Source organism: Azospirillum thiophilum, from assembly GCF_001305595.1.
Taxonomy (GTDB): Bacteria; Pseudomonadota; Alphaproteobacteria; order Azospirillales; family Azospirillaceae; genus Azospirillum; species Azospirillum thiophilum.
This window is the reverse complement of sequence record NZ_CP012401.1, coordinates 57672-284794: the sequence shown is the minus strand read 5'-3', so window position 1 is coordinate 284794 and position 227123 is coordinate 57672. Positions and strand designations below refer to the sequence as shown.

Annotated in this window: 211 protein-coding genes (2 of these 211 cut by a window edge); 107 read left to right on the top strand and 104 right to left on the bottom strand. The window is 67.8% G+C overall.

Annotated elements, in window-relative coordinates; all coding sequences use genetic code 11:
* From AL072_RS01260 to AL072_RS01250, 3 genes are all read right to left on the bottom strand, one after another.
* Nucleotides 1–753 carry the 5' portion of a bifunctional riboflavin kinase/FAD synthetase gene (locus AL072_RS01260; RefSeq protein ID WP_045581842.1) on the bottom strand. Its footprint begins 192 nt before the window's first position, so only the first 753 of its 945 coding nucleotides appear in the window; its start codon is at nucleotides 751–753; the stop codon falls past the left edge of the window.
* A gap of 118 nt (nucleotides 754–871) precedes the next feature.
* The gene (locus AL072_RS01255; protein WP_045581843.1) at nucleotides 872–1321 is read right to left on the bottom strand and encodes a MaoC family dehydratase; all 450 of its coding nucleotides are present in this window, start codon (nucleotides 1319–1321) and stop codon (nucleotides 872–874) included.
* Nucleotides 1322–1785: 464 nt separating this feature from the next.
* On the bottom strand, nucleotides 1786–2391 hold the full coding sequence (locus AL072_RS01250; RefSeq protein WP_045581844.1) for a septal ring lytic transglycosylase RlpA family protein: 606 nt from the start codon (nucleotides 2389–2391) through the stop codon (nucleotides 1786–1788).
* Between the two features lie 179 nt (nucleotides 2392–2570).
* Between AL072_RS01250 and AL072_RS01245 the strand changes: the two genes are divergently transcribed.
* On the top strand, nucleotides 2571–3596 hold the full coding sequence (locus AL072_RS01245) for an alpha/beta hydrolase (protein ID WP_082108916.1): 1026 nt from the start codon (nucleotides 2571–2573) through the stop codon (nucleotides 3594–3596).
* A gap of 30 nt (nucleotides 3597–3626) precedes the next feature.
* A complete protein-coding gene (locus tag AL072_RS01240; RefSeq protein WP_045581845.1) occupies nucleotides 3627–4640 on the top strand; it encodes a DUF6352 family protein in 1014 nt (337 codons plus the stop codon).
* Nucleotides 4641–4676: 36 nt separating this feature from the next.
* Here the strand turns inward: AL072_RS01240 and AL072_RS01235 are convergent, their stop codons facing one another.
* The gene (locus tag AL072_RS01235; RefSeq protein WP_045581846.1) at nucleotides 4677–5822 is read right to left on the bottom strand and encodes an AI-2E family transporter; all 1146 of its coding nucleotides are present in this window, start codon (nucleotides 5820–5822) and stop codon (nucleotides 4677–4679) included.
* A gap of 124 nt (nucleotides 5823–5946) precedes the next feature.
* Here AL072_RS01235 and AL072_RS01230 point away from each other — a divergent pair, with 124 nt between their 5' ends.
* Complete coding sequence (locus AL072_RS01230; RefSeq protein ID WP_082108917.1) at nucleotides 5947–6483, top strand: CreA family protein; 537 nt, start codon at nucleotides 5947–5949, stop codon at nucleotides 6481–6483.
* A 24-nt stretch (nucleotides 6484–6507) separates the two neighbouring features.
* On the opposite strand, the gene AL072_RS01225 is transcribed toward AL072_RS01230, so the two are convergent.
* Nucleotides 6508–7461, bottom strand: coding sequence for a M14 family metallopeptidase (locus AL072_RS01225; protein WP_045581847.1), 954 nt, complete (start codon nucleotides 7459–7461; stop codon nucleotides 6508–6510).
* A 276-nt stretch (nucleotides 7462–7737) separates the two neighbouring features.
* Here AL072_RS01225 and AL072_RS01220 point away from each other — a divergent pair, with 276 nt between their 5' ends.
* Nucleotides 7738–8604, top strand: coding sequence for an N-formylglutamate amidohydrolase (locus AL072_RS01220; protein WP_045581848.1), 867 nt, complete (start codon nucleotides 7738–7740; stop codon nucleotides 8602–8604).
* 49 nt (nucleotides 8605–8653) lie between these two features.
* Here the strand turns inward: AL072_RS01220 and AL072_RS01215 are convergent, their stop codons facing one another.
* Nucleotides 8654–8974 carry a DUF1476 domain-containing protein gene (locus AL072_RS01215; RefSeq protein ID WP_045582612.1) on the bottom strand — a complete coding sequence of 107 codons (321 nt, stop codon included), beginning with the start codon at nucleotides 8972–8974 and terminating at the stop codon, nucleotides 8654–8656.
* A gap of 161 nt (nucleotides 8975–9135) precedes the next feature.
* Between AL072_RS01215 and AL072_RS01210 the strand changes: the two genes are divergently transcribed.
* The 4 genes from AL072_RS01210 to AL072_RS01195 all read left to right on the top strand — a co-directional run bounded on the left by AL072_RS01210 (nucleotide 9136) and on the right by AL072_RS01195 (nucleotide 11787).
* Nucleotides 9136–9909, top strand: coding sequence for an NRDE family protein (locus AL072_RS01210; protein WP_045581849.1), 774 nt, complete (start codon nucleotides 9136–9138; stop codon nucleotides 9907–9909).
* A 144-nt stretch (nucleotides 9910–10053) separates the two neighbouring features.
* Complete coding sequence (gene purC, locus AL072_RS01205) at nucleotides 10054–10818, top strand: phosphoribosylaminoimidazolesuccinocarboxamide synthase (RefSeq protein WP_045581850.1); 765 nt, start codon at nucleotides 10054–10056, stop codon at nucleotides 10816–10818.
* A gap of 38 nt (nucleotides 10819–10856) precedes the next feature.
* Nucleotides 10857–11099, top strand: coding sequence for a phosphoribosylformylglycinamidine synthase subunit PurS (gene purS / locus AL072_RS01200; RefSeq protein WP_045581851.1), 243 nt, complete (start codon nucleotides 10857–10859; stop codon nucleotides 11097–11099).
* A gap of 40 nt (nucleotides 11100–11139) precedes the next feature.
* Nucleotides 11140–11787 carry a DNA-3-methyladenine glycosylase family protein gene (locus AL072_RS01195; protein WP_045581852.1) on the top strand — a complete coding sequence of 216 codons (648 nt, stop codon included), beginning with the start codon at nucleotides 11140–11142 and terminating at the stop codon, nucleotides 11785–11787.
* Nucleotides 11788–11892: 105 nt separating this feature from the next.
* Here AL072_RS01195 and AL072_RS01190 read toward each other — a convergent pair whose 3' ends face one another.
* Nucleotides 11893–12939 (bottom strand): diacylglycerol/lipid kinase family protein, encoded by a 1047-nt coding sequence (locus tag AL072_RS01190; protein WP_245636718.1) that lies wholly within the window; start codon nucleotides 12937–12939, stop codon nucleotides 11893–11895.
* Between the two features lie 169 nt (nucleotides 12940–13108).
* On the opposite strand from AL072_RS01190, the gene AL072_RS01185 reads away from it, so the two are divergent.
* Together AL072_RS01185 and AL072_RS01180 are read left to right on the top strand one after the other, a co-directional pair.
* Complete coding sequence (locus AL072_RS01185) at nucleotides 13109–13942, top strand: UDP-2,3-diacylglucosamine diphosphatase (RefSeq protein ID WP_045581853.1); 834 nt, start codon at nucleotides 13109–13111, stop codon at nucleotides 13940–13942.
* A complete protein-coding gene (locus tag AL072_RS01180; protein ID WP_045581854.1) occupies nucleotides 13939–14937 on the top strand; it encodes a glycosyltransferase family 4 protein in 999 nt (332 codons plus the stop codon). The genes AL072_RS01185 and AL072_RS01180 overlap by 4 nt, the downstream gene beginning before the upstream one ends.
* On the opposite strand, the gene AL072_RS01175 is transcribed toward AL072_RS01180, so the two are convergent.
* Nucleotides 14930–15748 (bottom strand): YoaK family protein, encoded by an 819-nt coding sequence (locus AL072_RS01175; protein ID WP_045581855.1) that lies wholly within the window; start codon nucleotides 15746–15748, stop codon nucleotides 14930–14932. The two genes, AL072_RS01180 and AL072_RS01175, sit on opposite strands and share 8 nt — an antisense overlap.
* 216 nt (nucleotides 15749–15964) lie before the next feature.
* On the opposite strand from AL072_RS01175, the gene AL072_RS01170 reads away from it, so the two are divergent.
* The 7 genes from AL072_RS01170 (at nucleotide 15965) to AL072_RS01140 (ending at nucleotide 21332) form a co-directional block, all read left to right on the top strand.
* Nucleotides 15965–16597, top strand: coding sequence for a LysE family translocator (locus tag AL072_RS01170; RefSeq protein WP_045581856.1), 633 nt, complete (start codon nucleotides 15965–15967; stop codon nucleotides 16595–16597).
* A gap of 66 nt (nucleotides 16598–16663) precedes the next feature.
* Nucleotides 16664–16906, top strand: a complete 243-nt coding sequence (locus tag AL072_RS01165; RefSeq protein WP_045581857.1) for a type II toxin-antitoxin system Phd/YefM family antitoxin — start codon at nucleotides 16664–16666, stop codon at nucleotides 16904–16906.
* Nucleotides 16903–17328 (top strand): type II toxin-antitoxin system VapC family toxin, encoded by a 426-nt coding sequence (locus tag AL072_RS01160; protein ID WP_045581858.1) that lies wholly within the window; start codon nucleotides 16903–16905, stop codon nucleotides 17326–17328. Before AL072_RS01165 ends, AL072_RS01160 begins: the two co-directional genes overlap by 4 nt.
* 101 nt (nucleotides 17329–17429) lie before the next feature.
* On the top strand, nucleotides 17430–18716 hold the full coding sequence (locus AL072_RS01155) for a 3-deoxy-D-manno-octulosonic acid transferase (RefSeq protein WP_045581859.1): 1287 nt from the start codon (nucleotides 17430–17432) through the stop codon (nucleotides 18714–18716).
* A gap of 28 nt (nucleotides 18717–18744) precedes the next feature.
* Entirely contained in the window at nucleotides 18745–19749 is a 1005-nt protein-coding gene (gene lpxK, locus AL072_RS01150; RefSeq protein ID WP_045581860.1) for a tetraacyldisaccharide 4'-kinase, read from the top strand.
* Nucleotides 19733–20629 carry an LpxL/LpxP family acyltransferase gene (locus tag AL072_RS01145; RefSeq protein ID WP_045581861.1) on the top strand — a complete coding sequence of 299 codons (897 nt, stop codon included), beginning with the start codon at nucleotides 19733–19735 and terminating at the stop codon, nucleotides 20627–20629. The genes lpxK and AL072_RS01145 overlap by 17 nt, the downstream gene beginning before the upstream one ends.
* Nucleotides 20630–20669: 40 nt before the next feature.
* Nucleotides 20670–21332, top strand: a complete 663-nt coding sequence (locus AL072_RS01140; RefSeq protein ID WP_045581862.1) for a LysE family translocator — start codon at nucleotides 20670–20672, stop codon at nucleotides 21330–21332.
* Nucleotides 21333–21377: 45 nt separating this feature from the next.
* On the opposite strand, the gene AL072_RS01135 is transcribed toward AL072_RS01140, so the two are convergent.
* Entirely contained in the window at nucleotides 21378–22286 is a 909-nt protein-coding gene (locus AL072_RS01135; RefSeq protein ID WP_245636717.1) for a BglII/BstYI family type II restriction endonuclease, read from the bottom strand.
* A gap of 128 nt (nucleotides 22287–22414) precedes the next feature.
* On the opposite strand from AL072_RS01135, the gene AL072_RS01130 reads away from it, so the two are divergent.
* The 5 genes from AL072_RS01130 to AL072_RS01110 all read left to right on the top strand — a co-directional run bounded on the left by AL072_RS01130 (nucleotide 22415) and on the right by AL072_RS01110 (nucleotide 29340).
* Complete coding sequence (locus AL072_RS01130) at nucleotides 22415–25525, top strand: hybrid sensor histidine kinase/response regulator (protein ID WP_045581863.1); 3111 nt, start codon at nucleotides 22415–22417, stop codon at nucleotides 25523–25525.
* Between the two features lie 237 nt (nucleotides 25526–25762).
* Nucleotides 25763–26614: an electron transfer flavoprotein subunit beta/FixA family protein gene (locus AL072_RS01125; protein ID WP_045581864.1), complete on the top strand. Its 852-nt coding sequence runs from the start codon at nucleotides 25763–25765 to the stop codon at nucleotides 26612–26614.
* A 25-nt stretch (nucleotides 26615–26639) separates the two neighbouring features.
* Nucleotides 26640–27719: an electron transfer flavoprotein subunit alpha/FixB family protein gene (locus AL072_RS01120; protein ID WP_045581865.1), complete on the top strand. Its 1080-nt coding sequence runs from the start codon at nucleotides 26640–26642 to the stop codon at nucleotides 27717–27719.
* 29 nt (nucleotides 27720–27748) lie between these two features.
* A complete protein-coding gene (locus tag AL072_RS01115; RefSeq protein WP_045581866.1) occupies nucleotides 27749–29050 on the top strand; it encodes an FAD-dependent monooxygenase in 1302 nt (433 codons plus the stop codon).
* The gene (locus AL072_RS01110) at nucleotides 29047–29340 is read left to right on the top strand and encodes a ferredoxin family protein (RefSeq protein ID WP_082108918.1); all 294 of its coding nucleotides are present in this window, start codon (nucleotides 29047–29049) and stop codon (nucleotides 29338–29340) included. The genes AL072_RS01115 and AL072_RS01110 overlap by 4 nt, the downstream gene beginning before the upstream one ends.
* Nucleotides 29341–29460: 120 nt before the next feature.
* On the opposite strand, the gene AL072_RS01105 is transcribed toward AL072_RS01110, so the two are convergent.
* Nucleotides 29461–29868, bottom strand: coding sequence for a response regulator (locus AL072_RS01105; RefSeq protein ID WP_045581867.1), 408 nt, complete (start codon nucleotides 29866–29868; stop codon nucleotides 29461–29463).
* A 264-nt stretch (nucleotides 29869–30132) separates the two neighbouring features.
* Between AL072_RS01105 and AL072_RS01100 the strand changes: the two genes are divergently transcribed.
* On the top strand, nucleotides 30133–30435 hold the full coding sequence (locus AL072_RS01100) for a hypothetical protein (protein WP_045581868.1): 303 nt from the start codon (nucleotides 30133–30135) through the stop codon (nucleotides 30433–30435).
* A gap of 68 nt (nucleotides 30436–30503) precedes the next feature.
* Here the strand turns inward: AL072_RS01100 and nifW are convergent, their stop codons facing one another.
* The 6 genes from nifW to AL072_RS01070 form a co-directional block, all read right to left on the bottom strand.
* Nucleotides 30504–30839 carry a nitrogenase-stabilizing/protective protein NifW gene (nifW, locus tag AL072_RS01095; RefSeq protein WP_045581869.1) on the bottom strand — a complete coding sequence of 112 codons (336 nt, stop codon included), beginning with the start codon at nucleotides 30837–30839 and terminating at the stop codon, nucleotides 30504–30506.
* Between the two features lie 13 nt (nucleotides 30840–30852).
* A complete protein-coding gene (gene cysE, locus AL072_RS01090) occupies nucleotides 30853–31740 on the bottom strand; it encodes a serine O-acetyltransferase (RefSeq protein WP_425388563.1) in 888 nt (295 codons plus the stop codon).
* 46 nt (nucleotides 31741–31786) lie between these two features.
* Complete coding sequence (gene nifV, locus AL072_RS01085; protein WP_045581870.1) at nucleotides 31787–32926, bottom strand: homocitrate synthase; 1140 nt, start codon at nucleotides 32924–32926, stop codon at nucleotides 31787–31789.
* Between the two features lie 268 nt (nucleotides 32927–33194).
* A complete protein-coding gene (gene nifS, locus AL072_RS01080; protein WP_144428100.1) occupies nucleotides 33195–34400 on the bottom strand; it encodes a cysteine desulfurase NifS in 1206 nt (401 codons plus the stop codon).
* A gap of 14 nt (nucleotides 34401–34414) precedes the next feature.
* Entirely contained in the window at nucleotides 34415–35338 is a 924-nt protein-coding gene (gene nifU, locus AL072_RS01075; protein ID WP_045581871.1) for a Fe-S cluster assembly protein NifU, read from the bottom strand.
* 96 nt (nucleotides 35339–35434) lie between these two features.
* Complete coding sequence (locus AL072_RS01070) at nucleotides 35435–35842, bottom strand: HesB/IscA family protein (RefSeq protein WP_045581872.1); 408 nt, start codon at nucleotides 35840–35842, stop codon at nucleotides 35435–35437.
* 303 nt (nucleotides 35843–36145) lie between these two features.
* Here AL072_RS01070 and AL072_RS01065 point away from each other — a divergent pair, with 303 nt between their 5' ends.
* Entirely contained in the window at nucleotides 36146–36661 is a 516-nt protein-coding gene (locus tag AL072_RS01065; protein WP_045581873.1) for a hypothetical protein, read from the top strand.
* Between the two features lie 123 nt (nucleotides 36662–36784).
* On the opposite strand, the gene AL072_RS01060 is transcribed toward AL072_RS01065, so the two are convergent.
* Nucleotides 36785–37900, bottom strand: a complete 1116-nt coding sequence (locus AL072_RS01060) for an alkene reductase (protein WP_045581874.1) — start codon at nucleotides 37898–37900, stop codon at nucleotides 36785–36787.
* 206 nt (nucleotides 37901–38106) lie between these two features.
* On the opposite strand from AL072_RS01060, the gene AL072_RS01055 reads away from it, so the two are divergent.
* Nucleotides 38107–38736 (top strand): TetR/AcrR family transcriptional regulator, encoded by a 630-nt coding sequence (locus AL072_RS01055; protein WP_045581875.1) that lies wholly within the window; start codon nucleotides 38107–38109, stop codon nucleotides 38734–38736.
* Here AL072_RS01055 and rarD read toward each other — a convergent pair whose 3' ends face one another.
* Nucleotides 38737–39657, bottom strand: coding sequence for an EamA family transporter RarD (gene rarD, locus AL072_RS01050; protein WP_052709982.1), 921 nt, complete (start codon nucleotides 39655–39657; stop codon nucleotides 38737–38739). It lies immediately after the preceding gene.
* A gap of 101 nt (nucleotides 39658–39758) precedes the next feature.
* Entirely contained in the window at nucleotides 39759–40700 is a 942-nt protein-coding gene (locus AL072_RS01045; protein ID WP_045581876.1) for a GNAT family N-acetyltransferase, read from the bottom strand.
* 168 nt (nucleotides 40701–40868) lie between these two features.
* Between AL072_RS01045 and AL072_RS01040 the strand changes: the two genes are divergently transcribed.
* A complete protein-coding gene (locus AL072_RS01040; protein WP_045581877.1) occupies nucleotides 40869–41201 on the top strand; it encodes an NHLP leader peptide family RiPP precursor in 333 nt (110 codons plus the stop codon).
* A gap of 108 nt (nucleotides 41202–41309) precedes the next feature.
* On the opposite strand, the gene grxD is transcribed toward AL072_RS01040, so the two are convergent.
* The 3 genes from grxD to purB form a co-directional block, all read right to left on the bottom strand.
* Nucleotides 41310–41651 carry a Grx4 family monothiol glutaredoxin gene (gene grxD / locus AL072_RS01035; protein WP_045581878.1) on the bottom strand — a complete coding sequence of 114 codons (342 nt, stop codon included), beginning with the start codon at nucleotides 41649–41651 and terminating at the stop codon, nucleotides 41310–41312.
* A gap of 115 nt (nucleotides 41652–41766) precedes the next feature.
* On the bottom strand, nucleotides 41767–42006 hold the full coding sequence (locus tag AL072_RS01030) for a BolA family protein (protein ID WP_045581879.1): 240 nt from the start codon (nucleotides 42004–42006) through the stop codon (nucleotides 41767–41769).
* Nucleotides 42007–42153: 147 nt separating this feature from the next.
* The gene (purB, locus tag AL072_RS01025; protein ID WP_045581880.1) at nucleotides 42154–43449 is read right to left on the bottom strand and encodes an adenylosuccinate lyase; all 1296 of its coding nucleotides are present in this window, start codon (nucleotides 43447–43449) and stop codon (nucleotides 42154–42156) included.
* Nucleotides 43450–43886: 437 nt separating this feature from the next.
* On the opposite strand from purB, the gene AL072_RS01020 reads away from it, so the two are divergent.
* The gene (locus AL072_RS01020) at nucleotides 43887–47144 is read left to right on the top strand and encodes a bifunctional diguanylate cyclase/phosphodiesterase (protein ID WP_045581881.1); all 3258 of its coding nucleotides are present in this window, start codon (nucleotides 43887–43889) and stop codon (nucleotides 47142–47144) included.
* Between the two features lie 21 nt (nucleotides 47145–47165).
* Here AL072_RS01020 and AL072_RS01015 read toward each other — a convergent pair whose 3' ends face one another.
* Complete coding sequence (locus AL072_RS01015; protein ID WP_045581882.1) at nucleotides 47166–47924, bottom strand: M48 family metallopeptidase; 759 nt, start codon at nucleotides 47922–47924, stop codon at nucleotides 47166–47168.
* A 275-nt stretch (nucleotides 47925–48199) separates the two neighbouring features.
* On the opposite strand from AL072_RS01015, the gene AL072_RS01010 reads away from it, so the two are divergent.
* The 5 genes from AL072_RS01010 to AL072_RS00990 all read left to right on the top strand — a co-directional run bounded on the left by AL072_RS01010 (nucleotide 48200) and on the right by AL072_RS00990 (nucleotide 54374).
* A complete protein-coding gene (locus tag AL072_RS01010) occupies nucleotides 48200–49804 on the top strand; it encodes an ATP-binding response regulator (RefSeq protein ID WP_045581883.1) in 1605 nt (534 codons plus the stop codon).
* A gap of 240 nt (nucleotides 49805–50044) precedes the next feature.
* Complete coding sequence (ugpB, locus tag AL072_RS01005) at nucleotides 50045–51400, top strand: sn-glycerol-3-phosphate ABC transporter substrate-binding protein UgpB (protein ID WP_045581884.1); 1356 nt, start codon at nucleotides 50045–50047, stop codon at nucleotides 51398–51400.
* Nucleotides 51401–51496: 96 nt separating this feature from the next.
* On the top strand, nucleotides 51497–52381 hold the full coding sequence (gene ugpA, locus AL072_RS01000; RefSeq protein WP_045581885.1) for a sn-glycerol-3-phosphate ABC transporter permease UgpA: 885 nt from the start codon (nucleotides 51497–51499) through the stop codon (nucleotides 52379–52381).
* Nucleotides 52378–53226: a sn-glycerol-3-phosphate ABC transporter permease UgpE gene (gene ugpE, locus AL072_RS00995; RefSeq protein WP_045581886.1), complete on the top strand. Its 849-nt coding sequence runs from the start codon at nucleotides 52378–52380 to the stop codon at nucleotides 53224–53226. Before ugpA ends, ugpE begins: the two co-directional genes overlap by 4 nt.
* Nucleotides 53227–53267: 41 nt before the next feature.
* Nucleotides 53268–54374 carry a sn-glycerol-3-phosphate import ATP-binding protein UgpC gene (locus AL072_RS00990; RefSeq protein ID WP_045581887.1) on the top strand — a complete coding sequence of 369 codons (1107 nt, stop codon included), beginning with the start codon at nucleotides 53268–53270 and terminating at the stop codon, nucleotides 54372–54374.
* Here the strand turns inward: AL072_RS00990 and AL072_RS00985 are convergent.
* On the bottom strand, nucleotides 54349–54561 hold the full coding sequence (locus tag AL072_RS00985; protein ID WP_167543360.1) for a DUF1674 domain-containing protein: 213 nt from the start codon (nucleotides 54559–54561) through the stop codon (nucleotides 54349–54351). The two genes, AL072_RS00990 and AL072_RS00985, sit on opposite strands and share 26 nt — an antisense overlap.
* A gap of 98 nt (nucleotides 54562–54659) precedes the next feature.
* Here AL072_RS00985 and htpX point away from each other — a divergent pair, with 98 nt between their 5' ends.
* The 4 genes from htpX to AL072_RS34035 all read left to right on the top strand — a co-directional run bounded on the left by htpX (nucleotide 54660) and on the right by AL072_RS34035 (nucleotide 58092).
* The gene (htpX, locus tag AL072_RS00980) at nucleotides 54660–55667 is read left to right on the top strand and encodes a zinc metalloprotease HtpX (protein ID WP_045581889.1); all 1008 of its coding nucleotides are present in this window, start codon (nucleotides 54660–54662) and stop codon (nucleotides 55665–55667) included.
* Nucleotides 55668–55768: 101 nt separating this feature from the next.
* Nucleotides 55769–56701: a DHH family phosphoesterase gene (locus tag AL072_RS00975; protein WP_045581890.1), complete on the top strand. Its 933-nt coding sequence runs from the start codon at nucleotides 55769–55771 to the stop codon at nucleotides 56699–56701.
* A gap of 25 nt (nucleotides 56702–56726) precedes the next feature.
* Nucleotides 56727–57446: a hypothetical protein gene (locus tag AL072_RS00970; RefSeq protein ID WP_045581891.1), complete on the top strand. Its 720-nt coding sequence runs from the start codon at nucleotides 56727–56729 to the stop codon at nucleotides 57444–57446.
* A 106-nt stretch (nucleotides 57447–57552) separates the two neighbouring features.
* Nucleotides 57553–58092, top strand: a complete 540-nt coding sequence (locus AL072_RS34035; RefSeq protein ID WP_144428098.1) for a hypothetical protein — start codon at nucleotides 57553–57555, stop codon at nucleotides 58090–58092.
* Between the two features lie 4 nt (nucleotides 58093–58096).
* Here the strand turns inward: AL072_RS34035 and AL072_RS00965 are convergent, their stop codons facing one another.
* Together AL072_RS00965 and AL072_RS00960 are read right to left on the bottom strand one after the other, a co-directional pair.
* Entirely contained in the window at nucleotides 58097–59083 is a 987-nt protein-coding gene (locus AL072_RS00965) for a CobD/CbiB family cobalamin biosynthesis protein (protein WP_045581892.1), read from the bottom strand.
* 73 nt (nucleotides 59084–59156) lie between these two features.
* On the bottom strand, nucleotides 59157–59720 hold the full coding sequence (locus tag AL072_RS00960; protein ID WP_045581893.1) for an ankyrin repeat domain-containing protein: 564 nt from the start codon (nucleotides 59718–59720) through the stop codon (nucleotides 59157–59159).
* A 98-nt stretch (nucleotides 59721–59818) separates the two neighbouring features.
* On the opposite strand from AL072_RS00960, the gene AL072_RS35135 reads away from it, so the two are divergent.
* Together AL072_RS35135 and AL072_RS00955 are read left to right on the top strand one after the other, a co-directional pair.
* Nucleotides 59819–59974 (top strand): hypothetical protein, encoded by a 156-nt coding sequence (locus tag AL072_RS35135; protein ID WP_167543359.1) that lies wholly within the window; start codon nucleotides 59819–59821, stop codon nucleotides 59972–59974.
* Between the two features lie 96 nt (nucleotides 59975–60070).
* The gene (locus tag AL072_RS00955) at nucleotides 60071–60703 is read left to right on the top strand and encodes a hypothetical protein (protein WP_052709983.1); all 633 of its coding nucleotides are present in this window, start codon (nucleotides 60071–60073) and stop codon (nucleotides 60701–60703) included.
* 3 nt (nucleotides 60704–60706) lie between these two features.
* Here the strand turns inward: AL072_RS00955 and AL072_RS00950 are convergent, their stop codons facing one another.
* The 3 genes from AL072_RS00950 to AL072_RS00940 are packed head-to-tail and all read right to left on the bottom strand — an operon-like array spanning nucleotide 60707 to nucleotide 67616.
* Nucleotides 60707–62122, bottom strand: coding sequence for a DUF1329 domain-containing protein (locus AL072_RS00950; RefSeq protein ID WP_045581894.1), 1416 nt, complete (start codon nucleotides 62120–62122; stop codon nucleotides 60707–60709).
* Nucleotides 62119–65217 carry a hybrid sensor histidine kinase/response regulator gene (locus AL072_RS00945; RefSeq protein ID WP_082108919.1) on the bottom strand — a complete coding sequence of 1033 codons (3099 nt, stop codon included), beginning with the start codon at nucleotides 65215–65217 and terminating at the stop codon, nucleotides 62119–62121. The genes AL072_RS00950 and AL072_RS00945 overlap by 4 nt, the downstream gene beginning before the upstream one ends.
* Nucleotides 65214–67616 (bottom strand): ATP-binding protein, encoded by a 2403-nt coding sequence (locus AL072_RS00940; protein ID WP_045581895.1) that lies wholly within the window; start codon nucleotides 67614–67616, stop codon nucleotides 65214–65216. Before AL072_RS00940 ends, AL072_RS00945 begins: the two co-directional genes overlap by 4 nt.
* 287 nt (nucleotides 67617–67903) lie before the next feature.
* On the opposite strand from AL072_RS00940, the gene AL072_RS00935 reads away from it, so the two are divergent.
* The 3 genes from AL072_RS00935 (at nucleotide 67904) to AL072_RS00925 (ending at nucleotide 70360) form a co-directional block, all read left to right on the top strand.
* On the top strand, nucleotides 67904–68209 hold the full coding sequence (locus tag AL072_RS00935; RefSeq protein WP_045582621.1) for an STAS domain-containing protein: 306 nt from the start codon (nucleotides 67904–67906) through the stop codon (nucleotides 68207–68209).
* Nucleotides 68210–68337: 128 nt separating this feature from the next.
* On the top strand, nucleotides 68338–69162 hold the full coding sequence (locus AL072_RS00930; protein WP_045582622.1) for an ATP-binding protein: 825 nt from the start codon (nucleotides 68338–68340) through the stop codon (nucleotides 69160–69162).
* Between the two features lie 10 nt (nucleotides 69163–69172).
* Nucleotides 69173–70360 carry a PP2C family protein-serine/threonine phosphatase gene (locus tag AL072_RS00925; protein ID WP_045581896.1) on the top strand — a complete coding sequence of 396 codons (1188 nt, stop codon included), beginning with the start codon at nucleotides 69173–69175 and terminating at the stop codon, nucleotides 70358–70360.
* A gap of 34 nt (nucleotides 70361–70394) precedes the next feature.
* Here the strand turns inward: AL072_RS00925 and AL072_RS00920 are convergent, their stop codons facing one another.
* From AL072_RS00920 to AL072_RS00900, 5 genes are all read right to left on the bottom strand, one after another.
* Nucleotides 70395–71216 (bottom strand): NAD kinase, encoded by an 822-nt coding sequence (locus AL072_RS00920; protein ID WP_045582623.1) that lies wholly within the window; start codon nucleotides 71214–71216, stop codon nucleotides 70395–70397.
* 169 nt (nucleotides 71217–71385) lie between these two features.
* The gene (gene clpA, locus AL072_RS00915) at nucleotides 71386–73701 is read right to left on the bottom strand and encodes an ATP-dependent Clp protease ATP-binding subunit ClpA (protein ID WP_045581897.1); all 2316 of its coding nucleotides are present in this window, start codon (nucleotides 73699–73701) and stop codon (nucleotides 71386–71388) included.
* A gap of 8 nt (nucleotides 73702–73709) precedes the next feature.
* On the bottom strand, nucleotides 73710–74036 hold the full coding sequence (gene clpS, locus AL072_RS00910) for an ATP-dependent Clp protease adapter ClpS (RefSeq protein WP_045581898.1): 327 nt from the start codon (nucleotides 74034–74036) through the stop codon (nucleotides 73710–73712).
* A gap of 311 nt (nucleotides 74037–74347) precedes the next feature.
* Nucleotides 74348–74827 carry a phasin family protein gene (locus tag AL072_RS00905; protein WP_045581899.1) on the bottom strand — a complete coding sequence of 160 codons (480 nt, stop codon included), beginning with the start codon at nucleotides 74825–74827 and terminating at the stop codon, nucleotides 74348–74350.
* Between the two features lie 374 nt (nucleotides 74828–75201).
* Nucleotides 75202–75714, bottom strand: coding sequence for a phasin family protein (locus tag AL072_RS00900; protein ID WP_045581900.1), 513 nt, complete (start codon nucleotides 75712–75714; stop codon nucleotides 75202–75204).
* A gap of 494 nt (nucleotides 75715–76208) precedes the next feature.
* On the opposite strand from AL072_RS00900, the gene AL072_RS00895 reads away from it, so the two are divergent.
* The gene (locus AL072_RS00895; protein ID WP_045581901.1) at nucleotides 76209–76970 is read left to right on the top strand and encodes a proteasome-type protease; all 762 of its coding nucleotides are present in this window, start codon (nucleotides 76209–76211) and stop codon (nucleotides 76968–76970) included.
* Between the two features lie 20 nt (nucleotides 76971–76990).
* Here AL072_RS00895 and AL072_RS00890 read toward each other — a convergent pair whose 3' ends face one another.
* A complete protein-coding gene (locus tag AL072_RS00890) occupies nucleotides 76991–77722 on the bottom strand; it encodes a hypothetical protein (protein ID WP_045581902.1) in 732 nt (243 codons plus the stop codon).
* A 388-nt stretch (nucleotides 77723–78110) separates the two neighbouring features.
* Between AL072_RS00890 and AL072_RS00885 the strand changes: the two genes are divergently transcribed.
* Nucleotides 78111–79379, top strand: a complete 1269-nt coding sequence (locus AL072_RS00885; RefSeq protein ID WP_052709984.1) for a D-alanyl-D-alanine carboxypeptidase — start codon at nucleotides 78111–78113, stop codon at nucleotides 79377–79379.
* Between the two features lie 56 nt (nucleotides 79380–79435).
* Here the strand turns inward: AL072_RS00885 and AL072_RS00880 are convergent, their stop codons facing one another.
* The 3 genes from AL072_RS00880 to AL072_RS00870 all read right to left on the bottom strand — a co-directional run bounded on the left by AL072_RS00880 (nucleotide 79436) and on the right by AL072_RS00870 (nucleotide 82581).
* Entirely contained in the window at nucleotides 79436–80176 is a 741-nt protein-coding gene (locus tag AL072_RS00880; protein ID WP_082108978.1) for a response regulator, read from the bottom strand.
* Nucleotides 80177–80306: 130 nt separating this feature from the next.
* Nucleotides 80307–80795, bottom strand: coding sequence for an MmcB family DNA repair protein (locus AL072_RS00875; RefSeq protein WP_052709985.1), 489 nt, complete (start codon nucleotides 80793–80795; stop codon nucleotides 80307–80309).
* A 112-nt stretch (nucleotides 80796–80907) separates the two neighbouring features.
* Complete coding sequence (locus tag AL072_RS00870; protein ID WP_082108920.1) at nucleotides 80908–82581, bottom strand: PAS domain-containing sensor histidine kinase; 1674 nt, start codon at nucleotides 82579–82581, stop codon at nucleotides 80908–80910.
* A 253-nt stretch (nucleotides 82582–82834) separates the two neighbouring features.
* Here AL072_RS00870 and AL072_RS00865 point away from each other — a divergent pair, with 253 nt between their 5' ends.
* The 5 genes from AL072_RS00865 to AL072_RS00845 all read left to right on the top strand — a co-directional run bounded on the left by AL072_RS00865 (nucleotide 82835) and on the right by AL072_RS00845 (nucleotide 91106).
* Nucleotides 82835–84334 (top strand): hybrid sensor histidine kinase/response regulator, encoded by a 1500-nt coding sequence (locus AL072_RS00865; protein WP_245636715.1) that lies wholly within the window; start codon nucleotides 82835–82837, stop codon nucleotides 84332–84334.
* Between the two features lie 299 nt (nucleotides 84335–84633).
* The gene (locus tag AL072_RS00860) at nucleotides 84634–86862 is read left to right on the top strand and encodes an ATP-binding protein (protein WP_045581905.1); all 2229 of its coding nucleotides are present in this window, start codon (nucleotides 84634–84636) and stop codon (nucleotides 86860–86862) included.
* Between the two features lie 510 nt (nucleotides 86863–87372).
* Nucleotides 87373–88761: a bifunctional enoyl-CoA hydratase/phosphate acetyltransferase gene (locus AL072_RS00855; RefSeq protein ID WP_045582627.1), complete on the top strand. Its 1389-nt coding sequence runs from the start codon at nucleotides 87373–87375 to the stop codon at nucleotides 88759–88761.
* Between the two features lie 13 nt (nucleotides 88762–88774).
* Complete coding sequence (locus tag AL072_RS00850; protein ID WP_045581906.1) at nucleotides 88775–89959, top strand: acetate/propionate family kinase; 1185 nt, start codon at nucleotides 88775–88777, stop codon at nucleotides 89957–89959.
* 247 nt (nucleotides 89960–90206) lie between these two features.
* Nucleotides 90207–91106 carry a LysR family transcriptional regulator gene (locus tag AL072_RS00845; RefSeq protein ID WP_045581907.1) on the top strand — a complete coding sequence of 300 codons (900 nt, stop codon included), beginning with the start codon at nucleotides 90207–90209 and terminating at the stop codon, nucleotides 91104–91106.
* 4 nt (nucleotides 91107–91110) lie between these two features.
* Here the strand turns inward: AL072_RS00845 and AL072_RS00840 are convergent, their stop codons facing one another.
* Complete coding sequence (locus tag AL072_RS00840) at nucleotides 91111–91365, bottom strand: hypothetical protein (protein WP_045581908.1); 255 nt, start codon at nucleotides 91363–91365, stop codon at nucleotides 91111–91113.
* 150 nt (nucleotides 91366–91515) lie between these two features.
* Complete coding sequence (gene pgi / locus AL072_RS00835; RefSeq protein WP_045581909.1) at nucleotides 91516–93168, bottom strand: glucose-6-phosphate isomerase; 1653 nt, start codon at nucleotides 93166–93168, stop codon at nucleotides 91516–91518.
* Between the two features lie 210 nt (nucleotides 93169–93378).
* On the opposite strand from pgi, the gene AL072_RS35130 reads away from it, so the two are divergent.
* Nucleotides 93379–93546, top strand: coding sequence for a hypothetical protein (locus AL072_RS35130; protein WP_167543358.1), 168 nt, complete (start codon nucleotides 93379–93381; stop codon nucleotides 93544–93546).
* Between the two features lie 175 nt (nucleotides 93547–93721).
* Here AL072_RS35130 and AL072_RS00830 read toward each other — a convergent pair whose 3' ends face one another.
* The 5 genes from AL072_RS00830 to ileS form a co-directional block, all read right to left on the bottom strand.
* A complete protein-coding gene (locus tag AL072_RS00830) occupies nucleotides 93722–95089 on the bottom strand; it encodes a M16 family metallopeptidase (protein WP_045581910.1) in 1368 nt (455 codons plus the stop codon).
* 2 nt (nucleotides 95090–95091) lie between these two features.
* Nucleotides 95092–96489: a M16 family metallopeptidase gene (locus AL072_RS00825; RefSeq protein ID WP_045581911.1), complete on the bottom strand. Its 1398-nt coding sequence runs from the start codon at nucleotides 96487–96489 to the stop codon at nucleotides 95092–95094.
* A 111-nt stretch (nucleotides 96490–96600) separates the two neighbouring features.
* Nucleotides 96601–97185 (bottom strand): DUF3035 domain-containing protein, encoded by a 585-nt coding sequence (locus tag AL072_RS00820; protein WP_052709986.1) that lies wholly within the window; start codon nucleotides 97183–97185, stop codon nucleotides 96601–96603.
* 106 nt (nucleotides 97186–97291) lie between these two features.
* On the bottom strand, nucleotides 97292–97807 hold the full coding sequence (lspA, locus tag AL072_RS00815; protein ID WP_245636714.1) for a signal peptidase II: 516 nt from the start codon (nucleotides 97805–97807) through the stop codon (nucleotides 97292–97294).
* Nucleotides 97808–97943: 136 nt separating this feature from the next.
* Nucleotides 97944–100787, bottom strand: coding sequence for an isoleucine--tRNA ligase (gene ileS, locus AL072_RS00810; RefSeq protein WP_045581912.1), 2844 nt, complete (start codon nucleotides 100785–100787; stop codon nucleotides 97944–97946).
* A gap of 336 nt (nucleotides 100788–101123) precedes the next feature.
* Between ileS and AL072_RS00805 the strand changes: the two genes are divergently transcribed.
* The 4 genes from AL072_RS00805 (at nucleotide 101124) to AL072_RS00790 (ending at nucleotide 106404) form a co-directional block, all read left to right on the top strand.
* The gene (locus tag AL072_RS00805) at nucleotides 101124–102101 is read left to right on the top strand and encodes a glycosyltransferase family 10 domain-containing protein (protein WP_045581913.1); all 978 of its coding nucleotides are present in this window, start codon (nucleotides 101124–101126) and stop codon (nucleotides 102099–102101) included.
* A gap of 82 nt (nucleotides 102102–102183) precedes the next feature.
* Entirely contained in the window at nucleotides 102184–102906 is a 723-nt protein-coding gene (locus AL072_RS00800; protein WP_045581914.1) for a hypothetical protein, read from the top strand.
* A 64-nt stretch (nucleotides 102907–102970) separates the two neighbouring features.
* Nucleotides 102971–105595 (top strand): O-linked N-acetylglucosamine transferase family protein, encoded by a 2625-nt coding sequence (locus tag AL072_RS00795; RefSeq protein WP_045581915.1) that lies wholly within the window; start codon nucleotides 102971–102973, stop codon nucleotides 105593–105595.
* Nucleotides 105592–106404, top strand: coding sequence for a glycosyltransferase family 2 protein (locus AL072_RS00790; RefSeq protein ID WP_045581916.1), 813 nt, complete (start codon nucleotides 105592–105594; stop codon nucleotides 106402–106404). The genes AL072_RS00795 and AL072_RS00790 overlap by 4 nt, the downstream gene beginning before the upstream one ends.
* 88 nt (nucleotides 106405–106492) lie before the next feature.
* Here AL072_RS00790 and AL072_RS00785 read toward each other — a convergent pair whose 3' ends face one another.
* The 3 genes from AL072_RS00785 to AL072_RS00775 form a co-directional block, all read right to left on the bottom strand.
* Nucleotides 106493–107176, bottom strand: a complete 684-nt coding sequence (locus AL072_RS00785) for an orotate phosphoribosyltransferase (RefSeq protein ID WP_014247028.1) — start codon at nucleotides 107174–107176, stop codon at nucleotides 106493–106495.
* Nucleotides 107177–107289: 113 nt separating this feature from the next.
* Entirely contained in the window at nucleotides 107290–108966 is a 1677-nt protein-coding gene (locus tag AL072_RS35935; RefSeq protein ID WP_158511027.1) for a methyl-accepting chemotaxis protein, read from the bottom strand.
* Nucleotides 108967–109145: 179 nt separating this feature from the next.
* Nucleotides 109146–110819, bottom strand: a complete 1674-nt coding sequence (locus AL072_RS00775) for a methyl-accepting chemotaxis protein (protein ID WP_245636713.1) — start codon at nucleotides 110817–110819, stop codon at nucleotides 109146–109148.
* A gap of 238 nt (nucleotides 110820–111057) precedes the next feature.
* On the opposite strand from AL072_RS00775, the gene AL072_RS00770 reads away from it, so the two are divergent.
* Nucleotides 111058–112740 carry a S10 family peptidase gene (locus AL072_RS00770; protein ID WP_045581919.1) on the top strand — a complete coding sequence of 561 codons (1683 nt, stop codon included), beginning with the start codon at nucleotides 111058–111060 and terminating at the stop codon, nucleotides 112738–112740.
* A gap of 88 nt (nucleotides 112741–112828) precedes the next feature.
* On the opposite strand, the gene AL072_RS00765 is transcribed toward AL072_RS00770, so the two are convergent.
* Nucleotides 112829–114688, bottom strand: a complete 1860-nt coding sequence (locus AL072_RS00765; protein ID WP_045581920.1) for a flagellin N-terminal helical domain-containing protein — start codon at nucleotides 114686–114688, stop codon at nucleotides 112829–112831.
* A gap of 391 nt (nucleotides 114689–115079) precedes the next feature.
* Here AL072_RS00765 and AL072_RS00760 point away from each other — a divergent pair, with 391 nt between their 5' ends.
* Together AL072_RS00760 and AL072_RS00755 are read left to right on the top strand one after the other, a co-directional pair.
* Nucleotides 115080–115547 (top strand): RidA family protein, encoded by a 468-nt coding sequence (locus AL072_RS00760; protein ID WP_014247033.1) that lies wholly within the window; start codon nucleotides 115080–115082, stop codon nucleotides 115545–115547.
* A 93-nt stretch (nucleotides 115548–115640) separates the two neighbouring features.
* Nucleotides 115641–116804 (top strand): GNAT family N-acetyltransferase, encoded by a 1164-nt coding sequence (locus AL072_RS00755; RefSeq protein ID WP_045581921.1) that lies wholly within the window; start codon nucleotides 115641–115643, stop codon nucleotides 116802–116804.
* Between the two features lie 90 nt (nucleotides 116805–116894).
* Here AL072_RS00755 and AL072_RS00750 read toward each other — a convergent pair whose 3' ends face one another.
* From AL072_RS00750 to AL072_RS00730, 5 genes are all read right to left on the bottom strand, one after another.
* Nucleotides 116895–118007, bottom strand: a complete 1113-nt coding sequence (locus AL072_RS00750; protein ID WP_045581922.1) for a CaiB/BaiF CoA transferase family protein — start codon at nucleotides 118005–118007, stop codon at nucleotides 116895–116897.
* An 8-nt stretch (nucleotides 118008–118015) separates the two neighbouring features.
* On the bottom strand, nucleotides 118016–119068 hold the full coding sequence (gene moaA / locus AL072_RS00745; protein WP_045581923.1) for a GTP 3',8-cyclase MoaA: 1053 nt from the start codon (nucleotides 119066–119068) through the stop codon (nucleotides 118016–118018).
* Between the two features lie 133 nt (nucleotides 119069–119201).
* The gene (locus AL072_RS00740; protein ID WP_045581924.1) at nucleotides 119202–121268 is read right to left on the bottom strand and encodes a 4Fe-4S dicluster domain-containing protein; all 2067 of its coding nucleotides are present in this window, start codon (nucleotides 121266–121268) and stop codon (nucleotides 119202–119204) included.
* A gap of 173 nt (nucleotides 121269–121441) precedes the next feature.
* Complete coding sequence (locus tag AL072_RS00735) at nucleotides 121442–122293, bottom strand: ABC transporter substrate-binding protein (RefSeq protein WP_144428222.1); 852 nt, start codon at nucleotides 122291–122293, stop codon at nucleotides 121442–121444.
* A 100-nt stretch (nucleotides 122294–122393) separates the two neighbouring features.
* Nucleotides 122394–123092: an ABC transporter permease gene (locus AL072_RS00730; protein WP_045581925.1), complete on the bottom strand. Its 699-nt coding sequence runs from the start codon at nucleotides 123090–123092 to the stop codon at nucleotides 122394–122396.
* A gap of 84 nt (nucleotides 123093–123176) precedes the next feature.
* Here AL072_RS00730 and fdhD point away from each other — a divergent pair, with 84 nt between their 5' ends.
* The 11 genes from fdhD to AL072_RS00675 all read left to right on the top strand — a co-directional run bounded on the left by fdhD (nucleotide 123177) and on the right by AL072_RS00675 (nucleotide 133239).
* Nucleotides 123177–124058, top strand: a complete 882-nt coding sequence (gene fdhD / locus AL072_RS00725; RefSeq protein ID WP_045581926.1) for a formate dehydrogenase accessory sulfurtransferase FdhD — start codon at nucleotides 123177–123179, stop codon at nucleotides 124056–124058.
* Entirely contained in the window at nucleotides 124048–124686 is a 639-nt protein-coding gene (mobA, locus tag AL072_RS00720) for a molybdenum cofactor guanylyltransferase MobA (RefSeq protein ID WP_045581927.1), read from the top strand. Before fdhD ends, mobA begins: the two co-directional genes overlap by 11 nt.
* Nucleotides 124683–125222, top strand: a complete 540-nt coding sequence (locus AL072_RS00715; RefSeq protein ID WP_052709987.1) for a DUF3305 domain-containing protein — start codon at nucleotides 124683–124685, stop codon at nucleotides 125220–125222. The genes mobA and AL072_RS00715 overlap by 4 nt, the downstream gene beginning before the upstream one ends.
* Entirely contained in the window at nucleotides 125219–125809 is a 591-nt protein-coding gene (locus AL072_RS00710) for a DUF3306 domain-containing protein (RefSeq protein ID WP_045581928.1), read from the top strand. The genes AL072_RS00715 and AL072_RS00710 overlap by 4 nt, the downstream gene beginning before the upstream one ends.
* Nucleotides 125810–126190: 381 nt before the next feature.
* Nucleotides 126191–126817 (top strand): TorD/DmsD family molecular chaperone, encoded by a 627-nt coding sequence (locus tag AL072_RS00705; protein ID WP_045582632.1) that lies wholly within the window; start codon nucleotides 126191–126193, stop codon nucleotides 126815–126817.
* 17 nt (nucleotides 126818–126834) lie between these two features.
* Nucleotides 126835–127083 (top strand): formate dehydrogenase, encoded by a 249-nt coding sequence (locus AL072_RS00700; protein ID WP_245636712.1) that lies wholly within the window; start codon nucleotides 126835–126837, stop codon nucleotides 127081–127083.
* A 13-nt stretch (nucleotides 127084–127096) separates the two neighbouring features.
* Complete coding sequence (locus AL072_RS00695; protein WP_045581929.1) at nucleotides 127097–129997, top strand: formate dehydrogenase subunit alpha; 2901 nt, start codon at nucleotides 127097–127099, stop codon at nucleotides 129995–129997.
* Between the two features lie 18 nt (nucleotides 129998–130015).
* Nucleotides 130016–130702, top strand: coding sequence for a formate dehydrogenase FDH3 subunit beta (gene fdh3B / locus AL072_RS00690; protein ID WP_045581930.1), 687 nt, complete (start codon nucleotides 130016–130018; stop codon nucleotides 130700–130702).
* Nucleotides 130703–130704: 2 nt separating this feature from the next.
* Nucleotides 130705–130893 carry a hypothetical protein gene (locus tag AL072_RS00685; protein ID WP_144428096.1) on the top strand — a complete coding sequence of 63 codons (189 nt, stop codon included), beginning with the start codon at nucleotides 130705–130707 and terminating at the stop codon, nucleotides 130891–130893.
* Between the two features lie 40 nt (nucleotides 130894–130933).
* Nucleotides 130934–131971 (top strand): formate dehydrogenase subunit gamma, encoded by a 1038-nt coding sequence (locus tag AL072_RS00680; protein WP_245636711.1) that lies wholly within the window; start codon nucleotides 130934–130936, stop codon nucleotides 131969–131971.
* Between the two features lie 269 nt (nucleotides 131972–132240).
* On the top strand, nucleotides 132241–133239 hold the full coding sequence (locus tag AL072_RS00675; RefSeq protein WP_045580516.1) for an IS1595 family transposase: 999 nt from the start codon (nucleotides 132241–132243) through the stop codon (nucleotides 133237–133239).
* On the opposite strand, the gene AL072_RS00670 is transcribed toward AL072_RS00675, so the two are convergent.
* Nucleotides 133227–133688 (bottom strand): hypothetical protein, encoded by a 462-nt coding sequence (locus tag AL072_RS00670; protein ID WP_052709885.1) that lies wholly within the window; start codon nucleotides 133686–133688, stop codon nucleotides 133227–133229. The genes AL072_RS00675 and AL072_RS00670 overlap by 13 nt on opposite strands.
* A gap of 164 nt (nucleotides 133689–133852) precedes the next feature.
* Here AL072_RS00670 and AL072_RS00665 point away from each other — a divergent pair, with 164 nt between their 5' ends.
* Nucleotides 133853–134542, top strand: coding sequence for a class II aldolase/adducin family protein (locus AL072_RS00665; RefSeq protein ID WP_045581933.1), 690 nt, complete (start codon nucleotides 133853–133855; stop codon nucleotides 134540–134542).
* A gap of 9 nt (nucleotides 134543–134551) precedes the next feature.
* Here the strand turns inward: AL072_RS00665 and AL072_RS00660 are convergent, their stop codons facing one another.
* From AL072_RS00660 to AL072_RS00615, 10 genes are all read right to left on the bottom strand, one after another.
* Nucleotides 134552–136555 (bottom strand): ATP-binding protein, encoded by a 2004-nt coding sequence (locus AL072_RS00660; RefSeq protein ID WP_245636710.1) that lies wholly within the window; start codon nucleotides 136553–136555, stop codon nucleotides 134552–134554.
* A gap of 196 nt (nucleotides 136556–136751) precedes the next feature.
* Nucleotides 136752–137540, bottom strand: a complete 789-nt coding sequence (locus tag AL072_RS00655; RefSeq protein WP_045581935.1) for a DODA-type extradiol aromatic ring-opening family dioxygenase — start codon at nucleotides 137538–137540, stop codon at nucleotides 136752–136754.
* 161 nt (nucleotides 137541–137701) lie between these two features.
* On the bottom strand, nucleotides 137702–138181 hold the full coding sequence (locus AL072_RS00650; RefSeq protein ID WP_045581936.1) for a F0F1 ATP synthase subunit B family protein: 480 nt from the start codon (nucleotides 138179–138181) through the stop codon (nucleotides 137702–137704).
* Nucleotides 138178–138828 carry a F0F1 ATP synthase subunit B family protein gene (locus AL072_RS00645; protein WP_052709988.1) on the bottom strand — a complete coding sequence of 217 codons (651 nt, stop codon included), beginning with the start codon at nucleotides 138826–138828 and terminating at the stop codon, nucleotides 138178–138180. Before AL072_RS00645 ends, AL072_RS00650 begins: the two co-directional genes overlap by 4 nt.
* A gap of 94 nt (nucleotides 138829–138922) precedes the next feature.
* On the bottom strand, nucleotides 138923–139147 hold the full coding sequence (locus AL072_RS00640; protein WP_045581937.1) for an ATP synthase subunit C family protein: 225 nt from the start codon (nucleotides 139145–139147) through the stop codon (nucleotides 138923–138925).
* A 103-nt stretch (nucleotides 139148–139250) separates the two neighbouring features.
* Complete coding sequence (locus AL072_RS00635) at nucleotides 139251–139994, bottom strand: F0F1 ATP synthase subunit A (RefSeq protein ID WP_045581938.1); 744 nt, start codon at nucleotides 139992–139994, stop codon at nucleotides 139251–139253.
* 12 nt (nucleotides 139995–140006) lie between these two features.
* Entirely contained in the window at nucleotides 140007–140375 is a 369-nt protein-coding gene (locus AL072_RS00630) for an AtpZ/AtpI family protein (protein WP_045581939.1), read from the bottom strand.
* A gap of 241 nt (nucleotides 140376–140616) precedes the next feature.
* Nucleotides 140617–141231, bottom strand: coding sequence for an SCO family protein (locus AL072_RS00625; protein ID WP_045581940.1), 615 nt, complete (start codon nucleotides 141229–141231; stop codon nucleotides 140617–140619).
* A gap of 93 nt (nucleotides 141232–141324) precedes the next feature.
* Nucleotides 141325–143508, bottom strand: a complete 2184-nt coding sequence (locus tag AL072_RS00620; protein WP_045581941.1) for a bacteriohemerythrin — start codon at nucleotides 143506–143508, stop codon at nucleotides 141325–141327.
* A gap of 231 nt (nucleotides 143509–143739) precedes the next feature.
* Nucleotides 143740–144504 carry a PhoH family protein gene (locus AL072_RS00615; RefSeq protein ID WP_045581942.1) on the bottom strand — a complete coding sequence of 255 codons (765 nt, stop codon included), beginning with the start codon at nucleotides 144502–144504 and terminating at the stop codon, nucleotides 143740–143742.
* A gap of 795 nt (nucleotides 144505–145299) precedes the next feature.
* Between AL072_RS00615 and minC the strand changes: the two genes are divergently transcribed.
* From minC to dgcA, 8 genes are all read left to right on the top strand, one after another.
* Nucleotides 145300–146067, top strand: coding sequence for a septum site-determining protein MinC (gene minC / locus AL072_RS00610; protein WP_045581943.1), 768 nt, complete (start codon nucleotides 145300–145302; stop codon nucleotides 146065–146067).
* Nucleotides 146068–146164: 97 nt separating this feature from the next.
* Nucleotides 146165–146980 carry a septum site-determining protein MinD gene (gene minD / locus AL072_RS00605; RefSeq protein ID WP_045581944.1) on the top strand — a complete coding sequence of 272 codons (816 nt, stop codon included), beginning with the start codon at nucleotides 146165–146167 and terminating at the stop codon, nucleotides 146978–146980.
* Nucleotides 146977–147348: a cell division topological specificity factor MinE gene (gene minE, locus AL072_RS00600; RefSeq protein ID WP_045581945.1), complete on the top strand. Its 372-nt coding sequence runs from the start codon at nucleotides 146977–146979 to the stop codon at nucleotides 147346–147348. Before minD ends, minE begins: the two co-directional genes overlap by 4 nt.
* Nucleotides 147349–147571: 223 nt before the next feature.
* Nucleotides 147572–148984: a CRTAC1 family protein gene (locus AL072_RS00595; protein ID WP_045581946.1), complete on the top strand. Its 1413-nt coding sequence runs from the start codon at nucleotides 147572–147574 to the stop codon at nucleotides 148982–148984.
* A gap of 231 nt (nucleotides 148985–149215) precedes the next feature.
* Nucleotides 149216–149740: a PAS domain-containing protein gene (locus AL072_RS00590; RefSeq protein WP_045581947.1), complete on the top strand. Its 525-nt coding sequence runs from the start codon at nucleotides 149216–149218 to the stop codon at nucleotides 149738–149740.
* The gene (locus AL072_RS35930) at nucleotides 149715–151061 is read left to right on the top strand and encodes a methyl-accepting chemotaxis protein (protein ID WP_052709990.1); all 1347 of its coding nucleotides are present in this window, start codon (nucleotides 149715–149717) and stop codon (nucleotides 151059–151061) included. Before AL072_RS00590 ends, AL072_RS35930 begins: the two co-directional genes overlap by 26 nt.
* A 360-nt stretch (nucleotides 151062–151421) precedes the next feature.
* Nucleotides 151422–152468 (top strand): methyl-accepting chemotaxis protein, encoded by a 1047-nt coding sequence (locus tag AL072_RS00580; protein ID WP_245636709.1) that lies wholly within the window; start codon nucleotides 151422–151424, stop codon nucleotides 152466–152468.
* Between the two features lie 82 nt (nucleotides 152469–152550).
* Nucleotides 152551–153573, top strand: a complete 1023-nt coding sequence (gene dgcA, locus AL072_RS00575; RefSeq protein WP_045582637.1) for an N-acetyl-D-Glu racemase DgcA — start codon at nucleotides 152551–152553, stop codon at nucleotides 153571–153573.
* A 27-nt stretch (nucleotides 153574–153600) separates the two neighbouring features.
* Here the strand turns inward: dgcA and AL072_RS00570 are convergent, their stop codons facing one another.
* The gene (locus tag AL072_RS00570) at nucleotides 153601–154011 is read right to left on the bottom strand and encodes a 4a-hydroxytetrahydrobiopterin dehydratase (protein ID WP_063840339.1); all 411 of its coding nucleotides are present in this window, start codon (nucleotides 154009–154011) and stop codon (nucleotides 153601–153603) included.
* 206 nt (nucleotides 154012–154217) lie between these two features.
* On the opposite strand from AL072_RS00570, the gene AL072_RS00565 reads away from it, so the two are divergent.
* Nucleotides 154218–154811, top strand: a complete 594-nt coding sequence (locus AL072_RS00565; RefSeq protein ID WP_045581948.1) for a uracil-DNA glycosylase — start codon at nucleotides 154218–154220, stop codon at nucleotides 154809–154811.
* 36 nt (nucleotides 154812–154847) lie between these two features.
* Here AL072_RS00565 and AL072_RS00560 read toward each other — a convergent pair whose 3' ends face one another.
* Entirely contained in the window at nucleotides 154848–155507 is a 660-nt protein-coding gene (locus AL072_RS00560; protein ID WP_045581949.1) for a class I SAM-dependent methyltransferase, read from the bottom strand.
* 142 nt (nucleotides 155508–155649) lie between these two features.
* Here AL072_RS00560 and AL072_RS00555 point away from each other — a divergent pair, with 142 nt between their 5' ends.
* Nucleotides 155650–156507 carry a CHAP domain-containing protein gene (locus AL072_RS00555; protein ID WP_045581950.1) on the top strand — a complete coding sequence of 286 codons (858 nt, stop codon included), beginning with the start codon at nucleotides 155650–155652 and terminating at the stop codon, nucleotides 156505–156507.
* Between the two features lie 132 nt (nucleotides 156508–156639).
* On the opposite strand, the gene ubiA is transcribed toward AL072_RS00555, so the two are convergent.
* Nucleotides 156640–157587 carry a 4-hydroxybenzoate octaprenyltransferase gene (gene ubiA / locus AL072_RS00550; RefSeq protein ID WP_045581951.1) on the bottom strand — a complete coding sequence of 316 codons (948 nt, stop codon included), beginning with the start codon at nucleotides 157585–157587 and terminating at the stop codon, nucleotides 156640–156642.
* Between the two features lie 267 nt (nucleotides 157588–157854).
* Between ubiA and AL072_RS00545 the strand changes: the two genes are divergently transcribed.
* The 3 genes from AL072_RS00545 (at nucleotide 157855) to AL072_RS00535 (ending at nucleotide 160640) form a co-directional block, all read left to right on the top strand.
* On the top strand, nucleotides 157855–158241 hold the full coding sequence (locus AL072_RS00545) for a response regulator (RefSeq protein WP_245636708.1): 387 nt from the start codon (nucleotides 157855–157857) through the stop codon (nucleotides 158239–158241).
* A gap of 164 nt (nucleotides 158242–158405) precedes the next feature.
* A complete protein-coding gene (locus AL072_RS00540) occupies nucleotides 158406–159239 on the top strand; it encodes a 16S rRNA (uracil(1498)-N(3))-methyltransferase (protein WP_045581953.1) in 834 nt (277 codons plus the stop codon).
* Nucleotides 159240–159275: 36 nt separating this feature from the next.
* The gene (locus tag AL072_RS00535) at nucleotides 159276–160640 is read left to right on the top strand and encodes a glutamate--cysteine ligase (protein WP_045581954.1); all 1365 of its coding nucleotides are present in this window, start codon (nucleotides 159276–159278) and stop codon (nucleotides 160638–160640) included.
* Between the two features lie 139 nt (nucleotides 160641–160779).
* On the opposite strand, the gene fdxB is transcribed toward AL072_RS00535, so the two are convergent.
* From fdxB to nifE, 6 genes are read right to left on the bottom strand one after another with little or no spacing between them, the layout of a single operon-like run.
* Nucleotides 160780–161073 (bottom strand): ferredoxin III, nif-specific, encoded by a 294-nt coding sequence (gene fdxB / locus AL072_RS00530; protein ID WP_045581955.1) that lies wholly within the window; start codon nucleotides 161071–161073, stop codon nucleotides 160780–160782.
* A gap of 54 nt (nucleotides 161074–161127) precedes the next feature.
* On the bottom strand, nucleotides 161128–161328 hold the full coding sequence (locus AL072_RS00525) for a CCE_0567 family metalloprotein (RefSeq protein ID WP_045581956.1): 201 nt from the start codon (nucleotides 161326–161328) through the stop codon (nucleotides 161128–161130).
* Nucleotides 161329–161345: 17 nt separating this feature from the next.
* Nucleotides 161346–161819, bottom strand: coding sequence for a NifX-associated nitrogen fixation protein (locus AL072_RS00520; RefSeq protein WP_045581957.1), 474 nt, complete (start codon nucleotides 161817–161819; stop codon nucleotides 161346–161348).
* A gap of 4 nt (nucleotides 161820–161823) precedes the next feature.
* Nucleotides 161824–162219: a nitrogen fixation protein NifX gene (gene nifX / locus AL072_RS00515; RefSeq protein WP_045581958.1), complete on the bottom strand. Its 396-nt coding sequence runs from the start codon at nucleotides 162217–162219 to the stop codon at nucleotides 161824–161826.
* Between the two features lie 38 nt (nucleotides 162220–162257).
* Nucleotides 162258–163670 (bottom strand): nitrogenase iron-molybdenum cofactor biosynthesis protein NifN, encoded by a 1413-nt coding sequence (gene nifN / locus AL072_RS00510; RefSeq protein ID WP_045581959.1) that lies wholly within the window; start codon nucleotides 163668–163670, stop codon nucleotides 162258–162260.
* A gap of 5 nt (nucleotides 163671–163675) precedes the next feature.
* On the bottom strand, nucleotides 163676–165097 hold the full coding sequence (nifE, locus tag AL072_RS00505) for a nitrogenase iron-molybdenum cofactor biosynthesis protein NifE (RefSeq protein ID WP_045581960.1): 1422 nt from the start codon (nucleotides 165095–165097) through the stop codon (nucleotides 163676–163678).
* A 220-nt stretch (nucleotides 165098–165317) separates the two neighbouring features.
* On the opposite strand from nifE, the gene AL072_RS00500 reads away from it, so the two are divergent.
* Nucleotides 165318–165878, top strand: a complete 561-nt coding sequence (locus tag AL072_RS00500; protein ID WP_144428095.1) for a hypothetical protein — start codon at nucleotides 165318–165320, stop codon at nucleotides 165876–165878.
* A 17-nt stretch (nucleotides 165879–165895) separates the two neighbouring features.
* Here the strand turns inward: AL072_RS00500 and AL072_RS00495 are convergent, their stop codons facing one another.
* From AL072_RS00495 to AL072_RS00475, 5 genes are all read right to left on the bottom strand, one after another.
* Nucleotides 165896–167386, bottom strand: a complete 1491-nt coding sequence (locus tag AL072_RS00495) for a methyl-accepting chemotaxis protein (RefSeq protein WP_045581962.1) — start codon at nucleotides 167384–167386, stop codon at nucleotides 165896–165898.
* A 471-nt stretch (nucleotides 167387–167857) separates the two neighbouring features.
* Entirely contained in the window at nucleotides 167858–169417 is a 1560-nt protein-coding gene (nifK, locus tag AL072_RS00490) for a nitrogenase molybdenum-iron protein subunit beta (protein WP_045581963.1), read from the bottom strand.
* A 31-nt stretch (nucleotides 169418–169448) separates the two neighbouring features.
* Nucleotides 169449–170888 (bottom strand): nitrogenase molybdenum-iron protein alpha chain, encoded by a 1440-nt coding sequence (nifD, locus tag AL072_RS00485; protein ID WP_045581964.1) that lies wholly within the window; start codon nucleotides 170886–170888, stop codon nucleotides 169449–169451.
* 184 nt (nucleotides 170889–171072) lie between these two features.
* On the bottom strand, nucleotides 171073–171969 hold the full coding sequence (gene nifH / locus AL072_RS00480) for a nitrogenase iron protein (RefSeq protein ID WP_045581965.1): 897 nt from the start codon (nucleotides 171967–171969) through the stop codon (nucleotides 171073–171075).
* A gap of 255 nt (nucleotides 171970–172224) precedes the next feature.
* Entirely contained in the window at nucleotides 172225–173526 is a 1302-nt protein-coding gene (locus tag AL072_RS00475; protein WP_045581966.1) for a hypothetical protein, read from the bottom strand.
* A gap of 187 nt (nucleotides 173527–173713) precedes the next feature.
* On the opposite strand from AL072_RS00475, the gene AL072_RS00470 reads away from it, so the two are divergent.
* The 5 genes from AL072_RS00470 (at nucleotide 173714) to AL072_RS00450 (ending at nucleotide 177658) form a co-directional block, all read left to right on the top strand.
* Complete coding sequence (locus tag AL072_RS00470) at nucleotides 173714–174592, top strand: NAD(+)--dinitrogen-reductase ADP-D-ribosyltransferase (protein WP_082108921.1); 879 nt, start codon at nucleotides 173714–173716, stop codon at nucleotides 174590–174592.
* 75 nt (nucleotides 174593–174667) lie between these two features.
* Nucleotides 174668–175588 carry an ADP-ribosyl-[dinitrogen reductase] hydrolase gene (draG, locus tag AL072_RS00465; RefSeq protein ID WP_045581967.1) on the top strand — a complete coding sequence of 307 codons (921 nt, stop codon included), beginning with the start codon at nucleotides 174668–174670 and terminating at the stop codon, nucleotides 175586–175588.
* 3 nt (nucleotides 175589–175591) lie between these two features.
* A complete protein-coding gene (locus tag AL072_RS00460; protein WP_045581968.1) occupies nucleotides 175592–176020 on the top strand; it encodes an ArsC/Spx/MgsR family protein in 429 nt (142 codons plus the stop codon).
* A 103-nt stretch (nucleotides 176021–176123) separates the two neighbouring features.
* On the top strand, nucleotides 176124–176894 hold the full coding sequence (locus AL072_RS00455; protein WP_045581969.1) for a class II glutamine amidotransferase: 771 nt from the start codon (nucleotides 176124–176126) through the stop codon (nucleotides 176892–176894).
* A 140-nt stretch (nucleotides 176895–177034) separates the two neighbouring features.
* Nucleotides 177035–177658, top strand: a complete 624-nt coding sequence (locus AL072_RS00450) for an FMN-dependent NADH-azoreductase (RefSeq protein WP_045581970.1) — start codon at nucleotides 177035–177037, stop codon at nucleotides 177656–177658.
* A 97-nt stretch (nucleotides 177659–177755) separates the two neighbouring features.
* On the opposite strand, the gene AL072_RS00445 is transcribed toward AL072_RS00450, so the two are convergent.
* The 7 genes from AL072_RS00445 to AL072_RS34030 form a co-directional block, all read right to left on the bottom strand.
* Nucleotides 177756–179267 (bottom strand): AMP nucleosidase, encoded by a 1512-nt coding sequence (locus tag AL072_RS00445; RefSeq protein WP_045581971.1) that lies wholly within the window; start codon nucleotides 179265–179267, stop codon nucleotides 177756–177758.
* Between the two features lie 98 nt (nucleotides 179268–179365).
* Nucleotides 179366–180628, bottom strand: a complete 1263-nt coding sequence (gene ftsY, locus AL072_RS00440) for a signal recognition particle-docking protein FtsY (RefSeq protein WP_082108922.1) — start codon at nucleotides 180626–180628, stop codon at nucleotides 179366–179368.
* A 22-nt stretch (nucleotides 180629–180650) separates the two neighbouring features.
* On the bottom strand, nucleotides 180651–181922 hold the full coding sequence (mtaB, locus tag AL072_RS00435; RefSeq protein WP_045581972.1) for a tRNA (N(6)-L-threonylcarbamoyladenosine(37)-C(2))-methylthiotransferase MtaB: 1272 nt from the start codon (nucleotides 181920–181922) through the stop codon (nucleotides 180651–180653).
* Nucleotides 181919–182755 (bottom strand): diaminopimelate epimerase, encoded by an 837-nt coding sequence (gene dapF / locus AL072_RS00430; protein WP_045581973.1) that lies wholly within the window; start codon nucleotides 182753–182755, stop codon nucleotides 181919–181921. Before dapF ends, mtaB begins: the two co-directional genes overlap by 4 nt.
* A 91-nt stretch (nucleotides 182756–182846) precedes the next feature.
* On the bottom strand, nucleotides 182847–183278 hold the full coding sequence (locus AL072_RS00425) for a GtrA family protein (protein ID WP_045581974.1): 432 nt from the start codon (nucleotides 183276–183278) through the stop codon (nucleotides 182847–182849).
* Nucleotides 183279–183286: 8 nt separating this feature from the next.
* The gene (locus AL072_RS00420; protein WP_082108923.1) at nucleotides 183287–184339 is read right to left on the bottom strand and encodes a glycosyltransferase family 2 protein; all 1053 of its coding nucleotides are present in this window, start codon (nucleotides 184337–184339) and stop codon (nucleotides 183287–183289) included.
* Nucleotides 184340–184417: 78 nt separating this feature from the next.
* A complete protein-coding gene (locus tag AL072_RS34030) occupies nucleotides 184418–186058 on the bottom strand; it encodes a hypothetical protein (RefSeq protein WP_045581975.1) in 1641 nt (546 codons plus the stop codon).
* A 213-nt stretch (nucleotides 186059–186271) separates the two neighbouring features.
* On the opposite strand from AL072_RS34030, the gene AL072_RS00410 reads away from it, so the two are divergent.
* From AL072_RS00410 to leuB, 3 genes are all read left to right on the top strand, one after another.
* Nucleotides 186272–187492 carry an MFS transporter gene (locus tag AL072_RS00410; RefSeq protein ID WP_245636707.1) on the top strand — a complete coding sequence of 407 codons (1221 nt, stop codon included), beginning with the start codon at nucleotides 186272–186274 and terminating at the stop codon, nucleotides 187490–187492.
* A 182-nt stretch (nucleotides 187493–187674) separates the two neighbouring features.
* The gene (gene leuD / locus AL072_RS00405) at nucleotides 187675–188286 is read left to right on the top strand and encodes a 3-isopropylmalate dehydratase small subunit (RefSeq protein WP_045581976.1); all 612 of its coding nucleotides are present in this window, start codon (nucleotides 187675–187677) and stop codon (nucleotides 188284–188286) included.
* A 70-nt stretch (nucleotides 188287–188356) separates the two neighbouring features.
* A complete protein-coding gene (gene leuB, locus AL072_RS00400; RefSeq protein WP_045581977.1) occupies nucleotides 188357–189472 on the top strand; it encodes a 3-isopropylmalate dehydrogenase in 1116 nt (371 codons plus the stop codon).
* Between the two features lie 80 nt (nucleotides 189473–189552).
* Here leuB and AL072_RS33155 read toward each other — a convergent pair whose 3' ends face one another.
* A complete protein-coding gene (locus AL072_RS33155; protein WP_082108924.1) occupies nucleotides 189553–189846 on the bottom strand; it encodes a con-10 family general stress protein in 294 nt (97 codons plus the stop codon).
* Nucleotides 189847–190588: 742 nt separating this feature from the next.
* Between AL072_RS33155 and AL072_RS00395 the strand changes: the two genes are divergently transcribed.
* Nucleotides 190589–190987: a response regulator gene (locus AL072_RS00395; protein WP_045581978.1), complete on the top strand. Its 399-nt coding sequence runs from the start codon at nucleotides 190589–190591 to the stop codon at nucleotides 190985–190987.
* A 155-nt stretch (nucleotides 190988–191142) separates the two neighbouring features.
* Nucleotides 191143–192465 carry a hypothetical protein gene (locus AL072_RS00390; RefSeq protein WP_245636706.1) on the top strand — a complete coding sequence of 441 codons (1323 nt, stop codon included), beginning with the start codon at nucleotides 191143–191145 and terminating at the stop codon, nucleotides 192463–192465.
* Nucleotides 192466–192478: 13 nt separating this feature from the next.
* Here the strand turns inward: AL072_RS00390 and AL072_RS00385 are convergent, their stop codons facing one another.
* Complete coding sequence (locus tag AL072_RS00385; RefSeq protein WP_045581980.1) at nucleotides 192479–193348, bottom strand: HpcH/HpaI aldolase/citrate lyase family protein; 870 nt, start codon at nucleotides 193346–193348, stop codon at nucleotides 192479–192481.
* A 226-nt stretch (nucleotides 193349–193574) separates the two neighbouring features.
* Between AL072_RS00385 and pdxY the strand changes: the two genes are divergently transcribed.
* Nucleotides 193575–194441: a pyridoxal kinase PdxY gene (gene pdxY, locus AL072_RS00380; protein WP_425388559.1), complete on the top strand. Its 867-nt coding sequence runs from the start codon at nucleotides 193575–193577 to the stop codon at nucleotides 194439–194441.
* Between the two features lie 42 nt (nucleotides 194442–194483).
* Here pdxY and AL072_RS00375 read toward each other — a convergent pair whose 3' ends face one another.
* On the bottom strand, nucleotides 194484–196709 hold the full coding sequence (locus AL072_RS00375) for an ATP-binding protein (protein WP_245636705.1): 2226 nt from the start codon (nucleotides 196707–196709) through the stop codon (nucleotides 194484–194486).
* Nucleotides 196710–196974: 265 nt separating this feature from the next.
* Here AL072_RS00375 and zapE point away from each other — a divergent pair, with 265 nt between their 5' ends.
* From zapE to AL072_RS00360, 3 genes are all read left to right on the top strand, one after another.
* A complete protein-coding gene (gene zapE, locus AL072_RS00370) occupies nucleotides 196975–198147 on the top strand; it encodes a cell division protein ZapE (protein WP_045581983.1) in 1173 nt (390 codons plus the stop codon).
* A gap of 956 nt (nucleotides 198148–199103) precedes the next feature.
* Entirely contained in the window at nucleotides 199104–200774 is a 1671-nt protein-coding gene (locus AL072_RS00365) for a methyl-accepting chemotaxis protein (protein ID WP_245636704.1), read from the top strand.
* 199 nt (nucleotides 200775–200973) lie between these two features.
* Complete coding sequence (locus AL072_RS00360; protein ID WP_045581985.1) at nucleotides 200974–201438, top strand: hypothetical protein; 465 nt, start codon at nucleotides 200974–200976, stop codon at nucleotides 201436–201438.
* A gap of 43 nt (nucleotides 201439–201481) precedes the next feature.
* Here the strand turns inward: AL072_RS00360 and lipA are convergent, their stop codons facing one another.
* From lipA to AL072_RS00325, 7 genes are all read right to left on the bottom strand, one after another.
* Complete coding sequence (gene lipA / locus AL072_RS00355) at nucleotides 201482–202399, bottom strand: lipoyl synthase (protein ID WP_045581986.1); 918 nt, start codon at nucleotides 202397–202399, stop codon at nucleotides 201482–201484.
* Complete coding sequence (locus AL072_RS00350) at nucleotides 202399–203538, bottom strand: 2,3-butanediol dehydrogenase (protein WP_245636703.1); 1140 nt, start codon at nucleotides 203536–203538, stop codon at nucleotides 202399–202401. Before AL072_RS00350 ends, lipA begins: the two co-directional genes overlap by 1 nt.
* Before the next feature lie 48 nt (nucleotides 203539–203586).
* Nucleotides 203587–204372: a glucose 1-dehydrogenase gene (locus tag AL072_RS00345; RefSeq protein ID WP_045581987.1), complete on the bottom strand. Its 786-nt coding sequence runs from the start codon at nucleotides 204370–204372 to the stop codon at nucleotides 203587–203589.
* Nucleotides 204373–204496: 124 nt separating this feature from the next.
* Nucleotides 204497–205630 (bottom strand): acetoin dehydrogenase dihydrolipoyllysine-residue acetyltransferase subunit, encoded by a 1134-nt coding sequence (locus AL072_RS00340; RefSeq protein WP_045581988.1) that lies wholly within the window; start codon nucleotides 205628–205630, stop codon nucleotides 204497–204499.
* Nucleotides 205631–205798: 168 nt separating this feature from the next.
* Entirely contained in the window at nucleotides 205799–206833 is a 1035-nt protein-coding gene (locus tag AL072_RS00335; protein WP_045581989.1) for an alpha-ketoacid dehydrogenase subunit beta, read from the bottom strand.
* A 32-nt stretch (nucleotides 206834–206865) separates the two neighbouring features.
* On the bottom strand, nucleotides 206866–207849 hold the full coding sequence (locus AL072_RS00330; RefSeq protein ID WP_045581990.1) for a thiamine pyrophosphate-dependent dehydrogenase E1 component subunit alpha: 984 nt from the start codon (nucleotides 207847–207849) through the stop codon (nucleotides 206866–206868).
* A 31-nt stretch (nucleotides 207850–207880) separates the two neighbouring features.
* On the bottom strand, nucleotides 207881–208960 hold the full coding sequence (locus AL072_RS00325) for an ATP-NAD kinase family protein (protein WP_045581991.1): 1080 nt from the start codon (nucleotides 208958–208960) through the stop codon (nucleotides 207881–207883).
* A 353-nt stretch (nucleotides 208961–209313) separates the two neighbouring features.
* Between AL072_RS00325 and AL072_RS00320 the strand changes: the two genes are divergently transcribed.
* A complete protein-coding gene (locus AL072_RS00320; RefSeq protein ID WP_045581992.1) occupies nucleotides 209314–210717 on the top strand; it encodes an FAD-binding oxidoreductase in 1404 nt (467 codons plus the stop codon).
* A gap of 136 nt (nucleotides 210718–210853) precedes the next feature.
* Here AL072_RS00320 and AL072_RS00315 read toward each other — a convergent pair whose 3' ends face one another.
* The gene (locus AL072_RS00315) at nucleotides 210854–211333 is read right to left on the bottom strand and encodes a YaiI/YqxD family protein (RefSeq protein WP_045581993.1); all 480 of its coding nucleotides are present in this window, start codon (nucleotides 211331–211333) and stop codon (nucleotides 210854–210856) included.
* 148 nt (nucleotides 211334–211481) lie between these two features.
* On the opposite strand from AL072_RS00315, the gene ettA reads away from it, so the two are divergent.
* Entirely contained in the window at nucleotides 211482–213158 is a 1677-nt protein-coding gene (gene ettA / locus AL072_RS00310) for an energy-dependent translational throttle protein EttA (protein ID WP_045581994.1), read from the top strand.
* An 83-nt stretch (nucleotides 213159–213241) separates the two neighbouring features.
* Here the strand turns inward: ettA and AL072_RS00305 are convergent, their stop codons facing one another.
* The 7 genes from AL072_RS00305 to AL072_RS00280 all read right to left on the bottom strand — a co-directional run bounded on the left by AL072_RS00305 (nucleotide 213242) and on the right by AL072_RS00280 (nucleotide 219053).
* Entirely contained in the window at nucleotides 213242–214309 is a 1068-nt protein-coding gene (locus AL072_RS00305) for a YsnF/AvaK domain-containing protein (protein WP_052709991.1), read from the bottom strand.
* Between the two features lie 5 nt (nucleotides 214310–214314).
* Nucleotides 214315–214773, bottom strand: a complete 459-nt coding sequence (locus AL072_RS00300; RefSeq protein WP_052709992.1) for a YsnF/AvaK domain-containing protein — start codon at nucleotides 214771–214773, stop codon at nucleotides 214315–214317.
* An 18-nt stretch (nucleotides 214774–214791) separates the two neighbouring features.
* A complete protein-coding gene (locus AL072_RS35925; protein WP_281178646.1) occupies nucleotides 214792–214926 on the bottom strand; it encodes a hypothetical protein in 135 nt (44 codons plus the stop codon).
* 245 nt (nucleotides 214927–215171) lie between these two features.
* Nucleotides 215172–215642, bottom strand: a complete 471-nt coding sequence (locus AL072_RS00295; protein ID WP_052709993.1) for a cupin domain-containing protein — start codon at nucleotides 215640–215642, stop codon at nucleotides 215172–215174.
* A gap of 148 nt (nucleotides 215643–215790) precedes the next feature.
* The gene (locus AL072_RS00290) at nucleotides 215791–217290 is read right to left on the bottom strand and encodes a pentapeptide repeat-containing protein (RefSeq protein ID WP_045581995.1); all 1500 of its coding nucleotides are present in this window, start codon (nucleotides 217288–217290) and stop codon (nucleotides 215791–215793) included.
* 201 nt (nucleotides 217291–217491) lie between these two features.
* Complete coding sequence (locus tag AL072_RS00285; RefSeq protein ID WP_245636702.1) at nucleotides 217492–218166, bottom strand: MlaC/ttg2D family ABC transporter substrate-binding protein; 675 nt, start codon at nucleotides 218164–218166, stop codon at nucleotides 217492–217494.
* Nucleotides 218167–218267: 101 nt separating this feature from the next.
* Nucleotides 218268–219053, bottom strand: a complete 786-nt coding sequence (locus AL072_RS00280; RefSeq protein WP_052709994.1) for an MlaA family lipoprotein — start codon at nucleotides 219051–219053, stop codon at nucleotides 218268–218270.
* Between the two features lie 430 nt (nucleotides 219054–219483).
* Between AL072_RS00280 and AL072_RS00275 the strand changes: the two genes are divergently transcribed.
* The 9 genes from AL072_RS00275 to AL072_RS00235 form a co-directional block, all read left to right on the top strand.
* Nucleotides 219484–220470 (top strand): ArsR/SmtB family transcription factor, encoded by a 987-nt coding sequence (locus tag AL072_RS00275; protein ID WP_045581996.1) that lies wholly within the window; start codon nucleotides 219484–219486, stop codon nucleotides 220468–220470.
* Nucleotides 220467–221381 (top strand): methylenetetrahydrofolate reductase [NAD(P)H], encoded by a 915-nt coding sequence (gene metF, locus AL072_RS00270; protein WP_045581997.1) that lies wholly within the window; start codon nucleotides 220467–220469, stop codon nucleotides 221379–221381. The genes AL072_RS00275 and metF overlap by 4 nt, the downstream gene beginning before the upstream one ends.
* Before the next feature lie 71 nt (nucleotides 221382–221452).
* On the top strand, nucleotides 221453–221929 hold the full coding sequence (locus AL072_RS00265) for a DUF29 domain-containing protein (protein ID WP_045581998.1): 477 nt from the start codon (nucleotides 221453–221455) through the stop codon (nucleotides 221927–221929).
* Nucleotides 221930–221933: 4 nt separating this feature from the next.
* On the top strand, nucleotides 221934–222404 hold the full coding sequence (locus tag AL072_RS00260) for a DUF29 domain-containing protein (protein WP_045581999.1): 471 nt from the start codon (nucleotides 221934–221936) through the stop codon (nucleotides 222402–222404).
* Nucleotides 222405–222464: 60 nt separating this feature from the next.
* A complete protein-coding gene (gene metH / locus AL072_RS00255) occupies nucleotides 222465–225956 on the top strand; it encodes a methionine synthase (RefSeq protein ID WP_045582000.1) in 3492 nt (1163 codons plus the stop codon).
* Nucleotides 225957–226022: 66 nt separating this feature from the next.
* Nucleotides 226023–226355 (top strand): nucleotidyltransferase domain-containing protein, encoded by a 333-nt coding sequence (locus tag AL072_RS00250; RefSeq protein WP_045582001.1) that lies wholly within the window; start codon nucleotides 226023–226025, stop codon nucleotides 226353–226355.
* On the top strand, nucleotides 226345–226746 hold the full coding sequence (locus tag AL072_RS00245; RefSeq protein WP_045582002.1) for a HEPN domain-containing protein: 402 nt from the start codon (nucleotides 226345–226347) through the stop codon (nucleotides 226744–226746). The genes AL072_RS00250 and AL072_RS00245 overlap by 11 nt, the downstream gene beginning before the upstream one ends.
* Before the next feature lie 3 nt (nucleotides 226747–226749).
* Nucleotides 226750–227082, top strand: a complete 333-nt coding sequence (locus AL072_RS00240; RefSeq protein ID WP_045582003.1) for a nucleotidyltransferase domain-containing protein — start codon at nucleotides 226750–226752, stop codon at nucleotides 227080–227082.
* Nucleotides 227072–227123, top strand: partial view of a HEPN domain-containing protein gene (locus AL072_RS00235; protein WP_045582004.1) — the 5' portion only. 365 nt of this gene lie beyond the right edge of the window; 52 of the gene's 417 nt are visible here — the first part of the coding sequence; the start codon lies at nucleotides 227072–227074; the stop codon falls past the right edge of the window. Before AL072_RS00240 ends, AL072_RS00235 begins: the two co-directional genes overlap by 11 nt.

The following is a 227123-nucleotide window of genomic DNA, read 5'->3' as shown; positions in this document are numbered from 1 at the left end:
GGTCGGCCGGGCGCCGAGATTGGCGACGCCCGGCAGCCAGACGGTCCGGTCGCCGCGGTCGACCCCGGCCCGCACCGCATAGACGCCGAAGGCCGGGCGCAGATAGTCGCCCAGTTCGATGTTGGCGGTGGGAAAGCCGATGGTCCGGCCGCGCCGGTCGCCATGGACGACGCGGCCCTCGATCTCCCAGGGATGTCCCAGCACATGGGCGGCTTCGCGCGGGTTGCCGGCGGTCAGCGCGTCACGCACGCGGGTCGAGGAATAGACCCCCCCCTCGCTGTCGGACACCGGCCCGACCTCGGTCACGCCGAAGCCCTGGGCGCGTCCGGCCCGCGACAGGAAGGCCGGGTCGCCCGACCGCTTGTGCCCGAACAGGAAATCATAGCCGCAGACGACGTGCCGGACCCCCAGCCCGGCGAGGAGCACCTCGTCGACGAAGGCCTGCGCGGTCTTGTGGCGGAGCCCCTCGTCGAAATGGCAGACGATCAGCTGGTCAACGCCCAATGCCTCGACATGGCGGGTCTTGACGCGGAAGGGAGTCAGCCGGAAGGGCGGGTCGTCGGGCCGGAAGACGCTGCGCGGATGCGGCTCGAAGGTAACGACGGCCGATGGAGCGCCGAGCTCCGCCGCGATGCGCTGGGCGGTGCCGATGACCGTCTGATGTCCGCGGTGCACGCCGTCGAAATTGCCGAGCGCCACGACGGCGCCGCGTTCTTCGGCCGGCAGGTCGGCGGTGTGTCTGTACAGTCGCATGCGCGCCCCGATGCTGTGGGCGGACCCCGGCGGATCCGCTTGCCCGGGCGTCTATATAGACCGACGCCGACGCGGGGTAAACGCGCCGGCGGTGTTTTGCGGTCCGAAGGCTGCCCGCTCAGCCGCGGGACGGCACCATCAACAGCGCCTCGCCCTCGACCACCACGGTCTCGCCGACCGTGCAGACGGTCTTGATGACGCAGCGGCGCTTTTCCGGGATCAGGTCGGTGATGGTGGCGCGGGCGGTGACGGTGTCACCGGCGCGGACCGGCGCCTTGAACTTCAGCGTCTGGCTCATGTAGATGCAGCCCGGCCCCGGCAGCTTGGTGCCCAGCACGGCCGAGATGAAGCCGACCGTCAGCATGCCGTGGGCGATGCGGCCCTGGAACATGGTGGTGGCGGCATATTCCTGGTTGATGTGGACCGGGTTGGTGTCGCCGGAAATGCCCGCGAACAGGACGATGTCGGCTTCCGTCACCGTCTTGGCGAAGCTGGCCGTCATGCCGACGGCGAGGTCTTCGATACAGTAGCCTTCGGTGTCCTTGCGGACCTGACGCACGTCGTCCATCGCAGCGATTCCTCTTTCTCTCGGTGCCTGTTCCGGCATCTGGCGCCCCGGCGCCGTGCCGTTCGCCGCAATGCGTCATGTGCACCGCAGCGAGGAGAATGGCATCACGTCTCCTCCAAAAAAGCAAAAAAATCTCTAACGCTCCGCATAGGGGCGCAGCCAAGACGGCCGCCCGGTCCGGCAGTGATGCCGGAAATGGAGAAGGGCACAGAGGCAACGCATTACTGAACAGGGAAGGTAATCTACCGGAATTGATGCGCGATCAACCACTTACCGGAAAAGATCGCTTCGGCCGGCGTCGGCCGGCGATATTCGAGGACTGTCCATCCCGCAATCCCGCTTCCGGTGATAAAGTCAATTCCTTTTCAAGCGCTTGACCGTTCGCTGACTGTTGGTTCGGCGGTGCAGCGGGTTTCGGCGTGCCGGCGCGGCGAATCGGGAGCCGTCTTCGCCGCGTCGCAGCATTACTTGCCGGACCCGGACTGCGACACCTTGTCGCTACCTCCTTTGTCGCTGCCGCTGCTTCCGGCCCGCCGCTCGTCGCGTTCGGCGACCTGCCTGTCCGAGGGCCGGTCCGGCGTCAGCTGGTCGACCTTCGCCTCGACCTTGTCGCGGGCGGCCTCGGTCGGCTGTTCCGACGGCTTGACCTCCACCGTCACCGGGGCGGTGCCGTCCTCGATCATGTCGAGCTTCCTGGCGGCCGAGCGCGACAGGTCGATCACGCGGCCATCGACATAGGGGCCGCGGTCGTTGACGATGACGTCGACGGTTCTGCCGTTGTCCTCGTTGGTCACCGTGGCCTTGGCGCCGAGCGGCAGGGCGCGCGAGGCGGCGGTGGGCTTGTTCTGGTTCATCGCCTCGCCGCTGGCGGTGGTGCGGCCGTGGAATTTCTGGCTGTAGAAGGATGCCTCCCCTTTGTGAACCAGCACCTGCTCGCCATCCTCATGCTCGACATGGACGGGCGGGACCTTGGCCTTTCCGCTGGCCAGCGCCGGGGCGGAAATCCCGCCCAGGGTTGCGCCCAGGGTCGTGGCGCCGAGCGCCAGGACGATGATGCGTATTGTCTTCATCTGTACACCTCCAACGGCGCACCAACGCCCTGCAAGGAAAAGAGTTCCCAAACGGAGCCGAATGAAGACCTCGTTGCTATTTCCGGTTTTGGTCGTCTTGGCGAATTCGGGGTTGATGTCCGCATGGATCGCTGCCCCGATCCGCGATACAACGGACAAGGGAAAGAAAGGGGAACGGAATGGCCGACGATGCCGCGTGGACTGCCGTGTCGGAAAATGCCGGGCCGGCGATGCCGCGTAGCGCTGCGGATCAGGTGGAGATCCGGACGGTGACGACGGCCGACGGGGCGCGGCTGCGGGTCGCCGTCTGGCCGGTGCCGGAAGGAGTGCGCGGCACCGCGCTGGTGCTGACCGGCCGGGCCGAGTTCATCGAGAAATACGCCGAGACCGCGGCCGCGCTGGCCGCCCGCGGTTTTCGCGTGGTGGCGGTCGACTGGCGCAACCAGGGCCTGTCCGACCGGCCGCTGCCCAACCGGCAGATCCACCATCTGACCGACTTCGCGACGCTGGTCGACGATCTCGACGCCGTGCATGGGCAGGTGGTGGCGCCGGTCGTCGACGAGACCGGCGGGCCGCTGATCCTGCTGGCCCATTCCATGGGCGCCCTGGTGGCGACGCTGGCGCTGGCCCGCCATGCGGACGCGAGCCCGGGCCGCTATGCCGCCGTGCTGCTGTCGGCGCCGATGTATGCCATCCACACCGGACCGCTGCCGCGCTGGCTGGTGCGCGGGCTGGCCACGCTTGGAACCGCCTGCGGGCTGGGGGCGCACTATGCGCCGGGGCAGGGCGATTACGACCCGGCGGAGGCTCGGTTCCGTCCCGACAACAAGATCACTGCCGACCCGCAACGCTACGCCGCCTTCCACGGCCCCTATGCCGAGCGGCCGGAGCTGCGGGTCGGCGGCGTCAGCTTCGCCTGGATCGCCGCAGCGCTCGATGCGGAGGATGCGCTGCGCCGGTCCCTGCCGCTGGAGCGGGTGCGCACGCCGGTCCTGCTGCTGAGCGCGCCCGGGGACCGGGTGGTGCGGGCCGAGGCGCACCGGATGGCGGCCGACCGGCTCGGCAATGCCCGCCTCATCGACCATCCGACGGCGAAACACGAGCTGCTGATGGAATGCGACGCCATCCGCGACCGGGTGTGGGCGGACATCGACGCCTTCCTCGACAAGACCCTTGCGCCGGCGGGCGGCTCTGTCGTCGGATAGGCGCCTTCAGGACCAGAGGTTCCCAGCAGCATGACCGATTTCTGGACGGCGTCCGGCTTCCACCTGTTGACCCGCGACGCCGACAACCATCTGGCGGTGACGCCGGACTTCCTGCGCGCCTACCTGCTCCGGCCGGAGATGCGCCCGCCGGAGGAGGCCTGCGACGCCGAGCGCACGCTGCATGCCGCGTTGCTCGACGATCCGGCGCGGCCGGTGCCCGGCCCGCTGCTCGACGCCATCGCCGATGCGGACGCGCGGGAGAATTTCCAGGTCTGGCTGGCCTTCCGCGACCGCCTGCTGGCCGCCGGCACGCTGGAGGGCTGCTACATCCGCCTGTTCCGCGAGGGTGCCCGCGGCGTGCCGGGGCTGTTCATCGACCAGCTGGTCCATGCCATCCTGCGCGGCATCCTGGACGGCACCCCGTCCGGCCTGCGGGCGCGGGCCGGCGAGCTGTTCTTCCGCGAACAGACCGTCTCGGTCGATGACGGGCGCGTCCGTGTCGCCGATGCCGAAACCGTCGAGACGATGGCGGCGTCCGGCGGCTTCGGCTCCCTCGGCCGTCTGGTGGTGGAGGCGGGGACCGCCCCCCGCAGCGTCGAGCTGGACATACTGGACGAGACCAACCACCCGCTCTATTGGGGCCGCGACGCCCGGCACGACACCGTGCTGGACATGACCTTCGCCGCACCGGGCCTCGACGCGCTGGCCCGCGTGCTGGAGGCCTGGGTCGGCCATTTCCTGGGGACGGCGGTCGCCATCCAGCCGGTGCAGTCCATCCGCGACGACCGATGGGTCTGGCATGTCGGGCTGGACGGCGCGGCATCCGCGATCCTCAACGACCTCTACAACGGCGTGGAGGTGGAGGAGGAGCGGCTGGCCCGCATCCTGGCCCTGTTCCGCCTGGACTTCGCCGACCCCGCCGCCATGCGCCCGGACCTCGCCGGCCGGCCGGTCTATCTGGGGGTGGCGATGACCGAGGGGCGGCGCCTGAAGCTGAAGCCGCAGAACCTGCTGGTCAATCTGCCGCTCGCCCCGATGGCATGAGGGGCGCAAGCGGGGCGAGGGGAGCGTTGCCTGGGGTCATCCTCCCAGCAGCGCGCCCACCGGCTTCATCGGTTCGTGCGCGTCGAACAGGATCTTCAGGATGGCGAGGATCGGCACCGCCAGCAGCGCGCCGGGAATGCCCCACAGCCAGCCCCAGAACAGGATCGACACGAACACCGCGATCGGGTTCAACGACAGCCGCCGGCCGACGATCATCGGGGTGAGGACGTTGCCCTCGATCGTCGTCAGCGCCACGAAGGACAGGGGCGGCAGGAGGATGGCGCCGATGCCCTCGAAAGTCAGCACCGACACCAGGAAGAAGACGCCGGTCATCACCGCCGGGCCGATGAAGGGAATGTAGTTGGCCAGCGCCACCAGCACGCCCCACAGCGCCGGATTGGGCAGTCCCCACATCCACATCATCAGGCCGGTGGCCGTGCCGAGGGCCACGTTGATGACGGTGATGGTCAGCAGATAGGCGGCGATGTTCTGCTGCAGGGTCGCCGCGACCATCGCGTAATGCACGCGGTCGTCGACGTTGCGCATGGTACCGATCAACGCTTCCAGCGTGTGGCGGCCGCGGGCGAGGAAGAAATAGAGCAGGACCTGCAGGATCACGACGTTGACGATCACCGACTCGACCTGGCTGACCGCCTGTTCCATCAGCGTCGGGCCGCGCACCACCACCTCGCGCACCGGGGCGGCACCGTTGCCGGTCTCCTTGGTCAGCTGCTCGATCTGGTGCGAGGCCTCGCGCGCCCGCTCGATGCCGGCGCGCAGGTCGCCCAGCTTGAATTCCAGCTCGTGCAGCACCCGCGGCATGCGGTTGACCCATTCCGCCGCCGGAGCCGACAGGGTGTAGATCGCCAGCAGCACCCCGCCGAACAGCGTAACCACCATAATGGCGGCACCGATCCCCTCCGGCAGGCCGACGCGGTAGAGTGCACGCACCAGCGGGCGCAGCAGGAAGCTCAGGATCAGCGCCAGCATGATCGGCAGCAGCACGTCGCGGCCGAAATACAGGGTGAACAGCAGGGCGATCACGAACAGGCCGACGGCGGCGATGGCCAGCGGGTCGCGGCGATGGCCGGGCGGGGGCAGCGGCTCGGTCGCCGGCTCCGGCGTTCCGGGGAGCGGGGCCGCGGGGGCGGGAGGGAGGGAGGCGAACTTGCGGTCTGTCATCGCGGCGGCGGACCTCCGGAGGATGGCGCTTGACGGTGGCGCCCGATCTTCCGATCTAGGGAAGTGTCTTGCCGGACCGCGCAGCTTGCGGTCCCCACCCGTCCTTGCCGGAGACCAAGTCGCGATGCGCAGCCCGTTTCCCCTGATGAACGTTTCCGCCGGCCTTTTGGTTCTGGGGGTAGTCCTGGGGGGCGGAGCGGCCGGGCTCACGCCCCGCTCCGCCGCGGCGGATGAGGTGGTCGGCCGCTTCTCCAACGATTGGACCGGCAACGGCCTGCAGATCCAGGCGATCGAGGATCCCAAGGTGAAGGGCGTCACCTGCCATCTGGTCGATTTCGACCGCAGCCTGATCGACCGGCTGAGCAAGGGCAACTGGTTCGAGGATCCGTCCAACGCCTCCATCGCCTGCCGCCAGACCGGGCCGGTGAGCGTCGGCGACATCGACGTGTCGCAAAAGGGGGAGGAGGTCTTCTCCGAACGGAAGAGCCTGATCTTCAAGTCGATCGCCATCCGCCGCATCTACGACCGGCCGAACGACACGCTGATCTATGTGGTGTACAGCCGGCAGGTGAAGGACGCTTCGGCCAAGATGTCGATCTCGACCGTGCCGCTGTTCGCCGCCGAAGCCGCCTGGACCAAGGGCAAGCCGCCGGTGAAGTGAGGCGGCCAGGCGTGGGGCGGCGCCTTACCCGATGATCCGCCCCAGCCGTACCGCGGTCTGCCCGGCCTTCACGCGGCGGGCGGGCATGATCAGCACGCAGTCGTCATAGGGGGTCTGGATGGCGCGGCCGTCGTCCCAGCCGATGACGGTGCCGGCGCGGCCGATCACCTCCATGCCGACGAAGGGGGCGGTGAAGCGGAAGCGTTCGCCGGCAGCGGTGACGGCGTCGGTGACCTCCACCACCCGCTGCGGCTCGGTGCGTGGGCGCAGCTTCGGGCCGTTGGCCGGCGGATCGATCATCTCCAGCCCGATCAGCAGGCGCAGGCAGCTTTCCAGCGCCACCACCGCGGTCTCGGCCCGCCAATGCTGGCCGCATTCGACCAGGATGGCGGTGCGTGCCCCTTCCGGCTCGGCGAAGCCGCCATAGTCGATCAGCCGCCGTCCGCCGGCATGGCCGCCATCCGCAACCACCCAGGCCGGATGGCGCAGCCCGAGCGCCAGATCGCGCCCGCGCGTGGTCTGGCCGCACAGGGTCAGCGGCGCGGTGTCGGCGGTCATGGAATGGAGGTCGAGCAGCAGGTCGGCCGTCTCGTAGACCGGGCGCAGGGCGCGGGCGCGCCGCAGCTCGACGCTGTCGCGCCGGCCGTCGAGATGCTCGGGCGACCACAGCCGGTTGAAATCCTCGTCCACATAGCGCGAGGCGTAGGGGTTCTGGCGGTCGAAGCAGGCGTAGGCGGCGGTGTTGGCGAAGACGAGGCTCAGCCGCCCGCGTTTCGGCCGCAGCCCCATCCGCAGCAGCGCGTCGAGCGCGATGGCGCCGCACAGTTCGTTCCCATGCACCAGCGCATTCAGCACGACATGGGGCCCCGGCTCGCCCGCCGGCAGGCTGGTGACATGGTCGATGCCGGTGTTGCCGCGCCGGTAGGGCGCGATGTCCGGCGCAGAAAGTTCGACGGGAGCGAAAAGAGGATCGGTCAAGCAGCAGGCTCGCCAGCGGAGGGACGCTCCTTCCAGTATGGCGAAGCGGGAGCCCCCGCGCCAGTCCGGCCGGGGGATTTTTTGGCTGATGCCGCGGTGCAATGTTGCAGGAGCATGGCAGGGCCATGACGATTTGCCGTCGACGCCCGCTCGGTGTCCGGGGTATAGGATCCGGCTTGTCCACCGGTTCGACGATCCGGCGGATCCCTGGTTGGCGTCGAGGGTTGGGTCCATCTTGCGTTCTGCGATGTCGGGTCGTCTGGTCGGGGCTGTTCGATGAGCTTCGTGATCGATGACGTGCTGGTCCGCAACGATCCGGCCGGCCTCCGCCTGCCGGTCCTGTTCGATTCGCCGCACAGCGGCAGCGTCTATCCCGCCGACTTCAAGGTGGTCTGCCCGCACGCCCTGCTGCGCCAGGGCGAGGACACCCATGTCGGGGAGCTGTTCGCCGGCGCGCCCGACCATGGCGCTACCCTGCTGTGCGCGCTGTTTCCCCGCACCTGCATCGACGTGAACCGCGCGGTCGACGACATCGACCCGGCGCTGATCGACGGCGACTGGCCGACGCCGCTGCGCCCGACCCCGCGCAGCACGCTGGGCATGGGGCTGATCCGCAAAATGCTGCGTCCGGGTGTGCCGCTCTATGACGGGACGCTGCCGGCCGCGGTGGTGGCCGACCGCATCGACCGCTATTACCGCCCCTACCATGCGCAGATGCGGGCGACGCTGGACGGTCTGGCGGACCGGTTCGGCGCCGTCTGGCACGTCAACTGCCATTCCATGCCGTCGTCGCTGCGGCCGGACGGCCGCGATCCGCTGGCGGTGGATTTCGTCATCGGCGACCGCGACGGCACCACCAGCGAGCCGGGCTTCGTCCGGCTGGTGGCCGACACGCTGCGCGGCTTCGGCCGCCGGGTGGCGATCAACGACCCCTACAAGGGGGTGGAGCTGGTGGCGCGCTACGGCGACCCGGCGCGCGGCCGCCATTCGATCCAGCTGGAGATCAACCGGCGGCTCTACATGGACGAGGAGACGCTGGAGCCCCATGCCGGCTTCGCCCGGCTGAAGGGCGAAATCGACATGCTGATCCGCCGCATCGCCGACCATGCCGGCCAACGGGTCCTGCGCCGCGCAGCGGAGTAGGCGGCCCGCCGCCGGAGCGGCGGACCACGCTGGAACAAGCGGGGCCGGCCTACGCCCTGTGGATCTGGTCGCGCGCGATCTCCAGGAAACGGGCCATCTGCTTCTCGACCCGGTGGTCGGAGATGTCGACCCCCCGGGCATGCAGGTCGGCGGCCAGCTTGTCCCGGATGTCGTGCGGACCGGGCGTGCCGATGTCGGTGTCCACGATCTGGCGGGCATACGCCTCCGCCTCGGCTCCGGACAGTCCCATCAGGTCGGCGGCCCATTCCCCGGCAAGCCGGTCGCGCCGGGCCCGGATGCGGAAGAGCAGGTCCTCGTCGTGCTGGAACTTGTTCTCGAAGGCCTTTTCGCGGTCGTCGAAGGTCGTCATGGGGACCATGGCTCCTTTATTGGTTTCGCTCCCGGATACATGGATTATATAGCCCGGAGGCGGTTGCCGTCACCGTCCCGCCGCGTTACCGCCGCGGATATTATGCAGTGTTTCCTCGGGCGGCGGGATACCCTTGGACACCACAAAACACAAGGCATCGCATGTGCAGCGTGATCCTCCTGCGGCGACCGGACGCAACATGGCCGCTGGTCGTCGCCGGGAACCGCGACGAAATGGCCGGGCGCCCCTGGCAGCCTCCGGCCCGCCACTGGCCCGACCGGCCGAATGTGGTCGCCGGGCTGGACGAGCTGGCGGGCGGCTCCTGGATGGGGCTGAACGACGAGGGGGTGGTTGCGGTCGTCCTCAACCGCTTCGGCACGCTGGGGCCGGAGGACGGCAAGCGGTCGCGCGGCGAGCTGGTGCTGGACGCGCTGGACCATGCCGACGCGGCCGACGCGGCGCGCAGCTTCGCCGACCTCGACATCCGCGCCTACCGCCCGTTCAATCTGGTGATCGCCGACAACCGCGACGCCTTCCTGGTCGTCCATCGTGGCGTCAACCCGCGCCACCGGCCGGAGGTGTCGTCCATTCCGGCCGGCGTCCACATGCTGACCGCCTTCGAGCTGGACGACCCGCAGGATCCGCGCACCGCCTTCTACCGCCCGCTGTTCGAGCACGCCGTTCCGCCGACGCTGGACGCCGCCGACGCCGACTCCTTCGGTTGGGGCGGCTGGCCGGAGCTGATGGGCAGCCGCATCTGGGAAGGCACGCCGGACGAGCGCGGCGCCATGGATTTCCGACTCGCCAGCGGCTTCGGCACCTCGTCGAGCTCGCTGCTCGCCCTGCCGCGGGTCGAGCGGCCGGACCTGAATCCGATCTGGCACTTCGCGCCGGGCCGGCCGCATGCCGTGCCCTATGAGCCCGTCGGTTTGTGAGGCATGCCGGGCTGTCCGGGTCCGGCAACCCCCATCTCAACCCCCGTCGTTGTGTTCGTGCACCCGGCTTGCTATATCACTCAGGCACTTTCCTGGGCCGGCAAGCTCGCTTGACCAGTCCTTACGTATTTGGACGAAGACGCGATGACACGACGCCGGCGCATCTACGAAGGCAAGGCGAAGGTACTCTTCGAAGGGCCGGAACCGGGCACCCTGGTGCAGTACTTCAAGGACGACGCGACCGCCTTCAACAACCAGAAGAAGGGCGTCATCACCGGCAAGGGGGTGCTGAACAACCGCATCTCCGAGTATCTGATGAGCCGTCTGTCCGAGATCGGCGTGCCGACGCACTTCATGCGCCGCCTGAACATGCGCGAGCAGCTGGTGCGCGAGGTGGAGATCATCCCGATCGAGGTGGTGGTGCGCAACGTCGCCGCCGGGTCGCTGTCGCAACGCTTCGGCATTCCGGAAGGCACGCCGCTGCCGCGCTCGATCATCGAGTATTACTACAAGTCGGACGAGCTGAACGACCCGATGGTCTCGGAGGAGCACATCACCGCCTTCGGCTGGGCGGCTCCGCAGGATCTCGACGACATGGTCGCGCTGTCCTTGCGCGTGAACGACTATCTGTCCGGCCTCTTCCTCGGCATCGGCCTGCGGCTGGTGGACTTCAAGCTGGAGTTCGGCCGGCTGTGGGAGAACGAGGAGATGCGGATCGTCCTGGCTGACGAGATCAGCCCGGACAATTGCCGGCTGTGGGACGTCAAGACCAACGAGAAGCTGGACAAGGACCGGTTCCGCCAGGATCTCGGCCGTGTCGAGGAAGCCTACCAGGAGGTCGCGCGGCGCCTCGGCATCCTGCCGGAAGGCGGGCCGAGCGACGTCAAGGGCCCCAAGACCCTCCAGTAACCACCCCTCACCAACCCATCAAAGCGAGCGGACATCCGATGAAGGCCAAGGTTCACGTCACCCTCAAGCGCGGCGTTCTCGACCCCCAGGGCAAGGCCATCGCGCACGCGCTGCACACGCTGGGCTTCGACGGCGTCGAGGACGTCCGCGCCGGCAAGGTGATCGAGCTGCAGCTCAAGAGCACCGACGAGGCCGCCGCCCGCAGCGAGGTCGAGGCGATGTGCACCAAGCTGCTCGCCAACACCGTGATCGAGGACTACGCCATCGAGCTGGTGGCCTGATCCACCCGGTCACAGTCATGCGGGATGTGGAGCGCGGTCGATGAGCGTCGAGCATCTGACCGCGCTCGATCCCATCTTTTCCGAATGCCTGCGCGTCGGCGGCCCGGCGATCCGCGATTTCTCGCGGCCGTCCGGTTTCGTCGGCCTGCTGCGCATGGTGATGGAGCAGCAGCTTTCCACCAGGGTCGCGCTGGCGCTGTGGGCCAAGCTGCAGCAGCGCATGGGCGGTGCCGTCACCCCCGAGGCGATCCTGGCGCTCGACGACGAGAGCCTGCGTGCCTGCGGCTTTTCCCGCCAGAAGATCGGCTATGCCCGCGGACTGGCGGACGCGGTGGCGAGCGGCCGGCTCGACTTCGACGTCATCCACATCCTGCCCGACGAGGAGGCGATCTCCCGGCTCGTCGCGCTGAAGGGCATCGGCCGCTGGAGCGCCGAGGTCTACCTGATGAGCACGCTCGACCGGCCGGACATCTGGCCGATCGGCGATCTGGCGATCCAGCTCGGCGTCCAGCGCCTGAAGGGCTGGGCGGACAAGCCGACGCCCAGGCAGCTGATCGAGGTCGCCGAGCCCTGGCGGCCCTACCGCAGCTTTGCCGCAAGGCTGGTCTGGCACCATTATGTGGCGTTGCAGGAGCAGGCGCGGGCGGCGAGAGTCGTGAAGCCGTCGAGGGCATTGCCCCCTCCCTAGCCCTCCCCCGCTATCGCGGGAGAGGGAACTCCGCCGCTCCTGCACTTACTCCCTCTCCCACCGCAGGTGGGGGGGTTCGGGGAGGGGGCAAGCGCTGCCGAAACCTCACCCCGCCAGCACCGGCAGGGTCCAGCCCGCCAGCGCGATCTCCACCGGCAACCGGGCCAGCACGTCGCCGTCGCCCTGCACCGCGTCGGCGAACACCCCGTCCCCGGCCGGCCCCTCGATCCGCACCCGCCTGGCCGTCACCACCCGGTAGTCCGGGAAATGCGCCAGCCGTCCGGCGGTGACGCCCCAGACATAGCGCAGCGCGTTCAGCCGGCCGCCGCGCGGGAACAGGCAGACATGCAGCTCCGGCGCGGTCAGCCGGGCATCGGGCGCGCAGATGAAGCGGCCGCCGTAGAAATGCCCCTTGGCGACGATCACCGACGCCACCTCCTGCGGTTCGCCGTCGTCCAGGGTGACGCGGTAGCGGTGGTCGGGCCGGATCGCCAGCTGCACCAGCGTTTCCGCCACATAGGCGCCCTTGCCGATCAGCCGCTTCACCCGCGGGTCGACCCGCTCCACCACCCGCGCGTCCAGCCCGACCCCGGCCATCATCGAGAAGACCCGGCCGTTCGCCAGCGCCGGCCAGATCGCCGTCCGCCGCCCGCCGGCGATCGCCGCGGCGATGCGCTCCGCATCCAGCGGCAGGCCGAGCTCGGCGGCCAGCACATTGGCGGTGCCCATCGGCACGATGCCCAGCGCCGGCGCCCTCCCGGACGCAGCGTGCGACGCAAGCCCGTTGATGACCTCGTTGATGGTGCCGTCGCCGCCGGCCGCGACCACGGCATCGACGCTGCCGGGATCGACCGCGCGGGCGAACTCCTCGGCATCGCCGCGCCGGCCGGTCGGCTTGACGTCGACGGTCAGGCCGCGTGCCTCCAGCCGGCCGACCACCGCGCGCAGCCGCCGCGCCCGCCGCCCGCCGGCCGTAGGGTTGTGGATGACCAGCAGCCGCCGCACCGCTCCGTCGGCCGGCCTGGCCGTGGGTCCATCCGTCATGGCGTCAAGTCCGGCCCCGCCGGCCGCCGCATCCCCGATCAACACCGTGTCGCGCACCGATTCGCTCTCCCTGTCCGGCGCGGGGCGCGCCTTGTGTTGCAGAACCATGAAGGGTATGCGGCGATTCCATTGCAGTAAAACTGCGAAGATATGACCATTTCCCGAAATGGTGTGGCGAATAGGTGCGGGCGTTCCAAAACATTGTCAAGATGCCTCTCTTTCATTTATACCGCGTTTGTCTTGGTGGCCTTCGGTCACGGCGACGATGGAGCGGAAGATGGACGCCGTCCCAGCGGTCAAGCGCTACCGCAGTATCTGGATATCCGACGTTCATCTGGGAACGCGCGGCTGTCAGGCGGAACTGCTGCTCGATTTCCTCAAGCACACCGAATCGGATCACCTGTTCCTGGTCGGCGACATCGTCGACGGCTGGCGGCTGAAGAAGACCTGGTACTGGCCGCAGGCCCACAACGACGTGGTGCAGAAGATCATGCGCCGCGCCCGCAAGGGGGTGGAGGTCTATTACATCCCCGGCAACCATGACGAGGCGGCGCGCGACTATGTCGGGCTGCAATTCGGCGGGGTGCATGTGGTGGATGAGTGGATCCACACCACCGCCGATGGTCGCCGGCTGCTGATCACCCACGGCGACCGCTTCGACGCCGTGGTGCGCTATGCCAAGTGGCTGGCCCTGCTGGGCGACCATGCCTATGTCGCGCTGCTGCAGGTCAACACCCTGTTCAACTGGGCGCGGCGCAAGCTTGGGTTCCGCTACTGGTCGCTGTCGGCCTACCTGAAGCACAAGGCCAAGACCGCGGTCGAATTCATCGGCAAGTACGAAGAGGCGCTGGGCGAGGAAGCCCGCCGCCGCAAGGTCGACGGCGTCGTCTGCGGCCACATCCACACCGCCGAGATGCGGGACATCGAAGGAATCCTCTATTGCAACGACGGCGATTGGGTCGAGTCCTGCACCGCCTTGGTCGAGCACGACAGCGGCTTGCTGGAGATCATCCACTGGGCGGAGGTCATGGCCCAGCGCACGCCCGTCCATGGGCCCAGCCCTGCGAAGAGCCCAGCGAAGATCGGGGCGAAGGAACGGGAAGCGGCGTGAACATCCTGATCGTCAGCGACGCCTGGCACCCGCAGGTGAACGGCGTCGTGCGCACCATCGGCACCGTCCGGCGCGAGTTGGAGGCGATGGGCCAGAGGGTCGAGGTGATCGGCCCCGACCGTTTCCGCACCCTGCCCATGCCGACATATCCGGAAATCCGTCTGGCGCTGGGCGCCAGGCGCCGGCTGTGGGCGATGATCGAGGCGATGCGGCCGGACTGCATCCACATCGCCACCGAAGGGCCGCTCGGCTTCGCCGCCCGCGCCTATTGTCTGAAGCATGGCAAGCCCTTCACCACCGCCTATCACACCCGCTTTCCCGAATATGTCCGCGACCGCGCGCCGATCCCGCTGGCGCTGTCCTATGCGGTGGTCCGCCGTTTCCACAAGCCGTCCTCGGCGGTGATGGTGGCGACCCAGACCATCGAGGATGCACTGACCTCGCGCGGGTTCGCCAACATCCGGCGCTGGACCCGCGGCGTCGACACCGATCTGTTCCATCCCCGCGACAAGGGCTTTCTTGACCTGCCGCGCCCGGTGTCGATGTATGTCGGCCGCGTCGCGGTGGAAAAGAACCTGGAGGATTTCCTGCGCCTCGACCTGCCCGGCAGCAAGGTGGTGGTCGGCGACGGCCCGGCGCGGGAGGAATTGCAGCGCAAATATCCCGGCGTCCATTGGGTCGGCGCCAAGCATGGCGAGGAGCTGGCGCAATATTACGCTGCCGCCGACGTCTTCGTCTTCCCGTCGCGCACCGACACCTTCGGGCTGGTCCTGCTGGAGGCGCTGGCGTCCGGCGTTCCGGTCGCCGCTTATCCGGTGCCTGGACCGCTGGATGTCGTCGACGGCTCCGGCGCCGGCTGCCTGGACGAGGATCTGAAGCGCGCGGTCGAAGGGGCGCTGGCGATCCCGGCGGAGAAATGCCGCGACTATGCGCTGGGCTATTCCTGGCGCCGCTCGGCCGAGCAGTTCCTGTCCAACCTGCGCCCCTTCAACTGAGGGGCGGCTGCCCGGTCTGGGTGCGGCCATGGACGCGGCCATGGATCCGGTAGCGGAGGAACAGCCGCGTCCGCGTCCGGGCGTCGTCCATCAGTGGGACGATTGCGAGCAGGACCAGGAAGGCGGCCAGCGGCAGCGTGGTGACGTAGCCGGCATTGTGGAAGCCGACCGCCCCGGCGGTGCCGCCCAGGCAGAAGGCCGCCAGCAGCGACAGCAGCAGGCCGAGCCGCCGCCAATCGGTGCGCACCGGCCGGTAGCGCGCCGATTCCCGGCCGAGATTGATGTAGACCAGCTTGCCCAGTTCGATCCCGATGTCGGTGACGATCCCGGTCATGTGGGTGGTGCGGATCTCGGCGTTCGAGATCTTGGTGATGATGGCGTTCTGCAACCCCATGATGAAGCACAGCAGCAGGACGGTCAGCGGCGTGAACAGCGCCCGGTGGTCCTCCAGGCTGTTGCCCAGCAGCCCGAAGGCCAGCAGCAGCAGGGCCTCCCAGAACAGCGGGTAGGCATAGGCGCTGTGCATCCGGTGGTGGCGCCCCCAGTTGATGAGGATCGTCGAATAGGCGGCGCCCGAGACGAAGGCGGCCACCGACGCCACCCCGGCGGCCAGCGCCGTCAGGTTGCCCAGCACCAGATTGTCGGCCACCGACGAGACGATGCCGGACATGTGCGAGGTGTATTGCAGCACGGCGAGGAAGCCGCCGGCATTGATCGCCCCGGCGACGAAGGCGAGCGAGACGCCGAGATGGATGTTGGCCCGTCTCGTCCGCTTGCTCTCCGAAAGCGCGCGAAGGTAGGACACCGGCATGCTGCACCGCGCAAGGCAAAGGGTTCGCGCCGCAGGATAGCCGATGGGCGCGACGCGGAACACTGCGGCGGGGGAGGGGCTGGGGTGCTGCGGTGAGGCGGATCGGCGCACCTGCGGGGGGCTGTCCCTTTCTTTGGCGGCTGTCCCTTCCCTTGGCGTCGGTCCCGCTTCATGCTGTCCTGTCCGCACGCCACACCCCGCCCGAGGTCTCCGCCCATGACCCCCGAATTCCTCATCACCTCCCTCATCGTCGTCGCGTCGCCCGGGACGGGCGTGTTGCTGACGCTGGCCGCCGGGCTGTCGCGGGGCGCGCGGGCCAGCACGGTCACGGCGTTCGGCTGCACGCTGGGGATCGTGCCGCACATGGCGGCGGCGATGCTCGGGCTGGCGGCGCTGCTGCACACCAGCGCGGTGGCCTTCCAGGGGCTGAAGATCCTGGGCGTGCTCTATCTGCTCTACATGGCCTGGGCGACGCTGAAGGAGCAGGGGGCGCTGAGCGTCGCGGCGGATGCCGGGCCGGGTGCCGAGGGGGCGCCGCCGCTGTCGGCCGGGCGGACGATCCTGCGGGCGGTGCTGGTCAATGTGCTGAACCCGAAGCTGTCGATCTTCTTCCTGGCCTTCCTGCCGCAGTTCGTCAGCGATGCCGATCCGCAGCCGCTCGCCCGCATGCTGGAACTCGGCGGCGTGTTCATGGCGCTGACTTTCGCGGTGTTCGCCGTCTACGGCCTGTTCGCCGCTGCGGTGCGCGACCGGGTGGTGTCGCGCCCGCGGGTGATGGCCTGGATGCGCCGCAGCTTCGCCGCCGCCTTCGCCGCGCTGGGTGTCAAGCTGGCGCTGGCGGAGCGGTGAGGCGGGATTTGTCCGGCCTGACGGTCAGGACTATATTTGACAAGAAATCTGTCAGGATGCGCCGATATGAACATGGTCCCTCTCGCCGATGCCAAGGCCCATCTCGGCGATCTGATCGCGCAGGCGGAAGCGGGTGAAACGGTCTGCATCACCAAGCGGGGAAAGCCCGTCGCCCAGTTGACGGCGGTGCAGCCGCGCCGTCGGCCGATTTCCCTGGCCGAGCTTCAGGCGGTTACCGACGCCATGCCGATGCAGTCGGAAAGTGCCGGCGATTTCGTCCGCGGCATGCGTGACGGCGAGCGCTATTGAGCAGCTACCTCGACACATCGCTGGTGGTCGCGGCACTGACCAACGAAGCCGCCACCGCGCGTGTGCAGTCATGGCTTCATCGGCAGGATCCAGGCGATCTCCTGATCAGCCCATGGGTGGTGACGGAGGTCTCGTCGGCCCTGGCGATCAAGCTGCGCACCGGGCAGATTGCCGTCGACCATCGCGCGGCGGCGTTGGCGCTGTTCACCCGTCTTTGCGCTGAGACCTTCACCAGCCTTCCGGTCGAAGCGGCTCATTTTCGGACGGCGGCCCGCTTCGCCGACCAGCATATGCTTGGATTGCGGGCCGGCGATGCTTTGCATCTCGCCGTCGCGGCGGAAGCCGGAGCCTGCCTGTGTACGCTCGACCGCCGTCTGGCGGATGCCGGACTTACGCTCGGGATCGAAACATTCTCACCGTAAGGCTGCCCCGTGCTAAGGTGCCGCCGGGCGCGCGGCCGGTGTTCCGTATCAGGGGGACCGGCAACGCGCCCGTTGTCGTACGTCTCCAGTTCCGGGCCTCGATGCTGCAATCCCTCTACCGTGGCCTGACGACCGTCGCCGGACCGGCGGTGCGCCTCTATCTCGACCGCCGCCGCGCTGCCGGCAAGGAAGACCCCGCGCGCCAGGCCGAGCGGTTCGGCATGCCCTCGCACCCGCGGCCGGCCGGCCCGCTGGTTTGGATCCATGCCGCCAGCGTGGGCGAGGCGAACTCGGTCCTGGTGCTGGTCGGCCGGCTGCTGGACGCGGCGCCCGAGCTCAGCGTGCTGATGACCACCGGCACCGTCACCTCGGCCGAGCTGATGGGGCGGCGGCTGCCGGAGCGCGCCATCCACCAATATGTCCCGGTCGACCTGCCCGATGCGGTGGACCGCTTCCTCGACCATTGGCGGCCCGACGCCGTGCTGTGGACGGAATCGGAGATCTGGCCGAACCTGCTGGCCGGCATCCGCGCCCGCGCCGTGCCGGCCGCCCTGGTCAATGCCCGCATGTCAGAGCGCAGCTTCGGGCGCTGGCGCAACGCGCCGGGCCTGATCGGCGGGCTGTTGTCCACCTTCCAGGTCACGCTTGCCCAGACGGAGGGCGATGCGGAGCGGCTGCGCCGGCTGGGGGCGGCCGGCGTCGCCAGTGTCGGCAACCTGAAATTCTCCGCCGAGCCGCCGCCCGCTGCGGATGGGGCGATGGAGCCGCTGCGCGCCGCGCTGGACGGCCGGCTGGTCTGGCTGCTCGCCAGTTCCCACCCGGGGGAGGACGAGATCGCCGCGGCGGTGCATGCCTCGCTGGCGCCGGCATTGCCCGGCCTGCTGACCGTCATCGTTCCCCGCCATGCCCACCGGGGCGAAGCCGTCGCCGAGCTGATGCGGGCGCGCGGGCTTTCGGTGCTGCAACGGACGGGGGAGCTGCTGCTGCCGCGGCCGGACCATGCCGTCTATGTCGCCGACACGATGGGCGAGCTGGGCCTGTTCTACCGCGCCGCGCCGGTGGTGTGCATGGGCGGTTCCTTCATTCCCCATGGCGGGCAGAACCCGGTGGAGCCGGCCCAGCTCGGCTGTGCGGTGCTCTATGGCCCGCACATGTTCAATTTCGGCGAGATCACCCACAAGCTGGAGGCAGCCGGCGGCGCCCTGCCGGTGGCGGACGGCGACGCCCTGACCCGCGAAACCCGCCGGCTGCTGACCGACGACCGGGCGCGCGAACGCATCGTCGCGGGCGCGGCGCGGGTGACGGCGGACAACCGGCGGATCATCGACCGGGCGCTGGGGGCGCTGTCGCCGGTGCTGGGCGCCGCCGGCATCCGGACGGCCGCCTGAGGGAAGCCTTGCCTGTGAAGACGTCGCCGTGAAGACCCCCGCCTTCTGGTATCGGCCGCCCGGCCTCGCCTCGGCCCTGCTGGCGCCGCTGGGGGCGCTCTATGGGCTGGCGGGACGGCGGCGGATCGCCGGAACGGTGCCGCGCCGGGTCGGGGCGCCGGTCGTCTGCGTCGGCAATCTGGTGGCGGGCGGCGCCGGCAAGACGCCGGTCGGGCTGGCGCTGATCGCCGCGCTGCGCGACCGCGGCGTCCGCGTCCATGCCCTGACCCGCGGCCATGGCGGGCGGCAGGCCGGCCCCCTGCCGGTCGAGCCGGCCCGACACACCCCGGCCGATGTCGGTGACGAGGCGCTGCTGCTGGCTGAAGCCGCCCCCTGCTGGGTGGCGCGCGACCGTGTGGCGGGGGCTGAGCGGGCGGTGGCTGCCGGGGCCGGGATCATCGTGATGGACGACGGCTTCCAGAATCCGGCGCTGCACAAGGATCTGGCGTTGATCGTCGCCGATGGCGCCGTCGGCTTCGGCAACGGCCGGCTGGTGCCGGCAGGGCCCTTGCGCGAACGGGTGGCCGACGGGCTGGCCCGCGCCGACGCGCTGGTGATCCTGGGCGAGGACCGCCACGGGCTGGCGGCGCTGGCCGGCGGGCGTCCCGTGCTGCATGGCAGGCTGGAGCCCGATCCGCAGGCCGCCGCCGGGCTGGCCGGCCACGAGGTGCTGGCCTTCGCCGGCATCGGCAGGCCGGAGAAGTTCTTCGCGACGCTGGAGGCGCTCGGCGCCCGCGTGGTGGAGCGGGTGTCCTTTGCCGACCATCATCCCTATCGTCCGGCCGAGGTCGCGGCCCTGATCGACCGTGCCGCCGCGCTGGGGGCTCTGCCCGTCACCACCGCCAAGGACGCCGTGCGGCTGCCGCCGGACCTGCGGGGACAGGTGCGCGTCCTGCCGGTGTCGGTGCGCTGGGCACCGGAAGGGGCGGAGGTGCTGGCCGCCCTGCTGGACCCGTTGCTGCTGAGAGGAAAGCCCGATGGCGAAGCCGCGTAGCCCGTTCCGGCAATGGCTGACCCGCCATGTCGGCTATCCGCTGGAAGGGATGCTGATCCATGGCGTCAATGCTCTGTTCCGGGCGCTGCCGCTCGACCGCGCGTCGGCGCTGGGCGGACGGATCGCGCGGACGGTGGGGCCGTGGCTGCCCGGCGACGCCCGTGCCCGCCGTAACCTGACCCGTGTCTTTCCTGAGAAGCCGAAGGCGGAGATCGACGCGATCCTGCAGGACATGTGGGACAATCTCGGCCGTACCGTCGCCGAATATCCGCATCTGGAGCAGATCGGCCGCGAACGGGTGGAGGTGATCGGCATCGAGCATGTCGACGCGTTGCGCGAGGATGGGCGTGCCGGCATCGTGGTTTCCGGCCATCTCGCCAACTGGGAGGTGCAGTCCGTCATCGCCCGCCTGAATGGGCTGGAGGTGGGGGTGGTCTACCGGGCGCCCAACAACCCGATCGTCGGCAAATTGCTGGTGAAGCTGCGCGGGGCCGCGACCGACACCCATATCCCGAAGGGGCCGGACGGTGCCCGCCTCCTGTTGCGATACCTGTCGAAGGGCGGCCATGTCGGCATGCTGATCGACCAGAAGATGAACGACGGCATCCCGATCCCCTTCTTCGGCCGTGATGCGATGACCGCGCCGGCGGCCGCCCTCCTTGGCATGAAGCTGAAGCTGCCACTGTGCGCAGCCCGGACCGAGCGGCTGGAGGGCGCCCGTTTCCGCTACACCATCCTGCCGCCGGAGGCATACCCGACCAGCGGAGACCGCAACGCCGATGCGCGGATTGTGATGGAACGGCTGAACCGTCTGCTGGAGGATTGGATCCGCGAAAGGCCGGCGCAATGGCTTTGGATTCATCGCCGCTGGCCCGACTGACGCCTTACCGCTCCACCGTTCATCCGAAGGTCCGCCTGCGATGCCGCTGCCGCTCGACCCCCATCTGCTGCAACTCTATCTGGTCGCCGTCTGCGTGCTGATCCTGGCGCCGGGACCGGATTCGCTGCTGGTGCTGACCCGCAGCATCGCCGACGGGCGGCAGGCCGGGGTGGTTGCGACCCTGGGCATCTGCGTCGGCAACACCGTCCATTCGCTGCTGGCCGCCGCCGGCATCTCCGCCCTGATCGCGGCGTCGTCCGCCCTGTTCGACCTGCTGCGCTATGCCGGCGGCGCCTATCTGGCCTGGATCGGCCTGCGGTCGCTGTGGAGCGTCTGGGCCAGCCGCGGCCGGCCGGCGGATGCCGTGGCGGCGGTTCCGGCCCCGGCCCCGGCCGGGCGGGTGTTCGTCCAGGCGCTGGCCACCAACCTGCTGAACCCGAAGGTCATCCTGTTCCAGCTGGCCTTCGTGCCGCAATTCATCGCCCCGGCGCTGGGCCATGTCGCCTTGCAGACCTTCATCCTCGGCAACATCATCTCGGTGGCCGGAGGCGTCTATCTGGTCGGCATCGCCGCCCTCAGTGCCGGGGCCGCCCGCCGCGTGCTCGCCAGTCCGCGGGTGCGCACTGCGCTCGACGCCGTTGCCGGGGTGCTGTTCCTCGGCTTCGCGTTGCGGCTGCTGCTGACGGACCGCAAGTTCGCATAAGGGACCGGCATAGGGGATTGGGCGAGGGGGATTGGGCGAGCGGGCTCACCACAGATCCTCCTCATCCTCCGTCCCGGTGTCGACGTCGAAGGTGACGGCCTGGCGGACCACTGGGTGATTGTCCTTCCACTCCTCGAAATCCGACACCAGCGCCGGACGGATGCCCAGCGCCAGCACCGGGCAGCCGCCGCCGCGGCCGGCATCCAGCCGGTACAGCAGCTTCTTCATCCAGGTGGTGCTGGCGCCGTACTTGTTCTGGAAATTCTTCATCTCCACCCGCCGCGCCACCTCGGTGAACAGCGGGATCAGCTCGGCGCTGCGGGTCAGCAGGACGCCGGCGCTGATGATGCCGCACTCGTAGAAGGTGCGGGCGGCGTAGAGATCGCGGTCGAAGGTCTGGTCCTTGCTGTTCCATTCCAGGTCGAAGGACACGCGCCCCTTCACGAAGTCGATCTTGTGCCCGTCGATGAAGCCGTTGACCTTGTACAGCTCCTCGCGCTGGCGCTGCTCGGTCACCGTCTGGCCGCGGTTCTTGCCGGCGACGCGGCGTTTTTCTTCGTGCGTCACGATCATCTTGGTGATGAACAGGTCGCCGCGGATGCGCGTCTCGTTCCAGCCCAGCGGATTCAGCATCCGCTCCATCGTCTTGGCGATCTGCGACTTGTTCCCGCCCGACGCGACGATGTCCTCGGTGCGGATGCGGAACTCCATCAGCCTTTCGGTGATCTCGCGGAACTCGGCGGTGCAGGCATGGGCCAGGATGCGGGCGGCGTTGCGGTAGCTGTGCACCTCGTACAGGTCGAGGAAGCCCGGCGGGAACAGGTCGCCCAGGTCGGGATCCCGCGCCTCGATCAGCGGGGCCTTGTCATGGATGCAGGCAAGCAGGTTCATCGGGACACGGGCGCCGGGGTGGAAAACGGCGCCACCATGGCGGTTGCGGCTGCGCAAATCCACCCTTTCCGCAAGATCGGAGGTGCCGTCACGAACCCGTCCTCCCGAACTGGCGGGCATTCCGGCACCTATGGTAAGGTCAACGCTCGCCGGGGTGGAAAGACGCGCGTCAAACGCGCCAAGGGACCGTGATGAGCGACGAATTCCTGTTCGCGGAGGAGGAGCCTGCGGCCGAAGCGGTGGCGGAGGCTGCCGAACCGGCCGAACCCTGGCTGATCCTGATCGTCGACGACGACCCGGCCATCCACGCCACCACCAAGATGGTGCTGCGCGGCTTCGCCTTCGAAGGCCGTCCGGCGCAGTTCCTCTCGGCCGCCACCGCGGCGGAGGCCCGCAGGGTGCTGCGCGACAACCCGGCCATCGCGGTGATCCTGCTCGACGTCGTGATGGAATCCGACGATGCCGGTTTGCGGCTGGTCCGCTACATCCGCAGCGAGCTGGACAACCGCCGCGTCCGCATCATCCTGCGCACCGGCCAGCCGGGGCAGGCGCCGGAACGCGACGTCATCCTCAGCTACGACATCAACGACTACAAGTCGAAGACCGAGCTGACGGCGCAGAAGCTGTTCACCTCCGTCGTTGCGGCGCTGCGCGGCTACCAGGACATCACCGCGATCGAGGATCACCGCGAGGGGCTGGAGCGCATCCTGGACGCCTCCTCCGCCCTGCTCGGCAAGCGGACGATGGTGGAGTTCATGCGCCGTGCCGTGGCGCAGATCGTCGGCGTCTGTCCGCCGGGCGACGGGGTGGCGCTGGTCGGCCGTCTGTGCGACGGACAGCAGCCGGCCGAGCCGCTGGTGCTGGGCGGCGCCGGCCGCCATGCCGGGATGGAGGGGACGCCGCTGGTCCTGGCCCTGCCGGCCGAGGCGGTGCAGGCGGTGACGGCGGCGCTGGCCGATGGCCGCAACCGCTACGAACGCGGGCACAGCGTGCTGGTTTTCCGCTCCGCCACCCGGCGTCACGACACCGTGGTCTATCTGGGCCATGGCCGCGCGCCGACCGCCGACGAGCGCCGGCTGCTGGAAGTGTTCTGCGCCAAGGTTGCCATCGGATTCGACAATGCGCATCTCTACGAGGAACTGACGGAGCTGAACCGCAGCCTGGAGCGCCAGGTCGCCGACCGCACCCGCGATCTGGTGGCGGCGCGCGAGGCGGCGGAGGCGGCGCGGCGGGAGGCGGAAGCGGCCAACCAGGCGAAATCGCTGTTCCTGGCGACCATGAGCCACGAAATCCGCACGCCGATGAACGGCATCCAGGGCATGCTGGAACTGCTGGAGCACACCAGCCTGACCGGCGACCAGCGCGAGCTGGTCGGCGTTGTGCGGGACTCGGCTGGTGCGCTGCTGACCATCATCAACGACATCCTCGATTTTTCGAAGATCGAGGCCGGACGGCTGGATCTGGAGCGGGTGCCGGTCTCGCTGGCGGGCGTTGTGGAGGGGGTGGCCGACACGCTGGCTCCGGCTGCGCGGGCCAAGGGGCTGTCGCTGGTCACCTATGTCGATCCCGACCTGCCGGCGGCGGTGCTGGGCGACCCGGTGCGCATCCGGCAGGTCCTGGTCAATCTGGTCGGCAACGCGGTGAAGTTCACCCAGTCCGGTTCGGTGACCGTGCGGGTGGGACTGGCGCGTTTCGACGGCGACCGCGTCACCATCCGGATGGCGGTGACGGACACCGGAATCGGCATCTCGGCGGAAAACCAGATCCGCCTGTTCCGCCCCTTCACCCAGGCCGAGGCGTCGACCACCCGGCGTTTCGGCGGCACCGGGCTGGGGCTGTCGATCTGCCGGCGGCTGGCCGAGCTGATGGGCGGCGACATCGGCGTCACCAGCGGGCTGGATGCCGGCTCCACCTTCTGGTTCACCTTCACCGCCGATCTGGTCCCGGTCGAGGCTGAGTCCGTCGCCGGGGCGGCATGGGTGCCGCTGCAGGGCGTGACCGTCCTGCTGCTGGTGGCGGACGCGGAGGAGCGCGGCTTCCTTGCCCGTTACCTGAACAGCGACGGCGCCCAGGTGGCCGAGGCGGTGGACGGCGACGCGGCGCTCCGCATCCTGCTGCCGAACGCCGCCTGCGACGTGCTGGTCTCCACCATGGGCACCGATCTCGCGGCTCTGGACGGCGACCCGCGAGGGCGGGTGCGCGGGCGGGTGCTGATCGGCGGCACGGTGAATGGCGGCGATGCGACGGAGGATGCGAGGACGGTGTCTCTCAGCCGACCGGTGCGGCGTGCCGGGCTAGTGCGTGCCGTTCTGACTGCCGCCGGGCGGGCGGGGGAGGGCGGCCGCATCGATCCCGCTCCGGCCCCCGAACCCGCAGCCCCCGCCGCCGGCCGGCGCCGCCTGCCATCCGTGGAGGAGGCGCGGGCCAGGGGCCGCCTGATCCTGGTGGCGGAGGATCATCCGACCAACCGGCAGGTCATCCAGCGTCAGCTGACCCTGCTTGGCCATGCGATGGAGACGGCGGAGGATGGTGTCCAGGCGCTGGCGCTGTGGCGGGCCGGCGGACACGGCCTGCTGCTGACCGACTGCCAGATGCCGGAGATGGACGGTATCGAACTGGCCCACAGCATCCGAGCAGCGGAGGTGGCGGCCGGCGACGGCACGCGGCTTCCCATCGTCGCGATCACCGCCAACGCGACGGAGAACGAGGCGCAGCGGTGCCTGTCCGCAGGGATGGACGGCACGCTGGCGAAGCCGGTCAGCCTTGCCGATCTGCGCCGGGTGCTCGACCGTTACCTGCCGGCGCCTGACTGTAGCGAAGATGACTGCGGCGAAGATGGCTTGAGGGAAGGCATGCCCGACGAGCCGGAGCCGGACGATGCCCCCCTTGCGGCCGATCAGAAGTTGGGTGATCCGCAGTTGGATGATGCGTCGATGGCCGCCGCTCATGAGAACGCCATCCGGCGGGCCGACCTGCCGCCGCTCGATATCGGGGCGCTGACCGCGCTGTTCGACGGCGATGCGGAGTTCGTGCGGCATCTGCTGGGCGAGTTCGTCACCTCCAACCGCGCCTCCCATCGCTGGCTGGCCGATGCGCTGGCCGGGGAGATCTGGGACGAGGTGCGGCAGGCGGCGCACAAGCTGGCCGGATCCTCGCGCACCGTCGGCGCCCGCGACCTCGCCGACGCCGCCGCCGAGGTTGAACTGGCGGTGATCGACCGCCGGCTGGACGGCATCGCCGCCCTGGTCGCCCGTGTCGGCGCCGAGCTGGACTACGTCGTCGCCCATATCGAAGCCGGCTGAATCCTCCCGCCGGGCAGCTGTAGCGAAACCGACACGACCGCCGGCTTGTCGCCTTTGCGACAAGGTTGCGGTGCATCGCATCTCCTGAAATTCCCGTTTGATTCCAGACTGTTGGGTGGCGTCGCGCCGACTGGCACGGCGCTTGCTGTTATGGGGGTGTCCGCCGGCTCCGGGCCGGTGCCCCACCCAAACGCGCCCCCCAACACGCACAGCCCAGCGGCAGTCAAGGAGAACGGGATGCACATCGTCGTCTGTATCAAGCAGGTGCCCGACAGCGCCCAGATCCGCATCCATCCCGTGACCAACACGATCATGCGGCAGGGCGTCCCGGCCATCATCAACCCGTTCGACCTGTTCTCGCTGGAAGAGGCGTTGCGGCTGAAGGACAAGGTGGGCGCGCGCGTCACGGTGCTGACCATGGGACCGCCGATGGCGGAGGCCTCGCTGCGCAAGGCGCTGTCTCTCGGCGCCGACGACGCCGTGCTGCTGACCGACCGCAAATTCGCCGGTTCCGACACGCTGGCGACCTCCTACGCGTTGACCTCCGCCATCCAGAAGCTGGCGGAAGAGGAGCCGGTCGACATCGTCTTCTGCGGCAAGCAGACGGTCGACGGCGACACCGCGCAGGTCGGCCCCGGCATCGCCACCCGCCTGGGCTTCGAGCAGCTGACCTACATCACGAAGATCGAGGATCTGGACATCGCCTCGAAGGAGATCGTGGTGCAGCGCCGGTCCGAAGGCGGCGTGCAGGTGCTGAAGACCCGGCTGCCCTGCATGATCACCATGCTGGAAGGCACCAACACCATCCGCTTCGGCAAGATGGACGATCTGTTCCGCGCCGCCCGCTACGACCTGAAGACCTGGAGCCGCGATTTCACCGGCGCCGAGGAAGGCCGCGTCGGCCTGAAGGGCTCGCCGACCGTGGTGTCGAAGGTCTTCGTGCCGAAGCCGCGTGCCGAGAAGGCCAGGATGATCCAGGCCGAAACCGACACCCCCGATGCGCAGGCCGCCGCCGCCATCGACGCCATCTTCGGCGCCCAGCCGAAGCTGGCCGACGATTTGCTCGCCCGCGCCGCGGCCGGGCTTTGACGATCCATCCGCGGGAGACCCGACGATGAGCGAACCGAGCAAGCCCCAGGGCCGCAAGTTCCAGCTTCCCGAACACCTGAAGGTTTACAAGAACGTCTGGGTGATCGTGGAGCAGGAGCGTGGCATCGTCCACTCCGTGTCGCTGGAACTGCTGGGCGAGGCCCGCAAGCTGGCCGACAAGCTGGGGGTGGAGGTCGGTGCCGTGGTTCTGGGCGCCGAAAGTCCCGACCTGAACCGCATCTGCGGCGACGCCATCGGCTATGGCGCCGACATCGTCTACAAGGTGACCGACCCGGCGCTGGCCGACTACCGCACCGATCCCTATTGCCGGGTCATGACCGACGTCGTGAACACCCACAAGCCGGAGATCGTGCTGCTGGGCGCCACCACGCTGGGCCGTGACCTCGCCGGCGCCATCGCCACCACGCTGGCGACCGGCCTGACCGCCGATTGTACGGAACTGGACATCTACGCCGACAACCGCTCGCTGGCCGCCACCCGGCCGACCTTCGGCGGCACGCTGCTCTGCACCATCCAGACGCTGGCCTACCGGCCGCAGATGGCGACGGTGCGCCCGCGGGTCATGGCGATGCCGGGGCGCGACGACGCCCGCACCGGCCGCGTCATCGAGATCCAGCCCGACCTGCGCGAAGAGGACATCGTCACCAAGGTCCTGAACTTCATCGCCGACCGCGAACAGAACGAGGCGCAGCTCGCCTTCGCCGACATCATCGTGTCGGCCGGCAAGGGGCTGGGCAAGGTCGAGAACATGAAGCTGGTGTTCGATCTGGCCAAGGTGTTGGGTGCCGAGGTCGGCGTGACCCGGCCGCTGGTGCAGGCCGGCTGGGCCACCAACGACCGTCAGGTCGGGCAGACCGGCAAGACGGTGCGTCCGAAGCTCTACATCGCCGCCGGCATCTCCGGCGCCATCCAGCATCGCGTCGGCATGGAGAAGTCCGACCTGATCCTGGCGATCAACACCGATCCCAACGCGACGATCTTCGACTTCGCCCATCTCGGGCTGGTCGGCGACGCGCTGCAGATCCTGCCGGCGCTGACCGATGCCTTCGGCCGCCGCCTGTCCGTCAACCGCATGGCCGGCTGACCGCCGGACGCGATAAGGAGCCTGTCGACATGGTCGAAAAATTCGACGCCATCGTCATCGGTGCCGGTCCGTCCGGCAACGCCGCCACCTACACGCTGGCCAAGCAGGGATTGAAGGTCCTGCAACTTGAGCGCGGCGAATATCCCGGCGCCAAGAACGTCCAGGGCGGCATCATGTATTCGCATGAGCTGGAGAAGATCATCCCGGATTTCCGGGAGGATTGCCCGACGGAACGCCACATCATCGAACAGCGGGTCTGGCTGCTGGGCGACGACAGCTATGTCGGCACCAACTACCGGTCGGAAGCCTTCAACACCGACAAGCCGAACCGCTACACCATCATCCGCGCCAACATCGACAAATGGTGGGGCGAGCAGATCCGCAAGGTCGGCGGCCTGCAGATTTGCGAAACCACGGTGACCGAGCTGATCCGCGACGCGTCCGGCAAGGTGACCGGCGTGCGCACCGACCGCGAGGGCGGCGAGATCCACGCCGATGTCGTGATCATGGCCGATGGCGTCAACGCCCTGCTGGCCAAGCGCGCCGGCCTCCAGACCGAAGCGGCGCCGGAAAACGTGGCGCTGGCGGTCAAGGAAATCCTCTTCATCGATCCGGAGCTGATCCAGCAGCGCTTCGGCGTCAAGGAGGACGAAGGCGTCGTCATCGAGATCATGGGCAAGGTGACCAAGGGGATGGTCGGCACCGCCTTCCTCTACACCAACAAGGAATCGCTGACGATCGGCATCGGCTGCCTGATCTCCGACTTCAAGAACGGCGATTGCCCGCCCTACAAGATGCTGGAGGATCTGAAGAAGCATCCCGTCATCAAGCCGCTGATCGAAGGCGCCGAGATGAAGGAATACGCCGCCCACATGATCCCGGAAGGCGGTTACAAGGCGGTTCCGCAGCTCTACGGCGACGGCTGGATGGTGGTCGGCGACGCCGCCCACTTCAACAACGCCGCCCACCGCGAGGGCTCCAACCTCGCCATGGCCTCGGGCCGGATGGCGGCGGAGACGGTGCTCGAGCTGAAGGCGGCCGGCAAGGCATTCAGCGCGGCCAATCTGGCGACCTACAAGAAGAAGCTCGACGACAGCTTCATCATGAAGGATCTGAAGAAGTATCGCGAGCTGCCCGGCATCATGCACGGCAACAAGCAGTTCTTCGGCGCCTATCCCGATGAAATCACAGCGGCGGCCCACAACTGGTTCACTGTGGACAGCGTCGACAAGAAGTCGAAGGAAAAGCAGATCATGAAGTCCTTCGTCAAGCGCCGCTCGGTGATGGGACTGGTCGGTGACGCAATCAAGCTGGTGAGGGCCGTGCGATGAGCATCATGGTGAAGGTCGAAGAGAAGCTCTATCAGAACCGCTACATCGTCGATGAAAGCCGGCCGCACATCCAGATCAAGAGCGAGGAGGCCTGCAAGAGCTGCGACAAGCAGGCCTGCACCTTCTGCTGCCCGGCCGCATGCTACAGCAAGAACGAAGCCGGTTCGGTGACGCTCGTCACCGACGGCTGCCTGGAATGCGGCACCTGCCGGGTCGTCTGCCAGGACAAGGGCAACATCGCCTGGGACTATCCGCGCGGCGGCTACGGCATCAGCTACAAGTTCGGCTGACCGTACCGGCTTCCGAGTCCCCGGCCTCGAACGGCCTCCGCGCGGCGACGCGCGGGGGCCTTTTCGTCTGCGTCTTGTTTGGATCTTGTTTGGAGGCAGGGAGGAGACGAAGGCCGTCCGCTATGCCCGGCGCCCGAGTTGCAGCGCCGCCTGGTTCAGCGCCCGCTGGAGCTCGGCGGGGAAATAGGGCTTGCGGACGAAGCCGAAGGGTTCGCAATCGGCGGCCCGGTGCCGCGTCTCGGCATCGGCGAAGGCCGAGGTGAAGATGCAGCGCGTGCCGGCATGCGCACGGATGGCTGCGGCGGCCTCGATCCCGTCGCGGGTGCCGCGCAGGCGGATGTCCATCATCACGACATCGGGATGCAACCGCTCTGCGGCCTCGACCGCGTCCTCGGCGTTGTCCTCGATGCCGACGACGCAGAAGCCGAGCATCCCGAGGATCTCCTCCAATGCCATGGCGGCGAGGCTTTCGTCTTCGACGATGAGGATCCGCAGGGGAGGGTCGGTGTCGGATGTGGGGTCGTTCATATTGATTGCATGCATGCTGTCACAGCGATTCTACAGAAGCATCGCAGAGCGCGAACCCAAAAACGCAGGGTTATGACCAATGGTGCAGTCTGCGCCGAACGCATGGGTCGCACCGGCACAGGGCTTGTTTTTGAGCGGCCTCGCGCACCATCTTTGGTCCATGGCTGTTTTCGCAATCGAATCCTGCCGCCCCGCACCGTTTCCCGGCCCCTGTTTTCTGGGCCGGCCGGCGGGGCGGCACCCTTGGCCATGAGGAGACCGGCGATGGACCTGCGTGTCTGTTTTGAAAACATGGAAAGCGTCAACGTCAACGACGCGACGATGATGAAGCATTACGCCAAGAGCTATCTGGCGGATTTCGACCCGGAATGGGCTGGGTTCATCATGCTTCCCCATGACGAGACGATGCGTGCGACGATGGAGCCCGCCTGGCAGGTGCTGATCCGCGACGCCACGCCGGGGACTGAGAAAGATCTTCTGCGTTACATCGACGACAACCCGATGGCGGCGTATCACGTCCACGTCTATCGCCGCGACGCCGGTCCGAACGAGACCAAGATCCACTGACGGCGAAAGGGGGGCGCCCGGCGCCCCCCCTCGCTGACGGCAAATCGGTGAGGATCGGCGCCGGCGGCTCAGCCGACCGGTGAACCCAGCAGGCTGTCCAGCGGCACGAAGCGGTCGGCCATCTTGCGCGCCTCCTCCTTGTGGACCTTGAAGGTCTTCTCGGCGATGGCGTTGGAAACGACGAAGTCCAGGTAGGCGCGCTCCAGATGGACGCGGTAGCGGGACGACATGCCGTCGTCGTCCAGGCCTTCCATGCCGCCATCGGCCGACAGGTAGTCGTGGAACCGCTGCAGGATGTGCAGCCGGTTCACATTCACCACGCGCTGGTCGTAGGTGACGTGGAAATAGCGCAGGAAGTCTTCCGCGGTTTCCAGATCGTCGAGGTCGTCGGTGAACTCGCTCATCGTCGAAGGCTCCTCACGCGTTCTGCTGGGTGGAAGGGGAGGGGCTGCACCCCTCCTGGTCGCAGATGTTGCCGCAGGAACTGCAGGCGACACCGTCCAAACGTATATCGCTCAGCCGAATTTCCGAAAGGCGGACATTCGTATCACCGATCCGTGACAATCCCGTTGCGGTCTCGGCGGCGGCATGGGCTTCCAGCCGGGCTTCGATGCGGTTGATGTGGTCGATCAGGCAGGCGATCGCCCGGCCGACCGGGTCGGGCATCAGGTGGTGTTCCAGGTCGATGCCGTGGTCGGACAGCTGGCGCTGGGTTTCTGGCCGGACCACCCGGCCGGGAATGCCGACCACGGTCATGCCGGCCGGCACCGGCTTGGTCACCACGGAATTGGCGCCGACCCGCGCGTTGGCGCCGACCGTGATCGGCCCCAGGATCTTGGCGCCGGCCCCGACCAGCACGCCGTCCATCAGCGTCGGATGGCGCTTGCCCTTGTTCCAGGACGTGCCGCCCAGCGTCACCCCATGATAGAGCGTGACGTCGTCGCCGACCTCCGCCGTCTCGCCGACCACCACGCCGGCGCCATGGTCGATGAAGAAGCGGCGGCCGATGGTGGCGCCGGGATGGATGTCGATGTTGGTCAGCGCCCGTGCCAGATAGGAGAGGAAGCGGGCGGGCCAGCGCAGCCCCCGCCGCCAGGCGGCATTGGCGAAACGGTACATCACCAGCGCATGGATGCCGGGATAGCAGGTCAGCACGTCGAAGAGGTTGCGCGCCGCCGGATCGCGGTCGAATACGCAGGCGACGTCCTCGCGCAGCAGGGCGGCGATCCCGGGGGCGGTCATCGCGTCCCGTCCCGCCGGACCCGTGGCCGGCCCAGTGGCCGGATCGGCGTCGATGGCTGACATGCCTCAGTCCTCCCGATGCGGGTTGCCGGTATGCGGGTCGATGTGTTCATGCCGTGACCGGCACCGGAGTCGCGGCCTCCAGGAAGGCACGCAGCTCGTCCGGCGTCGGCGGCCGCTTGGCGCGGGTGGCGAGCGCCCGGACCTGCGGCAGCACCAGCTGCGCCGCGACGTCGTCGCAGGCGATGCCGAGCCGGTCATAGGCGAGCTTTACCGCCGCGGTGCCGGAATGCTTGCCCAGCACGATGCGGTGCTCGCGCCCGACCTCGGCCGGATCGAAATTCTGGTAGGTCGCGCGGTCGCGCAGCAGCCCGTCGACATGGATGCCGGCCTCATGCGTGAAGACGGCGTCGCCGACGATCGACTTGTTGACCGCCACCGGCCGGTTGGACGCCCGCTCCACCAGATCGGAGATGGTGCCGAGCGACCGCGTCTCGATGCCGGTGTCGATGTGGTAGAGGTGCTTCAGCGACACCACCACCTCCTCCAGCGGCGCGTTGCCGGCGCGTTCGCCCAAGCCGTTCACCGTGGTGTTGACATGGGTGGCGCCGCCGAGCACCGCGGCCAGCGAATTGGCGTTGGCGAGGCCGAGATCATCATGGGCGTGGATCTCGATCTCCAGGTCGGTGGCCCGGCGCAGCCGTTCGATGCAGGCGCGCGTCTGGAACGGGTCGAGCACGCCCAGCGTGTCGGCGAAGCGGAAGCGGCGGGCGCCGGCGGCCTGGGCGACGGTGGCGGCGGCGATCAGGAAATCCATGTCGGCGCGGGAGGAATCCTCGCCGCCGACGCTGACCTCCAACCCATGGTCGCGGGCTTGGCGAACCTTGCGCTCGATCTCCGCCAGCGCCCAGGCGCGGCTGCGCTTCAGCTTCTTCGTGATGTGGATGTCGGACACCGGCATCGACAGGTTGACGAAGCCGACATTGCAGGACAGTGCCGCCTTCAGGTCGGCGTCGTGCATGCGGCACCACACCATCAGCCGGCCCTTCAATCCCAGCGAGGCGACGGCACGGATGCCCTCGCGCTCCTCCTCGCCCATGGCAGGGATGCCGATCTCCTGCTCCGGCACGCCGGCGGCGTCGAGGGCGCGGGCAATGGCGATCTTCTCGTCCAGTGTGAAGGCGACGCCGGCCGTCTGCTCGCCGTCGCGCAGCGTGGTGTCGTTGATGGTGGCAAAGGTGGTGGGCATGGGGGCACCTTCCTGGGAAAGTTGTCGCCGTGGATGCCCCCTCCCCATCCCTCCCCCGCTTTGCGGGAGAGGGGGTAGGAGCTTTGCGGAGAATTTGCAAAGGAGCGGCGGCAGTCCCCTCTCCCGCGAAGCGGGGGAGGGTTAGGGAGGGGGCAAAGAACCTCCTCCCTTCGAGAAGTGTCGCAGACCGGGCCGGGAACCTGCCCCGACGGGGTGTCGTCGGGCGGGGTGCCGGGACGGGCCCCCGACCCGGCCTGCGATTCCGGTGTTACGAATAGACGGGTGCGAATTCCTTCGGCTTGCCCGCTTCCTGCTGCCAGTAGGGTGACAGGCTGCGCAGCTTGGCGATGATGCCCGGCACCACGGCGATGACCCGGTCGATCTCCTCTTCCGTCGTCTCGCGAGACAGGGAGAAGCGGGTCGCCCCATGGGCCGCGGTGTAGGGCACGCCCATCGCGCGCATGACGTGGCTGGGTTCCAGCGAGCCCGAGGTGCAGGCCGAGCCGGACGACGCGGCGATGCCGGCCTCGTTCAGCAGCAGCAGGATCGCTTCGCCCTCGATGTACTCGAAGGCGATGTTGCAGGTGTTGGGCAGGCGGTGGTCCGGGTTGCCGGTGACGAAGCAGCTTGGGACCGCCGCCAGGATCGCCTTTTCCAGCTTGTCGCGCAGAGCCTTCACCCGCGTGTTCTCGTCGCCCATATGGACCAGCGCCAGTTGGGCGGCGGCGCCCAGCCCGACGATGCCCGGCGCGTTCTCGGTGCCGGCGCGGCGCGAGCGCTCCTGGTGGCCGCCGCGCAGCATCGGGCGGAAGCGCAGGCCGCGCTTGACGTAGAGCGCGCCGATGCCCTTGGGGGCGTGCAGCTTGTGGCCGGACAGCGACAGCATGTCGATGGCGCTGTCGGCCAGCTTCATCGGGATCTTGCCGACCGACTGGACCGCGTCGGTGTGGAAGATTGCGCCGACCTCCTTGGCCATGCGCGCCAGTTCCTCGACCGGGAAGATCGTCCCGGTCTCGTTGTTGGCCCACATGATCGAGACGATGGCGACCTGATCGGACAGGGCCGTGCGGTAGGCCTCCATGTCGAGGTCGCCCTTGCCGTCGACCGGGATGCGGTGGACCTTGTAGCCGCGCTTCTTCTCCAGATACTCGCACAGCGACAGCACGCCGGGATGCTCGACCACGCTGGTGACGATCTCGCGCTTCTTCGGGTAGGCCTCCAGCGCCGACAGGATGGCGGTGTTGTCGCTTTCCGTCCCGCCGGAGGTGAAGACGATCTCGCTGTCGTGGGCCGCGCCCAGCACCGCCTGGACCTGCTTGCGCGCCCATTCGATCTTGCCGCCCACCGCGGCGCCGAAGCCGTGCATCGACGACGGGTTGCCGAAATGCTCGGTGAAGAGCGGCAGCATCTCCTGGAGGATTTCCGGGTCGACGCGGGTGGTGGCGTTGTTGTCGAGATAGATGCCCTGGCTCATGGTCAGGCTTCCTTTCAACCGGCGTGGGCGGGCAGGAGGGAGGCCGGCTTGACGCGCACGAACTCGCCCAGCTTCTCCACCAGCTTCATCTGCACGCCCATCATCGTGCCGGCCGACTGCGAACAGCCGGAACAGGCGCCGGTCAGGCGGACGTAGATGTCCTTGCCGTCGATGTCGACCAGTTCCACGTCGCCGCCGTCGCGCTGGATCTGCGGCCGCATCTCCTCGATCGCGCCCATGATGACCTGCATGCGCTGGACGTTGGTCAGCTTGGGCGCCGCTGCCGGCTCGGCCTTCGGCTCCAGCGGCTTGATGGCGTCCAGCCCGACGGTGCCCGGGGTGTGTTTCCTGGCGGGCTTCAGGGCGCCGGTCTTGGCCATCACCTCCTCCAGCACCTCCTCGATCTTCTCGTGGCAGGTCTGGCAGGAGCCGCCCGCCTTGGTGTAGTGGGTGACCTCCTCCAGCGTGGTCAGACCGTTGACGGTCACCGCGCGCTCGATCATGGCGGCGTCGATGCCGAAGCACTTGCAGACCAGCTCGCCTTCCTCATGGTCGTCTTCCCACGCCTCGCCCTTGTAGTTGGCGATGGCGGCGCGCAGCGCCTCGGCACCCATGACCGAGCAGTGCATCTTCTCCGGCGGCAGGCCGCCCAGATACTCGGCGATGTCGCGGTTGGTCAGGACCAGCGCCTCGTCCACCGTCTTGCCGATGATCATCTCGGTCAGCGCCGACGACGACGCGATGGCCGAACCGCAGCCGAAGGTCTGGAATTTCGCGTCCTCGATGATCTGGGTGTCGGGATCGACCTTCAGCATCAGACGCAGAGCGTCGCCGCAGGTGATGGAGCCGACCTCGCCAACCGCGTTGGCGGTATCCAGGACACCGGAGTTCTTCGGGTTGAAGAAGTGTTCCTTGACCTTGTCGGTGTAGTTCCACATGTCGCTGCTGCCTTTCCGTGGGGTGCGCGCCTTGGGGAAGAAATCCGGGGGGAAGAAATCCGGGAAGACGTCCGTTGCCGGTGATCAGTGCGCCGGTCAGTGTGTCGAATAGGGCGCCGACGAGCCGCAGCCCGACGAGGTGGTCGAGCAGGAGCCGCCGCTCTCGCCGGCCCCTGCTCCATTGGCGGAAAAGGACTTGCCGCAGCCGCAGCTGCTGGTGGCGTTCGGGTTGTCGAACTTGAAGCCCGACCCCTCGATCCCCTCGACGAAATCGACCACCACGCCGTCCAGGAAGGGCTGGCTGTTGGCGTCGACGAAGATGGTGACCGGGCCGAAGCTGAACACCGCGTCCTCGTCGGTGGCCGCCGCCTCCAGCCCCATCTGGTATTTCAGGCCGGCGCAGCCGCCGTCGGTCACCGCGATGCGCAAGCCGGCGGCCGCGCCTCCCGACTTCGCCAGGACCTGTTCCAGGGTGGAAACAGCCGCATCCGTCAGCGTCACCATGTCCCGCCTCCTCAAAACGCGTTGCCGGAGTGCCGGCCGATCTGACGAGGAGAAAAGCAAAGGGTGTGCCAACGGATCAAGATATTGATTTTAAACGATTGTCATATCCAAGGGAGCTGGCGCGATTCCGACAAAGTTTCGTAGACGTATGAATTTGTCGGGTTTGGCGCGTGTCGCCTTTGCGACAGCAGCGACACTTTGCCGCACAAAAAGATTGTGGTCTTTCCCTCTCTCCGCGCGCCTGCCATCTTCCGTCGTCGGTGCGTCGGATGGTTGAACGAGACAGCGGAAGGGTGAGGGGAGATGGACCAGCCGATCGAGCTCAGGATGTCGAACGGCCGCATGGCCTTCGGCGACGTGCCCGAACACATCGACGAGTTGCTGCAGGAGGCGGTGAAGGCGCGGGATGTGCCGGAGGCCTGCGAGGCGCTGTTGTGGGAGGCCCACCGCCAGGGACCGCGCGTGCTGCCGGTCTTCTATGCGCTCTACAAATTCTACTTCAACCGCAAGAAGCTGGCCGAGGCCGAGCGGGTGGCCCGCATCGGGCTGGACTCGGCGGCCCAGCAGGGCGGCTTCCCCGCCGACTGGTCGCAACTGACCGTGGGGACCACCGACTGGTCGGCGGCCGGGCCGGCGCGCTTCTTCCTGTTCACCATGAAGGCGCTGGCCTTCATCGAACTGCGCCGCCACAACCGCGACAAGGCGCTGGCCATCCTCGCCAAGATGGCTGAGATCGATCCGGTGGACCAGGTCGGCTACGGCACCATCGCCGCGCTGGCCCGCGGGCTGGACGGCGAGGCCGGGGCGGGACCGGCGTAGCGCACGTCAAAAAAATCCCCCGGCCGGGTGGACCCGGGCCGGGGGCAGGGGGAATATGCGTCTCACGACGCGGTCACGACGCGCACTCACGTCGAGGAGATGCGGCGAGGAGCGTGCGGCGCGTCAGGCTGCGACCGACTCCAGCGCCGGATAGTCGGTGTAACCCTTGGCGGTGCCGCCGTAGTAGGAGTTGCGGTCCGCCTCGGCCAACGGCGCGTCGGTGCGGAAGCGCAGCGGCAGGTCCGGGTTGGAGATGAAGGGCTCGCCGAAGCTGACCGCGTCGGCCTCCCCCTTCGCCAGCGTCGCGTCGGCGTCGGTCCGGCTGTAGCCGCCATTGAGGATGAACGGACCCTTGAAGGCCGCGCGCAGCGCCGCGGCGACATGGGGCGCGCCCTCCGGCGGGGCCATATGGTGGCCGGGGCGCCCTTCGATCACATGCAGATAGGCGAGGCTGAACGGGTTCAGCGCCTGAGTGATCGACAGGAAATGCGGCAGCGGATCGCTGTCCCCCATGTCGTTGAACACGCCGGTCGGCGACAGGCGGACGCCGATGCGGTCGGCGCCGACGGCATGGGCGGTGGCCTCCAGGATTTCCAGCAGGAAGCGGCACCGGTTCTCCACGCTGCCGCCGTAACGGTCGCTGCGGATGTTGGTGCGGTCGCGCAGGAACTGATCGATCAGATAGCCGTTGGCCGCATGGATTTCCACGCCGTCCAGGCCGGCGTCGAAGACGGCGCGCTTGGCCGCATCGGCGAAATGGCGGACCAGCGCCGGGATCTCGTCGGTCTCCAGCGCGCGGGGCATCGGGAACGGCTCCATGCCGGCGCCGGTGTAGAGCTGGCCCTTGGCGGCGATGGCCGACGGGGCGAGCGGGGCCGCGCCGTTCGGCTGGAACAGCGGGTGGGAGATGCGCCCGACATGCCACAACTGCGTCACGATGCGGCCGCCGGCCGTATGCACCGCTTCGGCCACCGCGCGCCAGGCATGGGTCTGGGCGTCGGTATGGATGCCCGGCGTGTTGGGATAGCCCTGGGCGGTGTCGCAGACCTGCGTCGCTTCGGTGATGATCAGGCCGGCCGATGCGCGCTGCGCATAATAGTCGGCGGTGAGTTCGGTCGGGCAGTTGCCTGCACCGGCGCGGCTGCGCGTCATCGGCGCCATGATGACGCGGTTCGGCAGCTCGATGGCGCCGAGGCGCAGCGGCGTGAACAGATCCGGCGTGTCGGTGCTTTGCGGCATGGCGGGAATACCCCCTGTTGGGCAATCGGCTTGTATGTATGTGAGTACATACTTGAACCGCAGCGCGCCGCTTGTCAAGTATGTACCTGCATACTTATTATCGAGCCGAAGGGGGCGCCGCTTTTCCGGCTGCGCCCCTGCGGGGGTCGGGCTGAGAGGGTCGTGGTTTGGACGCGAACAAGGAAACGGACGGCTGTTGCCCAGGCATGGACGGTGCCGAGGGCGGTTGCGAGGGCGGCGGGCGCAAGCGTGACCGTGCCGCGACCGAAGGCGCGCTGCTCGACGCCGCCAAGGCGGTGTTCGCCGAACGCGGCTTCGACGCGGCGACGACGCGCGAGATCGCCGGCCGGGCCGGGGTCAACGAACAGCTGATCCAGCGCTATTTCTCCGGCAAGAGTGGACTGCTGCTGGCGGTGGTGGAGCGCTACTGGCGCGAGGAAGCGGGCGGCTGCGACCTGCCGCCCCTGCATGAGGATCTGGAAACCGACCTCGCCCGCTTCCTGCACGCCCAGTTGAAGCACAGCTGGAAATGCCGCGACTTCACCCGCGTGGTGCTTGCGCGTGCGCTGGTCGATCCGGCCATCGCCGACGAGATGGCGCGCACCCTGTCGCAGAGCCGCATTCCCTGCCTGCTGAAGCGGCTGGAAGGCCATCGCGACCGCGGCGCCATCGCTGCCGACGCCGACCTCGCCAATGTGGCGGCCGGCATCGCGACGCTCAGCTTCGGGCTGGGCTTCCTCGATCAGGTGGTGTTCGGCCGCGAGGACGCAGGCATCTGCGCCATGGTCGGGACGCTGGCCCACACCATCGCCCACGGCCTGACGCCGCGGACATAACTACTTCGCCGTTGCCGCCGCCCGTGCCCGGTGGCTGTGGACCGCATCGGCGGTGAAGACCGCGAGCGCCAGCCAGATGCAGGCGAAGGCCGTGGCATGGCTGCTGGTGAAGGCCTCGCCATAGACCAGTACGCCCAGCAGCAATTGCCCGATCGGCCCGACATATTGCAGCAGGCCCATGGTGGTCAGCGTCAGGCGCGACGCGCCGATCATGAACAGCACCAGCGGTATCGCCGTCATCGGCCCGGCCAGGACCAGCAGGATGCTCTCGCCCCAGGCATGGCCGAATGCGCCGCCGCCGCCCAGCCATAGCAGGTAGCCCAGCGCCGCCGGCAGCAGCAGCGCGGTTTCCACCAGCAGGCCGATCACCGGGTCCACCGCCGCCTTCTTGCGCACCAGCGCATAGAAGCCGAAGGACAGGGCCAGCGACAGCGCAACCCAGGGCACCGCGCCATAGCTGACGACCAGGCTGCCGACGCCGGCACTGGCGATCGCCACGGCGAGCATCTGGCCGCGGCTCAGCCGTTCGTTCAGGAACAGCACGCCTAGCAGCACATTGACCAGCGGGTTGATGAAATAGCCCAGGCTGGCCTCGACCAGCCGGCTGTTCACCACCGCCCAGATGAAGACCGTCCAGTTGGTGGTCACCAGCAGGGTGGTGACCAGGAACACGCCCAGCCGGCGCCAACTGCCGACCGCATTGACGATGGCCGCCGGGCCGCGGGTGGCCAGCACGGCGATGCCGACCAGCACCACCGTCCACACCACGCGGTGGGCGACGATTTCCACCGCGCCGACATCGCCCAGCGATTTGAAGAAGACGGGGTTGACCAGCCCCCAGATCAGGTACGAGGACAGCGCCGCGGCGAACGCCGAGGTCGTGGAGGTCGGAGCCTTGGCGGCGGTCGTGGTCTGAGCCATGCCGTCCGTTTAGCATATAATTCGAGCAGCGCGGCAGCCGGGCGCCGGGCATGGCCGAACTGCGTGCGCGGCATGCTGGAGCGGCATGCCGCCCGGACATGCTAGGGGTTGAGCAGCCGCTCGCTCGCCATCATCCGGTCGGTCCAGTGGGCGTGCGGTTCGAACCGCCGTTCGAACAGGCGCCACATGCCGGGCTGGCCGCTGGCGGTTTCGATCACCGCCACCGCGTCGCCGCCATGCCGTGCCGCCACCCGTTCGGCTCCTTCGGCATAGGCGCCCATCAGCCAGCCGCGCCGGTCGTAAGGTGGCCGCACCCAGCCGACCGGGAAGAACCAGCGCGCCGCCGCCGGCTGGTGGACGCACAGCGCCCAGCCGACGATTTCGTCGGCCGCATCGCCGATCACCAGCGACAGGTCGGGGTCGAGCGCGTTGCGCCAGTGCCTGGGCTGTGCCCAGGCGGGCGCCTCGCCGCGCTCGATCAGCGTCTGCGCCAGCGCCTCGCATCCGATTCCGCGTTCCCGCCAGGACCACAGCCGGAACCCCTCCGCCCGCATCCGCGCCATCAGCAAATCGCGGTCGCGGAACACCGCCACCGTATCGCGGACCGCGCCGCAGATGCGCAGGCGTGCCGGCTCCGGCTCCGGCCAGCCTGCGGCACGCAACGTCGCGGCGAAGGCGGCGGCCCCCGGCAGCCGGTCGGAATAGTCGACGGTCAGCCGCCGCACGCCCAGCGCAGGCAGATGGTCTTCCAGGGCCGTCAGCAGCCGCAGGGCGAGGCCTCGCCTGCGGTGGCTGCGGGCCACCATCAGCGACAGCAGGGCCTGTCTCCCGTCATCCAGCGGCCAGCCGGGCGCGACACCGCTCAGGGCCAGGCCCGCCGGCCGGTCGCCGTCCCAGGCCGCCACCGCGCAAGGCCGGCACAGCCGCCGCTCCCCATGGTCGGCCAGCGACATCAGTGAGCGATAGGAGGGCCAGGTCAGCGGGGCCAGCGCCTCCGCCTCGCAAATGGCGACGGGCCGGATGACTTCGGGGTGAGGAGACATCGATCGTTTTCCCGCATCGGCGTCGCGATCAAGGGCGGTATGGAAATACCATTTCTACTTGTCGGGTCGATGATTGCCGGTATATAGCGGGCTTATGGCCATGTCTATGCTTGCCGTATGGCAGATCGACACGGTTTCAAATTTTAAACAATTGCAAGAAGGTGTCCTATGACTTCGCAAGCCGGTGTCGATCCGCTCCTGCAACTCCGCCGTCAGGCCGAAGCGGCCCTGGTGGACCGTGCGCAGTCGGACGCGGCATTTCGTGCCCTGCTGGTGAAGGACCCGCACGCGGCCTTGAGGACGCTGTTCGGCACCGATCCGATTCCCGGCATCGTTCTGAAGGTGGTCGAGGAGCAACCGGGCGAGATGACCCTGGTCCTGCCCGCCGCCGACCAGAGCGAGCTGCCGGACGATCTGCTGGATCTCGCGTCGGGCGGAACCAGCTTCTCGGCCTTCATCCTGTACGGCCCCAACGACGCGCCACCGAAGCAGAAGAAGTAAGGCGCGCCGCGCACACGGATAAAAGCGCGCCCAAACAAAAAGCCCCGCCGGAGCGGGGCTTTTTTCATTCCGGCACCGGACCGGCCGGCACCGGACCGTAGCACGACGTCAGGCGGCAGCGCCGGTGGCGACGCCCTTGTCGGCCATCAGGCTCTGCAGCTCGCCGCTCTCGTACATCTCGCGGACGATGTCGCAGCCGCCGACCAGCTCGCCCTTGACGTAGAGCTGCGGGAAGGTCGGCCAGTTCGAATATTCCTTCAGGCCCTGGCGCAGGCCCGGCTCCTCCAGGATGTTGACGCCCTTGAACTTGACGCCGACATGGCTCAGCACCTGGACGACCGCGGCAGAAAAGCCGCACTGCGGGAACACCGGGGTTCCCTTCATGTAGAGCACGACATCGTTGCCCTTGAGGTCCTGTTCGATGCGCTCGACGACGTTCTGATCGACCATGACTTGGATGATCCTTCCTATGGGGCCCGGCGGAGCCGGAGCCCGGTCCTTTTGGGATGTCTTTCGACGTGTGGTGACGCGCCTTGTGCTCAGGCGCCTTCCGGCACTGCTGTTCTCAGGCGCCTTCCGGCACCGCGGTGGTCAGCGCCAGGGCGTGCAGTTCGCCGCCCATCTTGCCCTGAAGGGCGGCGTAGACCATCTGGTGCTGCTGCACCCGGCTCTTGCCCTTGAAGGCGGTTGAGGTGACGAGCGCGGCATAATGGTCGCCGTCGCCTCGCAGATCCGCGATCTCGACGACCGCGTCCGGGATGCCCTCCTTGATGAGCTTTTCGATCGTGGCGGCTTCCATCGCCATGGGTCCAGTCCTCGCTCTGTTCAGGATTGCCCCGCCCGGGCACATGCTTCTCGAGATAGAGTAGGTGCGGCCGGGCCGTTTGTCATCCACCCGCGAAGATTTGCCGATCTGCGGAAGACGCCGTGACGGCCCGGCAGGATCAGGATGTCACTCGCCGAACACGCGCTTGAACACGGTGTCGACATGCTTGGTGTGGTAGGTCATGTCGAACATCGGCTCCAGCCGGTCGCGGCCGATATGCTTGGCGATGTCCGGGTCGTTCGAGAGCATGTCGAGGTAGTTGCCGCCCTTCTCCCACACGTGCATGGCGTTGCGCTGCACCGCCTTGTAGCTGTCCTCGCGGCTCATGCCGGCCTGGGTCAGCGCCAGCAGGACGCGCTGCGAGAACACCAGCCCGCCCAGATCGTCCAGGTTCTTCTGCATGCGCTCGGGATAGACCACCAGCTTTTCCATCATGCCGGTCAGCCGCGCCAGCGCGAAGTCCAGCGTGACGGTGGCGTCGGGGCCGATCATGCGCTCGACCGAGCTGTGGGAGATGTCGCGCTCGTGCCACAGCGCGACGTTCTCCAGCGCCGGGACCACGGCGGCGCGCACGATGCGGGCAAGGCCGGTCAGGTTCTCCGACAGCACCGGGTTGCGCTTGTGCGGCATCGCCGACGAACCCTTCTGGCCGGGGTGGAAATACTCCTCCGCCTCGCGCACCTCGGTGCGCTGGAGATGGCGGATTTCCGTGGCCAGATTCTCGATGCTCGACGCGATCACGCCCAGCACGGAGAAGAAGAAGGCGTGGCGGTCGCGCGGGATGACCTGGGTCGACACCGGCTCCACCGCCAGCCCCAGCTTGGCGGCGACATGCTCCTCCACCCGCGGGTCGATGTTGGCGAAGGTGCCGACCGCGCCGGAGATGGCGCAGGTGGCGATGTCCCGGCGTGCCTGCACCAGACGCTCGCGCCCGCGGACGAAGGCGGCGTAATGGCCTGCCAGCTTCAGGCCGAAGGTGGTCGGCTCGGCGTGGATCCCGTGGCTGCGGCCGATGGTGACGGTGTCCTTGTGCTCGTACGCCCGGCGCTTCAGCGCGGCGAGCAGAGCGTCCATGTCGGCGAGCAGCAGGTCGGCGGCCTGGGTCATCTGCACCGACAGGCAGGTGTCCAGCACGTCCGACGAGGTCATGCCCTGGTGGACGAAGCGGGCCTCGGGGCCGACATATTCGGCGAGGTTGGTCAGGAAGGCGATGACGTCATGGCGGGTTTCGCGCTCGATCTCGTCGATGCGGTCGATCTCCCACTTGCCGCGCTCCCACACGGCCTTGGCGGCCTCCTTCGGGATCACGCCCAGCTCGGCCTGCGCGTCGCAGGCGTGCGCCTCGATCTCGAACCAGATGCGGAAGCGGTTTTCCGGCTCCCAGATGCGGGCCATTTCGGGGCGGGTGTAGCGGGGGATCATCGGCACTCTCCGGAGGATGCGGGCGCTTGTTCGAGGGACGGCTGCGGGTCTCATAGCACGCGCGCGCGACCATAGCGGCGGTGGCGCGCGTTTTAAAGCCTCGCGATGACGGCCGGCTCCCCGGCGCGGCAGGAGTGGCGGTGCGCCCTTGTTAATCTTCATGGCCGAACCGTTGCCGGCCTAAGGGAATCCACGCCTAGGGGGAATGCCGGGCGTCGGTGGCCGGCCATGGCAGGATTTACGGTTCTTTTTCCCTGCCGTTGATGTTTGGCGCGTCATCAATCCATCAGCGGGCGAGGAAAACAGTCAAAGAGTCGCGCCTTGGTGTGTTCCATTCGCTTGCGGTTGAATCCACGCGAGTATTAAGCAACACTTGTGAAGCGCCGGGGGGTCGCCCCCGACCGCTCTTCGTCATGTCTGTTCTCAGGGAGCCCTTCTTGTCCGACCCAGTTGCCGAACTGGTCCGCGTGCCGTCGCGCTCGTCCGACGAGGCCCGGCTCTACCGCCTGCAGTTCCTGGCATCGATGGCGCTGGTGTCGGCGCTCGTCCTCGGGCTCGGCCTTTATTTCGTCTGGCAGCACTGGGCCGACCTGGAGCACGACCTGCAGCAGGGCGAGGCGCGCTATGTTCAGGAGCAGCATCAGGCGCTGGTGCAGGAGGTGGAGAATGCGCAATCCTACCTCGCCTACATGCGCTCGCGGGTCGAGCCGTTGCTGAAGGAACAACTGCGCTCCCAGGTCGACGAGGCTTATGCTATCGCCCGCAGCGTGTATGAGCGGCAAAAGGACATCCTTCCCGAGCAGGCGGTGAAGGAATCGATCAAGGAAACTCTGCGGCCGCTGCGCTTCTCGGCCGGGCGCGGCTACTATTTCATCAACGATCTGAACGGCGGATCGGTGCTGATGCCGGTCGACCCGTCGCGCGAGGGGACCTCTTCCGCCGCCGGGTCCGACCCGCAATGGGCCGCGGTTGTGCGCGAACTGATGCGGGCGGCCCAGGATCCCGCCCTGCACAACTTCGCCCGCTACCGCTGGCGCATGCCGGGCGACCCGTCGCAGACGGTCGACAAGCTGGCCTTCGTCCGCCGCTTCGAGCCCTATGGCTGGCTGCTCGGCGCCGGCGACTCGCTGGGTGCGGTGGAGGCGCGGCTGCAGCACGAATCGCTGGAGCGGCTGCGCGCCTTCCGGTTCGGCGAGACCGGCTATATCGGCGTGCTTCGCGAGGATGGGCAGGTGCTGCTGTCGCCCACGGCCCCGGCATCGGAAGGGATGAATGCCCGCGACCTGCCCTGGCAGACCGAACGCGACCTGCTCGCCCGTCTGCTCGAACAGGGACGCCAGGGCGGCGGGGAGGTGCGCTACGACTGGATCCACCCGGTCACCGCGCAGCCGACGCCGAAGATGGCCTATGTCTCCGCTCCCACGGTGTGGGGCTGGATGCTGGTCGCCGGCTTCTACATCGACGACGTCGGCAAGGAGATGGAACAGCGCCGGGCGGAAATCAGCCGCGGCGTCAACCAGCGCGTCTGGACCACCGTCGCGGTGCTGGCGGTGGCGCTGGCGGCGTCGGTCTGCGTTTCCTGGCTGGTCACCGGCTGGATCCGGCGCATCGTCGGCAGCTACCAGCTGCGGGCCCGGCGCAGCGACAGCATGCTGCGCGAACGGGCCCGTCAGCTCTACCTCGCCAACTTCTTCGTGGACCATGTTTCCGAAATCGTCGTTCTGGCCGACGCGCAGCTGCGCCTTGCCTATGTCAATCCCTTCGGTCGCCAGGCGCTGGGCGGGTCGCCGGAGGATCTGGCGATGGGGCCGGCCGACCTGCTGGAGCATTTCGCCGCCGAGGGCGAGGACGCGGCCAGCCATTACGAGACCCTCTATCACACCCCCGACGGCCGGGTGCTGGAGTTGGAGGTCACCGCCAGCCGGATCACCTATGAGGGCGAGGTCTATTATTCCGCCATCGCCCGCGACATTTCCGAGCGCAAGCGGGCGGAATGGCAGCTGAGGCTGTCGGCCAAGGTGTTCGACAACGCGGCCGAGGGCATGTTCGTCGCCAACGAGCACCTGCAGATCGTCGCCGCCAACGACGCCTTCGTCCGCATCACCGGCTTCGATCGGGAGGAGGTGCTGGGGCGCGGTCCGGAGTTCCTGCGCTCCGACCGCAACCCGCCCGACTTCTACGAGGATCTCTGGGTGCAACTGGCTGCCAGCGGACATTGGGCCGGCGAGATCTGGAGCACCCGCAAGAACGGCGAGATGTTCCCGGAATGGCTGAGCATCAAGCTGGTTCGGAACGAGGATGGAGCGGCGGTCAACTATATCGCCGCCTTCACCGACATCACCGAGACCCGCGCGCAGGAGGAGCGGATCCGTCATCTGGCGCAGTTCGACTTCCTGACCGACCTGCCCAACCGCTTCCTGCTGCGCGACCGGCTGGAACGGGCGATGCTGGCCGCCGGCCGGCACGGCAGCAAGGTAGGGCTGCTGTTCGTCGATCTCGACCGTTTCAAGACCATCAACGACAGCCTGGGCCATCAGGTCGGCGATATCCTGCTGCGCGAGGTGGCGACCCGGCTTCTCGACACCGTGCGGGCCAGCGACACGGTCAGCCGCCAGGGCGGCGACGAGTTCATCATCCTGATCGGCGACATGAGCAGTCCGGATTCGGCCGGCATCGTGGCGCGCAAGGTGCTCCGCGCCCTGTCCGACCCCTACCTGATCGAGGGGCACGAACTGTTGGTCACGCCGTCGATCGGCGTCGCCATCTATCCCGACGACGGCACCGGCATCGACGCGTTGCTGAAGAGCGCCGACATGGCGATGTATGCTGCCAAGGAGGCCGGGCGCGCCACCTACCGCTTTTTCACGCCGGAACTGAACCGCCGCGCGTCGGACCGGATGTGGACGGAGAACAACCTGCGCCGAGCGCTGGCCAACAACGAGCTGGAGCTGCATTTCCAGCCGCAATTCTCGCTGGACGGCCGCCGGCTGGTCGGGGCGGAGGCGCTGGTGCGCTGGCGCCAGCCCGACGGCACGCTGATCATGCCGGGCCAGTTCATCCCGATCGCCGAGGACACCGGCCTGATCCTGCCGCTGGGCGACTGGGTGCTGGGCGAGGCCTGCCGGCGTGCGGCGGACCTGCTGCGCCACCGGGATCTGCTGATCGCCATCAACCTGTCGGCGGTGCAGGTCCGCCGCCCCGGCTTGGCGGAGCGGGTGGCGGGCTGGCTGTCGGCCTACGGCATCCCGCCGTCGGCGCTGGAGCTGGAGGTGACGGAAAGCGTCCTGATGGACGAATCCGACGTGGTGACGGAGACCTTCTCGCAACTGCGCGAGATGGGGGTCTCGCTCGCCATCGACGATTTCGGGACCGGCTATTCGTCGCTGGCCTATCTGAAGCGCTTCCGCGTCGACAAGCTGAAGATCGACCGCAGCTTCGTCAGCGGCCTGCGCGCCGGCAACCCGGACAGCAGTGCCATCGCCGAGGCGATCATCGGCATGGCCCGGTCCTTGCGCATGCAGACGCTGGCGGAAGGTGTCGAGACCGAGGAGCAATATGGCTGCCTCGTCGCGATGGGCTGCGACCAGTGCCAGGGCTATCTGCTGGGCCGGCCGATGCCTTACGACGAATTCCTCGCCTTCGTCCGGCGCGACGGCCGCCCGGCGGAAAACCGGGTGGCGGAGGCGGTGGAATAGGGGGCGGAGATCGCCCTCCGCTCAGCCATAGCGCAGCAGCCGGGTCCCGTTCGCCTTCAGCCAGGATCGCGGCCACTCGACATCCAGGCCGGCGGTCAGGCTGGCGCACAGCGCCCAGAAGCGTGCGGAATGGTTCATCTCGCGCAGGTGCGCCACCTCATGCCCGACGACATAGTCCAACACCGGTTCCGGCGTCAGGATCAGGCGCCAGGAGAAGGATAGCCGCCCGGTGGACGAACAGCTTCCCCAGCGGCTCTTGGTGTCGCGGATGGTGACGGCGGCGACGCGCGCCCCGATGGTCGCCGCCTTGGCACGGGCACGGGCCGACAGCTCGCGCCTGGCCTCGGCGACCAGGAAGTCACGGATACGGCGGGCGACATGCTCCGGCTGGCCGCCGACCAGCAGGGCGCCCTCCTCGATGCGGGTGGGGCCGCGCAGCGCGGGGTCGTGGCGGATGACATGCTCGACCCCCAGATAGGGCACGCCGGCCCCGTCGGCGAAGGGCAGCGAGGGCGGCATCGCTGCAAGCCGCGCCCGCAGCCAGCCGTCATGCCGGCCGACGAACTGGCGGGCATCGCTTTCCGACACGCCGACCGGCACCACCACCTGGACCAGTCCGCGGCCGGCGTCGACCCGCAGGGTCATCCGGGTGGCGCGCGCACTCTCCCGCAACTCCAGCGGCATCGGCAGGCCGGAGATCTCCAGCGCCCGCGGCGGCTGGGGCGGCCGGGCGGCGGACCGCTTGCGGCGGCGAAGGGGAGAGGGACGGCGCTGCACCATGGCGTCTTATAGCGCGGGCGCCGCCGGATGCGAAAGCATCCTCCGCCCCGGATGCGAAAGCACCCTTCCCCCCTGATGCGGAAACATCCATAGACCTTTGTCGAAGCGCCGCCCTGGCTTTAAGCAATAGGGCATTCGAACGAAGTGGGACTATAGGGTCGACTGAGGTCACATTTGACACGTTCGATGGGAGCACAAGATAAAGCAGTGGTAACGCGGCGGTCGCTGCCTACCCGTTCCGATAGTCTTCCCGCAGTCTTGCCGAGTGTACGCCCATGCCCCCCATCCAAGAACAAATGCCGACACGCGAGGATTGGTTGGATGCCCTGCTGTCGGCCAATGGCGCTCCGCATGCGTTGCTGGGTGGCGACGGGCGGGTGCTTGCGGCCAACCGGGCCTTCGCGGCCGGGCTGGGTCTTGCGCCCGAGACCGTGGAGGGACGCACGCTCGCCGAAGCCGGACTGCCGGCCGATGCCGCGCGGGAGATCGACCGGCTGCGACACCGGGTGATGGAGACCGCGGTGGCGGCCACCATCGATGGCCTGGGTTCTGATGGCCTTGCCGGCGCCGCGACGCTGACCCCGGTGCGCGATGCCGAAGGCCGGGTCTGCGCGGTGGCACTGGTCGGCGATGCGGGCGCCGCCGCCGCAGCAGCAGCCTTGGCCCAGGCCCGGGCTGAGGCGGCGCAGGCGCGCACCGATGCCGAGCGCGCCCGCACTGCCAAGGGCAAGTTCCTGTCGGCCGCCAGCCACGATCTGCGCCAGCCCTTTCAGGCGATGCACCTGTTCCACCATCTGCTGATCGGCCGGCTGACCGACCCGACCGACATCGAACTGGCGAACAAGCTGGAGCAGGCCATCGTCGGCGGCGAGACGCTGCTGCGTGCCCTGCTGGAGGTGTCGGCGCTGGAGGCCGGTCTGGTGACGGCCAAGCCGCAGACCTTCCCGGTCGACGAACTGCTCGCCAAGATGCTGGAGGAGTTCGGGCCGGAGGCGGAGGCCAAGGGACTGCGCTTCAACGTCCATCCGTTCGATGCCGAGGTCACCAGCGACCCCGTGCTGATGGAGCGTCTGCTGCGGCCGATCCTGTCCAATGCCCTGCGCTACACGCTCGATGGCGGAATCCTGCTGGCGGCGCGGCGGCGCGGCGGCAATCTGCGGATCGAGGTGCGGGACACCGGCGTCGGCATCGATCCGTCCCAGCATGCGGCGATCTTCGAGGACTTCCACCAGCTCGGCAACCCCGGGCGCGATCGCAAGCACGGGCTGGGGCTGGGGCTCGCCATCGTGCGGCGGCTGGCGCAGGTGCTGGGTCATCCGGTGACGGTGCGGTCGGCGCTTGGCAAAGGCTCCGTCTTCGCAGTGGAGTTGCCGTTGACCGACCGTGCCGGAGACGGGCCGGGCGATGGGGATGAGGACCGGGAGTGCGGAGCGGCCGGCGGCATGTCGGCGTCCTCCGCTCCGGCCCTGGCCGGAACCGTGCTGGTGATCGAGGATGACGCCATGCAGCTCGAGGGGATCGGCCTGCTGCTCCGCGGCTGGGGCTATGCGGTCATTTCCGCCCGCGGTATCGACGAGGCCTGCGCCAGGCTCGACAGCGCCGCGCCGGCCCCCGACCTCGTGCTGTCCGACCTGCGGCTTTCGGGGCCGGAGACCGGGATCGACGCCATCCAGTCCATACGAGTGCGTTGCGGCCGGCGGGTGCCCGGCATCATCGTCACCGGCGATACCGATCCCGACCGGCTGCGCAGCGTCCGCCGCAGCGGCTTCCCCCTGATCCACAAGCCATGCGATCCCGACGCCCTGCGCAGCCTGTTGAGCCGCAGCCTGGGCGGCGAGCTGCTGGCCGGATGCCAGCCGGACACCGTCTGCCTGCGATAGGCTTTTCACACCGCGAAAGCGCGGAACCGCGTCTTGACAGACGGACGCATGCGCGCCCAGTGTGACGCTTAGAGCAACCAAACAGTTTCTGAAGAGACCATCCGTACATTCCGCATTTTCGTGCGCGTTCGCAGGGCGCCTTTTGCGCGTGCCACCAAATCTTCACGAAAGCGTCGCGGGACGGCAACCCGTTGCCCTCATGACAACCGCGCACCATACCGGGACAGGGAGACCCACCGCATGTTGACCCGCCGCAAGCTCGCCCTTCTGACGGGCGCCGCCACCGCCACCGCGCTGCTGTTCGCCGCCGCCCTGCCGGGCGCGGCATCGGCGCAGCAGAAAACGGTGGTCGAGTTCTGGCACGGGCTGCCGCAGCCGTTGGGCGGCCAGCTGGAACAGATCGTCAAGGGCTTCAACGACAGCCAGTCGGCGGTCCAGGTCAACCCCTCCTACAAGGGCAGCTATCCGGAGACGATGCAGGCCGCCATCGCCGCCTTCCGCGCCGGCAACGCGCCGCACATCGTGCAGATGTTCGAGGTCGGCACCGCCACCATGATGGCCGCCGGTCCGGCGGTGAAGCCGGTCTACCAGCTGATGCAGGAAACGGGTGCGTCCTTCGACCCGGCCGGCTACATCCCGGCGGTGAAGGGCTATTACTCGTCCAAGGACGGCAAGATGATGGCGCTGCCGTTCAACAGCTCCACCGCGATCATGTTCTACAACAAGGACGCCTTCCAGAAGGCCGGCCTCGACCCCAACACGCCGCCGGCGACCTGGCCGGACCTGATCGAGGCGGCGAAGAAGCTGAAGGCGTCGGGGTCCAGCTGCCCGTTCACCACCGCTTGGCCGACCTGGGTGCAGCTCGAACAGCTGGGCGCCATCCATGACACGCCCTTCGCCACCCAGGCCAACGGCTATGGCGGGCTGAACGCCGAGTTGAAGATCGACGCGCCGCTCTACGTCAAGCATGTGCAGACGCTGATCGACATGCAGAAGGACGGGCTGTTCAAGTATGGCGGCCGCGACAACAAGGCGGACGCCCTGTTCCCGTCGGGCGAATGCGCGATGATCCAGGGGTCGTCCTCCCTGCGCAGCCGCATCCTGAAGGAGGGGACCTTCGCCTGGGGTGCCGCGCCGCTGCCCTACTGGCCGGAATTCGCCAAGGGCGATCCGAAGAACGGCATCATCGGCGGCGCCGCCTTCTGGGTGATGACCTCGCCCAAGCGCAACGAGGCCGAATACAAGGCGGTGTCGCAGTTCTTCACCTACCTCGCCAAGCCGGAGGTGGATGCCAAGTGGCACATGGACACCGGCTATGTCCCGGTGACGCTGAAGGGCATCGAGATCGCCAAGGCGCAGGGCTATTACGAGAAGAACCCGGGCGCCGACGTGCCCGCCGCCCAGCTGACCCGCACGCCGACCACCGAGAACAGCATGGGCCTGCGCCTGGGCAACCTGCCGGAAATCCGCAACATCATCCAGGAAGAGCTTGAGAAGGCCTTCCAGGGCCAGCAGGACGCCCGCCAGGCATTGGATGTCTCGATCAAGCGCGGCAACACGGTGCTGCGCAACTTCGAGCGGGCCAACAAGGGCTGAGACCGGACGTAGCCTCCTTCCCCTTCTCCCTTCCCGGGGGAGAGGGGGAAGGAGGATCCCCCTCGCACCACGCACAGTCGACGAAAGACCTCCCCCTTGCAGCGTCGCGTGACCTTCGACAACCGGCTGTTGCCCTATCTTCTGCTGGCGCCGCAGGTGGTGGTGACGCTGGTGTTCTTCATCTGGCCTGCGGCGCAGGCCGTCTGGCAGTCGGTGCATCTGCAGGACGCCTTTGGCATCCGCAGTGAATTCGTCTGGTTCGAGAATTTCGAACATGTGCTGGGCGATCCCAACTACATCGACACCCTCAAGGTCACGGTGATCTTCAGCGTCGCGGTGACGGTGCTGTCGATGGGCACGGCGCTGCTGCTGGCGGTGCTTGCCGATTCGAAGATCAAGGGGGCGGGGGCCTACAAGACGCTGCTGATCTGGCCCTACGCGCTGGCGCCCGCGGTGGCCGCGGTGCTGTGGATGTTCATCTTCAATCCCGACATCGGCTCCTTCGGCCGCGGGCTGCGGGCGCTCGGCTTCGACTGGGACTACCGGCTGAACGGCGGGCAGGCGCTGTCCATGGTCATCCTGGCCGCCAGCTGGAAGCAGGTGTCCTACAACTTCATCTTCTTCCTGGCCGGGCTGCAGGCGATCCCACGCTCGGTGATGGAGGCCGCCAGCATCGACGGCGCCGGGCCGGTGCGGCGCTTCCTCACCATCACCTTTCCGCTGCTGTCGCCGACCACCTTCTTCCTGCTGGTGGTCGACATGGTCTACGCCTTCTTCGAAACCTTCGGCACCATCCACGCTCTGACCCAGGGCGGGCCGGGCAAGGCGACCGAGACGCTGATCTTCCGCGTCTACCAGGACGGCGTCGTCAACAACGACCTCGGCGGCTCCTCGGCCCAATCGGTGATCCTGATGGTGATCGTCATCGCGCTCACCGCGGTGCAGTTCCGCTTCGTCGAGCGCAAGGTCCATTACGCATGAAGCAGACCCGGTTGATCGACCTCGTGCCGCACGCCGTGCTGATCCTCGGCGTGCTGGTCTTCGCCTATCCGATCTACGTGACGCTGATCGGCTCGACCTGGGATTCCGGCACCATCGGCCGCGGCGGCCTGCCGCTGTGGCCGGGCGGCGAGGCGGCGGCCAACTACGCCCAGGCCTGGGCGGGGGAGGCGGGCGAGCGCGCCATGTACACGCCGGTGCGCACCATGATGCTGAACAGCCTGGTGATGGCGCTGTGCATCGCGCTGGGGAAGATCGCCATCTCCATCCTGTCGGCCTATGCGGTGGCCTTCTTCCGCTTTCCGCTGCGCATGGCCTTCTTCTGGCTGATCTTCATCACGCTGATGCTGCCGGTGGAGGTGCGGATCATCCCGACCTACAAGGTCGTCGCCGACCTCGGCCTGATCGACACCTATGCCGGGCTGACGATCCCGCTGATCGCCTCGGCCACCGCGACCCTGCTGTTCCGCCAGTTCTTCCTGACCATTCCCGACGAGCTGCTGGAGGCGGCGAAGATCGACGGCGCCGGGCCGGTGCGCTTCTTCTTCGATGTGGTGCTGCCGCTGTCGCGCACCAACATCGCGGCGCTGTTCGTCATCCTCTTCATCTATGGCTGGAACCAGTATCTCTGGCCGCTGCTGGTCACCGGCAGCCGCGACATGGAAACCATCGTGACCGGCATCACCAAGATGATCGGCACCGGCGAGTCGGCCAACGACTGGCACCTCATCATGGCGACCACCGTGCTGGCGATGCTGCCGCCGGTGGTGGTGGTGGTGCTGATGCAGCGCTGGTTCGTCAAGGGGCTGGTCGACAGCGAAAAATGACGGACAGCGAACAGTAAGACGCGGACGAAAGAAGAAAGACAATGGCAACCGTAGACATCCGCAACGTCCGCAAATCCTATGGCCCGGTCGAGGCGATCAAGGGCATCGACATCTCGATCCGGGACGGGGAGTTCCTGGTCCTGCTCGGCCCGTCGGGCTGCGGCAAATCCACCCTGCTGCGCATGGTCGCCGGGCTGGAGGGCATCACCGGCGGCGAGATTGCCATCGGCGGGCGCGTGGTCAACCATCTGGACCCCAAGGACCGCGACATCGCGATGGTGTTCCAGAACTACGCGCTCTATCCGCACATGACGGTCTTCGACAACATGGCCTATGGCTTGAAGATCCGCGGGCTGCCGAAGACGGAGATCCGGGCGCGCGTCGACAAGGCGGCGGAGATCCTGGAGCTGGGCCGTTTCCTCGACCGCCGGCCGAGCCAGCTGTCGGGCGGCCAGCGCCAGCGCGTCGCCATGGGGCGCGCCATCGTGCGCGAACCCGCCGCCTTCCTGTTCGACGAGCCGCTGTCGAATCTGGACGCCAAGCTGCGCACGCAGATGCGGGTCGAGATCAAGCGGCTGCAGGACCGGCTGGGCATCACCAGCCTCTACGTCACCCATGATCAGGTCGAGGCGATGACCCTGGCCGACCGTATCCTGGTGATGAACCACGGCGTTGCCGAACAGGTCGGCACGCCGCTGGAGGTCTACCAGCGCCCGGCCAGCCTGTTCGTCGCCGGCTTCATCGGCTCGCCGCCGATGAACGTCCTGGACGGCCGCATCGATGACCGCGGCGAGGCGGTGCTGCTGCCCGGTGGCCAGCGCCTGCCCCTGCCGCACGCGCGCCCGACCGAGGCCGGCCGGCCGGTGAAGCTGGGGATCCGGCCGGAGCATCTGGCCGCCGCGGCGGAAGGTTTCACCATCCAGGTGGAACTGGTGGAGGCGCTGGGCGCCGATACGGTGGTCTACGGCCGGTTGCCCGGCGGCGAGACGCTGCTTGTCCGCATGGCCGGCCTGCCGAACTGCCGGACCGGCGACCGCCTGACCGTCGCCCCGCCGGCCGATGCCCTGCATCTGTTCGACGCGGTGAGCGGCCGGCGGCTGGAGTGCGGGAGCGAAGCTCCTTTTAGAAATCCGAACAGCGGCCCTTGAACTCCCAATCGCCGTAGCGGGTCGGCTCCGGCCCCTTGGGGCCGCCGATCTCGCCGGGCTTCTGTTCGGGCCCCTTCGCCTCCGTGGTGTCGGGGGCGTCGGTCGCGTCGGTCTTTTCGGCCGCGACCTTCGCCGCGTCGGTGTCGGCGTCGGCGGCGGTCGGAGCGGGTCTGGTCTGGTCGGTCATGCGGTCCATCGCAACGGCAGGCATCTTGAACGGGGATGCGGAACACGCCCATATCTCGGACGAAGCGGGAAAGTCCCGCCGGACCATCCTGAACCGATATGGCAACCATGACCAGCTATCTGAAGACCACCATCCTGCTTGCCGGCCTGACGGCCCTGTTCATGGCGGTCGGCTTCCTGCTGGGCGGCAAGACCGGCCTGATCATCGCCTTCGTCGCGGCCTTGGGCATGAATCTGTTCAGCTATTGGAATTCCGGCGACATGGTGCTGTCGATGTACGGCGCCCGCGAGGTCGACGCCTACACGGCGCCGGAATTCCACGGCATCGTCGCCCGGCTGGCCGAACGCGCCGGCCTGCCGATGCCGCGGGTCTACATCATCGAGAACGACCAGCCCAACGCCTTCGCCACCGGCCGCGATCCGGAGCATGCGGCGGTCGCCGCCACCACCGGCCTGCTGCAGCGCCTGACCCCGGAGGAGATCGCCGGCGTGATGGCGCATGAGCTGGCCCATGTGAAGAACCGCGACACGCTGATCATGACCATCACCGCGACCATCGCCGGCGCGGTGTCGATGCTGGCGAATTTCGGCCTGTTCTTCGGCGGCTCCAGCAACGACGGGCGCGGCGGCAACCCGCTGGGCATGGTCGGTGCGGTCCTGGCCGCCATCCTGGCGCCGATCGCCGCCACGCTGGTGCAGATGGCGATCAGCCGCACCCGCGAGTTCGAGGCCGACCGCATCGGCGCGGAGATCTGTGGCCGCCCGACCTGGCTGGCCGACGCGCTGACCAACATCCATAACGCCGCCAACCACATCCCCAACCATCAGGCGGAGGCGCACCCGGCGACCGCCCATCTGTTCATCGCCAACCCGCTGAGCGGCGCCAATTTCGCCAGCCTGTTCTCCACCCACCCCGACATGGGCGAGCGGGTCGCCCGCCTGCGGGCGATGGCGGCCCCGGCCGGCGGCTTCGGGGGTGGCGGTTCCGGTAGCGGTTCCGGGGGCGGCTTCACCCGGCCGCGCGACGGCCGGTCGCCCTGGGGTGCCCCGCCGCAATCGCAGGGCGGCGGCTTCATGCCGCAGAACCGGCGCGGCCCCTGGGGCTGATGCCGCCGGCGGGGCTCTGGTATTAGGATTGCGCGCCGGAGGGGTGGGCGACTACCCTGCCGGCACGCGTTCAACAGCCATGGCCGCCAGGGGAATTCTGCATGTCCGACGCCGTGAAGTACCGTCTCGTCACCCGGTCCGATTTCGACGGGCTCGTCTGCGCCGTCCTCCTGAAGGATCTGGGCATCCTCGACGAGATCAAGTTCGTCCATCCCAAGGACATGCAGGACGGCAAGGTCGAGATCACCAACCGCGACATCACCACCAACCTGCCCTATGTCGACGGTGCCCATCTGGTCTTCGACCATCATCTGTCGGAGACCATGCGCGTCGGCACCAAGCCGAACCACATCATCGATCCCAAGGCGCCGTCGGCCGCCCGCGTCGTCTATGACTATTACGGCGGGAAGGAACGCTTCCCGACCATCTCCGACGAGATGATGACGGCGGTCGACCAGGCCGACTCGGCGCGCTACGAGCGCGAGGACATCCTCAACCCCACCGGCTGGACCCTGCTGAACTTCATCATGGACGCGCGCACCGGGCTCGGCCGTTTCCGTGAGTTCCGGGTGTCGAACTACCAGCTGATGATGGATCTGATCGATTATTGCCGGAACCACAGCATCGCCCAGATCCTGGATCTGCCCGACGTGAAGGAGCGGGTGGAGCTCTACACCCAGCATGCCGAACTGTTCGTCGACCAGCTGAAGCGCTGCTCGACCGTGCGCGGCAACGTTGTCGTGCTCGACCTCCGCAAGGAGGAGACGATCTATGCCGGCAACCGCTTCATGATCTATGCGCTGTTCCCCGATACCAACGTGTCGATCCATGTGCTGTGGGGTCTGAAGCAGCAGAACACCGTGCTGGCCTGCGGCAAGTCGATCCTGAACCGCAGCTCGCAGACCGACATCGGCCCGCTGATGCTGGACTATGGCGGCGGCGGGCATCAGGCGGCGGGTACCTGCCAGGTTTCCAACGAGCAGGCCGAAGCGGCGCTGGAGGCCATCGTCGCCCGCATGCAGGCGGATGGCTGAGCGCGGAACGGCTGGGCATGATCGGGTGAGAGCCTTCGTTCCGTTTGCCTACAGCGCTTTGTTCGCCGCCGAGTGGCTGGCCGCCCTGGCCGACGAGGGCCCCCGGGCGGAGGCGCTCGACCGCGCCCGCCCGGTGGTGGAGGATGCCGTCGCCCGCGTCGACGCGGCCGGTGCCGCGGCCTTGGTGCGGATCGACGGGCTGGTTTCCGGGGCCATGCTCGGCGCCATCCCCGCCTTGCTGGCGGCCGAGACTGTCGGGTTGCCGGAGGCCGCCGCCGCCGCGGAGCGTGCGATTCATGAGCTGATGAGCCGCGTTGCCTACAAGCGGCGCGAGTTGATGCCGCTGTTCCCGCCGCTGATCGAGCGGGTCGCCGCCGTCCATGCCGCCGCGATCCAGGCCTGCGGAGCGGCGCGCTGGCGCCTGATGGCGGCGCGCGCGCGGATGCAGCCGGGCCGGCCCTCCAGCCCGATGCAGGGCGCCGGCACCCGCTATGTGAAGAGCGACCGTTTCGACGCCCGCGCAGTTGATTGCCTTCCCGCCATCGACCGCACCCGCGCCGACCGTATCCTCAAGCGGCTGGGCGAGGTGCCGGTTCCGGACGAGCTGGAACTACGCCCGTTCGATGACGGTGACGATCTGTGGACGATCAAGGCCGGCGGGGCGAACCGCTTCATCCTGCGGGTCGCGTGCGACCGGCGCGGGCCGTTCTACATGGTGGAGGATATCGGGCCGCGGGCGGGCTGACGCGAGAGATAAAATTGCGAAAGCTACTTTTTGATCGCATTGACGGGCAGACACAAATCGATTAGGGAGAAATTTATCAGAAGTACCACTTTAAGGGATTTAGATAATGGGCGGTACGGTGTTCGAATGGGCAGGAATTGTGCTTGCGTGTGTTGGAATTTTGGTTGGTTTGAAGCCTGATATTATCAATAGGTTGCGGCGCAGATCGTTAAGAAAATCATTAAAATCGCTGAAAAAAATCACGGATTTATACGTAAGGAGAAGAGACTTTGTTGAATTGGCGGAAAATAACTCCGTTGCAGCAATCGCTGATCTAATTAGGCTTGCTTCTGGATCTATCCTCTTTGCTGCGGTTACGGCATTTTTTTCTTATAGCATACCGCAGCCTGCTAATATCATGCTCGGGCTATTTTCGCTTTTTTGGTGCCTCAAGAACATCAATGAAGTGGCTATTCATGCATTGGATTTGAAGGAATCTGAGAGGACAGATAAAATTCTCAATGAAATCAATGGATTAATTGAGAGGTCAAGCGAACATGTTGATAAGATGTCAGAAAAGGACAAGAAGATTTACGAAGAAATCAAACTCAAAGCCAGATACGGCTTTTCTAATCACAACCTCAGACATCAGATAGACATCTCTTAAACAATCAACTCGAGAGGGTAAGACCCCACAGCAGCAGCGCCACCAGCCCGACCAGCAGCAAAGCGGCGACCGCGGTCAGGGCCAGCGCGCGGCCGATGTCGGCGGGGGTGGCACGGGCGCGGCCCTCACCGATCCAGCTTTCGGTGATGACGACGCCGCCGTCGCGGTGTGGGCCGCCCAATGCAAGGCCAAGCGCGCCGGCCATGGCGGCGATCGGCCAGCCCATGTTCAGCGACGGATGCTTGCGCGCGTCGCGGCTCAGCGTGCGGAAGGCACCCGCCGCCTTGGCGGTGCCGATGAAGGGGGCGGCCAACGCCAGCAGCAGCCCGGCCAGCCGGGCCGGCAGGGCGTTCAGCGCGTCGTCCAGCGTCGCCGCCGTCAGGCCGAAGCGGCCATGGCGGACGCCCGGGCTGCCGAGCGCCGCGTCGGCGCCGTCCATCGCGGTCCAGACGAACAGGCCCGGCACGCCGAGCAGGGCATAGCCGAAGACCGGCGCCACCAGCTTGCGGTCGAAGGCACGGGCCGCGGCCTCCACCGCAGCGCGGGCGATGCCGTGTTCGTCCAGGCCATAGACGTGGCGGCGGGTCAGCGACTGGATCGCTGCCTGTCCGGCGACGGCGCCGCCGCTTTCCAGGGCGCGGCGCACCGCCCGCACGCGTGTCCAGGCCGCCCGTCCGCGCAGGCCGCAGAGCAGGGCCAGCAGTTCCACCATCCAGCCGCGGCCGATCGAGCCGGCCCATTCGACCGCCAGACCGGCGGCCACCGCGATCGCCAGCAGCGTCAGCACCACCAGCGTGCCGCGCAGCAGCCGTGCCGTGTCGCCGCGTTCCGCCCGGTTCAGCCGGGCATCGGCGGCGTTGCAGAATCGCCGTGCCAGCGCCGCCGGGTCGGGCAGCACCCGGTCCAGCCAGTCGCCGAACAGCGCGTCGATCCCCAGCGCCAGCAGGAGGAGGAGCAGCGGGCCGGGACCGCCGAAGGCCGAACCGAACATGACGACTCCGGGAGCGGTGGGCTGGGATCAGGGAGCGGGCGTCAGCAGGCGCCGATGTCGGCAGGCGCCGGTGTCAGCGTGCGCCGGCCTGGCGGAGCAGGGTGCCGACGCGGGCGTTGCGGCTTTCCTGCGCCCAGTTCAGCGCGGTGCGCCCGGTGAAGTCGGAGCGGTCGACCTTGGCGCCGGCCTTCAGCAGCCGTTCCACCACGTCGGCGCGGCCGCTGCGGGACGCGACCATCAGCGCGGTCATGCCCTCGCGGTTCTCCTGGTCGACCTTGGCGCCCTTCTTCAGCAGCAGGTCGAGGATGTCGGGATTGCCGTTCTCGGCCGCGGCCAGCAGCGGGGTGTTGCCGGCCTTGTCGGCGCGGTTGACGTTGGCGCCGCTGTCCAGCAGCAGCGAGGCCATCGCCGGGCTGGAGCGGTCTACAGCGGCGAGCAGCGCGGTCTTGCCGTGGAGGTCGGCCTGGTTGGGATTCTCCCCCCTCAACAGGGCGCCCTTCACCTTGGCGACGTCGCCATCATTGACCGCCTGCATCAGCCCGGTGTCCTGGAACAGGCTGATCTGGGCGGAGGCCGGGGTGATGCAGGCGGCGGCCAGGCCGGTGGCGACGAGAGTGGCGAGCAGGAGCCGCTTCATGGCGGGTGTCCTTCCTTGACAGCGGGGGTGCCGGATACTAGCCAGAATGGAGGCGCTTTTGCCAGACCGGCCTTGCCGCACCGATGCGTGGAACTGCCATGCTCCGCAACCCGCTTGCCCGCCACATCGCCCTGTTCCTGCTGGTGAAGGCCGTGCTGATCGGGCTCGGCCTCTGGTGGTTCCTGGGCGGATTCCCGGGCGGCATGCCGGAACCGCGCGGCGTGGTGGCTCCGCCGGCCGCGGCCCGCTCCTGATCCGACGCATTCTCCGGCTGCCGGACGGAACCTTGGCCGCCGTTTCCGGTTGGATCCGCAATGTTCGGACTTCCAGCGAAGCGAAGGGGTGGAGGCATGATCGAGAGCCGCGACCAGAACCCGACCGCGATCGATTCCAGCGCCTGGACGGGGGGAACCGACGCTTCGGAGTCCCACGGCATGGTGCGCGAGGCGGTGGCGGTCTTCGACAGCCGCGACGCCCTGCAATCGGCGGTGGACGACCTGACGATGGCCGGCTTCCAGCGCCATGAGTTGAGCGTGCTGGCCAACGACGAGACGATCCGCGACCGGCTGGGGCAGGTCCCGGGCGATGTCGGCGATCTTGCCCACGACCCCGAGGCCCCCCGGCAGTCGTACCTGTCGCCGGAGGATGTCGGCAGCGGCCAGGGCGCCGCCGTCGGATTTCCGGCCTATGTGGGCGCGATCATCGCGACCGGCGCCGTGCTGGCGACCGGCGGCACCGCGCTTGCCGCCGCCGCCGCCGCTGCCGCGGCCGGGGTCGGCAGCGGGGCGGCAGGCTCCTTCCTGTCGCAGTGGATCACCGACAAGCGCAACGAGCCGATGCTGCAGCATCTCGACAAGGGCGGCATCCTTCTCTGGGTCAGCGTCGGCGACGCGGCGCGCGAGCGCATCGCGCTGGAGATCCTGAACCGCCACGCCGTCCGGTCCGCCGAAGTCCACGAGGTGCGGCAGACCGGGTCGGAGTGAGGATTACCCGCGCCGGCCGCGGCGGACGAGCGCTTCCGCGGTGAAGTCCTCCGGCCTGACCGGCGCGTCGAACACCGGCGGCGGGAGGCCGTACTCCAGGCCGCGGGCGGCATAGCGGTCCGCGGTCAGGTCGAAGGCGAACTCGATCGCCGGGAACAGGACCGGGACCTGCCAATGGGCGACGGGGTGCGCCTCGGCGTAGCGCAGGAGCGCACCCTTGCCGTCGTAATGCTCCGACGCCAGGATCTGCCAGCTGTCCTCGTCCAGATAATAGGTACGGTCGGGCAGGGCGTGCTGGAAGTTCGGCTTCAGCCGGGCGTCGACCACCCAGACCCGGTGCAGTTCGTACCGCAGGAACTGCGGGTTGGGATGGCCCGGCCACAGGATGTCCCTTGCCGTCAGGCTGGGGTTGGTCAACCGGTTGGCGTTATAGGGCATGTACATCTCGCGCCGCGTCACCAGCGTGAAGTCGAAACGGTCGAGCGCGCCGCTGAACATGTCCAGCATGTCGGCGGTGCAGACTCCGCCGGTTGCCGGGTCGGGCGTGTCATAGGCGAAGTCTGGCGCCGGAACCACCCGGCCGCGTTCGCCCTCGCGCGCCCAGGCGCGGGTGCGCGAGGCGATGGGATCCAGCGTCGACTGGATCACCAGGCTGCTGCCGGCCTGTTCCCTCGGCTCCAGCACTGTGCGGCGGTAGAGCAGCGACGGGGCGGCCGCATCCCCCGCGGCATAGGGGGAGGCGAACTCCTCGCGCAGCTTGGTCGCCGACCGCGAGCCGTCCGCCGATTGTAGCATGGTCACGCTGGTCCGCGACAGGCCGGTGCCGCGCCAGCGCAGCTTGTGGTTCCACATCGCCTGCACCCCGTTGGCCGGGATGGGGAAGGGGATGCCGACCGTGGCATCGCGCAGGGCCAGGCCATTCTCGCCCAGCGCGGCGCGGCCGGCGTTGGCCAGCGACGCGTCATAGATGCCTTGGGGAGCGGCGGCACTGCGGCGGGTGTAGAACAGCGCCAGTTCGAAGCTTTCCGGGAATTTCGCCAGCAGCGCCTGTTGTCCGGCGGTGAGCCGGATCTTGTAGCGCTCCACGTCGGCCGCCCCGACGGTGAACCAGCGGACATCCTCGACGTAAGGGTCGGGCGATGGCCGGTCGGGGACATAGCCGCGCGGCGCGGTGGTCAGCCCGCCGGTCCAGGGCGGGATCGCCCGCGTGCGGTTGCCGGCCCGCACCGCCCCGAAGGGCGTCAACTCTTCGCCCAGCCGCGGCACGCCCGGTTGCGGCGTTCCCGGCCCGGGAGCGGCGGCGGCCGGTGCCTGTGCCCGGGCCGGCAGGGCGGCCGACAGCACGGTCGCTGCTGTGGCCGCACCCAGCAGGCCCAGCGCTTCCCGGCGGCCGGGGCGCGATTGGCCCGGACCGCTCATGACCCGGCCCGATCCAGGGCGGCCCGCTCGGCGGCGATGGCTGCCGCGATGGCGGGGCAGGTGGCGGCAAAGACATCGCGCAGCCGGTTCGCGGCCTCGGCCAGCAGGGCGGGCGCAGCACCGTCGGCAGCGGCATGCTCCAGGGCGCGGGCGGCTTCGGCCAGCGGCCTGGCGCCGGCATTCAGCGAGGAACCTTTCAAATTGTGGGCGCAGGCCCGCATCAGGCCGCGGTCGCCGTTGTTCAGCGCCTTGTCCAGATCGGCGATGACCTCGCGGCCGATGGTGATGAAATCGTCCAGCAGTTCCGCCACCATCGCTGAATCGCCGTCGCACAGCATGCGCAGGTTGCCGAGGTCGATGGCCGGCCCGTCCATGCGAGGGGTGGGCGACGGGGGAACCGGAGGGGATGGCGGCGGAACCGCCGCACCCCCGTCCGGCGGCGGCATCCAGCGGGCGAGCGCGACGGCCAGTTGCGACAGTTCCAGCGGCTTGCTCAGCACGTCGTCCATGCCTGCGGCGCGGTAGCTCTCGATATCGGCCGGAGCGGCATTGGCGGTGACGGCGATGATCGGCATATGCCGGCCGGCTCCGTTCGGCTCGCCGCCCCGATCCGTGACGCACTCCGTGACACGCTCTGCGGCGCGGATGCGGCGGGTCAGCTCGAAACCGTCGATTTCGGGCATCTGGACATCGGTCAGCAGCAGGGCGTAGCGGCGGTCGCTGCGCCGCATGGCCTTCAGCGCCTCCGCTCCGCCGGGAGCCATCTCCGCGGCATAGCCCAGCGCCTGCAACTGCATCTGCAGCACCTTGCGGTTCACCGGATTGTCCTCCGCCACCAGGATCAGCCGGCCCTTGGCCATCGCCTCCTCCATGCCGGTCGTGGCGGCAGCCAGTCCGGACGTGCGCCAGGCCACGGAACCGGCAGCAGGGGACGCCGGATACGGGGGGACCGGCTGGGCCGGCCGGCCGGCGGCGGCCGCCACCGCGCGCAGCAGAACCAACCGGCGAAGCGGGCGGACCAGCACCATCGTGCCGGGCTCCGATCCGCGGGCGCCGGGCCGGGAAGCGGCGCCGGCCTCTCCGCCCGTCTCATGGCAGAGCAGGACAACCGGCGGCCGGGCCTCGCCGCGGCGACGGCCCAACTCCTCCGGTGCGAAGGCGGCGGCTGGAACATACAGCGCCTCGTCGATGGTCAGCACGTCGGCGGCGCGGCCGGCCTCGCGTGCGATGCGGGCCTGGGTCGCCAGCTCTGACGGGGAGGCAGCGGGCAGCACGCGGGCGCCGGCCCGGTCCAGATAGCGGGCGAGGAAGCCGCGCTCGGTGTCGTCCGGCACGCCGAGCAGCACGGTCAGCCCGGTCAGGTCGATGCCGCCGCCGGTGTCGTCCGGCATCGCTGCCGCCATGGCTGCGCGGGGCATTGGCAGGCGCAGCCAGAAGGTGGAGCCGACGCCGGACCTGCTTTCAACGCCGATCTCGCCGTCCATCAGCGCCGCCAGCCGCCGGCTGATCGACAGCCCCAGCCCGGTGCCGCCGAAGCGGCGGGTGGTGGAGCTTTCGGCCTGGGTGAAGGGCTGGAACAGGCGCTGGCGGGTGGTTTCGCCGATGCCGATGCCGGTGTCGCACACGGCGATCCGCAGCAGCGGTTCCGCCTGCTCCTCCGCCTGTTCCAGTTCGGCGTGCAGGATGACGCGGCCGGCCTCGGTGAACTTGATGGCATTGCCGGCCAGGTTGAACAGGATCTGGCGCAGCCGCACCGGGTCGCCCAGCAGGGCGGACGGGATCGCCGGGTCGACATAGGTCAGCAGGGTCAGCCCCTTCGCCCCGGCGGCCGGCGCCAGCGTTTCGGCCACCCCCTCGACCAGGGCGGGGACCGACAGCGGCACCCGCTCCAGATCCATCTTGCCGGCCTCGATCTTCGAGAAATCCAGGATGTCGTCGATGATCCGCAGCAGGGCGTCGGCCGATTCGCGCATGGTGCCGACGGTGTCGCGCTGGCAATCGTCCAGCTCGGTGCGTTCCAGCAGGCCCAGCATGCCCAGCACCCCGTTCATCGGGGTGCGGATCTCGTGGCTCATGGTGGCGAGAAAGGCGGACTTGGCCTTGGTCGCCTCCTCCGCCTGTTCCTTGGCGGTCTCCATCTGGCGTTCGGCCAGCTTGCGGCGGGTGATGTCATAGATCCAGGACAGATAGACCGGCTTGCCGTCCACCACCGCCGGCTCCACCGAGATCAGCGCCCAGAAGGTGGAGCCGTCGGCACGACGCAGCTTCACCTCGGCGTCCCGCACCGGGCGGCGGTAATGGAGCCAGCACGGTTCGTCCTGTCCGGTCCCTTCCCCATCGGCCGGATCGGTGGTGCCGTTGAACAGCCCGCCGACGCCGAAGCCCTCCAGTCGCTCCCTGGAGGTGCCGAGCAGCGAGACCAGCCGGTGGTTGGTCAGCACGATGACGCCGTTCTCGTCATAGGCGCAGACGCCGACCGGGCTGGCCTGCAGCACGGCGTTGATCTGTTCGCGGCTTTCGCGCAGTTCGCGGGTGCGTTCCGCGACGCGGGTCTCGATCGACTGGATCTGGTCGAAGGCGCGCAGCGCCGCGATCACCGCGGTCAGCAGGCTTTCCGCCGACAGGTCCGCCTTGGGCTTGTAGTCGTTGATGTCGTAATCGACGATCACGTCGCGCTGCGGCGCCTGGCCCGGCTGGCCGGTGCGCAGGATGATGCGGACGTCGCGGTTGCCCAGCTCGTCGCGGATCCAGCGCACCAGCTTCAGGCCGGAATCATCCTCCTCCATCACCACGTCGAGCAGGACCACGGCGATGTCGCGGCGGTGTTCCAGCACCCTGCGGGCATCCGCAGCGGTGAAGCTGCTGACCAGATCCAGCCGCCGCTGCTGGAAGGTTACGTCGGCCAGCAGCAGCCCGGTCATGGAATGGACGTCGGATTCGTCGTCGACCACCAGGATGGTCCAGGGCGGGGCCGCCGGGTCGGCCGCCGATGCCGTCGCTCCGCGCCCGTCCGCGCCGCTGCGCGCCTTGCCGCCTTGCGCTTCTTCGTCGGCGAACAGGATCTCGTCGTCGTCGTAGGCGGCGCCGGTGCTCATATGGGTTCGGTCTCCAGCGGGACGGACGCCGGCACTTGCGGGTTGGCGGCCGTCTTGGGAATGCGCAGCGTGAAGGTAGTTCCATCGCCGGGAACGCTGTCAACCGAGATCCGCCCGCCCAGGGACTGGGTGACGAGGTTGAAGACGATGTGCAGCCCCAGTCCGCTGCCGCCCGTTCCGCGGCGGGTGGTGAAGAAGGGTTCGAACACCTTGGGCAGGTTTTCCGCCGCGATGCCGGCACCGTCGTCGGCGAAGCGGATCTCGACCTCGCCGTCCGGCGTCTCGTCGACGTCGATCACCATGTGGCCCTTGCCGTCCGCCGGGAAGGCGTGGGTCAGCGCGTTCATCACCAGATTGGTCACCACTTGGCTCAGCGCGCCGGGGAAACTGTCCATGACGATGCCGGGCGAACAGGCGATGGCGACGCGGTGGCGGCTCTTGCGCAAGGTCGGGCCCAGCGAGGTCACCACCTCCTCCAGATAGGCCAGCAGGTCGAAGCGTCGCCGCTCCTCGCTGGTCTGGTCGACGGCGACCCGCTTGAAGCTCTGGATCAGGTCGGCGGCGCGGGTCAGGTTCTGTTCGATCAGGCGGGAGGCCTCGCTGGCAGTGGCGACATAGGCGGCAAGGTCGGACTTCCTCATCGTCCCGCGCTCGAACGCCTCGGCGAGCGAGCCGGTCCGGCCGGTCAGGTGGGTGGCGCAGCCGAAGGCGATGCCGATGGGGGTGTTGATCTCGTGCGCGACGCCGGCGACCAGCAGGGCGAGCGAGGCCATCTTCTCCGCCTGGACGAGGCTGGCCTGGGTCTCCTTCAGGTCGGCGTAGGCGCGCTCAAGCTCCTGCATGGCATGGAAAATCTCCTCGGCCGAGCGGGCCTCCACCGTCACGTCGGTCAGGGTGCGGACGAATCCGCCCTCCGGCAGCGGGTTGGTGCGCACCTCGACGATGCGGCCGTCGGGCCGCCGGCGCTTGAAGGTGAAGGGCTGGTCGATGGTGCCGGCCGGCTCGCCCGGCGGATCCCCGAACATGTCGGGGAAACCGCCGCCGCCATCTTCACAGCCATTTCCATCGCCGCCGGCCGGGGGTCTGCCGCTGATGCCATAGGTCAGGTACAGGTCGGGATCGTCGCCCATCTCGCCGAACTCGCCCTGCCGGCGCTGCACCGCCACCATGTCGGCGAATTGCGGGGTGCCGGCCAGGATCTCCGCCGGGATGTTCAGCAATTCCGCGGCCCGGCTGTTGGCCATCACCACCCGGCCGTCGCGGTCGACCTTGATGATGCCCTGGTCGGTGTTGTCCAGCGTCACCTGCAGCACGTTGCGCTCATGCGCGAGGTCCAGTTCCGTCCGCACCCGCTCGGTGACGTCGGACATGGTGCCGGTCAGGCGCCGGGCGCGGCCGTCGGGGTCGCGCTGGGCGGTGGCGCGATCCTCGATCCAGGCCCATCGGCCGTCCTGCCGGCGCATCCGGTAGACCGCGCTGTAGGCCATGGCGCGGTCGCGCAGCCGCCGCCGCGACTCGGCCATCACCTGCTCCGCCTCGTCCGGATGCAGCAGCGAGGCCCAGGTCTCGGCCGTCATCGTCAGTTCCGATGCGCCGTAGCCGAGCAGGGCCGGAAATTCCTTCGACCACCAATATTGGCCGGTCCGCAGATCATAGTCCCAGACCGAGGAACGGGTGGCGGTGATGGCCAACGCCAGCCGCTGCTCGCTCTTGCGCAGCGCGGCCTCCTCCCGCCCGAGCCGGGAGAGCATCGCGTTGTGGGCCTGGATCACCCGTCCCAATTCATCGGCGGCGCGCCAGTCCACCGGCCGGTGTCCGCCGCCGCGCTCGGATTCTAGGATCGAGGCGATCAGCCGCCGCAGCGGCCTCCCGACCGTCAGCCGCAACGCCGCCAGCGCCGCGGCGACGGTTCCGGCCAGCATCAGCAGCAACAGGGCTGCCGTGTTCATCACCTCCTGCCGCAGCTGCTCGCGCACGGAGGCGTGGCTGTAATGCAGGGCGATGCTGCCAACCTGAAGGCCCTGGGCGCGGATCGGCCGGCGTTCGATGCCGGCGTCGTTGTCCGGCGGGCAGCCCGGCTCCGGCCAGGAGAAAAGCTCGCCGGCCAGATCGTCGGACACCTCGATGCAGACCAGCTCGCGATTGGCGCCGATGGCCTGGATGACGTTGCGGACCGCCTGGACGTCGAAGGTCCACAGGGTGTTGGACAGGGCCGCCACGTTGACTTCGGCGATGGTCGCCACCTTCTCGCGCAGGGCGGTTTTCAGATCCTTGTGGCGGTCGTAGAAGAACAGGGCGGAGAACAGCGAGACGGTCACCACCAGGCTCGGCACCAGGATCAACAGGAACTTGGCCGACACCGTCGGCACACGCCGCCACGCCTCAGCGATCCTGGTCATGCATTGCCGTTCCGGACGATGGCGGGGATTTGGGCGGCACGCGGCGCGCGTGCACCTGCCAGGAGGTTCTACCCCGTTGCGGGCGGCTCGTCCATCGGGGCGAACCCGGTGCGCCGGCGGCAAAAGTCCGGCAGCGGCCGGATCGGGCCTTGAGCGATGGCGCCACCTTGCACTACTGTGCATATGCAAATAGGACCGCTTCCGCACGCTTCCGTATGGGCTGTGGGTGGTCCCGGCCTGAAAGGTCGTATCGATGGGACGTTCGGTGGCGAACGGGCGAGGGAATGATGGATTTCAGCAAGATCAGCACAGGCGAAGAGACCGAGGTCCGACTGACGGGCCGCCTGGAGTTCACCGATCATGACCGGCTGCGCGATATCGTGGAACTGGTGGAGCATCCTGGGACGCAGCGTTTCATCATCGCATTGTCGGAGCTTGAGTTCATCGATTCCGCGGGGCTCGGCATGCTGCTGATCCTCCAGGAGGAGGCGGAGTCGCGCAACGTCAAGATGATCGTGCGGGGAGCCAGGGGCGATGTGAAGCGCTCCATCGACCTCGCGCGTCTGGACGAGATCATCACCATCGAACCCTGACGGATCCTGAGCTGCCGCCCCTCGATGCCGATCTTGCGCGATCCGATCTAAGCCCGGTCAAGCCTGCGACGACCGGTCCGTGCCGGGCCGGGATGTTTCGCGCCCATCCCTATCTGGGGACTGCCGCCATGGACGCCATCCCGCCCGACTGCCCGCCCGATTGCCCGGCCGAGCTGACGCTGCGGGCCTTCAGCCTGTTGCGTGACCGGATCCCCGCCGATATGACCGCCCGGGTCGTCGCACGCTTCGGCGGGGCGGCAGATGGCGGGACGGCAGACGGCCGGCCGCAGGACGACACGCCGACGGAGCCGCCCGGCCGGGCGGTCGAGACCCTGCTGGTGGAGCGGGCCGACCGTGACCGGCTGCGCGCCGCCTTCGACCGCAACCCTTTCCTGACGGTGGAACTGGGCGATGGGGACGACGAGCCGGCTGCCCTGCTGGAGGACTGGTCGGGGGCCCCGGCGGCGGCGCATCCGCGCTGGCCGGGATTCTACCTGTCGCTGACCACCGGCAGCGCCTATGGCCTGCAATGCGCGGTCCTGGTCTGCGACGAGCTGATCCGGCGCGATGCACTCGACCCGCAGCGGCGCTCCAATGTCGAGCTGTGCCTGCACGAGGCCATCGCGAATGCCATCGTCCATGGCAATCTGGGGCTGTCCAGCGCCGTCAAGGGCGAACCAGGCGGCTACCGGCGGTTCAGCGAGATGATGCGCGACCGGCTGGGCGATCCGGCGGCGGTGCGGCGGCGGCTGGACATTTTCTGCCGCTGGAGCGACCGCGCCATCGCCATCGCCGTGGTCGACCAGGGCGGCGGATTCGACACGGAGCTGGCGCCGGCGATCACGGGGAACAAGGCGCGGTCTGGCCGCGGCTTCGTCTTCATGCGGTCGCTCGCCACCCGTGTGACGGTGACCGATGGCGGACGCTGCACCGTCCTGCAGTTTGACCGCTGACGGAGCCTTCATGGCAGCCCCCGCCCTGTCGCTGTCGGACTGCCGAGTCCTGATCGTCGACGACAACGAATTCAACCGCAAATCGCTCGCCCTGGTGATCCGCCGCGCCGGCATCAGCGACATCGCCTTCGCCGAGAACGGGCGGGAAGGGCTGGCGGCGGTCGACCGCTTCCGCCCCGACCTCGTCCTGCTCGATGTCGACATGCCGGTGATGAACGGCTGGGAGATGTGCGAGGCGCTGCGCCGCAATGCGACGCACGAGGAATTGCCGGTGCTGTTCCAGACCGCGCTGGACAGCGACGAGGAGCAGGTCCGCTGCTTCGAGGCCGGCGGCAGCGACTTCATCTCCAAGCCGATCAAGCCCGGCGAATGCGTCGCCCGTGTCCGCCACCAGCTGGAAAAGCGCAAGCTGTTCAACGATCTGGCCAATTTCCGCGAGCGGGTGCAGCGCGAGCTGTCGCATGCCCGCGCCATGCAGACGTCGCTGCTGCCGGAAAAGCGCCGGCTGGCCGAGGTGGCGGACCGCTACGGCCTGACGCTGGACGCCCATTTCGAGACCTCGTCGGAGCTGGGCGGCGATTTCTGGGGCCTCTATCCGCTGGGCGACCGCCGGCTTGGCCTGCTGCTCGTCGATTTCGCCGGGCATGGCATCACCGCGGCGATCAACACCTTCCGCCTGCACACGCTGATCGACCGTTTCCCCATGCAGCATGCGGCACCGTCGCAATGGCTGGCGCAGTTGAACGCCGCGCTGAAGGACGTGCTGCCGACGGGGCAGTTCGCCACCGCCTTCTTCGGCATCCTCGACCTTGCCACCGACACGCTGACCTTCGCCGCGGCGGGGTCGCCGAACCCGGTGTTGGGGATCCCGACCGGCGCCGGCGGCAACGGACCGGAAATCCGGTTGCTCGATTCGGCCGGTCTGGTGCTCGGCGCCTCGCGCCGGGCGCAGTATGTCGACCAGAGTTTCCGGTTGCCGCGCGGCGGCTTCCTGTTCCTCTACAGCGACGCCCTGATCGAATGCGGCGGCGAGGAGTGGGGGCCGCTGGGTCAGGACGCCGTGCCGGACTTCGTCCGCGACGGGCTGGCCCGGGACCGCGTGCATCCGCTTCATCCGATGATGGAACGCTTCTACGCCCGGACCAACCTGCCGCTGCGCGACGACCTGACCGCGGTATGGCTCGCCAGACGGGCGTAGGGGGAGGGGGAGGCGTTGCGGGAGGGCCGGGCGCTTACGGTGCGAACTGCTCCTTCAGGATGCGTTCCTCGAAATTCAGTTCGGGATCGAACAGCAGGGTCAGGCCGACCTCGCGGCATTCCTGCACCTCGACCCGCAACACCTCGCGCACTTCCGTGAAGTCGGCGACGGCGCTGACCGGGCGCTTCGACTCCTCCATCACGTCGAAGGTGATGCGGGCGGCATGCGGCAGCAGGGCGCCGCGCCAGCGCCGGGGGCGGAAGGCGCTGATAGGGGTCAGGGCGAGGACGCCGGCGTTCAGCGGGACGATTGGACCATGGGCCGACAAATTATAGGCGGTGCTGCCGGCCGGCGTCGCCACCAGCGCGCCGTCGCAGATCAGCTCCGGCAGCCGGACGACGCCGTCGATGGTGATGCGCAGCTTGGCCGCCTGCCTGGTCTCGCGCAGCAAGGAAACCTCGTTGATGCCCAGCGCTTCGACCCGCTCGCCGTTGACCCGCGTCGCCAACATGCGCAGCGGGTGCAGCCGGACATGCTGGGCTGCGACGATTCGCTCCGCCAGATCCTCCTCGCGGTAGGCATTCAGCAGGAAGCCGACCGACCCGCGGTTCATGCCGTAGACCGGCGTCGGCCGGATGCGGTCGCGGGCCAAAGCCCGGTGCAGCGTCTCCAGCAGGAATCCATCGCCGCCCAGCGCCACGATGACGTCCGCCTCGCCTGCGGGCGCATTGCCGTAGCGATGGACCAGCCGGGTGCGGGCGGCACGCGCCTCCTCGGTGTCGGCGCAGGCGAAGGTGATGCGCAACGCGTCGGGAGAGGGCAGCGAGGGCGCCTCGCTGTCGTCGGCATGCGGCATGGTGGCTGGCTGTGGCGCTGACTGCGCGGACGGCGGGGCGGCGGGATCGGTCATGGCGCGACCATACTCCACTCCGGCTGTGGCGCAAAAGCGCGACCCTGGCGGTGTGCCAGAAAAAAGGAGGCCGCGGGGGCCTCCTTTTTCATCATGCGGCAGGGATGGACCGGCGTTACTCGGCCATCTCCGTCACCATCTCCTCGTCGTCGTCACCGGCGGTGCGCTTGGGCCGGTTGCCCTCGGTGTAGTCGAAGGCCGGCTTGTCGTCCTTGACCGTGACCTTGACCAGACCGCCCTTGCTGAGCTTGCCGAACAGCAGTTCCTCCGCCAGCGGCTTCTTGATGTACTCCTGGATCACGCGGCCGAGCGGGCGGGCGCCGTAGAGCGGGTCGTAGCCCTTCTTGCCCAGCCACTCGCGCGCCGCCTCGTTCAGCTCGATGGACACGCCGCGGTCTTCCAACTGGGCTTCCATCTGCATGATGAACTTGTCGACGACGCGGTTGATGACCTCCTGCGACAAAGGCGCGAAGGGGATGATCGCGTCCAGGCGGTTGCGGAACTCCGGCGTGAACATCTTCTCGACCGCTTCGATGTCCTCGCCGACCCGGCGGTCACGCTCGAAGCCGATGGCGGGCTTGGCCATGTCGGCGGCCCCGGCGTTCGAAGTCATGATCAGGATGACGTTGCGGAAATCGACGATCTTGCCGTTGTGGTCGGTCAGCTTGCCGTGGTCCATGATCTGCAGCAGGATGTTGAACAGATCCGGATGGGCCTTCTCGATCTCGTCCAGCAGCAGGACGCAGTGCGGGTGCTGGTCGATGGCGTCGGTCAGCATGCCGCCCTGGTCGAAGCCGACATAGCCCGGAGGGGCACCGATCAGCCGCGACACGGTATGCCGCTCCATATACTCCGACATGTCGAAGCGGGTCAGCTCGATGCCCAGCGTCATGGCGAGCTGGCGGGCCACCTCGGTCTTGCCGACGCCGGTCGGGCCGGTGAACAGGTAGTTGCCGATCGGCTTTTCCGGTTCGCGCAGGCCGGCACGGGCGAGCTTGATCGCGGAGACCAGCGCGTCGATCGCCTTGTTCTGGCCGAAGACCATGGTCTTCAGGTCGCGCTCCAGGTTCAGCAGCGTTTCCTTGTCGTCGCGGCTGACCGACTTCGGCGGGATGCGGGCGATCTTGGCGACCACCGCCTCCACGTCCTTTACACCGATCTTCTTGCGGCGCTTGTTCTCCGGCAGCAGCATCTGCGCCGCGCCGACCTCGTCGATGATGTCGATCGCCTTGTCGGGCAGCTTGCGGTCACCGATGTACTTGGCCGACAGCTCCACCGCGACGCGGATGGCGTCGTTGGTGTAGGTGACCTTGTGGTGCTTCTCGTAATAGGGCTTCAGCCCCTGCAGGATCTTGATCGCATCCTCGACCGACGGCTCGTTGACGTCGATCTTCTGGAAGCGGCGGACCAGTGCCCGGTCCTTCTCGAAATAGCTGCGGTATTCCTTGTAGGTGGTCGAACCGATGCAGCGCAGCGCGCCGGATGCCAGCGCGGGCTTCAGCAGGTTCGACGCATCCATGGCCCCGCCCGAGGTGGCGCCGGCGCCGATCACCGTGTGGATCTCGTCGATGAAGAGGATGGCCCCTTCGGTCGCCTCGAGTTCCGACACGACGGCCTTCAGCCGTTCCTCGAAATCGCCGCGATAGCGGGTGCCGGCCAGCAGCGAGCCCATGTCGAGCGCGAAGATGGTGGCGTTGCGCAGCACCTCCGGCACTTCCTGCTGGACGATGCGGCGGGCGAGGCCCTCGGCGATGGCGGTCTTGCCGACACCGGGGTCGCCGACGTAGAGCGGGTTGTTCTTCGACCGCCGGCACAGGATCTGGATGGTCCGTTCGACCTCCTGCTCCCGGCCGATCAGCGGATCGATCTTCCCGCCCGACGCCTTCTTGTTCAGGTTGACACAATAAGCCTCGAGCGCTTCGCTGCCTTTTTTCACGACCTTCTCCGCCGCCGCCTCGTCGTCGGCGCCCGAGACCCGCTTGGTATCCGAGCGGCCCGGAGCCTTCGCGATTCCGTGAGAGATGTAGTTGACCGCGTCGAACCGGGTCATCTCCTGCTCCTGCAGGAAATAGACCGCATGGCTCTCGCGTTCAGAGAACAAGGCGACGAGCACATTTGCTCCCGTCACCTCCTCACGTCCCGACGACTGGACGTGGATGGCCGCACGCTGCAGAACCCGTTGGAAACCAGCCGTCGGCTTGGCGTCATCGGGCCTGTTCGTGATAAGGTTCGCAAGTTCGTTGTCGAGGTAATCCGACAGTTCCGCGCGCAAGCGGTCGAGGTCGATCCCGCAGGCACGCAAGACGGCAGTGGCATCCGAGTCTTCGGTCAACGCGAGAAGCAGGTGTTCGAGCGTCGCGTATTCATGCCTGCGCTCGTTCGCGTGGGCCAGGGCTCGGTGCAGCGTCTGTTCCAGGTTACGCGACAGCATGTGTGGGTCTAATCCTTTTCTAACGTGCATTGCAGCGGGTGCTGGTTCTGGCGCGCAAAGTCCATCACCTGCGTGACTTTCGTCTCCGCCACCTCGTAGGTGAACACGCCGCACAACCCCACACCCCGCCGGTGCACATGCAGCATGATCTGGGTCGCTTCCTCCCGCGATTTGCTGAAGAAGCGTTCGAGTACCAGAACGACGAACTCCATCGGAGTGTAGTCGTCGTTCAGCATCAGGACTTTATACATCGACGGCTTCTTGGTCTTCGGTTTGGCCTTGACGACCACCCCGCTGTTCGTGCCGTCGTTGCCCCGCTTGTCAGAGTCGGCCATGGTCCCAGTCGAATGTCGTCACGATGCACTGTCTATGGGAATGATATGGTCATTTCGGGCGCGGTGGGAAGGGGCCGTTTTCGGTCTCCCTCCATTTGGCAGACCCTCCTTTGGTCCCGGGTAGGCCCCACCACTCCGAAATAGGAGACATCGCTTCCGGGGGAAGCGCAATCGGCGGGAAACCCTACGTCTTTCCCAAAGGCGGCACCGCTCGGCCGGCCGGGTATCCCGCCGGAAACAAAAAAGGCCCGGCACCCCCGTTGCGGGGTGCCGGGCCTTTTTCTCGCTATGCTTGGCCGGGAGGCGGATGGTCAGGCGGCCAGCGGCTTCTTCGACAGCGTTTCGACCGCGACGTTCATGCGCGCGCTCAGCGGGACCAACGCCTCGTTGGCGACCTTGACGGTCAGTTCCTGCAGCTTCGTGCTCTCCGACACCAGCGCATCGAGGCTGGCCTTGGCGAAGGCGTTCTGCAGTTCGAACAGCTCCTGGATCGTCTTCACTGCCAGGAGGGCCTTGGCGTTCGATACGCCCTTCTCCATCGAGGACTGGGTGAAGGCGGCGACCTGCTTGCCGGCCTCTTCCGCGCCCTTGGCGACGATGGTGCCGGACTTCACGACGGCGTCGACGTTGCCCTTGGTCAGGACGGACAGCTCGTCGTAGCTCTTCAGGATCTGGGCGGAGGCCTTCTCGACCTGCTCCTGCTGGGCCTTCACCAGCCCTTCCATGTTCTGCTTGGCGGTGGTGACGGCGTCTTCGATCGACTTGGCGGCGGTGGCGAACTTGTCGGACATGGCTATGCTCCTCGCGCTCTCTCAGGGGTCAACCGCGCGGCCCCGACGATGCGGCGACCGGGTGCGGAGTGGGTTGAAACCCTCGGACCCCGGTAAGGCGGGCGCCCGAGATATGCTGCACCGCAACATAAGACATATTTACGGGAAGGCAGGGAGCCAGTCAACCGCTTATTGTGCACTGCACAAAAAACTTTGCCCGGTCGATGGTCGACTGCGGGCGCTCGCGATTGCCGGGCCGGCCGCTCCAAAAAGCGTACGGCCCGGCGACCGGAGGTGGTCGTCGGGCCGTGTGAGTTTCTCAGGCCGTCTGCTGCCCCGGCATGGCCATGGGGCGCCGGGACAGCGGGCGGGCACAGAGTCGGGCAGCGATGGTGTCAGGCGGCGAGCGGCTTGGAGAAGGTCTCGACCGTCGCGGTGACGCGGGCGTTCAGCGGGGCGAACGCGTCGCTGGTGAACTTGGTGGTCAGTTCCTGCAGGCGGCCGGTCTCGGCCAGCAGCGAGTCGAAGCTGGACTTCAGGAAAGCGTTCTGCAGTTCCACGACCTCCTGCAGGCTCTTGGCCCCCAGCAGCGCCTTGCCGGTGGTGATCGACTTGTCCAGCGTCGACTGGCCATAGGCGACGACCTCGCGGCCCAGATCCTCGGCGCCCTTGGCGGCGATGCTGCTGCTTGCGATCAGGGCCTCGACGTTGGCCTTGCTGGCGGCCTGCAGATCCTCGTAGCTCTTCAGGATCTGGGCGGCCGTCTTCTCGAACTGTTCCTTGGCGACCGTCGCGGTCTGCTCGAACTGCTTGACCGTCTGCTCCTGCCCGGCCTTCACGAAGCCCTCATACTGCTCCTTGGCCTGGGTGGCGACCGTTTCGAGCGACTTGGGCGTGAACTGGGTCATGACGCGCGTTCCTTCCTGGCTGATGCCGGCCTCGCAGTGCCGACGATTTGGGGTGTGGCCCCGGCCGCCGCTTGACGGGTCGCGAAGCCTGTCGACAGCATTGTACGTTGCGCCTGCACAGTGCTGGAGCAGCAACCCGTCCGTCGGGACCATGGTGCGGCTCCAGCGCATGCTGCGCTGCAACATAAGGAATTTATGGGTTAAGCGGGGGCGGTGTCAACAGTCCGTTCGGCAGGTATCCGGCCTATACTGTTGCGTCGCACCATGCCACGGATGCGTGAAAATCCCATGACAGAACGCCAAGCGGGCGTTGCAGCAGAGCCTTCGGTCCACGCATTCGGCCAGCTGCCTTAACGAAGGATTTACCGGCCATGGGAGAAGTGTAGCGTGGCCGTGGGCGGGATTCGCTTCGGCCAATGGTCAGCTGCGGCGCGTCGAAGCGCCGCATCGGGCCGACCGCCCTTCAGGCCGCATCTACGGGATCCTTATCGATCATGACCTATTGCCTTGGCATCAAGACCCGCGACGGCCTGATCGGTCTGTCGGACGGTCGCATCACCAGCGGCTCGCAACTGTCGTCGGCCCGCAAGGTGACGATGATGGGCAGTGGCGGCGACCGCTTCTTCATCATGAATTCCGGCCTGCGCAGCGTGCGCGACAAGGCGCTGGCCTATCTCCGCCGCGACATGCAGAAGCGCCGGGGCGAGTCCTACACCACCATGCTGGACGCCCTGTCGGCTTTCACCGCCTGCCTGCGGCAAGTTGCCGCGGAGGACAAGGAGGCGCTGGAGGAATCCAAGCTGCACTTCAACCTGCATGCCATCATCGGCGGCCAGCTGGCCGAGGACCGGGAACCCTACATGTTCCTGGTCTATCCGGAAGGCAACTGGATCGAGGTGGACGAGCGGACGCCCTACCTGTCGATCGGCGCCACCGCCTACGGCAAGCCGATCCTCGACCGTGCCCTGACCTACGGCACCGACATGCAGACGGCGCTGAAGCTGGCCTACCTGTCCTTCGACAGCACCCGCTTCTCCACCAACGACGTCGGCTTCCCCATCGACATGGTGTCCTACCATGCCGAATCGCGCAGCTGGCGCCAGTCGAACTACGATTACGACGATCTGGGCGAACAGCGCCAATGGTGGAACCGCAACCTGACGGAGCTGGCCCGCCGCATGCCGGACGGCCCGTGGGTCGAGACGCTGATGCCCGAGAGCCTGCGTCCGCGCCAGCCGGCCGACGAAACCGCCTGATCAGGCGGCGCGGTCGGCGGTTACTCGCCGGCAAGGGCGCTCAGGAGCGCCCCGAAGGGTGCGGTCGGCCCGACGAGCCCGTTGCGGCCGACCTGCAGCTCGAAGAAGACGCCGCCGTCCGCCAGCTGTCCGGAACCGGGCAGGGTGCGCGGCGCATCGTCCGGCGCGGGCAGCCCGGGGAAGGCGACGCCGGTCGGGTCGATGCGGCCAAGCGCCTCCGGGAAGCCCGCCTCGGTGAAGCGGCGGGACGGATAGGGATACGCGGTGAAGAACCACTGCCCGGACCGGCAGCCGTTGATCAGCCAGTAGAAGCCGTTGGACGGCAGCCGCAGGCCGTTCGGCGGCGTGTCGAACGCCCCGTCCTCGCGCAGGCGGCTGACGAAGCCGGCGAACTGGGCCGGGGTCAGCCGGGTGGTCGCGCCGCTGCCGCGCGCCGCCGACAGCGGATCGGCCGGGGTGATGCGGGCGAGGTCGGTCGCCTCGATCACATGGGCCTCCATCACGGCGCCGCCCTGGCCGCCATCGCCGACGATGTCGTAGGTGCGGACATGCCGGTTGTAGTCGGCGTTGAAGATCAGGCGGAACCGGTCGGTCCCGTCCTTGCCGCAGCCCGACCGCAGGTCGTCGCCGTTCAGGTAGCTGAACCAGGTCAGCTTGCGGGAGACCGGATTGTCGGTGGGGCCGACCGAACTGCAGCCGGCCAAGGCCAGCAGGACGGCGGTCAGAACGGTTCTTCGGAGACCACGGCTCATTGTCGCTTGCCTCGCGTCGGCGGCCCCTGGTAGGTGGAGGGCAAGGGGTGCGTCGACAAGGCCGGTTCGCCGGGGCTCGTCCGATCGGAGGCATCCGGTACCCCGTCTGCCTCGCGGCCTTACTCCCTCCGCCCGCGGCTGCCCAATCCCCACCGCCCGTTTCCACAGGACCCGCCATTTTGGTCACAGACACTGCCAAAAGCCAAAGCAAGAAATTAACGAATTCCTGCTAGACACTGATTTGGCACGAATTTACCATTGAACCAAGCACCAGAATCTAGCGGTTGGCGGGGCCATCATGAGTGTAACGCGCAACACCGTTCGTAACGGACTGTTTCCGTTCGCCTTTCGCGCAGCGGAGACGGCCGGCGGGCGGAGTGCGGCGGGTTTGGGGCGCCGTCTGTTCGCGGCAGCCGCGCTGCTGGGCATGGTGGCGGTCGGCTCCGGCCTGTCCGCGGGCGAGGCGCTGGCGGCGAAGGCTGCGGCCATCGTCATGGACGCCCGCACCGGACAGGTGCTGATCGACCAGGATGCCGACTCCATCGTCCATCCGGCGTCGCTGACCAAGATGATGACGCTGTACCTGACCTTCGACGCCCTGGACGACGGGCGCCTCAGACTCGACCAGCAGTTGCCGGTCTCCTCCTGGGCGGAGAGCATGACGCCGACCAAGCTCGGCCTGCGCGCCGGGTCGACGCTGAAGGTGGAGACGGCGATCCTCGGCCTCGTCACCAAGTCGGCCAACGACGCCGCCGTCGTCCTGGCGGAGGCGCTGGGTGGCACCGAGTCGCGCTTCGCCGAGATGATGACCCGCAAGGCGCGCGAGATCGGCATGCGCCACACCCTCTACCGCAATGCCTCCGGCCTGCCGAACATGGAGCAGGTGACGACTGCCCGCGACTACGCGATGCTGTCGCGCGCCCTGATGCGCGACCACGCCAGGTATTATCCCTATTTCAGCCGCCGGAACTTCGTCTATGGCGGCCGCACGCTGCCCAACCACAACCGTTTGATGTCCCGGTACGAGGGCATGGACGGCATCAAGACCGGTTACACCGTTGCCTCCGGCTTCAACCTCGCCGCCTCGGCGGTGCGGGACGGGCGTCGGCTGGTCGGGGTGGTGATGGGCGGCAAGTCGGCGGTGTCGCGCGACAACAGGATGGCCGCGCTGCTCGACCAGGCGTTCGGCCGGGCGAGCCCGGGTCGCGACGACGGTCCGGTGATGGCCAGTCTCGACACCAGCCGGTCGGATGCCATCGACGGCGAGGGCGACGATGACGACGAGGAGCCGGTGGTGAAGGCCAAGCCGACCCGGGCCGCGCTGCAGGTGGCCGCGGTTCCGGTTGCACCCGCCCGCGACCTCAAGCCCACCCACGATGCCAAGTCCACCCGTGGCGGACCGTCGCATTGGGCCGTGCAGGTCGGTGCCTTTTCCAGCCGCGCCGCCGGCAACAAGGCGGTGAGCCAGGCGGTCAAGCAGGCGCCTGTCCTTCTGCGCACGGCCAAGGCCAGCGTGGTGGAGGCGAAGGCCGGCAAGGACACCGTCTATCGCGCCCGCCTGACCGGTATGGACGAGCAGGACGCCCGCAAGGCCTGCGCCCTCCTGACCAAGCATGGTCACCATTGCGTCGCGGTATCGCCGAACGAGCGCAGCTGACGGGGTTCCCTTTCCAGGCTTTTCCTTGTCGGGGCCAGCCCTGGGCCGGGGGCCGGTCAGCCCCGCGCCGTGGCGGCGCAGCGTTCCAGGAACTCCAGGGCCGGCGCCAGCGCGGCGTTCGATGCACCGATCCGTTGCGGCAGGTCGGCACAGGCACTGTCCTCGAGGCCGGCTTCCAGGGCGCGCGCCGTCCGCCGCAGGGCGAGGCAGCCATATTGTCCCGACACTCCGGCGATCCTGTGCGCCATGGTGGCGGCGGTCCGTCGGTCTCCGGTCCGCAAGGCTTCCTCCAGCGCGTCACCATGTTGACGCAGCGCTGCGCCTGCCTTGTCGATCAGTTCGGCGACCCGGGTGGCGGGCAGCATCTCCCGCATCGTCGCGATGGCGGCCTCGTCGAAGGCTGGCCCGGCTGACGGCGGCTCCGCCGGCGACGACGCGGCTTGCGGACCGCTTTCCAGCGCCGCGGCCAGGGACTCCAACCGCAGGGGCTTGGTCAGGACGCCGTCGGCGCCGCAGCCGGCACAACGCGTCTGCCCGTCGGCGGTGGCGCTTGCGGTGAGCATCAGGATGCGCGGCGCGGCGCCGTTCAGTTGAAGGCGGATGGCGCGAACCGCCTCGTCGCCCGGCAGCCCGGGCAGTTCCAGATCCATCAGGACCAGATCGAAGACATCGGCCGCGGCAGCGGAGACCGCGGCGGGACCGTCCTCCGCCGTCACCACCCGATGGCCTGCCCGCTCCAGCAGGGCACGGGCGGCGAGGCGGGTGACGGCCTCGTCCTCCGCCAGCAGAATGCGCAAGGGGGGCTTCGTGCCCGTCTGGTCCGCCGGCATACCGGTCCGCTCTCCCAGGTTGACAAGGATTCCGCAGTTTAGCCGCTTCCGGTGCGGCGCGCACCCATACCGGTCGGATCCATACCATAGGACGACATCAGACGGTGGGCGACGCCTGGGTGAACATCGGGTCCTCGATCCTGTGAAGGCGGCCGGCTCCGGTCAAGGCGGCGCGCAGCAGCAGGGTCTTGCGCCGGGCGGGGGCCAGCTTGTGGGCGGGGGCTTCGCGCAGCACCTCGGCGCCATAGGCGTCCGCGACCATCAGCCCGCAATCCTCCGGGATCAGTTCGGTCGGGAAGCCGTCGTCGACCGCGAAATAGAAGGCGTCGCACCAGTCCCGGTATTCCTGCCATTTCTGGTCGGAGCGGAAGTCCGGCACGCCGCTCTTCACCTCGACGATCAGGATTCCACCGGTGTCGTCTATGGCGAGAATGTCGGCCCGCCGGCCGCTTGCCAGACGGAACTCGGTCAGGCTGGCATAACCGCGCGTCGCCAACGCCCGCCGCACCCCGCGGAAGATCGGCGGCGCCCCGCCGGCGGACGGCAGGGGATCGGCAGCGGAGAGGAGGGCAAGATCGTCGCTCATGACGCGGGGTACCGCTGGAAAAAGGAACGGTTCAGGAACGCAGCGGACACAATGCCGCGTTCGCCTTTCCACGCCAAGGGGCAAAAAGCGTGACCGCCGACCCCGGTCGGGTTCAAACAGGCGGAAGGGGAACCGGCCTCCCGCGGTCGCGCGGCAGGCTGCGCGCGGCGGGGAAGACCAGAACCGCCGCGGTGCCGACATCCGGTTCGCTGGTCAGCTCCAGCCGGCCGCCATGCATCTCCACCAGTTGCTTGACCACCGGCAGCCCCAATCCGCTTACACGGGTGTGCCGGGCGATGGAGGAATCCGGGGCCTCGAACGGATGCAGGATATGGGGCAATTCGGTGCTCGGGATGCCGATGCCGGTGTCGGCCACCATCATCGCGATGCCGCCGTCCGGCATCAGCTGGGCAGTCAGCATCACCAAGCCGCCGGGCCGGGTATGGGCCACGGCGTTGGACAGCAGGTTGGTCAGCATGCGGGTCAGCGCCTGGACGTCGCCCCGCAGCAGCGGCAGGTCGGGCGGGACGTCGCGGCGCAGGGTCACCCCGCCTTCCCGGGCCGCCTCTTGCAGTGCGGTGACGACATGCCGCGACAGGGCATCCAGATCCACCCCTTCCTCCGCCAGCGGCGTCACCCCGCCATCGAGGCGCGACAGTTCCAGGATGTCGTCGATCAGGGCGAGCAGATGGGTGCCGGCATCGCGGATGTCACCGGCATAGCTGCGGTAGCGCGGGTTGCCGAGCGGGCCGAAGGGTTCCGACAGCAGCATCTCCGAAAAGCCGAGGACGGCGTTCAGCGGCGTGTGCAACTCGTGGCTCATCTGCGCCAGGAAGGCCGCCTTGGCCCGCTTTGCGCCGTCGGCCTCGCCGCGGGCTGCCTGGACCTCGGTCTCGCGCAGGCGCAGGCGGTCCTCGGTCTGCTTCAGCGCGGTGACATCGGTGTAGTGGACCAGCACGCCGCCGGGGACGGCATGCTCGCGGCTGAGCAGCCAGCGTCCGTCATGGAGGGGCACGACGACCGGCGCGTCCATCCGCCGGTGCCGCTCCAGCCGCGCACGCATCCACGCTGCGCGGTCCTCCGCCGTGGTCAGGCGCGGGTCGGTCTCGGCGAAGCGGCGGGCCAGCTCCTCGAAGGGGACGCCCGGCACCAGCCGGTCGACCAGCGTGGGCAAGTCGGTGCCCAGACGGCCGTTGGCATGGACCAGCCTGTCCTCACCGTCGAACAGGGCGAAGCTCTCGGCGCTGTGCTCCAACGCCCCGGCTAGCGTTTCAGCCAGCGTTTCTCCCATTGCTTGGGCCTGCGTTCGCAGTTGGGCTTCGGCTGGGGAGAGGGCCGCCGGGCCCAGGTCGGACAGGGTCGCGCACAGCCCGCCGGGGGCCGGGGCCGCCGCCACGCGCCAGCGGACCGGCGTGGCGCCACGCCGCGCTGCGACCGTGCGCTCCACCGGGCCGTGCAGGGCGTCGGCCAGTATGGCGAACAGGGCGGGGCAGGCGGTGTCGGTGGCGTCCGCGCGCAGCCGCCGGCCGGGCAGTGGGCCGACGCCCAACAGCCGTTCGGCTGCCGGGTTGGCCGACCGCCATTCCAGGTCGGTCAGCGTGCCGGAAGGATCGTGACATGCGGCGAAGACGGCGATCGCATCCGGCAGCCAAGCCAAGGCCGCGATCGACGGTTCGCCGGTCCTGTCGCTGCGGTCGTTCGGTGTCGTGGCGGTATCGGGAGTATCCTCACCCGAGGCAGCACTGTCGCGTCCCTTACGGCTGGAAGTCTGCGTATGGCGATCCATTGCGCCATTTTTACCGACCATCCCTAAGAAACGCTGAAGGCCCAGTCCAAACGGCAGACGGATATTTGTCGAATTGTAACAGAATCCGCCGATCCCTTGCGAGTTGCGCGGGGTTTTCAGCAAAGGCCGCAAATGGTTTGATTGCGCAGGTTGCCGTCTACTTCGCGTGTGCTCTGCCTATCGGCGGGCTTTGCAACGGGCGGCAGTTTTCATAGTGTAGGATCTGATCGCGGAAGATGGTTGGAATTCAGATGTGACCGTGAACGGCAGCCACGACGATTCCGGCGGTGCGGTGCCGCCCGTTCTGGTGTTCGGTGCCGACGGACGGCTGACCGACTGGACCCCCGCGGCCGAAATCCTGCCGGGATTGTCGGGCCGTCTTGCCGTCGGGGCCACTGCGGCCGATTTGAGCCCCCATGCCGGGGCTGCGCGCATCGTGCTCCCGCTGACCGCGGGGGGAGCGGTATGGCGGCTGGACGGTGAGCCTCCCGCTCCCCCCGCGCCATCCGTCGGGGCGTTCATCGGGGCGCCTATCGGCTCGATGCCGATCCCGATGGGTGCGCCGATCCCAATGGATGCGCCGACGCCGATGCCGGATCCGGCCGGTCGCCTTTTCGCGGCGGCCAGCCATGATCTGCGCCAGCCCTTGGCGGCGCTGTCGCTGCTGATCGGCACGCTTGAGGCGCGCGCGGTGGAAGGGGCGGCGGGCGGGACCGACCGGTCCGGACGCGACCTGCTGCATTCGATGGCCCAGGCGGTGGACTCCATGCGCAGCATGGTCGATGGCCATTTCGACCTCGTGCGGCTGGAAAGCGGCCTGCTGGAGCCGGACATCCGCACCCATGCCGTCAATGGCGTCCTGATGCGGCTGGCGCTGGAGGTCGCGCCGCGCTTCGCCGATCGCGGGCTGCGCTTCAGCGTAATGCCCTGCTCGGCGATGGTGCGCACGGATTCCGCGCTGCTGGAGCGGTTGCTGCACGGCCTGGTCGTCAATGCCCTGCGCAGCACAGCGGGCGGCCGTGTCCTGGTCGGTTGCCGCAACCGGGGCCATAGCCTGCGCATCGAAGTGTGGGACAGCGGGCGAGGCCTGCCGCCGGAGCGGCTGGCGGCTTTGCGCAGCGAACTGGCACGCTCCGCCGGGGAAGGCGCCGGTACGCTGGGGCTGGACCTGACGCTGGTCCGCGGGCTTGCGCGGAAGCTCGGTCTTGGGCTGGAACTGCAGACGACCGAAGGTCGGGGAACCGTCTTCGCGGTCATCCTGCCGCGCTCGATCGAGGTGGCGGACGCAACCGCCAGGGAGGCGGCATCGCCTCCCGCCGTCGCATCCGCCGGCGCCGCCGACATCAGCCGTGCTCGTATCCTGGTGATCGAGGACGACCCGATGGTGCTGGCCGCACTCGAAGCCTTGCTGGAGCAGTGGGGCTGCACCGTGCTTGGGGCCGAATCCTACGATGCGGCGGTCCGGCGGGTCGGGCCGGCGCCGACGCCTGTCGACCTGATCATCTCCGATCTGCGGCTGAAGGGGGCTGCCAACGGCATCGTCGCCATCCGGCAGATCGCCAAGCTGTTCGACCGGCCGGTTCCCGGGATGATCCTGACCGGCGACACCGATCCCAGAAGGCTGCGCGAGGCACGGCTGTCCGGCTATCCGCTTCTGCACAAGCCCGTGGCACCGCTGGCCCTGCGCGCCGCGGTCGTCCGGCTGCTTGGACCGGCCGGTCGGGGCGACTGCCTGGGCAACTCACCTCTTTGATAATAAAGACTCTAAACGGAATGAGGTCGATATATGAAGGCGACGAATGGTGAAGACTCTCGAAGTTAGGTTTACGCTGCACTGCAATGACAATGCTGAAACAGAGCCGGAAAGATTTCTGCGAATTGCGACAACCTCTTTCCAATGATTGCAATGCCTGAGCCATAGCTCTCCCCCAATTGGCAGATCCTTATCCTCCTTTCGGTGGAAGTGGATCTTTTACATACCCTTTTATGCTCCCCCTTCGATATGATCGTGTCGGGCATCGCTGTTCGGACAGTTCGGGGGAGGGCAGTCGGATGAACCGGAAGCATCGGGGGGTAGGGAAAGCGACGGCGGTGCCGATGATCGTCTTTGCCGGCCTGTTCCTGTCCCTTTCAGCCTTCCTGCTGATCCGCAGCGTCACCCGCGACGCAGAGCATATCCTGGCCGATCGGCAGGCGATCCAACTCCATGATGAACTGAAGACGCGCTTCGACCATCAGAGCGTCCTGCTGCGCGCCCTCAGCGGTCCGCTGGCCGGGCCGGCGCCGGTCACGGAGGCCAGCTTCGCATCGGCAGCCGAACCCTTGCTGCCGCTTTACCCCAACCTGCACGCTGTCGCCTGGGCGCGCCGGATCGCGGAGCGGGACGTGCCGTTGCTGGAGCGGGCGATGCGGTCGGCCGGCTACACCTCCTTCGCGGTGCGTGGTGCCGCCGACGCGGCGCGCCGCCCGCCCGGTGCCGACCTGTTCGTGAATGTGCTGGCCGAACCGAAGGCGGCAGCCGGCCTGATCGGGCTCGACATGGCCAGCCTGCCCGGGCAGAGCGAGGTGTTGACCCGCTCATGCGCCGCCAACCGAGTCGTCGTGGCGGAGGAGATGCCGCTTCAGGCCGAGCTTGGGCGGGATTCGGTGCTGATCTATCTGCCGGTCTATTCCCGTGAGATCGATCCCGACGAGGCGCGTTTCGGCGGGCGTATCGTCTGCGACGTCCTGACCGGCTTCCTGTGGACCAGCTTCGATGTCGGCCAACTGCTCAGGGACGCGGTGCTGCGGGTCGGGCTGACCGTGGGCGACGCCTATCTGCTGAAACCGGATGCCGGGGCGTCGCTGCTGCTCGCCGCCGAAGGCGGGCTGACCCGCCCGGGCGAGCTTCCCCACCCGCCGTCGCGGCCGCTGACGGCGGAGCAACTGGCCGGCGATGGGGGTCCGCGTGCCATCGTCCGGGACATCGCCTTCGGTGGGCGGGTGTGGCGGCTGTTCGTGGTGCCCGATCCGTCGCCGCTGTTCAGCCTCGACGACCGGCTGGCCTGGACGATGTTGATCGGCGGACTGATGCTGACCGCCGGCGCCGTCGCTTATGTCCTGCGCGAGGCGCGCGCCAAGCGCCTGCTGCGGACCGAGGCGCGTGCCCGTGCCGCCATGGCCCGTGCGCTGCGCGAGAGCGAGGAGCGGTTCCGGCTGGCGTTGCGCCATTCCAAGGTGTCGCTGTTCAGCCAGGACCGCGACCTGCGCCATCTGTGGGTCTATTGCCCGCGGGCCGACCTGCGGCCGGAGCGGATGATCGGCCGGACCGATGTCGAACTGTTTTCGGCGGAGGATGCCGACCGGCTGGTTCCGGTCAAGCGGGCGGTGATGGAGCAGGGGGTCGGCGCCCGCTGCGAGGTGGAGCTGACCTACAACGGCTGCCGGCGGGTGCTGGACCTGTCGGTGGAGCCGATGCGCGACGAAACCGGAGCCATCGCGGGCATCATCTGCGCCGCCATCGACATGACCGAGGCGGTGGAGATCCGCGACGCCCTGGCCCGCGCCCATTCCGAGGCGGAGCGCGCCAACCAGGCCAAGAGCCGCTTCCTGGCTGCCGCCAGCCACGATCTGCGCCAGCCCTTCCAGGCGATGAGCCTGTTCCATCACATCCTGATGAGCAAGCTGTACGATCCCCAGCAGGTGGAGGTGGCGAACAAGCTGGGCGAGGCGCTGGTGACCGGAAACACGCTGCTGTCGACGCTGCTCGACACCTCCGCGCTGGAGGTCGGGAACGTCAAGCCGCGGATCGTCGATTTCGATGTTCAGGACATCGTCGGCCGGCTGGCGATGGAGATCGGCGACCAAGCGGCCGACCGCGGGCTGGAGCTGCGCATGGTGCCCTGTTCCGCCCGCGTGCGCAGCGACCCGATCCTGCTGGAGCGGATGGTGCGCAACCTGCTGGTCAACGCCCTGCGCTACACCACCCAGGGCCGCATCCTGCTGGGTTGCCGGCGTCGCGGCGATGGGGACGGTTGCCGGCTGTCCATCGAGGTGTGGGATACCGGGCCCGGCATCCCCGAGGCCGAGATGACGGCCATCTTCGAGGATTTCTACCGGTGCGGCACCGACCAGCGCGACAGTGGCCGCGGCCTTGGCCTTGGCCTGTCCATCGTCCGCCGCATGGCGCAGATGCTGGATCATCCCGTCACCGTGCGGTCGCGGGTCGGGCATGGAACCGTCTTCTCCATCAGCGTTCCGGTGGCCGAGGAGCTTTGCCCCTGCGTGGCGGCAGCGGATTGAGGCAGCGGATCAGGCGTCGGCCGGGTTTCCGGGCCTTTGCCGCAGCGCGCAATCGGGGCAGTCCCGCGGCAAGGTCCGCTTTTCCTGGATGCAGGCGCGCAAGTTTCGGTTATGCTGCGACTGCTAAATGCTCCGAAACGATCCCAGTAACCCAGCCGTAACAATAGCTTGCCGACTTTATTGATGTAGGTCATTGGGCCGCCTTGGCCACAGGGGCTATTGCTTTCGCACAAGCACACTCCTTGGTAGTTCCTCGGGTGGCGAAGGTTCCGCTTCGAAGGAACCCAACAAGACAGGTTCCGGCCCGCCGCCATGACTCCGCCCGCAAGGGCGCGTCCCGGCGTGGGAACCGGGATCGGGAGGATACGGCCCGCCGTCGCGACGGATGCCCCTCGGTCGGGCGCCGCGATCCTTTTGAGGAGCTTTGAGATGGATACCGTCACCGCCGCCCTCCCCGCCGCCCCGGCGGGCCGCAGCGGCATCGTTCCGATCGGCAAGAACGGCAGCCCCATGATCGAAAACGTCACGTTCGAGGAAATCCGCATCGGCCAGCAGGCCAGCCTGTCGCGCCGGCTGACCATGTCCGACATCGAGCTGTTCGCCACGGTGTCCGGCGACCTCAACCCGTCCCATGTGGACGAGGATTATGCCGTCGATCACAAGGTGGTCGGGCACGGCATGTGGTCCGGCTCGCTGATCTCCGCCGTGCTGGGCACGCTGCTGCCCGGTCCCGGCACCGTCTATGTCGGCCAGGATCTACGGTTCGAACGACCGGTCCTGCTGGGCGACATCGTCACCGTCACCGTTACCGCCAGGTCCAAGGATTCGGAGCGCAAGACGGTCGTCTTCGACTGCCTCGCCGCCAACCAGGACGGCAAGACGGTGGCGACCGGCGTCGCCGAGGTGATCGCTCCGACCGAGAAGTTCCGCCGCGCCGTCACCGAACTGCCGCAGGTGCAGGTGATCCGCCACGACGGCCACGAACTGATGCTGAAGAAGTGCGAGTCGCTGCCGCCGGTGCCGACCGCCGTCGTCCATCCCTGCGACGAGAGTTCGCTGCGCGGCGCCGTCGAGGCGGCCGAGGCCAACCTGATCGACCCGGTTCTGGTCGGGCCGGAAGCCAAGATCCGGTCCGTCGCCGACGCCTGCGGCCTCGACATCTCGCCCTACCGCATCGTCGACGTCGCCCACAGCCATGCCTCGGCCGAGACCGGCGTCCGGCTGGCCCGTGCCGGCGAGTGCGAGGCGGTGATGAAGGGCAGCCTGCACACCGACGAGTTGATGGGCGAGGTCGTCCGCAAGGAGACCGGCCTGCGCACCGGCCGCCGTCTCAGCCATGTCTTCGTGATGAATGTGCCGACTTATCCGCGGCCGCTGCTGATCACCGACGCGGCGATCAACATCTATCCGACCTTGGAGGACAAGGTCAGCATCGTGCAGAACGCCATCGACCTCGCCAAGGTGCTGGGCGTCGAGATTCCCCGGGTCGCCATCCTCTCGGCGGTCGAGACCATCAACACCAAGATCCCCTCGACCCTGGAAGCGGCGGCGCTGTGCAAGATGGCCGACCGCGGCCAGATCACCGGCGGCATCCTCGACGGCCCGCTGGCCTTCGACAACGCCATCAGCCGCGAGGCCGCCATCACCAAGGGCATCAATTCCCCGGTCGCCGGCCAGGCCGACATCCTGCTGGTTCCGGACCTGGAGGCCGGCAACATGCTGGCCAAGCAGCTGTCCTTCCTGGCCCATGCCGACGCTGCCGGCATCGTGCTGGGTGCGCGGGTTCCGATCATCCTGACCAGCCGTGCCGACAATGTCCGCACCCGCCTGGCGTCCTGCGCGGTCGCGGTCCTGGTTGCCGCCGCCCGCCGCCGTGGCGCCGCTTCCGCGGCCGAGTAAGGAGGGCGCCGCCATGTCCAACGCGATCCTCGTCATCAATGCCGGCTCCTCCAGCCTGAAATTCTCGGTGTTCCGGGATCATGGCGGCGGGGATCCGGTCGTCACCCTCAACGGCCAGATCTCCGGCATCGGCACCCAGCCGGTGTTCGAGGCCAAGGATGCCCAGCGCCGCCCGCTGGCCGGGAAGAGCTGGGAGGCTGAGGAACGCAGCGACCGCAAGGCGCTGCTGTCCTACCTGCTCGACTGGATCGAGGAGCGGCTGGACGGGGCGACGCTGATCGCCGCTGGCCACCGAGTGGTGCATGGCGGCGTGCGCCATGCCGCCCCGGTGCTGCTGACCCCGGCCGTGATGGATGAGTTGGACGGGCTGGTGCCGCTGGCCCCGCTGCACCAGCCGCACAACCTCGCCGCCATCCGCGCGCTGGCCGAGGCGCATCCGGAGCTGCCGCAGGTCGCCTGTTTCGACACCGCCTTCCACCGCAACCAGCCCTGGCAGGCGCAGACCTTCGCCATCCCGCGGGAGCTGACGGAGGAGGGCGTGCGCCGTTACGGTTTCCACGGCCTGTCCTACGAGTACATCGCCCGCCGCCTGCCGGAGATCGCGCCGGAACTGGGCGACTCGCGCGTCGTCGTCGCCCATCTCGGCAGCGGCGCCAGCATGTGCGCCATCCATGGCGGGCGGAGCGTCGACAGCACCATGGGCTTCACCGCGCTCGACGGCCTGCCGATGGGCACCCGTTGCGGCACCATCGATCCCGGCGTGCTGATCTACCTGATGCGCAAGGGCATGGACGCCGACGGCATCGAGAAGATGCTCTACAACAAGTCGGGCCTGCTCGGCGTGTCGGGCATCTCCAACGACATGCGCGCCCTGCTGGAAAGCACCGATCCGCATGCCCAGGAGGCGGTCGAACTGTTCTGCTTCCGCATCGCCAAGGAAACCGGGGCGCTCGCCGCCTCGATGGGCGGGGTCGACGCGCTGGTCTTCACTGCCGGCATCGGCGAACGCTCGGCCCCGGTGCGGGCGCGGGTCGGCGACAAGCTGGCCTGGATGGGTATGGAACTGGACGACGCCGCCAACGAGGCCAATGCGGCGAAGATCTCCACCCCGGGCAGCCGCCTGCCGGTCTATGTCATCCCGACCGACGAGGAACGGATGATCGCGCTGCACACGCGGCGTGTGCTGACGGGGCGGTGAACGCATTTTGGGGAGGGTACGCTTCGGGTGCCCCCTCACTAACCCTCCCCCGCCATGGCGGGAGAGGGGACTGCCGCTTCTTCGGGAATAACTCACTTCGACAAGCGTCCTGCCCCCTCCACCGCCAAAGGCGGGGGAGGGATGGGGAGGGGGCACTCGAAGCCGACACTCCCCACACATCCCCCCTGGAGCCCACCCCCATTCGGTGCTAGCTCACTCCCGGAATCCAGTTTCGTCCGGGGAGCCCGTGGTCCGCCCCTATCTGCCGCTCAACGCGTTGCGCGCCTTCGAGGCGTCGGCGCGGCATCTCAGCTTCACCCGCGCCGCCATCGAGCTGTGCGTGACCCAGGCCGCCGTCAGCCAACAGGTGAAGCTGCTGGAGGACCGGCTGGGCGCCAGCCTGTTCCATCGCCTGCCGCGCGGGCTGGCAATGACCGACGAGGGGCGGGCGCTGCTGCCGACGCTGGCCGATGCATTCGACCGCATCGGCGGGCTGCTCGACCAGTTCGAGGGCGGGCGATTCCGCGAGGTGCTGACGGTCGGCGCGGTCGGCACCTTCGCCGTGGGCTGGCTGCTGCCGCGCCTGTCGCGCTTCCGCGAGGCGCATCCCTTCATCGACCTGCGCCTGTCCACCAACAACAACCGCGTCGACATCGCGGCGGAGGGGCTGGACTACGCCATCCGCTTCGGCGATGGCGCCTGGCACGGCACCGACGCGGTCCGGCTGTTCGATGCGCCGCTGTCGGTTCTGTGCGCGCCGGAGATCGCCCGGCGCCTGCGCGAGCCTGCCGATGTCGGCCGCGAGACGCTGTTGCGCTCCTACCGCGCCGATGAATGGCCGGGTTGGTTCGCCGCCGCCGGGCTGGAGCCGCCGGCCATGCCCTCGGTCAAGGGGGGGCCGGTGTTCGACTCGTCGTCGCTGATGGTTGAGGCGGCGATCCAGGGTGCTGGCGTCGCCCTCGCTCCACCGTCGATGTTCCGCCGGCCGCTGGCGCTGGGCCTGATCGAGCAACCCTTCGGCGTCACGGTGTCGAAGGGTGCCTATTGGCTGACGGCCCTGAAGTCTCGGCCGGAGACCCCGACCATGCGTGCCTTCCGCGACTGGCTGTCCGCCAGGGTCGCGGAAGACGGAACCGCCGTGGCCTGAGTGCTCAGGAAACGGGGACTCGGCGCGGTGCCCGCTGCTCCTCCTCCCGCCGGCGCCAGAAGCGCAGGCGCAGGCGCGGCGCCATGAACCAGGCGATGGGGGCGGCAAGGATGACGCTGAGGATCACCACGGTCGGCATCAGTGTCATCGCCTGCTCGGAAAAGCTGGGGACCGACAGCACCAGGACGGTGCCGATGCCGAAGACGACGCCCTGGATCATGCCGTAGATCAGGACGGCGAGGCGCAAACGGGTGGACATGAGGCTGCTCCGGTGAGTGGGGGCGGTGCAAAGACCGTTTCCCTGTTCAACCGGCGCGCAGCCACAATGTTCCGAACGCCGTCGGCCGGGAGCGTCCGGACCGACGGCGTTCGTGTACGTATAATTACAGCTGGCGGCCCAAACCGTTCCCTAGCGGTTGGCCCGCCACCACGCCATCAGCCCGGTGGTCGAGCTGTCATGGGCACCCTCCGCCGGACCGCTTTCCATCTCCGGCAGGATGGTGCTGGCCAGCTGCTTGCCCAGTTCCACGCCCCATTGGTCGAAGCTGTTGATGTCCCAGACGACGCCCTGGACGAAGACCTTGTGTTCGTACAGCGCGATCAGGGCGCCGAGCGTCGCCGGGGTCAGGCTCTGCATCAGGATGGTGTTGGACGGGCGGTTGCCGGGGAAGACGCGGTGGGGGACCAGCGCCTCGACCTCCTCCGCCAGCTTGCCGGACTTGGTCATCTCCGCGCGCACCTCGTCGGCGGTCTTGCCGCGCATCAGCGCCTCGGCCTGGGCGAAGACGTTCGACAGCAGGATGCGGTGATGGGCGCCAGCCTCCGCCCCGATCGGGTTGTGCGTGGTCGCCGCCGCCACGAAGTCGCAGGGGATCAGCGAGGTGCCCTGGTGGATCAGTTGGTAGAAGGCATGCTGGCCGTTGGTGCCGGGTTCGCCGAACAGCACCGGGCCGGTCTGGTAGTCCACCGGCTCGCCGCCGCGGGTCACCGACTTGCCGTTGCTCTCCATGTCCAACTGCTGGAGATAGGCGGGGAAGCGGTGGAGATACTGGTCGTAGGGCAGCACCGCGTAGGACGAGGCGTCCCAGAAATTGCGGTACCAGACACCCAGCAGGGCCAGCAGCACCGGCATGTTGCGCTCCAGCGGCGCGGTGCGGAAATGCTCGTCCATCGCATGGGCGCCGGCCAGCAGCTCGGCGAAGCGCTCCGGCCCGATGGCGATCATGATCGGCAGGCCAATGGCCGACCACAGCGAATAGCGGCCGCCGACCCAGTCCCAGAAGCCGAACATGTTGGCCGGATCGATGCCGAACTTGCGCACCTCCGCCTCGTTGGTGGAGACGGCGACGAAGTGCCTGGCGACATGCGCCTCGTCCTTCGCCGTCTCCAAGAACCAGCGGCGGGCGGAATGGGCGTTGGTCAGCGTCTCCTGCGTCGTGAAGGTCTTGGAGGCGATGACGAACAGCGTCGTCTCCGGATCCAGCCACTTCAGCTGCTCGGCCAGATGGGTGCCGTCGACGTTGGAGACGAAATGCAGGGCGACATGGGCATGGGCGAAGGGCTTCAGCGCCTCCGTCGCCATCACCGGGCCGAGGTCGGAGCCGCCGATGCCGATGTTGACCACGTCGGTGATCGGCTGGCCGGTATAGCCGCGCCAGTCGCCGTCGCGTACCGAATTGGCGAAGGCGTCCATCCGCTCCAGCACCGCGCGCACGGCCGGCATCACGTCGCGGCCGTCCACGGTGACCGGGCGGTCGGACCGGTTGCGCAGGGCGGTGTGCAGCACGGCGCGCTTTTCGGTCAGGTTGATCGGCTCGCCGCCGAACATGCGGGCGCAGGCGCCTTCGACATCCTGCTGGCGGGCGAGGTCGAGCAGCAGCCCGACCGTATCCTGCGTGATGCAGTTCTTCGAATAGTCGAGGAACAGACCCGCGGCCTCCAGCGAGAAGGCGCCGAACCGGCCGGGATCGGCGGCGAACAGGTCGCGCATGCGGGTGTCGGCGATGTCCCGGCGGTGGCGGGCGAGAGCGGCCCAGGCGGATGAATGGGAGAGCGCGGTCATGATGCTTTGGACTCCTTGACGTCAGCGGTCCTTTGACGCGGCCCATCGGCGGGGCGCAGGGAGCCTAGCACCGACCGGCGGTGCCGGCCACGACCCAAAATGCTGTGGTCGCCGCAGCTTATCGGCCTATGCGTGCCGGACGTAAGGATGCAACCGACCGCGGGTCGCGCTGTTGTGGGATTCGAGGATTTGCCAAAAGGAGGACAAGCCATGTCGGACAAACCCCTCGCCCCGCCGTTGGAAGAGCGTGAGGAGCAGCGCGACCGCAACGATCCGGCAAGGCCGGATCAGGTCGGCATCATCCCGGGCAAAGTGCCGGGCAGTCCCGTCGATCCCAGCGATCCGCGCTTTCCGGGGAGCCAGCCGGATTTGGCGTGAGGGGTATGTTCGACAACCGATGCCTCCTCGACCGATGCCCCCTCCCTAACCCTCCCCCGCTAACGCGGGAGAGGGGATTGATGCTGTGCGGGAGGGTGGCGGCAGTCCCTCCCCCGCCCAGCGGGGGAGGTTAGGAGGGGGCATAGGGTTGGAGGGGGCACGCGGAGCCGACCGCTCAGCTCCCCCCGTCGACCGTCCGCGTCGGCGACACGCCTTCCGGCTTGCCGACCAGAACGGTCAGCAGCTTCGCCGGGTCGAGCAGGCGCTGGGCGACGCGCTTGATGTCGGCCTGGGTCACGGCGTTGATGTAGCGGTCGCGCTGGTTGAGGTAGTCGATGCCCAGCTCGTCGCGCTTCACCTGCAGCAGGATGCGCGCGATCGACTGGGTCGAGCCAAGCTGCAGCGGGAAGGAGCCGGTCAGGTAGGTCTTGGCGTCGGCCAACTCCTGGTCGGTCAGGCCGTCCCTGGCCATCCGCGCCCATTCCTGGCGGATGATGTCCAACGCCTGGCCCGCCTTGGCGTTGACGGTGGAGCCGCCGGCCATCACCACCGCGGCATGGTCCATCGGGATCAAATAGCTGTAGACGCCATAGCTCAGCCCGCGCTTCTCGCGCACCTCCTCCATCAGGCGCGACCCGAAGCCGCCGCCGCCCAGCACATAGTTCATGACGCTGGCGGCGTACCAGTCGGGATCGTCGCGCTTCACCCCCGGCTGTCCCATCAGCATGACGGTCTGGGCGGTCGGGCGCGGCAGCAGGATGGTCTGGCCCAGCCCTGCCATCGTCGCGTCGGGGATCGCCGGTGCGTCGGTCCTGGCCGGCAGCCCGCCGAACACGATGTCCAGCGCCTTGCCCAGTTCCTCCGGCGAGATGTCACCGGTGGCGGCGACCACCAGCCGGTCGCGGCCGAACTGACCCTTCACGAAGGCGCGCAGATCGTCCGGCGCGATGGCGGGCAGGCTGTCCAGCGTGCCGCGGATCTCGCCGCCATAGGGGTGGCCCGGGAAGGCGGTGGCGTAGAACTGGCGGCGGGCGACATAGTTGGGATCGCCGAGATCCCGCTTCAGGCTCGCCATGATCGAGGCCCGCATGCGGTCCAGCGCCTCCTGGGCGAAATGCGGCTCGGTCAGCGCCAGCCGGGTCAGCTCCAGCGCCTCGCCGCGACGCTCGGTCAGGGTGCGCAGCGACCCGCTGAAGCCGTCCCGCCCGGCGTCGAAGCCGAGCGCGATGGCGTTGTCCTGCAGCCGGGCCTGGAAGGCCTGGGAGTCGTAAGGCCCGGCGCCCTCGTCGAGCATGGTGGTGACCAGATTGGCCAGCCCTTCCTTGCCCTTGGGATCGCTGCCGCCGGCGCCTTCGAAGGCCCATTCCAGCGCCAGCACGGGAACCTTGTGGTCCTCCACCAGCCACGCCTCGATCCCGCCGGGGCTGACCACGCGCTTGATGTCCATGGCACGGGCGGGCAGGGGCGCGGTCAGGGCCATGGCGACGATGGCGAGGAAGAAGGCCGCGATGCCGGACCGCATGGAATTGTGACGCGCGCTCATCCTCAACTGTCCTTTCCGGTCGGGGGCAGCAGCAGGCCGGTGACGTGGTTGGTCTGGCTCAGCACGGCGCGGGCCGCGGCGTTGACCTGCTCGGCGGTTACCGAGTCGATCCGCACCGGCCAGCTTTCCACGTCGTCCAGGCTCTGGCCGGTGGCGAGCGCCGCGCCCAGCGTCTGGGCCGGGCCGGTCAGGCTGTCGCGGGCATAGGCGGCGGCGGCCAGCATGCGCTTGCGCGCGGTGGCGACCTCCTCCTCGGTCACGCCGGTCTTCAACAGCCGGTCGACCTCGCCCCACAGGGCGGCCTCCAGCTTGTCCATCGTCACACCGGCGGCCGGGCTGGCGCCGACGCTGAGCGTCGCCATGTCCCAGGAGGTCGGCCCGTAGCCGAGCCAGGCGGAGGTGGCGACCTTCTGGTCCACCACCAGGCTGCGGTAGAGGCGCGAGGTCGAGCCGCCGCTCATGATCTCCGCCAGCACCTGCAGCGCGTAGGCCTGCCGGTCGGGGTCGACCCGATAGGACGGCGCGATCCAGGTCCGGCGCACCGACGGCTGCCGCACTTCGGCGTCGCGCAGTTCCACCTGGCGGGAGGCGCTGATCGGCGGTTCGGCCACGCGCTTGCGTTCCGGCACCGGACGGGCCGGGATGGCGCCGTAATAGCGCTCGGCCAGCGGCTTCAGCTCCGCCGCGGTGACGTCGCCGGACACGACCAGGATCGCGTTGTTGGGCGTGTACCAGGTCTTGTAGAAGCGCTCCGCCATCTCCCGCGTCAGCGTCGACATCTCCTGCGGCCAGCCGATCACCGGGGTGCCGTAGGGGTGATGGACGAACATGGTGGCGTTGATCTGCTCGCCGATGCGGTCGGCCGGCTCGTTCTCGATGCGCTGGCGGCGCTCCTCGATGATGACGTCGCGCTCGGGATAGACCACGGCATCGGTCAGCTTCAGGTTGGCCATGCGGTCGGCCTCCATCCGCATCACCATCTCCAGCCGGTCGCGGGCGACGTTCTGGTAATAGGCGGTGTAGTCGTAGCTGGTGAAGGCGTTGTCGCGTCCGCCATTCTTGGCGACGATCCGGCTGAACTCGCCGGGCTGGATCACGTCCGTTCCCTTGAACATCAGATGTTCCAGGAAATGGGCGATGCCGGACTGGCCGCGGTCCTCGTCGGCTGCACCCACCTTGTACCAGACCATGTGGGTGACGACCGGCACGCGATGGTTGGGGATCACCACCACCTGCATGCCGTTCGCCAGGGTGAAGCTCTCGGGGAAGAACACCCCCTTTTCCGCCGCCAGCGCAGGCGGGGCGCCGAAAGGCACCGGAGCCGTAGGGGCCGCGACGGTCATGGTCAGGGCGAGCAGGCCGGCCGCGGCAAGGCGGCGGGCTGGGAAGAGGGCAGGCATGAAGGCTCCCGGATCAGGAGGTCCGAATCGAAAGGGCGCCCCCCGCTGGGAAGGGCGCCCCCGGAAACTGGTGTGACGTCGTGCCTGGAACAAGGCTCCAGGCGCCGCGGCTCAGAACAGACCTTCCAGCGGAGCCTTGCGCTTGCGCTCGATGACCGGGGTGGCGGCGCCGTCCAGCGACTTGCCCTGGGCCTGGGCCTCGCGCAGGCGCTGCTGCTCCTTGGCGGGATCGACGAGGGAATAGGGCTGTTCCTGCTTCTGCCAGAACAGCAGCGTGTCGATCCAGCTCTTGTCGGCGATGATCAGCTGGGTGGTTTCCTGATCGACCTTGGCGCGGATGTTGGGGTCGATGCCGTCGCGCGATCCCGCCTGGGCGATCAGCGACTTCTCGCCGGCCGATGCGCTCGCCGCCGCGCCGCGCGAGGTGCCGCCGAACACGGCGCCGGCGGCGACGCGGGTCGGGGTGCTGTCCTGCGGGCGTGCCGCACCGGGGCGCGGGCGCGGCAGATCCTGCATGCTGGGCGGCAGGGTCAGCGGGGCGCGGGAAACCACGGAGAATTCGTCGGGGCTCTGGCGTTCGAGACCGATCGACCGGCGCACGTCCGAGCAGCCGGCGAGCGCCAACGCCGCAAGCGCCAGCCCAAGAAGCGGAAGCTTGGTCCGGGAGGAGGAGGGGGCGGAGGAGATGCTGGTCACGTTCGGAGGATCCCGTCGTCTGTCACGTCGTAGCAACCGGGCCCGCTGGTCGAGGCCGCGTGGTGAGCGCTCGCCGGTGGTTATAGCGCCACCGGCGACGGAACTCTTACGACTTTTCGCGGCCGGCGAACAGCCCGTCTATAAGCAGCACGACGACGCCGACGCTGATTCCGCTGTCGGCGACGTTGAAGGCCCAGAAATGCCAGCCGCCGACGTGGAAATCGAGGAAGTCGACCACCGCCCCGTGGAGCAGCCGGTCGATCACGTTGCCCACCGCCCCGCCGATGATGAAGCCCAGCGCCAGCGCGATCGGCCACCGGTCCGCCTGCCGCAGCCAGAAGACCAGGCAGATGGCGATGACCGCGGCGAGCGCGCTCAGCACATAGGGCATCAGTGCACCGCCGCTGGCGAAGGTGCCGAAGCTGACGCCGTAGTTCCACACCAGCACGAGGTTGAAGAAGGAGGTCACCTCGATGACGTGTGGAATCGGCTGCATCACTTGGTCGAGGATCCACCATTTGCTGAGCTGGTCGAGCACGACGACGACCGCGGCGACGATCAGCCCGAACAGCCAGTAGGAGCGGGATTGGTTGGCGACGAAGGCGTTCATGGGGCCGCGCATCCTCCCTCTCCCCCCCGGGGAGAGGGTCGGGGTGAGGGGGAGGTGCGGCGAGGGGCGTCCGGCAGGCGGATCCCCCTCACCCTAGCCCTCTCCCCGGGGGGGAGAGGGGATAGGGCCGCGGTTGTGGCGGATGGCCTCATGCCACCGCGTCGGCGCAGCGGACGCAGAGCGTCGGGTGATCGTGGACCGTGCCGACCTCCTCCAGGACCTTCCAGCAGCGCTCGCACTTCCCGCCTTCGGCCAGTGCCGGGGCGACGGCGATGCCGGGGACGTCGGGCAGGGTGAAGGCTCCGTCCGGCGCCGCCGCGTCGGTCACCTCGATGGCGGACGTGATGCAGACGTCCTGGAAGTCCACGTCGGCCAGCAAGGCCTTGGTCGCGGCATCCACATACACGGTCGGGTCGGCCTGCAGCGACGACCCGATGGCCTTGTTGGCCCGCTCCAGTTCCAGCGCGCCGGTGACGACGCGGCGGACGTTGCGCACCGTCTCCCACTTGGCGGCCAGCGCATCGTCGCGCCAGTCGGCCGGCACATCCGGGAAGATGCGCAGATGCACGCTCTCCTCGGTCCAGCCGGCACCCTCGGTCAGGCCGGCCGGCCGGGCCAGCCACGCCTCTTCCGCGGTGAAGCAGAGGATCGGGGCGAGCCAGGAGGTCAGGGTGGAGAACAGATGCTCCATCACCGTCCGCACCGACCGGCGGCGCACCGAATCGACGGGATCGCAATAGAGGCTGTCCTTGCGGACGTCGAAATAGAAGGCCGACAGTTCCACCGCGCAGAAATTGTGCAGGGCGACGAACAGGGCGTGGAAGTCGTAGGCCTCCACCTTCTCGCGCACCAGCCCGTCCAGTTCCGACAGGCGGTGCAGGACCCAGCGCTCGAGCTCCGGCATCTGCGCCGCCTCGATCCGCTCGGCCGGAGTGTAGTCTGCGAGCGCGCCCAGCAGGTAGCGCAGCGTGTTGCGCAGGCGGCGGTACAAGTCGGCCTGGGTCTTGATGATCTCCTTGCCGATGCGCAGATCTTCCGAATAGTCGGAATTGATGATCCACAGGCGCAGGATGTCGGCGCCATACTGGTCGCAGACCTCCTGCGGGGCCACCACGTTGCCCAGCGACTTGGACATCTTGCGACCCTGCTCGTCGAGGACGAAGCCGTGGGTCAGCACCGCGTTGTAGGGCGCCCGGCCGCGCGTGCCGCAGCTTTCCAGCAGCGAGGAATGGAACCAGCCGCGATGCTGGTCGGAGCCTTCCAGATAGAGGTCGGCCGGCCATGCCAGCTCCTCCAGCCGCTGCTCCAGCACGAAGGCGTGGGAGGAACCCGACTCGAACCAGACGTCGACGATGTCCCTGACCTGCTCGAACTCGTCGGCGGCATAGCCGTTGCCGAGGAAGTCCTGCGGGTCGCGGGCGAACCAGGCGTCGGCACCCTCCTGCGTGAAGATGTCGGCGATGCGGGCGAACACGTCCGGATCGCGCAGGATCTCGCCGGTCGCCTTGCGGACGAACAGGGCGATCGGCACGCCCCAGGCACGCTGGCGGCTGATGCACCAGTCGGGCCGGCTTTCGATCATCGAGCGGATGCGGTTCTCGCCCTGCGGCGGAACCCAGCGGGTGTCGGAGATCGCCTGCAACGCCACGCCGCGCAGGTCGTTCGTCTCCATCGAGATGAACCATTGCGGCGTGGTGCGGAAGATCAACGGCGCCTTGGACCGCCAGCTGTGCGGATAGCTGTGCTTGATGCGGTTGCTGGCCAGCAGCGACCCGCACTGCTCGAATGCCTCCAGCACCGCCTTGTTGGCCGGGCCGGGCTTGCCCTGGTCGGTGTAGACGGCCAGACCGGCGAACAGCGGCACATGGGCGTAATAGCGCCCATCCTCGCCCACCGTCTGCGGCACCTCGATGCCGTTGGCCTGGCCCAGGCGGAAGTCGTCCTCGCCATGGCCCGGCGCGATGTGGACGAAGCCGGAACCGGCGTCGGTCGTCACGAAATCGCCGGCCAGCAGCGGCACCTTGAAGTCGTAGCCCTGGCGGGTCAGCGGGTGGTGGCAGAAGCCGCCGGCCAGACGCGAGCCGGGGAAACGGTGCAGCTGCCGCCATTCGGTGATGCCGGCCTCCTTGAACACCTGCTCGGCCAGCGCGGTGGCCACCACCAGCCGCTCGCCGACCTCGGCCTTGCTGCCCTCGGCGACCGCGAGCACCTTGAAGGTGGCGTACTCGATGTCGTCGCCATAGGCGATGGCGCGGTTGCCCGGCAGGGTCCAGGGGGTGGTCGTCCAGATGACGATGCTGGCGTCGTCGATCTCCGGCGCCGACGAGCCCCAGACCGCGAAGCGGGCGAAGACGGTGGTCGAGGTGTGGTCGTGGTATTCGACCTCCGCATCGGCGAGCGCGGTCTTCTCCACCACCGACCACATGACCGGCTTGGAGCCCTTGTAGAGGCCGCCGTTCAGCGCGAACTTGTGGATTTCGCGGACGATCTGCGCCTCGGCCGGGAAGGTCATGGTGGCGTAGGGCTGCTTCCAGTCGCCTTCCACGCCGAGCCGGCGGAACTCGTCGGCCTGGATGCCGACCCATTCCTCGGCGAACTGGCGGCATTCGGCGCGGAACTGGATGATCGGCACGTCATCCTTGTTCTTGCCGGCCTTGCGGTACTTCTCCTCGATCTTCCATTCGATGGGCAGGCCATGGCAGTCCCAGCCGGGGACATAGTCGGCGTCGAAGCCCTGCATCTGGCGGAAGCGGACGATGACGTCCTTCAGGATCTTGTTGACGGCATGCCCGATGTGGATGTTGCCGTTGGCATAGGGCGGGCCGTCATGCAGCACGAACTTCTTCCGGCCCTTGGCGCCGGCGCGTAGCTTGCCGAACAGGTCCATCTCGGCCCAGCGCTTCAGCAGCTCGGGCTCCTTGGCCGGCAGGCCGCCGCGCATGGGGAAGTCGGTGCGGGGCAGGAAGACGGTCGATTTGTAATCGCGGGTCATATCGGATCCCTGGGGAAAGCATCACCGCCGGGCGGCCATACCGCCACCCGACGCACAATAGGTCTCGTTCCCGGCCCTCCTCAGAGAGCCGGGCCGGTAATTCGCGCCCGGTTGTGCGCAAGGATCCGCAGTGAGACGTCCATGGCGCGGGATATTAGCGGCGTGTGCGGTGCGGTCAAGGACGGCTCACGCCCCTGCGGGGCGCGGCAGGGTTGGAAAATTCCGCTGGTCACGGGATGGCGGCACTTCTACGCTGATGCCGCCGGACTATCCGGGGCGGGGACGGTTCCCGGCGGACGGGTCCGGCACACAGCAGGCGCAAGGGCATCGCCGGGTATGATCGATCCAAGGACAAGCGATTTCCTGGCCGAATTTCTCGCGTCCGCCAACAGGGATCCGGCGGTTCTCGACCGCTTCCTCCTGCACGGTCCGGAGCGCGGCGGCCGCGGTGCGCGGCCTCGGCTCAAGATCGCCTTCTTCGATTTCTGGCCGGAGTTCGACCCGTCGGCGAATTTCTTCGTCGAGATCCTGTCGAGCCGCTTCGACGTGTCGGTCGTCGACAACGACTGCGACCTCGCCATCGTGTCGGTTTTCGGCACCCGCCATCGCGAGGCGCGGACCGCCCGCGGGCTGTTCTTCACCGGCGAGAATGTGCGTCCCCCCCTGGACGGTGTCGACATGTCGGTGTCGTTCGACCGCATCGACGATCCCCGCCATTACCGCCTGCCGCTCTATGTCATGCATGCCTGGGACCACAGGCGCGAGGGGGCGGCCCCGCATTTCTGCCACCCCGTCCTGCCGCCTGTGCCGCCGACGAGGGAGGAGGCGGCGAAGCGGAAATTCTGCGCCTTCCTCTACAAGAATCCCAACTGCGCCCGCCGCAACGACTTCTTCCAGATGCTCTGCGCCCGGCGCCATGTCGAATCGGTCGGCTGGCTGCTGAACAACACCGGCAGCGTGGTGAAGATGGGCTGGCTGCCGAAGATCCGGGTCTTCTCGCGCTATCGCTTCGCCTTCGCCTTCGAGAATGCCCCGTACCCCGGCTATCTGACCGAGAAGATCCTCGACGCCTTCCAGGCCGGCGCCGTACCGCTCTATTGGGGCGACAGCGGTGTGCTGCGCGATGTCGCCGCCGGCAGCTTCATCGACGTGTCGCGCTACTCCTCGGACGAGGAGGCCATCGACGCCATTCTGGCCATCGACGACGATTACGATGCCTATCGCCGCCATCGCAGCACGGCGCCCTTCCTCGGCACCGAGGATTTCTACTTCGACGCCTACCGTCTGGCCGAATGGATCGAAAGCCGCCTGTGAGCGGCGGCAGTAGAAAAGCTCCAGAAAAAGCCCCAGAAAAAAACCGAAGCAAAAAAGCCGCCTTGCGGCGGGAGGACGAGCGATGAAGCGGGTGCTGCTGAACTATGCCGACGGCGCCTTCACGACGGCGCAGAAATACAACGGCAAGACCGGGCTGGGCGTCGGCGGGTTCGACGGGGTGGCGATGATGGGGCGCCGTCACATCGATGCAGGCTTCGCCCTCCGCAACCGGCATATCCTGGACCAGCCGCGCGGTGCAGGCTATTGGCTGTGGAAGCCCTATTTCATCGACCTGCTGCTGCGCGAGCATCTGCAGGACGGCGACATCCTGTTCTACAGCGACAGCGGCGCCCATTTCGTCCACAGCGCCGATCCGGTCATCGAGATCTGCCGCCAGCGGCGCGACCTGCCGGTCCTGCTGTTCACGCTGGAGGATCATCACCGCAACAGGGTCTGGACCAAGCGGGACTGCTTCCATTTCCTCGGGCTGGACCAGCCGGCCTTCACCGATGCCCCGCAGATCCTCGCCAGCTTCATCGTGTGCGAACGTGGGCCGGCGGCCATGGCGTTCGTCGCGGACTGGCTGCGGCATGCCCAGGACGCCCGGCTGATCACCGACGACCCCAACGCATGCGGCCTGCCGAACTATCCCGAGTTCCGCGACCATCGCCATGACCAGAGCCTTCTGAGCCTGCTCGGCCGCCGCGATGGCGTGACCGCGATTCCCGATATCTCGCAATGGGGCGACGGCCGCCGGCCCGCCGGGATTCCCCGCATCGTGGAACACACGCGCTGGCGCGACTAGGGCCGGTTATGGCAGACAGGACGCTGCTTCACCCCCGTCAACCGTCAGCACCGATCGGCAGCGCATGACCAGTTTCGCCCGCGCCGCGGCGGCGGAAAACGCCGGCAACCTGGAGGAGGCGAGGACCCGCTATCTCGACATCCTGCGGACCGAGCCGCAGAACCCGGCTGCGCTGCACCGGCTGGGCATGGTCGAACTGCGGCTGGGCCGGCCGCGGGAGGCGGTGATCCTGTTCCAGAAGTCGCTGGCCATCGCCAAGGATCTGGAGGTCTATCTCGATTTCGGGGCCGCCATGGCCGCGATGGCGCGCTGGGATGCGGCGACGACCGTCTATGCGGCGGCGCTGCGGGTCGCTGCGGACTCGGTCGATGCGCAATATGGTCTGGCGCTGGCCCTGCACCGGCAGGGGCGCCCGCAGGATGCCGAACCCCATTACCGCAAGGTGCTGGCAACCCATTCCCATCTGGGGGAGGTCCACAACAATCTCGGCGTCGCGCTGCAGGATCTCGGCCGCGTCGCCGAGGCCGCCGCCGCCCATCGCGAGGCCGCGCGGCTCGATCCCGCGGATGCGGTGGCCTGGTCCCGGCTGGGCGTGGCGCTCCACCGCCTGGGCCGGAATGCGGAGGCCGAAGCGGCCTTCCGCAAGGCGACCGGCTTCGCCCCCCTGGATGCGGAGAACTGGCACAACCTGACCGCCCTGCTCGATGCCGCCGGCCGCCCGGCCGAGGCGCTCGCCGCTGGCCGGCGCGCAGTGGCGCTCGATCCCTCGGGCGCACGGAACTGGCTGGCGCTGGGCAACGCCGCCCATGCGGCGGAGCGGCGGGAGGAGGCATGGCGTGCCGCATCGGCCGCCATCCGGCTGGCGCCGTCCGATCCGGCGGCGCGTAACAATCTGGCCAACGCCCTGCGCGAGCTCGGCCGTCCGCAGGATGCTGTGGCCGAGTACCGCGCCGCGCTGGACCTGCAGCCCGATTTCGCGGTGGCGGAGACCAATCTCGCCCTGCTTCTGTCGAGCCAACGCGATGCGGAGGGTGCCCTGGCGGTGCTGCGCGCCCTGCTGGCCCGTCAGCCGGAGAATGGCGAGGCATGGCGTCGGCTGGGTGGCGTGCTGGCGGAGGCCTTCCGTCCCGATGCCGCGGTTGCCGTTCTGCGCAATGCCGTCGCTATCGCCCCCGGCGAGCCCGACGGCCATACCGATCTGGCGATGGCCGCCGCGATGGCCGGCTGGAGCAGGGTATCGGCGGATGCCTGCCGGCGGGTGCTGCGGCTGGTTCCGGACCATGCGGCGGCCTTGGGTCAGCTCGTCCACCAGCAGAGGCTTCTGTGTGACTGGCGCGATCTGGACGGGCTGGAGGCACTGCTCCTCCATCGGGTGCGTGCTGGGGCGGAGGGTGTGTCGCCCTTCGACGTCCTGTCCTGCGCCTCGACCCTCGCCGACCAGAAGTCGGCGGCGTCCCGCTGGGCGGCGGCGAAGGCCCGCGGCGTCACTCCTGTCGTCCGGACTGCCGCGGCCGCGCGCGACGGGCGCCTGCGGATCGGCTACCTGTCGGCGGATTTCCGCGAGCATGCGATGGGCCATCTGATGGTCGATGCCCTGGAGACGCATGACCGCTCCCGCTTCGCCGTCACCGCCTATTCGACCGGCATCGACGACGTCAGCGCGCTGCGCCAGCGGTTCCAACGGGGGATCGAGCGTTTCGTCGACCTGCGCCGCCACACCGACGCCGATGCAGCGCGGGCCATCGCGGCGGACGGCATCGACATCCTGGTCGATCTGACCGGCTTCACCACTTTTTCGCGCACCTCCATCCTGGCCGCCCGTCCGGCTCCGGTACAGGTCAACTGGCTGGGCTATCCGGGCACGCTGGGGGCGGATTATGTCGATTACATCGTGGCTGATCCCACGGTGATCGCACCGGGCGAGGAGGGTTTCTTCGCCGAACGGGTGGTGCGGCTGCCGGACTGCTACCAGCCCAACGACCGCCGGCGCGCCATCGCCGAGGCCACGCCGACCCGGGCGGAGTGCGGGTTGCCGGCCGAAGGCTTCGTCTTCTGCTGCTTCAACAGCGCCCACAAGCTGACGCCCGTCCAATTCGACGGCTGGTCGCGCATCCTTGCGGCGGTCCCCGGCAGCGTGCTGTGGCTCTATGCCGGGGCCCCCCAGGTCGCGGCCAACCTGTGCCGCGAGGGCGAGGCCCGCGGTCTCGATCCCGGCCGGCTCGTCTTCGCCAAGCCCGTGCCCCATGCCGAGCATCTGGCGCGGCACCGTTTGGCGGACCTGTTTCTCGACACGCTTCCCTACAACGCCCACACGACCGCCAGCGACGCGCTGTGGGCGGGGCTGCCGGTGCTGACGCTGCAGGGCACGACCTTTGCCGGGCGTGTGGCTGCCGGCCTGCTGCGGGCTGCCGGTCTGCCCGAGCTGATCGCCGACGGGCAGGAGGCCTACGAGGCGGCGGCGATGGGGCTTGCCCGCTCGCCCGACCGGCTCCGCGAGCTGCGGCAGCGGCTGGCGCGCAACCGGCCGATCTGCCCGCTGTTCGACACGCCGCGCTTTACCCGGAATCTGGAGGCGGCCTACCGGGCGATGTGGGAGATCCACCGCACCGGCGGGGCGCCGCGCCCGATCACCATCTCCGCCGACGACGGTCCGGACACCGCCACACAGGAAGAAGGAAAGGTCCCATGACGACCGGCGACAGCCCAGGCGCACGGCTCCACATCGTCGTCCCCTACCGGGATCGCGAAAGCCATCTCCGGCAGTTCGTTCCGTGGGTGAGCGCCTATTTCGACCGTCTCGTCCCGCGGATCGACTACCGCGTGACCATCGTGGAACAGGAGGCCGGGCTGCCCTTCAACCGGGGCGCCCTGAAGAACGCCGGTTTCCTGTTGGGTGAAGGAAACAGTGATTACACCTGCCTGCATGACGTCGATTACCTGCCGGTCGATGCCGATTACTCCTGGGCCGACTGTCCCACCCCCATCCTGTGGTACGGGGCGGAGCAGCGGCCGGTGGCGCCGGGCCGGTCGGACCGAAAGGTGACGACCAACCTTGAGAGCACGATGGGCGGCGCGTTGCTGATGCCGAATGCGGTCATGCGGCAGGTGGACGGCTATTCCAACGCCTTCTGGGGCTGGGGCTACGAGGATTTCGACTTCTCGCTGCGGATCCGGGCGCGCCGTATTCCCACTGGCCGGCGCAAGGGGCGCTTCCAGCCGCTCGACCATGACAATGACGGCTTCACGACGGATGCGGCGCCGTCCCCGATCTCCCTGGTCAACCGCAGCGTCTTTCAGGAGCTGTGGGCCGGCGGAAAGATCCCGGCCGGTGACGGGCTGTCCAACCTGTCCTTCGATTTGCTGGACCGCCGCCCCTGTGACGACGGCACCGCCGGGGCGCAAGGGCGCTGGGAAATCAACCGGGTGCGCTTCAACCACCGTCCGCGGCCGGACCAGAGTGCGGCCGACGCGGCGCACAAGGCTCCCGGCAACGGGTAGGCACGACCCAAGCCTGGAATGAGGGTTGCCGAGTGATGGCTTCCGATCGGGGGTTCCCGGGGGCGGCATGCGCCGCCCCCGGCACGGATCACATGCTCGACTTGCCGCCGTGGGCCGAGGACCAGCCCACCGGGTCGTTCAGGAACTTCTCGACCTCGGACAGGGTGTTCTCGTCGAAATAGCGGTTGTCGCGGGCGACCTTCAGCACATCCCACCAGGTGCACAGCGCGTGCAGGCGGACGCCGATGGCGTCCATGTTGACCTTCGACTGCGGGAAGATGCCGTAGTGGAAGATCACGAAGGTGTCGGTCACCTGGGCGCCGCCGTTGCGCAGCGCGGTGACGAAATTCTCCTTGCTCTTGCCGTCGGTCGCCAGATCCTCGACCAGCAGGACGCGCTGTCCTTCGGTCAGCAGGCCTTCGATCTGGGCGTTGCGGCCGAAACCCTTGGGCTTCTTGCGCACATACTGCATCGGCAGTTCCAGCCGGTCGGCGATCCAGGCGGCGAAGGGAATGCCGGCGGTCTCGCCGCCCGCCACCGCGTCGATGGCCTCGTAGCCGATCTCGCGCTCGATCGTGGCGACGGCGAAATCCATCAGCGCCTTGCGGGCGCGCGGGAAGGACACGATGCGGCGGCAGTCGGTGTAGACCGGGCTCGCCCAGCCGGACGTGAAGATGAAGGGCGTCTCGGCGTTGAAGTGCAGCGCCTTGATCTCCAGCAGGATCTTGGCCGCGGTGGCGGCGATGGTTGCCTGATCGGGCAGGGTCGACATGGGAAAGGCTCCGGGAAAACGGCGACTGGCGCCCTGTGTAGCGGGGGAGGGCGCGAATCGCAATTGCCGAGGCCCGTCCGGCAGCCGTGTGCCTTTGCCGGGCCGCGGCCTCATCAGGCCTTGCGGACGGTTCCGGTGTAGGATGCGACCTCGCCCTGCAACCGCTCCGTCTCCCGGCGCAACTCGGCGGCGGCGGCGGCCAGATCGGCGGCGGCGCGGTCGGTCTCGGAAATGGTCCGGTGCACGTCGCCCAGCATGCCGGTCATCGCGGTGACCGCGCCCGCCCCGTCGTTCATCGCCTGCAGGATGCCGTTGGCCGCATCGGACTGCCGGCCGACCGCGTCGGCGATGGCGGCGCCGCTGCCGCGCACAGCCTCCACCGTGCTGGAAACGCCGTCCATGCCGCGCACCGTCTGGTCGACGATGGCCTGGATGTTGGCGATCTGCGCCTGGATGTCGTCGGTCGCCTGGGCGGTCTGGCCGGCGAGATTCTTCACCTCGTTGGCGACGACGGCGAATCCGCGCCCGGCCTCTCCCGCCCTTGCCGCTTCGATGGTGGCGTTCAGCGCCAGCAGGTTGGTCTGGCTGGCGATGGAGTTGATCAGGCTGACCACCTCGCCGATCCGCTGCGAGGCCACCGACAGGTCGTGGATGTTGCGGGCGGCCGCATCGGTGCGGCTGACGGCATCGGCGGTCATCCGGGTGGCCTGGCCGCTGTGGTGGCCGACCTCGCCGATCATGGTGCCCAGCCCGTCGGCCGCCGCCGCCGCGTCGCGTACAGTCCTTGCGGCGGTCTCGGCATGGTCGCGCAGGTCGCCGATCTCCCGGCTGGCGCGGGCGGCACCGTCGGACATCGTCGCGGCGGTGGATTGCAACTGTACGCCGGTGGTGCCGAGCGAGCGGACGATGGCCTCGGTCTGGCGGGTGAAACGGTCGGTCGCTTCGGACAGCGCCGCGAACTTGCGCAGCTCGGCGTCCCGCCGCACCGCCTCTTCCGCCGTGCTGCGGTCGAGATCGGCGGCTTGGCGCTGCATCAGCATCACCGCGCCGATCACCCGGCCGATCACGTCGTCGACCGGATGATGGAGAGACAGGTTGCGTCGCCCCTGGCCGATGGCGGCGATTCCCTGCGCCGCCTGATCGAGCGGCCGGACGATCGAGCGCGCGATCACCGCGGCCAGGACGATCGAACCCAGGACCGCCAGCACCGTCACGGTTCCGATCAGCGCGTAGGCATAGACCGCGATCATGGTCGACCGTTCGTTGCGTGCGCGGTTCTCGCCCAGGATCAGGTCGGACAGGGCCTCGTTCCGTTCCTCCAGATCGTGGAACAGGTCCATGAAGCGCGTCATCCCCGCCCGTGCCTGCACCGGATCGCGCAAGGCCAGCCCGGCCAGCCGCTCGGAGGCCTGGACATAATCCTCCAGCGCGCCGCGCAGGCCGGTCAGCCCGTCCGCGATGGCGGGGGGAAGGGAAAGCCGGCGGTTGGCGTCCAATGCCTTCCGGAAGGTGGCCGCATGGTCGGCCGTGTCCTTGGTCAGTGCCTCGCGCTCGCCGGCCGTCGAGGCCGGACCGGACAGCAGCGCCGCCAGCACATCCGCCCGCAGTGCGTCGTGCATCATGTCGCCCAACTGGTGGTTCGACAGCGCCTCGGCGGTCGTCAGCACCTCCTGGTTGGCCCGATCGACGATGCTTAGCCCCGCTATGGCGACACCACCCACCACCAGCAGGGCGACGACGAAGGACAGCGGCAGGATGGACATTTTCTGGCGCAACGTCAGAACTGGCATGGCCTTCGGTCCTTTACACGTCAGGATAGATCGAGTTGCGCATCTATGCATCTTAGATGCGGTGGATCATCCATTGCCATGGCAATCCTTCGCCTGCGCCATGGCGACGCAGCGAGGCTCCGGCGGGAACCGTTGCGCGGTCTGTCCGTCACGGTCTTCCGCCGGAGCCCTTTTGCGGGTCAGCCCTGGCCCGACCGCACGCTGCCCAGGAAACGGTCGACCTGGGTGCGCAGAAGGTCGGCCTGCTTGGACAACTCGCCGGAGGAGGAGAGCAGCCGCGTGGCGCCGCTTCCTGTCTCCGAGGCCGCCTGCAGCACGCCGCCGATCGACGACGACACCTCGTTGGTGCCGGCCGCCGCCTGCTGGACGTTGCGGGCGATTTCCATGGTCGCGGCATTCTGGCCGTCGACCGCCTGGGCGATGGTGCCGACGATGCTGTTCACCTCGCCGATGGTGGCGGCAATGCTCTGGATCGCCTGCACCGCGTCGGCGGTCGCGGTCTGGATCTCCGCGATCTGCTGCGAGATGTCGCCGGTTGCCTTGGCGGTCTGGTTGGCGAGGCTCTTCACCTCGCTCGCCACCACGGCGAAGCCCTTGCCCGCCTCGCCTGCCCGCGCGGCCTCGATGGTCGCGTTCAATGCCAGCAGGTTGGTCTGGCCGGCGATCGAACTGATCAGGTTCACCACGTCGCCGATCTGGTTCGCCTTCGACGACAGGCCGTCGACGATGCGGTTGGTGCCGTCGGCCTGGTCGGAGGCCTGGCGGGCCTTGCGGCTGCTCTCGCCGATCTGGCGCCCGATCTCGGCGATGGAGGCGGCCAGTTCCTCGGCGGCGGCGGCGACGGTCTGGACATTCACCGACGCCTGTTCCGACGCGGCGGCGACGGTGGTCGCCTGGGTCTCGGTATGGTCGGCGGTGGCGGCCAGCGCCGTGGCCAATGTCCGCACCTCGGAGGAGGAGGAGGAGACGCTGTCGACCACGCCCTTCACCTCGCTCTCGAACCGGTCGGCCAGGGCCGCCATCTCGGCGCGCTTGCGCGCTTCGGCGGCATGCTCGGCATCGGCCTGACGGTGGCGGAAGGCGTCGGCCTCGACCGCGTTGGCCTTGAACACCTCGACCGCGCCGGTGATCTTTCCGATTTCGTCCTTGGCTTCGGACGGCGGCACGCAGACGGACAGGTCGCCGCGGGCCAGCGTCAGCATCGCATCGGTCAGCCGGCGCAGCGGCCGCAGCGCACCCACCGTCCACATGCCGAACGCGGCGGCAAGCAGCAGGGCGGCACCGCACAGCGACAGCATAAGCGTCTGGAAGCCGCTGGCGACCTCGCGCGCCCTTGCGGCGACCTGCTGGTTCTTGTGCTCCTGCAGGTCGATGAAGGCGTTGATGCGCTTCAGCCATTCGGTGAGGGCGGGACGGGCGTCCTGCATCAGCGCCTTCTGGGCTCCGGCGCTGTCGTTGGCCTTGCGGGCTGCGACGGTCGCCTTGATCGCCGGCAGGCTCTTCGCCTCGATCTCCTTGATGCCGGCGAGCAGTGTCCGCTCCTCCGGCTCGATATCGGGCATGCGGGTGAACATGGCGTCGAGAGGCCGGGCGGATTCGTCGTAGAAGGCGGCCAGCCGGTCGATGTCGGCCAGCACGGCCGACAGGGTCGCCGCGTCGGTCGCCAGCACCACGTCGCGGAGCGCGATGGCGCGGTCATGGACGCTGCCGCGGAAGTTGATCGCGTAGCGCTGCTTGACGCTGTTCACCTCGTTGATGCGGTTGAGGTCGGCGTCGATCTTCCGCACCTCCCGCACGCCGATGACGGTCAGGCTGACCAGAAGCAGGAGGACTGCACCATATCCGAGAAACAAACGCGTACGAATCGTGGCATGCCGGAAAAGGAACATGGAGGTGCGTCCTGTAAGAAGTTGCCCTGACGGTACCTGAGTGCACCATAGCCCAAAAGTGTTGACACTTTCGGTGTGAGAAGAAATGTAGCACATCGCCCGTCCGGCAAGCCTGGTGCTGCGGTTCCGGTTGGGCGACGGGTTGCGGATCCGTTCCGGGGCGGCAATATGCGGCGGGCCAGCAACCGATTGGGATCCGCCGATGCCCCCCCGCTCCACGACCGCGCGACCTCGCCAGCGTTCCGGAACCCTGTCCCGCATCCTCGCCCTTGCCCTGCTGCCGGCCCTGCTGATGCCGCCGCTGGTGCTGTCGCTGGAGCCGGGGGCCGCCCGGGCGGAAGACCGCAAGGCGGGTGAAAGAGCTCCCGGTGAAAAGACCCCAGGCGAAAAGACCAATGACGAGAAGGCGAATGGCGAGAAGGCGAATGGCGAGAGGCCAGGCGGCGAGCGCCGGGCCGACGACGCCCAGGGCTTCGATCCGCAGCGCAGCGTGACCACACACAGCCTGCCGCTGCCCGGCGGGCCATTGGCCTACACTGCGACGGCCGAGTTCCTGCCGCTGCGCGACGGTGCCAGGGAGGAACTGGCGGCGCGTATCTTCACCGTCACCTACACGGCCGATCCGGAAGGGCCGGGGGGTGGCGCGGAAAGGGGGCCGCGCCCGGTCACCTTCGTCTTCAACGGCGGGCCGGGGGCGGCGTCGGCCTACATGCATCTGGGGGCGGCCGGACCGGTGGCGGTCGCCTTCGGGCCGGACGGGGCCCTGCCGCCGCCGCCGGCACGGCTGGTCGACAACCGCGACAGCTGGCTGGCATTCACCGATCTTGTCTTCATTGATCCTGTCGGCACCGGCTTCAGCCGGGCAGTGAAGCCGGACGAGACGGAAAGGCGCTTCTGGTCGGTGGACGGCGACACCCGGTCGATGGCCGAGATCGTGAGGCTCTGGCTGACACGGAACGGCCGCTGGTCGTCGCCGACCTTCCTGGCCGGCGAGAGCTACGGCGGCTTCCGCATCGCCAAGATGGCAGAGGAGCTGATCGATCAGGTCGGGCTCGCGGTGAACGGGCTGATCCTGGTCTCGCCGGTCGTCGATTTCGCCGCGATCGACGAGGACGGCATCCTCGGCCCCGCCTGGAAGCTGCCGGCCATGGCCGCCGCGGCCGCGGCTCTCGGCCGTGCGCCCGGCACCCCGGGGCAGGCGGCCGAGGCCGCGGAGAATTTCGCCCTCGGTCCTTACCTGACCGGGCTGGCCGGGCTGGATTACGGACGGCTCGACGCGGGGCAGGATGTCTTCGCCGCGGTGGCGCGCCTCACCGGCCTGCCGGTCGAGATCGTGCGGCGCCAGCGCGGGCGCGTGCCGATGGGGGTCTTCACGCGTGAGCTTCTGCGCGACCAGGGGCGCATCCTCAGCATCTATGACGGCACCTTCACCGCGCCCGACCCCGATCCGGGAGCGGCCCGCATCCCCTTCGACCCCTTCCTGAAGGGAACGGTGCCGACCTACACGACGGCGTTTGCCGCCTACGTCCATGATGCGCTGGGCTTGCGGACCGACACGCCCTACCGGCTGCTCAGCGACCGGGTGAACCGCGGCTGGGAGTGGCCGCGCATGTCGGTGCCGAGCGCCGTCGACGCACTGCAGACGGCGCTGACACTGCAGCCGGCGCTGCGGGTGCTGATTGCCCATGGGCGGACCGATCTCATCACCCCCTACATGGCCTCGCGCTGGGTCGTGTCGAGGCTGGAGCTGCCGCCCGGCGAGCGCGGCCGGGTGGCGGTGACGGTACATCCCGGCGGCCACATGATGTACACGCGGGCCGAGGGCCGGGCCGGGTTGGCCGCCGATGCCCGCGCCCTGATCGAGGCGGCCCTGGCGGGGCGCTGAACCGGGATGCCGAGAACCGGGATGCGGACGTGGAAAGGGGCGCCCCCATCGGGGCGCCCCTTTTCCGTTGGCGAGGCACTGTTCCCGATCAGAACAGACGCAGGATCGACTGCTGCGACTGGTTGGCCAGCGAGAGGGCGATGGTGCCGAGCTGCTGCCTGGTCTGCAGCATCAGCAGGCTTGCGCCTTCCTCGTTCTGGTCGGCCAGCGTCAGCTTGCTGGCGCCTTCGGTCAGCACGTCGCTGAACTCCTTGGTGAAGCTCTCGCGGGTCGTGATGATGTTCAGGTTCGTCGACAGCTGCTGCGAGGCGGAGCGGATCGTCGCCTTGGCGTTGTCGAGGCCGGCAACCGCCTTGTCGATGTCGGCGCGGTCCATCCAGCCGTTCTGCGCGCCGTCCAGCTTCAGACCCTGGCCGCTGGTCGACAGGTTGACCGCGCTCACGGTGATCGCGTTGGTGTTGCGCTCGTTCAGCTGGACCGTGATGTCGTTCGACGTGTTGGCGTCGGAGATCTGCTTGGTGACGATGTTCGCCGAGCAGTTCGCCGAAGCCGCCTGCTTGATCGTGTCCTCGTCGATGTTCAGGCGCACCGTGCCGCTGTCGAAGGTGAAGGATTGTTCGCCGCCGCTCAGCTTGCCGTCGCCGCGGGCGTTCATGGCGTCGCGGGTGACCTGGGCGCCGTTGGAGTTGGTGACCTGGATCTGCAGGTCGACCTTCTTCTCGATGACCGAGATGCCGTTGCCCTGGTTGTTCGCCGATTCCAGCAGCCGGCGGTCGACGGTGAAGGAGACGATCGTGCCCGACGCGAAGCTCTCCGAGATCTTCTTGGTCAGCGCGTTGGTGGCGCTGGTCGTCACCGTCATCTCACGGACGACGCCGGGCGTGGTGTTGCCGGTCAGGGTGATGGTGCCGTTGGTCTGCACTGAAGCCGTCGCGACGTCCTTGCCCTGCAGGCGGCCGCCGGTGATGGCGGTGCTGATCGACGTCTGCAGGTTGGTCGCGATGTTCTTGGCGGCGTTCTGGCCGATGGCGACGTCGCCCTTGGTCGCGGTGTAGCTGAATGCCTGGCCTTCCACCGTGATGGTGAAGATGTCGCCTTCCTCGATCGTCCCGCTGACATTCACCGTCGAGACCTGCGCACTGCCCGACTTGGCCGGGGTCGCCAGCTTGGCTTCGATGGTCTGGGTGTTGTCGAAGTAGGAGATCGTGCGGCTTTCGTCGCCGTCCTGGACGATGAAGTCGCGCGAGCGGCCGTTGGCGCCGCGGACCTCGATCTGGACGTCGGAGAAGCTGCCGAGCGTGGACGACATCGTGCCCGACAGCTTCAGGCCGACAAGACCGTGCGCACGCTCCGCCTTGGTGATGTCCTCGGTCTTCCCTTCGACCGAGCCGTCGCCCTTGATGCGGATCGAATAGGTGTCGGAGGAGATGACGTTGGTGACGCGGGCGTTGTCGACGCCGGTGATGGTGTTGACGGCGGCACGGGACGCGCTGGTGCTGTCCATGCTCATGCCGTTGCCGTTGATCAGGTTCTTGCCCTGATAACCGCTGTCGGCGGCCAGCTTGTCGATCTGGTCCTTCAGCGTGTTGAACTGAGAGGCGAGCGACTTGCGGGTGGCGATCGAGGCTGCGTCGTTGCCGAGCGCCGCATAGGCGGCGGTGGTCAGGCCCTTGGCCTGATCGACCAGCGAGTCGATCGAGGTCAGGCCCTTGTCGGCGGCCTGGATCGTGCTGATCGACTGGCCCATCGCGTCCTTCAGCGACGTCAGGTCGCCGGCGCGCTGGTTCAGGCCCTTGGAGGCGAAGAAGGAGGTCGGACCATCGAGAGCCGAATTGATCTTGTTGCCCGTCGACAGGATGTTCTGCTTCTTGTCGATTTGCGACTGCGTGCTCTGCAGCTGCAGCAGGTTCGTACGCATCGAGGCGGTCAGGGTCACATTTCCGGCCATGGTCCTAGTCTCCTTCTGAGGCTGTCCCCGCCCCTGGTCATTTGACCGGCGAGGCAACGTGCGTTTTCCTGACACCACTCCTTCAAGCGCCGTGCCAACTGCCAGATCATGCGGTAAGCAGTTGATTTTACTTGAATATAAAAATTGGTCGGCAAAAAGCGCAGGGTCGATGCGGCCCCGGGTGGAGGTGCATCCGAAAAAGAGTCCCGGAATCTTTTGCCGGTGACGGACGGAACTGCCGATGCGTCCGGCGGAACGAATCTTCCCACCGGCACCGGCATGGCCTTCCCAGCGGCGGACCGGCGCGGCTATGGTCGGGCTCCAAACCACGTCCCAATCAGGGATCGCGCGCGTGGCCCCGGCGGGTCACGGCAGGGAAGGGAGAAGCATCATGACCGGTCGGATCGACGCACGTCTGGCGGAGCTGGGCATCGAGTTGCCGCAGGCCGCCGCCCCGGTGGCCGCCTACGTGCCCTATACCCGTTCGGGCAATACCCTCTACATCTCGGGACAGGTCACGGTCTGGAACGGCGAGCGCAAGTTCGTCGGCAAGGTCGGCCAGGACTTCACGGTGGAGCAGGGCAAGGAAGCGGCTCGCCTGTGCGCGCTGAACATCCTGGCCCAGGCCAGGGCGGCGCTGGGCGGCGACCTGGACCGTGTGACCCGGGTGCTGCGTCTGGGTGGCTTCGTCAATTCCGGTCCCGACTTCCATGACCATCCGCTGGTGATCAACGGCGCGTCGGAACTGATGCGCGATGTCTTCGGCGAGGCCGGCCAGCATGCCCGAGCCGCGGTCGGCGCCCCGTCGCTGCCCGGCAACGTCGCGGTCGAGGTCGACGCGATCCTGGAAGTGGCCTGACGGTCACCGTGGTGGTCGCGGCCGCTTGCCGCGCCGCGGCATCCGGCTTACCTCCTTGCCATCGGTTCGCCTTCGGTTCAGGGAGACGCATGCATGCCTGACGGCAACGACGCGATCACCGTCAAGGTTCTGAGTGGGATCGGCGAGGCGGATCGGCAGGGCTGGGATGCCTGCGCCGGTCCCGGCAACCCGTTCCTGTCCCACGACTTCCTGCTGGCATTGGAGGAGTCGGGGTCGGCGACCGGCAAGTCGGGCTGGCAGCCCAGCCATCTTGCCGCCTATGACGGCGGCGGACGGATGGTCGGTGCGGTGCCCGCCTATCTGAAGAGCCATTCCTACGGCGAATATGTCTTCGACCATGCCTGGGCCAACGCCTATGAACGGGCGGGCGGCGACTATTACCCCAAGCTGCAGGTCGCGGTGCCCTTCACCCCGGTGCCGGGGCCGCGGCTGCTGGTGGCGCCAGCCGGGAATGCCGGAGCCGTCGCCGATGCGCTGGTCGGCGCGCTGGAGCAGGTGGCGGACCGTTACGGCGTCTCCTCCGCCCATGTCACCTTTCCGCACCGGGAGGATTGGGACCGGCTGGGCGATGCCGGCTGGCTGCAGCGGCTCGGCGTGCAGTATCATTGGCACAACCGTGGCTATGGCAGCTTCGACGAGTTCCTGGAGGCGTTGAACTCCCGCAAGCGCAAGGCGATCCGCAAGGAGCGACGCGAGGTGGCCGACAGTTCGGTCCGGCTGCACACGCTGACCGGCGACGATCTGAAGCCGGAGCATTGGGACGCCTTCCACCGCTTCTATCTGGAGACCGCCGACCGCAAATGGGGCGGCGGCTATCTCAACCGCCGCTTCTTCGACCTGCTGGGGCGGACGATGGCCGACCGGGTGGTGCTGGTGATGTGTGAGGACCGCGGGGAATGGGTGGCGGGGGCGTTGAACCTGCTGGGCGACGACGCGCTCTACGGCCGCAACTGGGGCTCCGACGGCAGTTACCGCTTCCTGCATTTCGAGGCCTGCTACTATCGCGCGCTGGATTTCGCCATCGAACGCGGGCTGGCGCGGGTCGAGGCCGGAGCCCAGGGCGAACACAAGATCCAGCGCGGCTATCTGCCGGTGCCGACCTACAGCGCCCATTGGATCGCCGACCCCGGCTTCCGTCGCGCCGTCGACCGCTATCTGGCGCAGGAGCGCCCGGCGATGGAGGCCGAGATCGCCGGGCTGGGTGAAGAGCTGTCGCCCTATCGGCGGGAGGGTTAGATCGGAATCGATTTGAAGCGTGAATCCGATCGCCAAACATAAGGCTAGCGTTTCGTGCGTTTCATATTAAACGCACGAAACGCTAGCGGCTCACTCCCAGCCGGCCAGAACCGCGGCGGCGTCGCTCTCGCGCAACGGCGCCCGCTCCGGCGGCCGGCCGCCGTCGACGCGCAGGCCCATCAGCGTCTCTACCAGCGGTTCCGGTCCCCCGGTGACGCGGAGTTGGCCGCGGGCGGCGACATGCGGATGGTCCGCCACCTCGGTCAGCGTCGGCAGCGCCTCGAAACAACAATCCACCGGGTCGAGCAGCGCCTTCCAGTCCGCCAGCGTCCGGCTGGCGAACAGCGATTCCAGTTCGGCGGTCAGGGCGGCCTGGGGCAGCGGATCCTCCTGGCGGACGATCCAGTCCGGACGGCCCACCGCCTCGCAGAAGCCGCGCCAGAACTTGGCCTCCAGCGCCGACAGGGTGGCGAAACGGCCGTCCTGTGTCCGGTAGATGCGGTAGCAGGCGGCCCCGCCCGACAGCAGCGCCTCGCCGCGCCCGGGCATGGTGCGGCGCGCCGTTGCCGTCAGGTTCAGCCCCTGCCAGCCCAGCACCGATTCCATGATCGACAGGTCGAGGAAGCAGCCCTGTCCCGTTCGCTCGCGCCCGAACAGCGCGCCCGCCACCGCCAGCGCCGTCTGCTGGGCAGAAGCGAAATCAGCCACCGGCAGATAGGCGATGACCGGCCGGTCAGGCAGCCCGGACGCGTCGAGCCCGCCGCCGACCGCCATGTAGTTCAGGTCATGTCCGGCCCGCGTCGCATAGGGTCCGTCATAGCCCCAGCCCGACAGGCTCGCATGCACCAGCCTCGGGTTGAGCTGCCGCAGCCGTTCGCGGCCCAACCCCAGCTTGTCCATCACGCCCGGCCGGTAGCTTTCGATCAGCGCGTCGGCCCCGGCCAGCAGCCCTTCCAGGGCGGCGCGCCCGTCGGCCGATTTCAGGTCGAGGCGGACGATGGTCTTGCCGGCGTTCAGCAGCTTGTAGGCGGCGGTCATGCCGTCGCTGTCGGGTTGGCCGAGGCGGCGCAGCGGATCGCCATCCGGCGGCTCCACCTTCACCACCGTGGCGCCCAGATCGCCCAGCAGCTGCGCCGCATGGGGGCCGGGCAGATACTGGCCGAGGTCGACGACGCGCAGTCCGCTGAGGAAGGGCAGGGGCATGGCGGGTGTCAGCCTCCCGTCACGCTCATGTGCCGCCCGACCGCCGGGCCCTGGTGGCGGCGGTCGATGATGAAGTCGTGGCCCTTGGGCTTGCGGGTGATCGCCTCGCGCACCGCGTCGATCAGCGGTCCGTCCTCGTCGCTGACGCGCATCGGGGTGCGGAGGTCGGCGGCATCCTCCTGGCCCAGGCACATGTAGAGGGTGCCGGTGCAGGTCAGGCGGACACGGTTGCAGCTTTCGCAGAAATTATGGGTCAGCGGCGTGATGAAGCCGATGCGCTGGCCGGTTTCCGACACCCGCATGTAGCGGGCCGGGCCGCCGGTGCGGTGGTCGCTCTCCTCCAGGGTCCAGCGCTTCTGCAACTCGGCCTTCAGCATGCTGAGCGGCCAATATTGACCGATCCGGGCGCCCTCGCCGATGTCGCCCATCGGCATCACCTCGATGAAGGTGAGGTCGAATCCCTGCTCGCCGCACCACGCCACCATGCGGTGGATCTCGTCGTCGTTGACGCCCTTCAGCGCGACGGTGTTGATCTTGATCTTCAGCCCGGCCTCTTTCGCCGCCTGGATGCCGCCCAGGATCTTGTCCAGCTTGCCCCAGCGGGTGATGGCCTGGAACTTGTGCGGGTCGAGCGTGTCCAGCGACACGTTGATCCGCCGCACTCCGGCCTCGAACAGGCCGGCGGCATGCTTGAACAGCATGGTGCCGTTGGTGGTCAGCGTCAGCTCGTCCAGGTCGCCCGCCTTGATGTGGCGGCCCAGTGCGTGGATCAGCCGCATCACGTCGCGCCGCACCAGCGGCTCGCCGCCGGTCAGCCGCAGCCTGCGCGTGCCGAGCTTCACGAATGTGCTGCACAGCCGGTCCAGCTCCTCCAGCGTCAGCACCTCCGCCTTGGGCAGGAAGCTCATGTCCTCGGCCATGCAATAGACGCAGCGCAGGTCGCACCGGTCGGTCACCGAGACGCGCAGATACTCCACCTTGCGGCCGAACGGATCGACCAGAGGGGCCGGCTTGGCAAGCGACGGGGCAGGCGACGGGGCTTCAGGCACGAGGTCGATCATCGGCGGACTCCACGGATGGCCGCTGGTGGGCCATCCCAGTATATGTTCGCAACGCGGACGGTATGCAACGATCGCGGGAGCGTATTCCACATCACGGTATGCCGACTTTGACGGCGATCAAGGGGGCGACGCGTCACATCAGCTTTTGTCGCACTGTTGCCGGTTGAATTTCCCCCGCGGTTTCCTCGCGTTCGCGCAGGTCGTCGTCGGTGGTGCGGGGCACCGGCGGGCGGCCCAGGGCGAAGGGGGCGCCGCCCCGCTCGAACTGGTCGCGGACGCGGCAATCCTCGCACATGCGGATGCGTTCGGCGGCCTCCGGCGTCGCGAACATCCAATGCTTGCCGGCCAGCGTCGCCACGATCTTCTCGATTGACGATTTGGTGGCGAAGGGCTTGCCGCAGGACACGCAGCAGAAGGGTTCCTCCTCCTTCACCACCGCGGCGCCACGCGCCTGGTCGCGGAAATCGATCTCCGGCACCAGCGAGATGACTTTCTCGGGACAGGTCGACTTGCACAGGCCGCACTGGACGCAGGCATCCTGCGCGAAGGACAGCATCGGCTTGTCGGCATTGTCCAGCAGCGCGCCGGTCGGGCAGGCGCCGACGCAGGACAGGCAGAGCGTGCAGCCCTCCACATCGACCGACACCCGGCCGAACGGGGCACCCGGCGGCAGCGGCAGGATCTCCACCGGCGCGGGGGCGACCTTGTGCAGGTGGCGGAGCGCCAGCATGGTCACCGTGCGCTTCGGTCCCATCGGCAGGAACATGCCCGGCTCGACCGGATCGGCCGGCAGGGTCCACAACTCTGCGGCCACCGCGTCGGGATCCGCGGCGTCGATCACCGCCACCCGGCCCGACCCATAGCCGAGCCCGCTGAAGGCGGCCTCCGCCAGCCCGATCTGCGTGGCCAGCCCGGCGGTCTCGCCCTCGTTCTCCGGTCCGGTCAGGATGCGGACATGGGTGCAGCCATAGGCAAGGGCCAGCGCGAACAGGTCGAAGCCGACCTGCGTCACCTCGTTCAGCGCGAAGGGCAGCAGGCGGGCCGGCAGGCCGCGGCCATGCCGGGCCATCATACCGACCAGCGCGTCGCCGTGGCGCGGATCGTGGATCAGCAGGGCGGGCGCCACGCCGCCGGCCTTCTGGTAGGTCGACAGCAGCGTGCGCAGCCGCTCATACACGGTGGTGGCCGGCGGCAGGGCGTAGGTCGCGGCCCCGGTCGGGCAGACCGCGGCGCATGAGCCGCAGCCGGCACAGACATGCGGGTCGATGGCGACATGGTCGCCGTTCGGCGTGACCGCCCCGGTCGGGCAGACGTCCAGGCAGCGGGTGCAGCCGGTTTTGCGGCTGCGCGAATGGGCGCAGAGGTCGGCCTTGAAATCGACGAAGCGCGGCTTCTCGAACTCGCCGACCATGTCGGCGATCTCCAGCAACGCGTTGGCCACCTGGACCGGGCTGTTCGGGTCGGGGCGCAGGTAGCCGTCGCGGCGCTTGTGGTCGGGGAACAGCGGCGTGCCGCCGGTCAGGTCGAGGATCAGGTCGCAGCGTGCCGATGCCCCCTGGCGCACCGGCTCGAACCCCAGCGTCCCGCGCGACGAAGGCAATGCTGGGGCGTAGTCGTCCACCACGATCTCGAAGGCGCCGATCCAGCCGCGGCCGCTGCGGATGCGGCCGCGGAACACCGCCACGTCCATCACCGGCGGCGGCACGATGTCCTTCGGGCTGGCCAGCAGGACGGTGACGTCGAGGTGCTTCGCCAGCTGCCGGCCGGCGTCGATGGCGCGCTCGTCGGTGCCGTAGACCAGGCAGGTGCCTTGCGAGGTCAGGGTCAGCGCGCCGGTCGGCGGGATCGGCAGCGCCGCCTCGGCCAGCAATGCGGCGATCTTCGGCAGGGCTTGTCCGCCCTCGTCCGACCAGCCGGCACGCTCGCGGATGTTGGTGAAGGTCAGCACGGCGTCCGGAGCCACCTCCGCCGCGACCTCGCCGAACAGCGGGGCCTCCTGGGTGCAGGCGACCAGCAAAGGCTGCCCCTTCGCCGCCCCTTGCGTCACTGCCGCCTCAAACCGGTCGAGCTGCGCCCGGCACAGCTGGGTATGCACGGTGACGGCGCTTCCGTCGCCGCAGGCCTTGCCCAGCGCCGCCCCGTCCAGCGCGATGCTGTGCGCGCAGTCGCAGACAAGCACCGTCCGATCGCCGATCTTCATCGTCCCGATAACTCCCGTCGCTTGGGGCGAGCGCCCCTGGCTGTCGACAGTCATATGGGGGAATGCGGCGCGATGGGAACGGGAATCTTGCCGGGCTCGATCGGGACAGGCGTCGGCGGAACGGTTCCCGCGCTCCTTGCGGCGCGGAAGATCGCGGGAACCGTCGCCGGGATTTACGCCCCCGGCTCGCTGGCGTTGGGGAAGAACAGCTGTTCGCCGTTGATGGTGTAGTCGGCGATGGCCTTCTGGCCCTCGGTCGAGACCAGCCAGTCGACGAAGGCCTGACCGTCGGCGGCCTTGACGTGGCTGAACTTCGCCGGGTTGACCAGCATCACGCCATACTGGTTGAACAGGCGCTTGTCGCCCTCCACCAGCACCGTCAGCGGGCCGCGGTTCTTGAAATTCAGCCAGGTGCCGCGGTCGGTCAGGGTATAGCCGTTCATCGCGGCGGCGGTATTCAGCGTCGGGCCCATGCCCTGGCCGATGGACCGGTACCAGCCGCCTTCCGTCTTGGCCGGTTGGAGGCTGGCGGTCTTCCACAGGGCGAGTTCGGCCTTGTGGGTGCCGCTGTCGTCGCCGCGCGACACGAACGGGGCCTTGGCCTGGGCGATCTTGGCCAGCGAGGCGGCGACGTCCTTGCCGCCCTTGATGCCGGCGGGGTCGGAGGCCGGGCCGACAATGACGAAATCGTTGTACATCACCGGCTTGCGGACGGTGGAAAAGCCTTCGGCGACGAATTTCTCCTCCGACGGCTTGTGGTGGACGAACAGCACGTCGGCGTCGCCGCGCTTGGCGAGGTCGATGGCCTGGCCGGTGCCCTTGGCGACCACCCGCACCTCGATCCCGGTCTTGCCGGTGAATTTCGGCAGGATGGAGCCGAACAGGCCGGAATCCTCGGTCGAGGTGGTGGACGCCACCGTGATGAAGCGGTCGGCGGCAAGTGCAACCGATGGAACGGCGGCCTGGAACAGGGCGGCCATGGCCGCGGCGGCGGCGCAACCCAGCATGAACGAACGGCGCAGCATCATTCCGGATCCTCCCACATGCGTTGTTGCCTGTATGACATAGCGCAATCGGGGCGGCCCGGCAAAGCCTTCCCATGGTCCGGATGGTACCGCTTCGGCGTCAGGCCCTTGCCCCGGTCTCCTTCAGCAGGGCGGCGGCGAGGTTGACCGTCAGCGACAGGGTCATCAGCACCATGCCCAGGCCCAGCGCCATCGGCAGGTCGCCCTTGCTGGTTTCCAGCGCGATGGCGGTGGTCATGACCCGGGTCACATGCTCGATGTTGCCGCCGACGATCATCACCGCGCCGACTTCCGCCGACGCGCGGCCGAACCCGGCCAGCACGGTGGTGACCAGGCTCCAGCGCGCCTCCGACAGCAGGGTGACCAGCCGGCGCAGCGGCCCGGCGCCGGTGACGCGCAGCAGGTCGTCATACTCGACCAGCAGATCCTCGACCGTCTGGCGGGTCAGCGAGGCGACGATCGGCACGATCATCACGGTCTGGGCGACGATCATCGCCGTCGGAGTGAACAGCAGCCCCAGCACGCCGAAGGGGCCGGACCGCGACAGCAGCAGATAGACGACCAGCCCGACCACCACCGGCGGGAGCCCCATCATCGTGTTCAGCCCGATGGCGACGGCGCGGCGGCCGGGAAAGCTGAGCGCGGCGACGGCGGCGCCCAGCGGCAGGCCGATCAGGGTCGCGGCGGCGACGGCGGTCAGGCTGACCCGCAGCGACAGGCCGATGATCCGCATCAGCCCCTCGTCCAGCGAGGCGATCATGGTGACGGCGACCGCCAGGGCCTGCGAAAAATCGTGCATCGGATCCAAATCGGAATCTAAATCGTCGGGGCTGGGCTGGGCGGGGGCTTGTCCGAAAGGCGGCGCTCGCCCACACTCCCGCACATGAGCCTCAAGACCTTCACCATAGCGCCGGATCCGGCGAACCCCAAGCTGACCGAGCGCGTCGGCGGCCTGGACCAGGATGGCCGCGCCATCGAGACCGCAGTGACGGTCGAACGGCCGCTGACCCTGTATCTGAACGGGCAGGAGATCGTCACCATGATGACGATCGGCGACTATCCGGACTGTCTGGCCGTCGGCTATCTGCTGAACCAGAACATGCTGCGGCGCGATGACCGCATCACCGGCATCGACGTCGACGAGGAGACCGACACCGTCGTCGTCCGTACCGAACGCGCCACCGATTACGAGGCCAAGCTGAAGAAGAAGACGCTGACGTCGGGCTGCGCCCAGGGTACCGCCTTCGGCGATGTGATGGAGACCTTCGAATCCATCAGCCTTCCGGCCGATGTCAGGCTGCGCACCTCCTGGATCTATGCGCTGTCGAAGCAGATCAACCTGCAGCCCAGCCTGTATCTGGAGGCCGGGGCCATCCATGGCTGCGTGCTGTGCGCCGAGGACCGGCCGCTGGTCTACATGGAGGATGTCGGCCGCCACAACGCGGTGGACAAGGTGGCCGGCTACATGCACCTGAACGGCATTCCGGCCGGGGACAAGATTTTTTACACCACCGGGCGCCTGACCTCGGAGATGGTGATCAAGACGGTGCAGATGGGCATTCCGATCCTGGTCTCGCGCTCCGGCTTCACCGCCTGGGGGGTGCAGTTGGCGCGGCAGGCCAACCTGACGCTGGTCGGCCGGGCCAAGGGCAGGCGCTTCATCGCGCTGGCCGGCACCGACAGGCTGGTGTTCGACGCCGATGCCGCCGGGGCCGCGGACGAGGACAGCCGGCATGGACGCAAGGGAAGCCGCGATGACGACTGACACGGCACATCCGGATATCGCCGGCGTCCTGCTGGCCGGCGGCCTGTCGCGCCGGATGGGCGGCGGCGACAAATGCCTGCGCACGCTCGGCGGCCAAAGCATCCTGGAGCGGATCGTCGCCACCGTCCGGCCGCAGGTCGGTCCGCTGGTGCTCAACGCCAACGGCGATCCGGCCCGCTTCGCCCATCTCCATCTGCCGGTCGCCCCGGACGTGGTGGAGGGTTATGCCGGCCCGCTGGCCGGCGTGCTGACCGGCATCGAATGGGTGCGCGGCACCGCTCCCGGCATCGCCTGGGTCGCCAGCTTCGCCACCGACGCCCCCTTCATCCCGCGCGACCTCGTCGCCCGCATGGCCGCGGCGCTGGAGCGCGACGGGGCCGATCTCGCCTGCGCCCGCTCCGCCGGACAGGACCATCCCGTCTTCGGGCTGTGGCCGGTGCGGCTGGCCGGCGAGTTGCGCCGCGCCATGGTGGAGGAGGGCATTCGCCGGGTCGATGCCTGGACCTCCCGCTACCGGCTGGCGGTCGCCGATTTCGCTGTCGAGCCCGTCGACCCCTTCTTCAACGCCAACCGGCCGGAGGATCTGGCCGAAGCGGAACGCCTGCTGGATGTGGGACTCGTGTCATGACGGAACAGCCGGATAACGCACAGCCCGGAACGGAGCCGCCCGGCACCGGATCGCTGGGCCGCATCGAGACGATGGCGCTTGGCATCGTGGTGGAGCGCCGCCGCGGCGTCACAGCCTGGGCCGACTGGAGCTGGCGCCCGGTGTCGGTCATCCCCGGTGCCGGCCCGGTCGATCCGCCTGGCACGGTGCTGATGCAGGGGGACGGCTGGACCCACAGGCATGCCGCCACGCTGGCGATGGAGCTGTTCCGCACCGACACCGAAGGCTATCGCCTGAACCTGTCGCAGGATCCGCCGCGCCTGTGGGTGGTGATGCGGCCCGGCCCGGACGGTGAGGAGCTGGTGCCTTTCGCCGTCACCGCGTCGGCCCATGAGGGCGAGGGCTATCAGATCGGTGCCGACGTGGTGGAGACGGTGCCGATGCCGCCCGAGGTGATCGCGCTGGTCCGCGACTTCGTCGAGCAGCACCATGTCGACGTGCCCTTCCACAAGCGGGAACGCAAGCGCCACTTCGAGAAGGAGGGTCAGCGGCGGTGAGCGGCGAAGCCTTCCTCTCGCGCTGGTCGCGCCTGAAACGCACCGCGGTCAAGCCCGAGCCGGCGCCGGAGGACATGCCGCCGGCCGATCGGGCCGTCATGCCGCCCGCCAGCGTCGCTGCCGAGGCCGCCGATGAGGCCGCCGGCGAGTTCGCCAAACGGACGCCTGCCGATTCCGTGCAGGCGGAGGGTGACGAGGACCCGGCTGTCGCGACCGACGACCCGCTGGCCGACCTGCCGCCGGTCGAGGAGTTGACGGCCGACTCCGATTTCACCCCGTTCCTGCGCGCCGAGGTGCCGGAAGACCTCCACCGTCAGGCCCTGCGCAAGCTGTGGACCTCCGACCCGATCTACGCCAACGACGACGGGCTGAAGGACTACGCCGACGATTATGCCAGCCTGTTCACCGGCGAGGTGCCGGTGAAGACCCTCTACCGGGTCGGCAAGGGATTCCTCGACACGCTGGACGAGGTGGCCGACGAGGTGGCCGAGGCGGCGGATCCCGCTCCCGTCCCGGCCGAAGGGGGGGAGCCGGACCCGGAATGCGGGGAGGCCGAGGACCGGTCCAAGGGCCCCGAACCCGTCTGATCCCCGCGCCGCCTCTTCCCCTTCCCGGCGGGCCGCCGCCCGTTCTTGTCCCTTGCAAAATCGCTCCCAAAATGCGGCGGTTCGCCGCATCGGGCTGGAACCATTCAAAACAGCGGGGCGCTCTGCCGGTGCCGGCATAGCGACACGATAAAGTTTCATTTGTGCCCTCTTCCGGGCGCGTCCTTGGTTGACAAATGGATAGGTTCAGTCCTTCTATTATCTGCTCCTGCAATGCTAAGTCACTGTAAGCCAACGGCTTTTCGCAGGTGCATCAAAAGGGGCGCGGGACCGGGATCCAGGCACGGCGCGCGGAGCGACCGCAGACGCCGACGCTTCCGTCCTGTCCTTCGCCCTCCAATGTCCGGGAGGAGTTTGCGGCTCGTGTCCAACGCCGTCGATCACACCGTTTCCCCCGCGGTCGCGGAGGAGGAGTTGCTGCGCGCCCAGGTCTACGGCCTGCTGGCTCGCCTTCTCTCGCGCCCTCCCGATGCGGCGTTCCTGACCGCGCTGGGCGAGATGGTGGGGGAGGGCGGCGAGTTCGGCGAGGCGCTCGACCAGTTGGCCGAAGCGGCGCTGACCAGCGACCCCGCGGCGGTGGAGGAGGAGTTCACCACCCTCTTCATCGGTGTCGGCGGCAGCGAGCGCACCCCCTACGGTTCCTTCTACCTCACCGGGTTCCTGAACGAAAAGCCGCTGGCCGAGCTGCGCGGCGACATGGCGCGGCTGGGCATCGCGCGCGCCGACGGCGTGTCGGAGCCTGAGGACCACATCGCCGCACTGTTCGAGATGATGGCCGGTCTGATCGGCGGCGACTTCGCGCCGGAGGATGGCGGAGCGGTTGGTCTCGACGGGCAGCGGATTTTCTACGACCGCCACATCGGCTCCTGGGCCGGGCGGTTCTTTGCGGATTTGGAGACCTCGCCGTCGGCCCGCTTCTACCGGGCGGTCGGTGCGGTCGGACGAAGTTTTCTGGCGGTCGAGGCGCGTGCCTTCGACCTTGCGGCGTAAAGGTGAGGAGCGGAGCCATGACGCGGAATGCGGTCAAAGCCAACGAAGAAGCAGCAAACGGCAAGGAAGCGAAAGGCAACGACAAGGCGCTCGCCCGTCGCGACCTGTTCCGCGTCGCCGGCCTGGGGGTCGGTGCGCTGGGCGCCGTCGTCGCCGGCGTGACCGCCACCGGCGGTACGGCGGAGGCCGCCCCGGCAGGGAGCAAGCCCACGGGTTACCAAGAGACCGACCATGTCCGGAAGGTCTACGAAGTCAGCCGCTTCTAAGAGGAACGCCCCGATGCTCATCAAGAAAAGCTCGGCCACCTCGGGCGGCCGCCACCTTGCCCGCACCCTGTCCCGGACGCTGGCATCCGCCACCGGCGTCACCGTCGACCGCCGCGCCTTCCTGCGCAGCTCCGGCCTTGCCGCCGGCGGCGCCGCGCTGGCCTCCGCCATGCCGTTCGGCATGGTGAAGAAGGCCGATGCCGCCACTCCGGCCGCCGCCGCCGGGGCGCCCGTCAAGCAGGTCAAGTCGGTCTGCACCCATTGCTCGGTCGGCTGCACCGTGTTGGCCGAGGTGCAGAACGGCGTGTGGATCGGGCAGGAGCCCGCCTTCGACAGCCCGATCAATCTCGGTTCGCACTGCGCCAAGGGCGCGTCGGTGCGCGAGCACGCCCATGGCGAGCGCCGCCTGCGCTACCCGATGAAGATGGTCGACGGCAAATGGACCCGGATCGGCTGGGACCAGGCGATCGAGGAGGTCGGGTCCAAGCTGCTGGCGATCCGCGAGCAGTCCGGCCCCGATTCCGTGTTCTGGCTCGGCTCCGCCAAGCACAGCAACGAGCAGGCTTACCTGTTCCGCAAGTTCGCGGCGCTGTGGGGCACCAACAACGTCGACCATCAGGCGCGCATCTGCCACTCCACCACGGTGGCCGGCGTGGCGAACGTCTGGGGCTACGGCGCCATGACGAACAGCTACAACGACATCCAGAAGTCGCGCGCTCTGTTCTTCATCGGCTCCAACGCCGCCGAGGCGCATCCCGTCGCCATGCTCCACATCCTGAAGGCGAAGGAGCAGAACAACGCGCCGCTGATCGTCGCCGATCCGCGCTTCACCCGCACCGCCGCCAAGGCCGACGAGTATATCCGCTTCCGTCCCGGCACCGACGTGGCGCTGGTCTGGGGCATCCTCTGGCATGTCCTGCAGAACGGCTGGGAAGACAAGGACTACATCGCCAAGCGCGTCTACGGCTTCGACGATATCCGCGCCGAGGTCGCCAAATGGACGCCCGAGGAGGTGGAACGCGTCACCGGCGTTCCGGGCTCGCAGCTGAAGCGCGTCGCCCGCACGCTGGCCTCCAACCGTCCGGGCACGCTGGTCTGGTGCATGGGCGGCACCCAGCACCACATCGGCAACAACAACACCCGCGCCTACTGCGTGCTGCAGCTGGCGCTGGGCAATGTCGGCGTGGCCGGCGGCGGCACCAACATCTTCCGCGGCCACGATAACGTGCAGGGTGCGACCGACTTCGGCGTCACCTCCGACAGCCTGCCCGGTTACTACGGCCTGGCCGAAGGCGCGTGGCGCCACTGGGCGCGCGTCTGGGACGTGCCGTACGAAGACGTGCTGGCCCGCTTCAAGGACAAGAAGCTGATGGAGGCCACCGGCATCCCGGTGTCCCGTTGGTTCGACGGCGTCCTGGAAGCCAAGGAGAACCTGGACCAGCCGAACCCGGTCAAGGGTATGGTCTTCTGGGGCCACGCGCCGAACAGTCAGGTCCGTCTGCCCGACATGAAGAAGGCGATGGAAAAGCTGGAGCTTCTGGTCGTCGTCGATCCGTTCCCGACGATGACCGCCGTGCTGCCCGACCGCAAGGACAACTTCTACCTGCTGCCGGCCGCCACCCAGTTCGAGACGGTCGGGTCGCGCACCGCGTCCAACCGGTCCGTCCAGTGGTCCGACAAGATCATGGAGCCGCTCTTCGAATCGAAGGTGGACCATGAGATCATGTACCTGTTCGCGAAGAAGTTCGGCTTTGCCGGGCCGCTGTTCAAGAACATCAAGGTCGAGGGCACCGTCCCGGTGATCGAGGACATCACCCGCGAGTGGAACCGCGGCATGTGGTCCGTCGGCTACACCGGGCAGTCGCCGGAGCGTCTTAAGCTGCACATGCAGCATCAGGCCACCTTCGACAAGACGACCCTGCGCGCCGTCGGCGGCCCGTGTGACGGCGAGTATTTCGGCCTGCCGTGGCCCTGCTGGGGCACGCCGGAGATGAAGCATCCGGGCACGGCCAATCTCTACGACACCTCGCTGCCGGTGGCCGAGGGCGGCGGCGCCTTCCGCGCCCGCTTCGGCGTCGAGCGCAACGGCGTGACGCTGCTGGCCGAAGGCTCCTATCCGGAAGGGTCGGAGATCAAGGACGGCTATCCGGAAGTCACCATGGCGATGCTCCAGAAGCTGGGCTTCGACGCCGACCTGACGGCGGAGGAGCTGGCGGTCATCCAGAAGATCGGCGGCGACAAGATCGGCTCCGTGTCCTGGACCACCGACCTGTCCGGCGGCATCCAGCGCGTGGCGATCAAGCACGGCCTGAACCCGCCGGGCAACGCCAAGGCCCGCTGCGTCGCCTGGAACTTCCCGGACCCGGTTCCGATCCACCGCGAGCCGCTCTACACCCCGCGCCGCGATCTGGTCGCCAGCTATCCGACCTACAAGGACACCAAGTCCTGGCGCGTGCCGACGCTCTACAAGTCCATCCAGGATCGCGACGTGTCGAAGGAGTATCCGATCATCCTCACCTCCGGCCGTCTGGTCGAGTATGAGGGCGGCGGCGACGAGACTCGCTCCAACCCCTGGCTGGCCGAGCTGCAGCAGGACATGTTCGTCGAGCTCAACCCGTTCGACGCCAACAATGCCGGCGTCAAGGACGGGCAGATGGTGTGGGTGGAAGGCCCGGAGAAGGGCAAGGTGAAGGTCAAGGCCATGGTGACCGAGCGGGTGGGCCGCGGCGTCGCCTTCATGCCCTTCCATTTCGGCGGCGTGTACCAGGGGCAGGACCTGCGCTCCAAATACCCGGCCGGGGCCGATCCGATCGTGCTGGGCGAGGCCGCCAACACGGCGACCACCTACGGCTACGATTCGGTGACCCAGATGCAGGAAACCAAGACCACCCTTTGCCGTATCCAGTCGGCCTGAAGCGCAGGAGTTTGAACCATGGCCCGGATGAAATTCCTGTGCGACGCCGAGCGCTGCATCGAGTGCAACGCCTGCGTCACCGCCTGCAAGAACGAGAATGAGGTGCCCTGGGGCGTCAACCGCCGCCGCGTCGTGACCATCAACGACGGCAAGCCGGGGGAACGGACGATCTCGGTCGCCTGCATGCATTGCTCCGATGCGCCCTGCATGGCGGTCTGCCCGGTCGATTGCTTCTATCAGACCGACGAAGGCGTGGTGCTGCACAACAAGGATCTGTGCATCGGCTGCGGCTATTGCTTCTACGCCTGCCCGTTCGGCGCACCGCAATATCCGCAGGCCGGCAATTTCGGCACCCGCGGCAAGATGGACAAGTGCACCTTCTGCTCCGGCGGCCCGGAGGCCGACAATTCGGACGCCGAGTTCAAGAAGTACGGCCGCAACCGTCTGGCCGAGGGCAAGCTGCCGCTCTGTGCCGAGATGTGCTCGACCAAGGCGCTGCTGGCCGGCGATGCCGACAAGGTGTCGGACATCTACCGCGAGCGCGTGACCGCCCGCGGCTTCGGCTCCGGCGCCTGGGGCTGGGGCACCGCCTATCAGACCAAGGCGGGCCAGGAGCGCGGCCAGCCCGGCGGCTCAGTGTTCCAAGGCACCGGCGGTCCCGGCGGCGCGGCCGGCGGTCTGCCCATGCAGAAGCAGGGGCTGTGACGGTGGCGGCGCCACGGACGCTCCTGCTGGCGTTCGGCGCCGCGCTCCTGCTGGCCGGCTGCCAGGAGGACGCGACGCCGCGCCCGGTCCATCTGGACAAGGGCGTCTACCAGGGCGCGGCCGACACGCCGCTGACCGCCGAGCGGGTGCGGGCGCTGCAGCAGCGCACCGCCTATCAGGCTGTGCGATAGGGAGCGTCCGATGGAAGGTCATCGCATGAAACAGGCCAGCATGAAATCTGCACTGGCCGCTCTGCTGCTGGGGATCGGGCTTGCCGGCGGCCTGGCGCTTCCGGCCGCCGCCCAGTCCAGCGTCCGTGTCGGCGGCCCCGTGGATCAGGCGGTCGACCGCGATGCTCCGCCGGTGCCGACAGAGATCCTGGGGCAGAGCAGGGCCGACAGCTGGCACGGCATCCGGCTGGGCGAGCAGGGCACCGTGTCCATCCCCAACAAGCAGGCCGGCGTGCTGATCCAGTCCGAAGGCGAGGCGTGGCGCGCCGTGCGCAACGGGCCGCTCAGCCAATACGGCTCCTGGGTGCTGGGCGGCATCCTGGCGCTGCTGGCCCTGTTCTTCCTGGTCCGCGGCCGCATCCGCATCGACGGGCCGAAGACCGGCCGGACCATCCAGCGCTTCAACGCCTTCGAGCGTGGCGTCCACTGGATGACCGCCGGCAGCTTCGTCGTGCTCGCCTTCTCCGGTCTGAACCTGCTGTACGGCCGTCATACACTGCTGCCGCTGATCGGGCCGGAGCCCTTCGCCGCCCTCAGCCATTACGGCAAGCTGGCGCATAATTTCCTGGGCTTCGCCTTCATCCTGGGGGTGGTGCTGATTTTCGTGATGTGGGTCGGGCACAACATCCCGTCGCGCCATGATCTGACCTGGTTCCTGAAGGCGGGGGGGCTGTTCTCCAAGGGTGTCCATCCGCCCGCCCACAAGTTCAACGGCGGCCAGAAGGTCATCTTCTGGTCGACCGTTGCCGGCGGTGCCGCGCTGGGCTTCACCGGCGTGCAGCTGATCTTCCCCTTCAGCTTCGCCACGCTGGAGGAACTGCAGCTCTTCCAACTGGCCCATGCCGCCATCGCGGTGGTGATGATCGCCATCATCCTGGCGCACATCTATATCGGCTCCATCGGCATGGAAGGCGCCTTCGACGCCATGGGCGACGGGCAGGTCGAACTGCAATGGGCGCGCGAGCACCACTCGCTGTGGGTCGAGGAGGTCACCGGCGAGAAGATCCACCACGGCCACCACGGCACCCCGGCGGAGTAGGGGGGGAGATCGGGAGTCGCATGCCTCCTTCCCAACCCTCCCCCGCTTCGCGGGAGAGGGAGTCGGTTGCGAAGGGGCGGAGTTCCCTCTCCCACACAAGATGGGGGAGGGTTAGGGAGGGGCAACCGGTGTGGGAACCAACGCCAAACTTCCGGACTTATGTAGCATCCGCCACTATGACCGGCGGGTGAGCACAAATCATGAACTTGATGATTCACAACGGAGTCGTGGCCGGGTAGACTCGGGCAATCACCGTGTCGGAGATCGCCATGCCCCGTCGCACCAAAAGCCAGCACTTCCTTCTCAGCGCCGCGGCGCGCACGCTGTCGCTGGCGACCGTGCTGCGCCTGTCGGACACGGAAGCCGAGACGGTGTTCGCGGCGATCCGCTGGCCGGAGACGAACGGGCGTCCCGTGTGCCCGGCGTGCGATTGTGATGCGGTGTACGACTGCCGCCGGCCGAGCGGTGCGCCTCGCTGGCGCTGCAAGCGGTGCCGCAAAGACTTCTCCCTCACCTCGGGCACGCTGTTCGCCTTCCACAAGCTGGCGCTCCGGATGTACCTCGCCGCCGTGGTGATCTTCGTCAACGAGGTGAAGGGCAAGGGCGCGCTGCCGCTGTCGCGCGACCTGGGCGTCCAGTACAAGACGGCGTTCGTGCTGGGCCACAAGATCCGCGAAGCGATGGCGGCCGAGAGCCGCGGTGTCGTCATCGGCGGCGCGGGCAAGGCGGCGGAGATCGATGGGGCCTACTTCGGCGGCCACGTCCGCCCGGAGAACCGCAAGGCGGAGCGCAAGGACCGCCGGCTGGCCATCAACCAGACCGGCAAGCGCCGGTGTGTCGTCACCATCCGCGAGCGCGACGGCCGCACCCTGACCGGCGTGTTCCCGTCCGAGGACGCCGCCGGCAGCTTCATCCGCTCGCGCGTCGCCAAGGGCACCGAAGTGCATGCGGACGAGTCCAGCGCCTGGAACGACCTGCACGCCCGCTACCCGATGCACCGCATCAACCACCAGGACGCCTACAGCCAGGACGGCGCCTGCACCAACGGGGCGGAATCTTTCTTCTCGCGCATCCGCCGCGGGGAGATCGGGCACCATCATCACATCTCGGGCCTCTACCTGCACCGCTACGCCAATGAGGCCGCGTTCCGAGAGGATCATCGCCGGACCAGCAACGGCGAGCAGTTCCGCGTCGTGGTCGGGCTGGTGACGAAGACCGGCCCGTCGGTCGATTTCTGCGGCTACTGGCAGCGCGCTCACGCGGCGTGATCGGCGGGTTCGGCCGGAAGGCGCCAGCGGGCGCCCAGGCCATTGCCGATCTTCTCCACCGTGCCCTTGCCTTTCAGGGCGGTCAGGGTGTTGAGGACGCGCTGGATGAAGTCGGAGCGGGTCTTGCGGTCTTCCGGATCGAGCCCTTTGTCGCGCAGCGCGGCGACGGCGATCTCCTCAGCGGCAACGACACGTCCCTCTGCCATGCGCAGCGCCTCCAGGCAGCGGCGCGCCAGCTCGCCGCTGGCGAAGTAGTGGGAGCGCCTCGCCGGCGGCTTCTTCGGCGCGATGCTCTCCGGCTCCAGTTCCGGGGCGAACAGGCGCAAGGTGGCGTCCAGGTGCACCAGGTCGGCCCGGTGCTGAGACATCCGCTTCTCAAGCTCAAGGATTGCCCCGGAGATCTCGCCCCGCTTCTCCCGCAAGGCGCTGACAACGTGCGGCTCGCCCATACTCCATGCCCCTTCTGTGCGGCTTCAGGGCGACAGGGTAGCTGGCAGGGCGGCGACGCGGCAGGATCAGGCGGTGGCGGGTGCTACATAAGTCTGCAAACTTCCCTTGACCCTGCACCTCGCTCCATGCCCCCTTTTGCGCTCCACCATCCCGGACGCGCGCCATGACCACCAACCTCGCCGAACGACAGGCCGTGATCGACGGCTGCCTTGCCATGAACCGGCTGGGCGTCAATCAGGGCATGTCGGGCAACCTGTCGCACCGGATTGAAGGCGGCTTCCTGGTCACCCCGACCAGCATGGCCTATGACGCCATGGAGCCGGACGACATCGTCGAGATTGGGTTCGACGGCACCTATCTCGGCACCCGCCGGCCCTCGTCGGAATGGCGCATCCACCGCGACATCCTGCGGGCCAGGCCGGACGTGTCGGTCGTGCTGCATGCGCACCCGATCTTCGCCACCGCGCTCGCCGTGCATGGGCGCGGCATCCCGGCCTTTCATTACATGGTCGCGCTGGCCGGTGGCGATTCGATTCGCTGCGCTCCCTACGCCACCTTCGGCACGCAGGCGCTCTCCGATCACGCGTTGGTGGCACTGGAGGGGCGGCTGGCCTGCCTGCTGGGCAACCATGGCATGATCGTGCTGGGGAACGGCGTCGCAGCGGCTCTGGCCCTGGCGGTGGAGGTCGAGACGCTGGCCCGTCAGTATCTGCACGCCCAGCAGTTCGGCGAGCCGGCGATCCTGCCGCCGGACGAGATCGCGCGGGTGGCGGAGAAGATGCGGCGCATGAAGTACGGCCGGCCGGTCGATGACGGCGATGCGCCGGAGGATACCGCCCGGCCGCGTGGCTGAGCCGGCCTTCTACGGGCCGATCTGTGTCATCGGCGCGGTTCCGGCGAGCTGCCCGGCGGGCCTCAGCGTGGCCACGCGCAGCAGCGGCTTGGCGTTGCCGACCGCCTCGACCTGCAGGGCACGCTCCTCGGCCGGCGGCTCGTAGACGGCGGGAAGGGCGATGGTTATGCGGGTGCCGTGGCCGGGCTCGCTCGCGACCTCGATGTCGCCGCCCAGCATCGCGGTATAATGGCCGACCAGCGTCAGGCCCAGCCCGGCACCGCGCGGCTTGCCCTGGCCACGGGTGGCGACGGCCCCGCTGCCGGCGCCCTGGACGAAGGGCTGAAACAACCTGCCGGCCTGGGCGTTGGGGAAGCCGCGGCCGGTGTCGCTGACGGTGAAGCGATACCAGCGGGCGCCGTCGCGCTCCAGCCGTTCGGCCGACAGGGTGACGGTCCCCTCCTGGGTGAATTTGCAGGCGTTGTCCAGCAGGTTCAGCAAGGCCTGCCGCACCTTGGTGAAATCCGAATGCATCTGGCCCAGCCCGGCGGGGGCCGAAAGCTCCAGGCTGTTGCCATAGAGGTCGGCTGCGGGCATCGACCGTTCGCGCGCTTCGGTCAGCAGGCGGTTGATATCGAAGTCCTGCAGGCAGACGTCCATTGCTCCGGCCTCGACCTTCGCGTAATCCAGCAGGGCGTCGACCAGGGTGGTCAGCTGCTCCCCGGTCCACTGGATATGCTCGACGTCGGTCGCCAGCTCATCGACGCCCAACCGGTGCAGATCGGTCATCAGCGACTGGCTGGCGTTGACGATCTCGGTCAGCGGGCCGTGCAGTTCCTGGCCCATGTTGACCAGGAAATCGCTCTTGGCCCGGCTGGCGGCCTCGGCCACCGCCTTTTCGCGCAGCAGGCGGCTGTGTTCCACCTCGGCCTCGCGGCGTTCGCGTCCGGTGTCCTCCGCGGTGGTACGCAGCGATTCGACCGCAAGGGCCATGGCGGCGATCTCGTCACGGCCACCCAGCGCCGGCACGGTCACGTCGGTCCGCCCGGCGGCCAGCGCCGTCACCGCCTTCGTCATTGCCTTCACCGGCACCGCGACACTGCGCTGGACCAGCCACAGCGCCAGCAGCCCGGCCAGCAGCACCGCCCCGCCGATCCACAGCGCGACGCGGGTGTAGCCGGACAGCCCGTCGGCGAGCGTGCCGCGCAACGCCTGGGTCCCGGCCTCGGTGCGTCGGCGGATCTCGCCCAGATTGGCGGCGATGCCGGCGGCGTTCGCGGCCATCGCCTCGGCGCGCAGATTGTCCTCCTCGGCCACCGCCGCCTCGATGGCGGTCAGCACGCCGCCCGCCTTGGACAGCAACGCGGCCACCTCGTCGATGGCCTGCCTCGTGCCGGGAACCCACAGGTAGCGGTTCATCTCGGCCAGCCGGTCGCGGGCGGCGGCGAGCTGGGCGCGCATCGCCTCGGCGTCCTGCGGGTCGCGGCGGTCGATGAAGCGGGTCAGATGCTCCTGCATCAGCAGCACGGCGATGGCTGCATCGCCGGCAAGGGCCGTCGAGTCGACGCCGCCGGCGCTCTTGAGATGGTCGAGCTTGCCGCGGGTCTGGCCGACCAGCGGTTCCAGAACTCCGGTCATCTGGCTGTTGCGGTCGCTGCGCAGTGCGATGACCTTCTGCACCGCCGCCCAATAATCCTCCAGCGAGCTGCGGGCCTTGTCGACGCCCTGGCGGTCGGCGGTCTCGATCGCGCCCTTGGACAGGATGTCGAGCCGCTCCATCAGCGTGTCGTGCCGCCAGGAGGCGTCCAGCAGGCTTTGGTCGTCGCCATAGGTCAGATGGTCGCGCACCGCGACCTCCAGGTCGCGCAGGCTGACATCGGCATCGGCCGCCGCCTGGGACAGGTCGGCACGGCCGGAGAAGGCGTCGATGTCGCGCGACACCGTATGGAACCAGCCGAGCCCGACCAGGGCCAGCAGGATCACGAGCCCGAGGGCGATGCCGAATCCCGCACTGATCCGGGCCGACACGGTCATGTCGCGGAATCGGGTCCGGCGGCCGCTCCGGGACAGAATGCCGTTCCGCTTCACACCGACTCCCGCTCACGCTGTGCCTGACGATCCGCGCGGACGGCCGGTCACAACCGAGAGGACGGACGCCGCGCGGCGCGGATTGTAGCTTGGCGTTCCCCCCAGGCAAACAGACAAGTGTGCGACGGAGTACCGCCAAAGGTCAGGTGGCATCTCCTCCGGTGAAGGAATAGGCATGCATGCCCAGGCTGCCATGTTCGAAACCGGCATGCAGCCGTTCTGCCTTGGGAGCGGGACCGGCGGCGCCCAAGGCCACCGGCAGGGGCAGGAAATGCTCGTCGCTCGGGTGGGCGCGGCGGGCGTCGGGGCTGGCCGTCAGCCAATCGCCCAGCGATTCGGTATCGCCGGCGGCCAGCGTGGCATCGAGCCAGTCGGCGAAGCTGGTCGCCCAAGGGGCGGCACCGGTACCACCGAAACGGAATTCCCGCAGATTGTGGACTGCGCCGCCGCTGGCGAGGATCAATACGCCGTCCCGCCGCAGCGACTCCAACTGCCGGCCGAGCGCGATGTGGTCGGCAGCGCTGCGGTGGGGCATGACCGACAGTTGGGCAACCGGGATGTCGGCTTCCGGATACATCAGCATCAGTGGCACCCAGGCGCCATGGTCCAGCCCCTGCGATGGGTCGATGGCGACGCCGGTCAGCGCGGCGACCCGCTGTGCAAGCGCCGGTGCGCCGGGGGCGGCATAGCGCATGCGGTAGAGTGCGTCGGGAAAGCCATAGAAATCATGGATGGTTTCCGGTGCCGCCGCTCCGCTGACCGCCGGCCCGCGGGTGGTCCAATGGGCCGAAACCGCCAGGATCGCGCTCGGCCGGCCCAGCCGACGACCGAGCCCTGCCAGGAAATCGCGGCCGGCACTCGTCTCGAGCACCAGCGTGGGGGCGCCGTGCGAGACGAAGACTGAGGGGAACTGTGTGGTCGAAGAGGGCATGGACGAATGGAACTCCGGCCGGGCGATGGGAGAGGACGGCGACGGTTCCATTCCAGCAAAGAAAAACCCCGGCGCATAGGCCGGGGTTCTCGAAACTCCGTTGCTCACACTGCAACAATCGTTGCGGCGAAGCTCGGCTCATCCGATCGGCGGGGGGCCGATCAGTGCAGGTGCTTCGGCAGCTCGCCGATCGACTGGTCGATCAGCGTGTCGGCCTGGGCCGGGGACAGGCCACCGGCCAGGACGCGCTTGCTGGCGCCGATGGCGACGTCAACCGTCAGGTTGCGGACTTCGGCCAGCGCCGCGGCTTCCGCCTGGGCGATGCGGTCCACGGCCTGGGCCTCGCGGCGCTTCAGCGACGCCTCGAGGTCGGTCCCGGCCTGGGCGCGAAGGCGGGCGGCTTCCTCGCGGGCATGGTCCAGGACGGCCTCCGCTTCCTTCTGCGCATCGGCCAGACGGCGCTGGTAGCCGTTCAGCAGGGCCTGGGCGTCCTTGTGCAGACGCTCGGCTTCGTCCAGTTCGGCACGGATCTTCTCGGCGCGGCCGTCGAGCAGGGAGCCGATCGCTGCCGACGCCTTCTTCCAGACCAGGGCCACGAAGATGACGAAGGCTACGAGGACCCAGAATTCAGGTGCGTTCATCCCCGGCGCTCCTCAAGCACGGCCGCGACAGCGGCGTCCGCCTGGGCCTGATCGACGTCGACGCCGGCCAGACGGCCGGTGATGTCGCGGACGATATCGCTCGACGCGGTGCGGATGTTGGCCAGAGCCTCGTCCTTCGCGGCTGCGATGGAGGCCTCGGCGCTGCGCAGGCGTTCGGCGATGTCGGCGTTCAGCTGGGCCTGACGGGCCTGGTTGTTCGCCTCGATGTCGGCGCTGGCCTGGGCGATGACACCCTGGGCCTCGGCACGGGCGCCGGCGAGGGACTTCTCGACCTGGGCCATGATGGCCTCGGCCTCTTCCTTCAACTGGGCGGCCTTGGCGAGGTCGCGCGAAATGCGCTCCTGCCGCGCCTCCAGCACCTCGGCCACGCGCGGGAGCGCCTTCTTGGACATGAGGTGGTAGAGAACGCCGAAGGTCAGAGCCAGCCAGAAGATCTGGGTCGGGAAATTGGCGGGATTGAGCTGCGGCAGGCCGCCGGAAGCGTGCTCGCCGCCATGCGCCGCGTCCGGAGCGTGCTCCGCCGCGGCCGCCAGGACGGTGCCGGCCATCGTGGTGAGGGTGACGAGCGATGCGCCCGCCACACCCGACCAGCGGGCCAGCCGGCCTTTGGCCAACAGGTTCGGCATGATCGGTCCCCCTAGGCAAAGGAGCGGCGCCGAAACTTCTCTTAGGAAGCCCGGCGCCGCGTCAGAGCTGTTTTTTTTGAAAGCCGCTCTGGCCTTAGGCGAACAGGATCAGGAAGGCGATCAGCAGGGCGAACAGCGCGACGGCTTCCGTCAGCGCGAAGCCCAGAATGCCGATCGGGAAGACCTTCGGCTGGACGGCCGGGTTGCGGGCGATCGACCCGATGAGCGTCGAGAAGATGTTGCCGATACCCAGGCCGACGCCGGCGAGGGCGATAACGGCCAGACCGGCACCGATGAACTTGGCGGCTTCAGCTTCCATGGTACTCATTCCTCTAGGTAAGTGTGAACTGTTGGTTGAGGCGATGACTTTTTGATCCGTGGCGGTCCCTGAGCGTCGCTTGCGGCGCTGCCGGGTGCAGTGCTCAGTGAAGCTCGAGGGCGTCGCGGATGTACAGGCAGGTCAGGATCGAGAAGACGTAGGCTTGCAGGAACGCGACCAGGAACTCGAAGCCGGTCAACGCGACGTTGATGGCCAGCGGGACGAGGCCGGTGACGAAACCCAGCGCGCCGAGACCGCTGATCATCATGACCGTAAAGCCAGCAAACACCTTCAGCATCGTGTGACCGGCCATCATGTTGGCGAACAGTCGGATCGAGAGGCTGACGGGGCGCATCACGTAGGAGATCACCTCGATCGGAATGAGGATCGGGGCGAGCGCGATCGGAGCGCCGTGCGGCATGAAGAAGGAGAAGAAGTGCAGGCCATGCTTCATCAGGGCCAAGATGGTGACAAACACGAACACCGTCGCCGCCAGCGCGAAGGTCACGATGATGTGGCTGGTGAAGGTGAAGGTGTAGGGGATCATGCCGATCATGTTGCCGATCAGGACGAACATGAAGATCGAGAACACGAACGGGAAATAGGGCTTGGCGTCGTGGCCGGCGTTGTCGCGCACCAGGTTCGCGACGAACTCGTAGAACATCTCGGCCAGCGCCTGAAGGCGGCCGGGAACCATCGACTTGTTCGCCATGCCCATCACCAGCAGGGCGTAGATCGCCGCCACGGCCACGACCATGAAGAAGGCCGAGTTCGTGAACGACACGTCGTAACCGCCGAGCACGATCTGGAACAACGGGTTGATTTGGAACTGGTGCAGCGGATCCAAGGTCGTCCTCGCTCAGTGTGCGTCGCCGTCTCGGCGCTCGTTGTCGTCCCCAGTGGGCCGGCTATAGCCGGCGGCGATGCCGAGACCGGTGACGGCCCGGTAGACGTTCAGGACTCCCGCCGCGGCCCCCAGGAAGAACATGACGATCAGTCCCCAGGGCGCGGTGCCGAGCCAGCGGTCGAGCAGGAGCCCGCCGCCGACGCCGACGATCATGGCCGCGACCAGTTCCGTCCCGATTCGCAAGGCGGTGGCGAGGGCGCCCTGGGGCGGACGGTGGTATTTGCTACCGGGTCCGCCAGACCAGCCGCGCTGTCCCTCACGCGCCTTCCGCAACCGGGCCTCGAGGTCTTCCAGGGGATCGGAGGGCGATTTGTCGTCCATTTCGCCTCTCAATCTCTCCTGGCTCGCAGCCATGCGAAAGCGGCGAGACCATACGGTTGGGGCGTTACCCTGTCAAGTCGCAAAACCTGCGGTGTAAATCATTGAAAAGATTGATAAAGATAGGAAATGTCGCGGTTTTTGCCGCGGTGCGGCGGGTTGTCCGGCTCCAGTCTGCGAAAAAACCCGGTGGTATGACCGCTTTTCAGCGCTTTTCCGGGTCTTTTCTCCGCCGTCGCGGGGGTCAGCCGGTGATCCGGCCCGACAGATCCTGCGCGATCTTGTCGGCGCCGGTGCCGCCGGGATACACCCCGACGAATCCACCGTCCGGCCCCATCAGGTAGATGAAACTGGAGTGGTCCATCAGGTATTCGTCGGGTTTTGCGTCCTTCTGCGGTGCCTTGGCGTAATAGACGCGGTAGGCGCGCGCGGCGTTGCGGACCTGATCGGGCGTACCGGTCAGCCCGACCATCCGGGGATGGAACAGCGCGACGTAATCGTTCATGTGCGCCACGTTGTCGCGGTCCGGATCGATGGTGATGAAGACCGGCTGGACCTTGTCGGCCTTCGCCCCCAGCTGGTCGAGCGCCTGGGCCATCACCCCGAGCTCGGTCGGGCAGACGTCCGGGCAATAGGTGTAGCCGAAATAGATCAGCATGTATTTGCCGCGGAAGTCGGCCTCGGTGACCGTCTTGCCGTGGTTGTCGGTGAGAGTGAAGGGGCCGCCGATGGCCACGGCGGTCTTCGTGCCGCTCTCCACGGTGGTGGTGGCGCTGCGCACCTGCCACCAGGCGATCCCGGCGGACGCGGCGACGGCGAGGACGGAGGCGGCGGCGATGCGGATGAGTCTTGCCTTCATGGTCCGTCAGGAATGGGCCCGCTTGCGGCCGAGGTCAAGGGGGGACCCGTTTCGCGCCAGGGATCCCCGTCATTTCGCAGTCTCCCTTGCAGCCTATGCGGCGCGAACCTCCGCCGTCCGCCGGGCCGCCGCCATGTGCGCCCCGATGCGCTTGTCGGCCCGCTGGATATGCTCGAAGAGCCATTCGCGCACCAGGGCGAGCAACTCGTCGGCGACGGTCTCGCCTGCGGCCAGACGCCGTCCCAACGCATCGGCGCGGGCCCGCAGGGCCTCATGCTGGGCTTTGTGGGCGACGCGGTCGGGATAGCCGCACTGCTCCATCAGCCGCTCCTCCTCCTCGAAATGCAGGGCGGTGTAGGTCAGCAGCCTGCCGACCGCCTCGCCGAGCGCCTGACGGCCGCCGGCCTCCCTGCGGCCCTCCTTGGCCTGTCGGGCCAGCGATGCGGCCTCGTTCATCAGGGCGATCAGGATCATGTGGTCGGTGTCGATTCCCTCCTCCCCCACCGCGAGGCTGTCGGTCCAGGGCATGAAGGTTTCCGTTCCGTCGGGCGTCGCGTCGTGGAGCGCGGCCAGCGGCGCGGCGTTGATCGCCTCGACATTGACCAGGAAGCTATCGACCATGCCGCGCAATCCCTTGGCTTGCCGCGACAGGCCGCCGGCCGCATCCAGCAGGGCGCCCGCCGACCGTTCGGTTTCCAGCGCCGCGTCGGACACAGCGTCGATGCTGGTCGACACCTGGCGGGTTCCCTCCGCCGCCTCGCCGGCACTGCGGGCGATCTCGCCGGTGGCGGCCCCCTGCTGCTGGACCGCGGCGGCGATCGAGGTGGCGATCTCGTCGCTGCGGGCGACGACGGCGCCGATCTCGCGGATGGCGGCGACGGCCGCGCGGGTCGCGTCCTGCACCTCGGCGATGTGCTGGGCGATCTCCTCCGTCGCCCTGGCGGTCTGGCCGGCCAGATTCTTCACCTCGCCCGCCACCACGGCGAACCCCTTGCCCATCTCGCCGGCCCTCGCCGCCTCGATGGTTGCGTTCAATGCCAGAAGATTGGTCTGGCTGGCGATCCCGGCGATCAGCCCGGCCACCTCACCGATCTTCTGCGCCGCCTGGCCCAGCCCGTCGATCCGCTCGCCCGCCATGTGCGACGCCTCCACCGCCTGGTTGGAGATAGCGGACGAAGTCACCACCTGTTCGCCGATGGCGGCGATCGAGCCGGTCAGCTGCTCCGTCGCCGCCGCCACCGTCTGCACGCTGCTCGACGCCTGCTGCGAGGCGCCGGCCACCGAGGTCGCCTCGCTCCGGTTGCGGTCGGCGGTGGCGGACAGGGCGCGGGCGGTGGTTTCCAGCGTGCCGACGGCGGTGCCGACGGTGCGGATCGTCTCGGCGATGGTGGCGTCGAAACGGTCGGTCAGCCGCTTCAGCGCCTGGGCGCGCTGCTCGGCGACGCGGTGTTCGATCTTCTGCCGCTCCCAATGGTGGGCGAGGTCGATCTGCTGGACACGGAAGACCTCGACGGTGCGGGCCATGGCGCCGATCTCGTCGCCGCGGCCGGTGCCGGGCACGCTCACCCCGCTGTTGCCGCCGGCAAGATCCTGCATGACCCGGCCGAGCCCGTCGAGCGGCCGGACGATGGCCCGGCTGACCAGAAGGGCCAGCAGGACGGCGGCGAGCGCGATCGACAGCCCGGTGCCGGCCAGCCGCAGCGCGGCCCGACGGAAGGCGACGCCGACGTCGTCGATGTAGATGCCCGATCCGATCAACCAGCCCCAGGGAGCGAAGCCCTTGACGTAGGACAGCTTCGCGACCGGCTCGGCCGATCCCGGCTTGGGCCAGAGATAATCGACGAAGCCGGCGCCGTCGGCCTTCACCACCCGGACGAAGTCCTGGAACAGCAGCTTGCCGTTGGGGTCGGCATTGCCCGAGACGTCGGTGCCGTCCAGTTCAGGCTTGATCGGGTGCATGATCATGCGCGGGCCGAGGTCGGTGACGAAGAAATACTCGTCGCCGTCATGGCGCAGCGTCTTCAACGCTGCCTTGGCCTGGGCTTGTGCCGCCGCACGCGGCAGGGCGCCGGCCCGTTCCTGTGCCTCGTAATGGGCGATCAGGCCGTGTGCGACCTCCACCACGCTGCGGGTCTTGTCCTGGCGGTCGGCCATCATCTCGGCACGCAGGCCCATCAGGCTGACCACGGCGATCAGCATAAGCCCGATGCCGGCCGCCGCCAGGATCAGTCCGATCTTGCCCTTGATGCTGATGCGTTCGAACACGGCGACGGTCACGGCTGCTGCTCCCTTCGGCAACGGAACGGCGATGTCCCTAAAATTTTCGGGACTTTTGCCGGAGGGCGGCGGCGCGTCAAGCCGATTTGTTCGTATATCTTACGTTTTGTTCAACTGAATGTCATAAACGCAACCATAAGGGAGTGTGCCCGCTCAATCAACCGGCCAAGTGTGGCGGGAGGCGCCGGTGCGGCGCCTCCCGCCTGCAATGCCGGCGAAAGGACAGCGAAGTCAGAGCACCATCAGCATGCTTGCGACCAGCGGGTGGCGGACGATGTCCTTTTCGGTCAGGCGGGCCACGGCGATTCCCTCCACCGCCTCCAGCCGGCGGGCGATGTCGGCCAGACCGGACAGGTTTTCCAACAGGTCGGTCTGGTCGGGATCGCCGGTCAGCACCATGGTGGAGTGCCAGCCCAGCCGGGTCAGCAGCATCTTGATCTGGGAATATGTGCAGTTCTGCGCCTCGTCGATCACCACGAAGGCGTTGTTCAGGGTGCGGCCGCGCATGAAGCCGACCGGTGCGATCTCGATGGTGCCGTCGGCCATCATGGCGCGCAGCCGCTTGGACCCCAGCCGGTCGGTCAGCGCGTCGTAGAGCGGGCGCAGGAAGGGCGCCATCTTCTCGTGCATGTCGCCGGGCAGATAGCCGATGCTCTCGCCAGCCTCGAGGGCCGGGCGGGACAGGACGATGCGGTCGACGCTGCCATCCTCCAGTGCCTCCACCGCCGAGGAAATGGCGATGTAGGTCTTGCCGGTGCCGGCCGGCCCCAGGGCGACCACCAGATTGTGCGTCCTGATGGCGTCCATCAGCAGTTTCTGGTTGGCATTCTGCGGCTTGACCTTGCGGACATAGCTCTGATCACGGCGGTCGTCGTTCCCACCCTGGGATCCCAGCGGATCCCAGCCGCTGCCGGCCGGGCCGCCGATGCCGGGGAAGAGCGGGTGGACGATGGTGTCGCCCGCTGCGGCGATGCCTTTGCTCGAACGCTTGGCCATGTCGCATCTCCTCGAAAGGTGGGGTTTGCGCCGATTCCGGGCACAAAAAAACCTCCCGCAGGGGGGAGGCTCGGTCGGTCGCATGGATGTGCGTGCTTGGACTGTGCGCGGTCGGTTCGTGCGCTGTCGGGTGCTTCGGCCGGGCGCCGTGCCAGCGGACCCGGGCATGCCGGTGCGGGGCGTGCCGATGCGGGTCGACGGACCAGGCGTTCGATGGGCGAAGCAAGGTGCAAGAGAACCTCGTCGTCATTGGAAGCCACGCAAACCGACTGTACCGGTATCAACGCGTGGCGTCAGAAGAAATTGCGGTCGACGCAAAATATTCATACCAGATGTGGTGTGGGTGCCGCCGGAAAGCGCGGAGGGCGGCGTTGGTAACCCTTTCCGCCGAGGCGCATCGGCCGACGGGAGGCCGACGGGTGGCCTTCCGGCGGAGGAACCCGAAAGGCTTTGCCGCTGTCCTGCGCTTTCACTACTATGGCTGCCTTGGGGGAAATCGGACGGCATGCTGCAACCATGGCCTGCCTGCGGCTGCCGGGAGACCGGGCAGGCGGTGGGGTGGGGTTCGGCGGCTGGCTTCGGCGGCGTGGCATTCGATTATCACCCGTGCGGACGGGGAAACTCTTGTATCGGACCGGTGCGGACAGCTAGAAGGCGCTGATTGGCTGGCTCGCTGCCGGCGCCGGGACCGGGTGGAGCGCCATCGGGTTCCGGGGCGTGTCCGGGGCCGCGCAAGCGGGGCCTCGGGTCGCGAACGCATGGTTTCGGGCGGCAGGAACGAACGGGAAGGCTACGGTGAGCAGCGCCAGTCAGGTCGCCGAACGGGATGCGCCGTTCCAGTTGCGTGGCAACTCCTTCACCATGATGGTGCTGAAGGTCTTCGCCCCGACATCGCCCGATTTCTTCACCCAGTTGAACGTCAAGGTGCGCCAGGCGCCCAACTTCTTCCGCAACGCGCCGGTCGTGCTGGATTTCGACGATCTGCCGGACTCGGTGGTCTTCGACCTGGGCGCTTTCGTGGCGCAGGTGCGGGCCCAACATCTGCTGCCGGTCGGCTTCCAGGGCGGGCCGCAGGCGGTGCGCGAGGCGGCGATGACTGTCGGGCTGACGCCGATGCCGTCGGGCCGCGCGGCCAAGCTGGAAGAGGTGGTCAAGGCGCCCGATCCGCGTCTGCACGACCAGCAGGCGCACGTAGCCGGCCCCCAGGTGCTGATCGAGGTGGTTCACCGGCCGGCGGTGGTGGTGACCGACCCGGTGCGCTCGGGCATGCGGGTCTATGCGGAAAAGACCGACCTGATCGTCGCCAGTTCCGTCTCCCCCGGGGCGGAGTTGCTGGCCGACGGCAACATCCATGTGTATGGCGCCCTGCGCGGCCGTGCGCTCGCCGGCTTCTCCGGCGATACCGGCGCCCGGATCTTCTGCCACAGCCTTGAGGCCGAGGTGCTATCGGTCGCAGGCAATTATCGCGTCAGCGAAGACATCGGCAGTGACTTTTACAAGAAAGCCGTGCAGGTTTTCCTGCGCGATGGCGTGCTCAGCATGGATTTGCTGAAGACAGGCTGACGGCTTTCGTGCGGCTGAAACTTGTCCGGGGGCGCAAAACTCCGGATACTCTATGGTACCCGGTGACGGCAACTTTGGGATTATGGGAGAGGCTCCGTTGAGCAAGATCATCGTCATGACCTCCGGCAAGGGCGGTGTCGGCAAGACGACCTCGTCCGCGGCCTTTGCGACCGGGCTGGCGCTTCGCGGCTTCAAGACGGTCGTCATCGACTTCGACGTGGGCCTGCGCAACCTGGATCTGGTGATGGGCTGCGAGCGCCGGGTGGTCTTCGATTTCATCAACGTGATCAATGGCGAAGCCAAGCTGAACCAGGCGCTGATCAAGGACAAGCGGATCGAGAACCTCTATATCCTCCCGACCTCGCAGACGCGCGACAAGGACGCGCTGACCCGCGAGGGGGTGGAGAAGGTGTTGAACGAGCTGTCGAAGGACTTCGACTACATCCTGTGCGACAGCCCGGCCGGCATCGAGCGCGGCGCCCTGATGTCGCTCTACTTCGCCGACCACGCCATCATCGTCACCAACCCGGAAGTCTCGTCGGTGCGCGACAGCGACCGCATCCTGGGTGTGCTGAACTCGCGGTCCCGCCGGGCGGAACAGGGGCTGGAGCCGGTGACCCAGCAGCTCCTGCTGACCCGCTACGATCCCGAGCGGGTCGAGAAGGGCGAGATGCTGAAGGTCGACGACGTGCTGGAGATCTTGGCGATCCCGCTGCTCGGCGTCATTCCGGAAAGCCAGGCGGTGCTGCGCGCCTCCAACGTCGGCATGCCGGTGATCCTCGACGAATCGTCCAACGCCGGTCAGGCCTATCTGGATTCGGTCGGCCGCTTCCTGGGCGAGGACATCGACCACCGCTTCGTCACCCCCCAGAAGAAGGGCCTGTTCAGCCGGCTCCTGCGGAGGAGCGCATGAGCATCTTCAGCTTCTTCCGCTCGGCCCCGCGGCCGTCGGCGGTCCAGGCGAAGGAACGGCTGCAGATCGTCATGGCGCACGAACGCGCCGGACGCAGCGGCCCCGACTATCTGCCGATGCTCCAGCAGGAGCTGCTGGCGGTGATCGCCAAATACGTCAACATCGACGAGAACAAGGTCGAGGTGAAGCTCGACCGCGGCGGCGACTGCTCGACGCTGGAGGTCAACATCGAACTGCCGGCCCGCGAACAGGCCAAGGCGCCGGCTGCGCGGCCGGGCGACAAGCCGGCCGGCAACGACGACGCGGCGGCCAAGCGGCCGGCCAACGGCGGGGCGACCGGCAGCGGCGGCGCCAAGAAGCGCATCTGATACCGGGGCCGTCGGCCTGCGGAGGATGCGGCCCGGCCTGCGGCGGTCATTCCCGGTGTTCGGGCGTTCGGCATCGGACATAGGCCGACCCTGATCATCCGTCCGGGTTTACGCCCGGGCGGGGACGGGGTATCAACGGAGATACACCGCACGAAAGCCCAACGGCTCCAAAGGCCTGCCGCGGCGGCCGGCGGTTGACCGACCACGGGACAAGAGGGTGCCGATGTTCCTCGATTGCTCGTCGCTGATCGCCGAGAACCCGCCGCGGCCATCGAACGGGATCGCGGTCACGGACATCGACGGCGACGGCGCCTTCGAGCTGGTGGTGGCTGGCTACCGCGCCGCCAACCTCGTCCTGAAATGGGTGGATGGCCGGCTGGTCGATATCGCCAACCCGCTGCTCGCAGACCCCGCCGGCCCTGCGATGGGCTTGGCTGCCGCCGACGTCGACGGTGACGGGCGCGAAGAGCTGTACATCGTCAACAGCGACCGCTCGACCGGAGCCAAGGACATGGCCGACCGGCTGTTCGCCTGCTTCGGCAAACATTGGCTCGACCTGTTCGCCCAGGCGGAGAATGCCGGGGCAGCCAACCACACTGCCGCCGGCGCGGTGGCAGCGCTCGACCGCTGGGGCCATGGGCGTTATGGGTTCCTGGTGGCGACCGACGGCGGTCCGCTGCGCCTTTACGAGCTGACCCGCCGCGGCCGGCTGGAGGATGCGGCGGAAGAGGCCGGGCTCGATTCCATCGGTGCGGCGCGCGGCGTCACCGTGCTGTCCATCGCCTCCGACCATATGGATGTGGTGACGGTCAACGACGGCGGCCCCAACCAGCTGTTCCGCAATCTGGGCGACGGCAATTTCGAGGAGATCGCCGAGGAGCGCGGGATCACCGATTCGCGGCCGTCCGGCCGCGCGGTCGTCGCGCTGGATGCCGACGGCGACGGCCTGTTCGATCTGGCCGTCGGCACCTGGGATGGGGCGCAGCGCCTGTTCCACCAGCGGATGGGCGGCTGCTTCGTCGAGTCGGCGCCTGCCGACCTGTCGGTGCCCGGCCGCATCTTCACGGTCGTCGCCGCCGATTTCGACAATGACGGCTACGAGGAACTGTTCTTCCATGGTCATGGCGAGCCCAACCGCTTGTTCGGCTGGCGCAACGACCAATGGCAGGAGCTGGAACTCGGCGACGCGGCCGAGCCGAAGGGGCTGGGCACCGGTGCGGTGGCGGCCGACATCGACGGCGACGGCCGGCTGGAACTGGTGCTGGCGCATGGCGGCAGCCAGGGCGGCGAAGGGCCCGGGCAGGGGCAGGCGCAAGGACAGCCGCAAGGACAGCCGTTGTCGGTCTACCGCCCGGTTGCGACAAACCACGGCTGGCTGCGGGTCCAGCCGCTGACCCCCTTCGGTGCGCCGGCCCGCGGCGCGGTGGTCAGCCTGACCGCCGGCGGGCGCCGCCAGCGCCGGACGGTCTGCGCCGGCTCCGGCTATCTCTGCCAGGGCGAACCGGTGGCCCATTTCGGGTTGGGACCTCTCCACGCGGTCGAGCAGGTCGAGGTGCGCTGGCCCGACGGCACCGTGGTGACGGTTGACGATCCGCCGGCCGACCGGCTGCTGACCATTCCCTATCCGCCGGAATAGGGTGGGTCGCCTTTCGAACCGTCCGCTCCCAAATATTTCAGCATCGCAATAGGTAGGGTCTTTCCCGAAAGCATCCGCCTCTCTACAGTGGCGTTCGTTGCGGCGCCTGCTTGGCAGGCCACCGTGCGGTGCGTCGATCCGGACATGTTCGCTCCGTCACCGCCGCCGGCTTTCGCCGCAGGGGGCCGTCCAAGACCGGGCGAGTCAGGGAAGCGGGAGACCGGAAGGCACATGGCACGACGCGACGTTCCCCTGACGGGGGTGGAACGCTTCTTCGACCCGGATGAAGTCATCGTTTCCAAGACCGACCTGAAAGGCCGCATCACCTACGCCAATCGGGTGTTCCAGCGCGTCGCCGGCTATGGCGAGGCGGATCTGATGGGGGCGCCCCATTCGATCGTGCGCCATCCGGACATGCCGCGCTGCGTCTTCAAGCTGCTGTGGGACACGCTGGCGGCGGGGAAGGAAATCTTCGCCTATGTCGTCAACCGCGCCCGCAACGGCGACCATTACTGGGTCTTCGCCCATGTGACGCCCAGTTTCGACGCCGAAGGGCGGGTGATCGGCTACCACTCCTCCCGCCGCGTGCCGGAACGGTCGGCGCTCGACAAGGTCATCCCGCTCTACCGCCAGCTGCTCGAGATCGAGAATGGCCACGCCGACCGCAAGCAGGGGATGGAGGCCGGATTCGCCGCCGTCGTCGCCCTCCTGACCGAGAAGGGGATCGGGTATGACGAATTCGTCTTCTCACTCTAGTTCGTCGTCTCCGACCCGTTCGTCGTCCCTGAGCCGGGCCGGCGCTTCGGTCGCACTGGCCGGGGTGGCGCTGGCGGCCCTGCTGGCCGTGGAGGCTTTCGAAATCGGCGGCGTCTCGGCGCGGGTTGGGCTGGCGCTGGCCGGGCTGGCGGCGCTGAGCGGGGCCTGGCTGTTTCTGCGCCGGGCCGGGGCGGTGGTGAACCGGCTGACCGAGGTGAACCGGGCGATCGCCGCCGGCGATTTCGAGGCGCGGGTGATCGGCATCCGCGAGGGCGGGGCGCTGGGCGAACTGATGCACGCCACCAACGACGCCATCGACCGCACCGATGCCTTCGTCCGGGAAGCGACGGCCTCGATGCATGCGGTGTCCGAACACAAATATTTCCGGCGCATCGTGCTGCGCGGCATGCAGGGCGGTTTCCTGCACGCCAGCCGGACCATCAATGCCGCGACCGAAAGCATCTCCGGTAAGGTGACCGGCTTCGCCGGCGTGACCCGGCGGTTCGAAACCCAGATCCAGAGCGTCTGTACCGAAGTCGCCGCCACCGCCCACCGGCTGGAGGTCTCCGCCCGCACGATGGAAACCGATGCGACGCAGGCCACCGGCAAGGCGTCGTCGGTCGCGGCGTCCGCCGCGCAGACCGGCAGCAATGTCGGCAGCGTCGCCGCGGCAACGGAGGAATTGTCGGCCTCCATCACGGAGATCGCCCGCCAGATCGGCGACGTCGCCCGGGTGGCGGAAACCGCGGCGGGCGAAGCCGAGCGGTCGAATGCCCTGGTCGGCACCCTGTCGGGGGCTGCGCGCACGGTGGGCGACGTCATCACCCTGATCAATGACATCGCCAGCCAGACCAACCTGTTGGCGTTGAACGCCACCATCGAGGCCGCCCGCGCCGGGGAGGCGGGGAAGGGCTTCGCCGTCGTGGCGCAGGAGGTCAAGCGGCTGGCCGACCAGACAGCCAAGGCCACCGGCGATATCGCCGGCCAGATCGCCGGCATCCAATCCTCCACGGACGAGGCGGTGGGCGCCATCGTCGGCATCGGCCGCACCATCCATTCGATCAACCAGATCGCCGCCGGCATCAGCGCCGGGATCGAGCAGCAGGGCTCCGCCGTGCGTGAGATCGTCGTCAACATGGAGCAGGCCGCCGCCGGCACCCGCGCGGTGTCCGACGACATCAAGGACGTCACCGACGCCGCCTGCCGCACCAGCGGCACAGCGCACGAGGTCTTCGCCGCATCCGAACGCATGACGGCGGAGGCCGACCGGCTGACCCGCGAGGTCCAGCAATTCCTCGACGAGATGCATCGGGTGGCATGACCGCAGCCGGTTGGGGGCAGCGGCGCGGCGATTGCCTTGCGAATGTGCATGGCACATGCACGGTTTTTGCGAAGCGGAATTGTTCTGGCGTATTGCCGGGTTATATGGATTTTTTGTTGCGAATTTGACAAGAAATCGTGTTACGTGTCGGCAATATGAATGCCAGGTTCACAAACCGTTGAGCATCCGGACGCCAGCCTGCCCTTTGTTTCAGCATCTTAACCGAATGATAATCCTGAAAAATCAGGCATGTCCCCATCATCCGCGGCGAAACGCCACGGAAACGGGGGGGCGGGGCGGCGGCTTGGGCATCTGTGGCCGTTGGCATGGCTTTTGATTGGGGAAGGCACAGAGACGGTCATGACGGGGGACAAGACGATGAGCATGGCGGGCACCGATCTCTTCGAACTGTCGCGGGGCGTGCTGGATGTCGCGTCCAAGAAGGTGTCCCTGATCGAGGACATCACCCGGCGCACCAAGATGCTGGCGATGAATGCCCTGATCGAGGCGGCGCGGGCGGGGGACGCCGGGCGTGGTTTCGCCGTCGTCGCCAACGAGGTCTCGGAGATCTCCACCCAGGTCAACAGCATCACCAAGGAACTGCGGTCGGAGATCGTCGCCCGCGTCGATCACCTGACCACCACCGGCAGCGCCATGGTGCAGGAGATGCATGGCAAGCGGCTGGCCGACCTGTCGCTCAACATGATCGAGATCATCGACCGCAACCTGTACGAACGCTCCTGCGACGTGCGCTGGTGGGCGACCGACAGCGCCGTGGTCGATTGCGCCGCCGACCCGGGCGAGGAGGCGCGCCGTCATGCGTCGCGCCGGCTGGGCGTGATCCTGGAATCCTATACCGTCTATCTCGACCTGTGGATCGCCGACCGCAACGGCAACGTGATCGCCAACGGCCGGCCCGACCGTTATCCCGGTGCGCGTGGCGCCAACGTGTCGGACGAGCTGTGGTTCCGCCAGGCATTGGCCACCCGCAACGGCGGCGAGTTCACGGTGGGCGACGTCGCCCGCAACCGCAGCCTGGACGACCGCGTCGTCGCCACCTATGCCACAGCCATCCGCCGCAACGGCGATACCGACGGCGATCCCATCGGCGTGCTCGGCATCTTCTTCGACTGGGAACCGCAGGCCGCCGCGGTGGTCGAGGGCGTTCGTCTGGAGGCGGGCGAGCGCGAGAAGTCGCGTTGCCTGCTGCTCGATGCCCGTCACCGGGTCATCGCGTCGTCCGACGGCCGCGGCATGCTGACCGAGACGGTGCCGCTGAAGCGCAACGCCGGCACCATGGGACATTATATCGACGAGAAGGGGCGTCTGGTCGGCTACGCCCTGACCCCCGGCTACGAAACCTACAAGGGGCTCGGCTGGTACGGTGTGATCCTTCAGGAACGCTGAGTTCGGACGCAGCAAGCCTGTCGCCATGACGGACGGGGCCGGGATACACTCCCGGCCCTGTTCCGTTCCGGGGTCCGCGATCATGCCCATCCATAGCTTTCCGGCCCAAAGCCTCCCTGGTCAACGCCTGAGCGTCCGGCGCGAGACCTTCCCGATCCGCGGGGCTTTCCGCATTTCACGCGGGTCCAAGACCGAAGCCGCGGTGGTGGTGGCGGAGGTGAGCGACGGTCCGCACCGCGGCCGTGGCGAATGCGTGCCCTACGCCCGCTACGGCGAGAGCGTCGACGGCGTCGTTGCGGCGCTGGAGGCGATGGCCGGGGCGGTCGCCGATGGGCTGGACCGCGCGGCGCTGGCCGGCCTGATGCAGCCGGGGGCGGCCCGCAACGCGCTGGACTGCGCCCTGTGGGACCTGGAGGCCAAGCGCGGCGGCGTTCCGGCCTGGCGCCTCGCCGGTCTGGATGGGCCGCCCGGGCCGCTGGTCACCTGCTACACGCTCGGCGTCGACGAGCCGGAGGCGATGGCCGCCGCGGCGCGAGAGCGGGCGCCGCGGCATCCGCTGCTGAAGATGAAGCTGACCGGGGACGGCGATCTCGACCGGGTCCGCGCCGTCCGTGCCGCGGCGCCGTCCGTCCGTCTGGTGGTCGACGCCAACGAGGGCTGGACGCTCGACCAGTTGTGCCGTTTTGCGCCGGTCCTCGCCGGGCTCGGCGTCGAGATGATCGAGCAACCGCTGCCCGCCGGCCAGGACGAGGCGCTGCGCGGCGTCGACTGCCCGGTGCCGCTGGGCGCCGACGAATCCTGCCATGGGCTGGAGTCGCTGGACCGGCTCCGGGGTCTCTACCGGGTGGTGAACGTCAAGCTCGACAAGACCGGCGGTCTGACCGAGGCGCTGGCGATGGCCCGCGCCGCCCGGTCCATGGGCTTCGAGGTGATGGTGGGATGCATGGTCGCCACCTCGCTCGCCATGGCCCCGGCGATCCTGGTCGGGCAGGGGGCACGCTACGTCGACCTCGACGGCCCGCTGCTGCTGGCGCGGGACCGCGAGCCCGGGTTGGCCTATGACGGTGCCGTGGTGCAGCCGCCGGCGCCGGAGCTGTGGGGATAGGGGAGGGGGTGTCGGTCCGTCGCCGCCTTACGCCTCCTGGACATAGGGCGGCGGCTCCGTCCCCACCGATGCCGGAGCATAGGGGGCATCGGCCATCCCGTTGACCTTGGCCGCCATCACGAAGTCGTTCTCGTGCAGCCCGTTGATCTTGTGGGTCCAGAAGGCGACGCTGCAATGGCCCCAGCCATGGCGGATCTCGGCATGGTGGCCTTCCGCCTCGCACAGATTGCCGACCTGCATGGCGAATGCCTGGGCCTGGACGAAGTCGGGGAAGCGGAAGTCGCGTTCGATGCGGTCTGGATCGCCTTTCAGGGTCCAGCCCGGGACCTGCACCAGATAGAAATCGGCCATCGCCCGATCCATCGGCGGTATGCCGCCGCGGCAGGGTTCGCAGGTCTTGGCGGCGAGATCCCGTGCCGCCGGGGGGTGATCTGTCATTCCGGTCTCTCCCTTGTTGGTGGAGGTAGGGTCCGGGACGGAGCGGATCGCGCAGGATCGGACTCGATTTGACGCGTGAATCCGCTCGCCGAACACAGGTATAGAGTTCCGTTGCGCCTGGAATCCTGGGGCCGGGCGGGCGATTCGGCAAGCCCGGCACCCCGCCTGCCCCGACCCGTCGCCCGATAGATTTTTGGAAACCATCCATGACCGATCTCCCCTTTGCCGATTACCAGTTCCCGACAAAGCCGACGGACGGGCCGCGGCTCGCCATCGTCGGCGAGGCGCCGGGGGCGGAGGAGGCGCGGCAGGGCACGCCCTTCGTCGGTCGCAGCGGCAAGCTTCTCGACGAGTCGCTGGCCGCGGTGGGGATCGAGCGGGCGCAATGCCTGGTCGCCAACGTCTTCCGCTACCAGCCGCCCGGCAACAAGGTTGGGCATTTCTTCTCCTCGCGCGCTCGCGCCCGCAAGGAAGGGCGTGCGATCGACGAGAGCTGGGGCGCCTTCGGCACCTCCGACCGCCTGCTCGCCGAGTTCGCCGGAGAAATCGACCATCTGCGCGCCACGCTCGCCGAGTGGCGCCCGTCGGTGATCGTGGCACTCGGCCGTACGCCGACCTGGGCGCTGACCGGCGAGAACGGCATTCTGCAGCTGCGCGGCAAGCTGCTGCCCTGCCGTCTGCTGGAGGGCGTGGAGGTGGTGCCCACCTTCCATCCCAGCTATCTGCTGCGCGGTCAGCTGGTGGAGCAGCCGACCTTCCTGGCCGACCTCCGGCTGGCCGTGTCGCGTCTTGGCCGCTGAGATTCGGCCGCTGAGATTGGGACTCAATCCCCGGCGTCAGGCTTCGGGAAGCAGGCGCCAGACGACGGTTTCGCGCATCTCCCGGTCCTCCAGCTCCAGTGAGGTCGGGACGGTGTAGCTCGCCACCTTCTCGATCCCGCTGCGCGGGACATAGGCGCGGCCCGGGTCGCCCAGCAGCACCAGCGTGCCGGTGGCGGCGATGCCGCGCAGCCAGCCGGTCACCCGGTCGGCCATCGGCTTCTCGTAACAGACGTCGCCGGCCAGCACGACGTCGATGCCCGGCAGGTCGCGGCCGACAAGATCGGCGCTGACCGCCTTCACCTCCACCCCGTTGGCGTCCGCGTTCAGCGCGATGGCGGTCAGCGCGAAGCGGTCGATGTCGCAGGACTGCGCCCGCCCCGCCCCGGCCTTCATCGCGGCGATGCCGACCAGCCCGGTGCCTGCGGCAAAATCGAGCACCGACTTGCCGGCCACCAGATCCGGCCGGTCAAGCAGCAGGCGTGCAACCGCCTGCCCGCCGGGCCAAGCGAAAGCCCAGTATGGCGGTGGCAAATTCGTGGCGGCCAAGGTCTCCTCTGTCGCCTGCCAGAGCGGCGTGACTTCGGTGGCAAGATGAAGCTTGACTTCCGGCAACAGCGGAGTGGTCGTCAGCGTCGTGTTGTCGCGGACGAAATCTTGCGGGGATGCGTTGTTCATACGAGGATTCCCAAGGGACACCGCTGTTGGCTGGGGGAGGATCGGCAGCTTATCATTGTTACACAATTCAAACGGTGTAGACACAGCTCGAAACCCGTGTTACCCGTTTCGACCAGGGGAAAACAGAGGGATTGGGGGAATCATGCGGCAGAGGGGAATCGCCATCGGCCTTTCGCTTGCGGCTTTGATCGCGCTCAGCCCCCTTGCCGTCTCGACGGCTGCCGCACAAGACGGCGATTGCGTCCGCACCGTCCGCTCCATCTCCGATTTCACCATCCGCGGCGATGCCTGGACCTGGTGGGGCCATGCCGCCGGTCAATATGACCGTGACCAGCATCCGGCCGTCGGCTCCGTCCTCGTCTTCAAGCGGACCGGCCACATGCGCCGGGGCCATGTCTCGCTGGTTAGCGCGGTGATCGACCGCCGCACCATCGAGGTCGACCACAGCTGGATCGACGGCGACGGACTTCGCCGCGGCATGAAGGTGGTCGACGTCTCCCGGAACAACGACTGGTCCGCCGTTCGGGTATGGCACGAGCCGACCGAGCAGCTCGGCCTGCGCGTCTATGCCGCCTATGGTTTCATCATGCCGGACGGCGAGTCCGAGCCCCGCCGTGGCGGCCGGATGCTCGATGCCGGCGACCGCGGCATGGACCAGAATTTCAGCAGCACCCCGCGCGGTCGCGGCAAGCCCGACACCGGTCCCCGCATCGTCTCCGCCTCGTTGTCCAGGCAGAAGGGGCTCAGCGTTTCGATCCCCGGCCGCAAGCCGCAGGCGCTGGCGTCCACCGCCGTCGCCGCCCATGCCCCGCAGAAGCCGCAGCGCATCGATGTCGCCGTGATGCCGCCCCGCAAGCCCGGCGCGGCTCCCGCGCACTCCGCTCCGATTGTTACCGTTGCCGAAGCCGGCGGACCAGTCGGCCATCGCACCGTCGCTCCCAGCCGCAAGCCCGGCGCAGGCAATTCCGTTGCCCTGCTGGCCGACCCGAACGAGCGCTGAGCGCTCGGCAGAGTCCTGAAATTCAGGCAGGAAGTTCAAGAGGACGGAGCAGTGCTCCGTCCTTTTTGATTGTGGGCCTTCGTTGTGGGGCTTTCCCGGCGGCTTGGGGTGCGGGGCGGAGGCTTCCGCGCCCTACAGCTTTCCCGCCAGGATCGCCGCCAGGACCAGCCAGCCGAACCAGCGGTTGGATTTGAACTTGTCCAGGCAGTCGGTCTGATCGTCCGGCCGCCAGGTGGCGACCTGCCAGGCCAATTGCAGTGCCGCCAGGGACAGAACCGGCAGAAACAGGCCGCCGAGCCCGGCCAGCCGGCCGCTGATGCCGATGCCGACATAGGTCAGGGTATAGAAGCCGTAGATCCAGATCTTGCTCTGGTCGCCCAACCGCAGCGCGGTGGACTTCACGCCGATGCGGGCGTCGTCCTCCTTGTCCTGATGGGCGTAGATGGTGTCGTAGCCCAGTGTCCAGGCGATGCCCGTCACATAGAGCGCCACGGCCGGCCAGCCGAGATCGTCCTGCACCGCCGCCCAGCCCATCAGGGCGCCCCAATTGAAGGTGAGCCCCAGGAAAGCCTGCGGCCACCAGGTGATCCGCTTCATCAGCGGATAGGTGAAGACCAACGCCAGCGACAGCACGCCCAGCCCGATCGCCGTCATCCCCAATTGCAGCAGGATCAGCAGCGACAGCAGAAGCTGAAACGCCAGGAAGGCGAGCGCTTGGCGTACCGACACCTGGCCCGACGGGATCGGGCGCGATCGCGTGCGCTCGACCATCGCATCGAACTTGCGGTCCAGGATGTCGTTGACGGTGCAGCCGGCCCCGCGCATCAGAACGGCGCCGACGCCGAACAGCGCCATCATTGCAAGCAGCGACGGCCAGTCCCGGAACGGCTGCGGCATGGCCAGCGCCAGGCTCCACCAGCAGGGGAACAGCAGCAGCCAGGTGCCGATCGGACGATCCAGCCGCGCCAGCGTGACGTAGGGACGCCAGCGGGCCGGCACCCGGCGGGCGACCCAGCTTTCCGGACGGATGTCGGTGAAGCCGGGGTCCGGAAGAGTTGGGCCGGTGGATGCAGTTGGCATGACGGCGGCGTTTCCGCTGTGCTATGGAGATGTCAGGACGGTAATCGGGGCGAAGCCGTTTGGCTGTCGCTCAAATGGCGAATCCATCGGGCTGTCGCCCGAGGGGCGAAGGTATCGGGCTGCCGCCCGGGCGGCAAGCGCGGCGCTTTGTCCGGTGCCTGGAGGTGGGAATTGTGTGAAATTGCGTCCCTTGGACTTGCACGCGCCAAACCCGCACCAATACTGTTTCATCGGCACAACCTCTTTGGCTCGCAATCTTAAATGGACATGAGCACAAAACCGGACCGGTTCGCCGTCGTCATCGATGACGAGTCGATCATATTGGCCGGAATGGAAATCATGCTGGACACCTGGGGATATCAGGTGCTCGCCGCCGAGGATGTAGAAACCGTCCTGGGCAAGCTGCCCGGCCGGCCGGTGCCGGACGTGATCCTGTCCGACTATCGCCTGCGTGACGGCTGGTCCGGCATCTCCGCCATCCGAGCCGTCCGCGAAGCCTGCGGCAGCGCCGTTCCCGCGATCATCCTGACCGGCGACACCGGCCCCGAACTGATCGCGACGGCGAAGGCGGAACAGGTGCGCATCCTGCACAAGCCCGTCCAACCCAACGATCTGCGCCGGCACATCGATGCCGTCATTGCCCAGCCGGGCTGAGCCATCCCGATCCGGACGCCCCCGCTTCGGATGGCTCAGTCCGCATGTGGAGTCCCGGCATGGATCCGCACGCATTCCTCCTGCGTCCGTCCGGGGCCGTTGATCTGCTGACTTGCACGCCCGCGGCCGGCTATAGTCGGCGCCGCCCCGCGGAGACGACAGCCATGGCCGACCCGATCAAGACCCGCCTTTATGTGGACAGCCCGCTGGCCGACGGCCAGTCGGTCGGGCTGGACCATGAACGCGCCCATTTCCTTCGCCATGTCCTGCGGCTGGACCGCGGCGACCCGGTCGCCGTGTTCAATGGCCGCGACGGCGAATGGAGGGCGGTGATCGACGGCTTCGGCAAGGGCTGGTGTTCGCTGACGGTGACCGAACAGCGGCGCGGACAGGATACGACTCCCGACCTCTGGCTGCTCTTTGCGCCGCTGAAGAAGGGGCGCATCGATTTCGTTGCCGAGAAGGCGACCGAGATGGGGGTGTCGCGGCTGTGGCCGGTCTTCACCCGCCGCACCGACCCCAACCGCGTCAACCTCGACCGGCTGCGCGCCAACGCGGTCGAGGCGGCCGAACAGTGCGAGCGCCTGAGCGTGCCGGAGATGGGTGAACCGATGCCGCTGGAGCGTGCGCTGGCCGGTTGGCCGGACGGACGGACGCTTTACCTGTGCGCCGAGGCCGGCTCCGCCCGCCCCATCGCCGAGGTGCTGCGCGACGCGCGGCAGACCGGCGTGGCCGGACCGGCCGCCCTGCTGGTCGGGCCGGAGGGCGGATTCGACCAGTCGGAACTTGACGAAATCGCCAAACTCCCCTTTGTTGTACCGGTGGGATTGGGTCCGCGCATCCTGCGGGCCGATACGGCGGTGGTGGCGGCGCTGGCTTGCTGGCAGTCCTTGGCCGGGGATTGGACTGCCGGGGGAAGCGACCGGCGTCCGCCTTTCCGTGCGCCGACCTTTCCATCGGCCGGGCAGTCGCCTGCTGGCGAACCAGCGCTCGATTGACCGGCAGCCATCCGTCCACTTCCCGCGAGAGACTTCATGTCCGCACCCCCGACCACGCGCGGCGAACCCATCACCGACCGCCGCCAACTGGTGGCCTATCTCGAATCCGGCTGCAAACCGGCGCCGGACTGGCGAATCGGGACCGAGCACGAGAAATTCGCCTACCGCACCTCCGACCTGCGGCCGCTGCCCTATGACGGGCCGGACGGCATCCGGGAACTGCTGACCCGCATGACCCGCTTCGGCTGGCAGCCGGTGGAGGAGAAGGGCAACATCATCGCCCTCGTCCAGGACATGGCGAACATCACGCTGGAGCCGGGCGGGCAGGTCGAATTGTCGGGCGCCCCGCTGGAGACCCTGCACCAGACCTGCGCCGAGGTGCACCGCCACCTGCGTCAGGTGAAGGAGGTCGGCGCCGAACTGGGCATCGCCATGATGGGGCTGGGCTTCCAGCCGAAATGGCGGCGCGACGACATCCCCTGGATGCCCAAGGGCCGCTACAAGATCATGCGCGACTACATGCCGAAGGTCGGCTCGCTCGGCCTCGACATGATGACGCGGACCTGCACCGTGCAGGTCAACCTGGACTTCGCGTCCGAAGCCGACATGGTGCAGAAGTTCCGCGTGTCGCTGGCCCTCCAGCCGATCGCAACGGCCCTTTTCGCCATGTCCCCCTTCACCGAGGGCAAGCCGAACGGGTTCCAGAGCTTCCGTAGCCACATCTGGACCGACACCGACCCCGACCGCACCGGCGACATCCCGTTCGTCTTCGAGGACGGCTTCGGTTTCGAGCGCTATGTCGACTATCTGCTCGATACCCCGATGTATTTCGTCTACCGCGACGGCACCTACATCGACGCCGCCGGCCAGTCCTTCCGCGCCTATATGGACGGCAAGCTGCCGGCCCTGCCGGGCGAGGTGCCGCTTATCACCGACTGGGCCGATCACACCACCACGGCTTTTCCGGAAGTGCGGCTGAAGAAGTACCTGGAGATGCGCGGCGCCGACGGCGGCCCGTGGCGCAGCCTGTGCGCCCTGCCGGCCCTGTGGGTCGGGCTGCTCTACGATCAGGTGGCGCTGGATGCGGCCTGGGATCTGGTGAAGGACTGGACCGCGGCGGAGCGCGCCCATCTGCGCGCCGAGGTGCCGCGCACCGGCCTGCACACCGCCTTCCGCGGCCGGACGGTGCGCGACGTGGCGCTGGAGGTGGTGGCGATCGCCCGCGACGGTCTGGCACGCCGCGCCCGCAACGACAATTGGGGCGACGACGAGACCCATTTCCTCGACACCCTGCAGGTCATCGCCGAGAGCAACCGCAGCCCGGCCGACGAGCTTCTGGAGAAGTATCACGGCCCCTGGGGCGGCAGCGTCGATCCGGTGTTCAAGGAATACGCGTACTGAGGGGAGCGGTTGGTTTGACCCCCACCTTAATCCTCCCCCGCTGGGCGGGGGAGGAGACTGCCGCTGAACGCTGACAAAGGTCCAGTTCCCTCCCCTGCCCAGCGGGGGAGGGTCAGGGTGGGGGGCTAATCCTTACAACTCACGCCGCAACCGGCATATGGCTGATGCAGCTCTTGGAACACACCTTGGAGCAGCTTTCGCAGCCGATGCAGTTGGCCGCATTCTCGACCGTCATCACCTTCTTTTCGGCTTCGTCGTCGAAGGCGTCGACGACGTCGCCATCCTCGGTCAGGCCGATCATGTTGAGTACGCCGCGGCCGCAGACCTTGAAGCAGCGGCCGCAGCCGATGCACTGCTTCTGATCGATGGCTTCGACGAACTTCGGGGTCCAGCTCTTGCCGCCACGGGTGGTGCCGGTCAGGAAATCAGCCATGGGAATGCTCCTCTCGGGAAAGGGTGCGCCTAAGCTTTTCGTTGGAGACGGGTGTTACGCCTGTTCCAGCGCCTTCAGCGCCGCCCGCTTCTCCGTCAGGGTCTTGAAGGCATCGTAGGTTTCCTGCGCCACGGTCAGGATGGTCTGCCAGTTCTGCGGAAGCTCTTCCGACAGGTCGTGCAGATCCATCTTCTTCTGGGTGGCGCGGGCGTTCAGCTTCTTGATTTCGTCCTTCAGGGCGTCGATCTCGCTCATGGTCGCGGTCCCCGGGCTCAGAGATTCGCGACTTCGGGATATTCCCGGATCAGCGCCACCGCGTCGTCGACCAGCTTGGCGCCGTCGGCGGCCAGCTTCTCCAGGCTGGGGAAGCCGAAACGGTGGACGTCGCGCAGCGACTTCGACACCACGACCAGCCGGCCGGTGGTGAGGATCATGCGGCCGAAACCCTCATGGCTCATCTTCATCATCGGCGACGCCATCAAGCCGGTCTGCTTCTCGACCGTCACGCCGACCGCCTTGTAGAACAGCTCCAGCCGCCACAGCGTGTCCGGGTCCGGATCGCCGATGATCGGGATGGCGGCGCGCGCCTCCCTGTCGAGGATGAAGGGGGCGAGCAGAGCCTCGTCGGGCTTGCCTTCCCAGGCGCCGTAGCTGTCCTCGGCCCGGAACAGCAGGACCAGCGTCTTGATGAACTGGTCGGCGACGGACGGCCCTGCGGTCTCGGCGACGGCATTCTCTGCGGCCATGACTTTACTCCTCCTCATCGAAATGGAATTCGGGCGTTTCGCCCATCGCCTTGCGCAACCAGGGCGGCGGGTTGCCGTTCAGCGTCTCGACCAGCCGGTCGAGCAAGGCGGGAATGGCGTCGGTCGCCTCGACCTTCACCGGGTGGATCTTCTTGGCCACCACGCGGGCGGCTGCCGACGCGCCGATGGCCGACAGATAGAGGATGGAGACGTCGGACAGGGCATTCAGCTTGGGGATCAGCTTGTCCTCGTTGCCGTCCTCGAACATCGAGCCGCCGAACTGGAAGGTCTCCAGGAAGGCATGGCCCTGCCGGTCTACCCGATAGACGGCGATGTTCTTGGCCCAGCCGAAATGCGCATCGACGTGCTGCATGTCCTGGGTGCAGAAAGCGACCTTCATCGATCCTCCTTTGGTCTGGCGTGGGTCTTGCACCACGCTCAGACGGCGTTGCATCCGCATGATCCGCCTCCGCAGCCGTGCGAGTCCGCATTCCCATGGGTGTCGTGCGCGCCATGCCCCGGGTGATCGGGCGCCGGGTGATGGTCGTGGTCCATTTCGCGGGCGAGGAACAGGTTGCCGATCTCGCACAGCAGCTCGCGCGTGCCGCGATAGCCGACCTGGACGCGCAGGCCCGCCCCCAGCCGGTCGAACATCGGCAGGCCCATCCGGTGCAGCGGCACCCCGATCCGTGCCGAGCCCTGCCGTCCGTGCGAGTTGGAGACGATCAGGTCGGCATCGCGGGCCAGCGTCTCGACGTCGGAATGGTCGCCGACCAGGATGGTGGCGGCCTTCAGCCGCTCCAGCACCGGGCTCTGCGTCGGCGACACCGCGGCGACCACCTCCGCGCCCATGTCGGTGAGAAAGCCGGTGATGGCGTAGAGCAGATCCGGTTCCAGCGCGACGGCGATGCGCTTGCGGCTGTAGAAGAAATGCCCGTCCAGCATGGCGTCGACCAGGCTTTCGCGCTGGCGGCGGATGCGGGCCGGAGCCTGCCGGCCCGAGAGGTCGGTCAACAGGCGGATCAGCTTGTCCGATGCCTCCAGCCCGGTCAGCCGGCTGAAGAAATGGCTGGGCACGTCGGTCTTCAGCTCCAGTGCGTTGCCGGCGATCCGCATATGCTCGCCGACCACGATCGTCGCGATCGACGCACCCATCGAGCGGATCTGCTCCACCGACACGCCGCCCAGAGAGGTGGCGGTGAAGTCGGCCGGCTGGCGGCCGGCCATCGACAGCGACAGGTCGGGCAGGAAGATCGGCGACAGGCCGAAGCCCTCGATGATGTCGCGCAGCTCCTCGACGTCGCCGGGCGACAGGTGGCTGCCGGCCAGCACGTTGATCTGGGTCTTGACCGTCACCGGAGACGGCTCCACCAGCCGCTCAACCATGGCGGTGACCGCGGCGGCGAAGCCGTCTTCGAAGCCGCCGGTGAAATCGGGGGTGTTGGCGAAGACCAGGGCGGTGTCGACGATGTCGGGATTGCGCTGGCGGAACAGCGTGTACTGGCCGCCCATGTCCTCGCCCTTGGTCTCGGTGACGCCGGTGGTAGCGACGCCGATCATGGCGGGCTTGTTGCGCTCGACGATGGTGCGGATCGCCTGTTCCAGGTTGTCGTAGCCGCCGAGGATGGTGGAGACCTGATCCATCGCCGTGGTCTGCAGCGGGATCGCCTCGCGGAAATGGCGCACCAACAGGACGAGCCCGAAGGCGGTGCAGCCCTGCGAGCCATGGAACAGCGGCAGGCAGCGGTCGACGCCCAGATAGGCCAGCGCCGCGCCCAGCGGCTGGCTCATCTTCAGGGGATTGGTCAAGGCTGCCTTGGCGGCGGAGGGGAAGCGCTGGATATGGGACATCGTCGTCACTCCGCCGCGATGATGGCGGGAGCGGTCCGGGTGGAGGAAGGGCCCGACTCCCACGGCGCCGGCTGGCGGACCTGGCGCCAGATCGGGTTGGACAGCGTCTTGTCGATTTCCTCGCAGAGGTTGACGATGCCGTCATAGCCGGCATAGGCGTGGTGACGCTCCTGATTGATGTCGAGCCAGGGAACCTTGGCCTTCAGAGAAATGAACTGCGACCGGCCGCCGGACATCATGATGTCGGCCTTGTCCTCGGCCAGCATCTTATAGATCTCGCGCGGCTTGAGATCGTCCCACTGGTGGAACTCGTCGCCCTTCATCTTCTTGATGCGCTCCTTGTCCTCCTTCGTCGACTTCTTGGTCGATGTGCCGAGGATGGTCAGGCCGGCGCCTTCCAGGGCGCTGACCATCGACCAGCTCTTGACGCCGCCGGTGAACAGGAGGACGCGCTTGCCCTCGAAACGCGGCTTGTAGGGCTCCAGCCGGCGCCAGACCCGGCTCTCCTCGCGCGCGATCACGCCCTCCGCCCGGTCGATCAGCGATTTGTCGGCACCGCGCTCCACCAGCATGCGGGTCATGGTGCGCAGGGTGTCCGACATGTCGGAGACGCCGTAGAAGGAGCCCTCGAAATAGGGGATGCCGTAGCGCTCCTCCATCTTGCGGCCGACATTCACCAGCGCCTGGCTGCACACCATCATGGTGACGCGGGCGCGGTGGGCCTGCGCGACCTCCTTGTAGCGGCCGTCGCCGGAGATGCAGGACAGCAGCCGGATGCCGATCTCGTCGAGCAGCGGCTTGACCAGCCACAGCTCGCCGGCGAGGTTGTATTCGCCGATGATGCAGACGTCGGTCGGGGTGGTGTGGTCCGGCTCGACCGTGCCGATGACATGGTCGAGCAGAGCCTCGCCGGCCAGCTTGTTGCCGAGATTCTTGGAGCCGACGAAGCCGGGGGCGTCGACCGGGATCACCGGCCGGCCCAGCTTCTGCGCCGCGAACTTGCAGACCGCGGCGATGTCGTCGCCGGTCATGGCGGGCACACAGGTCTGATAGACGAACACGGCCGGCGGATCGTACTGCTGCACGATTTCCTTGATCGCGCGGTAGAGCTTCTTCTCGCCGCCGCCGATGACGTCCAGTTCCGACAGGTCGGTGGTGAAGCCGGTGCGGTAGAGCTGCGACCCCGACGATCTGGTACCGCGGTTGTCCCAGGCGTTGCCTAGGCAGGCGATCGGGCCGTGCACCAGATGGGCGGCGTCGGCGATCGGCTGCAGCACGATCATCGCGCCGTCATAGGCGCAACCGCCGGCCGCGGCCCCCGGCTTCAGGGATTTGGTGCAGCCCTTCTTCTTCTCCTTGGCCGACTTGGTCTGATTGGTCGCGCAGCCCGGTTCGTTGAAGACGTCCTGGATCTTGTCCTGGAGCATGCCCGCTCTCCCATCCTGGCGCCGGAAATGGCTCTGCGACCATGTGATGCAGGGGGCGTGCCAGATGGTAAGGCATTGATAGAAAATGATTGTCCGGTTTCCGTGCCTGTCCGATACCTGACAATCGCCTCCTAGTGCCGACGGCGTGTCGGGTGTCGCACATCTCCATGATGCAGGAGTCGCCGCATCGGCCCGTATCACCGCAGGGTATGGGCGATGGATGGCGATGGGGCTGATGCGTGGCTTTGTGACGGCACTGGCCGGTGGACTGGTTCTCGCGACGTTGGCGGCCAATGCAACATGTGCCGCGGGCGGAGCCAGTCTGCAACTGTCAGGGCAAGCTGGTTCGCAGGTCGGCATGCTCTGCCAGTTTCTCGATCCTGAGCGCAATCCGCCGCCGCCGGAGGCCGGAGACCTGTGTGATGCTGCCGCAGAGTGGCTTGAGCATCGTTCGGCGGCGGCCGGCAAGGCGGTGGTTCGCCTGGGGTTGCGCGATGCGACCGGATCGGACGGGCAGGCGGCGGAAGGACAGGCGGCGGAAGGGCAGGCGGACGGGCTGCCGGTGGACGGGCCGATCCTGCTGCTGCTGATCGAGTGGCGGCCCGATTGGTCCGGTGCGGGCAATGCCAGGCTGCTGCTGCGGGCGCGTCCGGTTTACGGCAACGCATCGGCTGCCGTCGTCGGGGTGCCGGCGCGGCCGGTGTCGCTCGGACGACCCGACTGGCTGGGGCCGGCGCGGGACGTTCTCGCGGGCGTGCTGGATTTCGCCGTGCGTGACTGACCGGCGCTCGGCATCGGTCAGCGGGCGAGCACCCGGGCCGCATCCTTGGTTTCCGCAATGGCGGAACCGACTTGGGCGAAGGCGGTGGCGATCGCGCCGATGTTCCGGTCAACCACCTCGACGGAGGTCGAAGCCTCCTGCATGTTGGCGGACATGCTGGAGGTGACGGTGGTCTGTTCCTCCACCGCTCCGGCCGACATGACCACGAATTCGCGCAGATTGTTCATTGCGGAGCGGATGGTGCCGAGCGACGACACGACATCGTGGGACACCGATTGCATCCCGTCGATCTCGCGGGAAATCTGCGCCGTGGCGTTCGCCGACTGGTTGGCGAGATTCTTGACCTCGTTGGCGACGACGGCGAACCCGCGGCCCGCCTCCCCGGCACGTGCCGCCTCGATCGTCGCGTTCAAGGCCAGCATGTTGATCTGGCCGGCGATTGAGCGGATCAACTCGACGATGCCGCCCATCGCTTTCGCCACCTCGGTCAGACGGGCGGCCGCCCGGTCGGCGTTTTCGGCCTCGTTCATGGCGATATCGGCGGCCTGCTGCGACCGCGTCATGCTGTTGGCGATCTCCTGGGCGGAGGATGCCATCTCCTCGGCACCGGCGGCGATGGTCTGGACCGTCGCCCGTGTCTCGGTCGATGCCACGGCGGCGGCGTCCGCCCGTTGATGGGCACTGCCCATCGCTTTTTCGATCTCGCCGAAATTGGTGTCGATAAGAAGCTTCAAGCGTTCGAGGAGGCGAACCTGCTCCGTGATGTCCGTCGCGAATTTCACGATCTTGCACAGGCGGCCGGCGTCGTCGAAGACCGGGTTGTAGCTGGCCTGGATCCAGGCCACCCGGCCACCCTTGCCGATGCGTCGGTATTGGGCGGCTTCGAACTGGCCTTTGTTCAGCGTGCGCCAGAATTCGCGATAGGCTGCACCGTCGCGTTCGCCGGGATCGACGAACATGCTGTGGTGACGCCCGCGCACCTCGTCCAGGCTGTAGCCGAGCACCTTCAGGAAATTCTCGTTGGCGGTGATGACGGTGCCGTCGGGATTGAATTCGATCACCGCCTGCGAGCGTGAAAGGGCCTCGACCTTGCCGCGGAGGTCGGCGTTGATCTTCTGCCGTTCGGTGACGTCGGTGGCGATCTTGATGACCTTGCAGGGACGCCCGCCGCTGTCGAGGATGGGATTGTAGGTGGCCTCGACCCAGACCTCCCGGCCGTTCTTGCCGATGCGTTTGTAGAGCGCCCTCTGGAATTCGCCGCGCTTCAGCCGATCCCAGAATTCGCGATAGGCGGTGCTGTTCTGTTCGGCTTGGTCGATGAACATCCTGTGATGGTGTCCGACGATTTCCGGTAGGGTATAGCCCATCACCGTCAGGAAATTGGGATTGGCGTCCAGGATCGTGCCATCTATGGCGAACTCGATCACCGCCTGCGAGTGATTCAGCGCGGACAGGATCGCTTTGCTGTCTGAACCCTTTCCCTTTATCGCCCGCATGAAGCCGATCATCGCCACCCCCGTGATGCGCCTGCCTGATTGCAGTTTGCAGTATCATAGATATCTGACCGAGGTGGTCGGTCAATAAGTAGTGGCACTGAATGATCAATAAAATATCTGGTAAATGCAAGAAACAAGGAGAAGCTAATGAATAGAAATCAAAGCTCAATTCCCTTAATCCGCATATAGAACGTCTATATGGTTATGAGTATGACGGATTATTATTTTGAACCTCGAGTGTAAAATATTGCTGCTCATTTTAAGAAATTAAATTTCCACCATTGATTGGAGCTCCGTCCAATTCGTTCGCCAGTGGCCCTGGATTCAATTGGAATCGCCGGAATCCCCTTCGAACAAAAAAGCCGGAGAGCGCCGTTTCGGGTGCTCTCCGGCTCAGGGAGGTTGCCGTCGGCCGGGGGGATGGACTCCCCGGTCGACGGGTGGGCTGGAACCGATGCCTGGGTGTTGCCGATCCTTGGCGGATCAGCGGATCAGGTCGAACGAGTAGTCGGTCTGACCGACGATGTTGGTGTTGGCGTCGATGTCCTCGAAGATGCGGTCGAGGATGCGCACCAGCACGTTCAGCGCGCCCTGGTAGCCCCAGGTCGGGTAGCGGTGGTGATGGTGACGGTCGAAGATCGGGTAGGTCAGGCGGATCAGCGGGATCTTGGTATCGCGTTCCAGATACTTGCCGTAGCTGTTGCCGATGATGTAGTCGACCTTGTCGGTGAAGACCAGCGAGCGCAGGTGCCACAGATCCTTGCCGCCATAGGCCTTGCCTGAGGCGCCGAAGGGCGAGCCGTCCAGAACCTTCTGGACCTGCTTCTCCCACTTCTTCGAGCCCGACGTCGACAGGATGTGGACCGGCTCGGCACCCAGCTCCAGCAGGAAGCGCGACATGCCGATGCAGAAGTCCGGGTCGCCGTAGACCGCGAAACGCTTGCCGTGCATGTGGGTGTGGCTGTCGGCGATGGCGTCGACCAGACGGCCGCGTTCCAGCTTCAGGCTGGCCGGGACCGGCTTGCCCGACAGTTCCGCCAGCTTCAGCAGCAGCTCGTCGGTGGCGGTCACGCCCATCGGGTAGTTGAACTTGGCGACGTCCTGGCCCTTCTCCTTGCAGAATTGCAGGGTCTGGGTCGTGTTGTACTCCTGCATGGAGATGGTGGCCTTGGCGTGGAGGGCCGCCTTGGTCTCCTCCACCGTGGTGCCGCCGTCATACATGCGGTACTCGCCGTCCATCGGCGTGTCGAAATTGTCGGACACGTCGGACAGGAGCTGGAGCTTCAGGCCGAACTCGCCGGCGATCCGCTTCAGTTCGCGGTTGTTGCCGACCGCGAAGCCGTCGAAGCCCGGGATCAGGTTGATCTGCTCGGTCTTGGGCGTGTCGAAATTCTCCGACGAACCCCAGAAATTGTTCAGGATCCCCTTGATCATGTTGTCGTAGCCGACGATGTGGCTGCCGACGAAGGCCGGAGTGTGGGCGTAGGGCACCGGGAAATCGGCCGGGACGCTGTCCTTGGTCTTGGCGTTGGCGATGAAGCCCTGCAGGTCGTCGCCGATGACTTCGGCCATGCAGGTGGTCATCACCGCGATCATCTTCGGCTTGTAGAGCGCATAGGCGTTCGCCAGGCCGTCGATCATGTTGTTCAGGCCGCCGAACACCGCCGCGTCTTCGGTCATCGACGAGGAGACCGCGCTGTTCGGCTCCTTGAAGTGACGGGTCAGGTGGGTGCGGTAATAGGCGACGCAGCCTTGGCTGCCATGGACGAAGGGCAGGGTGCCCTCGAAGCCCTGGGCGGCGAACATCGCGCCGATCGGCTGGCAGGCCTTGGTCGGGTTGATGACAACCGCTTCACGGGCGAAGTTCTTCGCCTTGTATTCCTCGGACTTGGTCCATTCGGAAACGCGGGCGACTTCTTCGTCCGAATGGCCGTATTCGAACTCGGCCTTCTTCTTCTCGAACATCGCCGCGTATTCGGGCTGACGGAAGAGCGTGTAGTGGTCGAGGACCTTGTCGGCGCTCTGCGAAAGCTTGTCGGTCATTCTCAAATTCTCCTGTTCCAGAGGCCGATGGTCAGAACGGCGCCTTCATCACGCCCCAGACGGGGTTGTTGATGGCGAGGTCCATGTCGCGGGCGAAGATCGCGAAGCCGTCATAGCCGTGATAGGGGCCCGAATAGTCCCAGCTGTGCATCTGGCGGAACGGCAGGCCCATCTTCTGGAACACGTATTTTTCCTTGATGCCCGACGCGACGAGGTCGGGACGGATCGCCTCGACGAACTTCTCCAGTTCGAACGCGGTGACGTCGTCGTAGATCAGCGTGCCTTCCTTCACATAGTGGGGCGTGCGCTGATAATCGTCGTTGTGGGCGAATTCGTAACCGGTGCCGATGATCTCCATGCCCAGGTCATGGTAGGCATCGACGACGTGGCGGGGACGCAGGCCGCCGACGTAGATCATGACCTTCTTGCCTTCGAGCCGCGTCCGGTACTTGGCGATGACCGCATCGACCATCGGCTGGTAACGGGCGATGACCTTCTCCGCATTCTCCTTGATCTTGTCGTCGAAGAGAGCGGCGATCTTGCGCAGGGACTCGGCGATCTGGCTCGGGCCGAAGAAGTTGTATTCCATCCAAGGAATATTGTACTTCTCTTCCATATGGCGCGCGATGTAGTTCATCGAGCGGTAGCAGTGGATCAGATTGACCTTGGCCTTCGGCGTGTTCTCCAGCTCGGCCATCGTGCCGTCGCCCGACCACTGGGCGATCACGCGCAGGCCGATCTCCTCCAGGAGGATGCGGGAGGACCAGGCGTCGCCACCGATGTTGTAGTCGCCGATGATGGTGACGTCATAGGGGGTGGAGACGAAGTCGGGCTTGGGCGAGGTCTTTTCGAACACCCAGTCGCGGATGGTGTCGTTGGCGATGTGGTGGCCCAGCGACTGGGACACGCCGCGGAAGCCTTCGCAGCGCACGGGGATGACCGGCTTGCCGATTTCCGCCGACTTGGCGCGGGCGACCGCCTCGATGTCGTCGCCGATCAGGCCGATCGGGCATTCCGACTGGATCGAGATGCCGTTCACCAGCGGGAACAGCTCGTTGATTTCCTCGATGACCTTGTGCAGCTTCTTGTCGCCGCCGAAGACGATGTCCTTCTCCTGGAAGTCGGAGGTGAAGTGCATCGTGCCCCAGCTGTCCACACCGGTATCGCCGATGTAGTAGTTGCGGCGGCCGGACCAGGAATAATAGCCGCAGCCCACGGGGCCGTGGGAGATGTGGATCATGTCCTTGATCGGACCCCACACCACGCCCTTGGAACCGGCGTAGGCGCACCCGCGGATCGTCATGACGCCGGGGATGGACTTGACGTTCGACTTGACGCCGCAATCCTTCGCCTCGGCCTCCAGCACGTTCAGGTGCTTGGCGCGGCGCTTGCGGGCCTTCTCGGGATAGGCTTCGAGGACTTCGTTGACGAGGTTCTTGACGTCGACCGTGGTGTTCTCGGACAGGCTCATAGCCGGCCTCCTGCTTGAATATTCGCGCCACTGCAGCGCGTGACCGAGCCCCTCCCTCCCACGCCGACGTCCCTATGGTCGTTGGGTCGACGTTGTGCGGGGCTGGGGAAAAGGGCCAGTGTTCAGGCGGTCCCCCCTGCCCGTAGGCAGGGGGGCCGGTAGGCAACCGTCGCTACGCCCGAGATCAGGCGCCGGCCTTCGCCGCTTCCTTGGCAGCCAGCTCGGCGAGCTGCTGCTCCTCGGTCTTCATGATGCCGAAGTCCATCAGCATCTCTTCCAGCTCTTCCATGGTGATCGGGGTCGGGATGCAACCCTGGCCCGAGTTCGCATGGATCTTGTTGGCGAGCGCGCGGTATTCGCCGGCCTGCTTGCTTTCCGGCGCATACTCGATGACCGTCATGCGGCGCAGCTCGGCATGCTGCACGATGTTGTCGCGCGGCACGAAGTGGATCAGCTTGGAGCCCAGGCGCTTGGCCAGCGCGTCGGCCAGATCCCATTCCTTGTCCGTCTGGCGCTCGTTGCAGATCAGGCCGCCGAGGCGGACGCCGCCGCTGTGCGCGTACTTCAGGATGCCCTTGGCGATGTTGTTGGCGGCGTAGAGCGCCATCATCTCGCCCGACATGACGATGTAGATTTCCTGGGCCTTGTTCTCGCGGATCGGCATCGCGAAACCGCCGCAGACCACGTCGCCCAGCACGTCGTAGGACACATAGTCCACGTCGTCGTAGGCGCCGTTCTCTTCCAGGAAGTTGATCGAGGTGATGACGCCGCGGCCGGCGCAGCCGACCCCCGGCTCCGGACCACCCGACTCGACGCACTTGATGTTCTTGTAGCCGACCTTGAGGACGTCCTCGAGCTCCAGATCCTCGACCGAGCCGGCCTCGGCGGCCAGATGCAGGACGGTGTCCTGGGCCTTTGCGTGCAGGATCAGGCGGGTCGAGTCGGCCTTCGGGTCGCAGCCGACGATCAGGATCTTCTGATCCAGCTCGACCAGCGCGGCCAGCGTGTTCTGAGAGGTGGTGGACTTGCCGATACCGCCCTTGCCGTAAAAGGCGATCTGACGCAGAGGCGCTTTGGCCATGTGGGTCGCTCCTGTGCTTGGGTCGTGGAAGGTTGCTTCGATCCGGTGCGGCCGGTTCGTGGCCGCTTCGGATTTCATGGATTGCACGACCCGTGCCAGAGCTGATAAAAATCGCAATCTATTGAAACATATGAATATTTTTCCGTATCGGGGGAGCGGACACCTTTGTCGGGGTCCCGACACATGCGACAAAGCCCGACATTTTGTCTGGTCTTTTGCGGCGGGGGGCGGCAAGGCGACGCGAACCCTGTTTTCCTACCGCGCCTCGCCCAGCGCCTCGGCCGCGACGACGATGCGGAGCGCCAGCTCCTCCACCGCCTCGTCACGGTCCATGTCGTAGAGGAGTTGCGCCAGCAGCCGGCCGCGGGCGACCAGCCGGCGGGCCAGCGCCCGATCGGCGGGTTTCGCCAGCAGCACTTCCACCAGCCGGTCGCCGGTCAGCCGCGCCAGCGCGTCGGCGCGTTCGATCAGCCGCTGCTTCAGCGTGTCGACCGCGGCTGGCCGGCCGGCGTGGCTCAGGTCGGCGCAGAAATAATGCAGGCTGCGCAACTGGCGCAGCAGGGCTGCGAACAGCAGGTCGTCCAGCCCGCCGCCGGCAGCGGCCTTTCCGACGAGATCGAACAAAGTGTCGGAAAGTCGCCATGCCGCCGACAGCCAGTCGTTCATCGCCTTGCGGTCGGCCGGCTCGACGAAGGGGCCGGACTCCTCCTTCGTCTCCTCCTGGTCGTCCAGGTTGCGGAGCGCGATGACGATCAGCCCGTCGGCCTGGGCCAGGGTTGCGAGGCTGGCGTGCAGCGCCTTCAGCCCGCGGTCGGCGACGAAGCCCTCGATCGCCTCGGTGGCGCGGTGCAGGGAATAGCGGGCCAGCCGCCGCGACTGGTAGACGACGTCCTGCACCGCGCTGCCGCTGCCCAGCACCTCCAGCACCATTCGCCGCACCTCGAACCGCAGCAGGGCGCGCGCCAGCCGGTCGATGCCGCCGACATCCACCGGGCGGCGCTCCCGGGTCAGCGCATCGGCGGTGGTGCGGGCGTCGGCCTCGATCGCCGCAACCACCGACTGGAGATGGGCCTTGCCGCCGCCGCGCATCCGGCCGATCAGCGCCCGCATCGCCTCGGCCAGATCGACGGCGTTCGGCAGGGTCTCGTCATGGTCGGTGCGGCCGGTAACCAGCCGGTCGATCAGGTGGTCGCGCACACCCGGCAGCAGCACGTCGGTGACGATCTGCCCGATCGGCCGCAGCAGCGCGTCGAGCATCCGGCCTGGCGGCTGTCCGACCAGGGCCGGCAGCGGGTTGACCGGCTTGGGCACCAGCCGCGGCCGGTGTGGCTCCAGCAATTCCAGCACGGCGTCGCCGCGCAGCGGCGTGATGGTGCCGCGCAGCAGCTGCGCCAGCCGCAGGGCGGTGCGCGCCTCGTCGCTGCCGCGCGGCGGGCGGCTGTCCGGCGTTGTCGGCTGGAGCGGTGGAGGGGAGGGGGGCGGGGGAGAGGTCTGACCAAGCGCGGGGGTGGCGCGTCGGCGCTGGCTGTCGTCATACTTGGTCGGCCAGAAGGCCATGCGTGTGCCGCCGGATCTTGAGCGTCGCTTTACTGAGTATGGGGGCCGGATGGTTCGGCTTCAAACGGACAATAGTGCGACATGCGGCGACGCGCCTCTGTCGGGCTGCGCAGCAGGAGGCTTGGCGCGCGCCGGATTCCACATTATCCATATAAAAATTGGTGACATTCGGACGGAGCGGACGGGCGTGGCGGACGGGGCGGTGATGCGGGATGCGAAAGGTCGGCCGGTCGATCCGGACTCGCCGCTGGCGCTGCGCACCCACCGCACCAATCTGGTCAATGTGCCGGCCGCCGCCCTGTGCGGCGAGGCCTACAACGACGAGCCGCGGCGGTTGCGCATCGGCGCCACCCGCAGCGAGCATGCGGCCCTGTTCGAGGCGCTGGACGAAAGCCGCAACGCGCTGTCCGCATCGGATGTCTTTCAGCGCTACATGGCGGGCATCTTCGGGGTCAATCCGGATTTCTCCGGGTCGGAAGGGCCGGACGGCAAGCGGCGTTTCCGCGCCAGCTACCTGCGCCTGCTGAAGGGCTGGATGTTCGACAGCAACCTGGCGGAAGGGGCGGTGCTGAAGGGTTGGGTCGAGAGCCGGTTCGGCCTGCTGCCCACCTTCCACCGCGAGCCGATCCGCCGCTTTGCCTCCGACGCCTGGACGGCCTATGGCGAGGAGAAGCAGTCGACCCGCTTCCACAACAACAACATCCACCTGCAGCTCGACCTGCTGTACGAGTTCTGCCAGTGGACGATCCGCCGCGGCTGGCCGGAGGCGCCGATGCCCAACTGGGCGTCGCACATCCGGCTGTACCGGGGCGTCAACGATTTCGAGGAACACCACATCGTCGCGCGGCCGGACAAGCGGACGGCGGTGCTGCGGCTGAACAACCTGTGTTCCTTCTCGATAAACCGCGACATCGCCGGCCAGTTCGGCGACTACATCCTCGACGCCTGGGTGCCTTTGCCCAAGGTGGTGTTCTTCCGCGACATTCTGCCGCGCTATCCTTTCCAGGGCGAAGGGGAGTATCTGGTGATTGGCGGGGATTACCGGGTGGGTGTGTCGCTTCTCTGACAACTCACGTCCGGCTGCGGTCGCATGGCCGCTTGCAGGGCGCACCAGGAAAGGGCGGGCTTATCGCCCCATGGCATGACCGATCCGACCAGTTTCACGCCCCAAATCCCGCCGGACATCCGGTCCAGGGCCTTGGGCGCCTATCTCGGCCTGGCCTGCGGCGACGCGCTGGGCGCCACCGTGGAATTCCTGACCAAGGGAGAGATCGCCCACCAGTACGGCGTCCACAAGCACATCAAGGGCGGCGGCTGGCTGAAGCTGCCCGCCGGGCAAGTGACCGACGACACCGAGATGTCGCTGCATCTCGGCCGCGCCATCCTGTCCGGGCCGGACTGGGACGCCCGCCGAGCCGCCGAGGAGTTCGCCATCTGGCTGAAATCGGTGCCGGTCGATGTCGGCGACACGACGCGCCGCGGCATCCGCCGCTTCATCATGCATGGCACCCTGGAGGAGCCGGAGTCGGAGTACCATGCCGGCAACGGGGCGGCGATGCGCAACCTGCCGGTGGCGCTGGCGACGCTGGGCGACGATGCGGCGTTCGAACGCTGGTCGGTCGAACAGTCGCGCATCACCCACTGCAACCAGCTGTCCGATTCCGCGGTGATCGCGCTCGGCCGGATGGTGCAGCGGCTGGTGCGGGGCGGCGGCATCGTCGCGGCGCGGGAGGAGGCGAACGCGCTGATCGCCCGACACCGCCAGTTCAAGTTCGAGCCCTACCGCGGCCTGTCCACCGCCTTCGTCGTCGATACGGTTCAGACGGTCTTCCACTATTACTTCCAGACCGATTCGGTCGAATCCTGCGTGGTGGAGACGGTGAACCAGGGGGGCGACGCCGACACCACCGGCGCCATCGCCGGCATGCTGGCCGGCGCCACCTATGGCGTGGAGTCGATCCCGTCGCGCTGGCTGCGCAAGCTGGACCGCAAGGTGTATGACGAGATTTGTCAGCAAACCGACGCGCTGCTGGCCCGCGCGCCGCTGTTCGGAAAGGAATGACCGATGGCCGACGTGACCTTCTTCGAGAAACCCGGCTGCGGCGGCAACGCCCGGCAGAAGGCGATGCTGGAACAGGCCGGACATCGGGTGATCGCCCGCGACCTGTTGTCCGAACCCTGGACGCCCGGAACGCTGCGCCCCTTCTTCGGCGACCGGCCGGTGGCGGACTGGTTCAACCGCGCCGCGCCTGCGGTGAAGAGCGGCGAGGTGGTACCGGAGGCGCTGGACGAGGCGTCGGCGCTGGCCGCCATGGTCGAACGCCCGCTATTGATCCGCCGGCCGCTGATGCAGGTCGGCGACCGCCGCGACTGCGGTTTCGAGACCGACCGGGTCAATGCCTGGATCGGGCTGGCCGGTGCGGCGCCGGCCGGCGGGGCGATGGAGGGATGCCTGCGGCCCGACATGCCGCCCTGTCCGAAGCCGGCGGTGTAGCTCCCGTCGCGGCCGCAGGGCGCAAGTCGAAAGGTGACGCCGTCCGCCGCCTGTCGTAGCTTGTGCGCCCAGAGGCGAACGACAAGCGGCAGGCGAGGATACCATGTGCGAACTCCTGGGCATGAGCGCCAACGTGCCCACGGACATCTGCTTCAGCTTCGCCGGGCTGATGCGGCGGGGCGGGGCGACCGGGCCGCACCGCGACGGCTGGGGCATCGCCTTCTACGAGGGCAAGGGCTGCCGCAGCTTCCACGATCCGTCTCCCAGCAGCGAATCGGAGATCGCCCGGCTGGTCAGCCAATATTCGATCAAGTCCTGCACGGTGATCTCGCACATCCGCCGCGCCAACCGCGGCCGGGTGTCGCTGGAGAACACCCACCCCTTCACCCGAGAATTGTGGGGGCGGGTGTGGACCTTCGCCCACAATGGCCAGTTGAAGGGCGTAAAGGACCGTATGCTCACCTTCTACGAGCCGGTCGGCACCACCGACAGCGAGCATGCCTTCTGCTGGCTGCTCGACCAGATCCGCATGCAGTATCCGGAGCCGCCGAAGACGACCGCCGGGCTGATGAAGCTGATCCGTCATCTCGCCGCCGACCTGGGGTCTCTCGGCGTGTTCAACATGCTGCTCAGCGACGGGCGCACCCTGTGGTGCCACTGCGCCACCAACCTCGCCTGGCTGACCCGCAAGGCGCCCTTCGGTGCCGCCACCCTGGTCGATGCCGACATGAGCATCGATTTCTCCAAGGAGACGACGCCGAACGACGTCGTCACCGTCATTGCCACCCGTCCGCTGACCCGCGACGAGGCGTGGACGGTGATGCAGCCCGGACAGATGGCGGTCTTCCGCGGCGGACATCTGGTCACGCGCTGATCCGGGCTGGCGATTGTTGCGTCGTATGAAACGATCTTTCGCGCACAGCCCGGCTTAACCGCCGGGAAACATTGGAGCATCTTGGGCGTCAGAAACCGGCCGGGACCGACGGCCGCAACAACCAAGAGGCTCCTTCCGCCATGACCACGATCCTGCATGTCGACTCCAGCCCGCTCGGCACCGCCTCCGTCACCCGCCAGTTGACCGCCTCCATCGTCGAAGCCCTGGTGAAGGCCGATCCGGCGGCCACCTTGGTCGCCCGCGACGTCGCCGCCAACCCGCCGGCCCATCTGGACGGCGAGCTGCTGCAGGTCGTCAAGCTCGGCAGCCGTGAGGGGTTGAGCGACCGCCAGCGCGACGAGCTGGCCCTGAGCGATGCACTGGTCGAAGAGTTCCTGGCCGCCGATGTCGTGGTGGTCGGCGCGCCGATGTATAATTTCTCGATCCCGACCCAGCTGAAGGCCTGGATCGACCGCCTCGCCCAGGCCGGCCGCACCTTCCGCTATACCGAGAAGGGCCCCGAGGGTCTGGCCGGCGGCAAGCGCGTGATCGTGGCGTCGGGCCGCGGTGGCGTCTATTCGACCAATCCGGCGCTGGCCGGCCTCGACCATCAGGAAGCCTATCTGCGCACTGTGTTCGGTTTCTTCGGCATCACCGACGTGACCTTCATCCGCGCCGAGGGCATCGGCATGGGCCCGGAGGCCAAGGACAAGGCGCTGGCCGGTGCCGCCAAGGAGATCGAGGGTCTGCTGATCGCGGCTTGAGGCCGAGGGGCGTCGACAGTCCTGCAAAGCTCCCGCCCCCTCTCCCACCGAAGGTGGGGGAGGGATGGGGAGGGGGCACCCGTAGCCGACACTCTCCCTACTGGAACGCCACCTCCGCCAGGCTGCGCAGCTTGCGGGAATGCAGCGTCTCCATCCCGTGCTCGCGCAGCAACTCCATCGCCAGCACACCGATCTTCAGATGCTGGTCGACCCGCTCGCGATAGAAGCGGTCGGCCATGCCCGGCAGCTTCAACTGCCCATGCATCGGCTTGTCCGACACGCACAGCAACGTCCCGTACGGCACGCGGAAGCGGAAGCCGTTGGCGGCGATCGTCGCGCTTTCCATGTCCAGCGCGATGGCGCGGCTCTGGCTGAACCGCATCAGCGGTTCGCGGTGGTCGCGCAGCTCCCAGTTCCGGTTGTCGATGGTGGCGACGGTGCCGGTGCGCATGATGCCCTTCAGGTCGAACCCCGACAGGCCGGTCACCCGCTCCACCGCGGTCTCCAAGGCGCGCTGCACCTCGGCCAGAGCCGGCACCGGGACCCACAGTGGCAGGTCGGCGTCCAGCACATGGTCCTCGCGGACATAGCCGTGGGCCAGCACATAGTCGCCCAGCCGCTGGGTGTGGCGCAGGCCGGCGCAGTGGCCAAGCATCAGCCACGCATGCGGGCGCAGCACTGCGATATGGTCGGTGATGGTCTTGGCGTTGGACGGGCCGACACCGATGTTGACCAGGGTGATGCCGTTGCCGTCCGGCCGTTTCAGGTGGTAGGCCGGCATCTGCGGCATGCGCGTCAGCTTGACGGAGGCGACGTCCGCCGCCGCGCCGCCCAGGTTCAGGTTGGCGGTGACGATGTCGCCCGGCTCGACGAAGCTGTCATATTGGGCGCGATAGGCGGCCAGTTCGGCGTCGCCGGTAGGCTCCATGATCTCGCGCGACAGGCGGATGAACTCGTCGACATAGAACTGGTAGTTGGTGAACAGGACGAAGTTCTGGAAATGCTCCGGCGCCGTCGCCGTGTAGTGACGCAGCCGGTGCAGCGAGAAATCCACCCGCGGCGCAGTGAACAGCGCCAACGGCTTCACCGCGTCCAGCCCGGTGTCGCAGGTGCCGTTGACGATGGTGTCGTCCATCCGCGCCAGATCGGGCAGGTCGAACAGGTCGGGCAACTTGGTCAGCCGGTCCGGCGGCAGGTCGCCTTCGACATACATGCCTTGGGGAAAGGCGAAATGGATCGGGATCGGCTCCTCGCTGACGCCGACCTCCAGCGGAACGTCGTGGTTGCGCAGCAGCAGCGTGAACTGTTCCAGAAGATAGCGCTCGAACAGGTCGGGCCGCGTCACCGTGGTCGAATGGACGCCGACGCCCTCGACGAAGCCATAGGACAGCCGGGTATCGGCCGCGGCTCCGGAGATCGCCGTCAGCCGGACGTAAGGATAGCAGGCCCGGTTCCGTCCGCCTTCCTCCTCGCCCTGGGTGTAGGCGGCGAAGCGGTCGCGCAGGAAGACGGTGTTGCGCTCATAGATGTCGCGCACGCAGGCCAGTGCTGCTTTGGCATCGGTGAAACGCCCGGCCGACCCGGGCTGGAGCGGGGCTTTCTCAGTCATGCCTACGAAGATGGAGTACGAACGACCGGCTGGGAAGGCCGAATTTCGGCCGACCCACCGTCGGTGCACCCATCCCTACCCATGGGGATGAGGGCGGATCACTCCGCGTTCAGACCCATCAGCGATTTGGCAAAGGCGTCGGCGTCGAAGGGGCGCAGGTCGTAGACGCCCTCGCCGACGCCGATGGCGTGGACCGGGATCTTGAACTTCTCCGCCAGCGAGACCAGCACGCCGCCGCGGGCCGATCCGTCGAGCTTGGTCAGGATCAGGCCGTTGACGTTGACCATGTCGCGGAAGATCTCGACCTGGCTGTGCGCGTTCTGGCCGGTGGTGGCGTCCAGCGTCAGAAGGGTGGTGTGCGGTGCCGTTTCGTCCAGCTTCTTGATGACGCGGACGATCTTGCGCAGTTCCTCCATCAGGCCGGTCTTGTTCTGCAGGCGGCCGGCGGTGTCGATCAGCAGCACGTCGACCTTCTCCGCCCGTGCCCGCTCCAGCGCCTCATAGGCCAGCCCGGCGGCGTCCGCCCCGGTGTCGCGGGCGACGACCGGGCAGCCGGTGCGCTCGCCCCAGATCTTCAGCTGGCTGACGGCGGCGGCGCGGAAGGTGTCGCCGGCCGCCAGCATCACGCTCTTGCCCTCCGCCTTGAACTGGCGGGCGAGCTTGCCGATGGTGGTGGTCTTGCCGGTGCCGTTCACGCCGACGACCAGGATGACATGCGGTTTCAGCGCCGGGTCGAGCAGCAGAGGCCGGGCGACCGGGCCGACGATCTTCGCCACTTCGGCGGCGAGCGTCGACTTGACCTCCTCCGGCGAGACCTCCTTGCCGAAGCGGGTGCGCGCCAGTTCCGCCGTCACCTTTGCCGCGGTGGCGGGCCCGAGGTCGGCGGTGATCAGCAACTCTTCCAGCTCCTCCAGCGCCTCGTCGTCCAGCTTGCGCTTGGTGAAGATGCTGGTGATGCCGTCGGTCAGCTTGGAGGAGGACTTCGACAGCCCTTCCTTCAGCTTGGCGAACCAGCCTTTCTTGCTCGGCGGCACCTCTTCGGCGGCCGGGGCCGGGACTTGGACAGCGGCCGGCGCGGGAGCGGGCGGCAGTTCGGGAACCGGTTCCGGTTCGGGTGCCGGGGGCGCCGCCGGGAGAACGGGGGCAGCCGGCACTGTCGGCGGAACGGGAACGACCGGCACCGCCGGCGCAGGGGCGGGCGCCGGCGTTTCGACGCGGGGCGGGACGGGCTCCACCTCCGGCTGCGGCTCCACCTCCGGTGCGGGCGTGGCGGACTCGAGCCCTGCCGATTCGTCCTGCGCCGCCTCGTCCTTGGGAGCGGTCTCTTCGGGCTTCTTGCGGCCGAACCAGCGGAAAATCATGGAGTGTCCACTATGAGAGAGGTCAGAGCGGTGCGCCGGTCAGCACGCCGTTCTCGACGCCGGTGATGGCGGCGGGCACCAGCGAGCCGGGCGGGAAAATCCGGCCGAGACGGATCGCGGCGAAATGCTCCGTGCGGCCCAGATCGTCCTTCTCCACCAGCACCGTCGCGTTGCGGCCGACGAGGCTCGCCAGCTTGCCGGCCTCCGCCGTTTCACCGGCGGCGCGCAGGCGGGCGGCGCGCTCCTTGCGGACGGCACCGTCGACCTGCGGCATGCGGGCGGCCGGCGTGCCTGGGCGCGGGCTGTAGGGGAAGACATGCAGCCAGGTCAGGCCGCATTCCTCCACCAGCCGCAGGGTGTTCTGGAACATCTCCTCGGTCTCGGTCGGGAAACCGGCGATGAAGTCGGCGCCGAACACCACGTCGGGGCGGATGCGGCGCACCCGCTCGCAGAAGGCGATGGCATCGGCGCGGCCGTGGCGGCGCTTCATCCGCTTCAAAACCATGTCGTCGCCAGCCTGGAGCGACAGGTGCAGGTGCGGCATCAGGCGAGGCTCGGTCTCGATCAGGCGCCAGAGGTCGTCGTCCATCTCGATGCAGTCGAGCGAGGACAGGCGCAGCCGCGGCAGTTCCGGCACGCAGGCCAGCAACCGGCGCACCATCTGCCCGAGCGAGGGCGCCCCGGGCAGGTCGGGGCCGTAGCTGGTGATGTCGACACCGGACAGCACCACCTCGTTGTAGCCGGCCTTCACCAGCGCCTGCACCTGCTCGACGATGCCGCCGATGGGGACGGAGCGGGAGGGCCCTCGGCCATAGGGAATGATGCAGAAGGTGCAGCGGTGGTCGCAGCCCTGCTGAACCTGGACGAAGGCGCGGGCACGGTCCTCGAACCCGCCGATCAGGTGGCCGGCGGTTTCCTTCACCGACATGATGTCGTTGACCAGCACCTTTTCGGTCGGCGGCAGGCCCCAGCTTTCCGGCTGCAGCTTTTCCTGGTTGCCCAGGACCTGATCGACCTCCGGCATGGCGGCGAAGCGCTGCGGGTCGATCTGGGCCGCGCAGCCGGTGACGACGATGCGGGCGTCGGGCCGCTCGCGGCGCAGCTTGCGGATGGTCTGCCGCGCCTGCCGCTCCGCTTCCGAGGTCACCGCGCAGGTGTTGACGATCACCACGTCGTCCAGCCCGGCGCTGCGCACATGGTTGCGCATCACCTCGGATTCGTAGCTGTTCAGGCGGCAGCCGAAGGTGACGATCTCGGGGCCGGCCTGCGTCGTGCTGTCGGTGCCGTCGCTCATGCTGACGCCAGTTCGGCGGACAGCCGGCCGCTGAAGCTCAAGGCCACCGGTCCGGTCATCAGAACGCGGTCTTCCCCGGTCCACTCGATGGTCAGGGTGCCGCCGTCGAGCAGGATGTCGGCCTTGCGCCCGGTCAGGCCGCGGCGGGCCGCCGCCACCAGCGTGGCGCAGGCGCCGGTGCCGCAGGCCTGGGTGATGCCGGCGCCGCGCTCCCACACCCGCATGCGGATGGCGGTGGGTGACAGCACCTGGGCGAATTCGATGTTGGCGCGTTCGGGGAAAGCGGGGTGGTTCTCGAACACCGGACCGACCTCGGTCAGCGGCACCGCCTCGGCGTCGTCGACGAAGAAGACGGCGTGGGGGTTGCCCATGCTGACCGCGACCGGAGCGGCGAAGCCGCCATGCTCCACGGTTTCGACCCGCAGCGTGTCGGTGGGGGTGGCCAGCGGAATCGCCGCCCAGTCCAGCCGGGGAGCGCCCATGTCCACGGTGATGCGGCCGTTGTCGGCGCGGGAGGCGTGCAGCAGGCCCGCTTCGGTCTGGAAGCTGGTGCGGTCGCGTCCGCTCTCGGTCATCAGCAGCCAGCCGACGCAGCGCGAAGCGTTGCCGCAGGCCCCGACCTCGCTGCCGTCGGCATTGTGGATGCGCATGAAGGCATCGGCGCCCGGCGCGTCCGTGTGTTCCAGGATGATGAACTGGTCGCAGCCCACGCCGGTCTTGCGGTCGGCGATGGCGCGCACCTCCGCACCCGACGGGCGGTAGGGTTCGGAACGGGCGTCGATCACGACGAAGTCGTTGCCGAGGCCGTGCATCTTCAGGAATTCGCGGGTCATGGCCGCCGTTATATGGCGAGCGGCGGGGATAAGTCCATAAGGCGCCGCGCAAGGCAGAATCGCAGGCGCCCACTCCTCGGGGGAGCGACGGTCACGCCCCCTTGAACACCAGATGCTTCGACGCCGCGAAGTTGAAGAACATGCCGGCGATCGACCCGGCGGCCACCGCCAGGAACGGATGCTCGGCAATCAGCTGCACACCGGATTCCAGCCCGACCGACACGCCGTAATTGATCACGCCGCCGATGGCGTTGGCGGCGATGAACTTGGCCCACTGGCGATGCAGCGGCTCAACGGCCGCACCGCGGAAGGTGAAGGCGCGGTTCAGTGCCCAGGTCGCCGTCGCCGCGGCGAAGAACGAGGGAATGCGGGCGGCGAAGAACTCCAGCCCCAGCGCCAGCCCGGCGTAGAGCACCGCCGTGTCGACCGCCAGCCCGACGATGCCGACCGCGCCGAACTTGGCGAACTGCACCCCGAGCCGGCCGAGCCGGCTGTCCAGCACTCCGGCCACCGTGTCGCTCAACCTGCCGCTCACCGCCGCGTGCCTGGTTGGGCGAGCGGCGGGTGGTTGCCCGGCGCGCGCTGCGACAGATAGTGCATGCGCTTGGCCTCGCGGCGGCCATGGGTGACGGTGTCGAGGATCAGGCCGCAGGTCAGGCTGAGGAAGCCCAGCAGCATCAGCCCGGTGGCGAGCAGGGCCGTTGGGAAGCGCGGGACCAGACCGGTTTCGAAATAGGTGGCGATGACCGGCACGCCCAGCACCATCGACAGCAGCGCCAGCAGACCGAACAGGGCGGAGAAGAAGGGCAGCGGCCGCTCCTCCTTCACCAGCATGACGATGGCGCGCAGGATACGGATGCCGTCGCGGATGGTGTTGAGCTTGCTGTGCGACCCGGGCGGGCGGTCCTTGTAGGGGGTCTTCACCTCGGCGATCGGCATGCGCAGCTCCAGCGCATGGACGGTCAGTTCCGTTTCGGTCTCGAAACCACTGGCCAGCGCCGGGAAGGACTTGACGAAGCGGCGCGAGAAGACCCGGTAGCCCGACAGCATGTCGCCGATGCGGCTGCCGAAGATCCTGGCGACCATGCCGGTCAGCACCAGATTGCCGAAGCGGTGGCCGGGGCGGTAGGCGGCGACGATCTCGGTCACCCGCGCGCCGTTGACCATGTCCAACTGCTCGTCCCACAGCCGCTTCACCAGCAACGGGGCGCTGGCCGCATGGTAGGTGTCGTCGCCGTCGACCAGCACATACACGTCCGCCTCGATGTCGGCGAACATGCGGCGCATGACGTTGCCTTTGCCCTGCAGCGGCTCGCTGCGGACCACCGCGCCCGCGGCCCGCGCGACCTCCACCGTCCTGTCCTTGGAGTTGTTGTCGTAGACGTAGACGATGGCGTCCGGCAGCGCGGCGCGGAAGTCGCGCACCACCGAGCCGATGGCCGCCTCTTCGTTGTAGCAGGGGATCAGCACCGCGATGGTCGGAGCCGGGCCCGTTTCGGCGGCGGTCATCGGCGTTCCCGATTCGGTGCTGCCCGGGTCGCTGCCGGCGATGGGGGCGGGGCGGCCGATGGTCGATACGGTCATGGTGCGGACTTCGGGCTCGGAAGGGGACTGCGGGGCTGGCGCGGCGATCACGGGTGATAAACAGCACAAACCGGGCGATTATTCCATTGTCTCCCGGTTGCCGGCCATCCGGTCGACCGCACAGAGATTCAGCGGTTCCCCCAGATTGTTGGCGACGATCCGGCAGCGCTGCGGGTCCAGCCGCAGGCCGACCAGGGCGGCCGCCTTGGCGGCGCCAGCCGTGTCCGGGATCGTGCTCAGCATCAGGAAGGGGCCGCGATGGGCCGATAGCTTGTCCTTCATGATGGCGAGATAGCCGTTGCCGACCGAATCCGGCTGCAGGAAGTTGGACTGGATGCGCACGAAGGTGACGCGTGACGGGAAGGACGGGATGACGTGCGAAATGGCCCAATAGCCGGCCATCAGCACCATGGTGTCGTCTGGATCGTCGATGGGCGGCACGTCCGCCTGCACCCAGCGTTGGTCCGCGCCCGCCGGCCAGGGGATGCGCCCCCAGTCGGCCGGCTGTACCGTCAGCTGCACCAGCGCCAGCAGCGCCACGGCCAGCCCGATGCGCAGCCGCCGCGCCAGCGGCAGCAGCCCCACCGCCATCACCAGCGCCAGCGGCGCCAGCATTTCCAGCGGCACGAGGTAGCGGTAGATGCAGAACATCGCCACCCACAGCGCATAGGTGATGCTCAGCGCCACCAGCAGGAAGCGGGTCGCGGGCTTGTCGGTCAGCCAATCGTTCCGCTTACGCATCGATCGGCCGGCGAGCATGCCGGCGAACCCGGCCGGCACCAGGACGAACAGGGCAAGAACCCGCAGGTCGAACCACGGCACCTCGCCCACCGTCAGGGGGGAAAAGGTGAAGACGACTGGGAAGAACAGCCGCTCCCATAGGTTCGGTGGGAAGAAGGCGACATTGACATAGTCGGAAATCGCGGCAAAGGGCGACTTGAAGATATGGTTCATGTGCGGGAAGACCGGGTTCCCGTAATCGTGCCACAGATGCGCCATCCACAGGCCGCCGCCCAGCGCCAGCCCCGTCAGCACGCCGATGCCGAAGAAGAAGGCCAGCCACAGCCGCCGCCAGGGGCGGGCGGGCAAGGCCAGGAAGGCCAGGCATAGCCCGACCGCATAGATCACCGTCGGGTTCTTCAGCCCCATCGCCGCGCCGGCCAGCAGCCCGGCCGCAGCCACCCGCGCGAAGCTCGGCAGCGGCCGGCCGTCAAGGATGCCGGGCAGGCCGTGGGCGACGACCGCCAGCGCCCCCAGCACGCCCAGGCTGACGACATTGTCCTGGAAGCTGGTGCCGATCAGCCCCAGCGTGCCGCCGCCCAGCCCGCCCATCACCGCCAGCGCCATGGCGGCCATCGTTCGTTGTCGAACCGGAATGTTCCGCATGCAGGATGATGCCAGCAGGAACAGCAGCGACAGGTTCACGCCTTGCAACGTCCCCCACAGGAAGCCGGCTGCCCGTGCCGGCAGATGGGTCGCCAGCCAGTAGAAGGGCGCGTCGAGGAAGGGGGTGTAGAAGGTTGGCATCTGCGCGGCGAGCAGGTCGCGCCCGATCCGCCCGGTCAGCAGCGCGTAGCCGTTGTACCAGTGGTAGTTCCGCAAATCCCAGTTGGCGTCCATGCCGAAGGCCAGGGTCAGCAGGCCGTAGGCGGCGGGCGCCAGCAGCAGGAAGATGCGACCGGTCAGGCGGGCGCGGCGGTCGTCGTCGAAGGGCGGCATCGGGGCGGGTGGACCTTCGTTCGTGAGGGGCGCGGCACTTTGGTAAGCGGCGACCTGACGCTCTGCAAGCGACGAACGTCGGCGAGCGGATATCTCACGACTTCCCGTCCCTCGCGATTTTCACAGGGCTCGTCACCGAACAAGTCGTTTGCCGGGCTGTGGCCGGCGGCTACCGTGGCGCCTTTCGGTGGACGCAAGGGGGCGTGGCGGGGCGTGGACGCAACAAGGGGGCCGGCGATACCGGCGCGGCTGGTGTGGGCGCTGGGCATGTCGCAGCTCGTCTGCTGGGGCGTCTCCTATTATGTGATCGGCCTGTTCGGCGAGACGATGGCGGCGGACCTCGGTCAAGGGCTGCCGACGATCCATGGCGGCTTCACCGTGGCACTGGTGGTGATGGGACTGGTGTCGCCCGGCGTCGGGCGCGCCATCGACCGGCATGGCGGGCGGCCGGTGATGGTCACCGGTTCCCTGCTGATGGCGGCGGGCTGTCTCGGGCTTTCGCTGGCGCATGGGCTGGCCGCCTATTACGGGGCCTGGGTCCTGCTGGGGCTCGCGATGCGGATGGCGCTGTACGATGCGGCCTTCGCCGCGCTGGCCAGGATCGGCGGACGGGCGGCGCGCACGCCGATCTCGCAGATCACGCTGCTGGGCGGGCTGGCCTCCACCGTGCTGTGGCCGGTGGGGCAGGGGCTGGCGGATGTGCTGGGCTGGCGCGGTGCGCTGGGCGTCTATGCGGTGCTGGCGCTGGCGACGGTGCCGCTGCATTTGCTGATTCCGCCGGATCGCCACGTGCCGGATCGTCAGGTTTCCGAAGGCCGGGCGCCGGAAAACGGTGCCGAGTCCGCGCCGCCGATGCCTGTCCCGCCCTCGCTATTGGCTTCGGTGCTCTATGCGCTGATCGTGGCACTGACGGGCATGCTGAACTCGGGGCTGTCCGCCCACATGATCGGGATGCTGGCCGGGCTGGGCATGGCGCCGGCCCTGGCGGTCTGGGTGTCCACCCTGCGCGGGGTCGGGCAGTCGGCCGCCCGGCTGGCGGAAATCCGGTTCGGCAGGCGGCTGTCGGCCTTCGGTCTCGGCATCCTGGCGACCGGCCTGATCTTGCCCTGTTTTCCGTTGCCGGCGGCGTTCGGGGCGGCGCCCGCGGCCGGGATCGCCTTCGCCCTGCTGTTCGGGGCGGGCAACGGGCTGGTCACCATCGTGCGCGGCGCCCTGCCGCTGGCCCTGTTCGATCCGGCCCGCTACGGTCAGACCGTCGGGCGCCTGATCACCCCGGGCTTCTTTGTCTCCGCGCTGGCGCCGCTGCTCTTTGCGCTGGTCATCGAGCGCTTCGGCGACGCCGCGGCGCTGTGGCTGTCCTTCCTGCTGGCTGTCGCGGCATTCGTGGCCTCCCTGGTGCTCGCGCTGCGTTTCGGGCCGCGGAGGCGGGCCTGACCGGGTCGATTCCAGGAGTTCTGCGCAACAATCATGCGTAGTGGCGCATTCGCGCATGCCTGTTCGCTCGCCGCGCGCAGGGAAAAGGGCAAGCTTCCTCTGGCAATGGCTTGTTCGGTCTGCTATTCACCACGCTCTGCATGCGCGCGTTTGCGCCTTCTTGCGCGACAGGATTTCTGGCGATGGATAAGTTCACGGTTCTCACCGGCGTTGCGGCGCCGCTGCCGATGATCAACGTCGACACCGACATGATCATCCCCAAGCAGTTCCTGAAGACCATCAAGCGGACGGGGCTCGGCAAGCATCTGTTCGACGAGATGCGCTATACCCCCGAGGGGCAGGAGATCCCGGACTTCGTCCTGAACAAGGCGGCCTACCGCAAGGCCAGCATCCTGGTGTCGGGCGACAATTTCGGTTGCGGCTCCTCGCGCGAGCATGCGCCGTGGGCGCTGGCCGACTTCGGCATCCGTTGCATCATCGCCCCCAGCTTCGCCGACATCTTCTACAACAACTGTTTCAAGAACGGCATCCTGCCGATCAAGTTGCCGAAGGAGCAGGTGGACCTGCTGCTCGACGACGCGTCGCGCGGGTCGAACGCCGTCATCACGGTCGACCTCGAGAAGCAGACCATCACCGGCCCGGACGGCGGCTCCATCTCCTTCGAACTCGACCCGTTCCGCAAGCATTGCCTGCTGAACGGCCTGGACGACATCGGCCTGACGCTGCAGCAGTCGGCCCACATCGACGGGTACGAGGGCAAGCAGCGCGCCGGACAGCCGTGGATGTGGGGCTGACCGCTCCCATCCTCCCCCGATTTCCGCAACTCTGTCTTCTTGACGTCTGACTTTTGGGAGTGCGCCCGCCATGGCCGCCAATAAGAAGCTTCTGTTCCTCCCCGGTGACGGCATCGGCCCGGAGGTGATGCGCCAGGTTCGCCGGGTCGTCGACTGGATGGACCGCAAGCGCAAGATCACCTTCGACGTGTCCGAAGGCCTGGTCGGCGGCGCGGCCATCGACGCCCACGGCGTTCCGCTGTCCGACGCAACGCTGGCCGAGGCGCTGGCGGTGGATGCGGTGATGCTGGGCGCGGTCGGCGGCCCCAAGTGGGACAACCCCACCGACTACACCAAGCGCCCGGAAGCCGGCCTGCTCGCCCTGCGCAAGGAACTGGGCCTGTTCGCCAACCTGCGTCCGGCGGTGGTGTTCGACGCGCTGGTCGACGCCTCGACCCTGAAGGCCGATGTCATCCGCGGCCTGGATATCCTGATCGTCCGCGAGTTGACCGGCGGCGTCTATTTCGGTGAGCCGCGCGGCATCACCGACATCGGCAACGGCGAACGCCGCGGCGTCAACACCCAGGTCTACACCACCAGCGAGATCCGCCGCGTCGCCCGCGTCGCCTTCGAGCTGGCGCGCAAGCGTGGCAACAAGCTGTGCTCGATGGAGAAGGCCAACGTCATGGAATCCGGCCTGCTGTGGCGGCAGGAGGTGACGAAGCTCCACCAGGAGGAATTCCAGGACGTCGAGCTGAGCCACATGTATGCCGACAACGGCGCCATGCAGCTGCTGAAGAACCCGCGGCAGTTCGACGTGATCGTCACCGACAACCTGTTCGGCGACATCCTGTCGGACGAGGCGGCGATGATGACCGGCTCGCTCGGCATGCTGCCGTCGGCCTCGCTCGGCGCTCCGGATGCCGACGGCAACCGCAAGGCGCTTTACGAGCCGGTGCATGGCTCGGCCCCCGACATCGCCGGCCGCGACCTTGCCAACCCCTGCGCGACCCTGCTGTCCTTCGCGATGTGCCTGCGCTACTCGTTCAACCTGGACGAGGACGCCAAGCTGATCGAGCGCTCGATCCAGAACGTGCTGGGCGGCGGCATGCGCACGGCCGACATCATGGCTCCGGGCATGGCCCGCTGCTCCACGACCGTCATGGGCGATTCGATCCTGCGCGAACTGGACAAGCTGGCGTCCTGATCGGTGGGTTGAAGGTTTCCCAAAGAAAAGGCCCCCGTCCGGAAGGACGGGGGCCTTTTCGTCTGCACGGTTGCCGCGTTTCAATCGCCTCCGGTTGGGCGGTCGGCCGTAGTACGACCGCCGTGGCTTGCCTGTCCGCCCTTGCGCCCGGCTTCCGCCGCAAGCGAGGGATTCTTGGAGAAGCTGCGCGAGGATGCGGGCACGCTGCGCCCGCCCTTGCGTCCGGCTTCCGCCGCAAGCTCCGGGTTCTTTGAAAAGCTGCGCTTGTCGGCCGGCACGCTTTCACCGCCTTTGCTGGCGATCTGGCGTTGCCGATCGGGGTCCATCGACGCGAAACCGCGGCCCGACGTACGATTGCTCTCTTTCGAGGCCATAACCAACCTCCGACTGTGCCTTGTTGATCTGACAACCGACAGGGCACGGGAGTGGTTCCCGCTTTACCCCGTTAAATCATCCATGCGGTCGCGCACAGGTGCTGACGCCGAGCTTCCGCAAACCATGCCGATGTCTTCATTTCGGCAGTCCCCTCGGTCGATGATCCAGGCATAAAAACCGGAATCCCTTTGGGGCCTTCGTGCTTCCCCAGTCGTGGGAATGACGGCCGGCAGGGTATTCTTGCGGCATCAATCGCATCGGCCTTCCTAGACGAAAAATCTACTCCAAGTAGAAAAACAAAGATCCATATCCGCGATAAATTACTTTTTTTGCGACGGATAAGTTGTGTTGATTGGCATTCCTAGTATCGATACGGAGCAAGGCAGGGGGTTTTATATTGCGTTCGCCGTCGATCCAGGAATTTGTGTGAGCACAATCGGTTGTGGCGGCAAGATGTACAATTAAAACAATGATCAAATATTTCAAAATAATTATAGCATCTCTAGAATTTTATATGGAATTAATTGAGTTGTTGTTGCGCACTATCATGAAATCGTGAATGCAATTTCGCAAAATTTCAAAGAATAATCCCTTCAAAAATTTAGGATTTCTGGAAGAAAATAAGATTTTATCAGCTTTTGTCATGGAATACCTTAAGACATTGGCAAGATTTTCCGGAGCCATCATTGATGGATAGCGGGTGCCGATGCCGCTCCGGATGCGTGCGGGTAGGGGGTTACGATGCCGACCGTGCTTGTGGTGGACGATGATCCCGCGCTTCGCCTGACGCTCCGCCGTCTTCTTGAAAAAGCGGGTGTGGAGGTCGAGGAGGCGGCGGACGGAGACGAAGCCATGCGGCTGTTCCGGGCGCGCAGACCGGATTTGGTGATCTGCGATGTGGTGATGCCCTATGTCGACGGCCTGCGGACGATCATGACCATGCGGCGCCTGGCCCCGGCGGCAAAGATCATCGCCATATCCGGCGGCGGCCGCAGCAAGGCGATGGACCTGCTGGCCGCCGCCCGGCAGATGGGCGCCGATCATGCTTTGGTGAAACCGATCGAAAAGAGCCAGATCGCCCTGATCGTCGATTTCTGCGGTCGTGACCCTGGTCCTTCTCCATCACCACGCCTGCCCTGAGGCGGCGGGGGTGTGGCGCCGTGATGTCGATCAAGTCCATACGGCGCCGATTGCGTCAGTGGTTCAGGCAAGTTGAGGCAACCGGCGGTCCCCGGCCGCCGGCCGTCGCCTCTCCTTCCACCGAGAATGGAAGGCCGTCGGCCGCCGGGCAGGAATTGCGCGGTCTCGAGCAGCGCCTGTGGCGGCTGCTGATGCAGCCCGCGGTTGCGTCCGCCGGCCGTGTCCATCTGCTCGATCTCGGCATGATGCGGGAGTGTCTCGGGCCGAACTGGCCGGACCTACGCTGGCGGGTTTTTTCCGCGGCCGATGCCCTGATCGAACGCTCCCTGACCCGCAACGACATCCGCTTCAGAACCTCCAGCGACGACTACATCATCGTGTTCGCATCGCTCGAACGTCATGCCGCTGCCCTGGTATGCGCCAGGATAGCGCAGGAATTGCTGCAGCTTTTCCTGGGGGACGACAGGACGGCCGACATCCGCGTATCGACCGCCGTCGGGGTGGTGGATGGACACATCCAGTTCGACCATGCCTTCGCCAAGGCACTGCTGGCCGATGCGCTGCCGCAGGCGGAGCGCCGGACCGGCGGCGGGCCGGTCCTCTCAACCTCCGGGACGGCGATCGGGGGGGCCGTGGACGGTTCTACGGCGATGTCCGGCGCCCTGTCCCATGCGGATGAAGCCACCGGCAAGGCTCAGGTCGCCCTGCGTCAGTTGAGGCTTTCGCCCGACGATGCCGGCCAGTTCGGCATCAGATACCGGCCGGTATGGGACATCGGTCAAATGGTGATCTCGACCTATATGGGAACCCCGGTGCGCATTTTTCCGGACGGCTCCTTCCTGGAGGGGGCCGCGGCCTTGACGTCCGTCACCGATGCCATGGAGATCTTGAGGCTCGACGCCGAAGCGCTGGTCGGATCGGTCGAAATCCTGAACGGACTTTTCCGCAGCAAATCCCGCCTGCTGATGTCGGTGCCGGTCTGCTTCGAGACCTTGGCCGCCCGCCGCACCCGGCAGCCCTTTCTCGAAATCTGCCAGTCGATCCCCGACTATCTGCGCCGTTTCCTCATCTTCGAGCTTCTGCGTTTCCCGCCGGGGGTGCCCACCGGCCGGCTGAACGAACTGTTGCACGAGGTCAGGCCTTATTGCCGCTGGTCCTTCATGCAGGTCGACTTCAAGCCGCAGAGCTTTTCCGGGATCGCCGGAACGGGTTTGAGCGGCGTCACCATGACGATGCCGGCCGACCGGTCCGCGGAGGCCCGGTTGATGGAGGAGATGAACAGCATCGTCCTGTCGGCGGAGCGGGCCGGCCTGATGATCTGCGTTACCGGCCTGTCGACCACCAGCATGGTGGTGGCGGCGAGGGCGGCAGGGGTCAGGCTGGTCGCAGGCAACCGCATCGGTCCGCCGCGGGACCGCCCGAGGGCGATGAACCGCTTCGACTGGCCCGACCTGTACCGGGAGGAGGATGAGGGCTGACGGACAGCCTTGTTCAGACCGCCGCGATCGCGTCGGCCAGCGCCACCAGCCGGCGGGCGTTCTCGACATGCAGGGTCTCCACCAGCTTGCCGTCGACCAGCACCACGCCCCGGCCGGCCGCGGCGGCCTCGGCATGGGCGGCGATGATGCGGTGGGCCTGGGCGATCTCCTCGGCATCGGGGGCGAAGGCGTCGTTGCAGGCAGCGATGGTCTTGGGATGGATCAACGTCTTGCCGTCGAAGCCCAGTTCGCGGCCCTGGCGGCAGGAGGCGGCGAAGCCCTCGTCGTCGTTCAGGTCCAGATGCACCCCGTCCAGCACAGCCAGCCCATAGGCACGCGCCGCCAGCAGGCACAGGCCCAGGCTGGTGATCATCGGCAGCCGCTGTGCCGTGTGGGCGGCGTGCAGGTCCTTGGCGAGGTCGGACGTGCCGAGCACCAGCGCGCCGACGGCGGGGGAGGCGCCCGCGATCTCCTTGGCGTTCAGGATGCCGAGCGGGGTTTCCATCATGCACCAGACGCTCTGGCGGGCAGGCGCGCCGGCTTGGCGCAGCACCGCCTCCGCCTGCCGCACCGCGTCGGCACTCTCCACCTTCGGCAGCAGCACGGCATCGGCGCCGCTGGCCGCCGCCATGCGCAGGTCGTCATAGCCCCAGGGCGTGTTCAGCCCGTTGGTGCGGACGATCAGCTCCCGCCTGCCATAGCCGCCGGCAGCCAGCGCGCTTGCGATGGTGTCGCGCGCCGCGGCCTTGGCATCCGGGGCGACCGCATCCTCCAGATCCAGGATCAGCCCGTCGGCGGGCAGGCTGCGCCCCTTCTCCAGGGCGCGGGCGTTCGAGCCCGGCATATAGAGCACGCTGCGGCGAGGGCGGACGGTCGTGGCCATGGCGATGTTCCGGCGATGGGGTGGTCGATGCGGATGATTGGCGAAGGCAGCTTTAGCCTTGCGTCCCTGTCCTGTCCATGGGCCATGCCGTCACGGCTTCCTGCAACGTCCCGTCAGGGTGCCCGCCCCATACCCGGCCTGTCCATGCATGGCAGCCATGCCGCACCCCATCCACAGCGCGATGAAGTCGGCGGCTTTACGCCCGGCGGAGCGTCGCTTACGCTCCATGCCCATGAAGACCGTCCTCACCATTCAATCGCATGTCGCCTACGGCTATGTCGGCAACCGGGCCGCGGTGTTTCCGCTGCAACGGCTGGGGATCGACGCCACGGCGGTCAACACCGTCCAGTTCTCCAACCACACCGGCTACGGTGCCTGGACCGGTCAGGTCTTCACCGCGGAACATATCGCCGACATCGTCGACGGCATCGCCGCCCGCGGCGTGCTGCCGGCCCAGGATGCGGTGCTGTCCGGCTATATGGGCGACGTCAGCCTCGGGCAGGTCATCGTCGAGACCGCGGCGCGGGTGAAGGCGGCCAACCCCAAGGCCGTCTATTGCTGCGACCCGGTGATGGGCGATGTCGGACGAGGCTTCTTCGTGCGGCCCGGCCTGCCGGAGTTCATCCGCGACCATGCGGTGCCCGCCGCCGACCTGATGACGCCCAACCAGTTCGAACTGGAATATCTGACCGACCGCAGGGTGGCGACGCTGGACGACGCGCTGGCCGCCACGGCGGCGTTGCGCGCACGCGGGCCCCGTCTGGTCCTGGTCACCAGCCTGACCCGCAGCGATGCCGATCCCGACTGCATCGAGATGCTGGTGGACGGCACCGACGGGGCATGGCTGGTGGCGACGCCGCGCCTGACCTTCGACCCGCCGCCCAACGGGTCCGGCGATGCGGTGGCGGCACTGTTCCTCGCCCATTACCTGTCGGTCTTCGACCCGGCCGATGCGCTGGAGAAGGCGGCTGCGGCGATCTTCGCCATCTTCGAGGCGACGAAACGGATGGGCACGCGTGAGCTGCAGCTGATCGCCGCGCAGGACGAGTTCGTCAATCCGTCCCGCCGCTTCTCCGCCACCCGCCTGCGCTGACCGTCTCCACCGCCCTCGCTCCCCGCCCCGCCTCCACTACGGTCAGGCCGCCCCTCCGGCGGCATGGCCGGCAACCTGGCTGCCGGTTCGGGCCGGATGGTCGATCACGCGGGATGCCGGCAGCCGCACCGTCATGGTGGTGCCGGCACCGGTCGTGCTCCGGCAGGTCAGCGTCCCGCCATGCAGGTCGACGAAATTCTTTGAGATCGACAGGCCGAGACCGGTGCCCTCGAACCGCCGGTTTGCCGAGTTCTCAGCCTGACGGAAGGGCTGGAACAGGTCGGCCATGAAGTCGGGCGGGATGCCGATGCCGGTATCCGTCACCTCCAGGCGAAAACCGCCGTCGCCCTCGAAATCGGCGGCGAGGGTGACGCTGCCGCCGGCCGGCGTGAATTTCACGGCATTCGACAACAGGTTGAGGATGACCTGCTTGAAGGCGCGGCGGTCTACCCACAGCATGGCGACGACCGCCGTGATCCCGTTGTTCAGCGCGACCCCGCCGGATGCGGCGCGGTCGCGCACCATCATCAGGCATTGGGCCACCGCCTCGTGCGCTTCCACCGCCTCCTCGCACAGCTCGAACCGGCCGGCCTCCAGCTTCGACATGTCCAGCACGGCGTTGACGATGTCCAGCAGATGCTGGCCGCTGTCGTGGACGTCGGCGACACAGGATTTCTGCCGGTCGTTCATGGGACCGAAGAACTCGCTGTCCAGCACCTCGGCAAAGCCGATGATCGCGTTCAGCGGGGTGCGCAGCTCGTGGCTCATGTTGGCCAGGAACTCGCTCTTCGCCCGGTTCGCCAACTCCGCCTGGGTCTTGGAGGCGATCAGCTCGGCTTCCTGCTGCTTGCGGCGGGTCATGTCGCGGATGACGCCGACATAGATGCGCGGCTCGTCCGGCTCCAGGGTGCCGAAGGAGGCGGGGCGGACCGCCGGGGCACCGGGGCTGCCGTCCAGCCTCAGGTCGCTGACCGTGAAGCCGACCGGAAAGGCAAGGCCGTCACGGCGCAGCGCGGTCAGGTCGCGGTCGTTGGCACCGCCGCGGGCGTCGGGGATCAGTGCCTCGATCGGTTGGCCGACCATTTCGCGCTCCGGAATGCCGAACATCGATTCCGCCGCGCGGTTGAAGGTGACGATGCGTCCGGCGGTATCGAAGGTGACCACAGCGTCCAGCATGGAATCGAGTATGCCGCGGATGCGGCGCGATGCACGCCCCAGCCGCGCCTGGTCCTCCTCCCGCCGGGCATGCTGGCGGACGACGAAGGCGGTCAGCAGGGCGATGGCGATGGTCATCACCGTGCCGATGGCCGTCCAGGCGGCAGCGTCGCGCTGCCAGTCCGCCAGCACCGCGGCCACCGGCAGGGTGGCGACGATCACGAAGGGATAGCCCTGCACCCGCCGCACGCTGATCAGGCTGTCGACCCCGGTGGGTGTGCCGGCCGCGTTGGTCGGTGAGCCGGGCGCAGCGGTGCGGATGGTCGCCTCGTCACGTTCCGCCAGCATCCGCCACACCGCCGGCCAGTCGGCGAGCTGCGCGATCCTGTGCCGGTCCTGCGGCCGTTCCAGCAACAGGGTGCCATCCTCCAGCGCCAGGATCACGCTGCCCTTGCGGTCGATGCCCTGCGATTCGAGCGTCGCCGCCAGCCGTGTCGTGTCGACCATCGCCACCACCACGCCGCGGAAACCGTCACCGCCGTTTTTCCCGATCTCCTCCTTGCCGCTTTCCCAGCGCCGGCTGAACGGAATGACGCGGGTGCCGGGGGCCACCCGGCTGGCGATCGGGGCGCCGACGAACAGCTGCCGGTCGGGCTGGTCGCGCGGCTCGGTGAAATAGGATCGGTCGGACAGGGCGACGGGCGGCAGGGGGGTGTCAGCGGAATGGTGCAGGGCGAAGCCGTCCCGGCCGACGACCAGCAGTCCGGACACTTCGGCGAAGGCCGTGCGGCGCTGGCGCAGGTGGTCGTGGATCAGCGGATCGCCGCGACGCCCACCGTCGGGAAGGGTGTCGAGCGCGAAGGTCAGGTCGCGCAGCAACTGGTCCACTGCGAATGCGGTGCGCATGGTCTGGGACTCCAGCATGCGGGCCAGGTCGCGGGTGGCGCGCTCACCAGCGTCCAGCGCTTCGTGCCGGCCCTGGATCAGGCCATAGCCGATCAGCGCGTCCACCACCAGGATGAAGGCGAGGCCGGAAGCCGTGATCAGGAAGCGGATCGATCCCAACCGGCCACGCAGCGCCCGCGCCAGACCGGCGAGGTGTTGGGACGGCAAGGAATCGGACCCGGGAACGGCCATCGGCGTTACGGTTTCCTGTCGGTCGGAGGGCTGGACGGAGCGTCTTCATTAAACGAGCCCGGCGAGTAAGGAAAGTGTAACCGTACTACTTTCGAGGGCTTCCCGCTGCGCCCATATGCCGCGGTTCCGCCTGCCGGTGCACTATTTTCAGGTCCCCAGCCATCCCGCGACGGCGGTTGCCGGCAGCATCGCCATCCGTTAGGTAGGGGGGTATCTTGGCAGCCGGATCGCGCATATTTCCATGACCGACGGACCGCTTTCGCTCTACCGCGCCCGCCGCGGCAGCGGCACCCTTCGCCCCGATCCCGACCAGGAGTTGGCGGCGGAGAAGTTCCAGAGCCTGTATCAGGCGTTGAAGGGCTATCAGCCGCAGCCGTCGGGCGACGGCCGACCGTCCGGCGGCAGCTGGCTGGAGCGCTTCGGGCTCGGCCGCCGCCGCGCCGCGCCGCCGCCGCCCGACATCGCCGCCACCGCGCCGCAGGGTCTCTACATCTACGGCAGCGTCGGGCGCGGCAAGTCGATGCTGATGGACCTGTTCTATGAGACCGCCCCGGTCGAGAAGAAGCGGCGCGTCCATTTCCATGAATTCATGCTGGAGATCCACCAGCGCATCCACGACCACCGCCAGTCGGGCAGGGGAAAAGGTGACGGTCCGGACGAGGCGTTGCCCGAACTGGCTCGCGCGCTGGCCGACGAGGCGTGGCTTCTGTGCTTCGACGAGTTCCATGTCACCAACATCGTCGACGCGATGATCCTGGGCCGGCTGTTCACCAACCTGTTCGACCTGGGCGTCGTGGTGGTCGCGACCTCCAACTGGCCGCCGGACATGCTGTACAAGGACGGGCTTCAGCGCGAGCTGTTCCTGCCCTTCATCGCGCTGCTCAAGGACAAGCTGGACGTGCTGTCGCTGGACGGTCCGACCGACTACCGGCTGGACCGGCTGAAGGGCGTGCCGATCTACCACCACCCGCTGGGAGCCACCTCGACGGCCGCCCTTGCCACGGCCTTCTCCGACCTGACCGGCGGTGCTGCCGGCGAGCCGACCAGCCTTACGGTGCAGGGCCGCCGGGTCGAGATCGCGCGCGCCGCCAAATGCGTGGCCTGGGTCGATTTCTGGGATCTGTGCGGCAAGCCGCTGGGCGCCGCCGACTATTTGGGCATCGCCACCCACTTCCACACCGTGCTGATCGACCGCGTGCCCACCATGAAGGACGAGCTGCGCAACGAGGCCAAGCGCTTCATGACGCTGATCGACGCGCTGTACGAGCACAAGGTCAACGTCGTCATCGCCGCCGAGGGCCCGCCGGAGCGGCTCTATCCCGAAGGCACCCACGCCTTCGAGTTCGAACGCACCGTCAGCCGCCTGATGGAGATGCAGAGCGAGGACTACCTGCAACGGCAGCATTTGACTTAGGTCCGAGGTGCCCGGACGCCTTCGGCTATGACTTCCCGCTGCGCGACTTTCAGGAGCGGACGATCCATGCCATAGAGGTCGCAATCGGCTCCGGTCAACGCGAATGCGGGTTGCCATGGCCACCGGCACAGGCAAGACAAAGATCTGCATTGCGCTGGTCTATCCGCTGCTGAAGGAGTAGCGCTTCCGTCGCATTTCGTTTCTGGTGCGACGGCACCGCGCCGGGCGAGCATGCCGGCTCTGTCGACCGTTATCGCCAATCCATCCTGGTCGCCGCCTTCCGTGTTGCCTGGCGTTCACCCTCTGGGCGACGGCCGACCCTCTACCGATTAATCTTCGTCAAGGCGTTCCGCGGCGAGTTGGTGCCGCAGGGTTCGAACGATGATCCGGCCTCCGTCCTGCTGGAGCGCATCCGGGCCGAGCGCGCGGCAGCCGGTCCCGTTCCCCGGCGCGGTCGGCGTTCGAAAGCGGTGGACGCCGGCTGATCGGACGCGGAGTGGCGGCCCAGGCCGCCGCCCGCCAAATCCCCGGCATCTCCCCGCGGTATCCGGGGTGGCGCCGTACCCGGCATTCCGCGCAGTTCGAGTCCCCAGCGCCCGGCAGTGATCCGGTGGGCATGAGAGTCCGATCCCATTGGATGTTGGCTAAGGTGCAATGACGCAATCGAGATTGAGTTTCAGCCACAATCTTTGACTTGCCAATTTCTATTGATGGAAAAAAAGCAGATGAGGTCGAGATAAATGATTTCGCATCTTAGAATTACAAAATTTATATATTTTCGAATCTCTTTAAAAGCATGAGGTATTGCGTTGCAATTCGTTTCAATTGGCTCGGGTTTCTCCCAGTTGGATTGCGTTAGAGATAGTATAAGTCTTTGCCGCATGTGTCTGGTTCCCAACACTTGCGACTTCATGCAAAAGGGGGTGCATATGCTTGGCTGGTTCAGCAACCAAAAGATGATCGTCAAAATTCTGACGCCTGTCTTCCTGCTCCTGATGATCATGGGGGTGATTGCCACGGTATCGTTGCAACGGCTGGCCCTGCTACAGGAGGTTGCAGATACCGCGCTGACCGTCGAGGCGTCGCGGCGGGTGACGATCCTGGAGATCGGCCGCCATATGAATGCGGCGACGATTGCCGAGAAGAACGCCATCCTCGAAAAGGACGAGGGGGAAATGCGGCGCTTCATCGCCACCTTCAACGAGGAGATGGCGCTGGTCGACAAGGAAATCTCCAGCCTCGCGCTTACTGCCACCACCGATATTCGTCGCGGGACTGGGGAGAGGATCAAGCAACTGGTGGAGGCCTACCGTCGGAATGCTGCGAAGGTTCTCGACCTGACCCTTCAGGCCAAGGATGACGAGGCATTTGCCCTGAGTGCCGGCGAAGGTGCCAAGACGCGCGTCGCCGCCTCGAAACTGATCGAGGAGCGGGTCGAGGTCAATCGGCAGGGCATGGAAACGGCCATCCGGGAAACCAGGACGGTTGCTGAGGAGACCCACCGGGTCGTGCTGCTGCTGACCGCCGCCGGTGTCGCGCTCGGGCTGTCGCTGTCGCTCGCCATCGTCATCTATCTGATCGTCCGCCCCCTGCGCGCCGTGACCGATACGATGAACCGGGTTTCGCAGGGTGATCTCGATGTCGAGGTCGCCGGGGCGGAGCGGCGCGACGAGGTCGGCCTGCTGGCCCGCACCCTGGACATCTTCAAGACCAACGCGCGGGAGGCCCGCCGCCTGACCGCCGAGCAGGAGGAACAGAAGGCCCGTGCCGCGGCGGCGCTCAAGGACGAGATGCGCAAGCTCGCCGACCGCTTCGAAGGCAGCGTCAGCGCTATCGTCCAGCATGTCGCCTCGTCCGCCCAGCAGATGCGGGGAGCGGCCGGTTCCCTGTCGGCGAGCGCCACCCAGGCCTCGGCCCAGTCGGTCGCCGTCGCCGCCGCGTCCGAGCAGTCGAGCGCCAATGTCCAGACCGTCGCTGCGGCGACCGAGGAACTGGCGGCCTCCATCCAGGAGATCGGGCGGCAGGTGACGAACCAGACCGCCATTTCGGCGACCGCGGTGCAGGAGGCCGACCGGACCAACGCCACCATGCAGATTCTGGTGGAAACGGCGAGCCAGATCGGTGCGGTGGTTGACCTGATCAACTCCATCGCCGGCCAGACCAACCTGTTGGCGCTGAATGCCACCATCGAGGCCGCCCGCGCCGGGGAAGCCGGCAAGGGCTTCGCCGTCGTCGCCAGCGAGGTGAAGAGCCTGGCAACCCAGACCGCCCGCGCCACCGAGGGAATTCAGGCCAAGGTGAAGGAGATTCAAAGCGCCACCGCCGAAGCGCAGGGGGCCGTTTCCGGTATCGCCGGGATCATCGGCCGGATGAGCGAGATCTCGTCGGCCATCGCCGCGGCCATCGAGGAGCAGAATGCGGCCACCGCGGAGATTTCCGCCAATGTCGCCCAGGCGGCCCGCGGCAGCGAGCAGGTGTCCACCAACATCGTCGGGGTGACGCAGGCGGCCAATGAAACCGGCTCCGCCGCCAATCAGGTGTTGAGCACCGCGGACGGGCTCGCCTCCGAGGCCGAGCGCCTGAAGACGGAAGTGACCGGCTTCATCGCCACCGTCCGCGCCGCCTGACCGCATGTTTCCTCACCGGCCCGCCGAACCGGTCCCGCCGATGCGCCGGACCGGTTCGGCGGGCCGCGTTGTTTCGCTTCCCGGTTGCCATTCGTTTCGACCGGCTGCCGCACCGGCGAAATATGCGCCGCCCCTGGATTAATTCGCTTCGCCGCGCTGTTCGTGTCGATTGAAAGCAATACACGGCGGGGCATCCACTATGATGACGCGTTTCATTGTGCTCGGCTGCCTGCTGGCGGCCGGAATGGCCGGTTGTACCCCAAGGCCATATTTCGAGACGACGACGACCTATGTCCCGCCGGCCAGCGAGGCTGGAAGACTCTGTGTCGCCCAGTGCCGGCAGGCGCAGTCCATCTGCGAATCCGCGAAGGAGCTGGCCATTCAGACCTGCCGGGCCGAGAGCCTGACCCGCGCACATGCGGACTATCAGGCCTATCTCAAGTCCTTGCCCAAGGATTTCAATCGGAAGAAGATGAAGTCGATCGGCGATTTCGATAGAGGAAGCAGTTGTTCCAGCAATCTTTATTGCTCTTATGACTACAAGGAATGCTTCAAGTCCTGCGGTGGCCGGATCGAACAGCAGACCTATTGCGTCAAAGACTGCAAGCTGATGAAGCCACCGCAGCCGGACGGCGCCGCGGTCGGGCCGAAGACCGCGCTCTGAAGCCGGCGGTCCCCGTCGATGACCGCCGGCATCAGAGCGATGCTCAGCCCTTCGCCGCCGCCCGCCGCAACTCCGCGAAGTCGCGGCCGGCATGGTGGGAGGAGCGGGTCAGCGGGGTCGCCGACACCATCAGGAAGCCCTTCGCCCGCGCCACCGTCGCGTAACGCTCGAACTCGTCGGGCGTGACGTGGCGGGCGACCGGGTGATGGCGGGGGGTGGGGCGGAGATACTGGCCGATGGTCAGGAAATCGACGCCCGCCGCCCGCAGATCGTCCATCGCCTGAAGCACCTCCGCCGGCTCCTCGCCCAGCCCGACCATGAGGCCGGACTTGGTGAAGATCGACGGGTCGCGTTCCTTCGCCCGGTCGAGCAGGCGCAGCGAGCCGTAATAGCGGGCTCCCGGCCGGACATCGGCATAGAGCCGCGGCACGGTTTCCAGATTGTGGTTGTAGACGTCTGGCCGGGCGTCGGCCACCGTCTCCACCGCCCCCGGCTTGTTGCGGAAATCGGGGGTCAGCACCTCCACCGTCGTGGTGGGGGCGGTGTCGCGCAGGCGGCGGATGCAGCGGGCGAAATGGGCGGCGCCGCCGTCGGGCAGGTCGTCGCGGTCGACCGAGGTGATGACGACATGGGCGAGGCCCAGTTCGCCCACCGCCTCGGCCAGCCGGTCCGGCTCGTGGGGGTCGAGCGCGTCCGGCCGGCCGGTGGCGACGTTGCAGAAGGCGCAGGCCCGCGTGCACACGCTGCCCAGGATCATCACCGTGGCGTGCCGCTTGCTCCAGCACTCGCCGATGTTGGGGCAGGCGGCCTCCTCGCAGACCGTGTTCAGCCGGTGGCGGCGGACGAGGGATTGCGTATCCTCGAACGCCGCACCGGCGGGGGCGCGGGCGCGCAGCCAGTCCGGCCGGTCGGCCCGATGCTCCGGACGGGCGGCTTTCACATGCAGCGCGGGCAGTGCCATCAGTGGACGAGCTCCGGCTCTGCGGCGAGCGCGGCGACCCGGCCGGGCTGGCCGGGCTGGACAATGATCTTGACGTTGCGGTCCTTGTGGGCCACCAGCTCCTCGAACCCGCCCGAGACGATGTCGTCCAGCGCGATGCGGCCGGTGATCAGCGGCTGCACGTCGATCCGGCCGTCGGCGATGAAGCGGATGACGTCGGCGAACTCGCCATTGTAGGCCAGCGAGCCGATGACCTGCTTCTCGGTGGCGACGATCTCGAAGAAGTTGAAGGAGCTCGGTTCCTCGAAGATGCCGACCAGCACCGCCTTGCCGGCCTTGCGGATGACGTCGATGGCGAGCTTCGCCGTGTCGCGGTGCCCGATGCATTCGAACGACACGTCGGCGCCGTAACCGCCGGTCAGCGCCTTGACCTCCGCCACCGCGTCGCATTCCTTGGGGTCGAGCACGACCGTCGCGCCGACCTCCATCGCCTTGGCCTTGCGGGCGGCGGACATCTCCAGCACGATGATCCGCCCGGCTCCCGCCGCCTTCGCGCACATGATGGTGCAGAGGCCGATGGTGCCGGCGCCGACCACCACCACCGTCTCGCCGACGATGCTGCCGGCCTTCTTCACCGCGTGCATGCCGACCGCCAGCGGCTCGATCAGGGCGCCGGCCTCGGTCGGGAAGCCGTCGGGCAGCCTGTAGAGCAGTTCCGCCGGGACATTAACCAGGCTGGCGAAGGCGCCGTTGTTCATCAGGCCGGTGAAGGCCAGCCTCTCGCAGATGTTGTACATGCCGTGCTTGCAATAATAGCACTCGCCGCAATGCTGGCAGGCGTCGGCCGCCACCCGGTCGCCGACGGTGAAGCCGGTCACGCCGTCGCCCAGCGCCGCGATCTCGCCGCTGAACTCGTGGCCCAGGATGCATTGGCCCTTCAGGCCGGTCAGCGGATGGGGCTTGTCGACCGGGATGAAGACCGGGCCGGCGACATATTCATGCAGGTCGGACCCGCAGATGCCGCACCAATGCACCTTGATCTGAACCCAGCCGGCGGGCGGCGCGCCCGGCAGCGGCACGTCCTCGACCCGGATGTCCTTGCGGCCGTGCCAGACGGCGGCCTTCATCGTCGTGTTGGCGGTCATGCTATCGGTGGTCATGGCGCTTTCCTCCGTGTTTGTTGTTTTGGGCGGGGCGGTCCGCATGGTTCAGGCGAAGACCATCCCGCCATCGACCAGCAGCGACTGGCCGGTCATGAAGTCGCTGTCGGACGAGGCGAGGAAGCGGGCGACGCCGACCAGATCCTCCGGGCGCGACGGCCGGCCCAGCACGGCGCCGGCGGCGAACATGTCGAAGGCCTCGTTCTCGGCCTTGGTGATGCCGGTGTCGCGGAAGCCCTGGTCGATGATCTTCCACATCTCGGTCGCCACCACGCCGGGGCAGATGGCGTTTGCGGTGATGCCCTCCTTGCCGAAGCCGCGGGCGGCGGCCTGGGTCAAGGCGACGACGGCGAACTTGCTGGCGGAGTAATGGGCCAGCGGCTCGTAGCCCTGCTTGCCGGCGATGGAGGCGGTGTTGATGATCTTGCCGCCGCCGCCCTGTTTGCGGAAGGTCTTGATCGCCTCCTGCATGCCGATCAGCACGCCGAGCGCGTTCACGTCGTTGACCGTGTGCCAGTCGTCCTCGGTGATGTCGAGGAAGGGCTTGGTCTGGGCGATGCCGGCATTGTTGAAGAGAACGTCGAGCCGGCCATGGGCGGCAACCGCCTCGTCGATCATGCGGCGGACGGCGGCGCGGTCGCGGACATCGACGGTGACGGCGATGGCGGTGCCGCCGGCGGCACGGATGTCCCCGGCCACCTGCGCGGCGTCGGCCTCGGTGCGGTCGGCGATGGTCAGGCGGGCGCCGTCGGCGGCCAACGCCCTGGCGATGGTGGCGCCGATGCCGCGGCCGGCGCCGGTGATGACGATGCTCTTGTCCTTGAGGTCGGGCATGAACGGTCTCCTTCCGGCACACGGACGGGTCGGCCGCGCGCCGGTGGCGAGAGGATCGGGAAATACGACAGGCGGATTCTGACGGGCAGGGGGGAGGCCGGCCCCCCTTCTTTCGATTCTGGCCTCAGCCAGCCTTGCCGATATGCTCCTTAAGCAGCGCGTTCACCTTGCCGGCGGCCTCCATCTGCACCATGTGGCCGGCGCCGGGCAGCACGGCGACCTGTGCCGTGCCGGCCAGCGTCCGGGCGTGGGCGGCTGGGATGACGCGGTCCTCCTCGCCCCACACGACCAGGGTGGGCGGCTTGGCGTCGGCGATGGGTCCGGCCAGGATGCCGGCCTGCTTCCCCTCGGCGAACAGCGACGCGGAGAGCGCCCGCAGCGCCTCGTCCACGCCGTCCAGCCGCTTGTACTTCAAGAGGTCGTCAACCAGCTTGCGGCTGACAAGGCCGCGGTCGGCGAACAGCGTCTCCAGCACCGGTTTCAGGTCGCGGCGCGATGTCGCACCGACGAAGCCTTGGATGTAGCCGTGGTCGATCTCCTCGCCCAGCCCGGCCGAGGCGATCAGCGACAGCGACGCCACCCGGCCCGGCGAGTCGAGCGCGGTGCGCATCGACACCGCGCCCCCCATCGAATGGCCGACGAAATGGGCGCGCTCGACGCCGACGCTGTCGAGGAAGCCCAGCACCGCCTTCGACAGGCCGGACAGGCTCGGGTCGGCGACCTGCTTGGTCGACTGGCCGTGGCCGGGCAGGTCGAGCGCGTAGACGGTGGCGGTCTCCGCCAGCGCATCGATGGTGAACAGCCAGTTGTCGAGGTCGCCGCCGAAGCCGTGGACCAGCAGCACCGCCGGCCCGCCGTCTCCACGCTTGGCATAGCGCAGGGTGCCGGCGGCGGTCTCGGCGGTGTGGTATTGCGGGCCGGCCTCGGCCTCGGCCTCGCCATCGCCGTCGCCGGCAGCCGGGACGGCATAGGCGCCGATGAAGGCGTCGATCTCGTCGTCGGGCACGTCGGGGTCGGCCAGCACCGCGATCAGCGCCTTGACCGGATAGATGGTGCCGGGCTCGCCCAGCACGCGGCGCAGGATGCCGGTCTCGCCCGCCTCGACCACGTTGGTGATCTTGTCGGTCTCGACCTCCAGCAGCTCATCGCCGAGGGAGACGGTGGATCCCGGCCGCTTCAGCCAGCCGGTGACCTTGCCTTCCGACATGGACAGGCCCCATTTCGGCATGACGATGGGCTTGATGCGCTCGTTGAGCATGTGGTTCAGGCTCCTGGGAATGCTTTTTTTGAAAAGCCGTACCCCCCACCCCGACCCTCCCCCGCTGGGCGGGGGAGGGAGATAGGAGCTTTGTCGGGCATACGGCGGCAGTCCCTCCCCCGCCAAGCGGGGGAGGTTAGGTGGGGGGCTAACGTCAGCGATCCAGCGTCACGCCGCGATGCTCCGCGACGCCCCCTTGGGCGACAGCGTGCGCCGCACGGCGGCGGCGATGCTGTCGGCGCTGGGGACGTAGAGGTCTTCCAGCGAGGGCGCGAAGGGAACCGGGGTGTGCGGCGCTGTCACCATCTGCACCCCGGCCTTCAGCGCGCCGAAGGCGTTCTGGCCGATGAAGGCGGCGATGTCGGTGGCGAGGTTGCAGCGCGGATGCGCCTCGTCCACCACCACCAGCCGGCCGGTACGCTCGACGCTCTCGACGATGGTGTCCCAGTCGATGGGCGACAGGGTGCGCAGGTCGATGACCTCGGCCTCGGTGCCGTCCTTGGCCAGAGCCGCCGCCGCCTCCATCGCCCGGTGGACGGTCAGGCCGTAGCTGACGATGGTCACGTCGTCGCCGTCGCGCAGCACATTCGCCTCACCGAAGGGGATGGCGTAGCTCTCGGCCGGAACCTCGCATTCCAGCCCGTAGAGGTTCTTGTGCTCGCAGAAGATGACGGGGTCGTTGTCGCGGATCGACTGGATCAGCAGCCCCTTGGCGTCGTAGGCGTTGCTGGGGCAGACCACCTTCAGCCCCGGAATGTGGGTGAACAGCGGCGTCAGCATCTGCGAATGCTGGGCGGCGGCGCGGAATCCCGCCCCGACCATGCCGCGGATGACCACCGGCGTCTCGGCCTTGCCGCCGAACATATAGCGGAACTTGGCGGCCTGGTTGAAGATCTGGTCGAAGCAGACGCCCATGAAGTCCAGGAACATCAGCTCGGCCACCGGCCGCAACCCGCAGGCGGCGGCACCGACCGCCGCGCCGATATAGGCGGATTCCGACAAGGGCGTGTCCATCAGCCGGTTGCCATGCTTGGCGTACAGACCCTTGGTGACGCCCAGCACGCCGCCCCAGGCGTCATCCTCGCCATGGGCGCCGGTGCCGCCGACGATGTCCTCGCCCATGAGGATGACGGTCGGGTCGCGGCGCATCTCCAGGTCCAGGGCCTCGTTGATCGCCTGCTTCATGCTGATCTTGCGGGACATGTGTTTCCTCCGCGTCTCGATGTTTCTTGGTTTCAGTAGGCGACGTAGACGTCGGTCAGCAGGTCCGACGCCGCTGGCAGCGGCGCGGCCTTGGCGGCGCGCACCGCATCCTCGATCAGCGCGTTCACCTCGCCGTCGATGGCCTGCAACTCGGCGCGCGCGATCACGCCGGCCTCGATCAGCCGTTCCGACAGGATGGTCAGGCAGTCGCGCGACGCGCGGATGGCCTCCAACTCGCCCTTGGCGCGGTAGGTCTGGGCGTCGCCTTCGAAATGGCCGTAGAAGCGGACCATGTTGCATTCCAGCAGCGCCGGGCCGCCACCGTCGCGGGCACGGCGGATGATCTCGCCCGCCGCCTCGTACACCGCGAAGAAGTCGGTGCCGTCCACCGTGACGCCCGGCATGCCGAAACCGGTGGCGCGGTCGACATAGCTGTCGCAGGACACCGCCCATTCCATCGCGGTGGATTCGGCATAGCCGTTGTTCTCCACCACGAAGACCACCGGCAGGTTCCACACCGCGGCGAGGTTCAGGCTCTCCAGGAAGGTGCCCTGGTTCGACGCGCCGTCGCCGACGAAGGTGATGCCGACGCCGCGGTCGCCGCGCACCTTGGCCGCCAGCGCCGCCCCGCAGATCAGCGGCGCCCCGGCCCCCAGGATGCCGTTGGCGCCCATCATGCCCTTGGACAGGTCGGCGATGTGCATCGATCCGCCCTTGCCCCGGCAGGCGCCGGTGGAGCGGCCGTAGATCTCCGCCATCATGGCGTGGACGTCGACGCCCTTGGCGATGCAATGGCCGTGGCCGCGGTGGGTGGAGGCGATGCGGTCGTTGTCGTTCAGATGCATCATGATGCCGGTGGCGCAGGCTTCCTCGCCGGCATAGAGGTGGACGAAGCCGGGAATGTCGCCCTTGGCGAAATCGACATGCAGCCGCTCCTCGAACTCGCGGATCGTCCGCATGGTGCGGTAGGCGGTCAGCAGATCGTCCTTGCCGAGGGGGAAGGGGTTCTGGGCCATGAGGTGTTTTCTCCCTGATTTGGTTTGATGTTTAGAAAGCGGCGTCGGCGGGCACGGGCGTGCCGGTCAGCAGCCGGTTGCGGCCGGCGTGCCGCATGACCGCGGCGACGTCGACCGTGCGGAAGGCGTTGTCCCGCAGCGTCAGCGACAGCCGGTCGCGTTCGCTGAAGGACAGTTCGCGCTCGCCATCCAGCGCGATGGAGCCGGCGGCGACCTCCGGCACGAAGGGCACGCCTGCCGGCATGCGGCGCCAGTCGGTTACGCCGACCGCCGCCATCATCCCCGGCGCGATGGGGGCATGGAGCGTGGTGGTGCCATGGCGGCGGTCCGTATCGGCGCAGGCATCGGGCGAGAGCCGCACCATCAGGCCGCCGCTCTCCTCCCTGCCGACCGGCTCCAGCAGGCCGGCGATGGCCGACATGCCGATCACCTCGGGATCGGCGAAGGTGACGTAGAGCTCGCGGAAATTCTCGGTCCGCCACAGGGCGCGGGCGCCGATGTAGCGTTCCGTCACCAATGCCACGTCGACCAGCGCCAGTTCGGTGACGGCGCCGCCGTTCGCCCCGCTGTTGAGGGACACGTCGATGCGCTTGTTGCCGGCGAAGGCGATGTGCGGCGGCACCCGGCCCGTGACCGCCAGCCCGGTGGCGAGCCCGGTGATGGTCGGCTCGCGATGCTCGGGGAAGGCGTTGTTGGTGCCGGTGGAGATGCCGGCGATGGGCACCGTCCCGCATTCGGCCGCCACCGCCCGGTGGGTGCCGTCGCCGCCCAGCACCACCAGCGCCGCCACCCCGGCCCGCCGCATCTCGGCGGTGGCGCGGTGGGTGTCGGCGACGGTGCCGGTGACCGGCATGGCAACGGGATGGATGGCGGGATAGATGTCCTCGCCGCGCGCTTTGGCCCGCATCAGCCCGCGTTCGACATGGGCGCGGATGCCGCCATTCTCCGGCATCATCAGCACGTCCCGCACCCCGCAGGCATGCAGCGCCGCCAACACCCGCAGCAGGATGTTCGCCCGGTCGGCGATCTGCAGGCTGGTGGCGTTGGCGACGACCCGGCGGATGTCGCGGGCGGAAACCGGATTGGCGACGATGCCGACGACCGGAGCCAAGATTGCGCCTCCCCCTCGTTGCAGCGCGCCGTTGATCGACGCGCGGTTCGAGGGGGATAGAGCAACCGCCGTGCCAGACCGTCAGTTCAGCGGATAGTCTTTGTTTTCAACGGCCGCGCATTGTGTGGCAGGGTGGGGCGCTGCAACAGCTGTTGCACGGACTGTGGCGCCGCCGGTGCAACAGGTGTGGCGGGCTGCGGCGGGACATGGGCTGCGGCGATGCACATGCGGCTCCCCGGCATTCCACCCCTGCGCAGCCGTCATCTTGCCAAGGGCTCGTCCGCCGCTTTAGCTTCGTTTGGTCATACCAATGAACCATCCCAATGAATCTTGGAGCGGGGAGGACAACACCCATGACCGTCATCGCCACCACCCAGCCGCGCGCGGCCCTGACCGAGGAGGCCCGGGCCGAGCTGACGGCTCTGCTGGGCGACCGGTTCACCACCTCCCTGCCGGTGCGCGAGCATCACGGCAAGGACGAGTCCTATCACACGCCCTTCCCGCCGGATGGCGTCGCCTTCGCCAACTCGACCGAAGAGGTCAGCGCGATCGTGAGGATCTGCGCGACGCACAAGCTGCCGATCATCCCCTTCGGCACAGGCACCTCGCTGGAGGGCGGCATCGCGGCGCTGGCCGGCGGCATCACCATCGACCTGTCGGGCATGCAGCAGATCCTGCGCGTCAGCCCGGAGGATCTGGACGTCACCGTCCAGGCCGGCGTGACCCGCAAGCAGCTGAACGAACATCTGCGCGACACCGGCCTGTTCTTCCCCATCGATCCCGGCGCCAACGCCTCGCTCGGCGGCATGACGGCGACCAGGGCCAGCGGCACCAACGCCGTGCGCTACGGCACCATGCGCGAGAATGTCCTCGGGCTGACCGTGGTGCTGGCCGACGGCCGCGTGATCAAGACCGGCGGGCGGGCGCGCAAGTCGGCCGCCGGCTACGACCTGACCCGGCTGTTCGTGGGGTCCGAAGGCACGCTCGGCATCATCACCGAGGTGACGCTGAAGCTCTACGGCATCCCGGAGGCGATCTCGTCGGCGGTCTGCGCCTTCCAGTCGATCAAGGGCGCGGTCGACACCGTGATCCAGACCATCCAGGTCGGCGTTCCGGTCGCCCGCATCGAACTGCTGGACGAGGTGCAGATCGACGCGGTCAACAAATACTCCAAGCTCGACTATGCGGTCGCGCCCACCCTGTTCTTCGAGTTCCACGGCACCGAGGCCGGGGTGAAGGAACAGGCGGAGATGGTCGCTGCCATCGCCGAGGAGCATGGCGGGATGGAGTTCGCCTGGGCCACCCGGCCGGAGGACCGCTCGAAGCTGTGGCAGGCCCGGCACGACGCCTATTACGCCGCGCTGGCGTTGCGTCCGGGATCGAAGGGCTGGCCGACCGACGTCTGTGTGCCGATCTCGCGGCTTGCCGACTGCATCCTGGAGACCAAGCAGGATCTGGCCGAGTCCGACATGCTGGCCCCGATGGTCGGTCATGTCGGCGACGGCAACTTCCACCTCGTCTATGTGCTCGACCCCGAGAATCCGGCCGAACTGGCGGAGGCACAGCGTCTCGCCGACAAGATGGTGTCCCGCGCCCTGGCGATGGGCGGCACCTGCACCGGCGAGCACGGCATCGGCTATGGCAAGATGGCCTTCCTGGAGCAGGAGGCCGGCGAGGCCTACAACGTGATGGGCGACCTCAAGCGGGCCTTCGATCCGGAGAACCGGCTGAATCCGGGCAAGGTGGTGCGGGTGTAAGGGGCGTATATCGCCCCCACCCCAACCCTCCCCCGCTGGGCGGGGGAGGGGGCAGGTGCTTGTTTGGGAGAGCAGCGGCAGTCCCTCCCCCGCGGGAGCGGGGGAGGTTAGGTGGGGGCAACCGGCGCTCCACCCCTCACCGGAACTTCGGCCGCCGCCCCGCCTTCAGCGCCTGCACCGCATGGTCCAGCGTCTGCAGGAACTGCGACTTGTCGCGCTGGCTCATCGGCGCGTTGCCGCCGCCGACCACGCCCATGTCGCGCAAATCCTGCATCAGCGCCCGCGTCGCCAAGGCCGAGCCGACGCTGTCGGCGGTGAAGGGGCGCCCGGTCGGGCCGATCACCACGGCGTCGCGCTTGACGCAGCGGTCGGCCAGCTGGATGTCGGCGGTCACCACGATGTCGGTCGGGCCGGCCCGCTCGGCGATCCAGTCGTCGGCGGCGTCGAATCCGGCGCCGACCACCACAAGCTCGGCCATGCATTCCGTCGGCAGGCGCAGCGGCGCGTTGGCGACCAGCCAGACCTTGCAGCCGGTGCGGCCGGCGACCTTGTAGATCTCCGCCTTGACCGGGCAGGCGTCGGCATCGACGTAAATCTCGACTTTGGGGCTGGCCAATCCTTTTCCTCCGGCTGTCCTGTGGCTCAACAAGGTTTCATGCAGGGCCCTTATGCGCTAAAACCGGTTCCAAGCGACAGGGTGCCGTAGAACCGCAAGGGTGGGGCGGCGCCAATTCTCACATCTTTTCGGAAGGTCGGAGCGGCGCATGGCGTCCTACCAGTATGTCTATGTCATGAAGGGCCTGACCAAGGTCTATCCTGGCGGCAAGAAGGTTCTCGACAACGTCTGGCTCTCGTTCCTGCCGGGTGTGAAGATCGGCGTGCTCGGCGTCAACGGCTCCGGCAAGTCGACCCTGATGAAGATCATGGCCGGACTGGACAAGGATTTCTCGGGCGAGGCCTGGTCGGCGGACGGCGCGCGCGTCGGCTACTTGCCGCAGGAACCGCAGCTCGACCCGACCAAGAACGTCCATGAGAACGTCATGGAGGCGCTGAAGGAAACCAAGGCGCTGCTCGACCGCTTCAACGAAGTGTCGAACATGATGGCCGATCCGGACGCCGACTTCGACGCGCTGCTGACCGAACAGGGCGAGTTGCAGGAGAAGATCGACGCCGCCGACGCCTGGGACATCGACCGCACGGTCGAGATCGCCATGGACGCGCTGCGCTGCCCGCCGGGCGACGCCGACGTGACCAAGCTGTCGGGTGGTGAGAAGCGCCGCATCGCGCTGTGCAAGCTGCTGCTGGAAAAGCCCGACCTGCTGCTGCTCGACGAGCCGACCAACCATCTCGACGCCGAATCGGTCGCCTGGCTGCAGAAGCATCTGGAGGACTACAAGGGCACCGTCGTCCTGGTCACCCACGACCGCTATTTCCTGGACAGCGTCACCGGCTGGATCCTCGAACTCGACCGCGGGTCGGGGATTCCGTGGGAAGGCAACTATTCGTCCTGGCTGGAGCAGAAGCAGAAGCGCCTGGAGCAGGAAGGCCGCCAGGAGGAATCGCGCCAGAAGCAGCTGGCCACCGAGCTGGAGTGGATCCGCCAGAGCCCGCGCGCCCGTCAGGCCAAGAGCAAGGCCCGCATCACCGCCTACGAGACGTTGCTGGCCGAAAGCGGCAAGGAACAGTCCGGCGAGACCCGGATCGTCATTCCGGTGCCGCCGCGCCTCGGCAACGTCGTCATCGAGGCGGAGAGCATCGCCAAGGGCTTTGCCGACCGCCTGCTGATCGACGGGCTGTCCTTCCGCCTGCCGCCGGGCGGCATCGTCGGCGTCATCGGCCCGAACGGCGCCGGCAAGACCACGCTGTTCCGCATGATCACCGGGCAGGACGGGCCGGATGCCGGCACCTTCCGCGTCGGCGACACGGTGAAGCTCGGCTATGTCGACCAGAGCCGCGACAGCCTGGACGCCAAGAAGACGGTGTGGGAGGAGATCTCCGACGGACTGGATCTGGTGGAGCTCGGCAAGAAGACCATGCCGAGCCGCGCCTATGTCTCCAGCTTCAACTTCCGCGGTCCCGACCAGCAGAAGAAGGTCGGCCAGCTGTCGGGCGGTGAGCGCAACCGCGTCCATCTCGCCAAGATGCTGAAGTCCGGCGCCAATGTCCTGCTGCTCGACGAACCGACCAACGACCTGGACGTCGACACGCTGCGGGCGCTGGAAGATGCGCTGCAGAGCTTCGCCGGCTGCGCCGTGGTCATCAGCCACGATCGCTGGTTCCTCGACCGCATCGCCACCCACATCCTGGCCTTCGAGGGCGAAAGCCACGTCGAATGGTTCGAAGGCAACTTCCAGGACTATGAAGCCGACAAGAAGCGCCGCCTGGGCGCCGACGCCGACCAGCCACACCGCATCAAGTACAAGCCGCTGGTGCGCGGCTGACCGCCTGAACCGGTTCGCAAAAAAGAACGGAGGCGACCGCAGGGTCGCCTCCGTTTTTCTTTGTACCGGATGATGGCCGGGCGTTAGCGGTCGAGGTCGCTACGGCGGTCCGTGGTCTTGCCGCGCGTGTCGTCGATCTCCACCTCGGTGCGGCGCACGGTGTCGTGGACGGTCTCGGCGCGCTCCTCGACGTCCTTGCGCACCACGACCGTTTCGCGGACATGGGCGGTCTTGTTGACCACCGCCTCCTCATCCGTCTCCGTCACCTCGATGGTGCGTTCACGGAAGGCGTCGGCCGGGACCGTCGTGCCGCTTTCGGCCAGACCGCCGGGCCGGCGTTCGACGGTGACGGTCTCGTCGCGCAGGCGGACCTGCTCCTCGACCGGCGTCTCGACGACATAGCTGCGGACGCGGACGCTGCCGCGCTCGACGCTGCGTTTGCCGATGTCGACCTGCTCCTCCATCAGCGGGATCTGCTCTTCCCGTTCGGCGGAGCCGGTGCGCAGGCCTTCCGTGTTGACGTCGCGCATCGCCGTGGCGGCACCGGTCAGGCCCTCGCCGGCGGGCTTGCGGCCGGGGGAGTAGCGCATGCGCTCCTCATTCGCCTTGTTCTCGTCGTAATAGCCGGCGCTCTCATCGAAGCCGGCCCAGCCGGACTCGCGGTAGGCGGCGCCGCGTTCCTCGACATCCACGATGTTGCCGCGCTCCAGCACGTCCATGGCGCGGTCCACGTCCTCTTCATCCAACCGGACCCTCAGCAGTGACCCGCCGCGGCGCACGCCCTCGGCATAGAGCTGTGCGTCCTGGTCCGGGACGCCCCAGTTGGTCAGGCGGGTCAGGATGCCGCCGGCGCTGGCGCCGGTGCCGGTGCCGGTGCCCGTGCCCGTGGTGGTGCCGCCCAATCCGCTGCCCATTCCGCCGGCGACATAGCCGGAGGCAAGGCCGGGACGGGCCATGCCCTCAACCATGCCGATGGATGGGGTCGTGGTTTCGGTGGCGGCGATGTCGATGGCGCCCGGACCGCTGGCGGTCATCTCGGCATGGGACAGGACGTCGATCGCGCTGGATTCGAAGCCTGCGGCATGCAGGTCGCGCATCGCGGTTTCGGCATCGGAGCGGTGATCGTAGAGGGCGACGATGGTCTTGGTCATCGGCTTTACTCCTCGGGCGTGGAAACAGGCGTGGAATTCGGGGGAGAACCGGGAGCGGCGGAAGGCGGAGCCGTGGCGACGCGTTCCACTGCGGCCTGTTCGGAGCGCAGGATGACAGGCTGTTCGACCTCGACGGTCCGGTGGGTCTTGCGGATATGCAGCTCTTCGCGGAGCACCAGACGGCGTTCAACCACCAGCACCTCCTCGACCAGCGGGATCACCGTGACGTCGCCCTCCTGGCGAATATCGGGATGGACGTCGATTTCCCGGTCGATGGGCACACGGGTCACCGTCGCCTCTTCATGGTCCAGCCGTTCCCGGACCAGCGTTTCGCGTTCGGACACGCGGGTGGTCACCCGAACGCGGCTGCGTTCGACCCGCTGTTTCCCGATGGTCACCGACTCATCGTGCAGGGGAATGGCTACGCCGTCCCCGCCGGGGGAGGCATCGTCGGAGACGGTCATGGCGGCGCGGGCCGCCGGTCAACGGAACAGGAGATAGAGGACGATCGCCACCACGATCAGCCCGAGGATGATCCACATCCAGTTCATCCCGAAACCGCCGATTCCGGAACCGTCATACACACCGACTTTTCTGGGCTTCTGTTCGTCTGCCATGGGAGCTTCCTTTTGGAAATGGATCGGCGGGCAAGCCCCCAATCCGGCGCGTCCACAGCAAACAGAAAATCCCCCGGATCGTTCCGGTGATTCAACGATCTTTCAAAATCAGAAGATTTGGGCGCCGCCGCCGACCAGCCGCACCGCATCACGTACAAGCCGCTGCTGCGTGGGTAACGGACCGTTCGGACCGGCTCGATGGGGCCGCCGCCCGGTTGGAGCGGCGGCCCTTTTCCTTGGCGGGTTCAGTTCCCCCGCTTGACCGACAACGGTGTGCCGACCTCGCCGGGGTAGACGGCCAGCAGGCGCACCGGCTCACCTCCTTCGTTGATGCCCTCGTGCCAGTCGGTGCGCTCCATATAGGCGTCGCCTTCCTTGTAGACGGTGCTTTCGCCCGCTTCGCCCCGGATCGTCAACCTGCCGCCCAGGATATAGACGAACAGCGGGATCTGGTGCGTGTGCACGCCGGTCCGCGCGCCGGGCGGGATTTCGGTGATGCGCGCGGTGATCTGCGGCGCCCCCTTCGGATAGACGATCGGCGTGCCGTTGGAATTGGTCTCCGTTTGCAGGAGCGGGAAGGAACGCGGGGCCGGGGCCGGTTGCCCGGGAGCGGTTTGCGCCTGTGCGGAGGACACCAGGCACAAGGCGGTCAGCGTGCCGGTGAGCAGGCTGGTTGCGGCCTGACGGCGGCCAGAACGGCAAAGGGACGGTGACATGATGGCCGGACTCTCCGGTGCTGTGGCGATGCGGACCGCCAGAGGTAGCGGCCCGTTGCAAAAGCACGATAAAGGAGTGCGGCGCCGGAAATGCCGGCTTTTTCAGCGGTCATGCTGCGACAAAATACAACCATGCCCAGCGGGCGGCTCAGCCGGCCATCTTCTGGTGTTCCAGGAACGCCGTCTTCAGCAACGCCTTCAGGTCGTCGCCATACTGGTGGAAGCAGACGGACAGTTGGCCCCGTTCCTCGTCGCGATGCAGCACGACCAGATTGGCGACCGCCGTCACCTCCTGCCGGTCGGCCAGCACGACGCGGGCCTGGAAGGTCTGGCCGCGCTGGTAGGGCTGGTTGACCGCCAGCAGGCACAGGCCGCCCACCGACCAGTTGCGGGCCGGGAAGCTGCCATGCTCGGTATGGACCACCATGCCGGGCCGGACGAAGCGCTTCTGCCGCCGACGCTCCTCCGGCGGGGGAGGGGGGAAGGCGCCGGCGGCGGCGGCAACGTCGATGCCCGACCGGTCGGTCAGCGCGTTGGTGAACACCGCACCACGCACCACCGCCGGGCCCATCGTCGAATCGCGCAGGTCGGCGTCGGAGAAATCGGCGCCCTCGAAATTGGCCGGCCAGTCGCGGCCGCCGGCCAGCGCCACCGGGCGGGCATCGACCCCGTTCATCAGCGTGTGCGCCAGATAGGCGCGGCGCAGCGTCGTGCCGCGCAGCACGGCGTCGCGCAGGTCGGCCTCGTCCAGGTCGATGTAGGACAGTTCGGCCATCTCCAGGCTGGCCTTGGTCAGGCGGGCACCGGGCAGGCGGCAGCGGCGCAGGCGGGCCGCCGCCAGCGTACGCCCATGCAGGTCGGCTCCCGCCACCGACACGAGGTCGAGGTCGAGCCGCGCGCCGTCCGCCCCGCCGCTGTCGACCCAGCGCTCATGCCGCTCCACCAGCTCCAGGAACTCGGCGACCGGCATCGCCGTGTAGTTTGGCTGGACGATGGCGTCGGGCGGCAGGGTGAAGGGGATGAAGGTTCGGGTCAGGGTGGCGTGGTCCATCACCGTGTTGCCGAACACCGCCCCGTCCAGGGTCGCTCCGCAGAAATCGGTGCCCATCAGCACGGCCGAGGTCAGCTCCGCCCCGGTCAGATCGGCGTCGTTCAGGTCGGCGCCGGTCAGGTCGCAGCCGGTGAAGTTGGCGCCGGCCAGGATCGACCGCTCCATCTTCGCTTCGGTCAGCCGGGTGGTGCCGGTGCCGCGGGTCGCCTTCTGGTTCCCGTCCGGTCCGCTGCTCTCCATCAACTCGCCCGCGCGGAAATCGGCGCCGCGCAGGTTTGCGTCGGTCAACTGGGCGCGGTGCAGGTTGGCGCCGCGCAGGTCCGCGCCGGTCAGGGTGGCGCCGGACAGGTTCACCGCCTCCATGTCGGCACCGAACAGGTCGGCCTGGGTCAGGTCGGACTTCACCATCCTGGTGTTGCTGAGATCCGCTCCGGCCAGCTTGGCGCCGGCCAGCGACACCCGCTCCAGGTTCAGCCGCGACAGGTCGCGGAAGCTCAGGTCGGCGCGCCGGCCGCTGGACGGCCGTTTCAGCCACGCCTGATGCGCCTGGATGATCGTCCGGAGTTCGTCGATCTCTTTCGGATCGCGTTCGGCCATGGCGTCGGGTTCCCGGGGTCCATCGTATGACGAAAGACAGCAGCGTCAGCGCAACGATAGCCCTTCCGGCGTGTCGCGTCACGGGTTCTGAACGGCCCGGCGCTGCCGGAGGGCGGGCATCGCATCCGAGCCATGGAAAAGGCCGCCTTCCCAAGGGAGGCGGCCTTTTCCGTTCAGGGCGGTTCGGGGTGTGCCGTCGGGTCAGCCGGCGCGGCCGACCTTCTGGCGCAGGGCTTGGATCAGGCCGTCGATGCGGCCACCGTTCTGCTCGACGACGGAGGCGAATTCCTGCCGCTGGGTCACGCCCATGCTGACATTCTCCACCACCACGTCGATGATCTTGTAGTCGCTCGGCGTCTTGCGGACTCGCCAGCTGACATTGATCGGTGGGCCGCTCGGCCGGACGATCTGCGTCGTCACCATGGTGTCCGATTCGCCGGCCGGGCTGGTGCCGGCGATCTTGAAGGTCTCGCCCGAATACTCGATGAAACGCTCGGCATAGGTGTTGACGATCAGCTGTTCGAACAGCTTCTGGTATTCAGACCGCTGCGCCTCGTTGGCCGAATTCCAATAGCGGCCCAGCACCCAACGGCCGATATACGGCACGTCGAAGCCGGCATACAGCAGCTTGCGGAAGCGCTGGAGTGCCTGGTCGCGCGACAGGCTCTTGTCCGAAAAGGTTGCGATGGCGTCGTTCCCCAGCTTCTGGATGAACGCGCTTGCCCCCTGATCCGCGCTCTGCGCGGCGGCGGGAGTGATGAGGGTGTGGCCGGCCCAACCGCTAACCGCGAGCAGGGCAGCGCACGCGACAAACTGGCGGCGTGTCAACATGGTGGGGCGAAAGGTGGCGGTTGCCGCGGCTTTGTCAACGGTCATTTGACCTTTGGCCTTGTGCTTGGGCCGAAGTGGGCGGGCCGTTGCGGCGGACGAGTGCACGCGGGATGGCGGCCTCGTCCGCTGCAACCCAACAAGCCCGGTCAGGGCTTCGGCGCGCTGCTGTAGTCGGGGAAGTCCGGCGTGGCCGCCCCCTTGTTGTTGGCGATCTCCGCCTGACGCTGCTGCTGATGAAGGCTGCGCACGGTGGCGTAGAAGTCCAGCGAGTTGCGGCGCAGGTCGTCGACCGACTTCAGCACTTCGGAGCGGCGGTCAACGGCGCTGACACCGGCGCGGGTCAGCATCAGCCCCTCGCCATCCTTGGCATAGGCCCAGATGCGCACCGGGTCGCCGACGGTGTCGACGGCATAGCCGGCGGTGTCGCGCAGGTTCGACGGACCCAGCAGCGGCAGCACCAGATACGGGCCGTCGCCGACGCCCCAGACCGCCAGGGTCTGGCCGAAATCCTCCGGCGCGTGCGGGATGCCGGCCTGGGTCGCCACGTCGGCAATGCCGCCGACGCCCAGGATGGTGTTGGTCAGGAAGCGGCCGGTCGCGTTGGACGCCCCCTCGACATTGCCCTGCAGCAGGTTGTTGGCGATGTAGAGCGGCGCCATCAGGTTGTCGATGAAGTTGTGGATGGCGTCGCGCACCGGATCGGGAACCAGCCCGACATAGACCTCCGCAGCCGGGCGCAGCGCCAGCACGTCCACCGCCTCGTTCGCGGCGAAGACGAAACGATTCGGGATCTCCAGCGGATCGCTGACCTGATAGGCGGCGTCCTTCGCGCCCGGGTCTGCCTGGTTGGTCGCGCAGGCCGTGGCCGTCAGGGCGAAGGCCAAGACGGTGGCCGTGCGGAGGAGGGGGCGGGAAAGGCTGGCCAGCTTCATGTGCGACGGCTCTTTATCAGTGGGCGCAACTCGGTGCGGGTCGCCGCATCTCCTGTCCACAACCGAAGATCCCGATGGCGGGAGTCCTCAACCCTGGCAAGGTGGCTACGCGGTCGAAATGAAGATTGGGCGAGATATCGCACAATTTCCACCGTTTCGTGACCTAACACAGGCTTGGCCTTTTGACCAGCATGCGCCGGCAAGCGCCAAGGTGCGATGCCTGGACTGTGATTGCTTTGCCGCACCACCGGAAAACGCCCGGCCCGCCGCTGGTTTCCGCCGCGGAACGGAGCCATGCCGGGGATTGCTGCGCTCGATGCGAAAAGCGGTTTACGACGCATAAAGATATCTTTATATCTGTATCCGGATCGGCGAGGCATGGGGCTTCGCACGGTCGCGCCCCATCCCGGCCCGAATCGGACGTGACTCGATGGACGACCTGCTTGCTACGCTGAAGGCGGCTGCCGAGACGACGCGGCTTCGGCTGCTGGCGCTCTGCGCACATGGCGAGCTGACGGTGACCGAGCTGACCCAGATCCTGGGCCAGAGCCAGCCGCGCGTCTCGCGCCACCTGAAGCTGCTGTGCGACGCCGGCCTGCTCGACCGCTTCCGCGAGGGCACCTTCGCCTTCTACCGGCTGGCGGAGAGGGGGGCGTCGGCCGAATTGGCGCGCGTGCTGGTCGACGCCATTCCCGGCGACGACGCCACCATGACGCTGGACCTGGAGCGGCTGGAGGCGATCAAGCGCAGCCGGTCGGAGACCGCCGCCGCCTATTTCCGCGAGAATGCTGCGCGCTGGCACGAGATCCGCTCCCTTCACGTTGCGGAAGGCGAGGTCGAGGCCGCGCTGCTGCGCCTGTTCCCGGAAGAGGGGGTGGAGGAGCTGCTCGACATCGGCACCGGCACCGGACGGATGCTGGAGGTGCTGGCCGGGCGCGTCCATCGCGCGATCGGAGTAGACCAGTCGCGCGAGATGCTGGCTGTCGCCCGCACCAGGCTGGAGGAGGCGGGCCTGCGCCATTGCCATGTCCGGCAGGCCGACATGTACCAACTGCCCTTTCCCTCCGGCTCCTTCGACGCCGCGGTGATCCATCAAGTGCTGCACTACATCGAATCGCCGGCCGACGTGCTGGCCGAGGCGGCGCGCGTCCTGCGTCCCGGCGGCCGCCTGCTGGTCGTCGATTTCGCCCCCCACCATCTGGAGGCGCTGCGCGAGGAACATGCGCACCGCCGCCTTGGTTTCGCCGATGCCGAGGTCGCGGGCTGGTGCCGCCAGTCGGGCCTCGATTGCAGCGCGGTGGTCCATCTGCCGGGCGATCCGCTCACCGTCTCCATCTGGCCGGCCACCCGCCTTGCGGCCGGCGCCCAAGCGCCTTCCCCGAAACCCGCCCTCTCGCTCAGCGGAGTCCCGTCATGACCGCGCCCATTTCCGCGCCGCCGTCCGTCAGCTTCGAGTTCTTTCCGCCCAAGTCGGAGAAGATGGAGCAGAGCCTGTGGCAGTCGATCCGGCGGCTGGCCCCGCTGGCGCCGGGCTTCGTGTCGGTGACTTACGGCGCCGGCGGCTCGACCCGCGAGCGCACCCACGCCACCGTCTGCCGCATCCAGGCGGAGACCGGCATCCCGGCCGCCGCCCATTTCACCTGCGTCGGCGCCACCCGCGACGAGATCGACGCCATCGCCCGCACCTATTGGGATGCCGGCATCCGCCATCTGGTGGCGCTGCGCGGCGATCCGCCGGAGACGGCGGGCGGTGTCGGCGGGCAGTACGAGCCCTTTCCCGGCGGCTACGCCTATGCAGCCGATCTGGTGGCGGGGATGAAGCGCATCGCCGATTTCGAGATCTCGGTCGCGGCCTATCCGGAGAGCCACCCGGAGGCGCCCAGCGCCCAGTTCGACCTCGACAACCTGAAGCGCAAGGTCGATGCCGGCGCCACCCGCGCCATCACCCAGTTCTTCTTCGACAACGACGTCTATTTCCGTTTCCTCGACCGCTGCGCTGCTGCCGGCATCCATGTGCCGGTGGTCCCTGGCATCCTGCCGATCACCAATTTCGCCCGTGCGGTGGAGTTCGCCGGCAAGTGCGGCGCCTCGATGCCGGCGAAGCTGGCCGAGACCTTCGAGGGGCTGGACGCCGACCCGGAGACCCGCCAGCTCGTTGCTGCGACGGTGGCGGCCGAGCAGTGCCAGGCATTGCAGGCGCAGGGCGTGAACGACTTCCATTTCTACACCCTGAACCGGTCGGACCTGACCATCGCCATCTGCCGCATGCTGGGCGTGAAGGCGAAGCCGGTGCCGGCTGCCGTGGCGGCCCCGGCGGTGGCGGGGTAGGGGGTGGGACAGGAAGCGGCCGGCACAGCTTTGTGCTAGAGTCGCCTGCACATCGTGGAGGGCGTCGCGCCATGGACAGCCGGATCGGATACGACACGGATTTCCTCGCCTGGACCGAGCAGCAGGGCCGCCTGCTGCGCGAGGCGGCGCGCGAGCGCATCAACACGCCCATCGACTGGGAGAATCTCGCCGAGGAGATCGAGGGCATGGGCCGGTCGGAGTTGCGCGCGGTCGAAAGCGCGCTGGTCCGTGTGATCGAACATCTGCTGAAGTTGGAGTTTTCGCCGGCAGCGGGACCGCGCAACGGTTGGAAGGCGACCGTCACCGAGCATCGCGGGAGATTGCGGCGGGATCTGAAGTCCAGCCCGAGCCTGCGCGGCAGAATCGACCTTCCGGAGATCTTCGAAACGGCACAGCCGATGGCGCTTTACGGGCTCGCGCAGGATGGCGATGCGGTCGGTCCGCTTCCCGTTTCCTGCCCTTATCCGCTGGAACGGCTCCTGGATCCCGGCTGGTGGCCGGTGAACCGGCATGGGCTGGAGGGCTGACGCCATGGACGGCCGGACTGGCTACGACACCGACTTCCATGCCTGGACCCGGGAGCAGGCCCAGCTGCTGCGCGACGCGGCGCAGGCGCGGCCGGGCTCTCCCATCGACTGGGACCACATCGCCGGGGAACTCGACATCATGGGCAGGCAGGTCAAGGACAGGATCCGGAGCCATCTCGCCGCCGTGATCGAGGCCCTGCTCAAGCTGGAATACTCGCCCGATCCCCGGCCGCGGCGCAGATGGTGGGTTGCGGCGACCAAGGCCCGCCGGCACCTGGAGGAAATGCTGGAGGAGAATCCTAGCCTGGAGCGCTTTCCCGCCGAGATTCTGGAGAAGGCCTGGCTGGACGGCGATTCCGACGCCTGCCTGGACGACAGCATCGACATCGACGCGCTGCCGAAGGAGTGTCCCTACGCTCTGGAGGACCTGCGCGATCCGGATTGGTGGCCGCCCAACCGCCACGGTCTCGCCTGACCCGATACCCCATCGAATTTTCCATCGAACCCGCCCAAATAACGGACAAGACGCATCCCCATGCCCCACATCCTCGACACCCTGCGTGACCGCGTTCTGCTTTGCGACGGCGGGTTCGGCAGCCGCATCCAGGCGCTCGACCTCGACGTCGAGAAGGATTACTGGGGGCACGAGAACTGCACCGACATCCTGCCGCTGTCGCGCCCCGACATCGTCCGCGACATCCACCGCGGCTATTTCGAAGCCGGGGCCGACATGGTGGAGACCGACACCTTCGGCGCCTCGCCGGTGACACTGGGCGAGTTCGGCATCTCCGAGAAGGCGTTCGAGATCAACCAGCGCGCGGTCGAGCTGGCGCGCGAGGCGGCCGAGAGCTTCACCGACGGGCAGCCGCGCTTCGTCATCGGCTCGATCGGGCCGGGCACCAAGCTGCCGAGCCTGGGCCACATCGCCTACCAGCCGGCGGAGGACAGCTTCTACGTCCAGGCGGCCGGGCTGATCGCCGGCGGGGCCGACGCCATCCTGGTGGAGACCTGCCAGGATCCCCTGCAGATCAAGGCCGCCGTCAACGGCATCAAGCGCGCCCGCCTTGAGGCCGGCAGCGACACCCCCGTCTTCGTCCAGGTGACGGTCGAGACCACCGGCACGCTGCTGGTCGGCACCGACATCGCCGCGGCGGCCACCGTCATCCAGGCGCTCGACGTGCCGCTGATGGGGCTGAACTGCGCCACCGGCCCGCTGGAGATGAGCGAGCATGTGCGCTGGCTGTCGCAGAACTGGCCGGGCCTGATCTCGGTCCAGCCGAATGCCGGCCTTCCGGAACTGGTCGACGGCAAGACCCATTACCCGCTACGCGCCGACGACTTCGCCCATTGGCTGGAGCGCTTCGTGTCCGAGGACGGGGTGAACCTCGTCGGAGGCTGCTGCGGCACCAACGTGCCGCACATCGCGGCGGCGAACCAGATGCTGCGCAAGCTGGCCCCGGCCGGCTCGCACCGGCCGAACCCGAAGGGCCGCACGGTCCATTGGGTGCCGGCGGTGGCCTCGCTCTATTCCCAGGTCACGCTGCGCCAGGAGAACGCCTTCTTCGCCATCGGCGAGCGCTGCAACGCCAACGGCTCCAAGAAGTGGCGCGAGCTGCAGGAGCGCCAGGACTGGGACGGCTGCGTCGAGATGGCGCGCGAGCAGGTCAAGGAAGGCTCCCACTCGCTCGACGTCTGCACCGCCTTCGTCGGCCGCAACGAGGTGGCGGAGATGAACGCGGTGATCTCGCGCTTCGCCGGCTCGGTCACGGCGCCGCTGGTGGTGGATTCCACCGAATACATCGTGCTGGAAAACGCGCTGGCGCTCTATGGCGGCAAGGCGATCCTGAACTCGATCAACTTCGAGGACGGCGAGGAGCCGGCGAGGCTGCGGCTGGCGCTCGCCAAGAAGTTCGGCGCCGCCGTCATCGCGCTGACCATCGACGAAGAGGGCATGGCCAAGACGCCGGAGCGCAAGCTGGAGATCGCCAAGCGGCTCTACCATCTTGCGGTCGACGAATACGGCCTCGCCCCGTCCGACCTGCTGTTCGACCCGCTGACCTTCACCATCGCCACCGGCAACGAGGACGACCGCAAGCTCGCCATCTGGACGCTGGAGGGCATCGAGGCGATCTCCCGCGAGATGCCGGGCTGCCAGATCATCCTCGGCCTGTCCAACGTCTCCTTCGGCCTGAACGCGGCGGCGCGCCATGTGCTGAACTCGGTGTTCCTCGACCATGCGGTCAAGCGCGGGATGACCGGCGCCATCGTCCATGTCTCCAAGATCCTGCCGCTGCACCAGATCCCGGAAAAGGAGGTCAAGACCGCCGAGGATCTGATCTTCGACCGGCGGGCTGAAGGCTATGACCCGCTCCAGGCCTTCATCGCCCTGTTCGAGGGCCGCAAGGCCGCCGACGCCAAGAAGAAGGCGCGGGCGGAAAATGTCGAGGACCGGCTGAAGGAGCGCATCGTCGACGGCGACCGCACCGGGCTGGAGGATGATCTCGCCGAGGCGATGAAGACCCATCCGCCGCTGGAGATCATCAACACCTATCTGCTCGACGGCATGAAGGTGGTGGGCGAGCTGTTCGGCGCCGGCAAGATGCAGCTTCCCTTCGTGCTCCAGTCGGCCGAGACGATGAAGGCCGCCGTCGCTTGGCTGGAACCCCACATGGAGAAGATCGACGGCCAGCAGAAGGGCACGCTGGTGCTCGCCACCGTGAAGGGCGACGTCCATGACATCGGCAAGAACCTCGTCGACATCATCCTGACCAACAACGGCTACAAGGTGGTCAATCTCGGCATCAAGCAGCCGGTCACCGCCATCATCCAGGCCGCCAAGGAGCACAAGGCGACCGCGGTCGGCATGTCCGGCCTGCTGGTGAAATCGACCGTGGTGATGCGCGAGAACCTGGAGGAGATGACGCGCGAGGGGCTCGACGTCCCGGTGCTGCTGGGCGGGGCCGCGCTGACCCGCGCCTATGTCGAGGGCGACTGCGTGGCGTCCTACGGCTCCGGCCGGGTCGCCTATGCCGGCGACGCCTTCGACGGGCTGACCCTGATGGACAAGGTGGTGGAGGGCAGCTTCGACCAGCAGCTGGCCATCCAGCAGGCCAAGCGCGCCGGCAAGGCGACAAACCGCCGCCGCGTGCTGGGGCAGGCGACCAGCGCCGCCACCGGCCCGGTCGACAAGGACGCCGTCCGCGCCCGCCGCCACCGGCTGGCCGAGGGCGTGCCGGTGCCGACGCCGCCCTTCTGGGGACCGAAGCTGATCGACCATGTGCCGCTGAAGACGCTGGTCACCTACCTGAACGAGCGGATGCTCTATCAGCTGCAATGGGGCTACCGGAAGGACGGCAAGTCGTTCGAGGAGTTCAAGGAGTGGGCGAAGAAGGAGCTGCGGCCGGTGCTCGACCGCATCCTGCGCATCGCCGCGACCGAGAACATCCTGCGCCCGACCGCGGTCTACGGTTATTGGAAGGCGGCGGCCGACGGCAACGACGTCATCCTGTTCGAGGAGGACGGCACGACCGAGGCCGCCCGCTTCTCGCTGCCGCGCCAGGGCAAGGAGGATGGCGAGTGCATCGCCGACTTCCTGCGCGACGTGACCGATCCCGAGCGTGACGTGCTCGGCCTCCAGGTCGTCACCATGGGCCAGCATTGCGCCGAGGTGGCGCGGGCCTGGTTCGCCGAGAACCGCTACCAGGATTATCTCTACCTGCACGGCCTGTCGGTGGAGATGACCGAGGCGATGGCGGAATATGTCCATGCCCGCATCCGTGCCGAGCTTGGCTATGGCGCCGAGGACAGCCGCGACAAGGAGAAGCTGCTGCAGCAATCCTACCGCGGCAGCCGCTACAGCTTCGGCTATCCGGCCTGCCCGAACCTGAAGGACCAGGAACAGCTGCTGAAGCTGCTGGACGCCGGCCGCATCGGTATCGAGATGTCGGACGAGGACCAGCTGCATCCCGAGCAGAGCACGTCCGCCATCGTCCTGCACCATCCGCGGGCCAAGTACTTCTCGGTCTGATCGCCGACCCCGCAAGGGATCCTCCTCCGCCCGTTCCGTGTTAGGATGGGCGGCGGAGGACACCCGATGGCCGTTGTCGAAACGAAGCATGACGAGAAGCTGCAACGCCTCCTGGACCGGATCGTGCCGGCCCTGGAGCCCGAGGCCGTCTATCTGTTCGGCAGCCGGGCGCGCGGCGACTTCGACGAGGACAGCGACTACGACCTGCTGGTGATCGTCCCGGACGATGCGCCGAAGGAAAGGCGGTCCATGGCCACCGCCTTCGAGGCCAGCCGGCAATCCCGGGTTCCGGCCGACATCGTTCCCTGCTCCCGCACCGGTTTCGAACGCTACAAGAATTCGGTGGGAACGCTCTGTTACGAAGCAAACCACTTCGGGGTGCAGGTCTATGGTCGATAGGGTGGTCGCGGCTTGGCTGACGGTGGCGGACGAGGACATCCGCGCGATCCGCGCCCGCCTCGTCGGCTCTGCGCTCAAGTCGGCGGCCTACCATTGCCAGCAGGCAGCGGAGAAGCTGGTAAAGGCGGTGCTGGTCTCGCTCGGGCGCCATCCGCCCAAGCAGCATAACATCGTGGCTTTGCTGGACGATGTGCCATCGGATCACCCGTTGCGTCCGACCCTGCTGCCGTTGGAGCGGTTCACGATCTTCGCCGCGGCCTTCCGCTATCCCAGCATCGACGTCTTCGACAGCCCGCCGGAAGAACCCGGTCCCGACGATGTCGCCCGTTGGTTGGCCGAGATCCAGCAGGCCCGTGCAAGGGTCGCCGCAGTCCTCGAGGCAAAGGGGTAAGCGATGGCAGCCGTCGACACGCGGAACGATGAGAAGCTGCAAATCCTGCTGGACCGGATCGTCCCGGCCCTGGAGCCCGAGGCCGTCTATCTGTTCGGCAGCCGGGCGCGCGGCGACTTCGACGAGGACAGCGATTACGACCTGCTGGTGATCGTCCCGGACGATGCGCCGAAGGAACGGCGGTCGGCGGTGTTCGCCCATACGGCCAAGGCGGGGACAGGCATCCCGGCGGATATCGTGCCGTGTCGGCGCTCCTTTTTCGAGGCGAACAAGGATCAGGTCGGCACATTGAGCTACAGGGCCACGCATGAAGGGGTGCGGGTCTATGGGGCTTAGGGTCGGCGCCGATGCATGGCTGGCGACGGCATCCGTCGATT

Coding starts and splice junctions, on each gene's coding strand:
- fdhD (WP_045581926.1), top strand. CDS start 123,177: ATGAGCCTCAAGACCTTCACCATAGCGCCGGATCCGGCGAACCCCAAG.
- AL072_RS01115 (WP_045581866.1), top strand. CDS start 27,749: ATGGTCGAAAAATTCGACGCCATCGTCATCGGTGCCGGTCCGTCCGGC.
- grxD (WP_045581878.1), bottom strand. CDS start 41,651: ATGGTCGATCAGAACGTCGTCGAGCGCATCGAACAGGACCTCAAGGGC.
- AL072_RS00875 (WP_052709985.1), bottom strand. CDS start 80,795: ATGAGCGACGATCTTGCCCTCCTCTCCGCTGCCGATCCCCTGCCGTCC.
- htpX (WP_045581889.1), top strand. CDS start 54,660: ATGGCAACCATGACCAGCTATCTGAAGACCACCATCCTGCTTGCCGGC.
- AL072_RS01010 (WP_045581883.1), top strand. CDS start 48,200: ATGCCCCCCATCCAAGAACAAATGCCGACACGCGAGGATTGGTTGGAT.
- AL072_RS00850 (WP_045581906.1), top strand. CDS start 88,775: ATGTCCAACGCGATCCTCGTCATCAATGCCGGCTCCTCCAGCCTGAAA.
- AL072_RS00350 (WP_245636703.1), bottom strand. CDS start 203,538: ATGACCACCGATAGCATGACCGCCAACACGACGATGAAGGCCGCCGTC.
- pdxY (WP_425388559.1), top strand. CDS start 193,575: ATGCCCATGAAGACCGTCCTCACCATTCAATCGCATGTCGCCTACGGC.
- AL072_RS00640 (WP_045581937.1), bottom strand. CDS start 139,147: ATGGAAGCTGAAGCCGCCAAGTTCATCGGTGCCGGTCTGGCCGTTATC.
- AL072_RS01165 (WP_045581857.1), top strand. CDS start 16,664: ATGAACATGGTCCCTCTCGCCGATGCCAAGGCCCATCTCGGCGATCTG.
- AL072_RS01105 (WP_045581867.1), bottom strand. CDS start 29,868: ATGAACGACCCCACATCCGACACCGACCCTCCCCTGCGGATCCTCATC.
- AL072_RS00540 (WP_045581953.1), top strand. CDS start 158,406: ATGGCCGACCCGATCAAGACCCGCCTTTATGTGGACAGCCCGCTGGCC.
- minE (WP_045581945.1), top strand. CDS start 146,977: ATGAGCATCTTCAGCTTCTTCCGCTCGGCCCCGCGGCCGTCGGCGGTC.
- AL072_RS00590 (WP_045581947.1), top strand. CDS start 149,216: ATGGCACGACGCGACGTTCCCCTGACGGGGGTGGAACGCTTCTTCGAC.
- AL072_RS01110 (WP_082108918.1), top strand. CDS start 29,047: ATGAGCATCATGGTGAAGGTCGAAGAGAAGCTCTATCAGAACCGCTAC.
- AL072_RS00655 (WP_045581935.1), bottom strand. CDS start 137,540: ATGCCCTCTTCGACCACACAGTTCCCCTCAGTCTTCGTCTCGCACGGC.
- AL072_RS35925 (WP_281178646.1), bottom strand. CDS start 214,926: ATGGCAGACGAACAGAAGCCCAGAAAAGTCGGTGTGTATGACGGTTCC.
- AL072_RS00660 (WP_245636710.1), bottom strand. CDS start 136,555: ATGACCGTGTCGGCCCGGATCAGTGCGGGATTCGGCATCGCCCTCGGG.
- AL072_RS00330 (WP_045581990.1), bottom strand. CDS start 207,849: ATGGCCCAGAACCCCTTCCCCCTCGGCAAGGACGATCTGCTGACCGCC.
- purC (WP_045581850.1), top strand. CDS start 10,054: ATGACACGACGCCGGCGCATCTACGAAGGCAAGGCGAAGGTACTCTTC.
- AL072_RS00645 (WP_052709988.1), bottom strand. CDS start 138,828: ATGCCGAACCTGTTGGCCAAAGGCCGGCTGGCCCGCTGGTCGGGTGTG.
- AL072_RS01170 (WP_045581856.1), top strand. CDS start 15,965: ATGACCCCCGAATTCCTCATCACCTCCCTCATCGTCGTCGCGTCGCCC.
- AL072_RS00925 (WP_045581896.1), top strand. CDS start 69,173: ATGGCAGCCCCCGCCCTGTCGCTGTCGGACTGCCGAGTCCTGATCGTC.
- nifD (WP_045581964.1), bottom strand. CDS start 170,888: ATGAGCCTGTCCGAGAACACCACGGTCGACGTCAAGAACCTCGTCAAC.
- AL072_RS00750 (WP_045581922.1), bottom strand. CDS start 118,007: ATGCCCCTGCCCTTCCTCAGCGGACTGCGCGTCGTCGACCTCGGCCAG.
- metF (WP_045581997.1), top strand. CDS start 220,467: ATGACCGCGCCCATTTCCGCGCCGCCGTCCGTCAGCTTCGAGTTCTTT.
- AL072_RS01060 (WP_045581874.1), bottom strand. CDS start 37,900: ATGCCGCAAAGCACCGACACGCCGGATCTGTTCACGCCGCTGCGCCTC.
- AL072_RS00295 (WP_052709993.1), bottom strand. CDS start 215,642: ATGTCACCGTCCCTTTGCCGTTCTGGCCGCCGTCAGGCCGCAACCAGC.
- AL072_RS00905 (WP_045581899.1), bottom strand. CDS start 74,827: ATGTCCGACAAGTTCGCCACCGCCGCCAAGTCGATCGAAGACGCCGTC.
- ugpB (WP_045581884.1), top strand. CDS start 50,045: ATGTTGACCCGCCGCAAGCTCGCCCTTCTGACGGGCGCCGCCACCGCC.
- fdh3B (WP_045581930.1), top strand. CDS start 130,016: ATGGCCCGGATGAAATTCCTGTGCGACGCCGAGCGCTGCATCGAGTGC.
- AL072_RS00545 (WP_245636708.1), top strand. CDS start 157,855: ATGAGCACAAAACCGGACCGGTTCGCCGTCGTCATCGATGACGAGTCG.
- rarD (WP_052709982.1), bottom strand. CDS start 39,657: ATGGCTCAGACCACGACCGCCGCCAAGGCTCCGACCTCCACGACCTCG.
- AL072_RS00385 (WP_045581980.1), bottom strand. CDS start 193,348: ATGGCCACGACCGTCCGCCCTCGCCGCAGCGTGCTCTATATGCCGGGC.
- AL072_RS01230 (WP_082108917.1), top strand. CDS start 5,947: ATGCGCAGCCCGTTTCCCCTGATGAACGTTTCCGCCGGCCTTTTGGTT.
- AL072_RS00245 (WP_045582002.1), top strand. CDS start 226,345: ATGGTCGATAGGGTGGTCGCGGCTTGGCTGACGGTGGCGGACGAGGAC.
- AL072_RS00945 (WP_082108919.1), bottom strand. CDS start 65,217: ATGAGCACCGGCGCCGCCTACGACGACGACGAGATCCTGTTCGCCGAC.
- AL072_RS01125 (WP_045581864.1), top strand. CDS start 25,763: ATGCACATCGTCGTCTGTATCAAGCAGGTGCCCGACAGCGCCCAGATC.
- AL072_RS00755 (WP_045581921.1), top strand. CDS start 115,641: ATGCCTGACGGCAACGACGCGATCACCGTCAAGGTTCTGAGTGGGATC.
- AL072_RS00500 (WP_144428095.1), top strand. CDS start 165,318: ATGGCGATGGGGCTGATGCGTGGCTTTGTGACGGCACTGGCCGGTGGA.
- AL072_RS00900 (WP_045581900.1), bottom strand. CDS start 75,714: ATGACCCAGTTCACGCCCAAGTCGCTCGAAACGGTCGCCACCCAGGCC.
- AL072_RS01055 (WP_045581875.1), top strand. CDS start 38,107: ATGGACGGTGCCGAGGGCGGTTGCGAGGGCGGCGGGCGCAAGCGTGAC.
- AL072_RS00665 (WP_045581933.1), top strand. CDS start 133,853: ATGACCACCAACCTCGCCGAACGACAGGCCGTGATCGACGGCTGCCTT.
- AL072_RS00535 (WP_045581954.1), top strand. CDS start 159,276: ATGTCCGCACCCCCGACCACGCGCGGCGAACCCATCACCGACCGCCGC.
- nifX (WP_045581958.1), bottom strand. CDS start 162,219: ATGAAGGTCGCTTTCTGCACCCAGGACATGCAGCACGTCGATGCGCAT.
- AL072_RS00460 (WP_045581968.1), top strand. CDS start 175,592: ATGGCCGACGTGACCTTCTTCGAGAAACCCGGCTGCGGCGGCAACGCC.
- AL072_RS00320 (WP_045581992.1), top strand. CDS start 209,314: ATGACCGTCATCGCCACCACCCAGCCGCGCGCGGCCCTGACCGAGGAG.
- AL072_RS35135 (WP_167543359.1), top strand. CDS start 59,819: ATGCTCCGCAACCCGCTTGCCCGCCACATCGCCCTGTTCCTGCTGGTG.
- AL072_RS00265 (WP_045581998.1), top strand. CDS start 221,453: ATGGACAGCCGGATCGGATACGACACGGATTTCCTCGCCTGGACCGAG.
- AL072_RS00895 (WP_045581901.1), top strand. CDS start 76,209: ATGACCTATTGCCTTGGCATCAAGACCCGCGACGGCCTGATCGGTCTG.
- AL072_RS00525 (WP_045581956.1), bottom strand. CDS start 161,328: ATGAGCGAGATCGACGCCCTGAAGGACGAAATCAAGAAGCTGAACGCC.
- AL072_RS00860 (WP_045581905.1), top strand. CDS start 84,634: ATGAACCGGAAGCATCGGGGGGTAGGGAAAGCGACGGCGGTGCCGATG.
- AL072_RS00840 (WP_045581908.1), bottom strand. CDS start 91,365: ATGTCCACCCGTTTGCGCCTCGCCGTCCTGATCTACGGCATGATCCAG.
- AL072_RS01255 (WP_045581843.1), bottom strand. CDS start 1,321: ATGGACGACGTGCGTCAGGTCCGCAAGGACACCGAAGGCTACTGTATC.
- purB (WP_045581880.1), bottom strand. CDS start 43,449: ATGATCCCCCGCTACACCCGCCCCGAAATGGCCCGCATCTGGGAGCCG.
- draG (WP_045581967.1), top strand. CDS start 174,668: ATGACCGATCCGACCAGTTTCACGCCCCAAATCCCGCCGGACATCCGG.
- clpS (WP_045581898.1), bottom strand. CDS start 74,036: ATGGCCGACTCTGACAAGCGGGGCAACGACGGCACGAACAGCGGGGTG.
- ugpE (WP_045581886.1), top strand. CDS start 52,378: ATGAAGCAGACCCGGTTGATCGACCTCGTGCCGCACGCCGTGCTGATC.
- lspA (WP_245636714.1), bottom strand. CDS start 97,807: ATGCGCGGCCCCATGAACGCCTTCGTCGCCAACCAATCCCGCTCCTAC.
- pgi (WP_045581909.1), bottom strand. CDS start 93,168: ATGACCGCGCTCTCCCATTCATCCGCCTGGGCCGCTCTCGCCCGCCAC.
- dgcA (WP_045582637.1), top strand. CDS start 152,551: ATGCCCATCCATAGCTTTCCGGCCCAAAGCCTCCCTGGTCAACGCCTG.
- AL072_RS00765 (WP_045581920.1), bottom strand. CDS start 114,688: ATGGCCGGAAATGTGACCCTGACCGCCTCGATGCGTACGAACCTGCTG.
- mtaB (WP_045581972.1), bottom strand. CDS start 181,922: ATGAGCGACGGCACCGACAGCACGACGCAGGCCGGCCCCGAGATCGTC.
- nifS (WP_144428100.1), bottom strand. CDS start 34,400: ATGAGCCAGGGCATCTATCTCGACAACAACGCCACCACCCGCGTCGAC.
- AL072_RS00650 (WP_045581936.1), bottom strand. CDS start 138,181: ATGAACGCACCTGAATTCTGGGTCCTCGTAGCCTTCGTCATCTTCGTG.
- AL072_RS35935 (WP_158511027.1), bottom strand. CDS start 108,966: ATGCCAGTTCTGACGTTGCGCCAGAAAATGTCCATCCTGCCGCTGTCC.
- AL072_RS00950 (WP_045581894.1), bottom strand. CDS start 62,122: ATGAGCGGTCCGGGCCAATCGCGCCCCGGCCGCCGGGAAGCGCTGGGC.
- AL072_RS00300 (WP_052709992.1), bottom strand. CDS start 214,773: ATGACCGTCTCCGACGATGCCTCCCCCGGCGGGGACGGCGTAGCCATT.
- AL072_RS00625 (WP_045581940.1), bottom strand. CDS start 141,231: ATGAAGGCAAGACTCATCCGCATCGCCGCCGCCTCCGTCCTCGCCGTC.
- AL072_RS00805 (WP_045581913.1), top strand. CDS start 101,124: ATGATCGATCCAAGGACAAGCGATTTCCTGGCCGAATTTCTCGCGTCC.
- lipA (WP_045581986.1), bottom strand. CDS start 202,399: ATGGCACTGCCCGCGCTGCATGTGAAAGCCGCCCGTCCGGAGCATCGG.
- nifH (WP_045581965.1), bottom strand. CDS start 171,969: ATGGCCAAAGCGCCTCTGCGTCAGATCGCCTTTTACGGCAAGGGCGGT.
- AL072_RS00955 (WP_052709983.1), top strand. CDS start 60,071: ATGATCGAGAGCCGCGACCAGAACCCGACCGCGATCGATTCCAGCGCC.
- leuB (WP_045581977.1), top strand. CDS start 188,357: ATGGCCGCCAATAAGAAGCTTCTGTTCCTCCCCGGTGACGGCATCGGC.
- AL072_RS00260 (WP_045581999.1), top strand. CDS start 221,934: ATGGACGGCCGGACTGGCTACGACACCGACTTCCATGCCTGGACCCGG.
- AL072_RS00445 (WP_045581971.1), bottom strand. CDS start 179,267: ATGACTGAGAAAGCCCCGCTCCAGCCCGGGTCGGCCGGGCGTTTCACC.
- AL072_RS34035 (WP_144428098.1), top strand. CDS start 57,553: ATGGGCGGTACGGTGTTCGAATGGGCAGGAATTGTGCTTGCGTGTGTT.
- fdxB (WP_045581955.1), bottom strand. CDS start 161,073: ATGGCTGATTTCCTGACCGGCACCACCCGTGGCGGCAAGAGCTGGACC.
- AL072_RS00615 (WP_045581942.1), bottom strand. CDS start 144,504: ATGGCCAAGCGTTCGAGCAAAGGCATCGCCGCAGCGGGCGACACCATC.
- AL072_RS01190 (WP_245636718.1), bottom strand. CDS start 12,939: ATGGTTCTGCAACACAAGGCGCGCCCCGCGCCGGACAGGGAGAGCGAA.
- AL072_RS00580 (WP_245636709.1), top strand. CDS start 151,422: ATGACGGGGGACAAGACGATGAGCATGGCGGGCACCGATCTCTTCGAA.
- AL072_RS00760 (WP_014247033.1), top strand. CDS start 115,080: ATGACCGGTCGGATCGACGCACGTCTGGCGGAGCTGGGCATCGAGTTG.
- mobA (WP_045581927.1), top strand. CDS start 124,048: ATGACGACTGACACGGCACATCCGGATATCGCCGGCGTCCTGCTGGCC.
- AL072_RS00455 (WP_045581969.1), top strand. CDS start 176,124: ATGTGCGAACTCCTGGGCATGAGCGCCAACGTGCCCACGGACATCTGC.
- AL072_RS00740 (WP_045581924.1), bottom strand. CDS start 121,268: ATGAAGATCGGCGATCGGACGGTGCTTGTCTGCGACTGCGCGCACAGC.
- AL072_RS00560 (WP_045581949.1), bottom strand. CDS start 155,507: ATGAACAACGCATCCCCGCAAGATTTCGTCCGCGACAACACGACGCTG.
- AL072_RS01185 (WP_045581853.1), top strand. CDS start 13,109: ATGGACGCCGTCCCAGCGGTCAAGCGCTACCGCAGTATCTGGATATCC.
- AL072_RS00595 (WP_045581946.1), top strand. CDS start 147,572: ATGTTCCTCGATTGCTCGTCGCTGATCGCCGAGAACCCGCCGCGGCCA.
- AL072_RS00920 (WP_045582623.1), bottom strand. CDS start 71,216: ATGCCGCATGCCGACGACAGCGAGGCGCCCTCGCTGCCCTCTCCCGAC.
- AL072_RS00695 (WP_045581929.1), top strand. CDS start 127,097: ATGCTCATCAAGAAAAGCTCGGCCACCTCGGGCGGCCGCCACCTTGCC.
- AL072_RS00790 (WP_045581916.1), top strand. CDS start 105,592: ATGACGACCGGCGACAGCCCAGGCGCACGGCTCCACATCGTCGTCCCC.
- AL072_RS00680 (WP_245636711.1), top strand. CDS start 130,934: ATGAAATCTGCACTGGCCGCTCTGCTGCTGGGGATCGGGCTTGCCGGC.
- AL072_RS00565 (WP_045581948.1), top strand. CDS start 154,218: ATGACCGATCTCCCCTTTGCCGATTACCAGTTCCCGACAAAGCCGACG.
- AL072_RS00770 (WP_045581919.1), top strand. CDS start 111,058: ATGCCCCCCCGCTCCACGACCGCGCGACCTCGCCAGCGTTCCGGAACC.
- AL072_RS00280 (WP_052709994.1), bottom strand. CDS start 219,053: ATGAAGCTGGCCAGCCTTTCCCGCCCCCTCCTCCGCACGGCCACCGTC.
- AL072_RS00360 (WP_045581985.1), top strand. CDS start 200,974: ATGATGACGCGTTTCATTGTGCTCGGCTGCCTGCTGGCGGCCGGAATG.
- AL072_RS00870 (WP_082108920.1), bottom strand. CDS start 82,581: ATGGATCGCCATACGCAGACTTCCAGCCGTAAGGGACGCGACAGTGCT.
- AL072_RS00930 (WP_045582622.1), top strand. CDS start 68,338: ATGGACGCCATCCCGCCCGACTGCCCGCCCGATTGCCCGGCCGAGCTG.
- nifN (WP_045581959.1), bottom strand. CDS start 163,670: ATGTCCCATATCCAGCGCTTCCCCTCCGCCGCCAAGGCAGCCTTGACC.
- AL072_RS00965 (WP_045581892.1), bottom strand. CDS start 59,083: ATGTTCGGTTCGGCCTTCGGCGGTCCCGGCCCGCTGCTCCTCCTCCTG.
- leuD (WP_045581976.1), top strand. CDS start 187,675: ATGGATAAGTTCACGGTTCTCACCGGCGTTGCGGCGCCGCTGCCGATG.
- AL072_RS01130 (WP_045581863.1), top strand. CDS start 22,415: ATGAGCGACGAATTCCTGTTCGCGGAGGAGGAGCCTGCGGCCGAAGCG.
- AL072_RS00735 (WP_144428222.1), bottom strand. CDS start 122,293: ATGCTGCGCCGTTCGTTCATGCTGGGTTGCGCCGCCGCCGCGGCCATG.
- AL072_RS00795 (WP_045581915.1), top strand. CDS start 102,971: ATGACCAGTTTCGCCCGCGCCGCGGCGGCGGAAAACGCCGGCAACCTG.
- AL072_RS00825 (WP_045581911.1), bottom strand. CDS start 96,489: ATGCCTGCCCTCTTCCCAGCCCGCCGCCTTGCCGCGGCCGGCCTGCTC.
- AL072_RS00345 (WP_045581987.1), bottom strand. CDS start 204,372: ATGCCCGACCTCAAGGACAAGAGCATCGTCATCACCGGCGCCGGCCGC.
- AL072_RS00670 (WP_052709885.1), bottom strand. CDS start 133,688: ATGGGCGAGCCGCACGTTGTCAGCGCCTTGCGGGAGAAGCGGGGCGAG.
- ileS (WP_045581912.1), bottom strand. CDS start 100,787: ATGACCCGCGATTACAAATCGACCGTCTTCCTGCCCCGCACCGACTTC.
- AL072_RS33155 (WP_082108924.1), bottom strand. CDS start 189,846: ATGGCCTCGAAAGAGAGCAATCGTACGTCGGGCCGCGGTTTCGCGTCG.
- AL072_RS01070 (WP_045581872.1), bottom strand. CDS start 35,842: ATGGTGACGCTGACGGATGCGGCTGTTTCCACCCTGGAACAGGTCCTG.
- AL072_RS00990 (WP_045581887.1), top strand. CDS start 53,268: ATGGCAACCGTAGACATCCGCAACGTCCGCAAATCCTATGGCCCGGTC.
- AL072_RS00785 (WP_014247028.1), bottom strand. CDS start 107,176: ATGTCGACCCTGCCCGATCAGGCAACCATCGCCGCCACCGCGGCCAAG.
- AL072_RS00800 (WP_045581914.1), top strand. CDS start 102,184: ATGAAGCGGGTGCTGCTGAACTATGCCGACGGCGCCTTCACGACGGCG.
- cysE (WP_425388563.1), bottom strand. CDS start 31,740: ATGTCAGCCATCGACGCCGATCCGGCCACTGGGCCGGCCACGGGTCCG.
- AL072_RS35930 (WP_052709990.1), top strand. CDS start 149,715: ATGACGAATTCGTCTTCTCACTCTAGTTCGTCGTCTCCGACCCGTTCG.
- AL072_RS00240 (WP_045582003.1), top strand. CDS start 226,750: ATGGCAGCCGTCGACACGCGGAACGATGAGAAGCTGCAAATCCTGCTG.
- nifW (WP_045581869.1), bottom strand. CDS start 30,839: ATGAGCGAGTTCACCGACGACCTCGACGATCTGGAAACCGCGGAAGAC.
- AL072_RS00855 (WP_045582627.1), top strand. CDS start 87,373: ATGATCGAAAACGTCACGTTCGAGGAAATCCGCATCGGCCAGCAGGCC.
- AL072_RS35130 (WP_167543358.1), top strand. CDS start 93,379: ATGTCGGACAAACCCCTCGCCCCGCCGTTGGAAGAGCGTGAGGAGCAG.
- clpA (WP_045581897.1), bottom strand. CDS start 73,701: ATGCTGTCGCGTAACCTGGAACAGACGCTGCACCGAGCCCTGGCCCAC.
- AL072_RS00420 (WP_082108923.1), bottom strand. CDS start 184,339: ATGACCGTATCGACCATCGGCCGCCCCGCCCCCATCGCCGGCAGCGAC.
- AL072_RS00520 (WP_045581957.1), bottom strand. CDS start 161,819: ATGGCCGCAGAGAATGCCGTCGCCGAGACCGCAGGGCCGTCCGTCGCC.
- AL072_RS00275 (WP_045581996.1), top strand. CDS start 219,484: ATGGACGACCTGCTTGCTACGCTGAAGGCGGCTGCCGAGACGACGCGG.
- AL072_RS00340 (WP_045581988.1), bottom strand. CDS start 205,630: ATGCTCAACGAGCGCATCAAGCCCATCGTCATGCCGAAATGGGGCCTG.
- AL072_RS34030 (WP_045581975.1), bottom strand. CDS start 186,058: ATGCCGCCCTTCGACGACGACCGCCGCGCCCGCCTGACCGGTCGCATC.
- AL072_RS00285 (WP_245636702.1), bottom strand. CDS start 218,166: ATGACCGTTGACAAAGCCGCGGCAACCGCCACCTTTCGCCCCACCATG.
- AL072_RS01210 (WP_045581849.1), top strand. CDS start 9,136: ATGTGCAGCGTGATCCTCCTGCGGCGACCGGACGCAACATGGCCGCTG.
- AL072_RS00570 (WP_063840339.1), bottom strand. CDS start 154,011: ATGACAGATCACCCCCCGGCGGCACGGGATCTCGCCGCCAAGACCTGC.
- AL072_RS01045 (WP_045581876.1), bottom strand. CDS start 40,700: ATGTCTCCTCACCCCGAAGTCATCCGGCCCGTCGCCATTTGCGAGGCG.
- nifU (WP_045581871.1), bottom strand. CDS start 35,338: ATGTGGAACTACACCGACAAGGTCAAGGAACACTTCTTCAACCCGAAG.
- AL072_RS01030 (WP_045581879.1), bottom strand. CDS start 42,006: ATGGCGATGGAAGCCGCCACGATCGAAAAGCTCATCAAGGAGGGCATC.
- AL072_RS00630 (WP_045581939.1), bottom strand. CDS start 140,375: ATGGACGACAAATCGCCCTCCGATCCCCTGGAAGACCTCGAGGCCCGG.
- nifE (WP_045581960.1), bottom strand. CDS start 165,097: ATGCTCCAGGACAAGATCCAGGACGTCTTCAACGAACCGGGCTGCGCG.
- AL072_RS00890 (WP_045581902.1), bottom strand. CDS start 77,722: ATGAGCCGTGGTCTCCGAAGAACCGTTCTGACCGCCGTCCTGCTGGCC.
- AL072_RS00830 (WP_045581910.1), bottom strand. CDS start 95,089: ATGAGCGCGCGTCACAATTCCATGCGGTCCGGCATCGCGGCCTTCTTC.
- AL072_RS01245 (WP_082108916.1), top strand. CDS start 2,571: ATGGCCGACGATGCCGCGTGGACTGCCGTGTCGGAAAATGCCGGGCCG.
- purS (WP_045581851.1), top strand. CDS start 10,857: ATGAAGGCCAAGGTTCACGTCACCCTCAAGCGCGGCGTTCTCGACCCC.
- AL072_RS00985 (WP_167543360.1), bottom strand. CDS start 54,561: ATGACCGACCAGACCAGACCCGCTCCGACCGCCGCCGACGCCGACACC.
- ubiA (WP_045581951.1), bottom strand. CDS start 157,587: ATGCCAACTGCATCCACCGGCCCAACTCTTCCGGACCCCGGCTTCACC.
- AL072_RS00730 (WP_045581925.1), bottom strand. CDS start 123,092: ATGCACGATTTTTCGCAGGCCCTGGCGGTCGCCGTCACCATGATCGCC.
- AL072_RS00675 (WP_045580516.1), top strand. CDS start 132,241: ATGCCCCGTCGCACCAAAAGCCAGCACTTCCTTCTCAGCGCCGCGGCG.
- AL072_RS01015 (WP_045581882.1), bottom strand. CDS start 47,924: ATGGTGCAGCGCCGTCCCTCTCCCCTTCGCCGCCGCAAGCGGTCCGCC.
- AL072_RS00335 (WP_045581989.1), bottom strand. CDS start 206,833: ATGTCCCGCAAGATCAGCATGAAGCAGGCGATCAACGAGGCCCTGGAC.
- moaA (WP_045581923.1), bottom strand. CDS start 119,068: ATGATCGACCTCGTGCCTGAAGCCCCGTCGCCTGCCCCGTCGCTTGCC.
- AL072_RS01250 (WP_045581844.1), bottom strand. CDS start 2,391: ATGAAGACAATACGCATCATCGTCCTGGCGCTCGGCGCCACGACCCTG.
- AL072_RS00395 (WP_045581978.1), top strand. CDS start 190,589: ATGCCGACCGTGCTTGTGGTGGACGATGATCCCGCGCTTCGCCTGACG.
- dapF (WP_045581973.1), bottom strand. CDS start 182,755: ATGACCCGCGAATTCCTGAAGATGCACGGCCTCGGCAACGACTTCGTC.
- AL072_RS00365 (WP_245636704.1), top strand. CDS start 199,104: ATGATCGTCAAAATTCTGACGCCTGTCTTCCTGCTCCTGATGATCATG.
- nifV (WP_045581870.1), bottom strand. CDS start 32,926: ATGCCCACCACCTTTGCCACCATCAACGACACCACGCTGCGCGACGGC.
- AL072_RS00940 (WP_045581895.1), bottom strand. CDS start 67,616: ATGACCAGGATCGCTGAGGCGTGGCGGCGTGTGCCGACGGTGTCGGCC.
- AL072_RS01235 (WP_045581846.1), bottom strand. CDS start 5,822: ATGACAGACCGCAAGTTCGCCTCCCTCCCTCCCGCCCCCGCGGCCCCG.
- ettA (WP_045581994.1), top strand. CDS start 211,482: ATGGCGTCCTACCAGTATGTCTATGTCATGAAGGGCCTGACCAAGGTC.
- AL072_RS01215 (WP_045582612.1), bottom strand. CDS start 8,974: ATGACGACCTTCGACGACCGCGAAAAGGCCTTCGAGAACAAGTTCCAG.
- AL072_RS00250 (WP_045582001.1), top strand. CDS start 226,023: ATGGCCGTTGTCGAAACGAAGCATGACGAGAAGCTGCAACGCCTCCTG.
- nifK (WP_045581963.1), bottom strand. CDS start 169,417: ATGACCGACAAGCTTTCGCAGAGCGCCGACAAGGTCCTCGACCACTAC.
- AL072_RS01040 (WP_045581877.1), top strand. CDS start 40,869: ATGACTTCGCAAGCCGGTGTCGATCCGCTCCTGCAACTCCGCCGTCAG.
- AL072_RS01145 (WP_045581861.1), top strand. CDS start 19,733: ATGGCGAAGCCGCGTAGCCCGTTCCGGCAATGGCTGACCCGCCATGTC.
- AL072_RS00450 (WP_045581970.1), top strand. CDS start 177,035: ATGACCACGATCCTGCATGTCGACTCCAGCCCGCTCGGCACCGCCTCC.
- AL072_RS01120 (WP_045581865.1), top strand. CDS start 26,640: ATGAGCGAACCGAGCAAGCCCCAGGGCCGCAAGTTCCAGCTTCCCGAA.
- metH (WP_045582000.1), top strand. CDS start 222,465: ATGCCCCACATCCTCGACACCCTGCGTGACCGCGTTCTGCTTTGCGAC.
- AL072_RS00960 (WP_045581893.1), bottom strand. CDS start 59,720: ATGAAGCGGCTCCTGCTCGCCACTCTCGTCGCCACCGGCCTGGCCGCC.
- AL072_RS00975 (WP_045581890.1), top strand. CDS start 55,769: ATGTCCGACGCCGTGAAGTACCGTCTCGTCACCCGGTCCGATTTCGAC.
- AL072_RS00305 (WP_052709991.1), bottom strand. CDS start 214,309: ATGACCAAGACCATCGTCGCCCTCTACGATCACCGCTCCGATGCCGAA.
- AL072_RS00715 (WP_052709987.1), top strand. CDS start 124,683: ATGACGGAACAGCCGGATAACGCACAGCCCGGAACGGAGCCGCCCGGC.
- AL072_RS01240 (WP_045581845.1), top strand. CDS start 3,627: ATGACCGATTTCTGGACGGCGTCCGGCTTCCACCTGTTGACCCGCGAC.
- AL072_RS01175 (WP_045581855.1), bottom strand. CDS start 15,748: ATGCCGGTGTCCTACCTTCGCGCGCTTTCGGAGAGCAAGCGGACGAGA.
- AL072_RS01195 (WP_045581852.1), top strand. CDS start 11,140: ATGAGCGTCGAGCATCTGACCGCGCTCGATCCCATCTTTTCCGAATGC.
- zapE (WP_045581983.1), top strand. CDS start 196,975: ATGACCGACGGACCGCTTTCGCTCTACCGCGCCCGCCGCGGCAGCGGC.
- AL072_RS00700 (WP_245636712.1), top strand. CDS start 126,835: ATGACGCGGAATGCGGTCAAAGCCAACGAAGAAGCAGCAAACGGCAAG.
- AL072_RS00935 (WP_045582621.1), top strand. CDS start 67,904: ATGGATTTCAGCAAGATCAGCACAGGCGAAGAGACCGAGGTCCGACTG.
- AL072_RS01065 (WP_045581873.1), top strand. CDS start 36,146: ATGGACCAGCCGATCGAGCTCAGGATGTCGAACGGCCGCATGGCCTTC.
- AL072_RS00495 (WP_045581962.1), bottom strand. CDS start 167,386: ATGATCGGCTTCATGCGGGCGATAAAGGGAAAGGGTTCAGACAGCAAA.
- AL072_RS01100 (WP_045581868.1), top strand. CDS start 30,133: ATGGACCTGCGTGTCTGTTTTGAAAACATGGAAAGCGTCAACGTCAAC.
- AL072_RS00475 (WP_045581966.1), bottom strand. CDS start 173,526: ATGGCCTTCTGGCCGACCAAGTATGACGACAGCCAGCGCCGACGCGCC.
- AL072_RS01220 (WP_045581848.1), top strand. CDS start 7,738: ATGAGCTTCGTGATCGATGACGTGCTGGTCCGCAACGATCCGGCCGGC.
- AL072_RS01155 (WP_045581859.1), top strand. CDS start 17,430: ATGCTGCAATCCCTCTACCGTGGCCTGACGACCGTCGCCGGACCGGCG.
- ftsY (WP_082108922.1), bottom strand. CDS start 180,628: ATGATTTTCCGCTGGTTCGGCCGCAAGAAGCCCGAAGAGACCGCTCCC.
- AL072_RS00555 (WP_045581950.1), top strand. CDS start 155,650: ATGCGGCAGAGGGGAATCGCCATCGGCCTTTCGCTTGCGGCTTTGATC.
- AL072_RS01140 (WP_045581862.1), top strand. CDS start 20,670: ATGCCGCTGCCGCTCGACCCCCATCTGCTGCAACTCTATCTGGTCGCC.
- AL072_RS00290 (WP_045581995.1), bottom strand. CDS start 217,290: ATGGCCGAACGCGATCCGAAAGAGATCGACGAACTCCGGACGATCATC.